General features: G+C 36.9%; 178 protein-coding genes, 9 tRNA genes, 1 other RNA gene, 1 pseudogene and 2 riboswitches (2 of these 191 only partly in view). Of the genes and pseudogenes, 53 read left to right on the forward strand and 136 right to left on the reverse strand.

Annotated features, from left to right (window positions below):
* From hpaB to NST91_RS19950, 5 genes are all read right to left on the reverse strand, one after another.
* A protein-coding gene (gene hpaB, locus NST91_RS19930; RefSeq protein WP_341332533.1) for a 4-hydroxyphenylacetate 3-monooxygenase, oxygenase component crosses the window boundary here: on the reverse strand, positions 1–1,342 show its 5' portion. Its footprint begins 95 nt before the window's first position; only the first 1,342 of its 1,437 coding nucleotides appear in the window; the start codon lies at positions 1,340–1,342; its stop codon lies off the left edge, out of view.
* Between the two features lie 155 nt (positions 1,343–1,497).
* Positions 1,498–2,175 carry an iron-containing redox enzyme family protein gene (locus NST91_RS19935; RefSeq protein ID WP_341332534.1) on the reverse strand — a complete coding sequence of 226 codons (678 nt, stop codon included), beginning with the start codon at positions 2,173–2,175 and terminating at the stop codon, positions 1,498–1,500.
* A 12-nt stretch (positions 2,176–2,187) separates the two neighbouring features.
* On the reverse strand, positions 2,188–3,204 hold the full coding sequence (locus NST91_RS19940; RefSeq protein ID WP_341332535.1) for a hypothetical protein: 1,017 nt from the start codon (positions 3,202–3,204) through the stop codon (positions 2,188–2,190).
* Positions 3,201–4,262, reverse strand: coding sequence for a DUF3419 family protein (locus NST91_RS19945; RefSeq protein WP_341332536.1), 1,062 nt, complete (start codon positions 4,260–4,262; stop codon positions 3,201–3,203). Before NST91_RS19945 ends, NST91_RS19940 begins: the two co-directional genes overlap by 4 nt.
* A complete protein-coding gene (locus tag NST91_RS19950; RefSeq protein ID WP_341332537.1) occupies positions 4,255–4,995 on the reverse strand; it encodes a hypothetical protein in 741 nt (246 codons plus the stop codon). The genes NST91_RS19945 and NST91_RS19950 overlap by 8 nt, the downstream gene beginning before the upstream one ends.
* Before the next feature lie 289 nt (positions 4,996–5,284).
* Here NST91_RS19950 and NST91_RS19955 point away from each other — a divergent pair, with 289 nt between their 5' ends.
* The 5 genes from NST91_RS19955 (at position 5,285) to NST91_RS19975 (ending at position 9,259) form a co-directional block, all read left to right on the forward strand.
* Positions 5,285–5,905, forward strand: a complete 621-nt coding sequence (locus NST91_RS19955) for a DUF47 domain-containing protein (protein WP_341332538.1) — start codon at positions 5,285–5,287, stop codon at positions 5,903–5,905.
* 203 nt (positions 5,906–6,108) lie between these two features.
* Entirely contained in the window at positions 6,109–7,107 is a 999-nt protein-coding gene (locus NST91_RS19960) for an inorganic phosphate transporter (RefSeq protein WP_341332539.1), read from the forward strand.
* A gap of 109 nt (positions 7,108–7,216) precedes the next feature.
* The gene (locus tag NST91_RS19965) at positions 7,217–7,657 is read left to right on the forward strand and encodes a MarR family winged helix-turn-helix transcriptional regulator (protein ID WP_341332540.1); all 441 of its coding nucleotides are present in this window, start codon (positions 7,217–7,219) and stop codon (positions 7,655–7,657) included.
* A gap of 19 nt (positions 7,658–7,676) precedes the next feature.
* Positions 7,677–8,762: a hypothetical protein gene (locus NST91_RS19970; protein ID WP_341332541.1), complete on the forward strand. Its 1,086-nt coding sequence runs from the start codon at positions 7,677–7,679 to the stop codon at positions 8,760–8,762.
* Positions 8,763–8,890: 128 nt separating this feature from the next.
* Positions 8,891–9,259 (forward strand): ion channel, encoded by a 369-nt coding sequence (locus tag NST91_RS19975; RefSeq protein ID WP_121447141.1) that lies wholly within the window; start codon positions 8,891–8,893, stop codon positions 9,257–9,259.
* Between the two features lie 36 nt (positions 9,260–9,295).
* On the opposite strand, the gene NST91_RS19980 is transcribed toward NST91_RS19975, so the two are convergent.
* The gene (locus NST91_RS19980) at positions 9,296–10,042 is read right to left on the reverse strand and encodes a GTP cyclohydrolase II (protein WP_341332542.1); all 747 of its coding nucleotides are present in this window, start codon (positions 10,040–10,042) and stop codon (positions 9,296–9,298) included.
* A gap of 166 nt (positions 10,043–10,208) precedes the next feature.
* Here NST91_RS19980 and NST91_RS19985 point away from each other — a divergent pair, with 166 nt between their 5' ends.
* The 3 genes from NST91_RS19985 to NST91_RS19995 all read left to right on the forward strand — a co-directional run bounded on the left by NST91_RS19985 (position 10,209) and on the right by NST91_RS19995 (position 12,576).
* A complete protein-coding gene (locus NST91_RS19985; protein WP_341332543.1) occupies positions 10,209–10,628 on the forward strand; it encodes a MarR family winged helix-turn-helix transcriptional regulator in 420 nt (139 codons plus the stop codon).
* Between the two features lie 16 nt (positions 10,629–10,644).
* The gene (locus tag NST91_RS19990) at positions 10,645–11,850 is read left to right on the forward strand and encodes an MFS transporter (protein WP_341332544.1); all 1,206 of its coding nucleotides are present in this window, start codon (positions 10,645–10,647) and stop codon (positions 11,848–11,850) included.
* A 162-nt stretch (positions 11,851–12,012) separates the two neighbouring features.
* Positions 12,013–12,576 carry an FAD-dependent oxidoreductase gene (locus NST91_RS19995; RefSeq protein ID WP_341332545.1) on the forward strand — a complete coding sequence of 188 codons (564 nt, stop codon included), beginning with the start codon at positions 12,013–12,015 and terminating at the stop codon, positions 12,574–12,576.
* Between the two features lie 40 nt (positions 12,577–12,616).
* On the opposite strand, the gene crcB (NST91_RS20000) is transcribed toward NST91_RS19995, so the two are convergent.
* Together crcB (NST91_RS20000) and crcB (NST91_RS20005) are read right to left on the reverse strand one after the other, a co-directional pair.
* On the reverse strand, positions 12,617–12,973 hold the full coding sequence (gene crcB, locus NST91_RS20000) for a fluoride efflux transporter CrcB (RefSeq protein ID WP_341332546.1): 357 nt from the start codon (positions 12,971–12,973) through the stop codon (positions 12,617–12,619).
* Complete coding sequence (gene crcB, locus NST91_RS20005) at positions 12,970–13,356, reverse strand: fluoride efflux transporter CrcB (protein WP_341332547.1); 387 nt, start codon at positions 13,354–13,356, stop codon at positions 12,970–12,972. Before crcB (NST91_RS20005) ends, crcB (NST91_RS20000) begins: the two co-directional genes overlap by 4 nt.
* Positions 13,357–13,705: 349 nt before the next feature.
* Here crcB (NST91_RS20005) and NST91_RS20010 point away from each other — a divergent pair, with 349 nt between their 5' ends.
* From NST91_RS20010 to NST91_RS20020, 3 genes are all read left to right on the forward strand, one after another.
* Entirely contained in the window at positions 13,706–14,515 is an 810-nt protein-coding gene (locus NST91_RS20010) for an EcsC family protein (RefSeq protein WP_341332548.1), read from the forward strand.
* A 119-nt stretch (positions 14,516–14,634) separates the two neighbouring features.
* The gene (locus NST91_RS20015) at positions 14,635–15,210 is read left to right on the forward strand and encodes a hypothetical protein (protein ID WP_341332549.1); all 576 of its coding nucleotides are present in this window, start codon (positions 14,635–14,637) and stop codon (positions 15,208–15,210) included.
* 118 nt (positions 15,211–15,328) lie between these two features.
* On the forward strand, positions 15,329–15,796 hold the full coding sequence (locus NST91_RS20020) for a hypothetical protein (RefSeq protein WP_121447149.1): 468 nt from the start codon (positions 15,329–15,331) through the stop codon (positions 15,794–15,796).
* Positions 15,797–15,842: 46 nt separating this feature from the next.
* Here the strand turns inward: NST91_RS20020 and NST91_RS20025 are convergent, their stop codons facing one another.
* The 11 genes from NST91_RS20025 to NST91_RS20075 form a co-directional block, all read right to left on the reverse strand.
* On the reverse strand, positions 15,843–16,703 hold the full coding sequence (locus NST91_RS20025; RefSeq protein WP_341332550.1) for a CheR family methyltransferase: 861 nt from the start codon (positions 16,701–16,703) through the stop codon (positions 15,843–15,845).
* Between the two features lie 17 nt (positions 16,704–16,720).
* A complete protein-coding gene (locus NST91_RS20030; protein WP_341332551.1) occupies positions 16,721–19,957 on the reverse strand; it encodes a response regulator in 3,237 nt (1,078 codons plus the stop codon).
* Positions 19,958–19,981: 24 nt separating this feature from the next.
* Entirely contained in the window at positions 19,982–22,063 is a 2,082-nt protein-coding gene (locus NST91_RS20035; RefSeq protein ID WP_341332552.1) for an EAL domain-containing protein, read from the reverse strand.
* Positions 22,064–22,191: 128 nt separating this feature from the next.
* Positions 22,192–25,173: an EAL domain-containing protein gene (locus tag NST91_RS20040; RefSeq protein WP_341332553.1), complete on the reverse strand. Its 2,982-nt coding sequence runs from the start codon at positions 25,171–25,173 to the stop codon at positions 22,192–22,194.
* A gap of 32 nt (positions 25,174–25,205) precedes the next feature.
* On the reverse strand, positions 25,206–26,885 hold the full coding sequence (locus NST91_RS20045; RefSeq protein WP_341332554.1) for a PAS domain S-box protein: 1,680 nt from the start codon (positions 26,883–26,885) through the stop codon (positions 25,206–25,208).
* A gap of 245 nt (positions 26,886–27,130) precedes the next feature.
* Positions 27,131–27,661, reverse strand: a complete 531-nt coding sequence (locus NST91_RS20050; protein ID WP_341332555.1) for a CBO0543 family protein — start codon at positions 27,659–27,661, stop codon at positions 27,131–27,133.
* Positions 27,662–27,781: 120 nt separating this feature from the next.
* Positions 27,782–29,260 (reverse strand): SulP family inorganic anion transporter, encoded by a 1,479-nt coding sequence (locus NST91_RS20055; RefSeq protein ID WP_341332556.1) that lies wholly within the window; start codon positions 29,258–29,260, stop codon positions 27,782–27,784.
* Positions 29,261–29,691: 431 nt separating this feature from the next.
* Complete coding sequence (locus NST91_RS20060; protein ID WP_341332557.1) at positions 29,692–30,111, reverse strand: universal stress protein; 420 nt, start codon at positions 30,109–30,111, stop codon at positions 29,692–29,694.
* A 104-nt stretch (positions 30,112–30,215) separates the two neighbouring features.
* Positions 30,216–30,572: a putative zinc-binding protein gene (locus NST91_RS20065; RefSeq protein WP_341332558.1), complete on the reverse strand. Its 357-nt coding sequence runs from the start codon at positions 30,570–30,572 to the stop codon at positions 30,216–30,218.
* A gap of 140 nt (positions 30,573–30,712) precedes the next feature.
* On the reverse strand, positions 30,713–32,122 hold the full coding sequence (locus NST91_RS20070) for a SpoVR family protein (RefSeq protein ID WP_341332559.1): 1,410 nt from the start codon (positions 32,120–32,122) through the stop codon (positions 30,713–30,715).
* A gap of 138 nt (positions 32,123–32,260) precedes the next feature.
* Positions 32,261–32,617 (reverse strand): DUF3889 domain-containing protein, encoded by a 357-nt coding sequence (locus NST91_RS20075; protein WP_341332560.1) that lies wholly within the window; start codon positions 32,615–32,617, stop codon positions 32,261–32,263.
* Between the two features lie 199 nt (positions 32,618–32,816).
* Here NST91_RS20075 and NST91_RS20080 point away from each other — a divergent pair, with 199 nt between their 5' ends.
* Positions 32,817–33,056: a YhdB family protein gene (locus NST91_RS20080; RefSeq protein WP_099353313.1), complete on the forward strand. Its 240-nt coding sequence runs from the start codon at positions 32,817–32,819 to the stop codon at positions 33,054–33,056.
* A 61-nt stretch (positions 33,057–33,117) separates the two neighbouring features.
* Here the strand turns inward: NST91_RS20080 and NST91_RS20085 are convergent, their stop codons facing one another.
* The 4 genes from NST91_RS20085 to glpK form a co-directional block, all read right to left on the reverse strand.
* A complete protein-coding gene (locus tag NST91_RS20085; RefSeq protein ID WP_341332561.1) occupies positions 33,118–34,848 on the reverse strand; it encodes a phospho-sugar mutase in 1,731 nt (576 codons plus the stop codon).
* A 540-nt stretch (positions 34,849–35,388) separates the two neighbouring features.
* Positions 35,389–36,558 carry an IS256 family transposase gene (locus NST91_RS20090; RefSeq protein ID WP_341330668.1) on the reverse strand — a complete coding sequence of 390 codons (1,170 nt, stop codon included), beginning with the start codon at positions 36,556–36,558 and terminating at the stop codon, positions 35,389–35,391.
* A 536-nt stretch (positions 36,559–37,094) separates the two neighbouring features.
* Positions 37,095–38,711 (reverse strand): glycerol-3-phosphate dehydrogenase/oxidase, encoded by a 1,617-nt coding sequence (locus NST91_RS20095; RefSeq protein ID WP_341333570.1) that lies wholly within the window; start codon positions 38,709–38,711, stop codon positions 37,095–37,097.
* A gap of 174 nt (positions 38,712–38,885) precedes the next feature.
* Positions 38,886–40,376, reverse strand: coding sequence for a glycerol kinase GlpK (gene glpK / locus NST91_RS20100; RefSeq protein WP_341332562.1), 1,491 nt, complete (start codon positions 40,374–40,376; stop codon positions 38,886–38,888).
* Between the two features lie 350 nt (positions 40,377–40,726).
* Between glpK and NST91_RS20105 the strand changes: the two genes are divergently transcribed.
* Positions 40,727–40,972: an HPr family phosphocarrier protein gene (locus tag NST91_RS20105; RefSeq protein WP_341332563.1), complete on the forward strand. Its 246-nt coding sequence runs from the start codon at positions 40,727–40,729 to the stop codon at positions 40,970–40,972.
* 60 nt (positions 40,973–41,032) lie between these two features.
* Here the strand turns inward: NST91_RS20105 and NST91_RS20110 are convergent, their stop codons facing one another.
* The 21 genes from NST91_RS20110 to NST91_RS20210 form a co-directional block, all read right to left on the reverse strand.
* Positions 41,033–41,995, reverse strand: a complete 963-nt coding sequence (locus tag NST91_RS20110; RefSeq protein ID WP_341332564.1) for a formylglycine-generating enzyme family protein — start codon at positions 41,993–41,995, stop codon at positions 41,033–41,035.
* A 166-nt stretch (positions 41,996–42,161) separates the two neighbouring features.
* Positions 42,162–43,559, reverse strand: a complete 1,398-nt coding sequence (locus NST91_RS20115) for a sulfatase family protein (RefSeq protein ID WP_341332565.1) — start codon at positions 43,557–43,559, stop codon at positions 42,162–42,164.
* 25 nt (positions 43,560–43,584) lie between these two features.
* Complete coding sequence (locus NST91_RS20120) at positions 43,585–44,250, reverse strand: response regulator (RefSeq protein WP_341333571.1); 666 nt, start codon at positions 44,248–44,250, stop codon at positions 43,585–43,587.
* A gap of 23 nt (positions 44,251–44,273) precedes the next feature.
* The gene (locus tag NST91_RS20125) at positions 44,274–45,755 is read right to left on the reverse strand and encodes an ATP-binding protein (RefSeq protein WP_341332566.1); all 1,482 of its coding nucleotides are present in this window, start codon (positions 45,753–45,755) and stop codon (positions 44,274–44,276) included.
* A 103-nt stretch (positions 45,756–45,858) separates the two neighbouring features.
* Complete coding sequence (locus NST91_RS20130) at positions 45,859–46,890, reverse strand: ABC transporter substrate-binding protein (RefSeq protein WP_341332567.1); 1,032 nt, start codon at positions 46,888–46,890, stop codon at positions 45,859–45,861.
* 49 nt (positions 46,891–46,939) lie between these two features.
* Positions 46,940–47,731 carry an ABC transporter ATP-binding protein gene (locus NST91_RS20135; RefSeq protein ID WP_341332568.1) on the reverse strand — a complete coding sequence of 264 codons (792 nt, stop codon included), beginning with the start codon at positions 47,729–47,731 and terminating at the stop codon, positions 46,940–46,942.
* Complete coding sequence (locus NST91_RS20140; protein WP_341332569.1) at positions 47,707–48,528, reverse strand: ABC transporter permease; 822 nt, start codon at positions 48,526–48,528, stop codon at positions 47,707–47,709. The genes NST91_RS20135 and NST91_RS20140 overlap by 25 nt, the downstream gene beginning before the upstream one ends.
* 187 nt (positions 48,529–48,715) lie before the next feature.
* Complete coding sequence (locus NST91_RS20145; protein ID WP_341332570.1) at positions 48,716–49,960, reverse strand: anaerobic sulfatase maturase; 1,245 nt, start codon at positions 49,958–49,960, stop codon at positions 48,716–48,718.
* Between the two features lie 94 nt (positions 49,961–50,054).
* The gene (gene pfkB, locus NST91_RS20150; protein WP_341332571.1) at positions 50,055–50,999 is read right to left on the reverse strand and encodes a 1-phosphofructokinase; all 945 of its coding nucleotides are present in this window, start codon (positions 50,997–50,999) and stop codon (positions 50,055–50,057) included.
* 324 nt (positions 51,000–51,323) lie between these two features.
* The gene (gene gatY / locus NST91_RS20155) at positions 51,324–52,199 is read right to left on the reverse strand and encodes a tagatose-bisphosphate aldolase subunit GatY (protein ID WP_341332572.1); all 876 of its coding nucleotides are present in this window, start codon (positions 52,197–52,199) and stop codon (positions 51,324–51,326) included.
* A gap of 33 nt (positions 52,200–52,232) precedes the next feature.
* On the reverse strand, positions 52,233–53,378 hold the full coding sequence (gene nagA, locus NST91_RS20160) for an N-acetylglucosamine-6-phosphate deacetylase (RefSeq protein WP_341332573.1): 1,146 nt from the start codon (positions 53,376–53,378) through the stop codon (positions 52,233–52,235).
* 20 nt (positions 53,379–53,398) lie between these two features.
* The gene (locus NST91_RS20165) at positions 53,399–54,547 is read right to left on the reverse strand and encodes an SIS domain-containing protein (RefSeq protein WP_341332574.1); all 1,149 of its coding nucleotides are present in this window, start codon (positions 54,545–54,547) and stop codon (positions 53,399–53,401) included.
* 27 nt (positions 54,548–54,574) lie between these two features.
* Complete coding sequence (locus NST91_RS20170; protein ID WP_341332575.1) at positions 54,575–56,107, reverse strand: sulfatase family protein; 1,533 nt, start codon at positions 56,105–56,107, stop codon at positions 54,575–54,577.
* On the reverse strand, positions 56,052–56,978 hold the full coding sequence (locus NST91_RS20175) for an ROK family protein (protein WP_341332576.1): 927 nt from the start codon (positions 56,976–56,978) through the stop codon (positions 56,052–56,054). Before NST91_RS20175 ends, NST91_RS20170 begins: the two co-directional genes overlap by 56 nt.
* A gap of 148 nt (positions 56,979–57,126) precedes the next feature.
* Positions 57,127–57,726, reverse strand: coding sequence for a YesL family protein (locus tag NST91_RS20180; protein WP_341332577.1), 600 nt, complete (start codon positions 57,724–57,726; stop codon positions 57,127–57,129).
* A gap of 58 nt (positions 57,727–57,784) precedes the next feature.
* The gene (locus NST91_RS20185) at positions 57,785–58,984 is read right to left on the reverse strand and encodes a glycoside hydrolase family 88 protein (protein WP_341332578.1); all 1,200 of its coding nucleotides are present in this window, start codon (positions 58,982–58,984) and stop codon (positions 57,785–57,787) included.
* The gene (locus tag NST91_RS20190) at positions 58,981–60,423 is read right to left on the reverse strand and encodes a sulfatase family protein (RefSeq protein ID WP_341332579.1); all 1,443 of its coding nucleotides are present in this window, start codon (positions 60,421–60,423) and stop codon (positions 58,981–58,983) included. Before NST91_RS20190 ends, NST91_RS20185 begins: the two co-directional genes overlap by 4 nt.
* A gap of 116 nt (positions 60,424–60,539) precedes the next feature.
* Positions 60,540–63,908 (reverse strand): polysaccharide lyase family 8 super-sandwich domain-containing protein, encoded by a 3,369-nt coding sequence (locus tag NST91_RS20195; RefSeq protein WP_341333572.1) that lies wholly within the window; start codon positions 63,906–63,908, stop codon positions 60,540–60,542.
* 116 nt (positions 63,909–64,024) lie between these two features.
* Positions 64,025–64,906, reverse strand: a complete 882-nt coding sequence (locus NST91_RS20200; RefSeq protein WP_341332580.1) for a carbohydrate ABC transporter permease — start codon at positions 64,904–64,906, stop codon at positions 64,025–64,027.
* Positions 64,907–64,955: 49 nt separating this feature from the next.
* On the reverse strand, positions 64,956–65,855 hold the full coding sequence (locus NST91_RS20205) for a carbohydrate ABC transporter permease (RefSeq protein WP_341332581.1): 900 nt from the start codon (positions 65,853–65,855) through the stop codon (positions 64,956–64,958).
* Positions 65,856–65,948: 93 nt separating this feature from the next.
* A complete protein-coding gene (locus NST91_RS20210) occupies positions 65,949–67,250 on the reverse strand; it encodes a sugar ABC transporter substrate-binding protein (protein ID WP_341332582.1) in 1,302 nt (433 codons plus the stop codon).
* A gap of 155 nt (positions 67,251–67,405) precedes the next feature.
* Between NST91_RS20210 and NST91_RS20215 the strand changes: the two genes are divergently transcribed.
* Entirely contained in the window at positions 67,406–68,905 is a 1,500-nt protein-coding gene (locus NST91_RS20215; protein ID WP_341332583.1) for an ATP-binding protein, read from the forward strand.
* 29 nt (positions 68,906–68,934) lie between these two features.
* Entirely contained in the window at positions 68,935–69,618 is a 684-nt protein-coding gene (locus NST91_RS20220) for a response regulator (protein WP_341332584.1), read from the forward strand.
* A 43-nt stretch (positions 69,619–69,661) separates the two neighbouring features.
* On the opposite strand, the gene NST91_RS20225 is transcribed toward NST91_RS20220, so the two are convergent.
* The gene (locus NST91_RS20225; protein ID WP_341332585.1) at positions 69,662–71,641 is read right to left on the reverse strand and encodes an alginate lyase family protein; all 1,980 of its coding nucleotides are present in this window, start codon (positions 71,639–71,641) and stop codon (positions 69,662–69,664) included.
* A gap of 12 nt (positions 71,642–71,653) precedes the next feature.
* Entirely contained in the window at positions 71,654–72,313 is a 660-nt protein-coding gene (locus NST91_RS20230) for an HAD family hydrolase (RefSeq protein WP_341332586.1), read from the reverse strand.
* A 188-nt stretch (positions 72,314–72,501) separates the two neighbouring features.
* Between NST91_RS20230 and NST91_RS20235 the strand changes: the two genes are divergently transcribed.
* Together NST91_RS20235 and NST91_RS20240 are read left to right on the forward strand one after the other, a co-directional pair.
* Positions 72,502–72,942, forward strand: a complete 441-nt coding sequence (locus NST91_RS20235) for a disulfide oxidoreductase (RefSeq protein WP_341332587.1) — start codon at positions 72,502–72,504, stop codon at positions 72,940–72,942.
* A gap of 3 nt (positions 72,943–72,945) precedes the next feature.
* The gene (locus NST91_RS20240) at positions 72,946–73,425 is read left to right on the forward strand and encodes a DUF6568 family protein (RefSeq protein WP_121449459.1); all 480 of its coding nucleotides are present in this window, start codon (positions 72,946–72,948) and stop codon (positions 73,423–73,425) included.
* A gap of 197 nt (positions 73,426–73,622) precedes the next feature.
* Here NST91_RS20240 and NST91_RS20245 read toward each other — a convergent pair whose 3' ends face one another.
* Entirely contained in the window at positions 73,623–74,111 is a 489-nt protein-coding gene (locus NST91_RS20245; protein ID WP_121449458.1) for a DUF5365 family protein, read from the reverse strand.
* An 83-nt stretch (positions 74,112–74,194) separates the two neighbouring features.
* Between NST91_RS20245 and NST91_RS20250 the strand changes: the two genes are divergently transcribed.
* The 3 genes from NST91_RS20250 (at position 74,195) to NST91_RS20260 (ending at position 76,316) form a co-directional block, all read left to right on the forward strand.
* Positions 74,195–75,094, forward strand: a complete 900-nt coding sequence (locus tag NST91_RS20250; RefSeq protein ID WP_341332588.1) for an RluA family pseudouridine synthase — start codon at positions 74,195–74,197, stop codon at positions 75,092–75,094.
* A 104-nt stretch (positions 75,095–75,198) separates the two neighbouring features.
* Positions 75,199–76,071, forward strand: a complete 873-nt coding sequence (locus tag NST91_RS20255) for a sulfite exporter TauE/SafE family protein (protein ID WP_341332589.1) — start codon at positions 75,199–75,201, stop codon at positions 76,069–76,071.
* Between the two features lie 155 nt (positions 76,072–76,226).
* Positions 76,227–76,316 carry a YjcZ family sporulation protein gene (locus NST91_RS20260; protein ID WP_121449455.1) on the forward strand — a complete coding sequence of 30 codons (90 nt, stop codon included), beginning with the start codon at positions 76,227–76,229 and terminating at the stop codon, positions 76,314–76,316.
* A 93-nt stretch (positions 76,317–76,409) separates the two neighbouring features.
* Here NST91_RS20260 and NST91_RS20265 read toward each other — a convergent pair whose 3' ends face one another.
* The gene (locus tag NST91_RS20265; RefSeq protein WP_341332590.1) at positions 76,410–77,336 is read right to left on the reverse strand and encodes an alpha/beta hydrolase; all 927 of its coding nucleotides are present in this window, start codon (positions 77,334–77,336) and stop codon (positions 76,410–76,412) included.
* 118 nt (positions 77,337–77,454) lie between these two features.
* Between NST91_RS20265 and ssrS the strand changes: the two genes are divergently transcribed.
* Together ssrS and NST91_RS20275 are read left to right on the forward strand one after the other, a co-directional pair.
* Positions 77,455–77,638: non-coding RNA, 6S RNA (gene ssrS, locus NST91_RS20270), on the forward strand.
* A gap of 129 nt (positions 77,639–77,767) precedes the next feature.
* Positions 77,768–78,208, forward strand: a complete 441-nt coding sequence (locus tag NST91_RS20275; protein WP_341332591.1) for an OsmC family protein — start codon at positions 77,768–77,770, stop codon at positions 78,206–78,208.
* An 899-nt stretch (positions 78,209–79,107) separates the two neighbouring features.
* Here the strand turns inward: NST91_RS20275 and NST91_RS20280 are convergent.
* The 3 genes from NST91_RS20280 to proC form a co-directional block, all read right to left on the reverse strand.
* Positions 79,108–80,025, reverse strand: a complete 918-nt coding sequence (locus NST91_RS20280) for a ketopantoate reductase family protein (RefSeq protein WP_341332592.1) — start codon at positions 80,023–80,025, stop codon at positions 79,108–79,110.
* Between the two features lie 84 nt (positions 80,026–80,109).
* Positions 80,110–81,033, reverse strand: a complete 924-nt coding sequence (locus tag NST91_RS20285; RefSeq protein WP_341332593.1) for a VanW family protein — start codon at positions 81,031–81,033, stop codon at positions 80,110–80,112.
* Between the two features lie 407 nt (positions 81,034–81,440).
* On the reverse strand, positions 81,441–82,250 hold the full coding sequence (proC, locus tag NST91_RS20290; RefSeq protein WP_341332594.1) for a pyrroline-5-carboxylate reductase: 810 nt from the start codon (positions 82,248–82,250) through the stop codon (positions 81,441–81,443).
* Positions 82,251–82,375: 125 nt separating this feature from the next.
* Here proC and NST91_RS20295 point away from each other — a divergent pair, with 125 nt between their 5' ends.
* Positions 82,376–82,510: a hypothetical protein gene (locus NST91_RS20295; RefSeq protein WP_341332595.1), complete on the forward strand. Its 135-nt coding sequence runs from the start codon at positions 82,376–82,378 to the stop codon at positions 82,508–82,510.
* Between the two features lie 1,076 nt (positions 82,511–83,586).
* Here NST91_RS20295 and NST91_RS20300 read toward each other — a convergent pair.
* The 18 genes from NST91_RS20300 to NST91_RS20385 form a co-directional block, all read right to left on the reverse strand.
* Positions 83,587–84,165, reverse strand: a complete 579-nt coding sequence (locus NST91_RS20300; protein ID WP_341332596.1) for a DNA-3-methyladenine glycosylase I — start codon at positions 84,163–84,165, stop codon at positions 83,587–83,589.
* Positions 84,166–84,260: 95 nt separating this feature from the next.
* Positions 84,261–84,404, reverse strand: coding sequence for a hypothetical protein (locus tag NST91_RS20305; RefSeq protein ID WP_341332597.1), 144 nt, complete (start codon positions 84,402–84,404; stop codon positions 84,261–84,263).
* A 111-nt stretch (positions 84,405–84,515) separates the two neighbouring features.
* Positions 84,516–86,840 (reverse strand): RNA polymerase recycling motor HelD, encoded by a 2,325-nt coding sequence (helD, locus tag NST91_RS20310; RefSeq protein WP_341332598.1) that lies wholly within the window; start codon positions 86,838–86,840, stop codon positions 84,516–84,518.
* A 180-nt stretch (positions 86,841–87,020) separates the two neighbouring features.
* Positions 87,021–87,989, reverse strand: coding sequence for an SDR family NAD(P)-dependent oxidoreductase (locus NST91_RS20315; protein ID WP_341333573.1), 969 nt, complete (start codon positions 87,987–87,989; stop codon positions 87,021–87,023).
* A 42-nt stretch (positions 87,990–88,031) separates the two neighbouring features.
* Positions 88,032–88,613: a TetR/AcrR family transcriptional regulator gene (locus tag NST91_RS20320; RefSeq protein WP_341332599.1), complete on the reverse strand. Its 582-nt coding sequence runs from the start codon at positions 88,611–88,613 to the stop codon at positions 88,032–88,034.
* A 140-nt stretch (positions 88,614–88,753) separates the two neighbouring features.
* Positions 88,754–89,461: a TerC family protein gene (locus tag NST91_RS20325; RefSeq protein WP_341332600.1), complete on the reverse strand. Its 708-nt coding sequence runs from the start codon at positions 89,459–89,461 to the stop codon at positions 88,754–88,756.
* 65 nt (positions 89,462–89,526) lie between these two features.
* On the reverse strand, positions 89,527–89,664 hold the full coding sequence (locus tag NST91_RS20330; protein ID WP_341332601.1) for an FbpB family small basic protein: 138 nt from the start codon (positions 89,662–89,664) through the stop codon (positions 89,527–89,529).
* Positions 89,665–89,920: 256 nt separating this feature from the next.
* Positions 89,921–90,730, reverse strand: a complete 810-nt coding sequence (speD, locus tag NST91_RS20335) for an adenosylmethionine decarboxylase (RefSeq protein WP_341333574.1) — start codon at positions 90,728–90,730, stop codon at positions 89,921–89,923.
* A 265-nt stretch (positions 90,731–90,995) separates the two neighbouring features.
* Positions 90,996–92,471 (reverse strand): arylsulfatase, encoded by a 1,476-nt coding sequence (locus NST91_RS20340; RefSeq protein ID WP_341332602.1) that lies wholly within the window; start codon positions 92,469–92,471, stop codon positions 90,996–90,998.
* Between the two features lie 135 nt (positions 92,472–92,606).
* Positions 92,607–93,338, reverse strand: coding sequence for a UTRA domain-containing protein (locus NST91_RS20345; protein WP_121449536.1), 732 nt, complete (start codon positions 93,336–93,338; stop codon positions 92,607–92,609).
* Positions 93,339–93,460: 122 nt separating this feature from the next.
* Positions 93,461–94,975 carry a sulfatase family protein gene (locus NST91_RS20350; protein ID WP_341333575.1) on the reverse strand — a complete coding sequence of 505 codons (1,515 nt, stop codon included), beginning with the start codon at positions 94,973–94,975 and terminating at the stop codon, positions 93,461–93,463.
* A 55-nt stretch (positions 94,976–95,030) separates the two neighbouring features.
* On the reverse strand, positions 95,031–96,779 hold the full coding sequence (locus NST91_RS20355; protein WP_341332603.1) for a glycoside hydrolase family 35 protein: 1,749 nt from the start codon (positions 96,777–96,779) through the stop codon (positions 95,031–95,033).
* A 45-nt stretch (positions 96,780–96,824) separates the two neighbouring features.
* Positions 96,825–97,505 (reverse strand): YesL family protein, encoded by a 681-nt coding sequence (locus tag NST91_RS20360; RefSeq protein ID WP_341332604.1) that lies wholly within the window; start codon positions 97,503–97,505, stop codon positions 96,825–96,827.
* A gap of 74 nt (positions 97,506–97,579) precedes the next feature.
* A complete protein-coding gene (locus NST91_RS20365) occupies positions 97,580–98,728 on the reverse strand; it encodes a Gfo/Idh/MocA family oxidoreductase (RefSeq protein WP_121449540.1) in 1,149 nt (382 codons plus the stop codon).
* A 184-nt stretch (positions 98,729–98,912) separates the two neighbouring features.
* Positions 98,913–100,496, reverse strand: coding sequence for a type 2 periplasmic-binding domain-containing protein (locus NST91_RS20370; RefSeq protein ID WP_341332605.1), 1,584 nt, complete (start codon positions 100,494–100,496; stop codon positions 98,913–98,915).
* A 66-nt stretch (positions 100,497–100,562) separates the two neighbouring features.
* Entirely contained in the window at positions 100,563–101,441 is an 879-nt protein-coding gene (locus NST91_RS20375) for an ABC transporter permease subunit (RefSeq protein WP_207900046.1), read from the reverse strand.
* Between the two features lie 17 nt (positions 101,442–101,458).
* Entirely contained in the window at positions 101,459–102,400 is a 942-nt protein-coding gene (locus NST91_RS20380) for an ABC transporter permease (RefSeq protein ID WP_341333576.1), read from the reverse strand.
* A gap of 108 nt (positions 102,401–102,508) precedes the next feature.
* Entirely contained in the window at positions 102,509–103,555 is a 1,047-nt protein-coding gene (locus NST91_RS20385; protein ID WP_341332606.1) for a LacI family DNA-binding transcriptional regulator, read from the reverse strand.
* A 498-nt stretch (positions 103,556–104,053) separates the two neighbouring features.
* Here NST91_RS20385 and NST91_RS20390 point away from each other — a divergent pair, with 498 nt between their 5' ends.
* The 3 genes from NST91_RS20390 (at position 104,054) to pelA (ending at position 114,511) form a co-directional block, all read left to right on the forward strand.
* Positions 104,054–104,932 (forward strand): AraC family transcriptional regulator, encoded by an 879-nt coding sequence (locus tag NST91_RS20390; RefSeq protein ID WP_341332607.1) that lies wholly within the window; start codon positions 104,054–104,056, stop codon positions 104,930–104,932.
* A gap of 98 nt (positions 104,933–105,030) precedes the next feature.
* Positions 105,031–109,836, forward strand: a complete 4,806-nt coding sequence (locus tag NST91_RS20395) for a right-handed parallel beta-helix repeat-containing protein (protein WP_341332608.1) — start codon at positions 105,031–105,033, stop codon at positions 109,834–109,836.
* 310 nt (positions 109,837–110,146) lie between these two features.
* A complete protein-coding gene (gene pelA / locus NST91_RS20400) occupies positions 110,147–114,511 on the forward strand; it encodes a pectate lyase (protein WP_341332609.1) in 4,365 nt (1,454 codons plus the stop codon).
* Positions 114,512–114,584: 73 nt separating this feature from the next.
* Here pelA and yhbH read toward each other — a convergent pair whose 3' ends face one another.
* The 5 genes from yhbH to queG all read right to left on the reverse strand — a co-directional run bounded on the left by yhbH (position 114,585) and on the right by queG (position 122,946).
* Positions 114,585–115,766: a sporulation protein YhbH gene (yhbH, locus tag NST91_RS20405; RefSeq protein ID WP_341332610.1), complete on the reverse strand. Its 1,182-nt coding sequence runs from the start codon at positions 115,764–115,766 to the stop codon at positions 114,585–114,587.
* Between the two features lie 1,759 nt (positions 115,767–117,525).
* A complete protein-coding gene (locus NST91_RS20410) occupies positions 117,526–119,421 on the reverse strand; it encodes a PrkA family serine protein kinase (RefSeq protein ID WP_121449546.1) in 1,896 nt (631 codons plus the stop codon).
* Between the two features lie 492 nt (positions 119,422–119,913).
* Positions 119,914–120,387, reverse strand: a complete 474-nt coding sequence (trmL, locus tag NST91_RS20415) for a tRNA (uridine(34)/cytosine(34)/5-carboxymethylaminomethyluridine(34)-2'-O)-methyltransferase TrmL (protein ID WP_341332611.1) — start codon at positions 120,385–120,387, stop codon at positions 119,914–119,916.
* Between the two features lie 40 nt (positions 120,388–120,427).
* Positions 120,428–121,312 carry an amidase domain-containing protein gene (locus NST91_RS20420; RefSeq protein WP_341332612.1) on the reverse strand — a complete coding sequence of 295 codons (885 nt, stop codon included), beginning with the start codon at positions 121,310–121,312 and terminating at the stop codon, positions 120,428–120,430.
* Between the two features lie 500 nt (positions 121,313–121,812).
* Complete coding sequence (gene queG / locus NST91_RS20425; protein ID WP_341332613.1) at positions 121,813–122,946, reverse strand: tRNA epoxyqueuosine(34) reductase QueG; 1,134 nt, start codon at positions 122,944–122,946, stop codon at positions 121,813–121,815.
* Between the two features lie 100 nt (positions 122,947–123,046).
* Between queG and NST91_RS20430 the strand changes: the two genes are divergently transcribed.
* On the forward strand, positions 123,047–123,712 hold the full coding sequence (locus NST91_RS20430; RefSeq protein ID WP_341332614.1) for a B3/B4 domain-containing protein: 666 nt from the start codon (positions 123,047–123,049) through the stop codon (positions 123,710–123,712).
* 70 nt (positions 123,713–123,782) lie between these two features.
* On the opposite strand, the gene NST91_RS20435 is transcribed toward NST91_RS20430, so the two are convergent.
* Positions 123,783–123,856 (reverse strand) — tRNA-Gly (locus NST91_RS20435).
* Positions 123,857–124,229: 373 nt separating this feature from the next.
* Here NST91_RS20435 and NST91_RS20440 point away from each other — a divergent pair.
* Together NST91_RS20440 and NST91_RS20445 are read left to right on the forward strand one after the other, a co-directional pair.
* On the forward strand, positions 124,230–125,987 hold the full coding sequence (locus NST91_RS20440) for a SulP family inorganic anion transporter (RefSeq protein WP_341332615.1): 1,758 nt from the start codon (positions 124,230–124,232) through the stop codon (positions 125,985–125,987).
* 21 nt (positions 125,988–126,008) lie between these two features.
* Positions 126,009–126,341, forward strand: coding sequence for a metalloregulator ArsR/SmtB family transcription factor (locus NST91_RS20445; protein WP_121448829.1), 333 nt, complete (start codon positions 126,009–126,011; stop codon positions 126,339–126,341).
* A 177-nt stretch (positions 126,342–126,518) separates the two neighbouring features.
* Here the strand turns inward: NST91_RS20445 and NST91_RS20450 are convergent, their stop codons facing one another.
* Entirely contained in the window at positions 126,519–127,049 is a 531-nt protein-coding gene (locus tag NST91_RS20450) for a DUF6241 domain-containing protein (RefSeq protein WP_341332616.1), read from the reverse strand.
* Positions 127,050–127,214: 165 nt separating this feature from the next.
* Here NST91_RS20450 and NST91_RS20455 point away from each other — a divergent pair, with 165 nt between their 5' ends.
* Together NST91_RS20455 and NST91_RS20460 are read left to right on the forward strand one after the other, a co-directional pair.
* Positions 127,215–128,045, forward strand: coding sequence for a hypothetical protein (locus tag NST91_RS20455; RefSeq protein WP_341332617.1), 831 nt, complete (start codon positions 127,215–127,217; stop codon positions 128,043–128,045).
* 45 nt (positions 128,046–128,090) lie between these two features.
* Positions 128,091–128,540, forward strand: coding sequence for a nucleoside deaminase (locus NST91_RS20460; protein ID WP_341332618.1), 450 nt, complete (start codon positions 128,091–128,093; stop codon positions 128,538–128,540).
* 54 nt (positions 128,541–128,594) lie between these two features.
* On the opposite strand, the gene aac(6') is transcribed toward NST91_RS20460, so the two are convergent.
* The 5 genes from aac(6') to NST91_RS20485 form a co-directional block, all read right to left on the reverse strand.
* Complete coding sequence (aac(6'), locus tag NST91_RS20465; protein WP_341332619.1) at positions 128,595–129,032, reverse strand: aminoglycoside 6'-N-acetyltransferase; 438 nt, start codon at positions 129,030–129,032, stop codon at positions 128,595–128,597.
* Between the two features lie 24 nt (positions 129,033–129,056).
* The gene (locus NST91_RS20470; RefSeq protein WP_341332620.1) at positions 129,057–129,695 is read right to left on the reverse strand and encodes a vWA domain-containing protein; all 639 of its coding nucleotides are present in this window, start codon (positions 129,693–129,695) and stop codon (positions 129,057–129,059) included.
* Between the two features lie 83 nt (positions 129,696–129,778).
* Entirely contained in the window at positions 129,779–130,792 is a 1,014-nt protein-coding gene (locus NST91_RS20475; RefSeq protein ID WP_341332621.1) for a macro domain-containing protein, read from the reverse strand.
* A gap of 121 nt (positions 130,793–130,913) precedes the next feature.
* Positions 130,914–134,156: a chondroitinase family polysaccharide lyase gene (locus NST91_RS20480; protein ID WP_341332622.1), complete on the reverse strand. Its 3,243-nt coding sequence runs from the start codon at positions 134,154–134,156 to the stop codon at positions 130,914–130,916.
* Positions 134,157–134,338: 182 nt separating this feature from the next.
* Entirely contained in the window at positions 134,339–135,172 is an 834-nt protein-coding gene (locus tag NST91_RS20485; protein ID WP_341332623.1) for a hypothetical protein, read from the reverse strand.
* 209 nt (positions 135,173–135,381) lie between these two features.
* Between NST91_RS20485 and uvsE (NST91_RS20490) the strand changes: the two genes are divergently transcribed.
* Positions 135,382–136,335 (forward strand): UV DNA damage repair endonuclease UvsE, encoded by a 954-nt coding sequence (gene uvsE / locus NST91_RS20490; protein ID WP_341332624.1) that lies wholly within the window; start codon positions 135,382–135,384, stop codon positions 136,333–136,335.
* A gap of 58 nt (positions 136,336–136,393) precedes the next feature.
* Complete coding sequence (gene uvsE / locus NST91_RS20495; RefSeq protein WP_341332625.1) at positions 136,394–137,359, forward strand: UV DNA damage repair endonuclease UvsE; 966 nt, start codon at positions 136,394–136,396, stop codon at positions 137,357–137,359.
* Between the two features lie 66 nt (positions 137,360–137,425).
* Here uvsE (NST91_RS20495) and NST91_RS20500 read toward each other — a convergent pair whose 3' ends face one another.
* Positions 137,426–137,851: a YugN family protein gene (locus NST91_RS20500; protein WP_121448841.1), complete on the reverse strand. Its 426-nt coding sequence runs from the start codon at positions 137,849–137,851 to the stop codon at positions 137,426–137,428.
* Positions 137,852–138,093: 242 nt separating this feature from the next.
* Here NST91_RS20500 and NST91_RS20505 point away from each other — a divergent pair, with 242 nt between their 5' ends.
* The 4 genes from NST91_RS20505 to NST91_RS20520 all read left to right on the forward strand — a co-directional run bounded on the left by NST91_RS20505 (position 138,094) and on the right by NST91_RS20520 (position 139,991).
* On the forward strand, positions 138,094–138,342 hold the full coding sequence (locus NST91_RS20505) for a transcriptional regulator SplA domain-containing protein (protein ID WP_099353271.1): 249 nt from the start codon (positions 138,094–138,096) through the stop codon (positions 138,340–138,342).
* On the forward strand, positions 138,339–139,364 hold the full coding sequence (splB, locus tag NST91_RS20510; RefSeq protein WP_341332626.1) for a spore photoproduct lyase: 1,026 nt from the start codon (positions 138,339–138,341) through the stop codon (positions 139,362–139,364). The genes NST91_RS20505 and splB overlap by 4 nt, the downstream gene beginning before the upstream one ends.
* A gap of 89 nt (positions 139,365–139,453) precedes the next feature.
* Positions 139,454–139,600, forward strand: a complete 147-nt coding sequence (locus NST91_RS20515) for a hypothetical protein (protein ID WP_165918263.1) — start codon at positions 139,454–139,456, stop codon at positions 139,598–139,600.
* Positions 139,601–139,625: 25 nt separating this feature from the next.
* Entirely contained in the window at positions 139,626–139,991 is a 366-nt protein-coding gene (locus NST91_RS20520; RefSeq protein WP_341332627.1) for a carboxymuconolactone decarboxylase family protein, read from the forward strand.
* Between the two features lie 97 nt (positions 139,992–140,088).
* On the opposite strand, the gene NST91_RS20525 is transcribed toward NST91_RS20520, so the two are convergent.
* A complete protein-coding gene (locus NST91_RS20525; RefSeq protein ID WP_341332628.1) occupies positions 140,089–140,523 on the reverse strand; it encodes a DUF2383 domain-containing protein in 435 nt (144 codons plus the stop codon).
* A gap of 139 nt (positions 140,524–140,662) precedes the next feature.
* On the opposite strand from NST91_RS20525, the gene NST91_RS20530 reads away from it, so the two are divergent.
* Together NST91_RS20530 and NST91_RS20535 are read left to right on the forward strand one after the other, a co-directional pair.
* Positions 140,663–141,745, forward strand: a complete 1,083-nt coding sequence (locus NST91_RS20530) for a hypothetical protein (protein WP_341332629.1) — start codon at positions 140,663–140,665, stop codon at positions 141,743–141,745.
* Between the two features lie 6 nt (positions 141,746–141,751).
* Positions 141,752–142,963 carry an amidohydrolase family protein gene (locus NST91_RS20535; RefSeq protein WP_341332630.1) on the forward strand — a complete coding sequence of 404 codons (1,212 nt, stop codon included), beginning with the start codon at positions 141,752–141,754 and terminating at the stop codon, positions 142,961–142,963.
* Between the two features lie 545 nt (positions 142,964–143,508).
* On the opposite strand, the gene NST91_RS20540 is transcribed toward NST91_RS20535, so the two are convergent.
* The 13 genes from NST91_RS20540 to NST91_RS20600 all read right to left on the reverse strand — a co-directional run bounded on the left by NST91_RS20540 (position 143,509) and on the right by NST91_RS20600 (position 159,981).
* Positions 143,509–144,633, reverse strand: a complete 1,125-nt coding sequence (locus NST91_RS20540; RefSeq protein ID WP_341331531.1) for an IS110 family RNA-guided transposase — start codon at positions 144,631–144,633, stop codon at positions 143,509–143,511.
* Positions 144,634–144,799: 166 nt separating this feature from the next.
* Complete coding sequence (locus NST91_RS20545) at positions 144,800–145,795, reverse strand: MsnO8 family LLM class oxidoreductase (RefSeq protein ID WP_341332631.1); 996 nt, start codon at positions 145,793–145,795, stop codon at positions 144,800–144,802.
* A gap of 152 nt (positions 145,796–145,947) precedes the next feature.
* Positions 145,948–146,496, reverse strand: coding sequence for an NADPH-dependent FMN reductase (locus NST91_RS20550; protein ID WP_341332632.1), 549 nt, complete (start codon positions 146,494–146,496; stop codon positions 145,948–145,950).
* A 214-nt stretch (positions 146,497–146,710) separates the two neighbouring features.
* A complete protein-coding gene (locus NST91_RS20555) occupies positions 146,711–147,649 on the reverse strand; it encodes a uroporphyrinogen decarboxylase family protein (RefSeq protein WP_341332633.1) in 939 nt (312 codons plus the stop codon).
* 24 nt (positions 147,650–147,673) lie between these two features.
* Complete coding sequence (locus NST91_RS20560) at positions 147,674–149,725, reverse strand: hydantoinase B/oxoprolinase family protein (protein ID WP_121448851.1); 2,052 nt, start codon at positions 149,723–149,725, stop codon at positions 147,674–147,676.
* Positions 149,722–151,887, reverse strand: coding sequence for a hydantoinase/oxoprolinase family protein (locus NST91_RS20565; protein ID WP_341332634.1), 2,166 nt, complete (start codon positions 151,885–151,887; stop codon positions 149,722–149,724). Before NST91_RS20565 ends, NST91_RS20560 begins: the two co-directional genes overlap by 4 nt.
* 14 nt (positions 151,888–151,901) lie before the next feature.
* The gene (locus tag NST91_RS20570; protein ID WP_341332635.1) at positions 151,902–152,264 is read right to left on the reverse strand and encodes an acetone carboxylase subunit gamma; all 363 of its coding nucleotides are present in this window, start codon (positions 152,262–152,264) and stop codon (positions 151,902–151,904) included.
* A 2-nt stretch (positions 152,265–152,266) separates the two neighbouring features.
* Positions 152,267–154,300: a hydantoinase/oxoprolinase family protein gene (locus tag NST91_RS20575; protein ID WP_341332636.1), complete on the reverse strand. Its 2,034-nt coding sequence runs from the start codon at positions 154,298–154,300 to the stop codon at positions 152,267–152,269.
* Positions 154,301–154,323: 23 nt separating this feature from the next.
* Positions 154,324–155,643: a phenylacetate--CoA ligase family protein gene (locus NST91_RS20580; protein WP_341332637.1), complete on the reverse strand. Its 1,320-nt coding sequence runs from the start codon at positions 155,641–155,643 to the stop codon at positions 154,324–154,326.
* 196 nt (positions 155,644–155,839) lie between these two features.
* Positions 155,840–157,636, reverse strand: coding sequence for a helix-turn-helix domain-containing protein (locus NST91_RS20585; RefSeq protein WP_341332638.1), 1,797 nt, complete (start codon positions 157,634–157,636; stop codon positions 155,840–155,842).
* Positions 157,637–157,864: 228 nt separating this feature from the next.
* Positions 157,865–158,920: a C45 family autoproteolytic acyltransferase/hydrolase gene (locus tag NST91_RS20590; protein WP_341332639.1), complete on the reverse strand. Its 1,056-nt coding sequence runs from the start codon at positions 158,918–158,920 to the stop codon at positions 157,865–157,867.
* A gap of 175 nt (positions 158,921–159,095) precedes the next feature.
* Positions 159,096–159,320: a DUF378 domain-containing protein gene (locus NST91_RS20595; protein WP_121448858.1), complete on the reverse strand. Its 225-nt coding sequence runs from the start codon at positions 159,318–159,320 to the stop codon at positions 159,096–159,098.
* Positions 159,321–159,402: 82 nt separating this feature from the next.
* Entirely contained in the window at positions 159,403–159,981 is a 579-nt protein-coding gene (locus NST91_RS20600; protein ID WP_341332640.1) for a TetR/AcrR family transcriptional regulator, read from the reverse strand.
* 178 nt (positions 159,982–160,159) lie between these two features.
* Here NST91_RS20600 and NST91_RS20605 point away from each other — a divergent pair, with 178 nt between their 5' ends.
* Positions 160,160–161,080: a DsbA family protein gene (locus tag NST91_RS20605; RefSeq protein WP_341332641.1), complete on the forward strand. Its 921-nt coding sequence runs from the start codon at positions 160,160–160,162 to the stop codon at positions 161,078–161,080.
* A 67-nt stretch (positions 161,081–161,147) separates the two neighbouring features.
* On the opposite strand, the gene NST91_RS20610 is transcribed toward NST91_RS20605, so the two are convergent.
* Positions 161,148–161,885 carry a pirin family protein gene (locus NST91_RS20610; protein ID WP_341332642.1) on the reverse strand — a complete coding sequence of 246 codons (738 nt, stop codon included), beginning with the start codon at positions 161,883–161,885 and terminating at the stop codon, positions 161,148–161,150.
* 182 nt (positions 161,886–162,067) lie between these two features.
* Between NST91_RS20610 and NST91_RS20615 the strand changes: the two genes are divergently transcribed.
* Together NST91_RS20615 and clpP are read left to right on the forward strand one after the other, a co-directional pair.
* Positions 162,068–162,784: a sigma-70 family RNA polymerase sigma factor gene (locus NST91_RS20615; protein WP_341332643.1), complete on the forward strand. Its 717-nt coding sequence runs from the start codon at positions 162,068–162,070 to the stop codon at positions 162,782–162,784.
* Between the two features lie 4 nt (positions 162,785–162,788).
* Positions 162,789–163,391: an ATP-dependent Clp endopeptidase proteolytic subunit ClpP gene (clpP, locus tag NST91_RS20620; RefSeq protein ID WP_341332644.1), complete on the forward strand. Its 603-nt coding sequence runs from the start codon at positions 162,789–162,791 to the stop codon at positions 163,389–163,391.
* 94 nt (positions 163,392–163,485) lie between these two features.
* On the opposite strand, the gene NST91_RS20625 is transcribed toward clpP, so the two are convergent.
* The 10 genes from NST91_RS20625 to NST91_RS20670 all read right to left on the reverse strand — a co-directional run bounded on the left by NST91_RS20625 (position 163,486) and on the right by NST91_RS20670 (position 176,990).
* Positions 163,486–164,058: a hypothetical protein gene (locus tag NST91_RS20625; protein ID WP_341332645.1), complete on the reverse strand. Its 573-nt coding sequence runs from the start codon at positions 164,056–164,058 to the stop codon at positions 163,486–163,488.
* 735 nt (positions 164,059–164,793) lie between these two features.
* On the reverse strand, positions 164,794–165,672 hold the full coding sequence (locus NST91_RS20630; RefSeq protein ID WP_341332646.1) for a DMT family transporter: 879 nt from the start codon (positions 165,670–165,672) through the stop codon (positions 164,794–164,796).
* 198 nt (positions 165,673–165,870) lie between these two features.
* The gene (locus NST91_RS20635) at positions 165,871–167,397 is read right to left on the reverse strand and encodes an AbgT family transporter (protein ID WP_341332647.1); all 1,527 of its coding nucleotides are present in this window, start codon (positions 167,395–167,397) and stop codon (positions 165,871–165,873) included.
* 31 nt (positions 167,398–167,428) lie between these two features.
* Positions 167,429–168,610 (reverse strand): M20 metallopeptidase family protein, encoded by a 1,182-nt coding sequence (locus tag NST91_RS20640; protein ID WP_341332648.1) that lies wholly within the window; start codon positions 168,608–168,610, stop codon positions 167,429–167,431.
* A 348-nt stretch (positions 168,611–168,958) separates the two neighbouring features.
* A complete protein-coding gene (locus tag NST91_RS20645; protein ID WP_341332649.1) occupies positions 168,959–170,227 on the reverse strand; it encodes a mechanosensitive ion channel family protein in 1,269 nt (422 codons plus the stop codon).
* Positions 170,228–170,492: 265 nt separating this feature from the next.
* A complete protein-coding gene (locus NST91_RS20650; RefSeq protein ID WP_341332650.1) occupies positions 170,493–173,081 on the reverse strand; it encodes an FtsX-like permease family protein in 2,589 nt (862 codons plus the stop codon).
* A complete protein-coding gene (locus tag NST91_RS20655) occupies positions 173,078–173,761 on the reverse strand; it encodes an ABC transporter ATP-binding protein (RefSeq protein ID WP_341332651.1) in 684 nt (227 codons plus the stop codon). Before NST91_RS20655 ends, NST91_RS20650 begins: the two co-directional genes overlap by 4 nt.
* Before the next feature lie 114 nt (positions 173,762–173,875).
* Positions 173,876–174,880, reverse strand: coding sequence for a sensor histidine kinase (locus NST91_RS20660; RefSeq protein WP_341332652.1), 1,005 nt, complete (start codon positions 174,878–174,880; stop codon positions 173,876–173,878).
* Position 174,881: 1 nt separating this feature from the next.
* Positions 174,882–175,571, reverse strand: a complete 690-nt coding sequence (locus NST91_RS20665) for a response regulator transcription factor (protein WP_341332653.1) — start codon at positions 175,569–175,571, stop codon at positions 174,882–174,884.
* 126 nt (positions 175,572–175,697) lie between these two features.
* On the reverse strand, positions 175,698–176,990 hold the full coding sequence (locus tag NST91_RS20670; RefSeq protein ID WP_121448872.1) for a solute carrier family 23 protein: 1,293 nt from the start codon (positions 176,988–176,990) through the stop codon (positions 175,698–175,700).
* Between the two features lie 107 nt (positions 176,991–177,097).
* Positions 177,098–177,199: riboswitch (purine riboswitch) on the reverse strand.
* Between the two features lie 110 nt (positions 177,200–177,309).
* Here NST91_RS20670 and NST91_RS20675 point away from each other — a divergent pair.
* Together NST91_RS20675 and NST91_RS20680 are read left to right on the forward strand one after the other, a co-directional pair.
* Positions 177,310–177,702, forward strand: coding sequence for a GntR family transcriptional regulator (locus tag NST91_RS20675; RefSeq protein ID WP_341332654.1), 393 nt, complete (start codon positions 177,310–177,312; stop codon positions 177,700–177,702).
* A 2-nt stretch (positions 177,703–177,704) separates the two neighbouring features.
* Positions 177,705–178,796: a DUF1648 domain-containing protein gene (locus NST91_RS20680; protein ID WP_341332655.1), complete on the forward strand. Its 1,092-nt coding sequence runs from the start codon at positions 177,705–177,707 to the stop codon at positions 178,794–178,796.
* Between the two features lie 31 nt (positions 178,797–178,827).
* Here NST91_RS20680 and NST91_RS20685 read toward each other — a convergent pair whose 3' ends face one another.
* The 8 genes from NST91_RS20685 to NST91_RS20720 all read right to left on the reverse strand — a co-directional run bounded on the left by NST91_RS20685 (position 178,828) and on the right by NST91_RS20720 (position 189,282).
* The gene (locus NST91_RS20685) at positions 178,828–180,084 is read right to left on the reverse strand and encodes an MFS transporter (protein WP_341332656.1); all 1,257 of its coding nucleotides are present in this window, start codon (positions 180,082–180,084) and stop codon (positions 178,828–178,830) included.
* A 696-nt stretch (positions 180,085–180,780) separates the two neighbouring features.
* Positions 180,781–181,950 (reverse strand): IS256 family transposase, encoded by a 1,170-nt coding sequence (locus NST91_RS20690; RefSeq protein WP_341330668.1) that lies wholly within the window; start codon positions 181,948–181,950, stop codon positions 180,781–180,783.
* Positions 181,951–183,154: 1,204 nt separating this feature from the next.
* Entirely contained in the window at positions 183,155–184,255 is a 1,101-nt protein-coding gene (pqqE, locus tag NST91_RS20695; protein WP_341332657.1) for a pyrroloquinoline quinone biosynthesis protein PqqE, read from the reverse strand.
* A 1-nt stretch (position 184,256) separates the two neighbouring features.
* Complete coding sequence (pqqD, locus tag NST91_RS20700; protein WP_165918264.1) at positions 184,257–184,559, reverse strand: pyrroloquinoline quinone biosynthesis peptide chaperone PqqD; 303 nt, start codon at positions 184,557–184,559, stop codon at positions 184,257–184,259.
* Between the two features lie 27 nt (positions 184,560–184,586).
* Positions 184,587–185,318: a pyrroloquinoline-quinone synthase PqqC gene (gene pqqC, locus NST91_RS20705; RefSeq protein ID WP_341332658.1), complete on the reverse strand. Its 732-nt coding sequence runs from the start codon at positions 185,316–185,318 to the stop codon at positions 184,587–184,589.
* A gap of 2 nt (positions 185,319–185,320) precedes the next feature.
* The gene (pqqB, locus tag NST91_RS20710; RefSeq protein WP_341333577.1) at positions 185,321–186,274 is read right to left on the reverse strand and encodes a pyrroloquinoline quinone biosynthesis protein PqqB; all 954 of its coding nucleotides are present in this window, start codon (positions 186,272–186,274) and stop codon (positions 185,321–185,323) included.
* A 297-nt stretch (positions 186,275–186,571) separates the two neighbouring features.
* Positions 186,572–187,930 carry an MATE family efflux transporter gene (locus NST91_RS20715; RefSeq protein ID WP_341332659.1) on the reverse strand — a complete coding sequence of 453 codons (1,359 nt, stop codon included), beginning with the start codon at positions 187,928–187,930 and terminating at the stop codon, positions 186,572–186,574.
* A 221-nt stretch (positions 187,931–188,151) separates the two neighbouring features.
* Entirely contained in the window at positions 188,152–189,282 is a 1,131-nt protein-coding gene (locus NST91_RS20720; RefSeq protein WP_341332660.1) for an NAD(P)/FAD-dependent oxidoreductase, read from the reverse strand.
* Between the two features lie 382 nt (positions 189,283–189,664).
* On the opposite strand from NST91_RS20720, the gene NST91_RS20725 reads away from it, so the two are divergent.
* Entirely contained in the window at positions 189,665–190,645 is a 981-nt protein-coding gene (locus tag NST91_RS20725) for a diaminopimelate dehydrogenase (RefSeq protein ID WP_121448882.1), read from the forward strand.
* Positions 190,646–190,694: 49 nt separating this feature from the next.
* Here NST91_RS20725 and NST91_RS20730 read toward each other — a convergent pair whose 3' ends face one another.
* On the reverse strand, positions 190,695–192,416 hold the full coding sequence (locus NST91_RS20730; protein ID WP_121448883.1) for a sulfate adenylyltransferase: 1,722 nt from the start codon (positions 192,414–192,416) through the stop codon (positions 190,695–190,697).
* A gap of 315 nt (positions 192,417–192,731) precedes the next feature.
* Here NST91_RS20730 and NST91_RS20735 point away from each other — a divergent pair, with 315 nt between their 5' ends.
* Positions 192,732–193,412: a phosphoribosylaminoimidazolesuccinocarboxamide synthase gene (locus tag NST91_RS20735; protein WP_121448884.1), complete on the forward strand. Its 681-nt coding sequence runs from the start codon at positions 192,732–192,734 to the stop codon at positions 193,410–193,412.
* 125 nt (positions 193,413–193,537) lie between these two features.
* Here the strand turns inward: NST91_RS20735 and xylE are convergent, their stop codons facing one another.
* The 4 genes from xylE to NST91_RS20755 all read right to left on the reverse strand — a co-directional run bounded on the left by xylE (position 193,538) and on the right by NST91_RS20755 (position 199,343).
* Positions 193,538–194,974 carry a D-xylose transporter XylE gene (gene xylE, locus NST91_RS20740; protein ID WP_121449612.1) on the reverse strand — a complete coding sequence of 479 codons (1,437 nt, stop codon included), beginning with the start codon at positions 194,972–194,974 and terminating at the stop codon, positions 193,538–193,540.
* A 363-nt stretch (positions 194,975–195,337) separates the two neighbouring features.
* Positions 195,338–196,903, reverse strand: a complete 1,566-nt coding sequence (locus NST91_RS20745) for a response regulator (RefSeq protein ID WP_341332661.1) — start codon at positions 196,901–196,903, stop codon at positions 195,338–195,340.
* A gap of 24 nt (positions 196,904–196,927) precedes the next feature.
* The gene (locus tag NST91_RS20750; RefSeq protein ID WP_341332662.1) at positions 196,928–198,349 is read right to left on the reverse strand and encodes a sensor histidine kinase; all 1,422 of its coding nucleotides are present in this window, start codon (positions 198,347–198,349) and stop codon (positions 196,928–196,930) included.
* Positions 198,336–199,343: a sugar-binding protein gene (locus tag NST91_RS20755; protein ID WP_341332663.1), complete on the reverse strand. Its 1,008-nt coding sequence runs from the start codon at positions 199,341–199,343 to the stop codon at positions 198,336–198,338. Before NST91_RS20755 ends, NST91_RS20750 begins: the two co-directional genes overlap by 14 nt.
* Before the next feature lie 219 nt (positions 199,344–199,562).
* Here NST91_RS20755 and NST91_RS20760 point away from each other — a divergent pair, with 219 nt between their 5' ends.
* Positions 199,563–200,951, forward strand: a complete 1,389-nt coding sequence (locus tag NST91_RS20760) for a LysM peptidoglycan-binding domain-containing protein (protein ID WP_341332664.1) — start codon at positions 199,563–199,565, stop codon at positions 200,949–200,951.
* 79 nt (positions 200,952–201,030) lie between these two features.
* Here NST91_RS20760 and NST91_RS20765 read toward each other — a convergent pair whose 3' ends face one another.
* A complete protein-coding gene (locus NST91_RS20765; protein ID WP_341332665.1) occupies positions 201,031–202,293 on the reverse strand; it encodes a cation:dicarboxylate symporter family transporter in 1,263 nt (420 codons plus the stop codon).
* 110 nt (positions 202,294–202,403) lie between these two features.
* Positions 202,404–202,560: riboswitch (cyclic di-AMP (ydaO/yuaA leader) on the reverse strand.
* 119 nt (positions 202,561–202,679) lie between these two features.
* Positions 202,680–204,314, reverse strand: a complete 1,635-nt coding sequence (locus NST91_RS20770; protein ID WP_341332666.1) for a thiamine pyrophosphate-binding protein — start codon at positions 204,312–204,314, stop codon at positions 202,680–202,682.
* Between the two features lie 218 nt (positions 204,315–204,532).
* Here NST91_RS20770 and NST91_RS20775 point away from each other — a divergent pair, with 218 nt between their 5' ends.
* Complete coding sequence (locus NST91_RS20775) at positions 204,533–205,396, forward strand: AraC family transcriptional regulator (protein WP_341332667.1); 864 nt, start codon at positions 204,533–204,535, stop codon at positions 205,394–205,396.
* 147 nt (positions 205,397–205,543) lie between these two features.
* On the opposite strand, the gene NST91_RS20780 is transcribed toward NST91_RS20775, so the two are convergent.
* Positions 205,544–206,395 carry a DegV family protein gene (locus NST91_RS20780; RefSeq protein ID WP_341332668.1) on the reverse strand — a complete coding sequence of 284 codons (852 nt, stop codon included), beginning with the start codon at positions 206,393–206,395 and terminating at the stop codon, positions 205,544–205,546.
* A 333-nt stretch (positions 206,396–206,728) separates the two neighbouring features.
* Between NST91_RS20780 and NST91_RS20785 the strand changes: the two genes are divergently transcribed.
* The 4 genes from NST91_RS20785 (at position 206,729) to NST91_RS20800 (ending at position 210,143) form a co-directional block, all read left to right on the forward strand.
* Positions 206,729–207,577 carry an MBL fold metallo-hydrolase gene (locus tag NST91_RS20785; RefSeq protein WP_341332669.1) on the forward strand — a complete coding sequence of 283 codons (849 nt, stop codon included), beginning with the start codon at positions 206,729–206,731 and terminating at the stop codon, positions 207,575–207,577.
* A 231-nt stretch (positions 207,578–207,808) separates the two neighbouring features.
* The gene (locus NST91_RS20790; RefSeq protein ID WP_341332670.1) at positions 207,809–208,012 is read left to right on the forward strand and encodes a protein YkzT; all 204 of its coding nucleotides are present in this window, start codon (positions 207,809–207,811) and stop codon (positions 208,010–208,012) included.
* A gap of 213 nt (positions 208,013–208,225) precedes the next feature.
* A complete protein-coding gene (locus tag NST91_RS20795) occupies positions 208,226–209,323 on the forward strand; it encodes a C40 family peptidase (RefSeq protein WP_341332671.1) in 1,098 nt (365 codons plus the stop codon).
* Between the two features lie 601 nt (positions 209,324–209,924).
* On the forward strand, positions 209,925–210,143 hold the full coding sequence (locus tag NST91_RS20800) for a YczF family membrane protein (RefSeq protein ID WP_341332672.1): 219 nt from the start codon (positions 209,925–209,927) through the stop codon (positions 210,141–210,143).
* On the opposite strand, the gene NST91_RS20805 is transcribed toward NST91_RS20800, so the two are convergent.
* The 3 genes from NST91_RS20805 to NST91_RS20815 are packed head-to-tail and all read right to left on the reverse strand — an operon-like array spanning position 210,140 to position 213,954.
* A complete protein-coding gene (locus NST91_RS20805; protein WP_341332673.1) occupies positions 210,140–211,249 on the reverse strand; it encodes a GerAB/ArcD/ProY family transporter in 1,110 nt (369 codons plus the stop codon). The genes NST91_RS20800 and NST91_RS20805 overlap by 4 nt on opposite strands.
* A 24-nt stretch (positions 211,250–211,273) precedes the next feature.
* Positions 211,274–212,449, reverse strand: coding sequence for a Ger(x)C family spore germination protein (locus tag NST91_RS20810; protein ID WP_341332674.1), 1,176 nt, complete (start codon positions 212,447–212,449; stop codon positions 211,274–211,276).
* On the reverse strand, positions 212,446–213,954 hold the full coding sequence (locus NST91_RS20815; RefSeq protein ID WP_341332675.1) for a spore germination protein: 1,509 nt from the start codon (positions 213,952–213,954) through the stop codon (positions 212,446–212,448). The genes NST91_RS20810 and NST91_RS20815 overlap by 4 nt, the downstream gene beginning before the upstream one ends.
* Before the next feature lie 233 nt (positions 213,955–214,187).
* On the opposite strand from NST91_RS20815, the gene NST91_RS20820 reads away from it, so the two are divergent.
* Positions 214,188–214,784, forward strand: coding sequence for a DedA family protein (locus tag NST91_RS20820; RefSeq protein WP_341332676.1), 597 nt, complete (start codon positions 214,188–214,190; stop codon positions 214,782–214,784).
* A gap of 258 nt (positions 214,785–215,042) precedes the next feature.
* Here NST91_RS20820 and NST91_RS20825 read toward each other — a convergent pair.
* From NST91_RS20825 to NST91_RS20870, 10 genes and pseudogenes are all read right to left on the reverse strand, one after another.
* A pseudogene (locus NST91_RS20825) lies at positions 215,043–216,399 on the reverse strand (IS1182 family transposase).
* A gap of 242 nt (positions 216,400–216,641) precedes the next feature.
* A complete protein-coding gene (locus NST91_RS20830; RefSeq protein WP_083967595.1) occupies positions 216,642–217,946 on the reverse strand; it encodes an IS91 family transposase in 1,305 nt (434 codons plus the stop codon).
* A 149-nt stretch (positions 217,947–218,095) separates the two neighbouring features.
* Positions 218,096–218,176, reverse strand: a tRNA-Leu gene (locus tag NST91_RS20835).
* 30 nt (positions 218,177–218,206) lie between these two features.
* A tRNA-Leu gene (locus NST91_RS20840) sits at positions 218,207–218,292 on the reverse strand.
* 37 nt (positions 218,293–218,329) lie between these two features.
* Positions 218,330–218,403: transfer RNA gene (locus NST91_RS20845), tRNA-Cys, on the reverse strand.
* A 2-nt stretch (positions 218,404–218,405) separates the two neighbouring features.
* Positions 218,406–218,480, reverse strand: a tRNA-Gly gene (locus NST91_RS20850).
* A gap of 24 nt (positions 218,481–218,504) precedes the next feature.
* Positions 218,505–218,579 (reverse strand) — tRNA-Gln (locus tag NST91_RS20855).
* 39 nt (positions 218,580–218,618) lie between these two features.
* Positions 218,619–218,694: transfer RNA gene (locus NST91_RS20860), tRNA-His, on the reverse strand.
* Between the two features lie 11 nt (positions 218,695–218,705).
* Positions 218,706–218,779: transfer RNA gene (locus NST91_RS20865), tRNA-Trp, on the reverse strand.
* Between the two features lie 44 nt (positions 218,780–218,823).
* Positions 218,824–218,852: transfer RNA gene (locus NST91_RS20870), tRNA-Tyr, on the reverse strand; it runs 56 nt beyond the window's last position.

Below are 218,852 nucleotides of genomic sequence, written 5' to 3' on the forward strand. Positions count from 1 at the left end.
AAAAACGCTCGTATAGGGTTTGTCGTGATCCGAATGCACTAACACAAAGATCCCATGCGAGTCTAAATAGTTTAACTCTATCATACGCATTAGCGTTTGCAGCTTGTAAATATTGATCAAGATCAGCCCTCATATCAGAAGCAAAATCTTTTTCAGTTGGAATTGAAACTAATCCACTTGCACCTAATAGCTGAAGAATCTCGGTAAAACGTGGGTATAGACGAGGGTATAAATTTATCGCACTGTATAGAGGATTGATTGCAGGTGCCATTGTACCCCATTTATCCAATTTCGATTGCAGTTCAGATGATAATAATAATGCTTTCAAAGATTCTAGCCCAACTATAATTTCACTGATTTTCTCTTGTACATGCTGATATTCACCAATGTTAATAGTGTCCACTAAAGCTTGGGCTACTCCAAGCAGACATTCCGTTTTGACAACCTGTCTAGAAAGAACTTGATGCAGGACCAATGGAAAGAAGCTTGATTCTGTATACATTTTATTGGCACAATCAATACTTTCATTCAAAAAGACCCGTTCCCAAGGAACAAGAACATTATTAAAAACGATGATCGTATCCATTTCTTCAAATCTCGAGCTTAGAGGATGATCAAACGTTGATTCTCTATATGCAAATGATTCTCTGCAGAGAAAAGTTAATCCTTTTGTGTTACTTGGAATTGAGAAGGCAAAAGCATAATCTTTATTAACTATATTTCCACCGGACGGAAAGACGATTAACTCATCTGTAATCCCCCCCTGTGTAGCTAGCAATCTTGCACCATGAATAATAATTCCATCTGTTCTTTTTTCAATAACCTTGGCAGCTATAATTTTATCTTCGTCCTCCATATGAAAAAGGGAACGGTTTGTTTGTGGATTTATAAAGGTGTGGGTAAATGAATAATCATTTTCACATGCTTCCTCATAAAACCTACGGAGATTTTTCACAAACTCCGGATTATTAGAAGAAAATAAATCAGCAGCATTAACAGCCATTAAGCACGTATTCATATAATCAGGGGATCTTCCCATCATTCCAAGTGTACTTTTTGCCCAAGTTTGTATCATAAGACGTCTTTTTTCTAAATCCTCTTTGGTTCTCGGCTCTAGATAGGAAGTTCCTATTTGATTACCAGTTATAGAAGAAGGAAAGGTCATGATGTCTTGATTTGATGATTTACATTGAAGGTCATAGAGCTTCGCTTGACTCTCAATGACTCCACGGAAAGCAGGATGCTCAGAAATATTCCCCTTCACCTTTTCCCCGTCAATCCATATATCAGAATGCAGTTTATTAATTCTATTAATATATTCTTTACCGGAAATTATTCCCATTTACTAACACCTCCACAGGCTACTAACCTAAAATATGCGCCTCTTTAATATCACGTGAGACCATTTTTCAAGAACAACCTGTGGAGAGATTTGAACTTCCGAAGATGTTTAGCACCTAGTTGAAAACTTCAGGTGTCGGTAGACACGAAATGGAACTATCGAACAAATTCTAAGATGTCTGTATACATCCTAGAGTGATAGTACATCCCAAATTTCAGGCCACGTTCGATAATTCTTTTTTGATCTCCTTCATATCCTCGAGCCACTACTTCATATATTTCGTTTGCATGTTGCACATCAAGTACCTCATGATCTGTAAAATGAACGAGTGATTTGTTTTCGCTCCCATAGTTGTTTTTCGCAAATTGGCCAACTAATGGAGAAACACGGGCAACAATTTCTTCAATTACACCTAGTGCGGCAAGCCCTTCCAAATAATGATAGTGGAGACAGAGATCAGTTAATGCACGGTTGTATGCAAGAACGGGTATGCATGGTTCGCTTTCGTATATTTCTTCTTCAGATATACCAATCCCTTTCAAAAACTGTTTATACGTCTCGCTATGAACATATTTCTCGTTCATTTTCCCATGCTCTTCAAACAAGTTTTCCACAAGTGGCATTCTCATTCGATAGTCTGACATATTCGTTAAAATCGCTGACAAAAAGCGTGGAAAGTAAAGAACGACGTGGTAAATTTGAAGTGCAATCTCCTTTTGTTGTTCTGCAGAAAATTCCCCTTTTGCCAAAGCCACAAATAATGGATGTTGTTCAATTTCCTCACCTTGAAACATACCAACTGTCACATTCTTTAACTCTACAAATTTCTCCATTATTACATCCTCCTAAATAAGTGTTATTTCATGAAAATCCATTGAAAGGTTTGCAGGAATATCCCCGTAAGCAAATGTTGTTGATGAATGTTTTATATAAAAAGGGTTACATCGATACTGCTCTACTTCTTCGGAAGATACTCCAAAAAATAAATAGGTAAATCGATGTTTATAGGTCTTTTGAATATAAGAGATATATTTCTGTCGATATCTTTTAGGAGCTTCTCGCGCTGTGAAAAACGCCAAATAGCCATGCTGAAATTCCTCACGTTTATCAGGCAATGGTGGGCAACCAACTGCGCGACAAATCAAATTTACTATTTTAAACAGGAAAGGAAGTCTCCTGGAAAGTCGCAGCTTTCTAGCATCTGATTGATTCACAAGCTTACAGATAGCTAGGTCGTCCTTCTGATCTCTAATAACTAAGAACACACCATTGTCTTTTAAGAAAATTTTCTTATCATATAGAGCAAAGTCTTTAGACGTAGCAAAGCTCTTGTAAATCTGCCATGCCTCTTCCCCTTCAATTTCAAATACATCCAAATGATTGTTCCGATATTTAAAGAACATAGGTACACCAATATGAAACGTTCTTCCCAGTTCAATTCCACTTGGAAGGAGCCCATTGCCTTTTATCATGGATGCTTTGTTTGAATTGGTATCAAGAACGGTAGAATACATCCATTTGACTGCACCTTCATTTTGATAAAGAGATACTAATTGTTGTGTCAAGCGATAGTAAGCAAAAGTCCGGTGGAAGTCGGGATGAATCCTTAAGTCATTTAAGTAATACACATGTTTACAGGCCCCTTCAATGACCCTCTTTTGCTGACTCACTGCAACACAGCCAATTAATGCACTTCCTTTAAACAATCCGAAATGCCTTGTCTTTCCAAATTCCTCTGACAGCTTAAAAAAGTTCGGAGACCGATCAACATAGAAGAGATTGCTACCTGTACTTGATTCATTCGATAATTGAAGCAATTGTAATCCGTGAGATTCATCAAGTTCCATAAATGAATAAGTCATACAAATTGCCCGACTGTTATTTTTTGATATAACATCGAACGTTCTAAAGTCTCACAGCGCAATGACAACTCTTCATCACGTATAAACCGATCCGGCAATGTACTCATACTAAGCATATTTCGGAACATTAAGACACTATTTGCTGATTTAGCTTGAATAACTCGGCAACAAATCGATGCTTTTCCTTTTTCATCTGCCCAGTCAAATACATTTGACAAATAAAACGCATCGATCGAATTTTCCTTCTCCAATAAACTTTGGATACTCACTGGATAAATGAACATTTTATCAATATTTCTTTTTACTTCTTCATATCCTTCTGGAGTTAAATAGAAAGGAACCCCCTCGACATGATCATATAAATAAGTAGAAAATAATATTTGGCTCAAAAAATAATTATTGTGAATCGGCTTTGTTTTCACTTCCTTTTCAAATTGACTTAAAAAGAAATTCCCGAAATCATGTTCACTGGCATTCTTAAACATAAAACTAGGAAAAAATTGTAGGTGTGTCGTTTTACTTAACAATATTTTTACAGCTGTTCGCCATTGGGCAGTTGTTAGATACTCTTCATAAAATCTCTGTTGCTCATCAAGGTTTTTGGCAGAAAACAACTGATTCCAAACAGTCTCGTCATATACATTCCGGCAAATGTTTCCTCCTATAAATCTGTAAAAACGCTCATTTATCCCACAATGATTAATTCCCTCTTCTATTTCACTACGATGCAGCTCCCAAAAATGTCTCGCGTATTCTGGCAATTCTTCAGCTATCTCTTCATACATCTCACCCCGATTATCACAATCCGTTTCCCCGATAAAAGAAAGGAAATCATTTAACGAAAACTGCTGTATCGCTGCCTTTTTCAATTCAATTAGAGCACATTGCGCAGGATTCACATCAACACAGAGAACTTGGTTGATCGTGTCAGTCAGAATGGAAAATGCTGTACATCCACCTGATCCAACAACAAGTACTTTCTGTGGCCCTACTATTCTTGAAATCTCTCTTTCTACTAAACTGTCTTCTCTAATTTGCGAAAAATAAATGTTAGACATTACTTACAACCCCTCCCCCGAATAAATCCAGAACTTCTTTTTTTCCTTCTTTCCAATTCAGCATTCTTTTTCTTCCGCTTTCCAGTTGACGATTGAATGTAGCTCGAGCACTTGGACCATCCGGTATTGTAGAGTATAGGACGACATTCATTCCCTGTGATAGCTCCACTTTTCTTGAACAAAGCCAATTCTCTACCTCTGGATAAGTTGATTTATATTGATAAAGTGGATCTATTGATTTTGAGGTTAGACGTTCAATATCTAACTCATATATATGTGAAAGCTTTTTTGAGAAAACGTGAACATTTTCCTTTACTTCTTCAGGAACCTCGGATACCTGGAATTTCGGGTAAGCGCAATCATTAAACAGCGCTTTAAAAAACACCAAAACGTCCGGATTCTCAATTTCTGCAAGCAGGTGTATTTTTCTACCTATATTTTCATCCATTAATACTTCAATATAAGACATAAAAAGGTCTAGAAAACTGCTCATCCTCGAAAACAGGGGACCGAAGTATACAAACTTGTCATCTCCTTGTTCAAAGGTTTGAACAAGTTGGAAGGCCAAAAGCTTTTGATTTCGTCTTAAGCATACAGCCTGTTCATATCTTTCAAATCTCGGAAAAAGGTATTCCTCCCCCACTTTGCTTACTCGCCTTAAAAACAAAAGCATTTCTTCTTTGTGTTTGATAAGTAATTGATTTGTCCTGATAATCTCTAATGATTGAGTCACTCATCTCACCAACCAATTCCTATAGTGTAAAATTACACCATTTATTCTATAGTGTAATTTTACACCAGGAAAGATAAATTTCAAGTATATTTCCTTAATTTTCTATAGATAATAAAAGAACCTAGTAAATACATAGATACCTGACGTACAGTTGTATTTTCAGGAAACACAACTTTAAACTTATATTACATTTTTGTAAACTTTGTAAAATTTTTATTGTAATTTCGACAAATTTAGATAAAAATATTCTTTGTATGTTTTTATATTTCATTATTGGAGGAACAATATTATGTTCGCAAATAAGAAAAAGGACGTTTTTTTTGATGCACTTACATCTATCTCTGCAAACTTGAAAGAGGCAGCAGATTATTTCGTACAGTTTAAAATTAAAAATGTAAGTGACTTGAAAGAGTTTTCGAGTCAAATGAAAGAATATGAGACAATTGGTGACGATGTCATTCATGGCTTGATAACTCAACTTAATAAATCTTTCATCACACCGATTGAGCGAGAAGATATTCTACAATTGGCTATGAAAATGGATGATGTTTTAGATGGAATGGAGCAATGCGCAGCACGTTTTGAGATGTATTCTTTGACTATTACAGACGAATACATGACTACATATGCTGACTATATCCATAAAAGTACGGTTGAAATCTTCCATGCCATTGAACTTCTTACAAATAAAAAGCTGCTAGATATGCGTACACATGCGATTAAAATCAATGATTATGAATCACAATGTGACGAACTCTTAAGGGTTTCCATCAAACAACTTTTCCAAACTGAAAAGGACCCAATTAAAATTATCCAACTAAAAGAGATTTATGAGATTCTTGAAGGCATTTCGGACTTCTGCGAGGATGTTGCGGATACTTTAGAGACCATTATCATGAGAAATGCATAAAGTTGATGTTCAAAACGTGTGGTGAAAATGACGAATCGAAATTCTAGTTGGCTTGCTTCGGTACTCGGGAGTTCGCGCCGCCTTGAAATTTCGACGCTCAGGATGTGTTAGTGTTGACAATGAATTAGGACGTGACGTTTTTGTCGACTCAGGTCCTTTCCACCCTCCTTTTTGAACACATATTATAAGGGAGAATCTTATTAATGGACACTTTATTAATTTTAACGGTTTTAATTGTTTTTTTTGCGTTAGCATTTGACTTCATTAACGGCTTTCATGATACGGCTAATGCGATAGCGACAAGTGTTTCAACAAAGGCACTTAAGCCAAGAGTTGCTATTGTCCTTGCGGCCTCCATGAACTTTATTGGTGCAATTACATTTACGGGTGTTGCTAAAACAATAACGAAAGATATTGTTGATCCTTTTGCAATAGAAAATGGATCAGTTGTTATCTTAGCAGCCCTGCTTTCTGCAATTGCATGGAACTTGATAACATGGTACTACGGAATCCCAAGTAGTTCCTCTCATGCTTTAATCGGGTCCATTGCTGGAGCAGCAATTTCCGCTGCAGGCATTGGGATTTTGAATTACAGTGGATTTATAAAAATTTTAGAAGCACTCATTCTTTCCCCCTTTATTGCATTAGCAGTTGGATTTCTAATGATGAGCCTTTTTAAAGTTATTTTCAAAAACACAAATCTTTATAAAACAAACAAGGGTTTCAGGATCTTTCAAATATTCACAGCTGCCCTTCAATCTTTTACCCATGGTACAAATGACGCTCAAAAAGCGATGGGGATTATCACGATGGCATTAATTGCAGGTGGATTTACAACCTCTACCGATATACCACTTTGGGTGAGAATTGCTGCAGCAACTGCAATGGGGCTCGGTACATCAATAGGTGGTTGGAAAATCATTAAAACGGTCGGCGGTAAAATTATGAAAATCCGTCCAATAAATGGCGCGGCTGCTGACCTATCTTCTGCTCTAATCATTTTTGGAGCGACTTATATTCATTTACCAGTTAGTACAACACATGTGATTTCATCCGCAATCATGGGGGTCGGTTCTGCTCAACGTGTAAAAGGCGTAAAATGGGGTGTTGCCCGTAAAATCGTCCTCACTTGGGTGATTACACTTCCAATCTCAGCATTGTTAGCAGCACTCATTTATCAAATCATTAACCTATTTTTCTAAAAGGTGGCAAATGCTGCCTTTTTTTATTGCCATGATAAATAATTAAGATTATAATATATTTAAGATGACTTAAATATTTATTAACATTAACCTTAAAGGATGATTAATCATGGATACGAAAGCCTATATGAAAGAAACCTTTAATCTACTCGATGAAGTTAATTCCCTATTACTTCAAGAATTCGAATCGATATTTCACTTTGATATCACTACAAAACAATCAATCGTTTTACATCATGTCTATCAAGCCAAAACAATTACAGTAAATGAATTAGCGCAACTTATGAAAATCTCAGCAAGTGCTGTCAGTCAATTACTAAACAAATTAGAAAGTGAACTATATATTAAAAGAGAAATAAACCCAAAGAATAGGCGTGAAATTCTCATATCTCTTGGTTCAAAAGGAATCAAATTATATGAGGAAAGTGACAAAATCGACCAAAGAATAATGGAAAAATATTACTCGAAACTTACCGAAGAAGAAATGATACAATTCCAAACAATTGTGCGAAAACTTCATACGATTATTACTACCTCAAATAATGAGTAGGAATGAAGGAGGAATTTTTATGGTGCACTCACTCAAGAAGAACAGATCAATTTATATTTTTATTATCTTGGCACTATTAATCATTAGCTCAAATTATACAGTGATGGTCATTCAGCCATTTGAGCCTGTCACAGATACTTTGATTCTCGCAACCTTGTTTGATTTAACAATCGTTTTACCTCTATTCTTCTATATATTTGTGGTTCGAAACCGTTTTTCCATGATTACTCTTCTTCCTGTTGTGATTGGCGGCTTTTGGTTTGCATACTTCATTGTTCCCCATCATGATATCGCTATTTTTAATTATGCAAAATACGGAATCTTTCTAATCGAAGGCCTCTTTATTGCAATTGAAATATTTCTTGCCGTCTTGTTAATTCGTAAAATTCCAACTCTCATCCAGCACTACAAACAAGAAAAAGAATACTCTTTTTATTATCCTGCAACTATTCGTAGAGCCTTACATCAAACATTCGGAAAGAAAAAACTTCTAGATATCCTTGTTTACGATTTCACCATTTTCTATTATGCATTCTTCGTTTGGAAGAAAAAATGGGATAGTAAATCAGGTACTCGTGTTTTTACCATTCATACTGAATCAGGATATTTTGGGTTGTTTATCATGTTAGTACATGCGATGGTGATAGAGGTAATCGGAGTTCATTTTTTAATAGCCCATTTTTGGAGCCCTATTGCAGCATGGATATTTACCATTTTCGATTTATATGCTCTTGCTTGGATTATTGCAGACTATCAGGCTGTACGTCTTTCACCAATTGTAATTAAAGACCGTAAGCTCTTCGCACAGGTTGGAATTAGACGTGAAATAGAAGTTGATTTAGACAATATAAAATCAATAAAAAGAACTGTTACAGATAAGAAGGCTAGAGCTCAGGAAAAAAATAGTTTTGCGATCACACTACCTGATTTCTTTGAAGAAGATCCACAGTTTGAAATTGAATTAAAATCCTCAGTTGTTGCTTACCTCCCCTTTGGGAAGAAAACGGATATCACTAAGCTATATGTAACAGTTGATGAAAAAGAAGCATTCCTTCAGGAAATGAATAGCTTTGTCAAAGAAAATCATAATGTATTCCAACTTTAAGCATATAAGTGTATTTTGCTCGGCAGCTTTGCCGAGTTTTTTCAGTTTTGGGTTGAATTGAAGGCTAGTCTATTCTACTAACTTTTTAATATACATATAATAAGGCAGGTTATAAGGAAGTGATTTAATTGAAATCATTTATTCATAGAAAAAAGACATTATATCGTGGGTTAATTTTTATTGTTGTGTATCTTAATACATTGTTAACCTTTGCCATTTTATATATTTTTTTAGATTTACTAGACCTTGGAGCGGTACATGACCATTATGCATCCGATTCGCATCAAGAACAGTCATTAGATATTGTAACCCGGTCGTTATATTTTAGTGCCATTACCCTCTTGTCTGTTGGATATGGCGACGTAACTCCATTTGGAGTCTCAAGAGCTGTAGCGATTATTGAAGCATTAATCGGTTATTTGTTACCTGTGGTCATCGTGATTCAGTTTCTCCCTCCTTTTCGAAATACAGAAGGTGATAATTATCCGTATGATTAGAAATGAGCTAGTCCACCAATGGGCTAGCTCCTCATTTTAAAAAGGTTGTTCATCTTGTGCCATTTCAACTAGATGGCCGGCTCTTTCCACTTTCGTCTTTAAGTATTTTTGGTTAAACTCCGACACATCTCCCCAAATTGGCATCCGTTCTGAGACATTCATACCTGAATTTTTAAGGGCTTCAATTTTTTTAGGATTATTTGTTATTAACGAAACTGGTTTAGACCGTAACGTCTTCAAGACCCGAATCGCATCGTCGTAATTTCTAGCATCATCCTTAAACCCTAGTTGGATATTTGCTTCAACTGTATCTAATCCATTCTCTTGAAGGATATAAGCCATCGCTTTACTAAATAAGCCTATTCCTCGACCTTCATGATTAGCTAAATAGAATAAAGCACCTGCCCCATGGTCCACAATAATTCTCATAGATTGCTTTAGTTGATATCCGCAATCACAACGTTTGCTTCCAAAAATATCACCCGTATGACAAATACTATGCATTCGAATTAAAGCCTCATCTGCATTTTCAAAATCTCCATATACTAATACACTGGATTGCTGTTTTTCAGCAAGGTTTGTTGATGAAAGCTTATCAATGATTCGATTTGCATCCAACGTTACCTCATCACAAAGTAGCCAGCAATACCACTGAAAAATGACTGTCTCTCCATCTAAATTCACAGGAAGCTTAATTGGCCCAACTAAGTAAATTGCTTTATCTCCTCTTTCAATGAGTTTAATTTTCTCCTGTAAGATGGAAATAATTTCTTTTGAAATCACGAATAATCCCCCTTGCTCATTTGGTTACAAGTAGTTTTTGATTATTATCATATATTTATCCACCCCATCTTTCTCGTTTTTAAGGCTTTAGTCTTGCTTTCTGAAGTTAAAAAATGATATAGTTACCTAGGTAACTAATTATAAAGAAATATTCAGAGGTGTTTATATGCAAACTGGACATACTCTATTTCACGCAGTTCATCAGTTATCACGACAGCTTACTAAACATGTAAATGAAACTTTAGAACCCTTCGGACTATTTGGCGCACAATGGTCCGTTTTATTTGTTTTAAAAACAAAAGGGACATTAACACAATCTGAGCTATGTGACTACTTAACTGTTGAGGCACCGCCGATGACACGAAATATACAAAAGCTAGTTAAACTTGGATATGTCAGACAGGTTCAAGGAACTGACAAGCGTACTAAGCAAATTGAATTAACGAAAAAGGCACTAACTGAGTATCCAAAATGGGAACAAGCTATAATCGAAATGAATAAAAAGCTCTTAGAAAATTACCCAACAGAATTACAGAATCAGGTATATCACCTTTTAAACCATTGGTTCTGTCAGATTAAGAACTAACACCAGGAGGGAAACTATGGGGAAACAAAAACTTTGGACGAAGGATTTTATTAATCTTTCGGTTAGTAACTTTTTTGTATTTTTGACGTTTTACTATTTATTGGTTTCATTACCGGTATACACGTTGAATGATTTGGGCGGAAATGAATTAGAAGCAGGACTCATGATTACTGTATTTTTATTCTCTGCTATCATCGTCCGTCCTTTTGCGGGTCGATGGTTAAATACCATTGGTAGAAAGAATGTCCTTACTCTTTCATTACTTATCTTTATGATTTCATCGCTATTCTATTTCTTCACTCCATCCATCTACTCTGTTTTATTGTTACGTTTATTCCATGGAATTGGATTCGGAATGGCAACAACCGCTGCTGGAGGAATTGTTGCAGACGTTATCCCCGATTCTCGAAAAGGAGAAGGCATGGGATATTTTATTATGTCAAACAACTTAGCAATGGTTATTGGTCCATTCTTAGGGCTAACACTATTGAATAAATCCGGAATGAATAGCGTATTCATTGTTGGAGCAATTTGTTCGATGCTTGCGTTGGTAACAGGCTATTTTGTAAAAGTTCCTGAAAGAGCACATGAAGAATTACTAAAAGAAAAAACAGTAAAAACAAAATTGTCTTTCGGGGATCTGTTTGAGGTTCCTGCGATAAAAATTTCCATTGTCGGTGGACTATTAGGGATTGTATACTCTTCACTCTTATCTTTCGTTTCAGTATATGCCCAAGAAATTGGATTATTTGAGGTTTCAAGTTTCTTTTTCGTGGTATATGCCATTGTACTATTAGTATCTAGACCTTTCACTGGAAGATGGTTTGATCAATATGGAGCAAATAAAATTGTCTATCCATCGATTGTAGTGTTTGCTATTGGAATGTTGTGTCTTGGGATTTCATCAACTTCCTTGATGTTCTTAATTGCTGCTGCTTTAATTGGTTTAGGCTGGGGAACATTATTCCCAAGTTTCCAAACAATTGCTGTTCAAGCTGCAGCCCCTACGCGCAGAGGAACAGCAACAGCTACATTCTTATCCATTTTTGACACTGGAATTGGTTTAGGCTCATCAATTGTAGGCCTTATAAGCGCACAAATCGGACTCGGCACCTTCTATTTCTTTAGTGCCTTTTATGTGATATTCGGGATTATACTCTATTATTTTCTTCATGATCGTAGATCGAAATTTGGTGTACAAACGGAACAAACTTATAATTAAACATCAGCATCCATCTAGGATAGAAGGGATTTTTCCTTTCTGTCCTTTCTAATTTTGATCTAGAGATGATGTAATTTAAACTTAAGCAGATGATTAGATTGACATGATGTTAATGGGTATAATTATGATTGAATACTATTTTACATAAGGAGTGATTGAACAATGTTTGATGTTGTTATAGTAGGCGCTGGTCCTGCAGGCGCAAGTGCAGCTTTATTTACAGCAAAGGCTGGTAAGAAAACATTACTTTTAGATAGTGATAAAGGTATGACCAAGCGTGCTTGGGTTGAAAACCATTATGGCGTTATGGAAATTGAAGGCCCTGAACTAGTTGAAATTGGCCAAAAACAAGCGGCGAAATTTGGTGCTGAGGTTGTTCAACAGCCTGTGACTTCTATTGAAAAAACTGAAAACGGTTTTAAGATTGTTACTGATAACGGTGATTACGAAGGAAAATACGTAGTTTTTGCTACTGGGGCTTTAACGGACGTAGCTGCATCTGCAGGAGTTGCCACTAAAGAAGGCACGGAGCCTCGTATCAAAACAGTTCTTGATGTGGATGCATCTGGTAAAACAAATGTTGAGGGAATCTGGGCTGCTGGTACGTGTGCAGGTGTAAGTGTTCATACAATAATTACAGCTGGCGACGGTGCTAAAGTTGCGATTAATATCATCAGTGAAATCAATGGTGAGCGTTATGTTGACCATGACGTGTTGAAAAAATAACATGCTAATTAAAGCCAGGTGAATAATATCTCCTGGCTTTTTAGATAATGATGAGAATACCTACATAGGACGATATGGTACATAGTATCGCTGATGCTAATATGTATAAGAATGCTTTCTTGTTCTGTCTTGAAAGAAATAACTGAATAGCTTCATAGCCAAATGTAGAAAATGTCGTGAATGCCCCACAAAAGCCGACTCCAAATAATAACCAACTCCACTCTGGTATTGTATGAATTAGCTTAAGGCCAGTTAAAATTCCTAAAAGTAATGATCCAGAGATGTTTATGAATAAAGTTGGATATGGAAATGAATTACCAGTTATTTTTCCAATCCATATTCCCGCGAGGTATCTACATGCAGCTCCAGCTGCTCCACCGATTCCAACAAGTATCATTGCGATTCTTCACCCATTTTACTTATTTTAGCCAACCGATAACCCAAAAATGATAAGATAATTCCAGCTATTAGACTCGTTAACACATATAAAACGGAAAGACCAAATTTCCCTTCCTCCATTAATTGAACAACTTCTACTGAGAAAGTGGAGAATGTTGTAAATGAACCAATAAAACCTGTACCAAACAACAATGCTATTTTTGGACTGATATTTTTTTGTTTAGTGATATAAGTTAACAACCATCCTAAGCATAGACATCCGATTAAGTTAACAGATAGAGTTCCAATCGGAAAACCTCTAGTTGGAGGCACCAATTCTCCAATTAAATAACGGGAACAAGCCCCCAGAAATCCACCAATCATTACAAATAGTATATTCATCCAATCACTGTCCTTATTTCTGATTAAATTATTATAGCATTTTATGTTGGAAAGGCGGTGGTGATTTGAATTGGAATAGAGTAACATGTATCTTCCTGTTTTTAGCAGGTTGATACCATTCGAACCGTTTGGAGTAGCATCACTTTCCTGGTTTTAGGAGGTTAATACCATTCGAAACCGTTTGGAGTGGCATTACTTTCTTCCTTTTAGGAAGCTTAGTTCCCTCTAGTCTCTTTTAAGAGCGGCAGATTGCTTTTGCTTGAAACACATATCTAATATTCATTTCATGAAACTATTTTTACGTACAACCGTAATACATAAGAGGATAAAACCAGAAAGAGGAATGCAAATGGAATCTAAACAAATACTCGAAAGTGAACTAAAAAAAATAGAAGCATGGGAAAAAGACCAGAGTGGTTTATGGTTTTGGGAACGAATTGGTCGACTTCCTTTTAAACTCCTTGATAAACTAACACCAAAATTCATCCATGAGAAAATCGGTATTCTTCTTGATGAAATTGGAAGCTATATACAAAACGGTGGAAAATATCTGATTCAGGAAAAAGCTATTTTTAATTTAATCGAAAAAAAAGCAAATACCCCCATTGAAAAGATTACAGATATCGAACAAATTCCGCTTCACAACATGATCGAAGCCAGTCAAGAGCATTCCGAAAAATGGGCAAAAGTGGCCACTCTGCAAGGAGCGACGACCGGTGTTGGCGGAATATTTACACTTGCCGTTGATATCCCTGCTATACTTGGAATGTCATTAAAAACACTTCAAGAAATTGCGATAATCCATGGGTTTGACCCAAAAGAAAAAAATGAGCGAATATTTATCATTAAATGTTTACAGTTCTCTTCTGCAGATGTAGTTGGTAAGCAGGCAATTCTTAAGGAACTTTCCTCCTTTTACCAAGGCAGAAATTCTTCGAATGAAATGATGTCACAACTCCAAGGTTGGCGTGAGGTAGTGTATACCTACCGCGATTCATTTGGGTGGAAAAAACTTTTTCAAATGATACCAATTGCAGGGATTCTTTTTGGAGCTATTTCCAATCGCTCAATGATTCAAGATCTCACGGAGACTGGAAATATGTTATACCGTAAAAGAAGAATCCTAGAAAGATTACAAGATGAAACTCCAACATCTTAAAATCCCCTTTTTTAGGGGGTTTTTTTTCGTGATAAAGACTAACTGGTTCTAGGCGGTCACATTTTTCATATTAATCGAATAAGTTATGTAAGAGACTAACACAAAGGAGTTTTCAACTTATGAAATGGAAAAATTATGGATTATGGGTCTCTCTTGCATCGATTTTATATATGGTATTTAAGGACTTAGGTGCGCAAATTGATTTAACAGCCTGGGAAACATACGTGACTGCAATATTAGGGCTTTTAGGGGCACTAGGGATAATTTCAAATCCAGATAAGGGTAAAGGTTTCTTTGACAAAATAACCGATTCACCTGTAGATGCCATTACACATGTTACAGAACAATTGCAAAGTCAAGATCAATCCCCTACAGGCCAGGAAGTAAATACACCCCAACAGCAACCACAGAATCAAATAGAGCCAGTTCAATCTCAAAATCAAATAAACCAACTTCAAAATGAATACCCAAATTACCAAAACCAAACAATTAATGCTCAACAAAACTACAATGAATATCAAAATAGTGCAAATGTAAACAATGCGACTTACTCACAAGAAGTCGAACAATCACAGGTTCAATCGGAAGTTAATATAGACACTAATCAGTATGCCTCTAATAAAGAGCATACACCAAGTGACTTTGACAGAAACTCTATTCACGGAATGCCTGCACCACCAAACGAGCATATGTAGTAAGCTTTTCCTAGCACCTGATCAACAGGTGCTTTTTCATTGAAATAAAATGAATAATTAACTGGGAAATATAAGAAAATAGATATATAGCGAACTGAAGTGTGGTGGATAAAACGATGTGAAAGCTGTAGAACGTATATTTTGGAGTATTGCATTACCAGGGTTCGGACAATTATTAAATAAACAATATGTAAAGGGTCTAACCTTTATTTTCTTAGAGTTCTTGGTCAATACCCTTGCAAATTTCAATGAAGTCATCATGCTTAGCTTTTTAGGTGAAACACAACAAGCACTTGAATCCACTAATTATGGATGGCTCATGTTTTATCCCTGTTTGTACTTTTTTGCCATGTGGGATGCATTTAAAGAAGCAGGTGGTGGAAAAGCTCCTTATTCCTTTTTGCCATTTGCATTTTGTGCTTATTTTGTTACGGTCGGTTTAATGGTCGCGCCTAAAGCTATTTTTTGGGGGATTACATTTGGACCTGTATTTTTCCCAATGATCTGTGTAATTCCTGGGCTAATCGTTGGCTTTCTCATAAGAAAAATCATCCTAACCTTTGGTAAAGAGGACGCTCTCGTGTGATACATATAACAAAAGGTTGCTGAGTGTTAACAGCAACCTTTACCATTTATTTTACCTTTTTATACAATTTTTGTTTTTTACTGATTTCCTCGTAATCATTGTCTTTGTCCGTATAATAAATCGTTTCCTTGTCTCCAAGTCCAAGAATGCCAAACATTGCTAAGCTTTCATAGAACAAATTATGAACCCGCTTTTGCAATTCTTTATTAAAATAAATGAGGACATTTCTACACATTATGACGTGGAACTCATTAAATGATTGGTCAGTTACTAAATTGTGCTGTGCAAATACGACATTGTTAGACAGGTGCGAATGAAATTTTACGCCATTATCTGTAACTGTATAGTAGTCTGAAAAAGCATTACTTCCACCCGCTTGCAAATAGTTCGTTGTGTACTTTTTCATATTCTCTAACGGATATCTACCTGATTTGGCAATCTTTAATACATCCGCATTAATATCTGTCGCATAAATTTTGGTCTTTTCATAGAGCCCCTCTTCAAGAAGTAGGATTGCCATTGAGTATACCTCTTCACCCGTAGAACATCCCGCATGCCAGATACGAATAGAAGGATATGTTCGCAATAATGGGACAACCTTTTCCCTAAATTCTAAAAAGAATAAAGGATCTCTAAACATCTCTGTTACATTAATCGAGAAATCGGCTATCAATCTGCGCAAACAGGCAGGATCATGAAGAATCCTCTCAAGTAGCCCTGTTATACTTGAAAGCTTTTCTGCCTCTAATCGATGCTGAACTCTTCTTCTTATCGAATTGTAAGCATAGCTCCGAAAGTCATACCCACACCACTGATATAGGCCGTTTAGCAGTAATTCAATTTCAATCTTTTCAAGATCTGAGCTTTCCTTTGTCTCAAGATTTACTGCACCAAATTGAGTATTCATAGTCTAAAGAGTCCCTTCTATTGATATAACCAAACCTTTATTAAAGAAATCAGTTGGTCGGGATTAATTGGTTTCACAATATAATCAGATGCTCCTACCTCCATACATTTCTCACGATCTTCTTTCATTGCTTTTGCCGTCAGCGCAATAATAGGTAAGGAAGAAAATTGTGGATTCTCTCTAATTTTTTTAATCGCGTCATATCCATCCATCTCAGGCATCATAATATCCATTAATACAAGGTCAGTATCTGGTTGTTGCTGCAATACTTCAATTCCTTCAATCCCATTTTCAGCAAAGGTTACGTTCATACCGTACATTTCAAGAATACTTGAAATCGCATATACATTTCGTACATCATCATCAACAAGAAGGATGTTCTTACCGAGTAGTCCTGTTTGATCCTTAACAGAGCTAGTTGAAGGCATCTCCGGTATTTCATTCATTGATTCGTTGCAATTTAATAGTAATGAAATTTCTTCCTTCAACCTTTGCGGAGAGTGTTCATCCTTAATGATTATCCGATGAACATATTTATTTAGGAAAATTTCCTCTTTTGATGATAAGTCACGCCCTGTATAAACGAATACCTTTACATCTTCATGATGATGCGAATTCTTTATTTTCTCCAATAAATCAAAACCGTTTGTATCTCTTAATCCCAAGTCTAATATAAGATAATCAAACGAATTTACCTTTAATTCTTCAATCGCTTCATAGCCTGACGATACTGCTTTAATTATGACATCCATATTCCCTATAAACTCCATAAGGGTATTTCGTTGTAGCAGATCATCATCAATGATTAAAAGCCGCTTAATATGACTATTTTCATCAACACTTGGAGTTTCTTTAAATCCTACAGAAGTTTCAACACTGCTCGTCAGGATTGAAATTGGCTTTTCGGTAGATACCGCAACCTCGTTTATAGCATTTTGAAGATCAATTTCATGTTGAAAATCACCAACAATAAATGTAAATGTACTTCCTTTTCCTTCTTCACTCTGGAGGACTATTTTGCCTCCAAGCAATGCAGCAATTTCTCTACTGATCGATAATCCTAGGCCAGTTCCGCCATATTTCCGGCTCGTAGTACCATCTGCTTGCTGGAATGCTTCAAAAATAAGTTGCTGCTTTTCAGTCGGAATTCCAATCCCACTATCGATTACTGAGAAAGAAAAAGCAGGATTGCTATTGTCTTCTAGGTAAGAGGAAATATCTAGTTTAATCTCTCCTTCTCGGGTGAATTTGAAAGCATTTGATAATAGATTTCGCAGTACCTGTTGAATTTTTTGTTCATCATTATAAAGGAAAGGTGGCAGACCCTTTTCTACATTGATTGAAAATTGTAGACCTTTTTCATTTACAACTGGTCTAAAGCTTCTTTCAACGTAATCAGCTAAATCATCGATTGTTATTTTGCTAGGATTTACTTCCATTTTTCCTGATTCAATTTTTGCTAAATCTAAAATATCGTTAATTAATGCTAATAAATCATTTCCAGCTGAGTAGATGGTCTTAGAATATTCTACTTGTTTAGTAGATAGATTTCCTTCTGTATTGTCCGATAAGAGTTTAGATAAAATAAGTAAACTATTTAATGGTGTTCTTAATTCATGAGACATATTTGCTAGAAACTCAGATTTATATTTTGAACTCAATGCAAGTTGTTTTGCTTTTTCCTCGAGTTCTGCTCTTGCGGCCTCTACCTCTTTATTTGTTTGTTCAAATCTCTTATTTTGATCAGCTAGATTTTTCGCTTTTTCTTCAAGATCAGCGTTTGTTTGTTCCAGCTCTTCTTGCTGAACTTGGAGTTTTTCCTCAGATTGACGAAGAGCTTGTGTCTGTTCCTCAAGCTCTTCATTAGTTGCTCTAAGTTCCTCTTGCTGCGCTTGCAGTTCTTCAGACTGTGCTTGAATCTCTTCCATTAATGTTTGAGATTCCTCCAATAATTTAGCTAGCCTAATTCTTCCCACTACACTTTCAATGATTATTCCCAGACCATTCATTAGCTCTTCTAGGAAATCTTGTTGAGTCTTACTATATGATTTGAAAGATGCAATTTCGATGACTGCTTTTACATCCCCCTCAAAAACAATCGGCAATACGTATAAATTTAAAGGAGAAGCTTCTCCTAACCCTGAACTTACCCGTACATAGTCTGAAGGGACATTTGTTAAAATGATCGGAGATTTTTCAAGGGCAGCTTGTCCAATAAGTCCTTCGCCCAATCGAATGGTATTGGAGAAACTCTTTCGTTCCTTAAAAGCGTAGGATGCGAGCAGTTTAAAACGAGCTTCCTCATCATCATCGATTTCAATGTCCTTGACATAAAATACAGCATGGCTAGAGTCAACTAAAGGAACTGTCTTAGAAAGGAAAGTTTGTGCTAACGTTTCTAAATCGTTTATTCCAGTTAGGCTCGTCGTGATTTCCGCAATATTAGAATTCAACCAGGCCAATTCTTGTTCTCTATTTATTTGCTGTTGTAAGGAATCTGTCATTATATTAAATGAGTTTGCGACATCACCTATTTCATCACTTGAATCAATCTCAACCTTTGTATTAAGGTCGGCACTACCGTTTGCCACCTCTTTCATTACAGCAGAGACTTTATTTAACCTATTTGATAGTGTCCAAATACTTTTAGCAAGAAAACCCATGATTAAAATGACACTAATTATGATAATTATTGCACTAATGACAAGCTCATTCTTAAACTCTGAAACACTATCATGTAAAGATGATTCCATACTTACTTCAAAAGATTCAGTTATATCTGAAAGAATGGTAAAAAAATCTTCATGTAGTTCGTTTGAACTCTCATCAATTAAATCTAGAGCTTCAATCTTACTCCCGGCATTGACCAATTTGATTAGCTCATTCTGATAAACATTAAAGTCACTATTTATATCTATAAGTTTCTTTACTAAAATTTTTTGTTCTGCAGTAATAGCCTTTTCTTCAATTAAAGTAATATTTTCTACAATGGATTGATTCTCTTCTTCCAACTTTGCCAGTTCTTGTTGAATCATTTTTTCATCATTAAACAAAACAAGATTTCGCAGTCGAATCCCTTCGTCCTTAATATCCCGATGAATATCTTCTGCTAGTATAGTTAGTTCATAGTTTGATTGTATTGATGTGCTCATTTTATTAAGACCAGAGATCTGAGCCCAGCCAATACCTATGAGAACAACAAGTAAAATTGGTAGTGTACTTAGGCCTAATAATAATTTTGTTCTAAATTTCATGAATGGATTCCTTTCATGTCACATTTATTTACTGATCGTTGAATCACTGATTTCAAAACATGTTTGATATACTAAAGCAATTGCTTGAACTCGATCAGTAACATTCATTTTTTGGAATATCCTTGTAATGTGATTTTTCACGGTGTGCTCACTAATAAATAATTTTTCAGAGATTTCCTTATTAGTTAATCCTGTTAACAGTAATTCAAAAACATCTACTTCTCTTGATGAGAGTCCAAAGACTTCCTTTGTAATCTGAATTGTGCCTGTAATTTCTTTATGAATTGTCTCAGGTTCATTGAAAGGTTCAGAAACGATTTTCTTTTGATCGAATAATGAAGTTATTCTCTTTTCAGAAATAAAGTCAATTTCATTATGGCCTAGAAGAAATGCCTCGAATTTTTCTTTTATTAATGGTGTACTTAATAAGTATCCTTGAATTTCTTCACATTTTAACTGCCTTAAAACTGACATTTGCTTCTCCGTCTCTACACCTTCGGCTATTACGGACATATTTAAATTATGTGCTAATGAAATGATAGCCTCAGTTAAAACAGTATCGTTTGGAGAGTCACTAGATATTTCTTGAATAAAAGTCCGATCGATTTTCAACGCATGGATTGGGAAACGTCTCAAATAGCTTAAAGACGAATAGCCAGTCCCGAAGTCGTCGATACTTACCTGTATCCCCATATCCTTTAATTGATGAAGAGTCTTAGAAATCACTGTCTCATTCCCCAGTATTACCGATTCAGTAATCTCAATTTCTAGTAAACTAGGACTTACCTTGTATTCAGATAAAATTCGTTGGATTTTATCAACTAGATCTTTTTGCAAAAAATGTTGGGCTGAAAAATTAACTGCAATTCTAATTGAAGACAATTCTGTCTTATTCCATTCATTTAATTGGCTGCAAACAGTTGTAAGAACCCATTCACCGATCTCGATGATTTGCCCGGTTTCTTCGGCTAATGGAATGAATTCACTTGGTGACAATATTCCCCATTTTGGATGCTCCCACCGCAATAAGGCTTCGGCACTTTTAATCTTGCCATTTTCAAGTTCCATACGAGGCTGATAAACGATTGAAAGTTCTTGTCGTTCAATGGCTTTACGTAAATCATTTTGCATGATAAACGTCCGATAAGACTGAAGATTCATCCCGGAGTGATACACTTTATAATTGTTTTTTCCTTGCTCCTTCGCACGAAACAATGCTGTACCCGCATTTTTCACAAGTGTTACCGGGTCTTCTCCATCATATGGAAATATACTCAATCCAACGCTTGCTGTGAAAAACAATTCATAGTGATCAATGTATAGTGGCTCATTAAAAGCAACATTAATTTTTGTAGCAATTTCTAATGTTTCCTCACGATCTGTATTAGGTAATATAATGGAGAACTCATCACCGCCAAATCTAGCAACAAAGTCTCCTTCCCTTACAGTTGCTTTCAATCGTTTCGCAATTTCCTTTAGTACTCGATCACCTGTATTAAAATCAAGTGAATCGTTCACATATTTGAAGTAGTCAATATCTAAAACAACAACTCCGATTGCTTGGTTTCTTTTCTTAGATTCCTTTACCCAAACAGTTAGTTCGTCCTGGAACATTCTTCGATTTGGTAAACCCGTTAAATAATCATGCAAAGCCATAAATTCAATTTCTTTATTTTTTATTTCTAGTAATTCTGTTTGTATCATAAGTTGCTTTTTTATTGTATATATTTCAACGAAGCCATCAACCTTTGCCTTTAATACTATTGGGTCAACAGGCTTCAGTATATAATCAATTGCCCCAACCGAATATCCTCTAAAAATATGATCCGAGTCCATGTTATTAGCCGTTATAAATAAAAGTGGAATATTTTTTGTTTTCTCACGTGCTTTGATTATTTTCGCAGTTTCAATCCCATCAATTCCTGGCATTTGAACATCCAATAAAATGACTGCGAACTCATATTTTAATAGATACTTTAAAGCTTCTTCCCCAGAAAAAGCTTTGATTAAGTTATAATCTTCCCTTTCAATTATAGCTTCCAAGGCTAATAGATTCTCTGGACGGTCATCCACTAAGAGAATATTTATTTTTTCAATATCTGCCATTACTCCACCCCTGATATTTTCCATATACTCCTGTTATAGGATATCATACCTATATCTTTGGGTGGAGTTTATTTTAAGTGTAAAATGGACTAGTTTTTTCCATATCTAAAAAAAGAGAGAGCACCTCTTTACTCATTTGAGGTTGCTCTTAGTAAATAACAAATCTTTTCGTCTTTCACAAAATCACAGTTTGGTACAAATGGGTTATTACGCAATTGTAGAGAGAAATGATTTAAAAACTTTACGAGCGCATCTCTTTGAGTCTCATCCATAATAAACTTAAGCCCATACTGGAAGATTCCCTTAACCTCTTCTTTCCAAACAACATGACCATTTAAGGTAATGATTTCACCCATAATTTTAGTATTGAATTGATAGGTAATATCAGGACGTACAGGTAACTGGATAGTTGATAAAAATCGTAACCCGCCTGGCCCAATGTCTTCAATTAGAATCTCTGTATTTCCTAATCTAACCTGATTTCCAAGTATCGTGGTTAACGTCATTTGTGAACTTAGTGGAAACAAAAGATTAATTCTGTAATATCGCCTTCTATTCGGGAATTTTGCGGTATCACTATTAAAGGTTGGTTTCAAAATCATTTTTCTTAATAAACTTTGAAAGGTCTCTTCTGGTACTGGTTTACTAAAGATATACCCTTGAATTTCTCGACATTCCTGTTGTCTTAAGAATGATAGCTGTTCGATTGTTTCCACACCTTCTGCTACAACGTTCATGTCTAAACCTTTCGCCATAAAAATAAGAGATTTAATAATCGTTTCAACATTATTTGTCTTTGCAATGTGTTTAGTAAAGGACTGATCTATCTTAATTGTATCAATAGGGTAATCCTTTAAATAAGTGATAGAGGAATAGCCTGTACCAAAATCATCTAGAGCAATTTTAAACCCCATGCTCTTCATAAATTGTAAAGCCAATCTAACTGCTTCCTCATGTTTAATCATGGTTGTTTCCGTAATTTCAAACTCAAGTAAAGTTGGGTCTGTATTGTTTTTTTCCAGTATAAAAACCAACCTTGCTTTCCAATCATTTTTTAAAAACCGTTGCGCTGATATATTCACCGAAATAGGCACAACTTCCAAATTTTTATTTTCCCATCTGGTGATACTTTGACACACTTGGTCTAATACCCAATCACTTATTTCATTAATATAACCTGTTTCTTCTGCAAGTGAAATAAATTCAAGTGGAGATACAAGTCCCCATACCGGATGCTCCCACCGAACTAAAGCTTCTGCACTTACAATTTTACCTGAACCTGAATCAACCCTTGGTTGGAAATATACGACTAATTGGTTGTTCTCAATCGATTTTCTTAAATCCCTTTCAAGATAAAACTGTTTGAAAGAATTAATACTTAATGAGGAAGAATAAATTTGATACGTATTCTTACCACTAGCCTTTGCCCTATACAAAGCCGCATCGGCATTTTTTATTAATTCCTCTATGTTTTTTCCATTCTCAGGAAATGTACTTATTCCAATACTTGTCGTTATAAGTAATTCGAAATCTTCAATTTCAAATGGTAGGTCAAGACAGTCAATGATTATCTTAGCAGCCTTAATTGGGTAGTCTGAATCTTCATAATCCCATAAAATAATGCCAAATTCATCGCCACCTAGTCTTGCAAATAACGTGTTTTTATTCATTAACATATTCACTCTTTGGCTAAACTCAAAAAGCAATTTGTCACCAATTTGGTGTCCAAGTGATTCATTGATATTTCGAAACCGATCCAAATCTATATATAAAATTGAAAAATGTTTGTTAACCTGGTTTGAAGTTGAAATTAATTCATTTATTTTATTTTCAAAAAGCATCCGATTTGGTAGTTTGGTTAAATAGTCGTGAAAAGCTAGATATTGGATTTTCTTTTCAAATTCTTTTTGCTCTGTAATATTTGAAACGATCCCATCAATCCTAATTACTTCACCATTTTTATCAAGAACCGGTAATGTTTGATCTTGAATCCAGACAATATCTCCATTTCTATGAACGATTCGATATTGATGATAGAGATTTTCACCTTTTAATTTTTTTTGTTGATTCTCATGATATTCCATATAATCGTCTGGATGGATTAGTGAATCCCAGGTAATCCGATTCCCTATATCAGAAGGAGAAAACCCAGTTATCTCCTCAAAGCCTTTTGAGACCAGATTGTATTCACCATTTTTTATATCTAAAGACCAAATACCTACTTCCAAATTATCAAAGATATGTTCGATTCGATTTTCACTTTCTTTCAGCTTTAGTTCTGCTGTCCTTCTTTTGGTTATATCTTGAACAGTTCCTATAAATCGAACGGGTTTCTTATTTTCGTCCAAGATTACATCTGCTTGGTTATATACATGTATCGTAGTCCCATCGCTACGAAGAATCCTAAATTCAAAACTTAGATTTCTTTTTTCTTCTATAGCAGATAGAATAGCTATTTTAAACTTTTCTCGGTCATCGGGATGAGCAAGTTCTGTAATACTATCAAATGTTGGAACAAACCCTTTTGTATTTTCAATACCGAATAGGACATACATCTGATTTGACCAATACGCTTCATCCTCAATTACGTCATAATCATAACTGCCGATTGCACCGACTTTTTGTGCTAATTCAAGGCTTCCTTTGATTCTAACTAATTCTTTTTCATGTTGAACATATGTTGTAATATCTTTTGCCACTGCATAAATTAGGATTGTGTTCCCAGCACTATTATTTATTGGGATTAGATTAACATCAATATAAATTTTTTCTCCATTCGCATGTGTAACAGCTGTTCGATAATTTTGTACTTTTCCCTGTAAAGCACGTTGAAAATGTTTATTTCTTTTGTATTTGTCATTATCGTTAAAATATTGTTTTAACTTTTGAGATAATTCCTTTTCTTTGTAACCAAATGTTTTTACTGCTGAAGGGTTGTAATGTAATAAATTCACATTTGCATCAAAAGCCAGAACAGCATGTGGATGATTATTAATTAGTTCTCTTAATAATGATAAATCATGCTCCATCTCTTGATTCATTGTTTTAGATACTATTGTGTCCACATTTGAAAGCTTTGTAAGCTGTTTAAAAAAAGATAGTCCTGCCATTTTTATCCCCCTTTTAACGATGGCTTATCTTTCTATAACGAAAATATATTTCCCCCAAGTGATTTGGATTTATAAAGATTCTCATCAGCCTTTTTAAACAACTCATCAGCAACCGTTCCATGTAGTGGATAAAAAGAAATACCGATACTAGTTGTGATTTTGTGCACGTGTTCTTTTATTTCGATAGGCTGTCTTACTGCATTCAAAATTCGATTTGAAATATCTACCACTTGCTGCTCGTCTATTATTTCTGGAAGAACGACTGTAAATTCATCCCCACCCACTCGTGAAAGTGTATCCGTGTCGCGAATCACTGTACGTATACGTTTGGAGAATTCTTTAATCACTTCATCTCCAGTATCATGTCCATGATTATCATTTATTTGTTTGAAAGCATCACAGTCTAAAACCAGTAATGCTGTTAAATTACCTTTTCGATCTGTTGTATACATAGATTGTTGGAGCCGATCTAAGAAGATTCTCCGATTAGGAAGACCCGTCAAATGGTCATAATAGGCCAGTTTTTCTAACTTTTTTAGCTTTCTTTTGTATTCAGTAATGTCCCCTGAAATCACAACTATTTTTTCAAGCTGTCCTTCTGAGTCCAATACGGGTATTAAGTCTGAATGTAACCATATAAAATGCCCATCCTGGTGTTTACGCCTTACCTCAATGTCAACATTTTCCTTTAGTTCAATCAGATTTAGATAAACTTCATTCATTTTTTCTCTGTCATCAGGATGTATAGTTTCAATAAATGATTTACCAATCATTTTTGGTGCAGAGTATCCTAAAATATCCTCAATCGAAGGAGATACATAAGTGATTTTTCCATCTGGTGTAAGTACTTTAATAATGTCAACAGAATTCTCTGCAATGATCCGAAAGGTTTCTTCACTTTCTCTTCGTGCTTGTTCAGCTTTTTTGTTTGCGCTGATATCTTTCACAATCCCATAAATTCCTGTCAATGTTCCGTCAATCGTAATTGGTATGTTTTTTACTTTGACATGGATTTCATTGCCGTTTGTATGGGAAAGTTTCGTTTCGTAAGAAAAAGACTCTCCTCCTAATACATGCTGAATAATCTTTTGTATTTTTTTATATTCTTTTTGTGTCATTATTTTCGAGTAATGAGCGCCAATTAGTTCACTTGGTTTATATCCTATAATGCTCTCTGCTGCATCATTTAACTCATGAATGATCCCATTTGTATCAAGCATAAGTACTGCATCCACATTGTTCGCGATGAGAGAATCAAGCATTAGCTTATTCTCTTCCAATACTTTTTTTGCTTGTTGAAGTTCCCTTACTCTTAATGTTTTATCAGTAACATCGCGTACGATTGCAACAAGATATACAATTTCTCCGTCAATAACAGGAGTTAGCACAGTTTCATTAAACATGATTTGGCCATTTGGAAGTATAGTCTCGTCTTCAAATGTCACAACTGTTTTAGACAAGACTGCCTTTTTGTAAAATATTTTCAAATATTGCGCCTTTTCTTTTGGCAAATATTCATCCATCGTTTTCCCAAATAATGATTCATCAGCATTAAGAATTGATAATCCTGCTTGGTTAGCATATAAATATGTAAATTGAGAATGATCAACTTGCAGAATATATAGGATATCTTTTAAACTATTAAATGCTGTTGCTACAAGATTAATTAAATTACTAATGCTTTTTTGTTCAAACATATTGGTAAGATTCATGTTCATTTTCTCCATATTTTATATAATGACAACTTGTCCTAAAGTGCTTTTTTGTTATTTTCATCTGTAAACCTATTTTGCCGGAAATTGTAAAAATAATGTATCACCATCTATTCTTATTCATATAGGAACCCATTCTTATTTCCAATAGGAAGGTATTCCTATCTTCCTAATCGGAACATCAAAGTGGTTAAAAAAATACTACTAAGGATCATTCAGTAGTAGGTGATATATATATGTTAGTTTTATCGAAATACCGAAGAAGGGACATCAAAGATATTCCAAAGTATGAGGATAAATATGAGTGAGGCAATCCAGGCGCGAAAAGGACGTACATAATGTAAACGAAGAATGGAGAACATCACAAGATTAAATAATACTGACCATCCCAAGCTCCAACCATGATCATGTCTTATAAGTCCAACAAATAAATCCACAGCTTCATTCACAGCATAAATGCCTACCCATAATAAGATATAAATAAATTGTTTTATCCATGATCGTTCTTCAGGGTATCTTCCTAAAAAGATGAGGATTGTTGCAGGGTATTTTATGGCCATAATTGAAAGAACGATATGTGTGTTGGTCAGTCCAATTCCCTCATCAACACCTTGAGGGGTATATGTCCACATCGCAAACTTGTCAGATAATAAATATAAATAAAGAAAATCCCCCAATAGGAAAAAGAGGTAGGTTGGATAGTATTTTCTATAATTTCTCCAATCTCCCCAAATAAATAACGCAGCTAGCCAAATTAAACCATAAATTGCATTCACAAAAAGGCACCTCAGTTACTCTAACTGTAAAAATTTTGAAATCACATTCTATTGTTTCCTAATACTATTCTTTATAGACAAAAAAACACGCTGCCAAAGAGACTGCGTGTTTCCCCTACCTTATTGATTTCCTGCTTTTTCAAGAGCACCTGGTGTCTTGTATGCTGCAAGCTTCTCAACTAATTTATTGCTTTCTGTATTTAATCCTTTAATGTTTACTTTAGTCCCATTTTGATGATATTTAAAGACGACTTTATCAATTGCCCCTACCGCAGAGTCATCCCAAAGGTGAGCACTTGATAAGTCTAAATCAATTTCTTTTACATCTTCTTTATAATCAAAGCTATTAACAAAATCAGTAACAGAAGCGAAGAACAACTGCCCTGAAACATGGTACATTTTCTTTTGCGAATTCTTAGCTGAAAGACTTGAAACTTTTACTTTTGAAATCTTAGAAGCAAAGAAAATTGCACTCAAAATGATTCCAACTAAAACACCTTTTGATAGGTCATGTGTCTGTATAACTGTGATCACTGTAACAATCATAACAATAGTATCCGTGATTGGAACCTTATGAAGAGTACGTAATGCAGACCAGTCAAACGTTCCGATTGAAACCATGAACATCACCCCAACAAGGGCTGCCATTGGAATTTGAACTAGGAAGTCCTTAAGTACTAAGATTAAGACCATTAAAAACAATCCGGCTACAAACGCAGAAAGCCTTCCACGACCACCCGATTTAACGTTAATCACAGATTGTCCAATCATTGCACAACCTGCCATTCCGCCAAATAAACCAGAAACGATATTTGCTATCCCTTGCCCACGTGCTTCTTTATTTTTATCACTTTCTGTATCTGTCATATCATCAACAATCGTAGCTGTTAGTAAAGACTCCACTAATCCAACAATTGCGATTGATAAAGAATAAGGGAAAATAATTTTTAATGTTTCAAAATTGAATGGAATATCAGGTAGTAAAAAGATCGGTAATGTTGATGGTAGTTCCCCCATATCTCCTATTGTACGTACTCCACTATTGGTTAATACTGCAATTATTGTCATAACGATGATCGCCACTAATGGTGATGGAACAGCTTTTGTAAAGCGCGGGAAGATATAAATTATCGCTAATGCCCCCGCTACCATTGCGTACATTTGCCATGATTCACCAGCAAAATGCGGTAATTGAGCTGCAAAAATAAGGATTGCCAGTGAGTTCACAAAACCAGTCATAACTGAACGAGGGACAAATTTCATAAGTCTTCCAAGCTTTAACACACCCATGATAATTTGGATAATCCCCGTTAAAATCGTTGCAGCAAGTAAGTATTGGAGTCCATAATCTGCAACCAATGTTACCATTAACAATGCAGTTGCACCTGTTGCTGCAGAAATCATACCAGGTCTTCCTCCAACAAACGCAATTGTGACTGCAATACAAAATGAGGCGTACAGCCCTATCATGGGGTCTACTCCTGCAATCAGTGAAAAGGCAATTGCCTCAGGAATTAGAGCAAGTGCAACAACAATCCCTGCCATGATATCTCCTCGCACATTGCCAAACCATTCAGTTTTAAATGTTGATATATTCAAATCAGCACCTCTTTCTATTTTGTTTATCATTTTTTTGTCTAGCTCTAGCAAGTAGCTACTATCAAGACTCCTCTTACCTTCCGTACACAAAGCCTAACATCGGCCCGATTCCTCGCCGTATTTCCTTATCTCCTTCAGGTTCATATCAGTCCGTTTGTCTCAAAATGATTGCCTTCGCTTTCTAATGACTTTCAACTCTCATGAAAGTCGGGTCCGTCTTTAACAAATCATAGTATAGCGGATTATTGCTAATTTGTGAAAATGTTATGTAAACGCAAACATATTGATCCATCTTCCTTATTCTACTGTTTTCTCTCATTTTCACTGTGACTTAATAAAAATCTTAATTCTATATGGTAGTTTTTAGTGCAGTACCAAATAAAAAAACAGTCAGTTCTTTTTTATAAAGCACTGACTGCCTTTACTCAATTTTACTTTACAATTAGCACTGGACAATTTGCACGCTTGGCAACTTTATGACTAACACTTCCAAGTACAAACTCCTGTAGCACATTTAATCCTCTGCTTCCAATGATGACAAGATCAAACTGATTTTTATTCGCATAATTTACAATAGTAGGTCCTGGTTCGCCATGGAGAAAAGTTATTTCATAAGAAACTCCTGATTTCCTCATTAATTGTTCTATTTCTCTTAATCGGAATCTTCGTTTATCACCTATATCCGGAGCATTCCAATTTTCTAATACATCGGATTTGACTTTATTGTGATCGACTACATATACGATTTCAATTTTAGGATGAGATTTTCCGTTTGTAAGCATTATTGCATTTTCGGACGCACGTATAGAGTGCTCAGAACCATCTGCAGCTAATAGGATTTTGTTGTACATAATTGACCTCCCTATTTAATGCTCTCTTATATAATTCCTTACAATATACACATTTTCCTTTATTACTTTAATTTTTTTACGACTTTGAAATTACTATAGGACTTTTATCTAGTTATCTCCAAAATCTTATTGTAAGTATCTAACGTTAGTCGGGGGTCCGGATCTTCATGTTGTTTTTTGGGAACATTAAAATTTGTTAATACAAAATGATGCTTAGTCTCGATGTTATGTCTAGCCAAAATATGCTTACAGCATGCCAGTGGGCAACCGTCAATCGCAATGATATCCCTTCCTGATTTTGCTGTTTTTACAAGTGGTTTTACATCTCCGCCTACACCTGCAATGCAAGACATTTCAGCTATATTTTCTCGATCCATCTTTATAGCTATTGTATTTGCTGTTTGTGCAGCGGACGAACAACCTGAACAAAAATACACTAAAGGTAATTTCTTTTTTTCCACTCTCTATTCCCTCCCTTTATAATTGGAATCTATTTTAGTTTATTTACCTTACTTTTTCTGTGAGGAACATCACCATTTTTAGATTTTTGCAATAAATTCTAATAATAAAAGAAGCTACCCATTAGGCAGCTTCTTTCTATTTAGACATACTTCCTATGCACTGTTTTTCCATCATACGTAAATACAACCGATTTATTTTCTAGTACAGTTTCCATGTGGACGGGTCTGCCCCATAATTGATAAATGTAAGGAAGTACTTTTTCAAGATATTTTAAATCAAGCTCTATGTCTTCGTACCAGTGTTTTAGGAAGAGTTCCCCACTTTTTAGATAGTCACCATCGTTTACAGTGATATACGGGAATCCACCGTTGACACGCATGTTTACGAGCTGGTCACGAACCTGCGTCCATTGTTTATCAATGATTTTATAATCTCGACCTTGCTTTTGGAAGAGATACATGTCTTCACGTAGGACTAAATCCTTCGTTAAGTAATTTCGAATGAACGATATATCTGATTCAACTTCACGAACCTCAAAGATTTTTTCACGCCCAGATCCTGGCTGAACACCACGTTCCTTCATTTCCTTTGTTGGATTATTGTATCGTTCCTCTATGTCCTCAAAGATTTTTAAACCTAGGTAATATGGATTAATGCTTGTTTTTGATGGTTGCACTACACCTGCATTGAGCTTCGCAAACTCAATGGCTTCATCAGAAGTAAGATCCATTTCTCGGAGAATGCGTTGGTGCCAATATGAAGCCCAGCCTTCGTTCATAATTTTGGTTTCAAGCTGCGGCCAAAAATACAGCATTTCCTCGCGCATCATTGTTAAAATATCGCGTTGCCAATCCTCTAGTTCCCGACTGTATTGTTCAATAAATAGAAGAATATCTTTTTCAGGCTGTGGCGGAAATTTCTTTTTCTTACGTGCAACTGGTTTATCATTTGCCGCCTTTTTATCTAAGCCCCATAAATCATCATATGGTGACGGCTTTCGCTTTATTTCTTCTTCTTCATCCTCAAGGCTCCAAGAAAGCTTTGGCCTCATAAGGGAAGGGTCAATATGCTCTTGGATAGCTAATACTGCATCTAAAAATGTTTCGACCTCAAGTTTTCCGTATACATGTTCATAATGTTTCACCCGTTCCGCTGTAGCTGCCATACTTTCAACCATATCTCGTTTTGTATTACTAAAACGGATATTATTTTTGAAAAAATCACAATGTGCTAGTACATGGGCAACAATTAGTTTGTTTTGAATAAGGGAATTAGAATCAAGTAAAAACGCATAACATGGATCTGAATTTATAACGAGTTCGTAAATCTTACTTAATCCTAAATCATATTGCAGCTTCATTCGATAAAATTGTTTTCCAAAGCTCCAATGCGAGAATCGAGTAGGCATCCCATAGGCGCCAAATGTATAAATAATATCAGCAGGACAAATTTCGTATCTCATTGGATAAAAATCCAGTCCAAAGCCTTCTGCAATTTCTGTGATTTCATCAATTGCATACTCTAGCTTCTTGCGATCAGAATCTCTCACAGTTGATCTCCCCCTTTTCGTCCTTATCACAATTTATGAGTCATTGGTCAAAATGATGAAAGGGGATTTTGTTGTTACACGTTTTTAACGCAAAAGAGGCCACATTCGTTCAGTGAATTGTGGCCAGATGGTTGTTCCTTATTTTACTTCTTCGATGCTTAACGATAAAAGGGACTCTGTTTGTGGATTAAACAAGATCATCACTTTTGCTGTAAAAGTGCGGTCTTTGGTTTGTACTCTCAATTCAAAAGTATCTTTTGATTGTGTATTAGTAAGATTTTCTCGTCCCTTATACTGATAATCACTAATTTTGCTGTCTGGATAATTTAATTTTGCCACATCAATTGCAATTTTACCCCATTTTTCATAATCCGTTGGAAGCGGTTGTTCCTGCTGTGGTGGTTTTTGTGGTGGCTTCTGTTGTGCGCTTACCATACCGCCTCCTGCTAATAGAAATATACTACAGAAAATTGAAATCAATACTCTTTTTGTCACCTTCCATACCTCCTATGTAAAAATCAATTGTATTTTGTGCTATTCCTTGAGATATTAATCACTTTATTTTTTCCAATTAAACAAAACTCGAGCTTTTATGTATTCATATTTGTTTTGGATTCTTGACCAAGATTTACAGAGAGAAAAAAATTGTTTTCTCCACACACTATAATCAACTCCTTAGAAGGAGGGAAAAGCAGTGAATACTGTTGACTATGACAAAGCGCTTTATTACACGCATCGTTCCCAGTGGGACAACTTACTTATATTGATGGTTCGAACAAAGGATGATTTCCTTTCAAAAAAAATTGAACACTTTTTACATGCCTATAATTTTGAAAAAGATTATTCTGTTATCGAGAGACAGTTGTATTCTTTACTACGGTATATAGACCATGCATCCACAGAAAGCATGGAAGAATTAGCTGCACATATGTAAGTGGGGTGAAAATCCCCACTTCATTTTAATCGAAAAAAAACAAGACCCGAGGGCCTTGTTTTTATTTTAATGTATTATGAACTTGTTCCATCACATCTTTAGAAATGTCATGTAAAGCTTGTTGACTATCTTCAAGTGAACTTCCTTTAACTCCAAAATAAAATTTTACTTTAGGTTCTGTTCCAGATGGTCGTAGGCAGAACCACGTACCGTCTTCTAAGAAGTATTTTAAAACATTTGATTTTGGAAGAGTGATTTCTTCTTTTTGACTTTCTTTAACGTTGGTTCGGACACTTTCCTTATAGTCCTCAACAAGTGTTACCTTACGTCCAGCAACAATTGTTGGCGGTTCACTACGGAAGCTTGCAAGAAGGTTATTAATTTGCTCTGCCCCTTCTTTTCCTTTTAGTGTTAAGGATTCAAGGCCTTCACGATAATAGCCATATTTCTCAAAAATCTCCATTAGGCCCTCATACATTGTCATGCCTTTATTTTTGTAAAAAGCACAAACTTCTACTGCTAATAATGCAGCTTGAACTGCATCTTTATCACGAGCAAAATCTCCAATTAAGTAACCATAGCTTTCTTCATAACCGAATTGGAATTTGTATTCTCCTGTTTGTTCGAATTCCTTAATTTTTTCACCGATAAATTTAAATCCCGTAAGTGTATCAATTGTATCAAGGCCAAATGATTTTGCGATTTCTCGTCCAATTTCAGATGTAACGATTGTCTTAAGAACAATACCATTCTCTGGAAGAACACCTTGTTTCTTCTTTTCTGATAATATGTAATGCAGCAAAATAGCACCTGTTTGGTTTCCTGTTAATACGACATATTCACCATTGTCATCTTTAACAGCTACCCCTAAACGGTCTGCATCTGGATCTGTTCCAATTAAAATATCTGCGTCAATCTTTTTGCCTTCTTTAATCGCCAATTCGAAAGCTGCATGTTCCTCTGGGTTTGGTGATTTTACAGTTGAGAAATTAGGATCAGGAAGCTCTTGTTCCTTTACCACAGTAACATTCTCGTATCCAAATGCTTTTAAGCCATTTCGAACGGGCTTGTTTGCAGTACCGTGGAGTGGAGTAAACACGACCTTGACACCAACCTGAGAAAGCGTTGGATTAATTGAGATCGTTTTTAGTTTTTCTGTATAGGCATTATCAATTTCTGAACCAATCATTTTAATAAGTCCGGAAGCCTTTAATTCTTCTTCATTACCGACTTCTAAATCAAGCTCATTATTAATCGCATTTACTTTTTCAATCACTGTATCAGCAGCTTCTGGTGGAAGTTGTCCACCATCTGAGCCATATACCTTATACCCATTATATTCTGGTGGATTGTGGCTTGCAGTCACGACAATTCCTGAAAAAGCACCTAAATGACGAACCGCATATGACAATTCTGGTGTAGGTCGAAGTTCATCAAATACATAGGTTTGAATTCCATGTGTAGCAAGGGTTTTTGCAGCTTCCATTGCAAACTCAGGTGATTTGTGACGAGAATCATACGCAATAGCAACCCCACGGCGCTTCGCCTCTTCACCAAATGTCTCTATAAATGCTGCAAGCCCAGCTGAAGCTTTTCTTACGGTATATAAATTCATACGGTTTGTCCCTGGTCCGATTTCTCCACGCATTCCACCAGTTCCAAACTCGAGATTTTTATAAAAGCAATCTTCAAGTTCTTTTTGATTGTCTTTTTTTTCAAGCAACGCATTCTTGATTTCTACATCTAACCCCGGCGTATTTAGCCATTGGTTATACTTTTCCATCCAACTCATGTTCGATGCCCCCAATTACAGTTGTATTGTTAATATCTTTGTTTTATCTTCTACCTATTCTATATAAAATCCTGTCTTTTTCCAATTAATTTAGCAAAGTTTGTCTTGTTTCTTATGAAAATGAGTAAAAAGGCTAGGTTGATTAAATGAAGTTTATGATTTTTAGTAGGGATTCCTGTTATGATCCCAATCATTCTTGTACAATAAGGACCACTAAGTTTGTTCTCTTTTAACTTTACAGGTGGTACATGTTTAAGGCGGTTGCTGTTCATTATTTCTTATTTTTCCAGATGGGTGCCTGTTTAACTGGTTTGCTGGTTCGTTGTTTCCTAATATAATCCATATACATACCCCTTTAACTGGTTTACTAGTTCGCTGTTTCCTAATTTTATAGTCAAGTCCATAATTTTGTGTAAAATTAATTCTATGGCTAACAATAATTATCAGGTTATTAGATTTACTTGTGTTAAGAAATTGATTTGTATGGGTAGGAAGGGGGTACCCCCTTCCTACCCATACAAATTTCGCTCGCTTCGTGTACTATCTTTTTTTGATTGGCAGCTTTTTCATAACTTGCTTTTCTTGATAATCCATTAATATGGCTCCAATTAAGCGAAAGGCAGATTGAGTGTGAGGGAAAATTCTTATTACTCTTTCTCTTCGCCGGACTTCCTGGTTCAACCGCTCCAATGAATTTGTACTGTGTATATAAGTGTGGTATGAACATGGTTCATTTAGGTATTGGATGGCATCTTCGAAGCCTTCTTCTAAGATTTGTATTGCTTTTTTTAGTTTAGAATTATCTCGATAGTTCTTAATAAAATCTTCTTTAAACGCGCAAGCATCTTCTCTAGTCATAGCACTGAATATTCTTTTTAAATCAAAGATTACCTGTGCCATATCTTTTTTTGGAAGATCACCTATTATATTACGCTTGAAATGTACAGTACATCTTTGCCATGAGGTTCCAATAAATTCACGTTGTATAGCCTTTTTTAACCCTTCATGAGCATCTGATATAACTAGCTTAGGTGATTGTAACCCGCGTGACTTTAAATCCTTGAAAAAGCTTTGCCAAGCATCAAAACTTTCTACATGATCTACTTTTAGACCAATAACTTCTCTTTGATCTTTTTCATTAATAGCAGTAGCAATATAAACTGCTTTTGAAACAACACGGTGATGTTCACGAACCTTTATGTACATGGCATCTGCAAAAATATACGGATAGTACATGACGTTTAATGGTCGATTTGCCCATTGATTAACGATTGGTTCAAGTTTCTTTGTAAGTGATGACACAAAGGATTTCGATACATTTTCTCCACAGAGTTGCTTTACAACCTTCGTAACATTTCCAGTAGATACCCCATTAATAACCATCTCTAACATAGAAAGAACAAAAGCTTGGTCGCTTCGTTCATACTTTTCAAATATAGATGGAGAAAAGTCACCTTCACGTGTACGAGGAACACGCAAAGTAATTCGTCCGTTAGATAATAGTAAATCACGTTCATAATAACCATTTCGGTAATCTCGACGAGTAACTGTTCGTTCATAAGCTTTTGCTTGTAAGTGTTCATCACGTTCTTTTTCCATTATTTCATTCAGTACTAAGACTATGGAAGCTTTAGTAACCGCTTCGATATTAGAGTTCATAACAGCATCTTTTAAATTGTCCAAATTTAGGGTAAACTGAAGTTGAGTCAAAATTAATTCCTCCTAATGTTTTCGTCGCTGATAACATTGTGGCCAAATGGAATTGATTTGACTCTTTTTCTTTTTACACAATTATATGGACTTAATCAATTTTATCCAGATGCATACCTCTTTAACTGGTTTACTAGTTCGCTGTTTCCTAATTTTATCCAGATGCATACCTCTTTAACTGGTTTACTGGTTCGCTGTTTCCTAATTTTATCCAGATGCGTACCCCTTTAACTGGTTTACTGGTTCGCTGTTTCCTAATTTTATCCAGATGCGTACCCCTTTAACTGGTTTACTGGTTCGCTGTTTCCTAATATAAGCCATATGCATACTCTTTAACTGTTTTACTAGCTCGCTGTTTCCTACTATAATCCATATGCATACCTCTTTAACTGGTTTACTACCTCGCTGTCTCCTAATATCCTCCAGTTACGTACCTGTTTAACCTAGCGCCGTTTCACTATTATCACATGGTGGGACCTTATAATTCCCTGAAAGTCAAAAAACAGACGGATTTCTCCGTCTGTCTACAGCAATTATTATCTTTCTTCAGTTGGCTCGGTTGCGTCTTTAATGTAAGCTTCAACTTCGGCTTCGTAACCTTGTTTTTCTTCGGCAGTCCAGTTAAACTTTTCGGCCATGTAGGCAATAATCTGTTGTTTCCATTCATTGACCCAATCGATATCAAAGAACATCGCACCTGTGCGACGAATAAGGAAATCGATTGGTTTTGTAACCATTTCATATTGAATTCCATATTCCAATGACGCAAGTACTGGCAAAGTCTCTTCATCTGCTCTATCGCTAAAATCGACCATGATTCCCTGAACAATATCAATATTTGATCCATACAAATGCGTTAATTTTTGAGCATTCTCTCGAGAAAGGTGGAATTCGTTCATGAGCTTCTCAACTTTTTTAGCCACAAATGATGGATAGTTTTTCGAGCCACCAACATTTCCACCAGATATAGCCATGTTTTTTGTTTGACAAGTTTTAAGTGTAGTTACCCCTTCTTCTTGTAAAAGCCCTCCAACTTTATCTACCACGGTTTCCGCCATTTTACGATAACCTGTTAATTTTCCACCTGCAATTGTGATGAGACCTGATTCAGAAATCCAAATTTCATCTTTACGGGATATTTCGGAAGGATCCTTTCCTTCCTCGTAGATCAATGGTCGTACACCAGCCCAACTCGATTCAATATCAGATTCCTTCGCATTTACACTTGGAAACATATAGTTAATTGTATTGATTAAATACGCACGATCCTCTGATGTAACCGTTGGATGTGCGGTATCTTTGTCATAAAAAGTATCGGTTGTTCCGATATATGTTTTATCGTCACGTGGGATTGCAAATACCATTCGGCCATCTGGTGTATCATAATAAATCGCTTGTTTTAACGGGAACTTGGATTGATCAAGTACAATGTGAACCCCCTTTGTTAGACGCAATACTTTCCCTTTTTTCGAATTATCGGCTTCTCTCAATTTATCAACCCATGGCCCTGTTGCATTGACAATTTTTTTTGTGTAAATTTTGTATTCTTTTCCTGTAAGTTGGTCTACAACCTTTACTCCTTTTACCTTTTTATCCTCATAGATAAATGATTCTACCTTGGCATAGTTGACCGCTTTTGCGCCATTTTCGATGGCTTTTTTCATCACTTCAATTGTTAAGCGCGCATCGTCTGTACGATACTCAACATAATAGCCTCCACCTTTAAGACCTTCCTTTTTGATAAGTGGCTCTTTTGCAAGAGTTTCATCAGCACTTAACATGGATCTTCTCTCTGACTTTTTGACACCTGCTAAATAGTCGTAAACCCTTAGGCCAATGGATGTTGAAAATTTTCCAAAAGTACCACCTTGATGTAGGGGTAAAAGCATCCACTCTGGAGTTGTCACATGTGGCCCATTTTCATAAACAATGGCCCTTTCCTTACCTACTTCGGCCACTAATCCGACTTCAAACTGTTTTAAATAGCGAAGGCCACCATGGACCAGCTTTGTGGAACGGCTGGATGTCCCAGCAGCAAAATCCTGCATTTCAACAAGCGCTGTTTTAAGTCCACGTGTAGTAGCGTCAAGTGCAATACCTGCACCCGTTATTCCACCACCAATTATTAATAAATCGTGAACCTCCTTTTCCATATCCGCTAAGATTGAACTTCTTTTTATACTTGAGAACTGTGTCACGATCTCCACTCCTTAAAAGAGGTAGAAAAAGAGACCACAAAAGTCATTGTTCACATAGTGACAATGCTCCTGCGGTCTCTCCCTAATCTCCTACCGAATGATTAACTTATCTTCATGATAGCATAACTTTTATTTGAATGCCATGGCAGCCTGTACTGCCTTTTTCCAACCATTATATAGTTCTTCACGCTTTTCCTCACTCATTTTTGGTTCAAATGTTTGATCAATCGCCCATTTACTAGAAATTTCTGATTGACCCTTCCAATAACCAACTGCCAAGCCAGCCAAGTATGCAGCCCCTAAAGCTGTTGTTTCATTGATTACAGGACGTTCGACTGGAACTCCTAAAATTCCGCATTGGAAATCCATAAGGAAGTTATTTTTAACAACACCACCATCTACACGAAGCGTTTTCAACGATATGCCAGAATCGGCCTCCATGGCCGTTAAGACATCCTTTGTCTGGTAGGCTAATGATTCTAAAGTTGCTCGAACGAAATGTTCTTTTGAAGTCCCCCGTGTAAGGCCAAACACAGCCCCACGCACGTCACTATCCCAATATGGAGCGCCTAGTCCAACAAATGCCGGCACTACATATACTCCATCAGTTGAATCCACTTTGACAGCATAGCCTTCGCTGTCCTTGGCATCATTAAACATGCGTAGACCATCACGAAGCCATTGAATAGCGGAACCTGCGACGAAAATACTTCCTTCTAGGGCGTATTCAACTTTTCCGTTAATCCCCCATGCAATTGTTGTTAGTAATCCATGCTTAGAAGGCACTGCTTTCTCACCGGTATTCATCAGCATAAAGCAGCCTGTTCCATATGTGTTTTTAACCATCCCTTTATCATAACAAGCTTGCCCGAAAAGAGCTGCTTGTTGGTCACCCGCTGCACCTGCAATTGGCACCTCTTGACCAAAGAAATGATAAGGAGCTGTGGTTGCATACACGTCTGAAGATGGGCGAACTTCTGGGAGCATCGACTTAGGTACTGTTAAATGCCCTAATAACTCATCATCCCATTGTAACTCGTAAATGTTGTACATTAAGGTTCGGGAGGCATTAGAATAATCTGTTACATGAGCCTTCCCACCTGACAGCTTCCATATGATCCAAGAATCAATTGTACCAAATAGAAGTTTCCCGCTCTCCGCTTTTTCACGTGCTCCTTTTACATGATCTAAAATCCATTTCACTTTTGTCCCTGAAAAATAAGCATCAATTAATAGCCCAGTTTTTTTACGGAATGTATCACTTAATGCTCTTTCTTTTAGTTCTTCACAAATATCAGCCGTTTGACGGGATTGCCACACTATTGCATTGTACACAGGCTGGCCAGTTTCTTTGTCCCATACAACCGTCGTCTCACGTTGGTTTGTAATCCCTATTCCTGCAATTTGCTCCGCTTTTACGTTTGCCTCGGATAAAACTGATGCCATGACCGATAAAATCGAACCCCAAATTTCATTTGCGTTATGTTCCACCCAGCCTGGTTTTGGAAAAATTTGCGTGAATTCCTTCTGCGCAACATGTACTATTTCACCTTTTTGATTAAATAAGATGGCGCGTGAACTCGTGGTACCCTGATCCAGTGAAAGTATGTATTTTTCCAATTTATAGCCCCCCTATCAAATGCGCCTTGGCGTATTTGCGCCCGATTTTTTTCGAGCTCGCTCGAAAAACTACCTCTGAAAAATCGTGGCATCCGCCGAAGGCTTTAACTTTATTCAGACGGAATTTGGACTCATCACTAAATTGAGTACTCAAAATTGCATTCATCCCCACTTATAGAAGTAGAAACTTCTTCTGAATCAAGTTAATACGTTCTCCTTACTTAAAATTAACACGCTTACATAATTTTTTCTACCTGAGAAGAGGTGCTTTTTTAGGTCTAAAATTATTTTCTCAGAATAAATGTAGTAATGGTCATTTTAAAATTAACTCTTGTAAGGAGTGGAATGCTTTGATTGAAAAAGAAGTTACAGTTACGATCAAGGAAGGTCTACATGCTAAGCCAGCAGGGGAATTAGTTCAGAATCTCAGTAGGTTTACAAGTGATGTTGAATTTCAGTTTAAAAATAGATCTTACAATGCCAAAAGTATTTTAGGGTTAATGGGGGCAGGTATTCGTGAAGGACAGATTATAACTGTTAAAATTGAGGGTCCAGATGAAGAGGAAACATTAGAGTGGCTTGAGACTTTTATTTAATTTCTATTTAAATATTACCACAATCGATATCAGTTATTGATATTGATTGTGGTTATTTAGTCATATGTCTTTCACACAGCGAAAGCCGAGATTTCCAGTTGAGCTATCTGGTGTATTCGAACTTCTCGCAGCAACCCGGTAACGATTACAGTACGAGTGGTGACAAAGATAAGATCCACCTCTCATTACTTTTGTTTGCCCAGTAGCCGGTCCCTTCGGATTATCTCCTGTATCAGACACATGAAAAGTGGGGCTAAACCAATCTTCACACCACTCCCATACATTCCCTACAATATTATATAACCCATAACCGTTAGGTGGAAATTCTGAGACGGGTGCAGTGGATAAATAGCCATCTAATTTTGTATTTACATGTGGAAATTTCCCTTGCCAAATATTACAAAGGTGTTCACCATCCGGGGTTAATTCATCTCCCCACGGATAAATTTTTTGCTCTAAACCTCCTCTTGCTGCAAATTCCCACTCTGCTTCAGTTGGAAGCCGCTTCCCAGCCCACTCGCAGTATTTCATAGCATCATTCCACGAAATATGAATAACTGGGTGGTCCATTCGATTGTCAATCGAGGAATCTACCCCTTCAGGCTTTTTCCAATAGGCACCTTCTACGACCCACCACCAAGGTGTCGATGCAACCTGATTTTTAACGGTCTTCGCTACTTCTTTCGATATTAACTGATAAAACACAAATGACCAACCAAACACTTCTGCTTCTGTTTTATAACCAGTATCATTCACAAATTCTGCAAACTGTGCATTGGTAACAGCATAAGTATCCATATAAAAAGGATTTATTTTCACTTTACGAACTGGCCCTTCTCCATCTGCGGGAAATCCTTCTTTTTGGTCGGTTCCCATTAAAAATTCTCCACCTGGGATGTAGACCATGCCGTCAATCGATGAATGGTTTTTCACTTTATCCATAGTCATTAATGAAGCATTTGTCTCCCGTGTTTTACCTTCTGTTCGACTAACTGAACAACAAGACCTTACTACCTTGCTCATGCTGTCACGCCCCCTTCTTTATTACAATTCGTCATTTTATAATTATTCCCTGCAGGATTATAAAAGGTAATCTCTAAACTTTCACTCATATTGATTTAGATCACCATAAAAAAGTAGTCAGCAAGGTATGATTAAGACTCCTGCTAACTACCATCAAACTTAACAATTACTCATAATCACGAACTTCAGCTTTAAGGCGATATAATTCCTTTTTCAAAACTTCAATTTTCTCTGTATAATTAGGGTCATTATATACATTACACATTTCATAAGGATCCTTATCGAGATCAAATAACTCCCACTCTGGTGTTCGCTGTTCGTCTATCGCATCTGCATTACCTAAAGCCTCTCCATAATAATAAATTAATTTATATTTATGGGTACGTATACCATAATGAGCTCCAACTTTATGCTCCACACTTAGATGTTCCCAATAGCGATAATACATGGATGTTTGCCAATCTTCAGGTGTTTTTCCTTCTAAGACTGGACGTAAGCTTCTTCCTTGCATATGACTAGGAATTTCTATACCTGCATAATCAAGAAAAGTCTCTGGAAAATCTACATTAAGTGCAAAATCCTTAGTAACCGAACCAGCCTTAATTGCCCTTGGATAACGAATAATGAATGGCATTCTTAGGGATTCCTCATACATAAAACGTTTATCGTACCAGCCATGATCACCTAAGAAAAATCCTTGATCGGACGTATAAACGATTATCGTGTCTTCCGTTAAACCTGCTTCATCCAAATAATCTAGGATTCGACCAACATTGTAATCAACAGACGCTACACAACGTAAATAATCTTTTATATAGCGTTGATAATACCAACTTTTTAATTCTTTCTGAGAAAGTCCTTCTGGCGGCTCAGCCTTAACATCTCGAACACGAAGGTCTCTGTCAATCCTCATGGTTGCCTCTTTTGCTGCTGAAGCTTTCCCAGAGTAATCATCATGAAAAGTTTCTGGTTCAGGAATATCTACATCCTCGTATAAATGAGCATGTCTTTCGTCTGGGTCCCAAGGGCGATGTGGTGCTTTATGGTGGCACATAAGCATAAATGGTCTGTTAACATCTCTATTTTTTATCCAGTCAATGGATATATCTGTAACTAAATCAGTAGCATAGCCCTTTACCTTTTTTTCTTCTCCTATTTCAATCATAACAGGATCATGATAATCACCTTGGCCAGGAAAGATGTTCCAATAATCAAAATCTGCGGGATCATGATGCCCCCCATGACCTAGATGCCACTTACCAATTAATGCAGTTTGATAACCATTTTCCCCCAAAATCCTTTGTATCGTCGGTTGACGGCTATCAAAATTATCACCAAGCGTCTTTACACCATTTTCGTGATTATAAAGGCCAGTCAGAATAGTTGCGCGGCTCGGTGCACAAATTGAATTTGTACAAAAACAGTTATCAAAACGCATCCCTTCATCTGCAATTCTATCTAGATTAGGTGTTGTGTTAATTTTACTACCATAACAGCTCATCGCATGTGCAGCGTGGTCATCACTCATGATGAAAACAATATTTGGTTGTTTATTATTTTCCATTTGATACATCCCCCTAGAAGAAAATTTAAAATAAATGTGATAGATTCAGATCATTTATTTTTTTAACAATTTCTTTCGTTCTTGATACCCCCAGTTTTTTTAGTAATCTATTAATTTGAGATTTAATAGTTACAATCTCTACTCCTCGTTCTCTAGCAATTTCCCTTACTTTCATTCGCTTCAAAAGGAATCCAATTAATTCTCTTTCAGTGGCAGTTAGATTTGATATATTATTAATAAAAAAAAGTAAGCTTTTTTCTGATTGCTGTAACCTTTTATACTCATTCATAATAACTTCTTGAATCTTACTATCCATTAGTGATTGTCCTTTGTAGGCGCTGCGTATATGATTTAAAATTTCACTTTCGTCCGTTCCTTTTACAATATAATCAATGGCCCCAGTCCCCATTGCTGTAAGTATCATATTCTTTGTTTCGTGTGCTGTGAGATAAATAATTTTTTCTTCTTTATTCAAATCTCTAATTATTTCTGTTGCATAAATTCCAGCAGTAGTATTTTCCATTTCTATATCCATTAAGATAATATCGTGTTCTATCTCTTTGGCAAGAATGATAACATCCTGTCCACTATTGGCTGTTCCGACTACTGTCATATCCATTTGCCTATTAATTAGTTCCGCCATGTCCTCTACCAGAAGCTGAAAATCATCGGCAATTAATATTTTAATCATTACATTCACTTAGCATCACTTCTTTAACCCTTATATTTAGGCAATAATATATAAAAACTACTTCCTTTATTTACTTCACTCTCAAATCTTATACTTCCGAAGTGTTCCTTCACTATCATTCGTACATAATGCAATCCCATACCCCAATTAGAATTGGAATTCTTTTTAGAATAGTATGGTTCAAAAATTTTCTTGGCTTCGTTCTTACTAATACCAATTCCGTTATCCTTTACCTCTATTACTGTAAATTGTCTAGAATCATAACAATGTAGATTGATTTCACCATTCTCATGTAAAGCACTTACTGCCTCTTGAGCGTTAATTAAAAGGTTATATACAGCCTCACTTAGGTGAACTTTATCAGCCAAGACATTACTAGTAGTTGAAAACTCAAAGTCCACTTTAATGTCCGGAAATTTTTGATAAAACCTATCAAGAGAGTTTATAAGTATTACATGAATATCAACTGGTACCAAATGCACAACATTTGATTTTACAGCTCGATAAAGCTCTTCAATTCTTGTTAGAATGTTTTCATTCTGTTTTGATAACGATTCAGTCAATTCTTTTAATTTTTCTACATCTACATCAACATTACTTTCCATTGTTGATTTAAGCCGTTTAAATAAAACACGATTAGAAAGCAATTGATTTTTGATACTATGTACAAAGACCGAAGTTCCTGTACTAATAGCATCAAATTTTCTTTGGATCGTTATTTCCTCTCTACTTGATTCAAAAATTTCCCGAGTGTATTTAATAATGCTAGTAAAACCAATAATCCCGAAGATAACGTTCAATACAATTAGTAAGATATAAGCAGGTACGGATAATACATTCTTCAAATAATAGATACCGTTTTCATAAGAATAAAAAGAATAAACTTGGGCTGGATCTTGACCAAAATAAAGAAAGTAAAAAATACATAATGACATAACAAAGGAAGTAATCAAGATAAATTTCTTTTTGAAGAATCTAATCACAATCGAGTGTGCTTCATAGAATAACAGAAATGTTGAGAAAATGATAAATGAAACTATCCAAATCACTGTTCCGTAAGTGATTATACGTTGTATGTTCTCATTCAAATTTGTAATCCCAAAAAAAATAGTGGGATAATATAAAATTAAGGTGAAGATTGGGATAAATACGATCACTCTTTTTATCCAGTAATTCCTTTGAAACAAGGGTATCATTGAGTAGTGTAAGGAGAGTAATAACAAAAACATAGGAAAAAGATATCTCCCTATAGCAATGATATATCCCATTTGCCCAAGCGTAATGACAAAGTATTGGATACTTATTTTTATATTATTATTAAAATATAGAAAGTCTTGAAGTTCCCTACTAATTCCACCTTTTTTGGCTATGTATAGTAAAATACCGGTTAACATTATGGCTAAACTGATGCACATACCAAAAATATAGAAGGATTCTTTATTTCGTTTTACGAGTAATACCATAATTGATGAAATGATGAGAAAAATCATAAGTATAATGAGCATGCTTGTTTCACCTTTAAAATAGGCTATCTATATATTCATGGGTAAAATAGAATAGCCCCCATTTTTATCATTATTCTAACTCATTATCTACTATTATAAAAATCTATTTAGCCGCATTTTGCATATTTTCAAATAAAACATATTCTTTTACCGGTCTCATATCTGCATCAGTTAATCTGCCTGCCTCAATAAAGTTTTCCTGTTGTTTTTTGTAATATGCCTCTAGGGTTCCGTCATTAATTCTTTTAATTAGCTCCTCAGAAGTAATCCACTCTCCGTCACCTGTTTGTTCAACTACAGAAGCTGGATCTACCGCTATTTCCTCTGCTACCCACTCCGCAACTTCCTCTAAGTGGTCAACTCGATAATCCATCGCCTTCATCAAGCCTCTTGTAAAGCTTTCTAAAGGAACACCATTTTTATCAGCATAGCCTGGGGTAATAACCCATGAAGCAATTGAAGGGAATTGTTCTGCATACCTAGCATTATTTGATAACATAACTACTTTGTCTCCCATTTCATTCTTAATAGCATTCGTGTTAGGGGACCATGTAGCTACAGCATCAACGCTTCCGGAAATCATTGCCGTCACAATTGCAGATGCATCCATGTTCATTAACTTCACGTCATCCTTTGTTAAACCTACTTCAGCTAATGTTAAATCTAATATCGTTTCACTTGAGGTACCTGTTGCAACAGCAATTGTTTTACCCTTTAAATCCTTAATCGAACTAACGCCTTTTTCAACATTTCCAATTACCTCATCAGCATTTCCTAATTGTGAAAACGCAAAGATTTCTGCTTTGCCTTGAATCGGCAAAACGTGAGCACCTGGCCCGATATAACCAATATCAATACTTCCTGATTCTAAAGCAGCTATGATTGTTGGACCATCAGCAAATTCAACAAGTTCAACTTCAATACCTTCATCTTCAAAACTACCAATCCTCATTCCCGCTACTACAGTATTTAGGCTCGCATAGTTTGGCATATACCCAACCTTCATAGTCGTCAAACTTTCTTTATTACTTGGATTTTTCCCATCTTCCTTTCCTTTAGAGACCTCATCACTAGAACAACCTATTACGAAAAATGCAATCAGTGTGATCATAATTAAACCAAGAAGCTTTTTCATTCTTTTTCCCCCTTAAAGTAATTTATCTTTTAAAGTATTGATTAAAAGATTATTTTCTTACTTCTAAATACTCTTTATAAACTTGGCTCCAAATATAATTTTTTGCATCCAAAAACTCTTTAGTAATCTTTGTTTCTTGATTTCTAGGATACGGGATATTAATCTCAACAATTTCTTTTATTCTCCCTGGTCTTGCACTCATAATGACTACTTTTTGACCCAAAATAATGGCTTCATCAACATCATGGGTGATAAAAAAGCATGTCTTTTGCTCCTTTTCCCAAGTATGTAGTAATTCCTCTTGAAGCTGGGTTCTCGTTTGTGCATCAAGCGCTCCAAAGGGTTCATCCATTAATAATACAGAAGGGTTAGCTGCATATGCTCTAGCTATCGCTACCCGTTGTTTCATGCCACCAGATAACTCTTTAGGATAATGGTCAACGAAGTCTTCTAAATCAACCATCTTTATATATTTTAATGCAAGTTCTTCTGCTTCTTTTTTCTTAATCCCTTGTATTTTAAGTCCAAATTCAACATTTCCTTTTACGGTTAGCCATGGAAATAACGCGTACTGTTGAAAGACAACTCCTCTTTCGGTACCGGTTCCTATTATTTCATTATTATCACAATACACGGTTCCTGATGTAGGTTTCTCTAAACCTGCGATGATATTTAACAAAGTAGATTTACCACAACCAGATGGACCAACAACTGTAATGAATTCATTTTCCTTTATATCTAGATTTACTCCATTTAGAGCAATGACTTCACCGTTGCGTGAATTATACGTTTTCATTACGTTATCTATTTTGACTTTTATAGGTCTCTCTTTTCCTGCCATCCAGTTAATCTCCCTTCTAACAACTTTACGAGTCTTTCAAAAATCAAACCGATTATACCGATAATAATGATATATAAGAGCATAGGTGCAGACTCGAAGGTATTATTTAAAGCCCGGATTCTCATACCCAATCCTGCTGAGGCACCAGTAGATTCTGCAGCAATCAGTGAAGTTAAACCAACTGCAGTTCCCAATCGAATAGCAGTCATAATAAATGGCAATGATGCAGGAGCAAATACCTTTAGAAAGATATCCCTATCCTTTGCACCTAAGACTTTAGCGGCTTTTATTAAAGTTGGATCGATATTTTTAACACCTTGATAGATAGTGATTGACATAGTTAAAAATGTTGCAATCGTAATAACAATGATTTGAGGTGTGCGGCCAACTCCTGCTGAAATTACAACTAATGGGACATATGCTAATGGTGGTATGTTACGAATAAATTGTATCCACGGTTCAATAATAAAACGAATGGGTCTATACCACGCCATAAGAATCGCTATAGGAAGTGCTATTATAAAACCTAGTCCAAATCCTGACATTACTGAAATTAAACTACTCGCAATATCACTCCAAAAAACGCCCCTACCTAACATCGTCCGAACTGAATCTGCTACTAAAAAAATATTCGGAAAACTTCTTGCAGTGGATGGGATTAATGATAATATTGTCCAAAAGGCAATCGCTACAAGTAACGATATGACTAACCAGCCTTTACTTGGGATCTTTTCAATCCAATGTGTGCTTAACTTATTCTTTATCTGTGGTTTCTCTAGGGTTGTATCCGCTTCCATTTAATCACCCAATTCATCTGTTTATTTGTTACTACAAATATTAACACCGGTGAAATAAATAAATAAGTATGAATTTTCTTACAACCCTTTATGTATTAACTAAAAATGCGGATAATCAGATAAAGACCTGACCATCCGCATTAATTATACTTCTACTATACATATAAAAAATAAAATTTGATATCTATTAATGAATTAGCTTCTCACAACACTTCTTAAACTTCCTTCCACTTCCACAAATACAACGATCATTTCTTTCGGGAAGCTTTCCTCCACTTTGGAGATATTCTACTAGTTTTCTTTCCTTTATTTTTTCTGCTACCATTTGCATTCTTTCATGAGCATATTGATAAATTTGTTGATAGCTTTGGCAAAAATATTCAACATTGTCTGTTTGTTTCTGTGGGTCCCAACTACGAGCTCTTGGACAACCTCCGTGACATAGGTGGAGAAATTCACAGTTCAAACACTGCTCTGACAGATTTTCTTTTAAACGAGTAAATTCATTAAATTTCTTATGGTTAATAATATCGTTGAGCGGATCCTTTCCCACATTGCCTAAGTAAAAATCGTCATGTATGTAAAAATCACAGGGGTACGCATCCCCATTTTGTTCCAAAATTAATGTTTTTGGACAAGTCACTCGGTGAATACAGATCTCTGCTTGTTGATGAAGATAGACGGCCAACATATTATCGAAAAATCGTTCAGAGATAGTTGGATTTCCGTCATTATACCAACTATCAAATACTTGACATAGAAAATCACCATACTCCTTTGGTGTAATCGTATACCTTCCTAATTGTCCAACTTCCTGTGCTTTAAAGTCCATACAAGGAATGAATTGAATATATTGAAATTGCTCGTTCAGAAAGAATTCCATTAATTCATTCCCTTTTGTAACATTTCCCTCATGGATGACAGTTAAGATATTAAAATCTACCTTCTCATCTCTTAAGTACTGGATGCCTTTCATAATGGAGTTAAAACTACCACCACCTGAACCTGTAACCCGCTTTGCATCATTAATATGTTTAGGACCGTCGAGACTAACACCAACTAAGAAATTGTATCTTTTAAAAAACTTTGCCCATTCTCTCGTGATTAATGTTCCATTTGTTTGAACGGAGTTGCTTATGATTGTATTCTGTTTTGCATATTTGGCCTGAAGTGAGACTACCTTTTTAAAGAAGTCTAGCCCTGCTAATAGGGGCTCTCCACCTTGCCATACGAAAGAAGCCACACCGTTTGACATGGCCATATATTCTTTAATAAACTTTTCAAGTACTTCATCCTCAATTATATTTAATTGATCGATCTTACCTTTACACTTGCTATAGTAACAATAATCACATGCTAGATTACAAGCCTCTGAAACTGTTTTCCAAAGAACTCCTGTAAGATTTGTTGCTCCTATTCCACAGGCACTCATTCAACTTTCCCACCTTATCCTTTTATCCTTATATTATTAAAAAGAATAAAAAGCTACGGTGATGTTAATCACATAGACTTAAGGTTTTCAGCTTCTATACGGCTAACTCCTCTATTTTTTCTACTTTTATCGAATCTACACACCAAGTAATCTTAGTCACATCAACACTTCCTGTCTGCTCTTCCAAAGCATTTAATGTTCCCATTGCAAGACCAAATTTAATAAGTTCATCTTCCTTTAAACCGCGCGATAACCCCGCTGCAAAACCAGCGATAACTGAATCACCAGAGCCAACAGGATTTACAACCTTTACTTTCGGTATTTGAACTCGGTATATATTCTCATTATGTTTTACAATTGCACCATTTCCCCCTAGTGTGACGACAACCCATTCTACTCCTTGAAATAGATCCTTTTGTAAAGTTGAGAAAATTTCTTTTTCGCTTGTCAGCCTTTTTCCGAATAAGTCACCTAATTCATCTTGATTGGGTTTAATTAAAAAAGGTTTATTGTTACCTCGCAATGTTGCTTTTAGTAATGAACCCTTTGTATCTAATAAAACAGGTTTTTGAAACTGATGTGCAATGTCGATTAAATCGCTGTAATACTCGTCGTTTATTCCCTGTGGAGTACTTCCTGAGATTGTAATATAATTTGACTGCTGTACTGCTTCTGAGTATTGTTTTAAGAATTCGTTTGATTCTTTTTCACTGATGTCCGGACCATCTTCCAAGATTTCAGTTTGCTTGCCTTCATGAATTATTGCAATACAGTTCCGGGTATCGCCTCCAATTTCCACAAAAAAGTTCCTAATTCCCTTTTTGTTTATTTCTTTTCGAATAAATTCACCCAAACTACCTCCCAAGAAACCTGATGCAGCAGTCTCTTCCTCTAATTGCCTTAGTACATGGGCTACATTTAGTCCTTTACCACCTGCTGTTTTGCCGGCAGTATTGACTCTATTTACTTTATCTAATGAAAAATAATCCATCTTATAATTGATATCAACAGAAGGATTTAAAGTAATGGTTAAAATCATGAATATACACCTCTATTTCTATTTATCAAAAAAGGCGAGGAACTCTCCTTGCGCATATATACACACATAGGTTTCGATCCCTCACCTAATTCAAAATCAAATTCGCCTTGGCGTAATTTGCGCCTGATTTTTAGGCCCACACGAGGTGGGTCATAAAAACGTTGCCACAGGATGTGGCGCTCTTAGTCTTTAATCTTTCTGCTCGAAAAATTTCCTTTGAAAAATCGTAGCATCTGCCGGAGGCTATAACTTTATTCAGTTGGGTTTGAACCCACACGCAAAGTACGACTCCTTTAATAGTTAAAGGAATTCTGCTGAAAAAAGTTATGCTTTTCCGTTACTCATGCAGATTAAGATTTTTTCAATTGCTGCTTCTTTCATTTTCGCTTTTGCTGGTCCAAAATATTTTCTTGGATCTGTTTCTTGTGGGTTTGCAATCAAATGTTCTCGCAAACCAGCTGAGAAAGGAATTTTTAGTTCTGTTGAGATATTTACCTTAGCACAGCCTAAGGAAATACACTTTTGAACATCTTCTTTAGAAATTCCTGATGCACCATGGAGCACAATTGGTACATCGGTCAAACTCTTAATTTTAGCAAGGCGGGCAAAATCAAGATTTGGTTTTGTTTCGTATAATCCGTGGCCTGTTCCAATTGCAACTGCAAGTGAGTCAATACCTGTTCGTGCTACAAATTCTTCGACAGTATCCGGATCCGTATAAGCTGCATCTTTTGCTTCAACAATAAGATCGTCCTCTTGTCCCACTAATTTCCCAAGCTCAGCTTCAACAGTAGCACCATATTCATGAGCCTTATCAGCCACTTTTTTTGCAAGCGCAATATTTTCTTCAAATGATAAATGCGAGCCATCAATCATCACTGATTTTGTTCCTAATTCTAAGGACTCTACAATAGATTCATAAGTTTCATGGTGATCAAGGTGCAGCGCAATTGGTATGTCATTTTCTCTTGCAGCTACTTCTACAATCGCTTGAATATAAGATCGTCCAGCATAGTTCATCGTTCCTGGAGTCGCTGCTAGAATGATAGGAGACCTTAATTCCACAGCAGCTTCAACAACCGTTTGAATCGTTTCGAGGTTATGAATATTAAATGCTGGTACTGCATAATTCTCACGACTTGCTTTTAACAACATTTCTTTTGTATTTTGTATTAAACTCTTTGGTTGAACAGATACCAATTTTCATCACCCTTTATTAGATTTTTTAACCCTTTATTTCTGATACTTTACTTCGCCCGCAACTGCTGTAGCCTGAACCTCAAATTGTTCATCTATAACAACATAATCAGCAACCTTACCTGATGAAATGCTACCCAGAATCATATCTCTCCCTACACTCACAGCCGGAGTTAATGAGCCTAGATGCCAGATTTTATATAAAGGCTCGTTACTCCACTCTTGTAGGTTTTTTACTCCATTAATTAACTTCAACGTACTCCCTGCTAGGGAACCGCCTTCAAGTTGGGCTATTCCATCTTTCATGACTACTGGAAATTCACCAAGTTGGTAATTGCCGTCCGGCATTAATCCTGCTTGCATGCAGTCTGTAATCAGTTGTAATTTTTCCCCTTTGATTCGTAATGCTAACGAGGAAACATCCGGGTGCACGTGAAAGCTATCGCATATTAGTTCAGCATAAGCTCTGTCGTCTATTAAAGCTGCCCCAACGACACCTGGTTCTCGATGATGTAATCCAGTCATTCCATTAAATAAATGGACATAATTCCTTGCCCCCGCATCCACAGCTTCCATACAGCATCCATAAGTTGCATCAGTGTGAGCAATACTCACTAATACACCTTCTTTACTCACTTTTCGAATAAACTCAAAAGCCCCTTCTCTTTCTGGTGCAATTGCTATTTTTTTAATAGATCCATTCGCTAATACTTGCCAATATTCAAACTCTTTAATATCTGGATCTCGGAAGTAGCTAGCATTTTGCGCTCCTTTGTGAAGTTCAGTGAAATATGGGCCTTCTAAAAAAATTCCTTCCGATTGGGCACCTGGAAGACCTTCTTCTACCGCTTCTCGAATTGCAATTATTGCACGGTCCAAGTCATCTTTTGATGACGTTAATGTAGTCGGTAAGAAGCGAGTCACTCCTAGAGAAAGGAGTGTCTTTGAGATTTCTTTGACTACTTCTACCTTTCCATCCATAATGTCATTTCCTTTAATACCGTGAATATGAGTATCAAATAGCCCTGGAGCAATCGTGTAACCACTGTAATCAATGATTTCTGCATCCTCCGGAACCTGGCTCACAATAGACCCAAACTTCCCGTCATCAATTACCAAGTAGCCACCCTTTTTTTCCTCATTTTCTAGCAGATATTTTTCAGCTTTTAAATAGTATGTCATTGTCATTCTTCCTTTACAGCTCACTCATAATCGTAGATTGTTACACCTTGAACAACACGGCTAATGACTCCATTTGGACTTGGATTATCAGGTGAAATGCCTAGATTGATAGACTTTTTCATGGCTAATGTTTGGGCAAAGACGATATATAATAAAGCTAAGTAAAAGTCGTTACTCAGTAATTCTCGAGATGTATTCACCGAGAACTTCCAATCTGCATATTGTTCTACTGTTTCATCTATTTTTTCTGTTAATACGATGACTTTAACCCCTGGAATTCCTGCAATTTCCTTAAGAATATCGAGATCATATTTTCTTGTATAAGGATCACTTGATAGGAATAATGCAACAACTGATTGATCATTAAGAATTGATTTGGGACCATGACGAAAACCTAATGAAGATTCAAATGTTGCGACTACTTTTCCTGCGGTTAGCTCTAGCATCTTTAATGAAGCTTCATGAGCTAATTGGCCAAGTAATCCAGAACCAAGATAAATGATACGATTAAACTCAGATTCCAACACACTGTCTACTGATGCTTCCACTGATTGAATTAATTGTTTTCCATTTTCAATCACAAGATCCATTTCTTGTTCAAAAGATGGATTGTTTGTAAACAAGGCGTAAGCCATTAACAGCATGCAAGAAAAACTACTCGTCATCGCTAATGATTTGTCGTTCGCTTCTTCAGGAAGTAAGATAACGAGACTATCCTTGTCATCCTTTACGTTTTGAGCAAGCTGTCCGTCTTTGTTACAAGTAATAACGACTTGATAAAAATCGTTAATTAATTGTTGACCTAGATTAACAGTCGCTACACTTTCTGGACTATTTCCAGAACGCGCAAACGAAACGAGAATGGTCGGTATTTCTGAAACTAAATATTCGCTTGGATTAGATACAATTTCTGTTGTAGCTACAGCTTCAAAAAAGACCTTATTTTTACCCTCTCGTTTAAATATTGGTGCAAGTATATCACCGATGAACGCTGAAGTACCTGCCCCAGTTAGGATTACCTTAACAACTTCGTGTTTTGAATATATGTCCTGTAGAAAACCTTTATATTCATCCTTTTTTTGAGCAAAAAGTGAAATTGACTTTTTCCAAACAACCGGTTGCTGGAAAATTTCGGAAGCAGTATGTGTAGCGCCTTCTAATTTCAACATAAGTACATCTCCCAACTATATTCATTGTTATGCATGTGATATTCGTGGCATAGGAAGTGGTTCATTGCCCAATTCAGCCCAAATGTATTTCAATAACAGTTCCATTTTCAAAGTAGTGTAATCTGGATGATTCCAAAGATTGTTATATTCATTGGGGTCTTCTTGTAAATCAAATAACTCCCCATATGTTTGGTTATAGTAGACTGTAAGTTTATACCTCTCATCTACGTATGTTTTTTGATGAATAGTCGTTGGTTCATGACGAAATTCACAGATGATATGGTCACGAACACTACTTAGATTTCCTTTCCAAACTTCCTTTTGACTAACACCAGTCATTTCGCTAGGAATCTTTAAACCTGCAAAATCCATAAATGTAGGTGTGAGGTCTACCAATGATTGCAAAGCATTTGAAACAACTCCAGCAGGAATCTTCCCTGGATAGCGAACAATAAAAGGTACTTTAATCAAATCTTCGTAATGAAACCCGCCTTTATACTGGAGCCCATGCTGCCCAAAGAAATGACCATGATCGCTTGTAAAGACAATAATCGTATTGTCAGCGATATTTAGTTCATCAAGCTTATCAAGAATTTTTCCAATATATTTATCCATCATACTTATCATGCCGTAGTAGGTAGCTGAAAGCTTTTTATGGTTTTCTTCGTCAATGTCACGATGAGTATGGTAGCCATGAATTCCAAAGCCAGTCTCCATGTAAGAGCTGAAATCAGGGTTTAATTCTTGGGTCATTTGGAAATGTGGGGGATTTTGCTGATGCTCCCCTTCTTTTCCTGTTGGTATGGTCAATTGTTCCGGGTCATACATTGTATCCCACGGTTCTGGTACAAGGTATGGTGGGTGTGGATCAAAAAAGCTAGACCACAAGAAGAAATTCTCACCATTTTTTACGTAATCTTCTAGTAGAGCATTTGACCTCTCTGCTATCCACGTATCATAATGGTACTCTTCCGGAATATCCCATTTATACTTTATATTTGGGTCCATGTTACCTGTTGGTGAAAGAAAGTAGTCACGCCAATTTTCACATCCCTTTTCTTCCATCCATAAAGCATAATGTTGTCCTACAAGATGTTCATTCGTATGGTTTCGTGCTAGTTCAACATGTTCAAACCCATAAAATTCTTTATCAAAGCTCTTCCAATACTCCAAATCTGCTAATAGTGGATAGGATTCAACGGACTCGTATTCATCTGTTGTTTTGGTTGGTTGTAAATGAGCCTTCCCTATTAAAGCAGTACGATAATTGTTTTCCTGTAAGTATTCTCCAATTGTATGGCGGTCTTCTAATAATTTGGTTCCTAAAGTCCATGCACCATGCTGACTCGGATACATTCCTGTTATGATTGATGCTCGTGATGGCGTACAGGTTGGATTGGGACAATACGCTCGTTGAAACGTAATACCTTCCTTCACTAGACGATCTAGATTGGGGGTTTGAATTTCAGAATTAAAAGCTCCAATCGTGTCAAAATGCTGCTGATCACTCGTGATTAATAAGATATTTGGTTTTTTCACTGGTATCTCCTCGCATCCCATCAAAAACTCTCAGTCCAGCTCCAAGAACACCAGCATCACCCTTCGATTGACTTAAATGCAATCGGCTGACAGCTGCTTTCTGGTCTGGAATACAGTACTCCTCCATTTTCTCCTTGATTAATGGAAGCAAAAAAGGATTGTTATTAATAACTCCTCCCCCAAAGACAATTTTTTCGGGGTCTAATAAACAAGTTATGGCATAACAGCCATGTACAAGTGATTCAACTACTTTCGGAATTAAAGAGTGTGCAAATTCATCATCTTGCTGATACTTTTCGAAGACCTCTTTAGTTGTCATTGAATTGTTCGTTAATTTTTGAATCGCAGGGCCAGCTGCCGCTTGTTCCAGTCTTTCGATTCCATTGGCAGATTTCACAGGCAATAACCCCAGTTCACCAGCAAATCCCATTCCTCGAATAAAATCTCCGTTATGAATAATTGAAACCGCAATGCCAGTACTGATTGTAAAATATACAAAGGTCTCATGTGGATTTGCTCCATATTTTTGCCACTCTGCAAAGGCTGCCATATAAACATCGTTATCAATTACAACTTTATCTGCAGGAAAGGCTTCCTTGATCCGTTGAATAACCGGAAAACCTCTCCACGGCAAATTATTTTGAAAAACAGCGATACCTGATTCTCGATCTAAAATTCCTGGTACCCCTAACCCAATGCCTTCAAGTTGTTGCATGTTCAAATGCGATTCATCCAAAACATTGTTAATTACCTTCACTACTTGTTGAAACATTTTTTCTTTATCACTTGGGTCACTTGGTACCTCTGAACGAAACAGAATGTTTGCATCTTTATCAATGATTGCTGCGGCAATCTTCGTTCCTCCAATATCGACTCCTATTGATCGTTTCATGTATATATCACCTCACCACAATACTTAAATCTTAATTACAGTTAGATTAATAATTTATTAGACTGTATTTTCATTATACAATTGATGGGTTGTTGGGTCCAATTTTATTTTCGAATAATTCTGCTTAATATTATCATACCTATAATAATTAGATACTTTCTTCTGTCATCTTATTGAAAGTACAATCCACAACACTATAAATGAAATATGCAATTAAACTAAAAATGATCATTGTAGCCCCTGCAAAAAAGTAAATAATCGCTATACCTGCACTCAGAATTAGGAGTAATAAAATTGTATTAGGTAGGTTACGAATCGAGAGAATAAGTGAGTTTTTAATCGTCTGGATCCAAGTTACTTTGTATTGAACCATGACTGGGAATATATACAGAGTGATAAAGATAAATTGGATTAAGACCAGAAAGTAAACTGCAAATAACACATACTTCACATTTGAAGGAATTTGATTTGTAAAATTAAAGTTAACTATAAAAAGAAAGGCGATAAATAACCAGATTAACTCGAGGACGATTCCCTGTTTTACATTTTCTTTAAAAAAACGGAAAAAGGAGGCGAATATTTTGATTTCGCCTTCTCTTTTCCACTTACGAATGACACCAAACATAGCTGCTGTTGCTGGGAAAATCGTGATAATGGGAATACACATAAGAATCCAAATTAAATTTAATAAGAAGGTATTCATGATAAAATCCATTGCCCTATATAATTTACTGTCGTATATTCCCATATCTTTTGTCTCCTTTTCTACATGTGGTAGGCATTATATTTAACCAACTAATTTATTCTTACCAGTACTTTTTCCAATCTTTTGCTAATCGAATGAGGGCTTCGAAATAATAATAATCTCCCCAAATACAGCTTTCATCGATTCCGCGGCCTCCCCCTTTATAATAGACCGCGTGTTTGAGAATTCCATTTGCTTCACTGTCAATTTCAGTTCGATAATTTTCATAAAGTGATTCAACCATCAATAACGCTGCATTTTCATATAACTTCTTATCTTCATCAGTTAGTGGTAAATACTTTGTTAATTCTAGTAATCCACAAACTGTTATAGCTGCAGCAGAACTATCTCTTTCTTCTTCACCATCAGTAAATATCAAATCCCAATAGCAAATGTAGTCTTTAGGGATTCTATTTAAATAGTAGTTTGTGAGTTTTTTCGTTAGTTCAATTAAACTCCAATCATTTGTATAGGAGTAACTTAAAGGAAAACCATAAATACCCCATGCTTGGCCACGGGCCCAACAAGAATCATCTGAATATCCTTGTCTTGTATTTCCATACAACGGCTTACCAGTTTCTGGATCCATATAATAAGTGTGGAATGTTGATGCATCTTCCCTCACAATATATTTAGCTGCTTGTTTGACATGTGTTTCGGCAATCTGATGGTATTTTTTATCACCAGTAACTTCTGATGCCCAATAGAGTAATGGTAGATTCATATTGCAATCAATAATCATTCTGCCACGCTCTGCAGGGTCATTTAGATTTCCCCATGCTTGGATAATACCCGCTTTGTCGTAATACCTAGTGATTAATAGGTCAGCCGCTTTAATGGCTGTTTCTTTTGCCTTTTCATTCCCAGTTAATTGATATGCATTCACACATGACAGCGAATATAGAAATCCTAAATCATGATGATCAACTTCAATTCGCTTTTCTAATCGTTCTACAAAGCTATCAAGCTGTTTTTCTGCAACTTTTCGATATTTCTCATCACCAGTCCATTCATAAGCTAGCCAAAGCATTCCAGTCCAGAAGCTTGTCGTCCACTCTACGTTTTCGATTGGTTTATAGACCAGATTTTCACTATTTGAATCGGGAAAGAAATCAGTAAACTCATCTAAGCTTTGATCGATTTTTGCTAATACATGGTCAATTGCTTTTTCAACAAATGCTCTGTTTACGTTAGACTTCTGTTCAAATCTTTCTTTATTTAAAATTTTTTCCGTATGTACCTCATTTACAATTACAGTCATTGTTCTACCACCTTTTTCACATGATATAGTAAAAATGGATCGTTCATTTCATTTAACCAGTCACATAATTTCCCCTCTAGTTTCGATACGATTGGATGTTTGATTGGCTCCCTGATTACTTCTGGGTGTTGTTGAAATTTATCCTCCATTAACTTATAAAACAACCTAATTTGTACATCTTCCGGAGAATATCCATTGTGAATCACATACAAATATTCTTTCGACCTTATTGCGCGCCATCCATAGGCGAGATTACTTACTCCTGCTTCTTGGAATTGCTCCAAGGCTTCTTTTCTTCCAGGATAGCAGCTAATATACGCATATTCTGGGCCTTCATTCGTTTGCTTAATGATAAAATCAGATAAATCTGTTCCCTCAACCGAATCTGGTGCTACCAAATTCATTAATGATAAAATCGTTGGCATAATGTCAACAGTATTTAACAACACTTCTGATTTTGCCTTTGGTATTTTATTAGGCCAGCGGATGATAAATGGTACTCCGATTGATTCTTCATACCATACATGCTTCGCCATTAGACCATGTGAACCCATCATCTCTCCATGGTCGGATGTGAGTACCACAATGGTATTTTCATTTAAGTTTTTTTCTTTTAATAATTCTAGAATTCTACCAAACTGCTCATCTATTCCAGTTATAGCAGCAAAATAATTAAGTTGATTTTCCTTTAACTTCTCTTCTCCGCCATCAACATGTTCTCCGGTATGAACCAATAGTGGATCACGAATCTCTACATTCTTACGAAACTTGAGATCCATTCCTTCATATACTTTTCGGTATTTATCCGGCACTTGGTCAAATGGGCTGTGTGGTGGATTCCACGAAATAAAGAGTGCAAAAGCTTTCTCTTGATCGCGTTTTTCAATAAACTCAATTGCTTTATCTGTTTCATGTTCAACGGACCATTGTTGGACTTTTATCTTTTCCGGACTATCCCCCCAGTAATGTGGAGATAAGTGGTCGTCCCAGGCACCGTATGAGTACCAATGCTGAAATCCATGACGCTTTGGACCAGGTGGGGTGTAAGCATCCCATCCTTTAGCACCTGAAGCAGGCTTATCAGTCACGTTTAGTTCAGGTAAGTCAAGATGCCATTTTCCGATATAGCAGGTTTCGTAGCCTGAATCTGCTAAGACATCACTTATACAAGTTTCATCTGGTTGTAGCATGACATCCGCACCTACTTTACAGTTTGTAAATACTCCCGTATGAATAGGATATTTTCCTGTCAGTAAAGATGCTCTGTGAGGCGAGCACAATGGAGAAACAGTCAACGCATTTGAAAAAACTGTACCTTCTTTGGAAAAAGCATCTATATTTGGTGTGATTACTTGATCCTCCTCTTCATAACCCACCGCCTGTCTTCTCCATTGATCTGCAAAAATATACACAAGGTTAGGTCTATTGTTGCTCTCCATCTAACTCACTCTCCATCATGTGGTTTTCATTTTTTCCATTAGTTTTGAACAAAATTGGATTGCTTTCCTACACCTATCCCCCACTTATTTAGTGGGGGGATGGGTGGCAAATACAATTAATACTTATATTGATTTGGAATAAGTTTTAGTTTTGTATTGAAACTAGCACCTTTTGCGTCTTGAACATTGACCTTTAATTTAATGTAAGGTTTTGTATTCACTACCTCAACGTTCTCATCTGCTTCGATTACGGAAAAGGCTTTACCATCAATATCAATTTCGATATAGCCATCGTTTTCCATAGTTGGATCAGAGACTGCAATTTCGAGAATCCCGTCTTTTGCCTGCATTGTGATGGATGCTTGCTGATAAACAGTTAAAGGCCCAACTGTCTGCTTTTCATTAACCCAAAAATTCGCCCCAATGATATGTTGTTTTTCTTCATAAACCGCCTGAACGGAATCATCATTTTTTAAGACTTTAATATCTGGGTTAGTAGCGTATTGTTTTACTTGTTCTTGATTCTTATTTGGAAGCAGGACATAAGAATACATATCTTGCTTTGGTGCTAAACCATGATCTATCCACATAGTTGCATAGGACCTGCTTACTGTATCTGTTGGTTCTGTATAATTAATGTCATACCATGTTCCAGTTCGTTCTTCCTTCTTCACGGTAATTTGTTCTTTTTTAGGGAAGTAATAACCGATATCTGCCCCTTTTACATTCCCTTCAAGGAATGCCCATTCCGCAGTAACCGTTGTTTCTTCTCCATTCTGAATTTCTCCATTAACACTTAACTTATTGGAACCATCATCCCGAATTTTTCGATTCTCTATAATCGTTTCAATGTTTCTCGTTTCACCGCTTGAAATTCCTGCGCCAAGTGCAACAATTTCATCATCAAACATAAACCAAGACTTTTTCGCGACTAATGAACTATTCCACGCATCGTAAGACATACCAGCTGTTCCATACGTGTTTAATGTAGAACCTCCCACCCATGATTGCGTGGAATTATGTTCTCCACTGCCGTCTGCTCTGTGCATGGTGTCTATCGTGGTTCCAGGCATACGGTATGGGTCGACCGTTGGCCAAAAATCACCACTGTATTGGCCTAAGTCGCCAGTATACAAATACGTCATTCCTTCTCCTGTATACCAACCTTTTCTATTCTCGTTATTCATATCTTCATAGTTTTGAACACGATTGGAATACATACTAATTCCGAATGCATAACCTAGTTTTCTATGAATGACCCGATCCATATTGGCATAGGTTACATGAAGATCTAGTTCACCTCTAGATATGACAGATGAATCATTCATTAAATTCTTTGCAAGTTTATAGTCCTTGAAGTTACTAGTGTTTTTAAAGTAATCGAAGTATGTATTCTCTTCGATCCAGAACTTTGCCATTGCTTTATATTTTGTCGCATACGGTTCTGGGGCAAATTCCGCCATCCGTATAACAGTCTTAATGATCGTTTGCCCCGCTTGATGGTCTTGTAAGAAGGACCTGGAAATTGCTCTACCTCTTACCATATCCATTAATGCCCCTTTATACATTAAGGGTTCATAGGATTTATCCACCCATTCATACACATTCTCTACATTATTGTCAGTAACTTTCCAAGTGGAATCACTTAATAGCTCTAACATATCAGTTAGCCCTTCTAAGAGGACATTACCGTAAGAGCCAGTATATGCCACATCCTCGTGCTGAATAAATGATCCATCCTCATAAAAACCATCTCCGTTAGTAACATTTAGGAAAGTCTGACTTAATGCATCCCGTGCAGCAGCAATTTTCTGACTCTCCTTTACAATAACGCCACGTACAGCAACGACTTTACTTACATCAATACGGTTTGCACCAACCGCTTCCCTGTAATTAGTAGGTGTTGTAGCTCCAGATTTGGTCGGATCAGGCTGAAAATGATCTACTACAGCTAAGTAGCGTTGTACCGTTTCCAAATCTAATGAATCGTATAGGAGAACCATCAAATCATTTAATTCCTTTGGAACTCCAATTTCCCAATGCCACCAGTTACTCCATTGATTAATACTCTCGTTATAGTGATTTTCATAGAGCCATTCTAAACCGGAAGCAATATCCTTAAATAGTGCTGGATTCTGATATAATGTTGAATGTTCATTTGCATATGCTTTCGCCATTGTTGTTAAATTACGATAACTATCCCGAATATCAGAGGAATTATCAAAAGAAGAATACTCCATCCATAAAAAGGATCTTTCCTCATTTTTGTTCATGTTTTTCCACAATTGATTCGCTCTTTTGGTTTGATTTTGAATAACTTCATTCATACGTTCATTGGCTGGATCATAATATTCAAGACCAGTTAGAGAGCTTTCCCACCTTTTCCTGAGCTCGTCATATTCATCCGTTACTGCCTCGGTAACTGTAATGGTCATTTCACTTTCTAAAGCACTATAATCAGTCTTCACATTAACAATGGCTGTACCGGCACCGATAGCTTCCACTACTCCATCTTTAACTTTTACGACTTCTTGATTGGAGGATGACCAAATGAGAGTATCGGTATCCGCATCTTGTGGTTCATGGGCTACTTCTAATACTCTAACTTGACCAGTTGTTAATGAAAGTTCAGTAGATTCTAAACCTATTTCTTCTAACGCTGGCCTTGTTATTCCTTCATTACGGTTTACTTTCACCGTAGCAGTATCGTATAAACCATTATCTGCATAAGCGATAATCGTAGTTTCCCCTACGCCAACCGCTTGTGCTTTACCATTTTCTACAGTTACAACCTCTTCATCCATAGACATCCATGAAATTGTCGAGCTAGTATTAGAAGGCTCTACAATTAAATTTAGTTCCATACTTTCCTGTTCTACTAATGTAATTTCTTCTTCATCTATTGAAATCTCTTGTGCTGGACTGATATGCTCCACCGCTACATTGTCGAACATCGCAGTTCCTGTTCCTGTTTCAAAGAAAAGCTGTACTCGAATACGATCGACGTTTTCATTCAGATGTATATCCTTTTCGATTTTAGTCCAGTCATGGGTTCCTGTGAATCGATCTGAATAAATCAACTCCAATTGTTGACTCCCTTGAAAGGTGGTTATTCGCATCCTAGCACCCTGACCACTAACTATGTTATCGGTCTTCACCCAACTGCTTACTCGGTAATGGTCCCCTCCCGTAACAGAGATATCCTGATTCACAGAAGTTCGTGCAGTTTCTTTTGCTTTGATCAGTAGTCCATATTTTCCTTCCATGCTTGCTTCTTCTGAGATTGAAACAACAGGATTCCCAGTAGGTACCCATACATTCCAGTCGGCTGCTCCTAAATCATCCCAACCCCCACTAGCTTCTACCGTGTCTTCAAACCCAGGGTTTAATAAATTTGCATTATTGGCATTGGCAAAAAGTTGATTTCCTGTAAGACTAGTTAATACTAAGAGGAAAATAATAGTTAGTATTCCTATTCTTCTCATTAATTTCACTTATTTTCTCCACTCCTACATTGGTTTCTTTACTACCACTCCTGTCATTTCCTTGGTGAATAGGAAACAGTGGGGACACGACTCGATCCACCACTGATTCATTTTTATTAACCTTTAATCCCTGATGATGCGATTCCTTTAACGAAATGGTCTTGTGCTAAGAAAAAGACAATAATTGTAGGGATAATCGCAGATACTGCAGCTCCCATCAATAAGGCATATTCAGTGTTATACTCAGTAATAAAATGCTGGATTCCTAATTGGATTGTGTATAGATGATCTGATGTAAGATAAATTAAAGGTCCAAGGAAGTCATTCCATGTATGCATAAAAGAAAAAATAACCAGTGATGCTATTGCCGGTTTTGAAAGTGGCAAAATAATCTTTAAGTAAATTCCAAATTCATTTAATCCGTCAATTCTTGCTGCCTCTAGTAATTCATCTGGGATTGATAAGAAAAATTGACGGAACAAGAATACTCCAAATGGATTAAAGGCTCCAAGTAAGATAAGCGATAGATGGTTATTAACAAGTCCTAATTCACTCATCAGCATGAATTGCGGAATCATCATTACTTGATAAGGGATCATCATGGTCGCAATATATAGGAAAAATAATTTATCTCGTTCTGGGAATCTCACTTTGGCAAATGCATATCCCGCCATCGAACTTGTTAACACGTTCAAAATTACAGTGATAACCGTTATTTTCAATGTATTTAAATAGTAAAGATGAAATGGAACCCTCGTCCACACTTCCACATAGTTACTCCAGTAAAACGTTTCTGGAATCCACTGAATTGGAATTCCAAATATTTCGGACTCTGCTTTGAATGATGAAGAGAGCATCCAAATAAAAGGAATAACCATTAATAGTGACAAGGTAATAACAAATAAATATTTTAAGAATGTACTAAATTTTATTTTCTGTAGTGGTTTTCTTTGATTTCTCTTCGATTCCACCTTTTTTGAATTCGTCACTAATTCCACGAATCGATTCTCCCCTCTTTGTCTAATATATGGCACGGTTTCATCTCTCTTATGAATTGAGGGATCTTCTTTGACCTAAATAATTTAAAGCCGTAAAAATTAGGATTAGTAAAAATAGGATATAGGCCATTGCAGAAGCGTATCCATATTCATACTCCTTAAATGCTGTGGTATATATATCGTACACAAGCACCTGAGTAGAACGACCTGGTCCTCCACCAGTTAACGCGTATACAAAGTCAAAGACTTTGAAGGAATTGATAATCGCAATAATAGAAGTAAAGAACATAATAGGTGATAACATCGGCATTGTTATTTTAAAGAATTTTGAAATGGAGCTCGCACCATCAATATCTGCTGCTTCATATACATCTTCTGGAATACCTTGTAAGCCTGCTAAAAATATAATCATGTAGTATCCAACAGAATGCCATATGTACACAATGGATACAGAAAAAAGAGCCCAGTCTGGAGAAGAAAACCATCCTGGTAGATTATCAAATCCAAGATTTGATAAGAACCCATTAACGGGTCCAGCTGTTGGATTGAAGATTAATTGCCAAACAGCAGCAACAGCAATGGTTGAAGTTACATACGGTAAAAATACAGCAGTACGGAACACTTTTACTAGTCGCATTCCTTTATTTAGTGCTACTGCAATTAAAAGTGATAAGAATAACGTTACTGGTACTGAAATGAGGGTAAACAAGATAGTATTTATCAATGAAATCTTAAAATCCGTGTCCTCAAACAATCTTAAGTAATTTTCTAATCCAATAAATTCAATTTTCCCGAACCCATTCCATGAAGTAAAACTCATAAAGAATGATGCGATGACAGGCAGGAAAATAAAAGCTAGAAAACCTAGAATGTTTGGTAGAAGAAACGAATAACCAATGAGGCGATTTCTCTTCTTAAATGACGTTTGATATTTGCTATTTTTACTCATTGTTTTTCTTCCCTTCTATGATATGAATGAGCACCGTATTGTGGCCCAATACAGTGCTCATCCCTACCATGGTTTGATGTCAACTAATATTACCTATTCTGCATACTTACTTGCCCATTCATCTTGAACACGTTTAGCAATATTATTGATAGTTTCCTCGACGGTTTGATCTCCAATTAGAGCAAGTTCTCCTTCTTGTTTATAGATTTGCTGTACGACAATGTTTTTCACACCAGGTAACATTGGATATTCTGGATATTCGACTGTTTCTAAGAAATAGTGTCCATTTTTTGGCTTTAATTCGCCATCTCCTAGATAGATCGATTTAATATCTTCATCAACATAACCTGTCAGGTATCCATCACCAGCAAATATTTCAGCACCTTGTTTTCCAGTCATATAACTTAGAAATTTGAAGGCAGCATCTTTATTTTCAGACTTTGAATTCAGCATTAATGCAACTGGTAAGGCAAGTGTTGTATTTGCTTCTACACCTTCAGGGTGTGGCACAGGAACAACGTCCCAGTCAAAGGAAATTTTTCCTTCTTCTTCAGCTTGTCGGAGCTGTGCAACATGCCAGTCACCAATAATGTTCATTGCAACATTTCCTTTTTGGAACGCAGCATTGTAATGCGCTCCAGTAGAAACTTGCTCGGACCAACTCATGATGGAACCGTCTTTTTCCAAATCTATACGATATTGTAGAGAATCTGCAAAAATACTTAGATCTTTATCAATGATAGAAGCTCCAGTTTGTACCCCTTGCATATACCATAGTTGTGGCCAAGGTTGAATAAATGCCCCGTACGTTTTGTCAGCGCCGCTTCCGCTCGTCAATTTTTTAGCTACCTCACGGAATTCTGCCCACGTCATATCCTCACTTGGGTATTCAACTCCTGCTTGATCAAATAAATCTTTGTTGTAGAACATCATATTATTTGATTTACGATAAGGAAGACCTAAAACTCCCTCTTCATACTTCATCGCATCATACATAGAGGCAAAACCTGCAACATCTAAATCACTTTTTTCAATATAAGAATCAAGTGGTTCTATAATCCCAGTATCCATCATCGTATCGATTTGACCAGCAAATACGTCATAACCTATACCACTAGAAAGTTGCATTCTAATTTTTTCGTAGTACTGTTCTTGTGGGAACGTTTCAAACTCGACGTTGATATCTGGATTTTCTTCTTTAAACTTTTCGTATGCGCTTTCAAATGATGGTAGATCCGCAGGGAATACAGCTACTTTTAGTGATGTCTCACTTGAATTTTTTTTACTAGAGGAATCACTAGAAGTATCTCCATCACCAGATGTTGAATTTCCACCACATGCTGCTAGAACTAAGATAAGAGATAAGAAGATTAGAAAACTAAAAAGCTTTTTCAAAATATTTCCCCCTTTTTTAACTTAGATTTTTTTGTATAATTACTTTGTAAAGGCTTACCTTATTGTAACTTTTCGAACTTTTTTGTAAAAGGTGAAAGTTTCATTCCCCTTCTGCAATACTTTTAAGTAAAATAATGACTATAGGAGGGTAGAAATTGTTCTTTATTGCAATTTTGTTATTATCAATTTCAATTATGTTAATCTATCGAAATATTAAAAGTTACTCAACGATATTTCTTTTTGGATTAACTGTTGGCTATACCCTTTCATTTATTGGATTGGTGCTTTACCTAAGTAAGTTCAATATTTCCTATGAATTTGTTAATAAATTTTTTAATTTTACACCAGGTTCTTGGAACTCTCTTGTATTGCATAATTTTAATCCGGATTTTCTTTTGCGAATTTTGAATTTCGGAACAATCCTTTTTTATTTTTGTTTTCTATTTTTTGCTATCTCCTACACGACTAGTAGAAAAGGCAATCGAAAAATGATCCCAATCTACATTCTCTTAACTATGATTGCAGTGCTGCAGTATTTCTTTTATGACCCAAAGCTAAACCTTTCCATACAAGACACTGCGATTGAATATAACTTACAGGGACTTTACAAATCGTACATATATTATGGTGACCGCATTTTTCTCTTTTCAAATATCGGATATATTGTGATTGGAATCTTTCTATTCATTAGAAACTATTTTTTACATTCACACGTTCGATTCATCAAAAGATATACATTATTCAATTTGATTAGTTTAATTCTGCTAGCGAGTGTTTTTTTATCTATGTTTTCCTGGGCACCAGATATGTTGGTAAGAACGACTTTTAGCACTCAATATCCTAATTATTTACATCCAGACATTCATAAATTTTTGTTGGAATTACGGATTTTACCATTAATTGCTGTTCTAACTCTAGTATTCATGGCCTACACAGTATATAAGTATAATTCAATCGAAAATTATTATAGAAATTTGATACTTATAACTGATAGAAAAATTGATACTGCTTCCTTGGGTGTTCGTGCTTTTACTCATTCCATTAAAAATCATTTAGTTGCTATTCGGTCTGAAGCAGAGTTTTTGAGAGAGCGTGTAGGTGATGATGAAGAATCTCTGTATAGTTTGGACCTTATCTATGATTCATGTCAGCAGGCATTTAATAGAGTAGAAGATGCCGGAAATAAACTAAATCAGATCACCTTGAATTTTGAACCTATTGATTTGAACGTTCCTGTAAAAACCGCTCTTAAAAGGGTTAATCTAAAAAATTCAAACATTTCTTTGAAATACCACGCTGTTAAAGACTCAATAATTGTGCAAGGAGATCCGAAACATTTACAGGAATCTATCTACAATATTATTAAAAATGCACTGGAGGTTGTATCTTCGGAAACAGGCATTATTGAAGTTGAAGTTAAGGAAATTGGAGATTGGGGAGTGATAAAAATAAAAGATAATGGCACTGGTCTACAAACCGATGATTTTAATGAGATTTTCACTCCTTTTTATTCAACAAAATCGTCCTCAACAAATTGGGGAATTGGTCTTTCTTATTGTCATAAAATTGTAACCGGTCATGAAGGAAAAATAGAAATCGATAGTGTTCGAAATAAGGGCACCCAATTTAGTATCTATTTACCGCTTTTTCTTTAATAAAACAACTTCATTCGAAGGAGGTAGCTATGAAAAAAATACATATTCTTATAGCAGATGATATTGAAGCACATCGCAGACGTTTGGAGCGTATTATTTCTTCTGAAAACAACTTTGAATTAATGGGTTCTGTTGGAAGTGGTCAAGAAGCGGTCAGCATGTCTTTAGAAAAAAAACCTGATATCATTTTAATGGATATTGAGATGGAAGATTATATGGCAGGTATAAACGCTTCCTCAGAAATAAGTAGTAAATTACCAGATACAAAAATTATTATTCTAACTGTACATCAAGATAATAACCTCGTGTTTGCTGCATTTCAAACTGGAATAGTTGACTATGTTCTAAAGAATGCGGAGAAAGAGGAAATTATCGAAGCGATTAACTGTGCTATTACAAATACATCTCCAATAAGACCGGTAATTGCAAGCAAAATCCGTGAAGAATTTGCTAGAATTAAACAACTAGAGGCTAATTTTTCTTCTATTTTTAAAATTATCTCAACCCTTACTCCTTCTGAATTAATCGTCCTAAAATTACTTTGTAATAACTATACTAGGAAAGAGATAGCTAAAGTGCGCTGTGTCGAAATCGATACGATCAAAAAGCAAGTGAATAGTATATTAAAAAAGTTTGATAAGCGGAATACGAGAGAAGTAGTAAAATTATTAGGAGAACATGAAGTTATTGATATTATCAATAATATGTCATAAAAACATTTATTGGGTGGCTTCGATAGAAGCCACCCTTTTTCCATTATGACTTTACATTGTAAACTTCAAAACCATTGTCATTTTGCTCAGTGATTATAACTGTTTCTCCGCATAATTGAAAACCATCAACTAGTAAACTATCTGCTCCAGTCAATGAAAATACTAAAATATCTTTATTACCATTGATTATGATTTCAAAGGCTATTGCTTCCGAATCTTTCTTAATGGCTCCATTTAGATGTGAAACAGATCGTTTTCTAACCTTAACCTCTTTCTTCTTTGCTGTCGCTATCATAAGGAAAGGAGCAGCGAATGAATCTTTTTCTTTATATTGAACCAATGCAGAGGGTGCAGAGCAAATTTTATTATAATGTCTTGATAGCTTACCATCTTTGATAATCACATCATCTTTATCAGAAATATTCAAAGGGATGATCCGCAGATTAGCACCACTTTGATACATGGTTGCTAACTCCCCATACTCTGTCCATTTGACTGGAGTATGTTCTGGAAAATGGAAATGTTGCTCATAGCTATGGACACCGCTTGATTCAAAAATATCAAGGACGAACCAATATTCTGTTGGGCGATAAATAATTTTCCTAGTAACATGAACAGGCGATTTCAATCTCCAATATCCTGTGTGTCCAGCCTCGGCATATTGATATTTTTCTTCGATTCGGTAAAACTGGTTTACTGGCCGTGCTGCATTTTTCCATTCCCAGGTATTGATATATTCTGAAGCGGAGACACCATCAACGGTAATCGTATTATGCCTGTTTGCCTCTTTAAAGTACCTTCTTTCTTCAGTCTCACAATACGTATAACGACCACCGTCCATTAAAAATTCCCTTCCACCAGCCATCAATTCAATATGTAGGGTATCATCATGCCCATGGCCTTTATTGACTTGTCCCATTATTCCATGGTCAAAAAGAAGGTACTCATCTTCCTGTCCCCATCCATTTCGAAAAAGGGTTACTCCTGAATCTTTAAGGTTTGTAGATGCAAATGTGGGTTCTATCTGTTGCAAAGCTTGAAATTTATGTAATCCCTTTTCCCCAAAGTACCATAGCAGATCAAATATATACGGTTCTTCGGTAAACGCCCTTAAGTCTGTACGGTTTAATAATACTGCTCCTATTGCAAAAATTTCACGCAAGTCCGTATCATCACTGTCTCCAAGCATTGGTTGATGTCGATTTGGTTTCATGAGTTTGTAAGTTGCGGTATACATTCTATTAACAGCATCCGTGATAAAGCTCGGAGTTTTAATGTCGTTCTTTTGTAAAATTAAGCTTATTTCTACTAGACAATGAAGGACTTCATGATGATACATAGGAGATTGTTCTTTTTGATAACCATCATTGTATATTTGTAAGGGTATCATTTTCTCAATACGTTGAAGACTTTCGTCAATCCACTTCTTCTTTGTTTCCTCATCCATCAGGAAAGCAGTTTGTATAAGCCCATTTAATTCTAAAAATCCCCAATTACTTTGAAAATCAAAAGCGGTAAATGAACGATATAAAAACTCACCATGCTCCTTCAATTGTTGAAGAAATAGATAGCTGTCTGATTCAGTCCAAAGTGGTGATTGCTTGATATATTGAAAACCCTTTAACCAATTTGTCACGCGGATTCCGGCATCTATTTTTCGATATGTATATGGGCGAATGGTTTTATCTTTATTTGCTTCTATCCATTCATTAAAAATTCTTTTCCAGTGAATCACATATTCTTCATTCTCTTCTACTACATAGGCCATACCGATTTCTGCCAAATAACGTTGACGATTTAACATAAAGGCCCATTCCTCGTCCCCATTAAAACAATATGTCCAATCGATAGATTCTGGAAAAAAAACTTCCTCCTCACATCGTTCCATATCCCAAGGATGAGTAAAAATAAATGTATTTTTACACGCTAACTTTGCTCGATGAATTGTTTCTTCAGTTTCTTTTTTTGTAAACTTAAGAACCGCTTTCTTTAAAAAGTCTATCTCATCAACAAATATCCCCACATCTTCTCTCCCCTATTGATTTTCAATTTTTTGAATTAATTGAGTTAATTCTATTAAGGCCATCGACTCCAAGCGATGATCAACCTCACAGAATTCTAAATCCTTTGTTACTTGGTTCGGTATCACGACACAATACATTCCCGCACGTTTAGCTGCTAATGCACCATTTGCAGAGTCTTCAAAGACTAGACATTCCTCTGGTGTCACGCCTAAGCATTTTGCTGCCTCTAAATATAGGGTTGGATCTGGTTTTACCTTTTCAACATCATCAGAAGTACGGATGCATTCAAAATAATCGAATAAGCAAAGATTTTTCAAGTGATTTGATACCCATTCGTAAGTAGAGCTAGAGGCTAAACCGATTTTCAATCCTGCTTTTTTTGCAGCTGTAAGGTACTCCTCAACTCCTGGTAATGGACCTTCATCCTTCATTCGTTCATTGAATCGGTCCCTTCTCAACTTAGTTAATTCATCGTGGTCAACTTTCCTTCCAATTTGCTCTTCTAAAAATGAAAGGGCGTTGAATCCTGCTTGCGTTCCAATTACCTTTCCCCACACGGACATTGGTAGCTCGGAACCATGCTCTTGAAAGATTTCATTTAACACATTATATTCACTGGTTTCTGTATCATAAATTAAGCCATCAAAATCAAAAATAACTGCCTTTATCACTTCACCATCTCCTGTCTATCTAATCCACCTACTATTATAAAGAATTAATAAGCAATGTCCATTTTCTCTCTACCAGTTTTGTCACAAATTGTCCACATATATATCTTCACTTCAAGATTTTACATTTTACAATCGTCTAGAGTGATACTATAATTTTTAGTATACTTTATGTGGAATGAGGGAGACGATTGAACTCTAAATCAAATGAAAAGGTACTGGAAACATATTTATTTATCGCATTTGCTGCAGCATTAATTTCCACGCTTGGCAGCCTTTATTTTTCAGAAGTACAGAAATTTGCACCATGTGAACTTTGCTGGTACCAACGTATCTTTATGTATCCACTCGTAATTATTTTAGGAATCGCTATTTTTAAAAAGAACTATTCCATTGCACTCTATACCTTTATCCTGTCATTAATCGGTGGTTCGATTTCAATCTATCATTATCTCGTACAAAAGATTCCAGCGGTTGGTGAGAACTCACTCGCATGTGGTGTTGTACCATGTACAGGCCAATACATTAACTGGTTTGGTTTTGTAACTATACCTTTTTTAGCATTAATAGGTTTTACAATTATTGCAATAACTAGTTTTATTACACTAAAAAAATTGAAAGAAGGGAAATAAATCTTGAAAAAAGTTATTATTTTTACAGTTATTATTGTTGCTATTTTCGGAGCATTAGCTTTTGTAACAACTACTCAAAACAAACAACAATCGGAAGGTAATCCTTATGGGAAAGATAAGCTAGATCCTGCTACTGTTAAACAGCTCGATGATCCAAACTACGGAAATCAAATTTTACCTGACGAATTAGAAACAAAATTAGAAAATGGTGAAACCATGACTGTTTATTTTTACAGTCCAACATGTCCACATTGTCAGGAAACAACTCCAGTCATCATTCCAATGGTAGATGAAATGGGACTTGATTTAAAGAAATACAATCTTCTTGAGTTTGAAGAAGGTTGGAATAAATATGGAATTGAGTATACCCCTACATTAATTCACTTTGAAAATGGTGAAGAAGTATCACGTCTTGTTGGGTATCATCCAGATCATAACGAATTTAAAACTTTCTTTGAAGGTGCAATGGCAACTTCAAAATAAAAGAAAATCCCTACTCTATGAGCAGGGATTTTTTTATCCTTGTCTAGCTTCAAGCACCATCTGTCAGCGCTCATCTTATGCTTGTCGCACTTGCCAGGACTGCTAGGATTCCAGCGTTAGGCACATGGCGTGCCTGTTATTAGCTGGAATTGAGTGCCTTGCGCTTTTCGACTAAAGGCTAACGCTACCTTTATGTATTAAGCTAGATATTTATTGGCTGGTTTTGAATATTTACTTAATACGTCTGGATTATTCACACATTGAAACTCTTCGATAGTGAATGGAAACAAATAGCCGTAATCATTTAAGATTTGCACATTTTTGGCAAAGATTTCCCCGTGATATTCTTGGTAGCCTTCTTCCCGAATTGTTTCCAAAACAGCAATAATCGCTTGAAGGCTTGACATGACTTTAAAAGCCTTATCCAATGTTCGATTATAGTATACGTCTTCCTCTTTTGGTGCTAACACATTCCACTTTTCAAGTTTTGTAATATACTCATCTTCAAAATAGGTTGGAAAGATTGAAGAATACATATAATCGACTAGCTCCGTAATATGATGTTCCTGCTCAGGAGTTGATGCTACTACAATTTTCAATGTAAAACCCACCCTTGTATCTCCATAGTAATAAGAATAGAATAACACAGGATTCTTTGTTTTTGGTACGGTAAGTCTTTCCTCCATAACCACCTTTCTCTTACATTTATTACGTGGATTGGATATACTTTTAAAAGACAGAAAACAGATAAAATCTAAAGGATGGTTGCATGTTAACAAAACGATTTGGAGAATGGTTCGAAGTTACTGTTCCGAGTAATTGGGAAGGTATCACCATTGAAGACGTTCTAAAGACTGAATGGACAATGCCGAAGCAAATGCTTCATCAGTTTCGTATGGAAAAGGGGACGAGACTTAACGGGGAAACCAAGAATTTAAACACGTTGCTTAAACAAAATGATAAACTTCAAGTTCGTCTTTTCCCTGAAGAGGAATATGGAGTGTCACCAGAATATATAGCTGACTTACACGTTTTATACGAGGATGACCATCTCCTAATTGCAAATAAACCAGCAGGAATGGATACACATCCAAATGAGGAAAGTCAACTAGGCACACTTGCTAACGCGATTGCCTACCATTTCCAAGCGAACGGAGTGCACACAAAGGTTCGTCATATTCATCGCCTTGACCGTGACACAACAGGAGCTGTAATTTTTGCGAAGCATAAATTAGCTTCATCAATTTTAGACCGCAGATTGGAAAAACGTGAAATTAAGCGGACTTATATAGCTTTAGTGCATGGAATAATCAAACAAAAAAAAGGAACGATAGATGCCTCGATTGGTCGGGATCGACATCATCCGACTCGTAGAAGAGTATCTCCAACAGGACAAAAGGCGATTACAAAATTTAATGTCATTCAAACAATCGACAATAAAAAAATGACATTGGTGGAGCTTGAACTGTTAACAGGTCGTACTCATCAAATACGCGTTCATATGAGCCATCTAGGGTACCCACTTGTGGGAGATACCTTGTATGGTGGACAACCAATTGTTCCAAGACAAGCACTGCACGCTGCCAAAATTAGCTTGCTGCACCCTCTTACAAGCGAGAAAATTATGTGTAAGGCACCTTTTCTGGATAACTCGCTTATTTTTTCATAATGCATCCATCCAATTTTCCACATACTGGGTATTGGATACATGCAGGAATTTCTTTTTTCCTGTATAATATTGGACACAAAGTGAATAAGGAAAGGAGTTTGCCTTTGCAGGACTTACTTATTTACCTCATATTAGGTCTTTGTGTTGGAGTAATGTCGGGCTTTTTTGGTATCGGCGGTGGCTTTATTCTTACACCAACATTAATTCTAATGGGATTTTCTCCGGTTATAGCAATCGCAACAAGCCTTTTATATACAGTTGCAACATCACTTTCTGGTGTTTTTGCACATTTTCGCCTAAAAAATATTAAATGGGAAACATCGATTATGATTGGGATAAGTGGAATTATTGCCACTCAACTTGCTCACCCATTTGTATTATTACTTGGAAAGCATCAGTTGGAAAATACTATAATTCCATTGATGTATATTGCACTTATTTTATATTTTTCAATTTCAATACTTGTGAGTAATTCGTCAAGTAAAGTGCAAACCATTCATAATACCAAATATTCATATGTGAAGATTGTGTTAATTGGTTTATTCGCAGGTTTTATTTCAACTGTATTAGGTGTAGGCGGAGGATTTATTATAGTTCCTTTATTGATTGGAGTTCTCGCCTTTCAACCAAAGTATGCGGTTGGTACAAGCTTGCTAAGTGTATTTATGATTGTAATAGCAGGTTTTACCACATATGCATCTACAGTTGAACTTGATTTTGGTGTTATCGGGAGTCTTATCGTTGGGGCATTAATTGGTGGTCAGCTTGGTGCAAGAGTTACAAATGTGTATGAGGATAAGCAGGTTCGTCACTTCTTAGCTGGTTTGTATATTGCTACCGGGTTGAGCTTATTACTAAAGTTGTTTCAAATGGACCTTCTTGGATTACTAATACTGTTCTCCTATTGCCTCTATATGCTTTTACATTTTTTACTTCATACTCTTAAGGTACGTCTTAAGGAAAAGGAAGTTAGTTAAAACAACATCCCTATATATCTAGTGGATGTTGTTTTTGTTTTTTACATGCAAAAAATAGGTAAGAACCTTTTTTTCAACATCTCCATGTTCGTCCATTTCAAATTAGCTGTATTACCATACGATGTAGTATCTCTTTAAATAAGGAGGTGCTATATATGAGCAGTGGATACGGAAGCAGCTTTGCGTTAATCGTAGTTCTATTTATCCTATTAATCATTGTGGGTGTCTCTTATGTTAGATATTAATCTATAAGTTTTAAGCGAATCCACCACGTGTATCCCTATTATATCTCCTCATTAAGTGGTTTCAGAGGCAAAGACCTTTGGAACCCTATTTTATTAATACCTATTCAACCAGTTGATGACATCCATAAACACTTCTTCTTTATTTAATTCATTCAAAATTTCATGTCTACTATCTTCATAGAGTTTCACGGTTACATCCTCGATGCCTAATTTTATATACATATCAGCAGCTTGGAGAATCCCCTTTGAAAAATTACCAACCGGATCTTTATCACCTGCTAAAAAGTACATCGGTAAGTCTTTAGGTATATTAATATTTGCACTATGTTTATTTACTTTTGCTACCCCACTAACGAGATCATAAAAGAAGCCTGCTGTGAAAATTCCACCACAGAGTGGGTCTTCTATATACTTATTTACCTCACTATCGTCTCTAGTTAGCCAATCAAACTCAGTTCGAGTCGGTGTAAAAGCTTTATTATAACTACCGAACGTAAGCTTGTTCATAAGGGAACTACTTGTTCTCTTTCCTTTTCGTTTCATTTCAAGCTTTGCGATGCCAATTCCAACCTGCCCAATAAGTCCGGGATTGCCTCCTGTACCCGATAGAATAACACCAGCTAATTGGTCACCATACGTTTGTATGTATCTCCGAGACAAGAATGAGCCCATACTATGTCCGAATAAAAAAATGGGTTTGTTCGGATAATCCTTTTTAATGATATTTGTTAGGTGGAGCATGTCTTCAACGACTAGATCAAATCCATTTTCCTCTGCAAAAAAGCCCATCTGGCTTGCGTTTTTTCCCGTTTTTCCGTGGCCCCGATGGTCGTTTCCGTAGACGACATATCCTTCTTGTATTAACGCTTTTGCAAATAAATCATAACGCTCAATATGCTCAGCCATCCCATGAGCAATTTGGATAACGCCTTTTGGCGATATATTACCTTCAGTTTCCCATTTTTTATAGAATATCGTGATACCATCATTCGTTAAAAATGTAAAATCCGTACATTTCATCTATATAGCCTCCTTTTATATCTATTATATGAAATGAATTAGGCAAATAGATATAGATTTGGTAACAACCGCCTATTTTCATTTACTAGAGGGTTCGGTAAAATGAAGTCATAAACAACAAATGCTGTGATGTTAGTTTCCTAGTATTGTTTCAACCGAATACTAAAATCTTGGGAGTTTAAGAGACTAACCTGCAACACCATGCCATTTCCTTTTGTGGAAGGTGACGCAAGTTATGCAAACACCCACCTGTCAGAGTGCAGGTTGAGAAACAATATGGGGACGGCATTTGTGGCATTCCCTTTGTGATAAAGCTGATTCCGTTCATGCGGAATCAGCTTTTTGTTTCCCTTATATATCTCTTTCTTGTTTCCATTTTTTGTGCATATAATAGAAGGGGTAGATGAGAAAAATAATGAGGGGATGAAAATATGAGTCTTTTTACAGTGAAGGGTACGTGGACTGGGAATAGAAACGGGGAAGGGACGATTACCACCGATGGACTTCATACAGTGGTTTCCGCACCAAAACAACTCGACGGTCCGGGTAAAGGAGCAAATCCTGAAGAATTACTAATTGCAGCAGCTACAAATTGTTATATGCTTACTCTTGCGGCTATTTTGTCTAATCGTAATATTGAATACACTCATCTCGATGTTGAAACAGAAGGGACAGTCGGAAAGAATGGAAAGCGCTTAGTCTTTGAAAAGATTGTCCATAAACTAGTTATTTATGTGAAACAAGCTGACGAAGAATTACAAGAAAAATTAATTCAACTTGCACACCGTGCAGAGACAGCCTGCTTTATTTCACAAACACTGAAAGGAAATGTTGAGGTATCCGTTGAACCTGTTGTTAACGTTATTGATTAGCTAGTTCGTTACACCCCTTTTAGGGATACTGCTAATTGGTGGCAAACCAAAAAAGGGGTGTTTATTTCTGAATTATGTAGTGGCAGTATTTTGTGAACATCGGTAGTAAATCATGATTATTGACAGTAATTCATCAAAAATAAAAAAGGCAGTGCGCTCACACTACCTTTCCCATTCCGATTATTCAACTTCGGACACCAAAGTACTGATTTTCCCCTCGTTTGTCCGAAGATACTACACCTTTGGTCACCTCAGCTCATTTTTCATCTTTGCTTGTCCGAAGATACTACAACTTCGGACACACCAGTGTTGATTTTCCCCTTGCTTGTCCGAAGATATTACAACTTCAGACACCTCAGCTCATTTTTCACCTATGCTTGTCCGAAGATACTACAACTTCGGACACACCTGCTCATTTTTCACCTATTTTTGTCCGAAGATACCACAACTTCGGACACACCAGTGCTGATTTTCCCCTTGCTTGTCCGAAGATACCACAACTTCGGACAGAGCAATGCTGATTTTCCCTTGCTTGTCCGAAGATACCACAACTTCGGACACCTCAGCTCATTTTTCACCTATGCTTGTCCGAAGATACTACAACTTCGCACACACCTGCTCATTTTTCACCTTTGCTTGTCCGAAGATACTACAACTTTGGACACACCTGCTCATTTTTCACCTTTGTTTGTCCGAAGATACCACAACTTCGGACAGAGCAATGCTGATTTTCCCTTGCTTGTCCGAAGATACTACAACTTCGGACACACCAGTGATGATTTTCCCTTCGCTTGTCCGAAGATACCACAACTTCGGACAGAGCAATGCTGATTTTCCCTTGCTTGTCCGAAGATACCACAACTTTGGACACACCTGCTCATTTTTCATTATTGCTTGTCTTATCCTCTTTGAGCTTGATATACCTTTAAGTTTGAATAGATGATCTCTAATAATGGAGTTTCGATGCCTTTTTCCTGGGCAATTTTATATAAATAACCTTGTAATTGATCAGCCTCTACGTCAAAACCTTTTTCCATATCACGCTGCATCGATGATTTCATATCATAACTCAATAAATTCGTTGTTTTTAAATGTTCTTCCTCTATGTCCTGATCAATAGGTGCACCAATTGCTCTCATCACAGAACCGATTTCTTTGTAAAGGTTTTGAATAAGCTTTTGACCATTCTGTTCTTCTCGAATTGGACCAATTGCTGATCTCATTAACGTTGTAATGCCTGAAAAACCTGTGATAAACATATATTTATGCCACATCTCTCGATCAATATTATCGCTTAATTGAATCGTTGTTTTCGTTCCAGACATGACATCTGCCAGAATTTCAATACGCTTCGTTCTTTCTCCTGAAAACTCACCGAATAAAGCACGATGACCTGGGCTTGTCTGAATGATTTTCCCCTCGGAATCCAAAGTTGATTCTATGAAGCATAGACCACCAATTACATTTCGGGTATTAAACCTGGATTTAATGACATCCACATGACTGTAACCATTCAAGAGCGGAAGAATCATTGTATCCTTGCCCACATATGGCTCAATACTTTCTAAGGCACCTTCAAGGTGATATTGTTTTGTTGAAAGAATGATAACATCGAATGGACCTGCCTCATCACCCGATTTAATTGTTTTCGGTTGAAGTGTCACATTTCCATGGATGCTTTCAATTTGAAGCCCATGTTTTTGGATTTGTTTTTGTCTATTTTCACGAACCAGGAAAGTAATGTCTTCCCCCTTTTCCAATAAGCGTCCTCCAAAGTAGCCACCAATTGCCCCAGCTCCTACAACTAGTATTCTCAAATTCTGCAACCCCTTTCATTATGACTGTATTATATTATAGCAAAAAAAGACCAGATAAGTACTGGTCTCTTAATCTCTCATTTTTTAGTTAGATACATAATTTGCTGCGGAACGAACTTCGATAGTAAGTGAACCGCCTTTTACAGCCGATTTCAATACCACTGGATATGGACGATTATTTGAAAACTTAAAGTCTAAATACGGATACGCAACTGTCGCGTCATGCCCAACTGGAACATAACCAACTGGTTTTGAGTGGTGATGGACCTCAATCATTTCAAGTCCCGCCTTTGCAACCGCATTATATAGAGTACTAGAAGTTTGACATACTCCTCCCCCATATCCAGGAACAAATTCCTTGTTCACGATTACGGTCGCAAGCGCATAGCCATTTTCTTTTGAGGCATTTCCAACTACTGTATTGAAATAGAAACGGTCCCCAGGTCCCAATACTATATCATTAATTTGATCTGCAGACTTTTTGATATTAAAGCTTCTTCCTTCTACAGAAGCATCAAAATACGTTGTGAAGCTTCCAAGCACAACTTCATTAATACCTTGTACTTGATCTTGTGTAACATTTGGATTTGTTTCTTCAATCGGAAGTATAACTTGCTTATTAAAAATCGAATTATCTAGTAATCTAGTGACAAGCTCATCTTCCTTTAATATCATTTGGCTTTGACCTTGTTGTAATTCTCCAGAAGTACTAAGTTTTGCAGGTATCATTGGTCGATCAATCGTTGCTGCTAAATCACTTGCTATTTGTATTGCTTTTGCTTTTAATTCTTCTTCATTTTGATATTCATCCATGTTCAGAACTTCAATGACACTGTTATCTCGAGGATCGATGATAGAAACTTCCCGTACATCAACGCCTTGCTTTGTCTCAATTACTTCAACAGGCGCTACCTGATGAAGCTCTACAGTCACTGGTTCTTTTTCGATGAGACTGCACCCACTCATTAATAGTACACCTAATAATAATGGCAAAGTTGTTTTCTTCAAATTACTCTCTCCCATAGTTTAATTGTCTTTCTTTTCTTTGGACAATGTTACAAATATTAAGAATGGCTAACAAAAGAACTTACAATGGAATCTTATTAATGAAAAATGAATATATTCCAATTTACTGTAAGTATTTAAATTCCTTCTCGTACTAGGGATATAGACTGAGATGTTTGATAGATGGAAGTGAATGTAGTGGTAAGAATAGTAGTTTAGCAGTAGAAGAAAATAACCTTTTTCACCTCATTAGACGTTGAATAGCTTGTATTTGTTACTAACTTTTGAAATATTTGTCATATTTTTATTATACGTTCTTTCTAAAGAACAAATCAACTAAAAAAACTGCAATCAGAGACATTTGATTGCAGTTTTTTCTTTATATGAGAATCACAAAAATAAGCCAACTTTTATTCTTGAGATAGTTCCTTTGATTTTCGAGTACAGCTTTCCATCGCTGCGATAATAGCCGCGCGAAAGCCCCTTTCTTCAAGGGTTGCAATCGCTTGAATCGTTGAGCCACCCGGTGTGCACACATCGTCTTTTAGTTCGCCAGGATGTTTTTCGGTTTCCAATACCATTTTTGCTGCGCCAAGTATTGCTTGTGATGCAAGTTTATAAGCTTGTTTTCTAGGAATTCCTTGCATAACCGCTCCATCTGCTAAAGCTTCAATAAACAAATAAGCATAGGCTGGTGATGATCCACTTACTGCAGGAATGGCATCCATAAGGCGTTCTTCGATAACCTCAGTTTTTCCAAAACCGTCAAATAGTTGGGTGATTTCTGATAAATCTTCAGTCGTAACATATGAGTTTTCGCAAAGTGCACTCATTCCTTCGCCAACTAATGAAGGTGTATTAGGCATGGAGCGAACTGCCTTTATAGGTTTTTTAAATTGGTTTTCGATAAAATCAAGCGTTATCCCAGCTGCAATTGTAATGATGATCGCCTCTTCTTTTACGACCTCTTTAACTTCATTAATTACCTCAGCATATAAATCTGGTTTTACGGCCAGAAATAAATAATCAGCATGTGTAGCTACTTCTATATTTTTCAATGAAGTTCCGACCTCGTATGTTTTCTTTACGAATTGCAATGTTTTTTCAGTTTTTGCACTCACAATAATTTGTTGTGGAGTGACCACTTCAGAAGCGATGATCCCTTGTATCATAGCTTGGGCCATTTTTCCACATCCAATAAAACCAATTTGTTTGTCCATGTTGTACCTCCTCTATCCTCTACTTTTTCCATTATAGAGAAGTTCTAAGAATAAAAAAACTTAGATGACCCGTGCATAGAATTGGAAAGAGCGGTTAAGATAATCCAAAAAAAGAGGTGAAAAAGATGTATCGATTTGAAAGACTCCTTGATACCGTCTTTGGGTATACAGGCTGGCATGACCTTACAAATACAATGATTCACAGTGAACAAGAACTCGGATCATTATATGAAGACGAAGAAGATGATCCGGTCATGTAATAAAAGACTCCTGGAATGCTTCACTGAGTTCGGTCTGAGTTGAATAGTTCAATTTATCATGATAAGTTGCACATGATTTCTAATGTCAATTAACAATAAAAAAAGCTACTGAGAGATAAAAATCGGAAAAGCTTCGGACATGCATTGGGAAATATGAGCAGGTTGTGTCCGAAGTTGGGGAATCTTCGGACAAGCATAGGTGAAAAATGAGCTGGGGTGTCCGAAGTTGTAGTGTCTTCGGACATGCAAACGTAAAAACAGCAATGCTGTGTCCGAAGTTGTAGTATCTTCGGACAAGATAACGTAAAAACAGCAATGCTGTGTCCGAAGTTGAACTATCTTCGGACAAGCAATAGTGAAAAATAAGCTACTGTGTCCGAAGTTGTAGTACCTTCGGACATGCAAACGTAAAATCAGCAATGCTGTGTCCGAAGTTGTAGTATCTTCGGACAAGCAAACATAAAATCAGCAATGGGGTGTCCGAAGTTGTAGTATCTTTGGACATGCAAACATAAAATCAGCAATGGGGTGTCCGAAGTTGTAGTATCTTTGGACATGCAAACGTAAAATCAGCAATGCTGTGTCCGAAGTTGAACTATCTTCGGACAAGCAATAGTGAAAAATAAGCTACTGTGTCCGAAGTTGTAGTATCTTCGGACAAGATAACGTAAAATCAGCAATGCTGTGTCCGAAGTTGAACTATCTTCGGACAAGCAAACGTAAAATCAGCAATGCTGTGTCCGAAGTTGAACTATCTTCGGACAAGCAAACGTAAAATCAGCAATGCTGTGTCCGAAGTTGAACTATCTTCGGACAAGCAAACGTAAAATCAGCAATGCTGTGTCCGAAGTTGAACTATCTTCGGACAAGCAAACGTAAAATCAGCAATGCTGTGTCCGAAGTTGAACTATCTTCAGACAAGCAAACGTAAAATCAGCAATGCTGTGTCCGAAGTCGCGACATATGCGAATTTGATTTATTTAAATAAGCATTAAACCTAAATATTATCAATAAAATTAATGCGTGAATTCACGCATTATGATTTACTATTTCACAACTTGAATTGGAACCTTTTTTCAATTAACGGTAGTCCTTTGTTCTGTACGATTATAACAATGACAGCTTATTAGATGATCATTTACCATCCCTGTGGCTTGCATAAATGCGTAGCAAATGGTGGAACCAACAAATTTAAAACCACGCTTTTTTAAATCCTTGCTTAGTTTGTCGCTAATTTCAGTAGTGGTTGGCACGTCACTTAAGGTTTTAAAATGATTTATTATCGGTTTACCACCTACGAATGACCAAATGTATGTATGGAAACTTCCAAACTCTTCTACGACTTTATGAAACGTCCTTGCATTTGTGACAACTGCATTTACTTTAAGCCGATTTCGAACGATTCCTTCGTTGGACAATAATTCGGTAATTTTCTTATCATCATATGTCACAATTTTTTCCGGATCAAAATGATCAAAGGCTTTACGGTAATTTTCTCGCTTTTTTAAAATGGTGTACCAGCTAAGCCCCGCCTGTGCCCCCTCTAAGTTTAAGTATTCAAATAACAAACGGTCATCGTAAACAGGTACACCCCATTCGTGATCGTGGTAATCTATATATATAGGATCATCATTTACCCACCCACATCTTTTCAAAAACTATCCCCACCCTCTATTTCCTTTTAATAAGGATTATACCAGAAGAGTGGGAATAAAGGAGATTCCCCTTTATTCCTTTATTCACCTCCGATTTATTCTTTTATCCCTTCAAGCCATTCTTTATAGCATTCCTTGCATAATGTTTCTTCTCGTTCACCTTCAATATTAACAAATGCAACATAATGAAATCTTTCGTTTTCAAAAGAATCTTGGCAATAAAAACAATTAGTCGTCATTTTTTAACCTCCTATTGAATAATCTTTTTCTTATTTTTATCTATTCGTCAACGGTTTTTTCACGTTAATAATATCCAAATAAAAAAGAGTCAGCATATGCCGACTCTTTTTTTATACTTCTAAATATTTTTCTTTATCGATTCCATTAAAGAAAAAGCTTCGTTGTCCAATTGAAAAAAGCTGTAGTTCATGCATAGCCCTTGTGCAGGCTGTGTAAAAAAGCTTTCTTTCATATTCTCTTCCGTAAACGTCATTTGATGCGTTATAAATAATGACGGCGTCAAACTCGATTCCCTTTGCTAAATACGTTGGTAAAATTAACACACCTTTATCAAATTGATACGTCTCCTGACTCATTAAGCGGACATGTATTTTATCTTGTAATGCCTGAAATGCTTCGTTACTTTCTACGGCAGTTTTACAAATGACCGCAATCGTTTCATGGCCTTTCTCTTGAAGATCTCTAATTTGATTTAGAATTTCGTTGTGAAGTTTATCCTTGGTGTCCACTTCTTTAAGTATCGGAAGCGATCCTGAACGGTTAAAGGCTTGAATGTCCTCTCCGCCAGCGACAATGCCCTTAGAAAACTCAACAATTTCTTTTGTAGAACGGTAGCTTTTTTTCAACTGAATAACTTCATATTTCTCTTCCTCATAAAGCTCTGGAGATAATAATGTTGGTGCATTCATGGAATGTGCATATATCGCTTGATTGTAATCTCCAAGAATAGTCATCCGACAGTTTGGAAATAGCTGCTTTAAATATTCGAATTGGAAAGGAGAATAATCCTGGGCTTCATCAATGAATAAATGACGGATACCAGTATTCGACTTTTTCCCCTCGATTAAGTCCTGTAAATATAAAAATGGGGTTGCATCTTCATAATTTAAATGGTTTTGTTCCAACTGTTTCATGGTGTACGAACAGATTTCGTTCCAATCCTCTGATAATTTTTGTTCATTCACATAAGAAAATAATTGCTTATATAGTCCTTTAATATCAAGATAATCCAATTTTTTAATCGCAATTTTGATAGGTTTAAAATGCTTTCGTACAATTTCCTTAGCGATTAATTTTTCCTCACGTTCATAATCATCAAAGGTATCCTCCGAAAACTCTTGCTTTTTCTGTAATTGCTTAAAGATTTCGAGATGGTCTTCCTTCTCCATTAATTCAGCTTCTTGAAGAACCCAATCCTTTTTACGTTCTTTTCGTTCGAACTTAATAACTTCCTTCATTAACCACTCTGTTACCTTGGTCAATCGATTTGGAATCGAGATGGCTGGGTCCAATGTATAGAAGTATTCTTGAATCGCGTTCTTTGAGATAATTTTTTTTCTGTTAAAAATAATATTTTTAAAAAGAAGTCCTTTTTCGCCAAGTTCTTTTACATAAGAATCGATTAGTTTCATAAACCCAGTGCTTGCTTTTAAGTTTATTGCTTTAAGCCTCACATTATATTCAGATTGATCCATTGCTGTTAATAAATATTCCATTTGGGAAAATGGATCCTCCACATCAAAAAGGGTGCCTAATCGATGCTCGACATATTCTTGGAATGTAGATTGCTGCATGTTCTCTTCCCCAAGTTCCGGCAGAACAGTCGCAACATAGCTGTTGAAAAGAGGATTTGGTGAAAATAGCATGATATTACTTGAGTTAAGCTGTTCACGATAACGATAAAGTAGGTAAGCGACCCTTTGTAATGCAGCTGACGTTTTCCCTGATCCAGCCACACCTTGAACAATTAAATAACGACTTTTTTCATTTCGGATGATTTTATTTTGTTCACGTTGAATAGTGGCAACGATACTTTTCATTTGTGTGTTCGCATTATTACCGAGCACCTCTTGAAGCATTTCATCCCCAATTGTGACACCCGTATCAAACATACTTTTCATCATACTATTTTTGATAATGAATTGACGTTTTAAAGTCATTTCCCCTTGAATTTTTTCAAAATGGGATTCATATTTTGCTGGACCAGGATAATAATCATAATACATACTAGAAATCGGTGCTCTCCAGTCAAATATTAAAAAATCCTCGTCATTTTTGTCTAATAGGGATGCAATCCCAATATATATTTTCTCTTCTTTTGTTTCTCCCTCTTCCCAAAAATCAAATCGGCCAAAATATGGTGAGTCTTTTAGTCTTTCAAGAACTTTGATTTGCTTATGAATCAATCGATGATTTCTTTCACGTTCACCCAATAGTTCGGATTGCTGCTTAATACTTTGAAATGTTTCAATGACGTCATCAGGTTCATCAAGATTGACAGTTACATCTTCCCAAAATGTTTTTCGAAGGTCGACTAGTTCACTTTTTGCGCCGCCCACCTTTGATTCAATGGTTGATTTCTTACTGTCAATGACCTCCAGTACATCTTCAAGTCTGTCTTGTTCCTGAATCCAGTCTGGATTATTTTTTTCCATGAACACCACTCCTCGTATAAGTGAACTTCTGTCTCTACCCTGATATTGATAATAGTTGACAAACAAAAAATATTGTTATAAAATTATAATAGGGTAATTTGAACGCATTTATTTATATCTTTCAAAAAAAGACAGAACAATGACATCATATCATGTCGTTCTGTCTTTTTCAATGTTTTTTCAGTTATTACTCAGGTTACTCTTCATAAAGTCTAAGGTCCTTTTAATGCCTTCTTCATATGGTGTTGCTGGTAGAGGGCCGATTTCCTTCTCATATTTTGAACCATCTAATACCACTGGTTCCTCTGTTAAATACAGCATTTCTACAACTTCTTTCATTTGTTTATCCAAAATCCCTAAGAATTGAATCATTCCCTTTGTTATAGTAGAAACAGATTTTTTATAATGTAAATGACTTCCTGCAATACTAATGATCTTTTCACCAGTGATAACTCCTGCAGCAGGAATATTCCAACTTTGCCCATATGCTTTATCACATATCGCTAGCTCTACAATTGCCTTTGCCCCATCAGGAGTATAAATATATTCCCTTGCATTTTGTTGATTTCCAACGAACATTGCCTTTTTATTTTGAACCATTTTATCGAACGTGTAAGTCAACATCGCATTTACGGCGTTAGGTCCATAAAAATCTGGAAAATGCGCGATAAGTACTGGTACATTTGCTTGAAATGCTATATTACTGAGCTCCACCCTTATCTTTCCTTTTTTTGTATGTGGATTTTTAGGATGCTCTTCATTTACTTTACGAGTAATTCCGCGACCGTATGCATAAATATTATCAACGATTGCAAGCTTGCTATTTGATGATCCAGCAGCTTGAACGACATTTCTCATTAGAATTGGCTGTTTATCATACCATTCACTATACGGTATATTGATCGCATGAAAAATAACATCAATACCTTTCGCCGCATTCATAAGATCTCTCACATCAAAAACATCCCCTGTAACGATTTGTACTTTTTCACTGTTTTTAAATAGCTTCTCTAATTTTTCTTTTGAACGAGCAAAAGCAATTACTTCAATTTCTTTCTCAATCAACTCTTTAACAATCGCATATCCCATTCCACCTGATGCGCCTAATACTAATGCCTTTTTCATCCGAACCCTCTCCTTTTTATTTATTAACCATCGGTCAATAAGGTGTAAAAAATATAGGAAAGTCTTTTACACTTCCCCATTTAATATTGGTTTTAAAATAAATTCAACATGAGACTCCGCTAGTGTTTTCACATCATGATAGGATTGGTTGCTTCTACAATAATGCGTAACAAAACCATGAATCGATAAGAAAATAGACCAAATATCCTGAATGCTCGATTTTTGGTTGCTTAAACTAGAGATTGCATTTGCAAACATTCCATAGCTTTCGAGTGGTTCCTGTTGAATACAGCTTTTTACCTCTTCATCATTAATTAAAAACATTAATTCATATTGGCTTTTATTTGAAAGTCCAAATTCAATATACCCTAATAAAATTTTCTTAACTTTCTCTTCTGGTGGTAAGTTCTGATTCATGATTTGCTGTAAAACACCGTTCAGCATGTCAAAGTCCTGCACAACCATTGCATAAAATAAATCAGCTTTATTTTTAAAATGATAATAAATCGCGCCATGGCTATAATTTAATTTATTTGCAATTTGACGCATTGAAACATGTTGGTAGCCTTTTTGAACAAATAATTCATGGGCAACATCCATTATTTTTTCTCGTGATAATTCCTCTTGAACCTGTTTTCTTGGTGACATTAAAAACAAATCTCCTTTATTAACCACTGTTCAATTATAAATATAGTCCTGTTTTAACCAGATGTCAATCGTTTCCATGCACATTTTTATATAATTGCAATACAATATAAAAGCGGACCCTTTTGAGAGTCCGCCTTCGATTATTCTGCTTTACTTAAAACTTGTTTTTCTTGCTGCTCTTCAGCTTCTTTTGCAGCTTTTTTCTGTTTCATATAACCAATTGCTACAACTGCAGCAACTACGATTAACTCAAAGCCATACTTCACAAAACCATTACTAAAAACTGAACCTAAGAAAGGTTCTGCAACAATCATCTTAGATGCAGTCCAGGCTAATATAGCAGCACCAATTGTAATAATGACCGGGAAACGATCAATTAATTTAATAAATAATGTACTTCCCCAAACCATAATTGGAACTGAAATTATTAGTCCTAACACAACCAGTAAGAAGTTACCGTGAGCAGCACCTGCAACCGCTAATACATTATCAAGACCCATTAGTGCATCAGCAATGATAATCGTACGAATGGCTGCCCAGAAACTGCCAACAGCTTTTATTTCATGGCCTTTGTCATCTGCTAACAGGTTATAAGCAATCCATACAAGAAGTACTCCACCTACTAATCGTAGTCCTGGAATTTCAAGGAGCCACACCACAGCTAAAGTCGCTGCAGCTCTTATGACAATGGCACCTACAGTTCCCCAAATAATTGCTTTCTTCTGTTGTTCTTTTGGTAAATTTCTTGCTGCTAAGCCGATAACAATAGCATTATCCCCCGCTAATACTAAATCAATTGCAATAATAATTAAGAGTGCGGAAAAAAATTCGGCGCTTAAGAATTCCATCAAAAATCTCCCTTCTATTTTTCTTTTATTCTATAAAATTAGGAAATGCCCTTTACTAGAATAAACTACTTGATTATTGCCATACGTTTATCATCAAGACGTTTTTCGATTTTTTCGAGTTCTTTTTTGTCTTTCAAAATCTCTTCTTTGTTCTTTTTAATTAAGTCTTCAATTGACACTGTTTCTATCTTTCTCTTAAGCATTACTCTTCTCACCTCACTACTATTTGTACTAAAAAACAAAAATGACCTTTACCTCATGAGGTAAAGGTCATAAAAATAGACCTCTACCGTAATCTGGTAAAGGTCTTGCTAACAACGTTAGTTGCCAACAAAGCCGAGAGTGGCGACACTCTGAAATGACGACTTTGCTGTAAAAGCTACTCCCCTTTAGGAGAACACTATTCACAATATTTATTATATAATTAATTTTATACAATGTTTATATTTTTGTCAACGATTATCTTATATTTTTTCCGTAAAAGATTTCATCCATTTCTGTAATCAATTTTTCAGCAATCACTAATTCCTCTTCCGGTGTCAGTTTTTCCCTTGTATTACTGAAAAATAAATAGTGTTCCAGGTCAAACTCCTTCAATTTACATTTCGTGTGAAAGATGTTTTCTTGGTACACATTCACATCAATCATGTGATACATTTCCTGTATATCTTCTGGTATATAGTTTTGTATCGAATTTATTTCATGATCAATAAATAGTTTATGTCCTGTCACATCTCTTGTGAATCCGCGAACACGATAATCAATCGTCATCACATCGGTTTCGAACGATTGGATCATATAATTTAATGCTTTTAGAGGGGATATTTCTCCACAGGTTGAAACATCGATGTCCGCCCGAAAAGTGCTAATACCTTCATCTGGATGAGATTCCGGATAGGTATGAACCGTTATATGACTTTTGTCCATTTGTGCAACGACTGATCCTGGTATTGGACCAGGAGATTCTTCAAATACATCCTTTGTTGGATCATTTACTGGTCCCTCTGATACTAAAATTGTTACGCTCGCTCCTTGGGGAACGTAATCCTGCTTTGCGACATTCAAAATATTAGCACCTATAATATCAGCAACATTACTTAGTATCTCGGTTAATCGGTCTGCGTTATAGACATCATCAATATATTCAATATATGCATCTCGTTCTTCTTGAGAACTTGTATAGCAAATATCATACATATTAAAGCTTAGCGATTTCGTAAGATTATTGAAACCATGTAAGTCTAATATCTGGTTCGAATTCATCTCCATATGTTTCATATACTTCTCCCCCTTTTATTATTTTTTCCATATTTTTATATTGGTTGATTCGTGAAAATCTATGCACATTAATGAGATTTTTCATTTTGCGCAAAAAAAAATCCGGCTAAAAAGCCGGACACTGTAACGATATGATCATTTAAAAGGGGGGTATGAAAAAGCTTATCTTTTCCATGTCTTTATCTTACGGTGTAAATATGAACAAACTATGAATAAAGAATTAAGTTTCTATTAAAGTTATAGTAAAGTTAGCTAATTATGATGATGTGAGAGATTTAATGAGATGATCTAAACAACTTTTTGGTTTCTTTCCAACAATTAGATTAATGCCATCGGTATAACCCTCTTCACGCCCACCTAATTCTTCAATTAGTTTGTTACGCCAATACTTAAGCTTATCAGTGTATTCATTGTTTATGGCTAAATTTTTACATTCATTCGGATCTTCTATTAAATCAAATAACTGCTCTTCTCCAGTTTGACTATACCAAATGTATTTTTCCTTACCATTCGTTAGGTAATGATGTGATAAAGAACCATAAGCATGCTCACCATGAATATGCGTTCTCCAATTAGTGGAAGGTTCCTCACACGCCTGTAACACACTTTTTCCGTCTACACTTTCAGGTATCTCAACACCAGCTACATCAAGAAGAGTTGGCATAATATCCCTTATTTCGACAACCTGATTTTTGGTACTATTTTGCTTTAATTTTAATTTATTCCCCGGGTCTGAAAGAATAAATGGAACTTTGGCGCTCCCCTCATAAGGGAGTGCTTTACGATAATAATTATGGTCTCCTAATAACTCCCCATGATCAGAAGCGAATACGATAACTGTATCTTGTAAAACACCATACTCAGCCATTGCATTTAGAAATCTCCCAATTTGATAATCAATATGTGTAATAAGAGCATAATAACCCGCTTGTGCCCTCTTATATCTATTCTTGGGAACATTACCTTTTAATGTGATTGGGTTATATCCCTCTCTTTGAATATCTTCTGTATCAGCCCATTCACCAACAACAGGATCAGGAAGATCCAGTTCTTTGTACATATCATAAAACACTTGCGGTGGATCAAAAGGAGGGTGTGGCCTAACAAATGACATATTCAAAAAAAATGGTTTTGTTGTGTCTCTTCTCCTCAAGAAATCAATTGACTGAGAAACCACCCAATTAGTTGGATGTAATTCTTCAGCAAGATGCCATGGCCTTGCAACTGTTGAGGCATTACAATCCAATCCTAAATCAATTAAATCTACCTGAGAGCCTGCCCGTTCTCTTAACCAGGGTAAATAGTCATCTCCAGTTAGATTAAATGACTCCGACTCAAAATTCTGATATTTAAATCGATTATAATGTAAATAGCCGTCATGCAACACAACATTGTGAAACCCACAAAGATTTCTCGCAGGATAAACATGCATCTTTCCAACACATTGTGTATGATATCCATTTTTCGCTAATTCTCCAGGAAGTGTATGTTCATATTGCCAAGGAACCCGTTCTTGATAACCAACCCTACCGGTTGAGGTTTGAGACATTCCTGTTAGCAACGAGGCTCTAGCAGGAACACAAGTCGGTGTAGCTGAGTAGGCATTTTTAAAAATTACTCCGTTTCTTGCTAGTTGATCAATATTCGGGGTATCAACAACTGGATGATTCAAAATACTTAAGCAATCGCCTCGCATTTGGTCAACCATAATCAATAGGATATTAGGTTTCATCTTTTATCCTCCAAAATAGCTTTCGTTATTACCGCTTCTATAATTACCCCTAATTCAAAAGGGTGGGTTGTTGGTATGAGTAGTTTTAAAAAAACTCATAGTTCGAATTTTTTCTATGAGTTCTTCCTGCATACTCTAAGTTAACTCAGTATAAAAACGGCATCTATCTCCAGGAATGATGGATTTACAAAATTCAACTGGTTTACCAGACAAATCATAGGCCACACGTTCTAATAGTAATGCCGGTAGACCTTCCTTAATTTTAAAATAAGCACTTTCATAATCACGAATTAAGACAGGCTCAAATGCCTCCTTTGCTTTTGTCACTCGAATATTAAATTTCTCTTCAAGCAAATCATAAAGCGAAACTTTACCAATATCCTTTAGGCATTCCATATCAGTAACTAGACTCTTAGGAATATATGATGATTCTAATATAAACGGTTTATCATTTGCACATCGAAGACGCTTTATTTCAACTACTTTTTCCGTTTTTGCTATTTGTAGAGCTTCTCTCACCTTTAGCTTAGGCTCTACAACATCAATTCCAAGGATAATATCCTTCGGATTCATTCCTTTTTCCCTTAACACTTTACTGAAGCTATAAAATCCAGTTAAAGATTGCTCTAGCTTTGGTCTTGCAATAAATGTCCCTTTCCCTTGAGTTCGATACAAAATTCCCTCCTGTACTAACTCTTCAATTGCTTTCCTTGCAGTATTTCGGCTAATATCAAATTGTTCCATCAATTGATTTTCAGAAGGAATTTTATCTCCTACCTTCCACATCCCACTATCAATTGATTCTTTTATTTTTTCTTTTAATTGATGGTAAAGGGGAATAAAACTTTCATGCTGCAAACGGTCCATTCTATTTAATCTGCCTCCTAATAATTATATATACAACTATACCTTATATTAGGATATACTAGAAAATATTTCATCTATTATTCAATACATGAAGTCATTTATCCTACGAGATACTTATTTTTTTAAGCTCCAGTAATTCTTGGCATTGACATAGATTCCTTGCCTAACTCTGCCCAAATATACTTGAATAGGAGCTTTTCCCTGAGTTCTCGATATTCTACATGTTCCCATAAATTACATAATTCATTTGGGTCTTCTAGTAAATCATATAGCTCCCCATAATAGTTATTATAATAAACCGTTAATTTGTAACGTTCATCGACATATGTTTTTAGATGTACCATAGTTGGTTGTGTTCTATACTCACATATGATGTGGTCTCTACATTTTTCCTTCATACCAAACCAGACATCGCTCTGATTTATTCCTGTCATTTGATGCGGTATAGGTATATCGGTTAAACCTAAAAAAGTAGGGGCTAAATCAACTAATGATACCATTGCATTATTTACCACCCCTTTTGGTACCTTTCCAGGGTACCGCACTATAAAAGGAATCTTTATTAGATCTTCATAATGAAAAGCACCCTTATCATGGAGACCATGATGACCAAAAAAATGACCATGATCTGATGTAAATACAACAATAGTGTTATCAGCTATTCCTAATTCATCTAACTTATCAAGTATCTTACCGATATATTTATCCATCATGCTAATCATTCCATAGTATACCGCCATATTTCTTTTGGCATCTGCCTTCGTAACGGAAGTGTGTGATTGAAATCCAATATTCCCAATACCTGTTTCAACATACCTCGAAAAGTCCGGATTTTCCTCTTGTGTCATTTGAAAATGAGGTGGATTATTCTTATGTTCACCCGGCACTACTTCAGGTAATGTCAACTTTTCCGAATTATACATGTTATCCCATGGTTCAGGAACAAGATATGGTGGGTGAGGATCAAAAAAGCTTGCCCATAAAAAGAAATTTTCGTCTTGCTCATGATATTGACTTAGTAAATGGTTAGTCCTTTCGGCAATCCATGAATTATAGTGATATTCCTCTGGTATATCCCATTTGTATGAAATGTTAGGGTCCATATTTCCTGTTGGTGGTAAATAAAAGTCTCTCCAGTTTTTACAGCCCTTTTCTTCTAACCATAGAGCATAATGCTGTCCGACATGTGCTTCATTGGTATGATTTCGAGCTAGCTCAATATGTTCAAAGCCATAAAAGGGACCGTTAAATTCTTTCCAAAAATCTAAGTCCTGCAATACGGGATAAGACTCAAAAGAAGAATATTCTTCAGTTGATTTAAGTGGTTGAAAATGAGCTTTTCCTATTAAGGCAGTTCGATAATTACTCTCCTGAAAATAATCTCCTACCGTCGGAACCTCTTCAGATAATTTTGTACCTAAAGCCCAAGCACCATGCTGACTCGGATATAATCCAGTAATCATCGATGAACGGCTAGGGGTACAAGTAGGGTTCGGGCAATAGGCGCGATTAAATACTGTTCCTTCTTTGACCAACCTATCCAGGTTCGGAGTTGTAATTTCAGTATTAAAAGCACCGATTGTATTATAATGCTGTTGGTCACTTGTAATTAGCAATATATTAGGCTTTGACACAATATCAACTCCTTTTGTAACTTAAATGATTACTATTCAGTTAAAAGCTTAGAAACAATTAACTAAGTTTTGGTTGGTCAGAGAAAGTAACCACACGATTTTTAGTTCCATGTAACTCGAACAAAATAATCTCATTTTCCCCTTCTTTTAACAGCGGTGCCGGAACATAGAGTGTTTTTTGCGGACCAATCTCCCAATACCTTCCAAGGTTGAAACCGTTAATATAAGCAACACCCTTTGTCCATCCTTCAGTATTTATAAAGGTATCTGAAACTTCATTAATATGAAGTGTTCCTTTATAAAATGCAGGAACTTCAGAATAAACTTCATAATCCGTATCAAATGTAAGGCCTGTTAAATCATTTAATGGAAGTGAATGAATTGTCCAATGATATAAAAATTGAGCACCCAATCTGACTCCCTCAGTTATCCCCTTGTAATCTTTTAATTTGGGGCCATAGTTGATCCTCCCCATATTCTCTACTAATATACTTAAAGTAGCGCCTCCATCAGGTATACTTAAGAGTATTTCGGTATCTTCATTCCAGCGCTCAATTACGCCCTTAAATTCACCATCTAAATAGATTAATGCTCTATCATGTACGTCTTGTAAGTTTAATTTTGTCTCAGGTCTAGGACCAGAAACATGAGTAGTATATAAAATAAACCCATAATCTTGTCCAATTTCTTCCATAGTTTCAGGACACGTTTTCGATATTGGGCTGGACAATTGCGGTAGCCCATCAAATAACCGTTTTTGCTGAGTTAAGTGAACTTCTCCATATGCTTTCTTTTTTATAGGTTCTGGTAAGTTAAGTGGTTCTAAGTTAACATATTTAGAGATAACCTCTCGAACCTTAAAGAATTTATCAGTTGGAGTTCCTGATTCATCGATTAGTACATCATAGTCATAACTCGTAATTGTTGGTTCGTACCCTTTCCCATGGTTTGCCCCATTAAAAAAGCCAAAGTTTGTTCCACCGTGGAACATGTAAAAGTTTACGGATGCATTCATTCCTAGCATTCTATCTAATACATCTGCAACATCATCTGCATTCCTTGTATGATGTTCCTCTCCCCAATGGTCAAACCACCCGTTCCAAAACTCCATGCACATTTTGGGGGCATTAGGTTGATATTCCTCTAATTTCGCAAATGACTCTTCAGGTCTTGAGCCAAAATTTGCCGTTTCTAATACCCCAGGAATCATACCACCTTGAAACATGAAATCAGTCGGTCCATCTGAAGTAAACAAGAGTACATCCATCCCCCTAGATGCCATTCCATCACGCAGATACTCTAAATATTTGGTATCGTTTCCGTAGCTGCCATACTCGTTTTCAATTTGCATTGCAATTATAGGTCCTCCATTTGTGCAGAGTAGAGGCTTGAATTTTGGTAATAAAACATCATAATATTCATCCACTCTTTTTAAAAAGGGGGCATGATAACAGCGAAGCCTCATTCCCTGATCCTTCAACAGCCAAGAAGGCAATCCTCCAAACTCCCATTCTGCACAAATATAAGGACTTGGGCGAATTATAACGTATAATCCAATTTCAGCTGCAGTCTCTATAAATTTTACAATATCAGCCTGACCTTCAAATTGAAATTCGCCAGGCTTTGGTTCATGAAAGTTCCAAGGCACATAGGTTTCTACAGTATTAAATCCACAGGCTTTCAACTTAAGCAATCGATCCTTCCAATACTCAGGCACGACACGAAAATAATGAATAGCTCCTGAAATAATCTGAATTGGTTCCCCATTAATCATAAATTGTTCATTCTCAGTAGTTAAAACAGACATTATAACCCTCCACTCTATTTATCCAACTCTGGCGATTCAACTTAATTAAGCATCAACACTTCCATACTTCTGTCCCATGTTTGATAAGTTTTCACTAATAGATTCTTCGCTTTCTCTTCTACGCTCAATGCGTTCAAATAGTTTTAATGATAACACCATTATTAGATAAGCCGGGAGGCTCATGCTAAAGAACGGCAGTAATCCTGGAATCCAAAAAAATAATCTGGATACTATGTAAACGATTAATGCTACTAAAATTGTATGAACTGGATAAGAAATACCTATCATTAGAGAGTATGTAAAATATCGAGAGAGTTTAAGATTGTAATGAACAAAAACTGGAACAATATATATCAAAATAGTAATAAAGAGTAGACTACACAAAATCACCCCAATTAATAGGCAAATTGCTAAAATCCCTTCGGCATATTTCATAATGGATAAGTTTACGTACAATACATAACCCATTATAGAAAGCAAAAATCCTATCAGATTGGATTTCCAGAATTCATTCCGAAACGTCTTCCAAAACTCCTTAAATAAAGAAAAATTTTCTTCCCTCTTCATAACCCATTTACGAGTAGTTGCAAATAAGGCCATAGTTGCTGGCATAATGCCAACAACCAGTAAACCTACAAACGAAAAGAAAATCCATAATAACTGAAGTTGTAAAAGCTTCATGATAAATTCAGAAGTTTTATAAAATCTCCCTACTATTCCATCCATCTCCACGGCCATCTTTCCTTTCCAGCTAAAGAATAGGCAGATTAGATGTCTCCATCTTTCAACCTAACGAACTATTAAATAGTAATCGTTGATTCTTTACTTATCTCAACAACTTTACCACCCGAACGAATTGATTCTGTTGCGGCACATCCTACAGCGACACTCATTCTACCAGCGAAAGGCGTCGTTAATGGTTGCTTATTATTTAACACTAGTTCAATAAAATCCTTGCAAATTTTCGGGTCAGCCCCTCCGTGACTTCCTTGCTCTTTTTTCATATCATACGTAACATTACTGTATTCATGCCAAGAACCGGATTTACGAGTTTTAACGTAAACCTTTCCTCCGACATCATCATTCTCGACTCTACCTTTTGTACCAATAAAGGTATAATTCCTTGAATAATCTGGAGTAAAATGACACTGTAAATACGATGCTTTAATTCCGCCCTCTAGTTCCATAATTAACATATTATTATCTTCCACATCAATTTCTTTTCTGAATGCACACTGTGTTAACGTATGTAAGCTAGCCTCGGGGCAAGTATCTTTTTCAGTACATGTTGGACACGTTAAATGATTAGGCTTATCTCCCCCATAATAATCAAGCCCTCCCATTGCAGAGACTTTTTTCGTATACTTACCAGTAATCCAATGAATAACATCTAAATCATGTGAACCCTTTTGTAGTAATAGTGATGTCGTATTTTGAGATGTTCCATGCCAATCATGATAGTAATAGTATCCACCCAAGCCAACAAAGTGTCTGACCCAGACTGCCTTTAATTCACCAATTACACCAGAATCAACGATACCTTTCATTGTCTGATACATACTCATATATCGCATATTGAAGCCAACCATTAAATGTTTCCCACATTTTTTTGCAGTTTCAATTATTCGATCACAACCCTCTACTGTTATTGCTAGTGGCTTTTCGCAATAAACATGTTTTCCCGCTTCAAGAGCTGCGATAGCATGTTCTTCATGTAAGTAATCTGGAGATAAAACGACGATAGCATCAATATCGTCACGTTTGATTAGTTCTTTATAATCTGTTGTAATATATGCACTTTCATTTATTTTTTCTTGAAAAGCTTTTAACTTTTCAAATGAAATATCCGCTGCGCCAACTACTACAGATTTTCCATTTGGATTGTGAAAATACTTTGCAATTCCACTTCTAAGTCCTGCACCTATAATACCAATTCTGACTTGTTCCATTTGCATTCTCTCCCTAACTATGAGTATTGGAAATCGTATAATTCTTTGTGACATATAACCTGAAATAAAAATCTTTTTCCTCAAATTATCCAAACGTTTTCCCAATAATTAAAATAAGTTTTCTTATGAATAGATTTATATAATGACATTCCCCCAATTTAAAGTCATCGGGGGAATGTACATATTATTTACTTGGGCTTACCCATTCACCTTCAATATTTGCTTCTGTCAGTTGCTGATTAACATCATTAACGACATCTGCTCCACCTTTAGCCATATACTCTTCAACAAACTTATCCCATTCGGAAATTGGTCTTTGACCTGCAACCATTTTTGTAAGTTCATTTGTCGCAAATTCATTTAATTCTGCAATTTTATCATTATAAACCTCAGAGTGAATACGTCCTACTGGGCTTAAATAAAAGTTTGATTCTAATAACATTTCAACCATAAGGGTATTAAATTCTTTTGCTTCAGGAGCCTTAGATTGGATTGCGTAATCTAACATCGATTTTTCTCCTTCAATCCAGCCACCTTGTTTTTGGTTAAAAAGTGCTTGAGGTGCATATTGGCTATAATCCTCTGTTAGTTCAGGTGCACCATCTACCATCGTATAACCTTTTCCTTCTCCACCCATTGTCCAATCAAAATATTCATTATCTGGATTTTGCTCGTCTGCTGGTACATATTGGGTGATATAATCAATCATTTCTAAAATTTTCTCTACTTTTTCTGGGTTGTCTTTTAATTTAGCATTTAACATCCAAACTCTATAGTATCCACTACCCGCTACATATCCTTGTGTACCATCTGGTGCAACAAACGCAGGCATAGCTGCTATTTTTGCATCAGGATTAGATTTTTTTAATGTTGCATAATCAAAGTTAGCAGGTTGTGCACCCTTGTCTTTTCCTGGTTGTTCATACCAGATTCCAACTTTTCCTGCAGTAAAATCTTTGAAGACTTCATTATAAGGTTTTACCGCCCAGTCTTTATCAAGAGCTCCTGCATCGCTTAATTCTTTTAAAGCACTAATTTTCTCTTTACTACCTTCTGAGATTTGGCCAGGAATTAATTTCCCTTCATCATTTTTATGGTACCAGGTATTATTGCTCCAGTAGGCCCCAAATGACGGGTCATATACTAGTCCTTTTGCTAATCCAAGTCCAATCGTATCATCTTTTCCATTACCATCAGGATCCTGTGTTGCAAAAGCAATTGCTACTTCCTTCAGTTCCTCAAAATTTGTTGGCATTTCCAAACCAAGTTTATCAAGCCAGTCTTGACGAATAATTGGTTTTTTTCCACCACTTGCAGGGAAAAACAGTGGAATCGCATAAATATCCCCTTCAACTGTTACAGTATCCCATACCGATTGAGGAATCGCTTTAAGACTTTCATATTTGTCTATGTAATCATTTAATGGTAAGAAAGCACCTTGTTTAGACCACTTTACAAAGTTAACACCAGCAGTCTCATCTCCTATTACATCTGGTAAATCACCTGAAGACATTTTTACCGCAAGCTTATCTGTGTATAAATCAAAAGGAATATATTGCGGTTTGAAATCGATGTCAAATTTTTCATTAACCATTTTAATATTTTCAAAACCTGGCTCAGGAACTGGATTTTCCCATGTACCATCAAACCAAGAGATTGTCAGTTTTCCATCTTTTTTTTCATTTGAAGAGCTTTCATTTGATGAACAAGCTGCTAGTACACCAAGGAGTAAAATAGTAGAACAACATAAAGCAATTATCCGTTTCATTTCAAAACTTCCCCCTTCATCTTTGCGTTTGATTCATAAAATCTTAAAGTGGCGAGAATCAGAATCCTATTCTTTGACTGACCCTAGCATCACTCCCTTCGCAAAGTGCTTTTGAAGAAACGGGTATACTAGCAAAATTGGAATTGTGGCAATTAGAATTGCCGCCATCCCTATTGTTTCAGCAGGTGGAGGATTATCCATTGTTGCTTGCATCCCAACATCCAACATATTACCTTGATTTAAAATAACTAATTGTCGAAGGATAACCTGTACAGTCCACTTTGCAGGATCATTTAAATAAAGAAGAGCTGTAAAATACGAATTCCAGATTCCAACTGCATAAAACAGTCCGAAAGCTGCTAGGGCTGGCTTTGATAAAGGCAGAATGATCTTTCCAAAAATTTGTAAATCATTTGCTCCATCGATGATCGCTGCTTCCGTTAAATCATGTGGTAGATTCATAAAGAATTGCCTCATAACAATCAAGTTAAATGAACTGATGGCTGTTGGAATAATCAATGACCACAATGAATCCATGAGACCAGTTGCTTGTACAACCATATATGTAGGTATCATTCCAGCTCCGAACACAAAAGTAAATAATACGAGAAACAAATACACTCTTTGGCCAAGAATATTTCTAGACAATGCATAAGCCATCATAGACGTTAAGAGTAAACTGACAAATGTACCTACTATGGTTACATAAATCGTTACCCCAAGCGAGCGAACAAATTCTTTAGAGCCTAAGATATACTCATACGCATCTAACACCCAGGTTTTCGGAAAAAGGAGTAAGTCAGATTGTACAAATTCTTCATATGTTGCGAATGAGACCACGAACATGTAATAAAACGGAAAGATCATTGTTAATGCTATGATGATAAGTAATACATAGTTTACAAGATTTACAGCTTTTTCTGACTTCGTATTATTTTGTTGCAACTAAATTTCCTCCCATCCTAGTAAACTCCCTCATCGCCAAACCGTTTTGCTAATCGGTTAGCACCGACAATTAAAATCAATCCAACTATTGATTTAAATAACCCAACAGCAGTAGCAAAACTGAAATCTGAGTTTTGAATTCCTTTGAAATAAACAAAAGTATCAAGTACATTTCCAACTTCCATTGTGAATGGAGTTAACATTAAATAAATTTGTTCAAAGCCAACGTCCAATACACTTCCAAGTCTCAATATCAATAAAATAATGATAGTACTACGAAGTGCTGGTAATGTTATATGCCAAATTTGTCTCCATCGGTTCGCTCCGTCAACGGCCGCAGCCTCATACAAACTAGGATTTATCCCTGATAGTGCAGCAAGGAAAATAATCGTACTCCAACCTGATTCCTTCCAAATAACCTCTAGTACTACTAACGGCATAAACCAGTTAGGATCTTGTAAAAATGCTATCGGCTCCATACCAAAAACCGTTCCTAATACTCTGTTTACTATCCCATCAGACTTTAATAGAATCGTAACAAGTCCGATAACTACAACCCAGGATAGGAAATGTGGTAAATATACAATGGATTGAATTGTCCTTTTGAAAAATGTATTCCGAACCTCATTTAGCATGAGTGCTAGAATAATAGATACTGGGAAGGCAAATACAATTTGAAGGAAAGAAAGGTATAAAGTATTCCAGAGAACCCTAATAACTTCTTGGTCTTCAAAAATTGTTTTAAAGTGCTTTAATCCGACCCACTCACTATTAAGAAATCCTTGAAAGGCACTGTAATCCTGAAAGGCTATAATATTTCCTGCCATTGGTACATATCGGTATATTAGAAAATAAAGCAGACCCGGAAGCAATAATATATAAAGGTACCTTTCTTTCCAAAGTCTGGACCATACGCTTTTCTTGGATTCAATCAGTATGTTGGTCTGGACTTTTTGAATTTTTCCAGATTCTGTTTTTTGCAAATTTTCCACTTTTGTATCACTCCCTTAATTCGTTTTTCGGAAAACTATCCAAACGTTTTCCTCACTTGTTAAAAAAAAGAGCATTTATAGCCTTCTAAAATTTGAGGATTCCCTTACTATCAATTTATTTGGTAAGAGTATTTTCATAGGTAATGTTATTTTCCCTTCAACTATATCTACAATTGTTTTTGCTGCAATAGCTCCTAATTCATATTTCGGGACATCAATTGTAGATAAAGGCGGGGATGAATATTGGGACATGTCGATATTATCTATAGATATAAAAGCAATATCATCCGGTATTTTTAATTCATTCTCAGTCACAGCCCTCATTGCTGCAATTGCCATCAGATCGCTGGCACAGAAGATAGCCGTTGGAAGGTTCCTAGATTTTGTTTGAATCAATTGACTCATTTCAAAATAACTTTTTTTCATGTTCCATTCTGTATTGATTACCCATTCGGGATTTATGTTAAGACCAAACTCTTCCAAAGCGTTTCTGTATCCCTTGTACCTTTTTTCTTCATTTAAATTCTTGAAATTTTCCCCAACTCCCCCACCTAAAAAACCAATCTTCTGATGGCCCTGTTTTACTAGTTCCTTAATCGCTTTTTTAACTGCTGATTCTCGGTCATAATCTATCACAGTTAATTCCTTATCTGTATAAAAAAAATCTAGGCCAACAATAGGTATAAACTGCATGATATAATCTAAAACACTTTGTTCTAAATGATCAATTAGAATTAATCCTTCGATACCTGATTCATGTATGGTTTTAAAAAGCAATGATTCATTTTGTAACTCTTCCTTATTGATACTAGTCAAGGAATAATCGGATTTTATTAGAGTGTCGTTAACCCCCTCATACAATCTCGAAAAATATGGATTTAGTTCTGCAATTTTGGGGTTAGCAACCCATCCTATCTTCATAGTCCTTAATTTTTCTGTACTTTGATTCGTTACCAATTTACGGGCATTTTCATTTGGTACATACCCAAGTTCCTTAACCGCATTCCACACTTTTTGAATGGTCTCTGGTTTTACATTTCGCGATTTATCATTTTGAATTACTCTAGATACTGTTGATATGGATACACCAACGTGTTCAGCGATGTCTTTTAATCTAACCACAATACACCCTAGCCTCCTGTAGTATGCGTTTTCTTTTTGGAACAAATTAAAATGTGTATGTTTATTAAAATGAGGGTTAACACATTGATGTGTTATTAGGTTGTTGGTACAACTACTTTCAAAAAAAAGAAGCAGGACTTTTTTAAGAATGGAAGTCAAAAAGCTTTATTAATTCGATTATATGTTTTTGTTTTTGGGACTGTCAACTAATATTTTGAATTTTTACATTTAACAAACTATTATTTTTCTTGAAAGACTCAAACCCGTATACCTTTTCAAAGTACAAGTCATGTAAAGTTCCATATTGAGCTTTTTTCAGTCTGCTTCCCCGTAACACATATAATCATTTGATTAGAACATACCCAAATAGCAATATTTGCATACTTTTAAAGCAATTTTTACGCATCTTTGAGCATCCCTGCTATGGTACACTCAACTTTGAAACCGCTTTATTATTGGATTTATCAGCATTTCAGTATAAAAGGCAGGTGTAGAAAAATGAGAGTTTATCATGATAAATTGTTTAGTAAAAAATTTATGAGGCCGAAGTTTACCATTCAACATAAATCGGATCGGAAAACAGCTTCTAACTTCCACTCACACTCAGGTTTTGAAATTGTGTGGCTCCAAAAAGGAGAAGCCACATACATTTTTGAAGAAAAAGTCTTTCGTTTAACGAAAGGACAAATATTATTTTTTAAAAGCACTGATTTTCACAAAGTTAAATTACATGATGGTGTGCCATATGAACGAGTTGTTACTCTATTCTCTGAAAGCTTTCTTACGTTTAAACATCCTATTTTTGAGAAGTTTAAAGGCTTTTTGGACAACCTTCCTTCCCCTCAATATGTTTTGAATGTACAGCCCTGGAAGGAAGAACAACTTCAGCATATCATCGATCATTTATTGTTTGAGCAAGAGAATGAAGATCTCTGGGAAAAGGAAGCAGCACTAGAATTATACCTCCTCGAACTCCTATTATTTCTATGCAGAGAAATTCAATCATCCTTTGCGCAGAATTCCCATTTAATTGTAAAGCGTGACTCTCAAAAAGTAGAAATGCTAGAACGTATCTTAAAGGAAATCAATGAAATCTGGAATACGGATTGGCGTCTTGATTCACTAGCTCTAACTCTACATCTAAATAAATATTACCTTTGTCATTTTTTTAAAAAAGAATTTGGTCTTACCATCCACGATTATATACTTCAAAGAAGAATTTACGAAGCGAAAAAACTACTTATTTCAACAAGTTCTCCTATTAATCAGGTATCTGAAAAAGTAGGTTTTTCCTCCCCTTCCAGTTTTATCAGAAGCTTCAAACAACAGGTCAGCATGACTCCAAAACAATATCGAACAAATGCCCAAATCCTCTAACTCAGATTTGAGGATTTGGGCGATTTAAGGAGGTGATTACTGCTCAAGAGTCGGGTTTTTCGTCTGTATTTCATTTACATAAAAAAGGAGGCCAAATAGTGAGGAAGTTTAAACGTTTTATTACGGTACTACTGTGTTTTCTATTATTATTGCCTAATATGAGTTTGAATGTGTTTGCTGCTGAAGGTGAAACCACAGAGATGGTTGATATACCTGAATCCTCTGATTGGAAAGGTGCAATCGGAGGCGATGTTGGAGGTAATGACAAAATTACTGCTGAAAACTTTTTGATTAAGGAAAATGGAGATGGCTCTGTCAAAATAAGCGTTATGAACAATCGTGGTAAAATTGCAAATGAAACAGAAGGTATTGCATATTATTACCAGCAAGTTGATCCTACAGATAATTTTGAATTACAAGCTAAGGTGAAGGTCGAATCCTTTGAGACAAATAATCAAGTTGGATTTGGAATTATGCTAAGAGGCAACTTATTAACTTCTACCGATGTAAAAACTGGTGATTATCTTGCGGTAGGTGGTATCAAGCAAGATATTAGAGGGTTTTATAAATACAGTAGCGCTTCGTCTGTATATCCAGATGAACTAGACTTTACAGCAAATAACCCTGCTCCTGGTGAAGAGTATACACTTAAGGTTAGAAAAGAAGGAAATATTTATCAATTAACAGTCGGTGAAGAAACAAAAACGTTCACAGATTATAGTGGGGAAATGAATTATGTTGGACTTTTCGCAGCAAGAAATGTAAGCGTTACCTACAGTGATGTCAAATTAATTCAAGATCGCCCGATTGAAACCGGAGATTGGGAGTTTAGGGCATTTGGAAGTAACACAAGTGAGTCTAGAAACCCTGATCCCATTATAAATGATGATGGAACAATTACAATTACTGCTACTGGCGGAAAAATAGCAAACGGTGATGAGGGTATTTCCTATTATTTCAAAGAAATTCCGGCTAATGCAAACTTTACTTTAACAACAAAAGCTAGCGTAAAGAACTTCAATAGCAACAGTAGTATATCTACTCCGAACCAAAAGTCCTTTGGTCTTATGCTAAGAGACAGTGTTGGTGAAAATAGTGATAGTAGTAAACAAACTTCTAATTTTGTTGCAGTAGGTGCTTTGGATTTAGCTATGAAACCTTTTTATAATCAAAATGGCCAACTTATAAAATTGGAGAACTTCGCAGATGTAAATACTCCAGCTGCAAATGAAGTTTATGATCTAGAAATTCAGAAGTCAGGAAATGTATGTAAAGTATCCATAAATGGAGTCTCTGAAGTAATAACTGTGGACAATTTATTTAGTGATTCTGTCTTCGCTGGACTATATGTTGCTCGTGATGCTGAAATTACATTCAACAATTTCAATATAGTTATAGACACGAAGAAAGTATCGACACTGGAAGTTAACACGGATAATATGAAAACCGAATATCTAGTAAACGAAGAATTAAATACTGATGGCTTAGTCGTTAAAGCCATTTACAATAATGGTGAAGAAGCGATCTTATCTGAAAACGACTATATTATTACTGGTTTTGATAGCAGTAGTGTTGGAACAAATACGATTACAGTTAACTTTGGAGGAGCTAAAGAGACCATTGATTTAAGAATTAAAGAATTGACCTTATTAGATTTAACGATTAAGTACTATCCCGCTAAAACGGTTTACTATCCAGGTGACAAATTTGACCCAGCAGGCTTAGTAGTACTAGGAAAATATGATAATGGAGAAACCTATATTCTATCCGAAGATCAGCTAGATTTTAAAGTTGACAATGTCTTAATTGATAGGGCATCTGCATTTAATACCCCTGGTACAAAGACCGTTACAATTGTACCAAGAGATTTCCCTGCTGTAACAGCAAGCTTCAATGTAACTGTAAAAGATACTGAGCTTGAAGGGCTTGAGATAAAGAAACAACCTGTTAAAACACAATATTTTATTGGTGATCCACTCGATCTTACTGGATTGGTCGTTTATGCCATCTATAAGGACGGATCTCAGGTAAGATTACTAGAAAATGAATATGATATCTCTAATTTTGATACGACAACACCTGGAGACAAGAATGTAGTAATCAGCCATAAGGATGCCAGTAAAACTATCACATTCAATGTAAAAGAAAAGGAAGTACTTGAATTAAAAATAACTGAGTTTCCTAATACAACTTTTGCAATCGGTGACACGTTTGCATCTAATGGATTAGAAGTTTCAAAGGTTTACGATAATGGAGATCAAGAGGTATTATCAACTGATGCCTATGATGTTGACTCCAGTTCATTCAATAGTGATATGACCGGTACGTACCCTATTACTGTGAGTCCAACAGTAGATTTGGGAGTCGACCCAATCACATATAAGGTTACAGTTCGAGAAAAAACAGCCTACAATTTTGATTTTATTCGGTTCGGGCAATCAACATCGGACGAAAGAAATACAATTGAGTACCTAGAGAATGATATCATTCGTTTAGCTGCAATTGATGGTGGTGGTAAGGTTACTGGAGACCATGATGGAATCTCCTTCTATTACACCGAAATTGATGCGAATGAAGATAATTTTGAGCTCTCAGCTGATATCAAAGTTGTTGAATACGCAAAAAATCCTCATGATGGACAAGAATCATTCGGAATAATGGCAAGAGATGCCATATACGAAACGGGCGACCAAAAAGGAATATTTGCGAGTAATATTGCCGCAATCGGAGGTTTTTCAGGTGGTACTCGGGATGAAAACGGAACACAACTGTTTGTTCGAACAGGGGTAACATCACCGGATGGTACAGGAAGCCAAGGTATTCAAAAAGAAATGGTAAAGGCAGAAAGACCAACAACTGCTAATACTCATCCAAACAAAACATATCATCTTACACTTAAGAAAACGAATAGTGGTTTTACGGGAATACTAAATGACGGTGAGAAATCGATTGAAAAAGAGATCTATGCACCTGATCTTTTAAACGTTCAAAATGGAAAGGCATATGTCGGTTTCTATACCGCACGTGTAGCAACAATTGAAGTGAGTAATATAGACTTCAAAGTAACAGCTGCAGAAACAGATGCTCCTAAAGGAGAAGCACCTATTAAGGAGGTCACACCTCAGTTTGACATTTTATCATTGGAAAGGACTTCTGATGAGAATTATCGCCTTATCGTTCAATCAAATGTGAATGGAACTGTGACGATTAAAGAAGGCAATGAAACGATTCGTTATGATGAACCTATTTTTGCCGGGCAAAAGCTTGAAATACAAACAAAAATCGCAGTAAATGCAAATACAAACTTTAGTTTTGTATTCATACCTGACGAAACTCAAAAACTAACAGACTATAATAGAATCATTCGAAACTTCACCGTTGAAATGAAGGCATTTGCCGAAGATGGAAATATCTATGTTTCCCCTAACGGATTGAGTTCTGGTGACGGCTCAAAAGAAAATCCGTTAGACTTAGATACGGCCATAGAATTTGTAAAACCAGGTCAACGCATTTATGTGATGGAAGGTCACTATGTGAGAAATGCGATACTTGAAATTAAGAAATACAATGACGGCACTGAAGATGCGATGAAGTACTTATGGGCTGACCCTGCCGCCACAAGTAGACCAATTATTGACTTTGATAAGAAAACGGAAGGTGTTATCCATAGCGGTAACTACTGGCATGTAAGAGGCTTAGACTTTATTCAATCTGCCGGCAACACAAAAGGTTACACAGTTGGCGGTAACCACAATATTATTGAAAACATTAAAACGTACCAGAACGGAGACACAGGTCTACAAATCAGCCGTACGGACGATTCTACTACTATAGCTGATTGGCCATCTTATAACTTGATTCTTAACAGTGAATCATTTGATAACCGTGATCCATCTGACAATAATGCAGATGGTTTTGCTGCAAAACTCACGGTTGGAGAAGGAAATATTTTTAGGGGTACGATCGCTCATAATAATATTGATGATGGATGGGATCTCTATACAAAGGTTGGTACAGGTGCTATTGGAGCAGTTACAATTGAGAATAGCATCGCTTATAACAACGGTTTCTTAACAAATGGAACTGTTGGGAATGGTGATAAAAACGGTTTTAAGCTTGGTGGTGAAGGAGTCCATGTCCCTCATACTATCAAAAATAGTGTTGCTTTCGGTAACGGTGCAGCAGGTTTCACAAGTAATAGTAATCCAGGTGTGATTGCCGAAAATAACTACGCATTTAATAATGCCGGTGGAAATATGGCATTCACAACATATGGTCACATTACTCCTGACTTTACAATTGATGGGTTTCTATCTTTCTTCACAGAAGACAGTCAAAAGAAAACAAAAGACAATTATCAACACACTGATTTAGATAAGAACTTCATGTTTAATGGAGAACAATCTGTTAATAAGTCTGGTGATGTGCTGCCTAATGAGCTCATGCAATCCTTGGCTACCATCCAAAACTTTGAACGAAGTCAAGATGGTGAAATCCATTGGAATGGTGTTTGGGATACGTTTGGTGACTTTATCGCAAAATATGAGGAACCTAAAACTGAAAACCCAGACGAGCCAGGTGAAGAACAGCCTGAAGAACCTAAGAATGAAAATCCAGAACAACCAGGTGAGGAACAGCCTGAAGAACCTGAGACTGAAAATCCAGAACAACCGGGAGAAGAAACTCCTGACAATGAAGATGACAACCATCAACCGGGAGATAAAACACCAAGTTCTGATGAAAACGGAGATAAATCTCAAGGGACAGATAAACAAACAGATAACAACAAATTACCTAAAACAGCAACCTCTGTATACAACTGGCTCGTTCTCGGTATCGTATTAATATTTATTGGTGTTAGTGTTGGTGTTGTACATTATCGTAGAAAAGGTTTTGTTTCCTAAACATACTTGTTTCGCTAAAAAGAGAGGGTCTCCCCTCTCTTTTTTTACCTCCTTCTATCAAAGCCTCCTCTATTACATAGATAATCATTAATTCAGAATTTCTCTCTTTAGCAATATCCGCATACTTTTATAGCAATATGTTGCTATAGTTTAGTGTCAAGCCTATGTTACACTCTCCTTTGTAACCGTTTTATTGATTGAATATTCAGATAGTTCTTTTGACCTATCGGGGAGGTGAGTCATTTTTACTAGTATTTGAATTACTAGTTTATAGTTCTACTTATTGTCTATAGAAAGGAGATTTTAATGAATGAGTACAATTAAACGTTACTTTTATTTGACATTGGTAGTTTTGCTCACATTCACAAGTTTATTTTCTACCGTATCTATTAATCCTGTTTATGCTGAAGAAACGGATGCTTCCACCTTCCTTTTTGAAGCAGATTTCAATAATGAAACGACTGGGGAACGTCCAGCAGATTTTGACGTATCGGAGGGCGGTGGCACTGTAGAAGTAACAGAAGTCCCTGATACTTCAAACAAAAGTGTATTTTTAAGTGACACAAGTGAGACAGCTGATGTAAAGTTAAGCAAATCCTTCGACGAGCTTGTTGGTGTTGTTACCGTTCAAATGAAATTTATGCAACCGAAGTATACAAGCTCCACAAAGGTAATGAGAGTAAAAGGAGACGGAACTCCTATCATTATTGAAACTAAAGACAATAACATATCATATCGTACTGGCAGCACCTATGAACCGTTAGTCCCTCTCGAGGAAAATGTATGGTATGACATCAAGACTGAAATTGATTTAATAAATCAAACAGCAAATGTCTATATCAATGGAGAACTTAAGTTAGAGAATGCTCAGTTAAATGAACCTGCCACAAAAATTAGTTATTTTGAAACATTTACACCTGGCAGTAAAGCACTTGGGCATTATGTTGATGATATTAAAATTTCTGGTTCGTTACCAGAGGTTGATCCTGAACAACCTACAGATCCCGAGGATCCATCTGAGCCGACACCTCCTACTGAACCAGGTGCAGGTGGAATCTATGAGGCGGAAGATGGAAAGTTAGTAAATGCTATCATAGACAACAAACATCCTGGATTTACGGGAACTGGTTTCGTAGATATGGTACCGAATGCACCAGGAGGTTCAATCGAATGGACTATAGATGTACCTGTTGGTGGAGAATACACGTTGGATTTTCGTTATGCCCATGGCGGAACGGATGAGCGTCCAGGAGAAATAAAAGTTAATGGAGAAATTGTCGAACCTAAATTAGCCTTTAACCCTACAGGTGGTTTTGCAAATTGGACCTACACGTCAACTAAAGCTACCTTTCAAGCCGGTGAAAATGTTATCGTAGCTACCGGTATTGGGGCGAGTGGTGGTGCAAATATCGATCATCTAAAAGTGTATATGGAATACGATCAAATTTATGAAGCAGAAGATGCCCTACTTGATGAAACAGGGGTTATCATCGATAATCAGCATACTGGTTTTACAGGAACAGGATTTATTGATTACAAGCCAAATCAACCAGGCAGTTGGGTTGAGTGGACAGTGAATGTTCCAACTGATGGAGAATACTTCCTTGACTTTAGATATGCTTCCGGTGGAACTGATGCAAGACCAGCAGAGATTAAAGTAAATGATGAAGTCGTTACAGAATCATTAGCTTTTGATCCAACTGGCGCATGGACAACTTGGGTATACACTTCCACAAAAGCGACCCTAAAAGCTGGTGAGAATAAAATTCGTGCTACAGGTGTTGGTACTAGTGGCGGCGCAAATATTGATCATTTACGAATCCACAATAAAGAAACTGGATCAGATGAAGGTCCTATCGATACAGAGGACTCTGAAGTAAAGGATATAGTTAGCGGACTTTACTTGAAAAAGTTAAATGAGTTAGGAGTAATCGTTGAAAAACAGCCTGAAGATACCGATTCTATTACAAGACTTGAATTCATGTCTTTAATAAATAGTAAACTTGGATTAGCTAAAGAAGAGCAATTCAAAGGATTAAGCACTGAATCGGAGGTTTGGGAAGTTTCTTTAAATGAATGGTATTCTTATGTTCTAGCTGCTGCTAAACAAGCTGGATACATGGATGCTCTTGTGAGAAACGGAAAGATTCAACCTAACAAGACCCTTAAGAAAAAGGAAGCTGTAAAAATTATTCAAGAGCTAAACGGCTCCACAACAATTGCAGATAATAACAAAGAACTTACATGGGGGGAAGCTAAGAATCTTGTTAATACCCTTCCATCAGAAGAACAAAGGAAAACAGTACAAATCGCGGATGTTCATGCAATTTCAAGCAATCTTATTGCGGTAACATTAAATAGTAGTTTTGATGAATTTGATTTCTCTGATATTAGTGTGGTTTACCCTACTGGCAATTGGACGACCCTAAGCCCTAACTTTAAGAATCTTAGAATCGACAAGGCCGCAAAAGGTAAGAATAAATTTGGTCAAACGGTCCTTATTTTAAATAGTTTAGATGAGTTGGATCAGAACGGGAAGTATATCGTAGAACCTGAGAAAATAACTTTTAAAGGCGATTTAAACGACGCGATTCGCAAAGCAGATAATCTATTAACCTGGCAAATGGAAAACGGTGGTTGGACAAAGAACTGGCCACATATCTATGAACGTCCATGGGATGGTAAGGAACCGCGTTCAGAATGGGTAGCAAATGGTGTTGAATTAGGAACGATTGATAATGATGCAACGATTAAGGAAATTCTTTTCTTAGCCGAAGTATATCGTGAAACTGGTGATAAAAAATACAAAGATAGCATTGAAAAAGGCTTTGAATTCTTGTTCCAATTACAATATGACACAGGTGGATTCGCTCAGGTTTATCCTAGACGCGGCAACTACTCTGACTATGTCACATTTAATGATGAGGCGATGATCAATGTCTTGGAAATGATGGATGATGTTGTCGAAAAGAGATATCCATTCGATTCAGATGTAATAAATGATTCTTATGGTAAAAGAATCAAACTATCCATTAAGAGTGGAATTGATTATATCTTAAAGGCACAAATCAAATTCTCTGATGGAACATTAACCGCTTGGGGTGCTCAGCACGATCCATATACGTTTGAACCACAAAAAGCACGTGCATATGAGCATGCTTCAGTTTCAGGTTCAGAATCTATTGGAATCATAAGATTCCTTATGTCTCGTCCACAAACTGACGAAATAAAGAAGTCTGTTCGATCTGCGCTAGAGTGGTTAGATGAGGTTAAACTTGAAAATACGCGATATGTAAGTGGTGATCCAAATAATGTGTATTTTGTAGAAGATTCGAATTCAACGGCATGGTACAGATTTTATGAGATTGGTACCAATCGTGGAATCTTCTCAGGCCGCGATGGCGTCATTAAGTATGACATTATGGAAATTGAAGAAGAAAGACGAAATGGCTATTCTTGGGGTGGTCACTGGGGTACGAAATTATTAAGTACCGCTGAAGAAACTGGATATTTTACAAATAATGTATATATTCAGGTTGTTGGTAGTAACTCTAAGGATCTATATGATAGACAATTAGAAGATGGTGATATCAAAGTTGTGAAAAGTCTAGAAAAACAGATAAGCCAAATTGAAAATGAAATTTTTGTTGCTAAAGATGGAACTGGAGATTATGCAACTATCCAGGCAGCAATTGACGCAATTCCTGCAAACAATACAACTCCAATCACAATTTTTATCAAAAACGGAGTCTATAAAGAAGTTGTTACTGTGCCGAATAATAAACCTTTTATTACAATGATTGGTGAAGATCCAGTAAACACAATTATTACTTTCGATAACTTTGCAGGTCGAGATAATGGTGTTGGCGGAACTCTTGGTACAAGCGGAAGTGCCAGTGTGTATTTACGCGCAAATGATTTTAGAGTAGAAAATGTAACATTCGAAAACTCTTTCGATGAAAGCTCCACAGATGTGAGCGGAAAACAAGCTGTTGCCGTATATGCTGCTGGGGAACGTCAATATTTTAAAAATGTAAGATTTATAGGAAACCAAGATACACTATATGTGCACTCTGGAACCCAATACTATAATCAAGTATATGTTGAGGGCGATGTCGATTTCATCTTCGGTGCAGCAAGAGTTGTATTTGAGGATTCTATCATTCACTCACTTAACCGTGGTTCAGACTCAAATAATGGATATATCACGGCTGCAAGTACATTAATCACGGACCAATACGGTATCTTGATTAAGGATAGTAAACTAACAAGTAATGCCCCTGCTGGTACTGTATATTTAGGCAGACCTTGGCCGGCTGGTGGCAATCCGAATGCGATTGGTAGTGTGGTCATTATGAATAGTGAACTTGGTGACCATATTAAAACAGAGGGTTGGACTTCCATGAGTGGTTTAAATCCTGAAGATGCCCGCTTGTTTGAGTATAAAAACTACGGCCCCGGTGCTGCAATCAATGAATCAAGAAGACAGCTTACAGATGAAGAGGCTGCTAACTGGACAGTACAAAATGTATTAAAAGGTTGGGATCCAACTGAGGGTGAAGATTGTGAGAAACCTGGTAATGGACCGAAGCCTGGTAAAGGCCCTAAAACAGCTGATGGTCAAAATCCTGGAAATAATCAAATACCAGGATATTGCAAACAATCCGAAAATTAAATTGTCGTGTACTTAAGCTTTCAATATAGTTTATCGGTTCACAGGAAAAGAGAGGGTCTCCCCTCTCTTTTTATCATGCAAATGCCTTATTTTCCTCTTCATTCTTAAAAAAGCTCTTCATCGCATGAAATACGTCTGCTTTTTGCTTTAAAATATAGTACCTAAATCTTTCATCCTCAATGTTCTTATAGGCTGACATAAGGGTTGAATGGCGGTTATACTGATTTACTTCTCCATAGCCAAACATATTAGAAACCTTCATTAATTCGCTCACTAACTTCACACATCTTGCATTATCTGAGGTTAAATTATCTCCGTCTGAGAAATGAAATGGATAAATATTATAACGGGCTGCTGGATACTTGTCATCAATTACTTCTAACGCTTTGCGGTACACGGATGAACAAATTGTACCCCCACTTTCACCTTTTGAGAAAAAGTCCTCTTCTGACACGACTTTAGCCTCCGTATGGTGAGCAATAAATTCGATTTCCACCGTTTCATATTTTGTACGCAGGAATCGAGTCATCCAGAAAAAGAAACTTCTTGCCATATACTTCTCCCAAATTCCCATACTTCCACTCGTATCCATCATCGCAAGCACCACAGCCTTTGAATCTGGTTTTACAATCTCATTCCACGTTTTAAACTTCAAATCCTCTCGGTAAATTGGATGGAAGCTAGGCTTCCCTGCCATCGCATTTCGTTTGTATGCCGCCATCATTGTCCGTTTCTTATCAATATTCCCCATTAAACCTGTTCGACGAATATCATTAAATTCAATGTTTTCTACAATGTTTTGATCCTGTTCTTTCCGCTTTAGATTTGGCAACTCTAATTCTTTAAATAAAGCTTCCTCAAGCTCCATTAGAGAAACTTCTGCCTCATAATAATCTTCACCGGCTTGATCACCTGCACCTTGCCCTTTTCCAGGCCCTGCCTTTCCTGCACTTTGTCCGGACCCATCTCTTGCAATAACGTCACCAACCTGGCTATCTCCATCTCCTTGGCCAACATGTTTATTTTTATCATAGTTATAACGGATTTTATATTCGTCTAAAGAACGAATCGGAATTTTAACAACATCTTTTCCGTTTGACATAATTATACTTTCTTCAGTTATCAAATCAGGTAAATTATTCTTAATTGCATCCTGTACCTTCTCTTGGTGTCTTGTTTGATCATCATGGCCTTTGCGATGGAGGGACCAATCTTCTTGGGAAATGACAAAGTTCTTTGAATTACCTTTCGACATAATCTTTCCCCTCCTAAAATTTTTTTTATTAAACCATTCACATTTTTACCTTGATCCTCATACATTATCTTGACGGTTTGTGAAAGAACTTCGTAAAACGAATAAACTGTACTAAACAAAACCTTTTTGAAATAAAAAAGAGACCAACTACTGCCTACTCTTTAGCAAAAATTAACCAATAGTAGATTACTCTATACTATGCAAGAACATTGATTTATTGACAAAAAATTTCGCAAATTGGGCGATTTGTCTTAAAAATAGACAAGTTCCTTCTGTTTATTACATACGGAGTGCATTACTATTATTCATAAATGGACAAGTTACATTTATTACGGGCAATGTACGGGATTATTAGTGGATTCCTTACTCTGATTCCTCTTCATGAGCCAGATGTATGGGGTTGGCAGGCGATTTGTTGTTCGAATTCCTCTACATAAGTGCGATGAACGGATTGGCGGTTGATTTCTCGTTCAAATTCCTCTTCATAAACGTAATGAACGGGATTGGCGGTCGATTTATTGCCCGAATTCCTCTTCATAAGCGTAATGAACGGGATTGGCGGTCAATTTATTGCCCGTTTTCCTCTTCATAAGCGTAATGAACGGGATTGGCAGTTGATTTCTTCCTCGTTTTCCTCTTCATAAGCGTAATGAACGGGATTGGCGGTCGATTTATTGCCCGAATTCCTCTTCATAAGCGTAATGAACGGGATTGGCGGTTGATTTCTTGCGCGTTTTCCTCTTCATAAGTGCGATGAACGGGATTGGCGGTTGATTTCTTGCTCGTTTTCCTCTTCATAAGTGCGATGAACGGGATTGGCGGTTGATATCTCTCTCGAATTCCTCTTCATAAGCGTAATGAACGGGATTGGCGGTTGATTTCTTGCTCGTTTTCCTCTTCATAAGTGCGATGAACGGGATTGGCGGTTGATATCTCTCTCGAAGTCCTCTTCATAAGCCCGATGAACGGGTTTGGCGGTTGATTTCTTGCTCGTTTTCCTCATCATAAGTGCGATGAACGGGATTGGCGGTCAATTTATTGCCCGAATTCCTCTTCATAAGCGTAATGAACGGGATTGGCGGTCAATTTATTGCCGGAATTCCTCTTCATAAGCGTAATGAACGGGATTGGCGGTCGATTTATTGCTCGTTTTCCTCTTCATAAGTGCGATGAACGGGATTGGCGGTTGATTTCTTGCTCTTTTACCTCTTCATAAGTGCGATGAACGGGATTGGCGGTTGATATCTCTCTCGAATTCCTCTTCATAAGCGTAATGAACGGGATTGGCGGTTGATTTCTTGCTCGTTTTCCTCTTCATAAGTGCGATGAACGGGATTGGCGGTTGATATCTCTCTCGAAGTCCTCTTCATAAGCCCGATGAACGGGTTTGGCGGTTGATTTCTTGCTCGTTTTCCTCTTCATAAGTGCGATGAACGGGATTGGCGGTTGAAATCTCTCTCGAAGTTCTCTTCATAAGCCCGATGAACGGGATTGGCGGTCGATTTCTCGCTCGAATTTCTCTTCATAAGTGCGATGAACGGGATTGGCGGTTGAAATCTCTCTCGAAGTTCTCTTCATAAGCCCGATGAACGGGATTGGCGGTCGATTTCTCGCTCGAATTTCTCTTCATAAGTGCAATGAAAGGGGTTATAAGTGGATTCCTTATTCAGACTCCTCTTCATAAGCCAATAGATAGATCCGACTGATTTGAAAAACAAGGGATTAGACCATCATGCTGGCCTAACCCCAATTTTCTAGATTATCGGTTCAATAAGCTTCCTACATAACGTAGCAGTTCATTCGCAGATGTTGAATTATAACCGTGCTCGTCAATTAATCTTGCCACAACCTCATTAACCTTCTTCAGCTGTTGCTCATCAGGTGTTTTTGTAGAAGTAGTGATTTTTACGACGTCTTTTAGGTCCGCAAATAATTTCTTTTGAATTGCCTCTCGAAGACGTTCATGTGAATTATAATCAAATCTTCTTCCTTTACGGGCATATGCAGAGATACGAATAAGGATTTCCTCTCTAAATGCCTTCTTTGCATTTTCAGAGATTCCAATCTGCTCCTCAATTGAACGCATTAGCTTTTCATCTGGATTCATTTCTTCTCCGGTTAACGGGTCGCGAAGTTTGTTTTTATTACAGTATGCTTCAACATTATCTAGATAGTTATCCATTAATGTCTTCGCAGACTCTTCATACGAATAAACAAACGCCTTTTGGACCTCTTTCTTCGCAATTTCGTCATACTCACGTCTCGCAATTGAGATGAAGTTCAAATAGCGTTCACGATCTTCGTTCGAAATGGATGGATGATGTTCAAGGCCATCCTTTAAGGAACGCAATACATCCAATGCATTAATTGATGGGTTTTCTTTTCGGATAATCGTGGATGATATCCGGTTAATTACATAACGCGGGTCAATACCACTCATACCCTCATCTTGATATTCTTTACGAAGCTCCTCCACATCAATTGCATTGAAACCTTCTACACTTTCACCATCATACAATCTCATCTTTTTAATAATATCAATATCGCCTTTTTTAGGGGCTTTTAATCTAGTTAATATCGTAAACATGGCTGCCACTCTAAAGGTATGTGGTGCAATATGAACATCGCGCACATCACTTTCCTTTATCATCTTTGCATAGATACGCTCTTCCTCAGAAACACGTAAATTATAAGGAACTGGCATAACAATGATACGTGAATGTAACGCTTCATTTTTCTTATTCGAAATAAAGGAACGATACTCTGTTTCGTTCGTATGTGCGACGATCAGCTCATCTGCTGAAATTAACGCAAATCTTCCCGCTTTAAAATTTCCCTCTTGTGTTAAAGATAGTAAGTGCCAGAGGAACTTTTCATCACATTTTAGCATCTCTTGGAATTCCATCATTCCACGGTTCGCTTTGTTTAATTCACCATCGAATCGATAGGCACGTGGATCTGATTCTGAACCAAACTCAGCAATTGTTGAAAAATCAATACTTCCAGTTAAATCAGCAATATCCTGAGATTTAGGATCTGAAGGACTGAAGGTTCCAATCCCTACACGCTTATCCTCGGACAAGAATATTCGTTCAACTCTAACATCCTCAATTCTGCCTCCATACTCTTCCTGCAATCTCATCATGTTTAGTGGAGATAAATTACCTTCAATTCGAACCCCGTACTCATCGAAGAAATCCTCTCTTAAATGATGAGGAATAAGGTGCAGTGGGTCTTCATGCATTGGGCAGCCTTTGATTGCATAAACCGCGCCTCTTTCAGTATGTGAATATGTCTCTAAACCTCTTTTTAACATTGAAACTAATGTGGATTTACCACCACTAACAGGTCCCATCAATAACAAAATTCGCTTACGAACATCAAGTCGTTTTGCTGCTGGATGAAAATATTCTTCGACTAATCGCTCTAGTGCTTCTTCTAAACCAAATAGTTGGTGGTCGAAGAACTTATATTTGCGCTTTCCATTTTCTTCTTCAATCCCTGCATCTTTAATCATATTATATACTCTGGAATGAGCAGACTGAGCAACCCATGGCTTTTCCTTTAAAATTTCCAAATAATCAGCGAAGGTTCCTTCCCACTTCAAACGTTGTTCCTCTTCACGAAATTGTTCTATCTTTTTTAAGATATCCATTAATTAGGGGCCTCCTCCATCTTTGTTGTCTCTTGCACGGTTTAATAAAATGTATGCGAGGATGTCCTTTAACATGCTTTAATCTTACAAAATTCAACATGTCCTATTCTGAATTATAAGAAAAATCCCCTTGATATTCTTGATTGGACAAAATGAAAATAATTTAGAAAAAATATGGGGATACAATGTAAAAGGAGTTTATACAGTATATGTGCCTATTTTTATAAGGTTCGAAAATGTTTACAATTTGTCCATAGATAACATTCACACAAAATTGAAATTAGGTTATAATACACCTAGGTATCTTTTTTGAAGTTTATTTTTTGAGCTTCATACATAAAGGAGGAAAAACACATGAAATTATTGTTAATTTTAGGTGTTATTGTTACATTTTTAGCAGCTATTTTTACAGGTGGCTATGAAGATAAGCCAAGCATAAACAAAAAATAATAAAAAAATGACCTCTGCCAATGGGTAGAGGTCGTTTTTGTGTTAAGTTAGTCCAGGATAATTTTGTTGTCTTAAAGCTTCGTATACTAGAACTGCTGCGGTATTAGATAAATTTAAAGAGCGGACATTTTCTGTCATTGGCAGTCGTATATCCCGTTCCATATTTTTTTCGATGAGCTCCTTTGGTAGCCCAGTTGTTTCTTTACCAAATACCAAGAAATGGTCCTTTTGTATGTCACTATAATCAAAGGATGAATATTCTTTCTGTCCGAACTTTGTAATAAAATAAAATTCTCCATCCTGGTATTTATCAAAAAGCTCCTCTAAAGAATCATAATAATGAATCTTTACAAACTCCCAATAATCTAAACCAGCACGCTTAAGCATTTTGTCCTCAGTTGAAAATCCCATGGGGCGAATTAAATGTAAAGTCGTCCCTGTTGCTGCACATGTACGCGCGATGTTCCCTGTATTTGCAGGAATCTCTGGTTGGTATAATACGACGTGTAGTCCCACTTTCTTTCACCTCAATCGTTATTATACCAAAAAGAGAAAATTAGTTATTTATGATATGAAAAAACTTATATTTAATATTCGGTGTATAGGCAGTTGAATCGTAATAGGACCAATACCTCATCCTACTGTTTTGTGATTGTGCATTAACAAGTGGATTACCTGTAATATCCTTCGCCACAACGATTGTATTGTGATTAAAACGCCCATCTCCTTCAAAGTCATAGCAAATGATATCACCCAATAAAAGCTCTCTAGGCGAGGAAACTTCTTTTGCTTGAAGACCTTTTTGTGATCCACTTAAATACAATCTCAAGGCATTGGCAACAGTCCAGCTATAACTCCAATTATTATTTTGCATCCACCAACCTTTATTACGATTCGGATATCCATACATCGGTGCGCCCCCAGCACGGAGACATTGCGAAATAAAATTTGTACAATTATCTTCGAACTTTTTGTATTTGGGGTTGTAGTCATTCCACCACCGCTCCGCGTATTGAACCGCAGCAAGTCGGTTATATTTAAAATCCAGATTGCGTTCTTCTTGGGTTTCACGATCCATTACTTCATGATGGGTGTCTATTTCTTTTGGAACCTCTTCATCACTAATTAATTTATTTAATGTAAATACAGCCTTTCTTTCTTCACAGTGCTCTTCAATGTAGAGATTTTTATTCTGACGAATTAAATATTGGGAATGAACAATATAATTGAGATGGACCTTTCCATCCACTTCATTTTTACTGATGATTTGGCCGTTTGTATTGCATTTAACGATTTCTGCAGAACGTTTATCTAAAAGCTCTTTTTTCCTCTGAATAAACTCAAGATCCTTTACTGGTAAACTAACAGAAGGAACACTTCTTCGATTCCCAACTAGTAATTGTGCCTTAGCCTCAATTACTTTTGCTAAAGTCGACTTCAACTTCCGACACCACCTTCAGGTTGTGATATTACACCATATGTAGTAATTCGGGAAAATATTTTATTGTTTGTGAACTAGACTTGAGTTTAGGATTTGTATTTTTAATATTAGCGTTTTTAAAGGTAGGGAGTGTTTAAGTATTTCATCATCAATCTTTTTTGGTAGACCTTATACTTTTTTCCATATTCATAGGAACTCTGACTAGGGCTGCACCCGCTTCTTCTTTCGGAATCAACCCTCTTTTCGGACTCAGACTTTAGGGTTACTCGCCTCTCCTGTCAGAATCAACCCTACATTCGGACTCTGACTTTGGGGTTACTCGCCTCTCCTATCAGAATCTGCTCCTCTTTCGGACACTGACTTTTTTTCTCTAACCTTCTATCAAAATTACCTCATCATTCGGACAACTATCAGTACCATAAAGGTCTTAGTGTTCAAATCATGCATAATCCAAAAAAATTGCGCCACTAATACAAAAAAGGATGCGTCATCGCATCCTTTTAGTTGATTAACATATTCAAACCCTTTTCAATTTCTTGCAGAACTTGCTCGTCCTTTTCTTTCAGACTTGCTTCTTTTAAAATTTCAATTGCACTTTCGTCGCCTATCTTGCCTAAAGCCCATGCAGCAGTACCACGCAGTACTGGTCTTGGATCATCCTTTAGGACTTTTGTTAATTCAGGAATCGCACTAGTATCCTTAAAGTGGCTAAGTGCAATTATCGCATTTCGTTGGATTGGTTTTTTCCCTCTCCAAGACCCCGACAGTGATCCGAATGTTTCCTTAAAATCACGATTACTAATTGATAAAATCGGTTTTAGTAATGGCTTAACAACCTCGGGCTCCGGTTTCATTTCCTCGTGAAAATGAAAATCAATTCCTTTATTTTTCGGGCAAGCTGTCTGACAGGAATCACAGCCATACAGTCGATTTCCAATTTTGGTACGAAACTCGTCCGGTAAAAAGTCTTTTGTTTGCGTTAAGAAGCTAACACATTTTTGTGCATTGATTTGTCCCCCCTGCACCAAAGCACCGGTTGGACAAGCATCAAGACATGCTCGACATGAACCACATTGATCCTCAATTGGCGAATCAGGTACGAAAGGGATATTCGTAACCATTTCCCCTAAATATACATACGATCCGAATTCTGGTGTAATAATGGCACAGTTTTTTCCACTCCAACCGATACCTGCTCTTTCAGCTACTGCACGATCCGATAATTCACCTGTATCAACCATTGATTGAAGTTTAGCATCAGGTAACTTTTCTATGATAAACGCCTCAAGCTTTTGTAGCCTGTCCCGTAATATATGGTGGTAATCCTCTCCCCAGGAAGCACGTGCAAACAAACCTCGACGTTCATTTCGTGTGCTCCTTGGTGCATCCTTTAGCTTTGATGGATAAGCAAGTGCTATTGCAATAATAGACTTCGCACCAGGTAAAAGGAACTCTGGATTTGTTCTTTTTTCAATATCTTTTGGTTCAAATCCCGATTGATAGCCTAATTCCTGTTGCCTTAATAATCTAGATTTTAATTCTTCAAATGGCGAAGCACTCGCAAAGCCAATTTTATCAATTCCAATCGTTTTACTATAATCAATGATTTTTTGTTGAAGTTGTATAGTGTCCAAGTCTTGGAACCTCCCTTCTTAGGACTTGTAAGCCGTTCTATTTATTTAATTACTAGGATTTATGGTACACTATTTACAATAATTTTTGGAGGGATAAATGATGGAAATTAAGATTTCGCCACATTTAAAGGAACTTGTTCCTAATTTTAAAGTAGGAATTATACAATACAATCATATCGAAGTTGGCGATTCTCCACAAATGATTCGTGGCAGACTACAGACCTTTCAAGAATCGCTCTTTTTTGATTTAGAAGACAAGCATGTTACAGATTTTCAAGGAATCGCTGAGTGGAGAGATATTTTTAAACAAGTTGGTACAGATCCCAATCGATATCGTCCGTCTGTTGAGGCAATCTATCGTCGGATACAAAAGCAAAACTATTTGAACTCAATACACTCCGCTGCAGACTTAAACAATTTCTTTTCGATGCAGTATGAAATACCAATAGGGATTTATGATACAAATAAAATTAACGGTAATATTGAAATTCGTGTGGGACAACTAGGTGATGAGTATTTAGGAATTAATGGTAGAAACATTTCGATGGAGGATAAAATTTTATCCAGTGATGAGACGGGAGCCTTTGGAAGCCCTTTTGTCGATTCCGAAAGAACCGCTGTAACTACTGAAACCAAACATGCCATTCAAATTGTGTATTTGAAGCCATCTTTACAAAATCAAAGCTGTGAAAAACTACTGACTTCTCTTGGTGCGATGTTCACACAAGTACATGGTGGCTCGGCTAAATCCTTTTTAGTTCTGTAAAATCTTTATAAAATAAAAAAACGCAACACCTCGTTTATCTAAGAAACGAAACACTGCGTTATATATGTATTGGAGCGGGTGATGAGAATCGAACTCACGACATCAGCTTGGAAGGCTGAGGTTTTACCATTAAACTACACCCGCATATAAAATCTGTATGAAGTTCATTAATTAATTATGTGATTATTATAACAAGTTTGTAAATGAAGTGCAATAGGTTTTGTAACTTTTTGTCGAAGTTTTTTTATCGGCTGACTACTTGATTTATTATACATACCACATCATTATTTTGCAATAGTAATATTAAAAATATATTCACGTTACTTACATCATTAATACAAAACATCATAAAATTAACCTTTATCAATATAATAATCATTCTAAGGGACTGCCTGATTTCTTCATGGCAGCCCTTTCTCTTTTCATAAATTTGTTTTGACTTTATAGATTATTAGGAGTAGATTCATATATATATTCAAATAATCAGATATTCTATTATTCAGAAGGAAGGATAAAAATGCTACATAGGTGGGCTTTTTCAGGGAGATTTAAAGGGTATTCGGTTCATTCTTTTCAAAAGGATCTTATTTCTGGCGTCGTTGTTGGGATTATAGCAATTCCTCTTGGAATGGCATTCGCGATTGCTTCAGGCGTCAAACCAGAATATGGGATTTACACGACCATCATCGCGGGTATTCTTATTTCACTCTTTGGAGGCTCCAAATACCAAATCGGTGGACCGACTGGTGCTTTTATTCCGATTCTATTTGGGATTGTTGCAACTTATGGATTTGAAAATTTATTAATTGCTGGTTTTATGGCGGGTGTTCTTCTATTCTTAATGGGTCTTTTTAAACTTGGGTCTTTAATCAAATTTATTCCACGACCTGTTACCATTGGATTTACATCAGGAATTGCAATTATTATTTTTGTTGGGCAGGTACCAAATTTTCTTGGTCTTGATAAGATTGAGAAACATGAACTATTTATAGATAATATGAGAGAGATTATATTTCATATTCGAGAGATTAATATTTATAGCATTCTAACGGCTACGATTTGTTTAGTTGTACTGCTGTTAACTCCAAAGTTCTTTCCGAAAGTACCCGGTTCATTAATCGCTTTGCTTATTTCTACTGGTATCGCGACTATTTTTTACCCAACTCAAGTTGCTACGATTGGGTCAACATTTGGGGATATTCCTAGCAAACTACCAAGCTTTCAATTTCCTGAGATCACATTTGAACGAATTAAACAGTTGATTCAACCGGCATTTGTGATTGCAATGTTAGGAGCAATTGAATCTCTTCTTTCTGCTGTTGTTGCAGACGGTATGACAAATAGTAAACATAATAGTAACCGTGAATTAGTTGGACAGGGAATTGCTAATATGGTTACCCCTTTATTTGGTGGGATTCCAGCAACTGGTGCCATTGCAAGAACGGCAACCAACATTAAAACAGGCGCTGTTTCACCTTTTTCTGGTGTTATACATGGTGTCGTTGTTTTGCTTGTCTTACTTTTATTTGCACCGTATGCTTCAAAAATTCCTTTAGCAAGTATGGCCCCAATTATTATGCTAGTTGCTTGGAACATGAGTGAGCGCCGTGTTTTTTATCATGTGTTACAAACAAAAACGGAAGATTCTCTTGTACTTGTTGTCACCTTTCTACTCACCGTCTTTATGAATCTAACTGTTGCGGTGGAGGTAGGACTCATTTTAGCAGTTGTACTTTTTACTAAGCGAATGAGTGATATAATAGTAACGGAAAAAGCTTTACCAAACCCAGAATCTAAACATGAAAAAGTAGATAGTCGTGTTGTGACTGATTCTCATGATTGTCCGCAAATAAGTATTTATAATGTGGAAGGTCCTCTGTTTTTCGGGGCTGCTCAGGCTTTTGAACAACAGATTATGAATTCAATCAATTACAAACCAAAGGTTCTTCTCCTACGTTTAAGTAGGGTACCTTTCATGGATACAACAGGAGAAGGGCGATTAGCTAGTATTGTTCAGGACTTTTCAAAGCAAGGTATTGTTTTAATCTCAGGGATCAAACCACAACCAAAAAGCGTTCTTCATAAAACCGGGTTATATGAGGTAATCGGTGAGGAAAACTTTTTTGAACATACAGGTGATGCCATTGATTATGCCCTTACCCAGATTAACAACAATAAATGTTTGGGTTGCAGACACTTTGCTTTTAAAGAATGTCAGGCTCTCTCCGGAGTCCATGAGAAAGTAGTGAAAAACAGAGGTATTTCTATGAGTTAATGTAGAAAGTGAGGTAAGGTAGTGAATTTAGAAATGCAACAATTCAAGGCTGACTTTTTTAAAGCACTCGCACATCCATTAAGGATTCGTATCCTAGAACTTCTTGCTGAGGGGGATAAAAACGTGAATGAAATTCAAACCCTTATTGGAAGTGAAGGGTCAGCCGTGTCCCAGCAATTAACTGTACTCCGTGCTAAAAATATTGTCTATGGAACGAAAGACGGTAATCGTGTTATATACTCACTAAGAGACCCAATGATTGTCGAACTTCTCTCGGTGGCAAAACAAATTTTTAATAATCATCTTGTAAATACCATTTCCCTACTTGATAAAATCGGGGAAAATGAAAACTAATAGAAAACGGCTAAAATGATTGAAACCATTTTAGCCGTTTTATTCGTTTACTTTACTAGTGGGAAGCCGAATCCTGAAGCAATGTCATCACCATTTCCGGCAGTGATATCGTTACTTTTTGGACGTTTTTGCATCTTTTGTTCTTCATTGCAGGTTGGTCATACTTTGAACTAACCATTAATCTGGTAAAAACTCCTCACCAAAATTATTGATGATAAATCTTCTTTCTTCAGCTTCATTCATTAAGCCATACGCCTTTCCTATCGTTCCGTTTTGGTAGTTCCAAAAATAATTGTGGTCATCATCAGCTCTGCTGAAATCACCACTTTTCCAGCGTTTAGCAATTTCTAAGAGATCTTCTTTTCTAGAAAAATCGCTTTTGGAAATGATATCATAAATCTCATGGATGGTATCGGGAATCATCGGTGTTGCACCCCATTTATCTTCGGCTTTCACCTTTTGATGGGTCATATGATGCATCACTTTGATAACTTCATGTTCATCTGGTGTTTGGCTTAACTTTAAATCATATGTAATGCCACCAATTTTCTTAGTCTGCTCTTTAAAATCATTCGCATTACTGGATTCCTGCTTCGATGAAGAGACTACTTTTTGATTATCAGCACTGTCGAACACATTAAAAACACTGAACATCAAACCTACTGAAACCGCTATTAAAAGCACAAAACCTATTATCCAATATTTCATCATTTCCCCCTCTAAAAAGCACCATATTCTTACTTTTAAGTATTATGTATCCATTTCTCATATTAGCATAAAATAAATGGTTAAATAGCGTTATTTGCTTAAGTGACGAATCTTAAGGATAAAGTTAGGTAAAAATACCTACAAACAAGTCGGAGGTTTATTTTATTGAGTTTGGGATTATGGGCCTATCTAGTATTATTTCTTTTAGGATTAGCGATTTTAACAATTGTATATTGGAAAGTTAGGTCGGGTCGTCTTTTTATTCTTTATTTTACCGTCACTGGTACCACTCTTTTATTTGATTACTTCGTCTATCTTTGGGGAAAAGCTTATGTTTATAAATTAGGTGTGTTAGACAATGAATTAGATTCACATTTAGGTGCAATGGTTAATGGCCTTGTGCTCCCTGCGTTTGCAGCTTTATTTGTCGTTTTGAGGTGTAGGTGGTATTGGAGCATTCCGTTAGCTTTATTTTTCACCTTAATTGAACTCATTTTTACTAGATGGGGAATTTTTGAAACTAATTGGTGGAGCCCCTGGTATACTGTTGTTGGTTTAGTTATTTATTTTCCTATTGCAAGACTGTGGTGGGTACATTTAAAAAAGAAATGGATTCACTTTGGATCGTTACTTTTATCATTTTATGGTATATTTATACCCCTACATTATCTGCTCCATGCAGTTATTGGCATAAGAACCTACCATATTGAATGGCTGGAGCAAATACATCGAGGTAGTTCTGCCATAACAACGGTAACGGGTCTTATTTTTGCTTTTTTACTTGCTTATTTAAGTGTAGTTAATGCAAGGAATGGCTGGTATCTTATTATGATTGTTTCATATATTGCTTACGATATAGTGTTGAAAACGACCGGTGTTTTCAAGGCTAAACATACGATTCTAGATTATCCATTAAGCTTTCTCTCCTTCTTCCTCGGATATCTTTTTGTTAGGTATGCAGATCGAAAAATAAAAAACCTTAAAAAGGATACCTAGTCTGGGATTTGATACAATAGATAAAAAGGCTTGGAGGAGAAAAAGTTGGATCAATTCATGAAAAGGGCAGTTAATCTAGCCTTACAAAATGTAAATGAAGGTGGACAGCCTTTTGGTGCAGTTCTTGTAAAGGATAATGAGATAGTATCTGAAGGTGTAAATGAATTGCATAAAGTACATGATGTCAGCGGACATGCCGAATTGCTTGCCATTCGTCGTGCACAAGAAAAATTACAAACGAATGACCTTTCTGGCTTTACCATGTATGCTAGTGGTGAGCCCTGTCCGATGTGTTTGACGGCAATATACTTTGCAGGTATTGAAAATATTTATTTTTGTCAATCAGCTGCTGAAGCTGTAGAGGTAGGATTAGGGAAGTCCACGTTTATTTATAATGAATTAAAGAAAAAGAGAGAAGAACGCACTCTCCAAATGACACAGATGAAATTATTGGAGGGGCAAGAAAACCCCATGTTACATTGGAAGCAAAAATGATAAATTAAGATTATGCCTGTCCCCGAATTATAGTGGCAAACAGGCATACTATTTTTAAAGTTTTTTAGTTAAACATATAATCCGATTCGCTTCTTGAAACCCATTACTTAAATGAAAATTCAAGCTTATATTATTCTCAAGTTCCACATCGCTTGCAAATTCTTTACACCCTTTACTCTTCGCCCATTTCTCACAAGCAGATAATAGCTGTTTCGCAACTCCTATCCTCCTGTATTCTTCTTTTACAAAAATACCTTCAAGATATCCTACCGGGCTGCTTTCAGTTCCCTCAACATAGTCCATTCGTAATTGGCATTGAGCAAAACCTATTGTATCATTCTCTGATTTAGCTAAATAAATGATCGCCTTTTGGTCCAGAATCAGCTCAGAAAACTCACTAGTAAGTTCACTTTCTACATTATCTGGCCATAACCGTAATGCAAGTTTCGTAATTGCTTTTACATCATTATTAATAGCCTTTACTATTTCCATAAATTCCTCCTAAAATAGTTTCTACTATCTTGAACGTCGGCTATAATCGCGTTCGATTTCTTCCTTCCAGCTTCGGTCTATTTTCTTCCCGCTGCGCAGATTTGTGACAGCCTCACTTACCATTTGATAATTCAATTGTGTCCCTTGTTCATCAGCATGGTAGTCAACGGCAAAATCCTCATCAATTCCAAATTGCGCAGCTGTTGATACGGCATCAATATTCGCACCTAAGAACATGAATTCCCATCCATATTTCTCTTTTTGGTTTTGAACCATTTTTATAATTTTTTCTGCTGTAAATTCACGGCTTGCATTTTCCATTCCATCTGTTGTAATTACGAATAGTACTTTTTCAGCTCGTTCATTATGACTCGTGTGTTTTTGTACATTGTTTATTTTTTGGATCGTAAAACCGATTGCATCTAATAATGCAGTGGTACCACTAACCGCGTAATCTTTTTCGGTGATTGGTGAAATTCCTTTCACATTAATTCGGTCATGCAATATATCATAATGGTGATTAAATAGAACGGTTGTGACAATTGCTTCCCCTTCCGCTTTCTTTTGCTTCTTTAGCATTGAGTTGTAACCACCAATTGTATCGGCTTCAAGTCCTGCCATGGATCCACTCTTATCTAAAATAAACACTAATTCTGTTTTCATCTGTTATCCTCCGTTCAAATTTGATTACATTGTAAGGATAACAAGATTAAAAACAGTGCAGGTCGCTTCAAAAGCGACATTTTTTATGCACCTAATAACGGTTGGTCGAACATAAATAAAGCTTCATTGATTTCATGAATATTATATTTTGCTTGTTTAATAAAAAATTCAATAATAATGTCAAATTTGCTGCTATGGGTCAATGTGTAACCAGCAGCGGACAATAAATGAATGGTTTCTTCAACATCCAATTGTAATGCAATCGCAAAGGCAATCGCTGTTTTCTTTTTAGGGGTGTAACCAGCATCTTTACGAATTTTGGAGAACAATCGACGATCAATATTTGCACGCTTATACGTTTGGGCATCAGTCAATCCTCTTTCATCGATTAAACGAAGAAGTCTTTCAGAAAATGATTCATCTAATTGCTTGACGATATCAGCTAAACTGCTATCGACCTGAAGGCTTTCCTCGATTTCGTAGAGTTCGAGTTCGTCCGTTTCCTCCATTGGTTCAGCATGATAGTGTTCAATATTTCTAGCACGGCTAAATGTCGTTTCTATTTCATCTACATAATATTCGTCTATATACTGATTTATGGAAGCAAACAACTTTTTACTAACACCAAATGATGCTTTATCAAAAACGACGAGATAGACAACCATCTCGTGGTCCATCAAAAATGAGCTAATCGTCGATACCGCGATTTGCAGAGCCTCCTCCTTTGGGTAACCATAGATGCCTGTTGATATCAGTGGAAATGCGACGGATTTGCATTTATGCTGATAAGCAAGTTCCAATGATTGTATATAAGAGGACTGTAAGAGCTTTGCCTCGTTCTTAGAACCCCCCTGCCAAATCGGACCAGGAGTATGGATGATATATTTTGCAGGCAGCATAAAAGCATCAGTGATAACTGCATTTCCTACCGGGCAGTTACCAATTTCATCACAAGCAGTTTGGAGTTCTTCAGCACCAGCAGCACGAAATATCGCACCACACACACCCCCACCCATCTTCAGCTCTGTGTTCGCGGCATTCACTATCGCATCAACTTTCATCCTCGTAATATCATTCCGAACAATCTCCAAAGGCATGAGTATCTGCTCCTTTCTCTTGGAAACCGGTTTGTGGGTCACGGGGACAGGTCCATTGTCCCAATAAATAAAAAATGGGACGAGGTACCTGTCCCTCTGTCCCATTATTTTACTATAAATGTTATTCCTTAGGCAGTAGTTGTATTTCCATTGGCTCTGCGTCTTTGCTATCAAATTCTATGACGGTTTTTCCATTGGTAGCGGATATGATACGAATTCGGGCATCGGTTGTTCCTAACTGCCATTCACCTTCAATCGTTATCCTCATTTGCTTCATCTTACTTTCGGAATGGCGCCAAGTCCGTGAATAAATACTTACTTCTTTTTGAACGCCATTTTCATCATATTGATCCTCTTCAATCCCTTCATAGAGACGTAGGTCGGGATCAACAGCACTTAAGATGAGCTTCTCACCTTCCATTTTTGTCATTACCATGGATGGAGTATCAACAGCTTTCACCATTCCATGCTCAACAGCATGATTAACCTCAAATAACGCATATCCAGTGATTCCAGTTGCTTGATCATGTACAATATGTGCATTCCGGTCTTGTTGTAGAACATGATAAGGAGCTAGATCAGCGTTTTCCATGGCCTCAGCAAATGCCTTCATTTCCTCAACTTTTGTTTTAACCAGTACAGCATATTGATATTTTCCATCTTTAGGAGCATGACCATGGTCAATCCATGCTGTTGAAAAGGATCCTGATGTATCTGAACCATCTTTTTGATCCTTAGACCGCTGTTCAGATCGACTAACTGCAAGTGTTTGTCCTGCAGGTACATAGAATCCATTATCCTTATTATCGATTAACCATGCATTATCTGAAAGTGTAAGATTATCTCTGTAAGGGAAATCTGTAATCTCCCCAGTTGATGACATCCAGACTGGTTCATTATCTGCTTTCATATGATTTTGGAATAGCGTCGTTTCTGTCGGATACTCACTATTCTCATTCTCAATGTCAGATCCAAGTGCAACAATCCGATTGTCAAAGAAGAAATAAGATTTTCGTGCACGATGAGTCCCCTCATATTTTGGATGCTCATGGAGCTTCATCGCAAACATACCGTTTTGCCCTTGTAAACTAAGGCTCCCCGAATACGTTTCGTCAGATAACAACATTTCCTCAACCCCACTAAATTTGTCAACGTTTCGTACATCTGAACGTAATTTATCAAGTGGCAAATGAATCGTTGTTGTTCCAGGCCAACGATTCCAATCCCAACCTTCTTGGACATAACCGCTATCCTTATGATTATATGAACCCATTATTTGCATTTGCCCATAAGACATATAACGGCCATATAGATTGGCGTTTTGATAGGTTTCATTCCCCCATAAATAACGACTATAGCCTTTAACCCCTACAAGCCAATCATCTCGTCTGTGGATACCAAGATTCGCATAGTTCATCGACCAATATCCATTTGGATCTGCCTCTGCTGAAACTCCTACCTTCTTGAACTCACGTACCGTAGCATCCTCCTTATCAGAAAGTCTCAAATATGCAGCAGCAACCTCTCGATCAATTTCCTCTTTTCCATCAGGTGTTCCTGCTAATGCCATATATCTATAAGGCGGCAAGACCAAGCCTTGGGTACCAGTTGGGTGACGTCCCGCAACGCTAATTAGCCATTGTGTTTTATTCGAATATAAGCGCATCGACAGCAAAGCCTTTTTCAGTGTCTCATGAGCATCTTCTGCAACTCTAAAAGGAGAATTTGAAAGAACATACATGATTGGAGTAACACCTTTGAAAGCATCATTCGCATATGCAGGATAATGATTCGCATGATGAAAAGCAGAGCCATCCTTCTTAAATGCAGCATCTAACCCTTTCGCAGGTCGAAGTCCTTGAGATAGCCAAGCTGAAAAACTCTCCATATCTCGTATCTTCTCCACAGTATCCTCTTGAACTAGAATACTAGCAAGCATACCATTCAGGGTTGTGTTTAAGATATCAATATTCCCTACCACTTCTTCCTCGGGAGTATATATTTTTCCTGCACCACTTAACCAAAATAATGCTTTTTGGGTTCGGTCTAATCGCTCAGCTTCACGTAACACGTCACGCATGAGAAAAGCGGAAGTATAGAATCCACGAATATTATAACCAAGGTGATGCATAGTTCCCTGTGAACTGCCATCGTTCCAGCCTTGATCTGCTAAATGATCTACTAAATCGATATACATTGTCTTTAGTTCACTTTTTTGATTATCGTCCTCTGTAGAGAGGTACGCATTCGCTACTACTTGCATAAAATCAGTGTATTTTCTAAGGTCAATTGTATTGTTTAAGTTTTTGAAGTCCTCTTTTAATGGTGCAGGAATTTGGTCAAAATGCGGCATAAACAAGGAGCCCCCACTGATACCTCCTTCATCGCTTCGTTTGATGCCGAATGTGGCAAATTCACCACGAATATCATTTAGTAGTGACTCTGTTACTTTTTGCTTTTTAAAAACTAGTTCTGTAAACTTCTCATCAATTGCTCGAATACCTGCTATTGCAGAATCAGAAACTTCCGATTGAGGTTCTGGTGGTGTTAATCTCGAATAGTGCAGCAAGCCGAGCCAGTGACTATTTGCGGCTTCCATAACAGTTGGATTCACAAACGGTACTTGCCGGTCTGGTGTGTGATGACGTGGGTCAAGAGGTGTGGAAAGCATCATGGAGTCAAAATATAATGTGCCTGATGTAGATTCTGGTGCAACAATCGTCATCCGATTCATTTGAGGATGTGGCGTCCCTTCCATATCACGTTCAAAGGAAACCCAAGCAGTACGCCAGCCTGTAAAATTTAGATCCATTTCAAACCAGCTATCCACTTTATTTCCTCTGCCAAATTGGAAGGTGGCTACATCATTAACGGGTTTTTCATTATAGACCCAGACTACAAAGGTATCGATCGATTGGTCCTGATTATTTTCAACATACGGTTTAAAGTTAATTTTTTCTTTTACTGTGAGTCTTGAACCATTCTGAAATTTCCATTTCAATGCCTGACGTCCATCCTTCGAATGCTCATCTGTGGTTTCAAGTGTTCCCTCTTTGGAAGTAAAGGTCTTAGGGACACCATCTTCGAACAAAAATAATGGAATCCCGTGTGCTTTAGCATCCTGTTCCATCTGGTAAGCCCTTTTTACTATATCCTCTTGTTTTGATTCCTCCTGAATCACTTCGGCATGTGCCTTTGAAGCCTGTGGTTGTGTCCCAATGACGACAAGTGGCATCGCCAAAGTAGCTGTTAACGATAACGCGATGATTTTTTTCCCATACCCTCCCTTTGTTAAGGTAGGTCCCGTCAGCTTGTCTATTTCTCGCTGAAACTGTCCCTGGTGGTCATTCTTTGATTTCTTCACCCATACTCTCCCCTTTCAACGCTAATGTGTAAAACGCTTACATTTATTAATGTTAATTAAAAAAGAAAATAAAAAAAGGTGAAAAGATTATACCCCCGCCAAAAAGAATAGGTATATATTCCTGAAATGATAAAAAAACAAGGACAAGGAATCCCAACCTATGGAATGGGCTCCCTGTCCTATTAATAGATTTCTTTTTCAAAGCTATCTCCGTTACTATATTCGACTTTCATCACTAGTCTGATATTTTCATATTGTTCAACTTGATGGATGTTGAAAAAATGTTCACTATAATCTGGTGAGTCTTCTTTGACCATTTGCAATTCTTCTTCTCCAATTAAGGTATCTCCCTTATATTTTAGAAGGGTTGCTTTTTCTACATATACAGATTTTTCATCAATCTGATAATTAATTAACGTAATATCTAATTTTGATTTAAAAATATGAACATCTGTCTGGATAATTCCGTAATAACTCGTTCTCAAATCCCCTAAAAATTCATTCTGAATCACGCTACTTTTTACTAAATCATCATCATAAGAAACCGTTACATAAAAATGAATCATATCATTCCCATCAATAGCTTCTTTTTCTGATGCCTCTTCACTGTGATAGGAATCTGAAGTAATCAGTCCAACATGCCATTGCGGCTCTTTATCAAATCTAAAAGGTACTTTTACCTGAAAAAGACCATTTTGCATTTCATTTGCAGGGAGAGCTTTATATTCCTCACTCTCACTAAAGGTGTAATGAAACACAACGTCTGAATTTTTTTGTAACTCCTTGACCTGCCAATTAAAAATTGCATTCGCTTGGCCATTTGTTACTGCGTTGTTATCAATCTCCATCGTAACCGTACTAATCCAGCTCTGTTCATTCTTAAATTCTTCTAAAGCACTGTACACCTGACTTGCCTGCCCATCAATACTAGAGATAATATCATGTTGAAAGTTCGAAAAATTGCTTACCTGCCCCTCAAGCTGATTCACTTTCGATACTAATGTAAAATTTAACACCAAACTCCCCACCAAAGCCAGCACCACAAAAATCCTAAAATTTCGCTCGATCCCCATCATCTCCCCATAAAAAATAGAAACTTCCGCATAATAACATCATATTCTCCTTACATTAAATATAACAAAATTCTGGGACACAGGGACAGGTCCCTTGTCCCACTGCAAATAAAAAAGGGACTGGAGAACCCCCGTCCCAAAAGAGGGTAAAAATGAGAATTCGTTTTGGTTATGTGGCAAATGCATTAGGTTTATGGGATTCAAGTCCTTCTAAATCATTAACTTTCACACGGTATGCAGCACTTCCTAAAGATGAACGTATGGATAAGCTAAAATTTGTGACCGCACAGAATTTACTCCATACAAAGAGGATTCTGCATTATAATATCGCACATGAAATTGAGGTTTACCGGCTTTCAAGCTCACTTGTCCCCTTGGCCACCCATCCTGAGGTCTTGTGGGATTTCATCACTCCCTTTAAGAATGAATGGGACGAGCTTGGGCGCCTTATCCAACAATTTAATATGAGGGTGAGCTTTCACCCGAATCAGTTCACCCTTTTTACAAGTCCAAGAGATGAAGTCACGACGAACGCTGTAAGCGATATGGAATTCCATTTCAAGATGCTTAAAGCATTAGATGCGCTTGATAAAGGAGTTCTTAATATACATATTGGTGGTGCATATGGTGATAAGGAAACATCATTATCACGTTTTCATCAAAACCTTAAACAACTACCAAATGAAATTAAAAAACAAATGACACTTGAAAATGATGATAAAACCTATGATGTAGAAGAAACACTGATTACCTGTGAAAAAGAAAACATTCCAATGGTCCTCGATTACCATCACTATATGGCAAATATAGGAGACGTCGACCTCTCTCTTTATTTGGAACGTATTTTCAATACTTGGAATGACAGGGTGACTGTACCAAAAGTGCATATTTCATCACCCAAATCAGATAATGCCTACCGTTCACACGCTGATTTTGTGTCATTAGACTTTGTCATGCCTTTTTTAATAATGGCTAAGGAACTTAATGAAGATTTGGATATCATGATCGAAGCGAAGCAAAAAAACCTTGCCATGCACAAACTTGTTGAAGAAATATCGAAAATTAGAGGAGTAAAGCGAACATCTAGTTCAACTGTGGAGTGGTAGGGACAAACAGCCCCTTGTCTCACTTGTAAACATGAAGAAATATGTGAGGTGAATGATTGTGACAAAGGTACGTCTTGGCTACGTGGCAATGAGTACAGAACTTAAGAATGCTTCCCCTTCAAAAACAATGACATATGCCCAATTTCAAAAAATAGAGGACAGAGAGGCTGCGATTCGCAAATTGGAGAGGATTGCCCTTTCCAATTTACATAATACACTTAGACTACTAAAGCATAATGCGGCATCTGACATTCATTTTTACCGGCTTACCTCTCGACTCATTCCTTTAGCCAATCATGAAGAACTGCTTGATTGGAATTATATGAAACCATTAAAGGCAAGTCTACGAGAAATAGGAGATTTTGTAAAAGAACATGATATCCGGGTGGATTTTCATCCAGATCACTTTGTTCTGATTAATTCTCCTCAAGTGGACATTCTTAAAAATTCAGTGCGCACCCTAAAGCTCCACTATCTTCTCTTAAGGGCTATGAGGCTAGATCCCACTCATCGTTGTGTTATGCATGTCGGAGGCAATTATAAAGAAACCGATGTTTCGCTTGAACGTTTTGTTACCAATTGGATGGAGGTTCCGGCAAAAATTCAAAAGATGATTATGCTCGAAAATGATGATACATCATTTACTCTAGAAGATACCCTATACTTATGTGAAAAATTAAATATTCCACTTGTTTTTGATTATCATCATCATCTTGCCCACCATGAGAATCCTAATTGGAAAATGCATTGGGATAGGATTGTGCAAACATGGAAGCATTCACCGCTCCCAATCAAAATGCATATTTCAAGTCCAAAAAGCAAGGAAGCGTTTCGTCATCATTCAGATTTCGTCGATATTGAGATGTTCTTTACATTTTTAAAAGAAATTAAAGGGAGTGTTCCACAAATCGACTGCATGATCGAAGCAAAGAAAAAAGACGCTGCACTCTTTCAACTAATAGAAGAAATCAAAACGAGGGATGACATAGAAATAATCGACGGCTCTTCCTTCTATTTAAAATAATTGGGACACAGGGACAGGTCCCTTGTCCCAAAATAAAAATGGGACAGGTAACCTGTCCCTTTCCCATTAGGATACTAAGTCTCTCATGGAATTATATATGCGTTCTACTACTTCAACACCAGCTTGTTCCCATCTGCTTTTATCGGATATACGCCCATCCTTATCAAGCGGCTCTTGGAATTGATCAAGTCCAGTTGTTGCAGTGACAAATGAGTTTTCATCATGGTCAAGACCAAAATTCACAATATGCTTTATGACATATGGTGTTCCAAATTGAATTTGGGCACTCGAATGATCCAGCATCCCTTCCACAACGAAAAAAGGAACCCGTAAATAAATCGTTTCTCCATTTTCACGCGATAATACCGCATCAAACTTTCCTTGATCGTATTCAAAATTACTACAAAAACTGCATCCATGGGAATCAAATATATCTCTGACCGCGCCAAAGTTTGCTTTTTTCCCATCGATTACTGAATTTAATGCAATCACACTATTCACCTCTACTAATCATAGTTACTATTGGTAGTATTTTCAAAATGGGATAGGAACATACATGGTTGCATGAAACCTCTTCTTTTTCCATAATCAAACAGACATAACTTTGGGAATGAATAGCAAAAATGAGTAAAAAGGATTTATCCTTTTTTATAAGGACACAGGCACAAGTTCGTTGTCCAAGCTAATACAAATTTTGGGACGAAGAATCTCTGTCCCACTGTAAAGGTGATGTTATGGAACAAATGTATCAGGCTGGTGATGTTGTTTATGTATTTTATCGAAATCCCCATACTCAAGACGTAGCTAATATCCAAGCAGCAGCTGTTGTAAATCACCCAGAAAGACCGAATGAGTTGGCCCTGTTTCTATATGAAACGTATTATCCATTATCAAATGAGGTTGCTGTTTATTCAACAGAAGAAGAAGCAAACCAAGCCTATCAGTATTACTATGGGGATGTTTCAGAAGGGACTTTCGAATGAAGCCATTTAACCCAAAGCTCATCTATTTTGAACCGAAAGCATTAGATTATCCGTTAGGAAAACAGCTCCTCGAAAAATTTGAAAAAATGGATGTTGAGATTCGATATACCACATCACACAATCAGGTAAGAAACTTACCTGGCGATAACGACTTCCAAAAATACCGTGTCGCTAAATCAACTCTTGTAGTGGGGATAAGAAAAACACTTAAATTTGACACCTCAAAGCCTTCTGCTGAATATGCAATTCCATTCGCAACAGGCTGTATGGGGCATTGCCACTATTGTTATTTACAAACAACAATGGGATCAAAACCATATATTCGTACATATGTAAATGTCGATGAAATTCTAGAAGCCGCTGATCAATATATGGAGGAGCGCGCCCCAGAAATAACGAGGTTTGAAGCATCCTGTACATCTGACATTGTAGGGATTGATCATTTAACACATACTCTAAAAAGAGCGATCGAACATTTTGGTGAATCAGAGTATGGCAAACTACGGTTTGTGACAAAATTTCATCACGTCGATCATTTATTAGATGCCAAACACAACGGCAAAACTAGGTTTCGCTTTAGTATGAATGCTGATTATATTGTAAAAAACTTTGAACCTGGAACATCCCCATTAGAAAAAAGAATTGAGGCTGCAGGTAAAGTTGCAAGGGCTGGATATCCTCTTGGGTTCATTATAGCCCCTATCTACCTCCATGATGGATGGGAAGATGGATACTATAAGATGTTCGAGCGTTTAGAGGCAGAATTACCACCAGAAGCCAAAAAGGACTTAACTTTTGAATTTATTCAGCACCGATTTACCAAGCCAGCAAAAAGGGTTATCGAAAAAAATTACCCAATGACTAAATTGGAACTGGACGAAGAAAAAAGAAGGTATAAGTGGGGTAAATACGGGATCGGGAAATACATCTATCAGAAGGATGAAGAAGAGGATATTAAAAAACACCTCTATTCGTATATGGAAAAATTTTTCCCTAACGCAAAACTAGAATACTTCACATAAATCAAGGTAACAATACCGTTGGACAAGGTATCCTTGTCAGGGACAAAGGGACAGGTCCATCGTCCCAAAAAAATGCAGAGGTGAAAATGATGGCAAAGCAAAAAGGAAATAACAACGCGAAACAACAAAGAAATAATGATGTTGGTTCAGGATCAAGATACCATGAAAAACATGCGAGCCATGTTCCAGATTATGGTGCTAATAGCATGGACCCAAATGCAAAGGGATACAAATAAGCTTTCGAAAAGAGGAATCAATATTATGGATTTTGAAGCGAGAAATTCAACGGAGGCTGCCCTCCTTGATTACAAGACCGGTATTGGTACTTTTACTCAAAAAATGCCAAAGCTTGCTGAATTATATAATGCTTTTACAGAGGAATGTTTTAAAGAGGGAGTATTATCTCAAAAACAAAAACAACTTATTGCTTTAGGAATAAGTCTGTATTCACAAGATGAATATTGTATCATCTACCATACAAAAGGCTGTTTAGATCAAGGTTGTTCTGAAGAGGAAATTCTCGAAGTTGTCGGTGTAACCGCTGCGTTTGGTGGAGGAGCAACCATGAGTCAAGCCGTTACCCTTGTTCAGGATAGTATTGAAGAATTGAACCAATTAAAACAGTAAATCTTTTAACCCAAAGACAGTCTTCTTAGGCTGTCTTTTTTCCACTAAAAAACACACCCTTAAGTGTTAATGAGTGTGTCATACGATGATTTAGAGTTCATCCATTAAGTAAGGCTTTTATCTCTTCTGCATGTCTCCGACTTGTATCGATTACCTTTTTAGCTATTTTCCGGCTTTCTGGATCAAGGTCTCCCTTAACAAGTTCCTCTGAATATTCAACTCCATATTTATCTAGCCCTTTTATAGCATCTTCCATAATATCTACTGGATCGTCGGAAAGTATCATTTTATGCATGGAACTGTGGATTCTTCCTGAAAGACCCTCGTTGTTCGCAGGCACACCATTTAAATTCTGGATTCTTTCAGCGATTATTTGAGCATTTTGCTTTGTCTCTTGTTGCATCGCTTGGAACCTCTGTTTTAACACAGGATCGTTAAGATTTTGAATATGATGTTCAAATGCACGAATGCCCATATAACATCCTCTTAATAAAGTGTTTAGTTCCTCAACCACGATTTCGTTATTATTCATATTCTCACACTATTCCTTTTTCCCTTATTATGAAGAATCGAAAAGAAATTATGCATGAAGAGGAAACCACTATACATGCACCTATCCTAATTTTAGACATAAATTGGATAATGATAACTATATGTCGGGAGGACTCAGCATGGAGAAGAACAAAACTCCACAAGCCGCAAGAGCAAATTGGCATTTGTGGGAAATCATCGGGGTTATTTTAGTTTTTGGCTTACTGCTTATTTTATTACTTTCTCCTAATTCTATGTCTACGCTTTTCGATACCATCATTCAAGAAGTAAAACCAGTTGTTGTAGATATTTTCCTCACAAGTGAAATTGGTATCGCTATTATTGTAAGCGTTATCGTTGGTAGGATACTAGAAAGATTAGGTTTTACAGACGGGTTAATTCGGATTTTTGTCCCCATTATGAAGTGGTTTAAAATCAATCCTTCAGTCATCATTCCCAGTGTATACAATATTCTTGGAGATATAAATGCAGCTGGAAAAATTTCTGGACCGATTTTAGTAAAGGCAAACGCTACAAAGGCTGAACAAAAAATTGCCGTTGCAACCATGATTCAATCACCCCAATCCTTTGCTACCTTTGTTCTTGGACTGATTGCTCTTTCCGTTTTTGGAATAAATGCCTTTCCATTAGTAATTTTATCTATTTTTGTTCCAATTGTGATTGTTCCACTCCTTCTATCAAGAACGATATATCGAGATACAAAAAAAGTAGAACTTACCGAGTTACCACGTTTTACACCCAACACACGGTTTTTAAACACGATTTTTGCATCAGCTAAAGAAGGTGCAGAACTTCTCTTTCTTATTATCATCCCTGCTGTAGCTGCTGTATTCTTTTTCATCGGCGCATTAAAATTTGCGGGTGTCTGGAGCTTCATTGAATCAGGTCTTTCTTCAAGTCTAACGTTTCTAAGTATCGAACCTGCTACTGGAATCGTTTCCGTACTTGCTGCACCAACATTGGCAGTTGCTCAACTTGCTGACCTTGCTGCAACCATTGATCCCCGATTAATTGTTGGTTCGTTTGTTCTTGCCAATTCAGGATTGCCATTATCTGTCATCTTTGGTCAGGTTCCTGTCACTTGGGCTGAAACCTCAGACCTTACTGAAAGAGAAGCACTTGGTGCAGCCGTAATTGGACTGATTATCCGCATTGCCACAGCCTGTGTACTCGGCTACTGGCTAACTCCATTTTTGGTGTGATGGTCGATGAAATATATTATTCGCGGAAAAAAACTCATTACAGTTTCAGAAGCGGGGACGATTGAAAATGGTGGAATGTTGGTCGAAAACGGATTAATTAAAGTGGTAGGTACCTGGAATGATTTAATAACTCAATACCCTGATGTAGAGGTGGTTGATTGTTCAAAGCATGTGATTACACCATCGCTTGTTGACTGTCATACCCATTTACTTGAGTTTGCGCCCACCTCGCTTTATCCGGTCACTCCTGAGACCCATTTTATTGCCGGAAAAGGAATTCTTTTTAAAGCTTTATCCTCTGGGATTACGGCAATAGGTGAGCAAATATGTGGTCATCCACTATGTGATTTTTCTATAAGTGATTATCGTGAAGCAGTGGCTGATTTTCCAATGGATATCTCGTTTGCAACGACAAGCATCTCCATCGGCTTTGAAGAACTTGCCCATTTCACATCAATTACCGAATCAACGGCCGTTACACTAGCTGACTTAACTTCATCCACTCTTGTAAAAAAAATAGCCGAAAACAGTGATTATCCAGGTGAAAATATATTTATCAATGCCACCCCAGCTAATTTTACAGAGGATGTAGTACCAAAAGCAGGCGAAATCATTTATACCAGTCAACAGCTGCAGGAAATTGTCACTCTATTTCATGAAACGGGTAAGAGAATTGGTTGCCATGTTGCCGGTAAAAAAGGGATTGATCTGACCCTCGAAGCAGGATTTGATGTCTTGCACCATGCCCACGGGATTACAGATGAGCAGATTGATCAGGCTTCTGGGAAAGGAATACAAATTGTGGCAACTCCTATGGGCGGAACACATCTACCACCGAACTCACCTGCGGAAATTAAGAAGTTGGTACAGAAACAGATTCCTGTGTCTATTTCAACAGACGCATACTTGCCACCTTATCCTGGGGTTCCATGGCTGCCGTTTCAGGATTGCTCTTTAAAAGGGCCCGATTCTTTGATGCTAATTGCTGGGCCTGCTATGAAACGTTTAAAGGAGAACTATAATGAAAACGATATTCTTGCATTATTAACTGCAAATCCAGCTAGGATCCTAGGTAAAGAAAAACATTTCGGGATGTTAAAACCAGGACTCGAAGCCAATTTCCTAGTCGCCGAGGGCATACCTGGTTTGGAAATAACAGATGTAGAACAAATTAAAAAAATCTACTATAAAGGAATCAAAGTAATTGAACGAGGCTGAGTGGGTCGTAGGGTTGTGGGTCAAGGGGACAGGTCCCTGATATGAACGAAACTGTCAAGTTCCCCTCGAATCCCTAATTATAATTGCCGTTTTTTGGCGCACTTAAGAAGAGAAGCATTTTTGGGCTTCTTTTCTTTTTTATAAATGTTGGAGACATTTTATGTCTAGGGATTACCCTTCTCAGCTTACTGACTACTCCTCAATCTATGGATTGCCTGTCAAGTGCTCTCCTTGACTGGTAATCCATAGATTGAGACACTTTTTAAAGCTGAGAATTAAATTCCTCCTTTATTCAGAAGTTAAGAACACGGCACGAAGGCAAAAATCTAAGCTTCGGTAAGCACTCTGATATTCGTGGATTCTCACATTTTATCTTTCCGTATAAAGGATCTACCACCAACTCGTCACGTGCGTTAGCCTATTTAGACATAGCACAAAGGGACCACGTGGATTATCCTTTCCGGTGTTATACTTTGCCTTCGAGCCCTACTCTTAAAATCACATAATTTAACTGCAGTTTTTTATAAACGAATTTTTATAATAGATTAAGATTCAATTAAAACTCTAGAGTTTGTTTCTATTTCCTGCGTGACTGCCCAGATAAACCCAGCTAGTTCTCTTGCCACTGCCGTTACGACTTTCCCACTTTCTTTACCCCTTGATAATAATCGGAAATACTTTTTATGAAGACGATTTTGAGCTTTCCATGATATAGCTTGAACAACGGCCGACTGACCTTCTTGTCTTCTTTTTAATTCTCCTTTTACTGCAGGTTGATATCGATAACTCCAGGCTGCTTCTATCAGAAGACGGCGAACGTGTTTATTCCCTGTTTTCGTAATCTTACCTTGTCTTCGACTCTCACCACTAGAATATTCGCTTGGGATAAGACCTACATATGACATGAATTGTTTAGCCGAGGTAAATCTTTTAAAGGACCCAATCTCTGCCACTAAACTTGTGGCTGTAATAGTTGCCACACCTCTAAGCGATTGAAGTGCTTGAATTACAGGAGCGTGTAAACCTTCGGTTGCTTGGATATCTATTTCTTTCTCTAACCGTTTTATCCGTTGTTCGATCTCTTGAAGTTGATAGTAATATTCTTGGAATACAATTCTAGACGTAGAACGAGTAAATTTTAACTTGTTTAACCATTCCCGATACTTAAGGGTCCATTTGCGAACACCAGTAGGAGGCTTAATATTGTGTCTTAATAAAAACTTAGTGAGTCGATGTTTTGCCCTTAATTCATCCTCTTTGGCATCTTCACGAGCACGAACTAAATCTCGAAGAGCTTCATCGTCTTCAGTTGGTACATAAATAGATGTTAATTCACCAGCACGGAATAATTGAGCAAGCCTAACCGCATCCCTTCGGTCTGTTTTAATCCGTTCTCCTGGCTTAGAAGGGATTAGGGATGGTGCGATTACAAAACACTCTATTCCTAAACTTAAGAAGAAGCGGTACAATGGGTAACCTGTTGGGCCTGCTTCATAACATACCTTTATCTGTTTTTTATCTCCTAATTTCTTAACTAATTTTCTAATAGCCTCTAAAGAGTGTGGGATCATTCCATAATATCTAGGTGCGTCTCTTCCTTCTTCAGCAATCGCAACAGAAATTTTTTCCTTTGAAACGTCTAAACCTACGTATTTTATGGTATCCTTCATAATATAACTAGCTCCTTTCGTAATGTAGCTCTGATTTGGTTTGATTTTTTAATCTCCGTTAAACAGTCTAACCAAATTAACCTACGGGATTACGACAAGGGGCTAGTTTCGTTCATGTTAACTTGTCCCTGTAAATATATGGTGGAACTAGGGGCCCTCTTTCCGATTATATTAATTCTTTAGCAAGTAATCTGTATACATTTAGTCGTTTTTCTTGTGAATGCGGGATGCTACAAATCATTGCTTCGTCAAAGCCATATACCTGCTGCTCTTGACGAAGTCTTTCAGCTACTGCTTTAGCTGATCCAACTAAGTGAAGTTTTTTGCGATTTTCTTGTATCGTCATTCGTTCCACTTCGGTTAACGGATAATCTTGTGCTTCCTCTGGAGTTAACACCTGTCCAAGCTTACCTCTCATCAACCATAGTCGCGCTATGTCATGTGGCAATGCTTCAAACTCAGCTTCCTCTTCTGTCTCTGCAGTGGTAACCATATAGGAAACTGTAATCTGTGGCTTTTCCATGAAGACGGTTGGTTTAAATTCTTCTTTATACAATCCTAGTATATCCTTAGTCATCTCCCCACTGAAAAACTGTGCAAAGGAATAACCAACACCCATTCTTCCTGCCATGACAGCACTGTTTCCTGTTGAACCTAATAACCATGCTTCAGGCAGTACAACTTGAGAAGGGGTTGCGATTGTATTTTTATAGAGTGGATGGTCAGGTACTTCGTCTTTGATCATATACAATGCTTGGTCGAATTTTTCGTACATATTATTAATCATTGGTTGGCGACCTTCAGATAATGCATAAATTGCGTATTGATCCCCACCTGGTGCACGCCCAACTCCAAAATCAATTCTTCCTGGAGAATATGAACTTAATGTTTTGAACACCTCGGCAAGCTTTAATGGGGAGTAGTGCATCATCATGACTCCACCTGTTCCAATTCGGATCCGCTTTGTTTTCGCCGCCAAATGTGCTACAGAAATCTCAGGAGCAGAACTAGCATATGAGCCGGTTCCGTGATGCTCAGCCATCCACATCCGATGGTATCCTAATTCATCAGCCAAGATTGCTAGTTCCTCAGCTTTCTTCAACGCATCCGCAGGAGAATTTCCTTTAGTAATCGGCGCTTGATCAAGAACACTTAATCTCATTTCAGAATACTCCTTTCTATGTAATGGTAACAGGAATCCATGTCTTGTTAGGAAAAATATGGTGGGACGTGGGACCTGTCCCTCTGTCCCAATTTGTCTGTCTCTAAAAATAAAGTGCCAGCATCCTTCAAGGGGCTAGCACCATTTTTGATTTAGTTTGTTTTTGCGAAATCGAGAAATGCTTCAATTTTACTATCTAAAAAGCTTAGTGTTGACTCGTCAACGAGTTGTCCAGTTTGTTCATCCACTTTTTGTTGTACAGTGTTAATTAGAATTTCATTAGCACCTGGAGGTAAAATATTTGCTTGGATACCTGGGGCAACTAAAATATCACGTAAATGCAATTGAGCACGAATCGTTCCCATCATCCCCGGAGTAGCTCCAAGTGTCATGACCGGTTTGCCGATGAATACTTGCTCCACGCGTGATGTCCAATCTAAGGCATTTTTTAATACACCAGGAACCGACCAGTTGTACTCAGGTGTAATAATAATAACACCGTCCGCATTGGCAATGGCTGCTTTAAAATCCTTTACAACCTGTGGCGGATCTAATTCATCATCTTGATTAAAATGAGGTAAAGCACCGATGTCAGGTATTTGCATGTTCAATTTATCCTTATATCGTTCTTGCATGGTTTTAGCGACTTGCATATTAAATGAATTTTTTCTCAAGCTTCCTACGAGTGTTACGATGTTCATTCCTTTTACCTCCCAAGAATTAATAACATTAACACTTTCACATTATAGTAATTTGTCCCATTTTTCAAACACATTGCTCTTCAAGCATTAACCAAGACATAAACCAAATTGACAAAAAAGCGTAAGCCTCCCAGAACAGCAAAAAAAAAAACACCAGCCCCTCCCCACATAGGGTAAGTGACTGGTGGGCCGTAGGGACAGGTCCCTTGCCCAATTATTGCCATGATTCTTCGTTGCAGATGATTGAGGTTTTTTCTTGTAGTTCAGTTAGGTTAATATCTATATCAAGCGGTTGGCTAGATGATAGGAACATTCTTCTTTTTTTGTTTTCTTTCCAAAGTAAAGCTAGCTGAGATAGGTCCATTGTTTCCTCCCATATGGACGGCAAAAATGCAACGCCTTTGTTTTTTACAGAAGTATTGGTAATGAAATCCTGAGAGCCTAAAACAATATCCGGCAAATGGTTTGTTGATTCTATTGAATTAATATCAGATGAAAAACGCAAAATGCCAAAAATATTGTAAAATTTAATGACATTGAAGAGAGGTTTATATATATCCTTACATTCCTCCCATAAAGCAGAATCCAATTGGCCTTCATTAATGAGGATTCCGTCAACCTTTGCGTCACCAAAGGCCTTACACAACCCAATCATTTCTTGGGTTATTTGTGAAGCCCTATTTTTCATTAAACCTATATCTGAAGTGATATCCTCTCCATAAAGGGTTTTAATAATAGTAACTGGACCAGATATCGTAGCGATTATAGGTAGTTCTTTCCCTTGAACTTTAACCAATCGTTCCACCACTTCTTTTACAACTGGTAATCTTCCGCTTTCCAAAAAGTCGGATGATAACAATTCCTGCGAGAATGGTACTTCTATTACCTTAGGCATTTCTTGATCCATCCATACGACGGTTCCTCCAAATGCTTCTGCCTCCAACGACGGGTCCAACGGTAAAATAATAGCATCGTAGCCAAGTAGTTTTTGAGTATTCACTAATGCTGAATAAAAGGTATTCGCATCTTGTAAGATTGAAGGAATTGAAACTTGATCCACTTTTGTTAAGTACGTCCCAACCAATGGGAGAAAAGGAGGTCGAGGGACAGCTCGACCTTTAAAAAATTTTTGAACTAATTCTTTTTTATCCATAGAACAACTCCTTATTATAACAAGTTACATACGAACAATTTGTCGTAAAGGCTCTGCATTCGGCCAGCTTCCATAGTAAATCAGTGCTTCTTCAGGTGGTTGCTTTGAAGACCAATCCACCATAAATTCTTCGTAGCTTTTTCCTCTTCCTAAACGATCCTTTCTTTCCGCTTCTCTTAGCTTGTTTGTCTTTTCTTCATCTAAAGTTAGCGTTTCAGGATCGTAGGATACTTTGTAGATATTTTGGGCTACCCAATCTGAAATGAGTTCATCCTTTAAGTCCTTGATTACATTTTCCGGTTCACGATCAAGTACATCACCATAACCAGCACCACCAGTAGAATTTGCTACATAAATATCACCTTCACTAACAGGAGCGGCTGGGCGTGGTGCGCGCTCAACTACGTAATCTCCATCAATGGAGCGATTTTTCACGAGGTCCGTCGTGTTGACAGGAATATCTGCATCCCCATTTTTCATTTTCTCAAAGTAATTTGCATTTACAATCTTAATTCCAGGATGTGACGGAGGTGGATAACCGCCGAATAACCCTTGTGAGATTGGAACTTTATGATGTTTAATAATCGATTGGTACACTAAGAATGGAACGCCTTTTACAGCCCATGCCACATTTGTACCTGCTCCACCACGATATTTTCCAAAACCTCCTGAATCCTTCCAATGCTTAAAATATAAATGTACATGCGGCTGCTCATTCTCCATATCTTCTACATCCGGAGCTTTCCCCCACCATCCCCAAGGGAATCCAAAGGAGTTATCTCCATCACGATGTGTTCTGGCTCCACTACCTTCACTGTTTAGTACGTTTGCAAGCATATCAGCAAATGGAATGCCCCATTGGTTTTGTCCAGCAATTACAACAGCACAACCACCTGCACCATAACCACTTGTTGAAAGCTCTTTTACACCACTTGCATAAAGCATTTTTGCAAAGGCATTAGACGTTGTCGATAGTACACAGCTGTTTGTAATCGGTGAATTAGCTACGGAGGCATCGACATTCGCGTTTAAAAACGTACCTTGTGGAACAATTACCTTTATGGATGAGAATATACCAGATGATGTTGGTAAATCTGCAAAAGGTACACCAAATAAATAGATTGCTATATGGGCACGTACGATGTGCATAAAACTATTAAATGAACCATCATTCTCTGGTGACGAACCTGTAAAATCAAATGTGAGTGAGTCTCCCTCTTTAGTTAATGTTAGTTGACAACGCATCAATGAGTCGGTTGTTCCCATTGTATCCATGAAAGAAACCGAACGGTATACACCATCCTGCCAGCTTGAAATACGTTTACGAGCTCCTTCTTCTGCTACGATTAACATTTTCCTCATGACACCAACAACAAGATCTACTCCTTTTTTCTCAATGAGTTGTTGGACACGAACACGTAAACGGTCACATGCAGCAACACGTGCCTTGGTGTCAATGATTTGCATTCTTGGCGCCCTTGAAACCATGTTTGCCATCATATTTAACATGTCATTTCTAATTTGATAGTTTTCTCCAATTTTGATTGGTGGCAATTTCATCCCTTCATCTGCACGAGACTTCGCTGTTAGTGGCATACCACCTGGTTCAATCGCACCTGTTTCAGGTTGATGTACCGCTGCTGCCGCCCATGCAATAAGCTCACCTTCATGGAATATTGGCATAACCGCTACTTGGTCTGGATTATGAACCCCTCCATAAAGGGCCTCATTCGCATAGAATATATCGCCTTCATTAATCCCAATTGTAGGATCGTCCTTATAATGCTTAAGAATATATTTAATTCCAATTTGAGTAGTAACAGCGTGTAGGTAAACGCCGCAATAGGCCGCTACAAGGTCACCTTTAGCCGTATATAAACCTACGACTATATCCCCTGAGTGTAGCATAGAGGAAACTCCAATTTTTGTTAAGACTTCTTTTGCCTCAAGCACTAATTGGTTTAACTTTTCACTATATATCTCATATTCACCTGGCTTTAAACTATCAAGGGCCGTTTGCTCAAATTCATCTATTGGTTCTGGATGGATTCGTTCATTAATTCCGAAATCAATCACGCCGTTACCCCCTCAACCATTTTCTTTTCAATTAAACCATTTAAATATTGATCAACTGTATAAACAACATTAGGTGGTAAAACAACAGTTGTATGTGGTGATTCGATTAAGGCTGGCCCCTCAATTTTATTACCACTTCTTAAATCCTCTAGCTGATAAATGTTTGTATCTACAAATCCACCAAGTTCTGGCCAATATGCTTTTCGAGTTCCTTTGATGGCATGGCTTGCGTCTTCACCAGATTCTTCATTTTGAATAAAGTTAAATTTCTCCTGTGGAACGATTGCTTTTAAAACAACATTTTCAATTTCGACTCCGCCTTCAGGGTAAACCGCAATAGAGCTGTAAGCATTTGAGTATTCTTCTGTAAAACTATCCCAAAGATTTTGAACATCAACAGGACTATTTAAGAATATAGTTGGCGATAGGGCCCTCTTAATATTAAGTTGACCACCATATTTCATATCGAGCTCTAGTTGATATTGAATATCTTCCGGATTGAATCCTTCACCCGTAATATCTCGGATTGCTTTTTCCTGTAGATCTCGTACGACTGAATTAAGAGATTCATAGTCGGTTAAAAATTTCTTTGTTCCAGGTTCTAGTAGAATAATGTGTTTGGATTGTTCATAAATGTGCATGACGTCCATCATTGAAGATGAAAAGGCACAGAATACAGGTGATTGCTGTAAAACAACCGTTTTAGGAATATCTGCCTCAAACCCAAAACCTGCACCATGTACAGGACCGCCACCTCCTAAAGCAAACAGCACGAAATCTTTAGGGTCATTTCCTTGGAGAGATGTTTCTTTTTGGATAATATTTGCCATATTCCCGTCACAAACTTTTTTTATGAGATAAGCAGCTTCATAGACATCTACACCTAATGGCTTTGCAATTTTTTCTTCAATCACTTGTTTTGCTTTTTCAATATTTAGCGTTAGGTTTCCTCCATGAAAATAATCTGGATTTAGATAACCTAATACAAGGTCTGCGTCTGTCACCGTTGGTTCCGTCCCACCTTGATCATAGGCTACTGGCCCAGGAAAACTACCTGCACTTTGAGGACCAACTTCAAGTCGGCCTCCGAGCACATCATTAATCCATGCGATTGAGCCGCCACCTGTTCCAATCGATTTACTTTCTAACATTGTCATATCCACTAGCCAGCGATCGATAACCGGTTTAAATTGATAATTATTTGTTTCTCCGTCTACAACTAGCCCAATATCAAAGCTCGTGCCCCCCATATCCGTAACAACTATATTAGGATAGTCATATAATTTACCTATTTGATTACTTCCAATTATCCCAGCAACTGGCCCTCCATTATACGTATTTACTGCCGATGTACGAAACACCTCTGCCATTCCTCCAGTATTATGAACCATTAGAAGTGGATTCTTGTACCCTAAATCGCGTAGTTCATCTCCAATATTCGATAATTCTTCAGCCATCGCCTGGTGAAGATATGCGTTTAAGATCGCCATATTGGAGCGAGTATACTCATATCTCTTAGGCATAACTTCACTTGAAAGAACAACCGGCATATTCCCGAGGTAATACTCTGGATATTCTTCTTCAATGAGCTCCTTTATTCTTTTTTCATGAACAGGATTTTTAAACGACCATAAAGTAGATACAACAAAGCCCATTACTCCCTGATCAACTAGATATTGCAGTTTATCTTTAAAATCTTCTTCATCAAGTGGACGAATTATTTCCCCTGTATAATCAATTCGCTCTTTTACTCCCACAACATTTTCTCTCGGAATTAACGGAATCGGCTTGCTTACTTCGGCAATTTTCCTACTTTCTAATGAACTAATTCCATCTTGCCATTGGCTTCCCTTTCCGATATAAAGAATATCTTCATATCCCTCGGTTGTAATAAATCCAAGCTTTGGCCCTTTTCGTTCGATCAGTTTATTCATTGCAACTGTAGTAGAATAACGAATCATATCCGTTTCTTCCAATAGTTCGTCAAGCTCTAAGTCAAGGAGATCAGCTCCATTTTCAATAGCTTTAATAAAACCGACTGATAAATCATATCCAGTTGTTGGACTCTTAGAAATAACGGATTGATCTCCGTATCGAATAAAGCAATCTGTGAATGTTCCACCAATATCAATATCGATTGTTGCTCTAATTTTTGTTGTCATTTCTTTTTCCTCCTTTACACATTCTTAAATACTTTTTTCTGTCGACTTTCCTCTTCAATAGCTTTTTGTTTTAAAGATTCTAGGTCTATTTGAATGTCATGTGTAATCGGATGTCCAGGTGCTAAAACTTCTGTTTCTACCAACGTACCGCAGCCAGGACAATAAAATTCAACTAAACGAACCCAATTTGCATCAGGAGAAAATGTGTAATTCCCTTCTACATGTGGTTGATGAATCTCGCTTGGATCACGATCATAAATGAGGCAACCTTTCTTATAATTCTCATGAGCTGAATTCAATTCATAATCACATTTATCACATACCCAAACTTCCTTTTGTAAATCCACGGCAATATACTCAGTTATTTTTCTTCTCATCCTTACACCTCCATAATTCCGTTTAAATGTTGGTCCATACTAAACATTGCACCAAGCGGAACAACGATCGTTGTATTTGAGCTCTCTAGAACTGCAGGTCCTTCAATTTTATGACCAGGCTTTAACCCCTCAATGTCATAAATATTTGTATTGATTACATTCCCTTTCCAGTAAATAGGTCTTGTTGATTTCGGTTCTGGAATGGAATCAACCAGCTCTAGGGATGGCAACGCAAAATGAGAGACGCTTACAAAACTATTTAATCGAATAAATTCGATTGCGATTTTGTCGGTACCTAAATGCTTAGCGATTGATTGTAATTCCTCTTTCAGATACTGTTCATTTGTGCTATGAAAAACATCACTAGGTAAATAGAAAATATCTCTAACCTTTCCATCCTCTGAAGCAGCCTCTAAGGAAACTTCATATCGTATAGATTCAGGAGTAAATCCTTCTCCACGCATATCACGATGAGAGTGTTTTTTCATTTTTTCGAGACTAGCATTAGCATTAATAAGGAATTCTCCAATCTCTTGATTAGGACTAAATTGGAAATCGACACGATCCTGATACGTATGGGCAACATCAGCTGTTGATAAACCAAATGCGCTAAATACAGAACTGAAAGGGAATGTAAAAATCTTTTTAATCCCGCTCTTCCTAGCCATTCCAGCGGAAAATAGGCCTCCGCCGCCCCCGAATGAAAAGAGTTGAAAATCCTTTATATTTTTTCCTCTTTCATTAGAAAGCTGTTTTAGTGTGTCAGCACCAATTTGTTCGATTTTATCAACAATAAGTGTTGCCGCCTCTTCATTTGATATATTTAACGGTGTAGCAACCCATTTTTTTATAGCATCGATTGCTTTTTGCTTTGATATTTTTTTTGTTCCACCTAAGAAATAGTCAGGGTCAACGATACCAAGTACGACACATGCATCCGTTACGGTTGGTCTTGTTCCACCTAGCCCAAAACATGCTGGTCCAGGTACTGCCCCTGCACTTTCCGGTCCTAATTGAAGCTCTCCATTTTGAGTAACCTTAGCAACGGTTCCACCTCCACCACCGACCGATAAAACATGGATTAGAGGGGCGTGGACTGGAATTTCCGCAATGCTTGATTCTGTATCAAATGTAAGCTCTCCATTTGAAATTAATCCCACATCTGTACTAGTTCCTCCCACGTCCACGGACATGATATTATCCAGACCATACATTTCACCGATGTATCTTGTTCCCATTAATCCTGCGGCAGGACCGGAGTTGTACGTATCCAATGCCTTTGTTTTTGCGACACGCGCAACACCACCATTGGCGTGAGCGATTAATAATGGTTTTGTATAACCCTTTTGTCTTAACCCCTCATCCGCTTTATATAAATACTTCACCATATCACGATGAAGATAAGCATTAACTACAGCCGCATTTGTTCGAACCCCATTATCTGATCGTGAACTAATATCACTACCAAGTTGAATTGGTTTTGTTCCAAGATAATGCTTTGGAAAATCATCTTGGATAATCTTTCGAACGAGTTTCTCATTTTGATTGTTCGTATGAGCATTTTTTAAGCTGACAACAATTACTCTTGTACCTAGTTCTAATAGCTTTTTTGTTACTCGTCGTACTTCAGCTTCATTAACTTCTTTAACTACTTCTCCACTTTCTGATACTTCTTCATCAATGGAAACAATCATATCTTCTTGTACTAAAAAATTTAAAATTGGGTTTTTACCCTCTTGATACAACGAATCTGCATATCCTTTTGTAACAATTAAACCTAGCTTTGGTCCGGTTCTTTGGATAATTGAGTTTGTACCAACCGTTGTTGAAAGTCTTATAGTTTTCGTTTCTTTTAGGAAATCGCTTACATTTCCATGACCAAATCTTTTAGCACCTTCCATTATGCAATTATTAAAACAAACCGTTAAATCATGTGGCGTCGTTTCCACCTTCACTACTTCAAATCGATCTCCATAGGAAAAGAAGCCATCCGTAAAAGTTCCACCTGTATCAATATCTACAGTGTATTGTGCCATGTAAAACCCTCCCTATATATTAATTAATAGATTTCTTTTACATACTTTGTTTTCATTTCATAACGAGGTAAAGTACCTTCAGGAACTAATTGAATGTCGGCACGAAACATGAGTTTACCTCTTAATGTTACTTCTAATTCCTTTTTTAAATTTTGTAAATCCTCTTCAGAGTTCATTCCATGTTCCACTTTAATTTGCAATGGTGGTTCCACTGCAGGTCCCGGCTTTTCTAATAGGATTTGGATATCACCAGTTGTTTTAGGATAAAAACTACTCACAACATCTTTTATTGCTGTTGGAAAAACGTTCACGCCGCGAATGATTAGCATGTCATCTGTTCGACCGATGCATCGAATTCGAAAACTAGTACTGCCACATGAACATTTTCCGGTTTTTACTGAAATTAAATCTCTTGTACGGAATCTAAGTAGCGGAACACATTCTCTATCAATCGCAGAATAAACTAGTTCTCCTTCACTTCCATCTTCAAACGGTTTGACCTTACCAGTTTCTGGATCGATTAATTCACAGATAACATAATCTGGTGCAACAAAATGCATCCCGTCCCCTGCTGGACATTCTGAAAAAAGAACAGGGGCCATATCCGCATTTCCCATCGCTTCAAAAACTCGAGCTCCCCAATCTTGCTCAATCCTTTGTTTCACTTCTGGCAAACCGCCGCCTGGTTCCCCACCCGTACCAATTAGCTTAATTCCTAAGTCACGAGGATTCATATCAATTGAGCGTATATAATCCGCAAGATAATTTGCATAAGATGGTGTACATAAAAGTACATCAGGTTTTAAGTGTAAGGACGTGGTTACTAGTCGTTCAGAGGCTCCTGTTCCAATTGGAATAAAAGTAGCTCCTAATCTTTCAATTCCATCTTTTAAGGGAAGTCCACCAACGAAAAATGATAACCCCATTGCAAAGATAACTTTATGATGCGGTCTTACACCCGCTGTGTAATATACTCTAGATACAATATCTGTCCATACATCACTATCCTTTTTGGTGATCCCAACATATGTAGGCCTCCCAGTTGTACCAGATGAGGAGTGAATTCTTATAATTTTGTCAAAATCAATACATTGGTGTGTACCTAAATCAGAGGCGTTTTCTTGGCTTTTACGGATCTCAAACTTCTCCGTAAAGGGTAGCTTTTGTAAATCTTCAAGTGTCACAATTTCCATAGGGTGGATTCCTGCCTCATCTAATTTAGAAGCATACATTGGGGAATTTTGATACATATACTGGACTTGCTTGCGTAACTTTTCTTCTTGTAATAGCTTAAGTTTCTCAGGCGATATTTGTTCTTCAACTGATTTTTGATATGAGAACAAGATATACCTCCTTTCCTACTCGATAATTCTATATTTTTAGAATATTATGTGTACATTTTACAGGAAAGAAAACACTATAACCACGTTGTTTACCCACAAAAATAACCGGAATTTTTAACACATCTTTGTCTTCTAGAAACAAAAGATAGGTGATATGTCACAAAAAAAAATGACCATTATGTAAATAGTCATTTTCCTATACTTTGCTATACATCAAATGCTCTAGCCTTAATGCAAGAGATAGACTAAGTCTTACCTCGGAATCTGCTAGATCAAACCCAGTCATATCTGTTATTTTTTCAATCCGATACTTAAGTGTGTTTTGATGTACAAATAATTCTTCGGCAGCCCTCTTGATTTGACCATTATGCTTTAAATAGACTTCTAAGGTTTCTTTTATTTCTTTTGAATTTTTCAATTCATTTAGCTTCTTTAGATAAAGATTCGTGTATGCGCTTACGTTTCTTTCATCAAACATGACCATACTCGAAAGCAATGTCCAACTCCCACACGCTGGAAAATATCCGACATTCCCGAGATGCCTGATTCTAGGAAGAGCACTTAAGATTTGACTTGCCTGTTGATAGGAATGTTCAGTCAGCTCGATTGAATCTACAGATTCACCCACTCCTATGAATACCTCTAATTTCCTAGTCTTCGCATGTAAATCGAGATTCTTCTGTAGTACGTCTTGTAACTTGTAGCTTACATCTAGTATTTCATGTTCTGAATCATGTGAAACAAGAGCAACGATAGCCCCATCTTTGTAAATCTTACACGGATTCCCAACCAACTGTTCTATTTTTAATACGATTCTTTCAGATATTGTCTTAGAACTTAAGTTAATCCATTCGCCATTCTTATAGGCACCAATACGTACAATAGAAATCTTAGGTTTTAAGTTAATTTCCAATGTCTTCAATATGCTATAAGCTTCCTCTACTTTTTCCATATTACTAAATAGTAAACAATCAAAAAGCTGATTTATAAGGTACCTTTCAATTTCGATACGTTTATTTTTTGGTGTTCTTATATGAGACATCTCAAGAGCCGCATTTATTGTTAATCCTAATTGTTCTGATAAATCCATAAGCAAATGTAAATCATCTTGGGTAAAGTATCCATCATTTTTGTTGATAGCGTGCAGAATACCAATTCTTTTATTATCGACCACTAAGGGAACAGTAATGATTGATGTCGCTTTAAATAGTTTTACATAACTTTGGTTAAAACGCTTGTCTGATAGTGCATCGGATGTGATAGCTGGAACCCCAGTTAAAAAAACATCTCTTGCATTACTTTTTTCTGTCAGTGATACACGATACTGTTCAATTATTGAGTCTTGCCATGATCCAAATGCTGGTTTTTGCAGTCTCAGTTCCTTATGTTCAGGATCAAACAACATGATTCCTGCCATTTCCGAATTTAACAATTCTCCAACCTTTTGAACAATTTCGGCCAAAATTTCTTGAAATGAATATTGGTTAACAAGTTTTTGTAATTGAGTCATGAAGTTAAGACTTTTTGACTTTCTTTGCATAATCAAAAATAAGCGAGAGTTTTCAAGAATAATGGGAACTGATTGCATAAAGAAATTGACCATATTAATCTGTTTCTCTGAAAGTTCCTCTTCTTGGTGAGGAATAACGACTAAGACTCCTGAAAAAGTCTTTTGTCTTGCTATGGGGAAAAAGTAGGTAGATTGATCTTTTATGTATCTTAGAGTTTGAAGCTCAATTTGCTGAAATTTTTGCTGTGTCCGCTCAATTAATTCTTTTTTCTCCAATTTGTTCAGATTCTGACTTGATTGAGGGATTAATTGTTTTAAACTTTGGTCAAAAACAAAAAAGATCCCCTTTCCACCACCGACTAGTTTAATACTTTCTAATACAATGGCTTCAGTCAATAAATTCCATTCTTGTATACTGTGGAGATTTTCAATTCCCTTTTGAAGTAATTCAATCTGGTTTTCATTTAAGGTACTATTTTTCATTGAAATTAAAAACCACCTCCCGGCATTTATATTTATTTATAGCCTAAACAAATATGTACGAGGTGTCTCAGAAGATTATGATAATTATAAATTTATATCCTTTAGAAAAGAATGTCAATGCTTTAGTTGACAGGTCCCTTTCAAAATGGGTCGCAGGGACATGTCCCGTGTCCCAGGAAAAATATGGTGGGACGAGGGACCTGTCCCTCTGTCCCAGAGTGCTCCTCCTTATTTGAACCAATCCGCTTTCTCCATATTTACGAATGGGATATCTGTGTCAACTTCCCCTTCGATTTTTGCAATGGAAAAATCAGTGCCATTTAACCATTCTGCAAAGTTAAATATGGTGGGTTCTTGGTCTCCACCGAGTGCGCACCAGGCTTCAAGTTTCTTTGGAAAATAAGCTGAGGTATGTATGGTTCCGGCCCAACTTCCATAGAGCTTAGAGAAAACTCCTTTATCCGTATCATTTAAAAGTCGAAACGCCTCCAGCCCATTTAAATGATTTTTCTCTTCTATAGCCTGCAGCCTTTTGTTGGAATCATCTAGGACTCGGCGATTTTCTTCTGTTAGGATTTTAAAATGATTCGTACAAGTATATCCCCGCCGTACCTCTACTCTTCTTGGTGAAGTTTCCACAATAAATGGCATCTCACAGGTTGAATCGAATAAGACATAACTAAATGATCCGCGATGTGGAATTTCTTGTAACAACTGGACGGCCTCTTCTACATTGGAGCAAAGTTCAAGAATCAGTCTTCCAATCATATAACAAACAAATCCGTTCCCCGGACGTTTTCGATTCATAAAGGTATATCCCATCGTTAACCCATTCTCGTTGATGCCATCAGATCTGCCTGTAATTTTTTGTGTTAAACCAAGTGTTGCATAACCGCCATCTGTTGGTTGAAAAGTAACCAAACGGCCATCGTATGTCTTCGGATGGTAATCATAATTTCGAATCATATAATCTTCCCCAACTAATATTGAACAACCTGATGGTCGGATATTGAGCCTGTAGCCTCCAAATTCCATTAAGACCTTATCCAGTGACCATTTCAAAGCATCCTGCAGCCCCAGAAACTCATTCCAAATAAAAGGGGCCAACCGCTCAAATACTTGTTTCGTCTCATCAATGTCAATTTTAAATTGTGGTTTTCTCAGCTTCCACTGTTGCTCCCGATTCATCACCAAAAATGAATTCCTCAAAAGCTCCCCTTGCATAAAACCAAAATCATAATGACTACCCCGAAACTGAATCACATCCGCAAAAATTCTCTTCATATTTATTCCTCCTCATTGACATGCCCATTGTCTGTTTAAAATCCGGCAGGACAAGATATGTATCTTATTTTCCCATCTATCCCCTAAATAAAAAAGACTGCACTACAGAAACGTAAAAAAAGATCAAACCCTTTGGCTTGACCTTTTTTTTCGGGAGTTTACTTAATTTGATTGCTTAGGTTCTGCTAGTCTCAGGGACAGTTTCTCTGTCAGGTTTAAAGAGAAGCACAAGACTGTATAAACCACTTAATCCAACTAAACTGTATATAATCCTTGATAAAATGGAATCCTGGCCTCCAAAGATTGCAGCTACCAAATCAAATTGGAAAAACCCAATAAGTCCCCAATTTATTGCACCAATTATTACTAAAGCTAGAGCTAGACGTTGTAATCCATTCATATTTATCGCCCCTTAATTTTAGTAATAATAGGTTTTGCAATAAAAAATAAAAATATACACACATGTTCTATAAAAAGTTGCCTTAGTGCGCCTCTTTCTTCTCCTTCAATTTTATCCCGTGCTTTAGATAAGGAATAACTAATTTAATCATTTCTTCTGGACTAACACTATTCGGATTTCTTCTCCATTCTACGGAAGCCCCGTACATTCCCCAACTTAACATGACCGATGTAATTTTCAATGTATTTTCTTCATCTGTAGGTTGCTGTTTTTTTAACATTTTATAAAAAATGACTTCAAGCTGATCCCGGATAATACGTGCAATCGTATCTTCATAACCACGGTGACATCGATTTGATAATGACAGTTGAAAAGTAGTAATTGCTTTAAAGATACCTATAAATGTTTCTTCATTTAATTCACTTTGTTGATAGGACTCGCTATTTAAATTTATGAGCAAAACTTCAGATAAAACCTTTTCCAACAGATCATAAATATCCTCAAAATGATAATAAAAAGTTGCCCGATTAATCATGGCTTCCGTAGTGATGTCTTTTATCGTAATGTCTTTAAATTCCTTTTTCCCTGAAAGCTCAATGAATGAATCCATAATTAACTTTCGCGTACGTAAGACTCGCGGATCAGTTTTTTCTTGTGTCATTTCATTCTCCCCCTCCCACTTTTCCAACAATTTTTGTGATGTGTTGGATATCCGACAAATCAAGTCATCTATTGGTTTATATACTTTTCATTATCCACTATATTGAAAGTACAAAGCAAACAAATTGGGACGAAGGAGCTCGTCCCAGACTCAAAAAACAAAAAGTGAGGGATTTCATATGACAAACAACAATTTAATGTGTGATTTGGAAACTGGTATATGTGGTGTAGCAGGTGACGATGACATGGAAGTAATTGATTTTAACCAACCAAAGAAAACAATTGATTTATATTATGTGACAGATCCAATCTGCTCACATTGCTGGGCGCTTGAACCTACTTTTCGTCGTTTCAAAGAGCAATATGGACATTATTTCAATTTCCACACCGTCCTAGGTGGATTACTTGAAAAATGGCATAGCGGGCCTGTTGATCCGGCAAACGGAATTCATAGTCCTGCAGATGTTGCTGGCCATTGGAGAGAAGTTGGGGAATATTCACGTATGCCGATTGATGGATCATTGATGATTGACAATCCGGTCCAATCTTCCTTCCCACCATCTCGTGTGTATAAAATCATTCAAAAAAATCATGGTGATGACAAAGCAAATCAATACTTACGGCATGCTAGAGAAGAACTATTTGCCTTCAATAACAACATCGCTGAAAAATCTGTAATGATTGAAAATGTGAATCATTTAGGATTAGACGGAGAAGCAATCGTAAACGAAGCCGAATCGGAAGTTGGCCAACAATTATTAAATGAAGACTTTGCTCTTGCAGCAAAACTTGGTGCCAGAGGCTTTCCAACAATTATTATGGTGAATGAAGAAAATAAAGGGGTTAAAATTGTAGGTAGCCGTCCATTAGATTACTACGTTTCCGGACTATCGAAAATTACAGGTGAAGATACACTACAAGCAAATCAGCAACCTGCGCTTTCTGACTTGCTTGAAAAAGAAATTCTATTTGCAAAAGAAATTGAAGTTATGTACGATTTGGAACCTGCTGCACTTCAAGCATTCGTTAAGAACCAGTTAAAGCCAGGCACGTTTGAAGAAAAAGAACTCCTTGGCGAAAAATACTTTGTGAAAAAATAATGGGACACAGGGACAGGTACACTGTCCCAGAAAAAATTTGGGACGCGGGATCTGTCCCCGCGTCCCACTAATACGCCCTTTTACCACTGATCGTTCCCTCCATCGACATTTGTGCGTTCATTTCGACATAGAATAATAAAGCTGTTGTATCTGATACTGCAGTTATTATAGGTAGTGGCTCCTCTAAATCCGTAACAGCTTCCAGTTTTTCAATCTGAATGTCCCCAACAGCAAGCTCGCCAACTACAACATATAAAAATGGTAATAAACCTTGATAAACTGGTATTTCTAATTGCTCCCCTTGCCTCAGGTGTGCATCATGAATATAGACATTTTGTCTAATCTTTAGTGGCGCTTTACTTTCTTTAGGTCCTACCATGAGATACCAATCCCGGTTTCGGATGGGCTTTTCATGAAAATGAATCGTTGGTTCTAGATCGGTTTCATAAGGTCGAACAAAAATTTGGAGCATCTCGACATGATCATTTTTCACTTTTTCCTCATGCCAAAAGCTCCGACCAGCGCTCATCATCATTAAGTGACCAGTCGTTATTGGCACCTCTATACCCATTGAATCCTTATGATGCATTATGCCACACCATACATAACTTAAAATCTCATCGTTCACATGCTCATGCATCTTTATCGTTAATCCTTTTTTCATGACAGCATGATCAATGATACTTAATGGGCCGAACGCAAAATCTTTATTCTCCTCTAAAATATCGCCAGGCTGAATTCTTGTGATTGTAAATGGACCCTTGTATGGTTGCCAATGCTTCTCAGCAGAAAGTTTTTGTAACATTAGAAGGTCACCTTTTGTCTTTTTTTTATATTATAACAAACCCTGCTAATCGTTTCTTGTTCAGGACTTTCACCTTGCATATAATGGAAACTAAGTAATCCCTGAAAATTTTTTTAGCCCCGTATCTTTTTATACCCTTTTATTCGTTTATAAAGTAGAGACGCGCTGAAGGAGTGATTGTTTTGCATAGTAGGCTTTCTAATAAATCTGTGGATTTCAAAGGTCATGAGGATAATTTTTCTGAGGAACAGCTTGATGAACTATATCCTAAGCTTCGACGATATTGTCAATTTATGTCCCAAAACAGCTGGGATGGAGAAGATCTCGTTCAGGAATCTTTGATAAAGGCTTGGAACCATTACAAGCATAAGACTGTTTCAACAGCTTTGTTGAATAAGATTGCTCGAAATGAATGGATTGACACAATCCGCAAAAGAAGCAAAGAGTCACTTGAAGCTATTCCAGAACATGCTTACCATGAAACACCTCTGATTGAAGACCGGTTTGAAGCAGTTCAACAACTGATTCATAAGTTAACACCGAAACAAGCTGTTATGTTTGTTTTAAAAGAAGGATTCCAATTCCAACTATCTGAAATAGCCGAAATTCTAAAAATAAACGAAACGGCTGTTAAATCTGCAATCTATCGAGCGAAACAGAGAATGACTAACAATGAGGATAATGAAAATAACCCATTAATAAATATGTATTGGTCAGATCAAGACCGTGAGAAACTCAAAAAAGTATTTCATGAATCCTTTAGGACTCAAGATCCATCCATCATAATCAAGACTATTCCTTTTATCCATTCAATCACCAAAAATTCAAGTCCTACTTGCATGAAGCATAAATCAGGTCTCTACAAACTTCCTTCAAGCACTGTCTCTATGGCTGCATAATAAGATGCAAGCGAATAAGGAGGAAAATAAGATGAATTCGATACCATATGTAATTGAACAATCCAGTCGTGGGGAACGATCATATGATATTTACTCGCGGTTATTAAAAGATCGTATTATTTTGATTGGTGACGAAATAAATGATGCTGTTGCAAATAGTGTCGTTGCGCAGCTATTATTTTTAGCCGCTGATGATCCTGAAAAGGATATTTCTCTCTATATTAACAGTCCTGGAGGTTCAACAACTGCTGGTTTTGCCATCTTTGATACGATGCAATATATCAAACCAGATATCAGGACCATTTGTACAGGTATGGCTGCATCCTTTGGTGCTATGCTTTTGCTAGCCGGAACAAAAGGGAAAAGATTTGCCCTTCCAAATAGTGAAATCATGATTCATCAACCACTAGGTGGAGCACGTGGGCAAGCCACTGAAATTGAGATCTCTGCAAAACGAATTCTTAAGCTTCGAGAACATATCAATCAAACCATTTCGGAACGCACAGGTCAACCTGTTGAGAAGGTAGCAAAAGATACAGACCGTGACTATTTCATGAGCGCCCAAGAAGCGAAAGAATACGGGATTATTGATGAAATAATTAAATGACTCTAGATTGATGCAATTCCCCACTTAAAGTGCCCCAACCAATGATTTATTGGTTGGGGTTTAAAACTGAAACTAATAATCTGATGCATTACATTTAGTTCCTATACTGTTTTAAGTTGTTTTTCATTAAATCTTCCATTCCCCCATCATCAATTTCTGCATCATCCCATTGGTGACCAAAAAAACGATCAGTACTTTCAATTAAAAAATTTAATTCAAACCACTTTTCTTGTTTGATTAGATTAACTATATACGCTAATCTATTAACCATAAATTTATTTAGCTTTTTCATATCTTCTTCAGTTATATTTTTTTCTCTATCAGCATGCATGTCCTCTATTGGACCATTACGAAAAGCAAAATGAGTAATTGCTTTTGCTATTTTTGTCAGATTATCCTTGCTCAATAATTCATGTTTTGCCTTTTCTTGTACTTCTTCCGGAATATTATTTATTAAGTCGTCGATTATGGAATTCCGAATTGTTATACCATTTTTTCTTCGCAGATATGTTATTTTAGTTGGCTTTACATCAAATAGATTCGCTATCATATTATCTGTTTTTTCCTCTTCAATAAACAATATTCTAAGTACTTCCGGAGTTAATTCATTTATATCTATCCTTTCACAATTACTTTTCCTCACTTCAAATTCCTCATAAAGCCCCATAGTATAAGCTCCTTTATATTAGTGCTGAAAAAGTCCATTATTGTTATTATTGTCTTATTTTTAAAAAAGCGAACACTTCTAGTAGTATTCGCTTCAAAAATTATCTCAAATGTATTTGTTAGAATTGGACAATATAAATAAACTCTACCATTGCTCTGCCGTCGGTAAAATATTGCCACGCTAAATTGAAGTAAATTTGAACTGTCCGAATTTTCCTTACTTTCGGACTCGACGACGACTGTTCCTACTCTTCCTGTCCGAATTCTCCTTACTTTCGGACTCGATGATGACTGTTTCTCCTCACCCTGTCCAAATTCTCCTTGCTTTCGGACTCGACGACGGCGGTTCCTCCTTACCCTGTCCGAATTCTCCTTGCTTTCGGACTCGACGATGGCGGTTCCTACTCTTCCTGTCCGAATTCTCCTTGCTTTCGGACTCAACGACGGCAGTTTCTCCTTACCCTGTCCAAATTCCCCTTATTTTCGGACTCGACGACGGCGGTTCCTACTCTTCCTGTCCGATTTCTCCTTACTTTCGGACTCGTGAACTGCCTTTCCTGCTCTACCAGTCTGAATACACTTAGTTAGATAAAAAAACAATCGTTCTTAATGATAGTAACCTCATAATAATAAAAAAATGACATGTTAAACTAATGTCAGTTTACATACCATTTTTTAAATTTATATTAAAACCGGAATGGTTTTGTCTCAACCTGCGCCCTTCACAAGTATAGACTTAAGTTTTTCCATCTTTTTCCCAATTGATTTCGCTGATAAAGGTAGATCCCAAGATTAAGATGCCACCCACAATTTGTATTAGGTTCATACTTTCATTTAAGATAATGGCCGCCATGATTACGGCGGAAATGGGGTCAATATAGCTTAACACGGCAATGGTTTGTCCCTTTAATTTTTTTATTGCAGAAAAATATAAAAGGTACGCTACCCCTGTATGAATGATCCCCACCATCAATAATAGACTGATTGACTGTAGATCAAGTCCTGAGTAATTCAGGCTTTGCGTTGCTAGAACGTATGGAAACAATACAATTGAGGCCATTGAAAGTTGCATAATTGTAGTTTCAAAATCTGATAGGCCCTTGATAAACTTATTAATGAGAATCATACTTGCGTAAAACGCCGCAGCCAATAATCCGTTCAATATGCCTACAGGATGATTGTATGTTCCAACCGTTGTTTCAGCACCTGGATTAACTACTAAAAGTAAACCTACAAAGGCGAATACAATGCTAATCCCCTTCATCCATGTCCATTTTTCCTTCAGTAATAATGGAGCCAAAATCATAACAAACACTGGGGCAAAATAATAGCTTAGCGTAGCATTTGAAATAGTTGTATACCGATAAGATTCAAATAAAAAAATCCAGTTAAAGCCCAACGCGGCCCCTGATAAAAGTAGTAAGATAAGGTTCCGTTTTGACATTTTCAATGAAAACTTCTGCTTAACTAAAAAACTAGCACCAATTAAAAACAAACTTCCAATTGTTCCACGAAATAAAGCCATTTCGCTCGAAGAAAGATCAATATTCTTCACAAATAACCCTATACTGCCAAAAATCAGCATCACTACTATAAAAATAAACTTTGCCTTCATTACCCTTCTCCTATTATAGGCCTCTCCCTCTTCCTATAGGACACGAGGGCAGGCACAAAATGTCCTAAAACTAAATGAAACAGAAAACCTCAATTTATGAGATTCTCTGTTTCACATGTTACATTGCTTTATTTAAATTGTCAGCCTATATTTTCATTTTCGGAATCTATTACGTAAAAAGTCTCGTAATCTTTTCCTCTATAAATGAATCGGTCCCTGTGGTCCAACTGGAACACCGATTAGGTACCAAACCACAGCAATTATGATCCAGAATATACCGAAGAATACTGTGTATGGAAACAGTCCAGAAATCAATGTACCTAACCCGATATTTTTATCGTATTTTTTCGCAAAAGATAATAGCAGTACTAAATAAGGAAGCATCGGTGTAATAGGATTTGTAATGGAATCCCCAACTCGGTAAATGGCTTGTGTAAACGCCGGGTGGTAATCCAAATACATAAACATCGGTACAAAGATTGGAGCAAGGATCGCCCACTTTGCTGATGCACTTCCAATTAGTAGATTTACAAAAGCAACAAAAATAATGAACAAAATGATTAATGGAACACCTGTTATTCCTATATCATTCAGGAAATTAGCCCCTTTAATCGCAATGATTGGACCTAGATTACTCTCGCTAAAGAATGAAAGTAATTGTGCAGCAAAGAACACTAACACAATGTATGGTCCCATCGTACTCATCGATTTACCTAAGATATTTCCAAAATCTCTTGAACTAGTAATTGTCTTGGCACCCAGTCCGTAGAAGAAACCAGGAATAAAGAAGAAGATTGTTAAAATTGGTACAATCCCTGAAATTAATGGTGAACCATCGATGATTGAACCAGTTTCCTGGTTTCGCAAAATGCCATTTTCAGGAATAATTAATGCCAATAAAACAATCACATAGACAGCTGTTGATATTCCTGCCCATTTTAGTCCACGACTTTCTTCTTGTGAAATTGATTCAATTGCCTCAATTTCACCTGTATATTCCCCGAATCTTGGAATCGTGAACTTATGTGTAACCCATAAAGAAATAAATAAAAGGACAATGGCAGATACCACTATAAAATAATAGTTCATTGCAGGATTTGCCGCATAATTAGGATCTACAGTTTGAGCCGCTGGACCAGTAAAGCCAGCAACTAGTGTATCTGACATCCCGATAATGAAGTTCGCAGCAAAAGCCCCAAGAGTGGAGGCATACGCCATAACGAGTCCGACAAGCGGATGATATCCAAAAGCCATCAATACACTTGCTGCAAGTGGCGGCAATACGATTGGACCTGCATCCCCTGCTGCGTTCCCTACAATCGCAATTAAAATTATGATTGGAATAATTAGCTTTTTGGGAGTCGTTAAGACCGCACGCTTCATAATCGTTGAGAAGAATCCACTATTTTCAGCCATTCCAATCCCAATCATCATAACAAGAACCATACCAAGTGGAGCAAAAGAGGTAAAGTTCGTTACTGAATTTAGTAAAATTGCAACTAGACCATCCCCAGTTACGAGATTAATTGCCTCCACTGCTTCCCCTGTCGTGGGATGTGTTGCTGATACATTGAATAACGATGCAATATAAGATGAAATCAAAGTAATGGCACAAAGAATAATAAACAATACGATTGGATCAGGTAACTTATTCCCTGCGTACTCAATCGAATCTAGCATTCGATTAAAAAAGGTATTATTTTTTTTCGTTGTAGTTTGCGACATACTATCTCCCTTCATTGGTGCATATGCTTATTTATTGTTGGGTTAAAGTTAATGCTGTAAAGACATGGAATCGTAATCCGTCTTTCAATGCTTGTTCATCAATATCAAACTTCGGATGATGGTGTGGATACGTGATTCCCTTTTCTTCGTTCCCTGCACCAATAATGACAAAGCAACCAGGCTTTTCATTACTGAATGCAGAGAAATCTTCTCCACCAAGAAGAGGATCAACCCACTCAAGTGTTCGATCAGGTAAGAACTCTTCAAGAACCTGTACAACTTCATCTGTTACGTGTTTGTCATTCATTACCGAACTATATCCATACGTATAGTTTACCTTTGCTTCAACACCGTTTGCTTTTGCAATTCCTTCAGTAATTTCAATGATACGATTTTTTACAAGTTCACGTACTTCAGGACTTAATGTTCGAACGGATCCACCAATTTCAACAGTATCTGGGATGACATTCAACGCTAACCCACCAGCTTTGAATTTAGTCACAGACACTACACTCGGTTGTAGTGGGTCAATGGACCGTGAGACTATATGATTAAGGCCAGTAACAATTTGTGCACCAGTCGCAAGAGGGTCAATTGTTAATTGAGGAGTTGAAGCATGTCCCCCTTTACCTTGTAATGAAATCTCAAACACATCACTTGCTGCTGTTAAAGCTCCATAACGGATGTGAATCGTACCAAAGGGAACTGTTGAAAATAAATGGACACCGACAACCTCATCAACTCCGTTAAGTACCCCAGCGGCAACCATCTCTTGTGCGCCTCCAGGAGGTAGTTCCTCTGCGTGTTGGAAAAGAAAGACGATTTCTCCACTTAAATCTTCTTTATGCTCCGTTAAAATCTTAGCTGCTCCTAACAACATCGATGTATGACCATCGTGTCCACAAGCATGCATGACACCATCTTTCGTTGAAGTAAACGGAAGCCCAGTTTCTTCTCTAATAGGCAAAGCATCCATATCTGCACGGAGAGCAATGACTTTTCCTGGCTTAGATCCCTTTAAACGGGCTACTACACTTGTTTTTGTCGGTCTTGATAATTCAAAACCACCAAAGCTTTCAAGAAGGTCATATACAAATTGAGAGGTATGATCCTCTTGAAAAGAAAGTTCCGGGTTTTGATGTAAATAACGACGCCATTCGATTACATCCTGGTAAACATCATCTAATTGTAGAAGGATCTCATTCTTTTTCATAGTAACATCTCCCATTTCGTAAGTAATTTTTATAGAGCAGATCTGATATATAGTTTCTTAGAAAAATACTTTAGTACGTTAATATGATATAAGAATATACAAACTATTTCAATGGAAAATTATATTAATATTTTTCTGAATTAATAGTTTCATTTTGTTTTTCGTCTTAATACGAGTACACAGCGCCTGAATTACCCTGTGTTTTGCGGAATAAATCCTATTTCAAAAAACAAAAAGGCAATACCCTATAGGATATTACCTTTAATAACTATATCTTTTGTTAGAATTCTATTTATGTGCGTTATACCTAACTTAATATATTACCTTTTTTTCAATTATTGTAATATATCAATTTTCCCGTTCTCTGAACATTGTATCCTCTCCATTTTCAGCCACAATCGACTTAAAATCATGACCGGATGGATTTTGGAATAAGCGTATTCCAAACTCTGGAGCAACTGCAAAAAGATGGTCAAAAATATCAGCCTGAGTCGTTTCGTATACGTCCCATCTTACATCATTAGTAAAGGCATATATCTCCAGTGGTAATCCGTTCTCCGTAGGTGCCAATTGCCGTACCATCAATGTCATATCCTGATTGATACCGGGATGTTTTTGAAGATAATTGCTAATATAAGCCCTAAATACACCGACATTTGTCAAAGCCCTGCCGTTTACTGGATTACTACGATTAATATCATGCTTCATGTTGTATTCTTCAATTTCATGTTCTCTTTTTGTAATATAATCCGCTAGATAATGGATGTTTTTAAATTTCTCAATCATCTCTTCCGTACAAAATGAAATACTCGTTGAATCAATAAATAATGATCGCTTGATTCGTCGTCCACCGGATGTTTGCATTCCTCTCCAATTGATGAATGAATCGGATATAAGAGCATAACTTGGAATTGTCGTAATCGTTTTATCAAAATTTTGCACCTTAACTGTAACTAGAGATATGTCAATAATATCCCCATCTGCGCCGTACTTTGGCATTTCAATCCAGTCACCAACCCGAACCATATCATTGGAGGTCAACTGAATTCCTGCTACAAGCCCTAATAATGAATCTTTAAATACCAACAAGAATACAGCTGATAGTGCACCAATCCCACTGAGAAGAATAAAAGGACTCTTCCCCATTAAGTTTGCAATAACCAGGATGAATCCAAGGGTTATTACGACAATTTTCACAACCTGAACATATCCTTTTATTGGCCTAGTTTTAGAAATTTCATATGTTTGATAAATATCATTTATTGCATTTAAAATTCCATTAATAACCATTAATGCCACAATAATGATATAGACATTTGCAGCCATTCTAATAACATCATCATACGGCTCAAAGGTAGAAGCGAAGAAGTGAATGATAATTGCTGGAACAATATGGGATAGTCTGCGGAAAACCTTCCTCTCAAGAAGCATATTATCCCATGTAAATTTTGTACTAGTTACGATTTTTGTGATAATCCTAATGATCACTTTTTTTGTAATAAAATTAGCGATAATACAAAGAAGTGCGATAAAGAGAATCATTATTATCGTTGAAAGATACTTAACTACTGTTGGGTCCAATTCATATTCTAAAAGATATTTCTGAATTAATTTCATTTGTCTCCTCCATGGTATGTAAATTTCTCTGTTATCTTCTAAGGTGTATGAGTTCACCACGTATTGTGAGATGCTTTTTATTATATCAAATAATTTCTCCCTTTCCTTCATAAACACACATTAGATTTCGATAAACCAATCACCATACAAATTATTCGGATTGTAACAAATAATTACGTCTATATATATTAAATTGTTTTCTCAAAAAAAGACCTGACCACAAAAGTAGCCAAGTCCCTTTTTGATATTGTGGGTTAAACTCTTTTTAAATACTCTCCTGTTTCAACCCATCGATTATATTTTCTTTTTTCACTTTTTGTATTGAATACAGCATGGCTGCCCCTACAATAATAAAGATGATGATTACGACAAATAAGATACTCATCCATGGAAGATTAAATCCATATTCAAACGTATTCCTAAGTGACCAATAAATTAAAAACATGATGACAAAGCTTATTGGAAGACCATATAGTAGAGCCTTTACACCATAAAATACACTCTCATAATTAATCATTTTATTAAAGCCTTTCGGGGTCATCCCCACTGATCTCAGCATTGCAAATTCACGTTTTCGAAGCGAGATACTCGTTGAAATTGTATTAAAAATATTTGCAATAGAGATTAACGAAATCAGGGCGATAAAGCCATAGGTGAAAATAGACATCATTATTATCATTTGCTCTTGTTCTTGTCTTCTTTGATAGACGTTATAGACATGCGTGCCAGAGTCTGTGATTTTATCCAACTCATCCTGTGTTGCCATTGGATCTGAACTATTCATGTATAATTCAGTTTGGATTTCACTTTTTGCCTTCTCATTTCCTTCAACAACCTTTGTTAATATATCCTCTGAAACAATTATATCTAATCCACCAAGACTAGATGTTGTAGTACCCATTGGTAGCTGGTCGGTCAATGCTTGAGCTTTAATATTAGCTAAAAATTGTTGCTCTTCAGTCTCATAGTTCATTAAATTAAGTGCAAGTGTATCTCCTACGTTTATATGAATAGATTTTGTATCAATAAATTTCCCCGTCTCGTAATCTTGATAGTTGATGTTATCGATTATGATCGCATTAAGTTCATTTGTATTTTCAAATTCCCCAGAATCCGTACCTACTTTTGCTGCATAGGTATTGAAACTGTCATGATCCAAACCATGTAATCTTACATAATAAGAAAATTTTCCATCTTGTAAAATGGAGGGATCCTTTTCTATAGATTTTAATAACTCGTTTGGAAGTTGATCTTTCTCTGTTAATGTTGTTAAATAGATCGTTTGAATAATACTTGAATTCGTTACATAATCAAGTTTCGTGAATGGTAATAGATCTTCTTTGCCCATCTGATCATTAATCACTTGAATATCATAATTAATATTATCTACAGATAGTTCCAACGACTTCTTCAGGTCCTCTGTGAAATATGACACTGTCAAAAAGAGGACAATACTGATGACAAGCGAAAAAACAGTTGCTTGATATCTTTTCTTGTTTCGTTTCAAATTTTTCAAACCAATTTCAGCTTCAATCCCAAATAGTTTACGTACAAGTTTTGATGTCTTAACTGTTTTTCTTGATAGTTTGATATCCTGTGTTTGACGTATCGCATCAATCGCTGAAACCTTTGACGCTCTCATCGCTGGAATATAGGTGGAGATAAAAATTGTTACAATTGAAATCACACAGGCTACTAAAAGAGAAGCTGGTGTAATAATTACATTTAGTTTTTCAGCAACATTTAGAGCTCCTTCAAGATAAGTGTTAATAAATGAAAAGGTTACCCCAATTCCAGCAAGACCCGAAAGGATACCTATTGGAATACTAACCGCACCAATCACAGCTCCTTCAAAGAAGACGGAATTCCGCTTCTGTTTTTTTGTCGCTCCTACACTTGATAGCATTCCTAAATGTCTTGACCGTTCAGATACACTAATTGCGAAAGCATTGTAGATTAATGCGACTGAACCAATAATAATAACTGCCATGACAATACCTGCCACAGAAAATAAGGTCAGACGCAGACTATCATTGTCTGTGACTCCATAAAAGCGTAATAATTCTTTATTATAGGATACAGAATTGATCCCATTTTCTTTAGCAATGGTTTCTGAATGCTGATATAATGAACCCTTCACTTTTTCTAATACCACAACTGCGTCTGCTGTACGATTTTTACCCAAAGCATTTTTGTCTACGTATTTAACCACCGTATATCCTGGCGACCATGATGGTTCCCATGTTGGACGTTTAATGGTCCCAACAATAGTAAACGTTTCACTAGACTCAATCTTAAGTTTTTCTGTAACCCCATTTTCATCGGATTGCAATGAATAATTCTGACCCAGCGGTTCCTCTTCACCGGCTACTAATCTTTTTCCGATTTCGACCGAAAGTTTGTCACCGATGTTATATTCGACCTTAGCATTATCGGCAATTGCTTCGGATATGACAATTTCATCATTCTTTAAAGGTAAACGTCCTTCAGCTAATTCAATTGGAAATTGTTGAAACCCTGCTGTGTTATATTCTTTAATAAACAGATAAGGTTTACTCTTATTTTTCGAACCCTCAAGTTTTGCATAGCCTAGATCATTTGAAAGGACTAATTTTTTCGTTTGACTATCTTTTTCAATTGCCTTGATTTGTTCCACATTGACATCGTTATATTTGACGTGCCATTCCCCGTTGTCCGCAATGTTATCTCGAATCATTAAGTTTAAAAAAGAGACACCCAGTGTTGCAACAGCTGTTATCATTGCAACAGAAATGATAACACCAATGATTGTGACGAGGGTTCTTCGTTTATTTTCCTTCAAATGTCGAATCGTCAGTTTGTTAATGATGTTCATGGACGAATCACCTCGTCCTTAGCGATCCTTCCGTCCTCTATTGAAATGACACGGTCAGCTTGAAGGGCAATTCGCTCATCGTGGGTAATAACAAGCAAGGTTTGATTATAGGTTTTATTGAACATTTTTAAAAGTTCAATGATTTCGCTGCTATTCTTACTATCTAGATTTCCAGTCGGTTCATCTGCTAGCATAATCGCTGGATTACTAATAAGGGCACGACCTATCGACACCCGCTGTTGCTGACCTCCAGAAAGCTGATTTGGTAAATGGTTTAAACGTTGTTCTAAACCGAGAATCTTTACAATATCCGCAAACTGCTTCGGATCAACCTTATGTTCATCTAATAGCATGGGTAATGTAATATTTTCTTCTACCGTTAAGATTGGAATTAAGTTATAAAACTGATAGATTAACCCAATCTGTCTCCTTCTAAAAATCGCGAGTTGTGTTTCATTTAGATCATAAATATCTGTGTTATCAATTAGTACCTTACCGCTAGATGGTCGGTCAACACCACCGAGTAGGTGCAATAGTGTTGATTTACCTGAACCTGAAGGACCAATAATGGCTACAAATTCTCCCTTTTTCACTGAAAATGAAACATTATCAAGTGCCTTAACTGCTGTTTCACCTTTTCCATATATCTTAGACAGATTCTCGATTTGTAATATATTCATAAGTAAACCTCCATAATTTCAATGTTGAGTTCAGTATATCTGTCTAAGATGACTCTAAAGTGACTACGAAAGTGACATTTTATTCACTTTAGGTGGAATACGCAGCTGTATACGCTAGATCACCTGTTTGTAAAGTTTTATTTTGAACTGCGTGCCTTCTTCTTTACTGCTCTTCACTTCAATATCACCTTGTTGACTATTTATAATACTATGGGCCATTGCTAGACCAATTCCGACACTATCTTCACCTGCATTCTTCCCCTTGTAAAAACGTTTAAAGATATAGGGGAGATCTTCTTTGGCTATGCCTTTTCCATTATCTGAAATAATAATCTCGGTATATAATGCATTCTCAGAAAATGAAATGGATATTTTTCCACCATCAGGCGTATGTTCAACACAATTTTTCAAAATATTAAGAAGTGCCTCTGATGTCCAGTTGAAATCCCCAAGAAAGGATACCTCTTTGTCTCCTTCAACATGCAGGTTTTGCTGTTTAATATCCATTGGAACTAATACAGGTTGAATTGCACGTTCTATCAGCTCTAAAACATAGACTGTATCCTTCTTAAAAGAAACAGTTCCAGCATCAATTTTTGAAAGTTTCAATAACGATGACACCAGCCATTCAATTCTTTCTAGCTGAATACGGATGTTATTTGTGAATTCACCCCGTTTTGCATCATCTAGTTTCTCATCCCCCAATAAATCAGCCATAACCATCATGGAGGTAAGTGGAGTTTTTAGCTGATGCGAAATATCCGAAATTGCATTCGTAAGTTTTAACTTATCCTGTTGCAAAAGAGTGCTATGCTCAGATAGCTTTAATGTCACTTTATAAATATCACTCTTTAGGATGCTAAGCTCGCCTTCATGATTGTCTCTTACATCTAAACTATAATCACCACTCGTTATCCTCCGTAAATATCCAGAAAGTTTTTCAATTTCACGATATCTCCACTTCGTAAATCCCAAAATACATCCAATCAGTAGAGCTGCTGTGAAAAAAACGAGTAGTGCAGCAAGTCCAGAAAAAAGAAAATAGGCAAACAAAGACGCAACCAGTGTTATAGAAAAAAGAGCCAGAAGTAAGAACTGGATTTCCCGGTTACGCAACATATTACTCACCAACCTTATAGCCCATTCCACGGACTGTCTTAATAATTTTCGGGCTTTGTGGGTCATCTTCAAGCTTCTCTCGTAATCTTTTGATATAAACGGTTAATGTGTTATCATTCACAAAATCACCCGCTACATCCCAAATTCGATCAAGTAATTGTGTTCTAGTAAGAACTTGACCAATGTGGTTCGCGAATATCAAAAATAGACGGTATTCTAATGAAGTCAGAAGTACCTCCTCTCCATTTTTATAAACCTTACCTTCTAACGTATTAATACGAATATTTTCTATTTCAAAAACATTCTTGGTTTGTGCCATTGTTTGCCTATTGTAACGACGAAGCACCGATTTGATCCGTGACATTAACTCACGAATACGGAATGGCTTTGTAATATAATCATCTGCACCCATGTCTAAACCCATCACAACGTTCACTTCGTCATCCAAAGCCGTTAAAAAAATCACAGGTTTATCACCTTGCTTCTTTACTAACTCACATAGCTCATATCCACTTCCGTCTGGTAAAGATAAATCAAATAAAAACAAATTAATACTGTTCCAACTATCTGAAATAATCTGCTTAGCATCCTCAACATTATGACAAACAATCGTCTCATACTCATCCTGCTTCAACGTATAATCCAACCCAGAAGCGATCGTCCTATCATCCTCAACAACTAAAATTTTCATCATAACGGGTCAAAGGGACAGGTCCCTTGTCCCAACCCTCCCCATCGTCTAAGTCTGTTCTAGGTTATTTTATCAAAAACAAAATCCCCTGGACATGTTGTTTGTACATCTCCAGGGGATATTCCTTTAAACATAGATAAAATAAACAATAAACGTAACAAAAAGAACATACATAATTGGATGTACTTCTCTATGTCTTCCCAATGCAAGCATTGTAACAGGATACATGATGAAACCTAAAGCAATTCCTGTTGCGACGCTAAATGTCAATGGCATCATAATAATTGTCGTAAATGCTGGTATGGCAATGTCTAATTTCGTCCAGTCAATATGTCGCACTTCTGCCACCATCATTGCACCCACGATTATGAGGGCTGGAGCGGTGATTTCGGATGTAACAACCGCTAACAATGGCGAGAAAAAGAGGGCTAAAAAGAAAAAGCCTGAGATGACAACTGATGAAAAACCAGTTCGTGCACCAGCTGCAATACCTGCAGTAGATTCAATCAAGGAAGCAGTTGGTGACGTTCCTAGAACAGAACCGATAACAGTTGCAGAAGCATCCGATAATAATGCAGGACCCGCGTTTGGAATTTTATTATCCTTTAAAATTCCAGCCTGACTCGCAACAGCAATCAATGTGCCTGCTGTATCAAAAAATCCAACAAATAAAAAGGTAAAAATGACAATAATTAAGTCTGGTGTAAATACATTTGGAAGTTCAGAAAAAACAACACCAAATGTTGGTTCAAGACTTGGGATTTTTCCTATGATACCTGCAGGCTTCTCAATAATCCCAAAGATCATCCCCACAACTGAAGAAATAACCATACCGTAAAATATACCACCACGAATTCCCCTAACGAGCATTATGGAGGTAATGATGAATCCGAATAAGGCAAGCACAGTCGCACCAGATGTGAAGTCTCCAAGTGATACAAATGTAGCTTCGTTTCCGACAATAATCTTCGCATTTTTTAGTCCAATAAACGCAACAAAAAAACCAATCCCACCCGCAATCGCATACTTCAAATCCTGCGGTATCACATTAATAATTTTTTCACGGATTTTTAAGACACTTAAAAGGACAAATAAGATACCTGCGACGAAAACGCCCGTTAATGCTGTCTGCCAAGGAATTCCCATCCCAATCACAACAGAATACGTAAAAAAAGAATTTAGACCCATACTAGGGGCAATCCCGATTGGATAATTAGATAGGAGACCAATAAGCAGCGAGCCAAGAATAATAGTTATTGCGGTTGCCGTAAAAACGGCACCTTTGTCCATCCCTGATTCACCTAAAACGATAGGATTGACCACAAGGATGTAGGCCATCGATAGAAATGTTGTGAGTCCGCCAATAAATTCCTGCTTATATGTTGTTTGGCGCGTATTGAAGTCAAAATAATTTTTCATATTTCTATATTCCCCATTTTGCTTTGATTTATTTTTTCAAAATAAAAAAAGCCTTGATAGTGTAGACCTACCAAAGCACGTACAAAATTTAGTCCAAAGGACAAATCATATCCTTATAAACCATTTGTAGTCAAGCTTTTTACGGTAGCTTGGTAGAAACAATCGGGCCATATTCCCGAACATATACAAATTACTATATTCATATAACTTAAAAAATCTAACAATGATTTTAAGTTTCGTCAAGTTTTTTTCTCTTTTGTTATACCTTTAGTATAACAAACGTGTTATACTATACATAGAACAGATAGGAGGGATTGAAATGATTATTCGAATTGAGCCCGAATCCGATATTCCCATTTACCAACAAATGACCAATCAAATCATTGAAGGAATTGCTATAGGGTTGATTCAGCCAGGTGATTCCCTACCATCCGTGAGAACGTTTGCCGCAGACCTTGGCATTAACATGCACACAGTTAACAAAAGCTATCACCAACTTGAGAAAAAAGGAATTATTCGAATCGTTCCGAAATCTGGGGCGGTGATTTCTTCCCCACACGATTTCAACGATTTTTCCTTTAACAGGTTAAAGGAAAACTATAAATTACTCATCGCGGAATCACTCGTTGTCGGTATGTCCAATGAACAAATTCAAGAATTAGTTTCTTCTACTATAAATCATTTAAAAAACTCATCAAATAAGGAGGCATAATTATGACGTTGGCTATCTTTCTCATAATCGCGGTTATTCTAGCCGGGATTCAGATCGCAGTTCCTTTTCTTGTGAAACGCACAGTTATCTTCGGGATTACAGTTCCCGAAAAACATATTAATAATGAAAAACTTTCTTCTTTTAAAAAGAAATATTCCCTGCTTGTATCCCTTTTATCTATAATCTCTTTGGTAAGTTACGCAATATGGGTACTTTCTAGCAGCGCCTCAGAAGAACAGACCGTTTTGATTGGAACCGTTATTCAATTTGCGATTATTTTGTTTAGCTTTACCCTCTATTTTTATTTTCACGGAAAAACTCTTCAGTTAAAAAAGAAAATGAAATGGGGAGAAAGTATAAAACAAATTCAAATCGCTGATCTGTCAGCACGTGCTAAGGATGAAATGCTGCCTTGGTATGTCTTTTTAGTACCCATATTCATCACAGTTGGTGTAATCGGTTATACCATTTCTCAATATACTCTTCTTCCAGACCAGATTCCAACTCACTGGGGAATTAACGGCGAAGCTGATGCCTTTACTGATAAAACACCTGTTTCAGCCGTTTCATCCCCACTCATGTTGCTTGTGATGCAGGTAATGTTTCTAGCGATTATTATAAGCACAAAAAAATCAGGCATTAAACTAAGTGCAACAGCAACAAACGCTTCACGATTGCGACAATTAACATTACGTAAATATACAAGCTGGTTACTATTTTTAACGTCTATTTTATTAACGGGAATGTTTAGTTTCTTTCAATTAAGAACGATACATCCTGATATTGTGGACGGAACGATTGTTATGGCCGTACCAATTATTTTCCTAGTTATTACTTTAGGCTCTACGGTAGCATTTGCTCTAAAAGTTGGCCGTTCAGATAAACGATCCATTGATGAAGCAGCTGCAGGCATAACAGATTATGACGATGACAAGCACTGGGTTGGCGGTCTCTTTTATGTCAACAAAAATGACCCTTCCATCTTTGTTGAAAAACGCTTTGGTGTAGGCTGGACGATCAACTTCGGTAACCCAATTGGGTATTTAATTATTTTAATACCCATAGCTATCATCATCCTGTTTAGCTTTCTTTAAAAAATCGACAAGCGTTGCTTGCCGATTTTTTTCATCCAGATGATGGGTTTAGTTTCATTTTTGTATCGTAGGCTCGGAAAGCCTTACCATAGAAATAGGCAAAACTACCTTGTAATCCAGCTGCAAGATAAAAAGGTAAAGCCAAAGCACCTAACCCGAAAAGATAGCCAGTAATATACGGACCAATTGAAATTGGCAGACGCATTGATAAAAGATTAATACTTGATGCAAATCCACTTCTTTTTCCACGCGTTAGGCTAACACTTAGTGCTTGCCCTGCACCTTGTGACCCTCGATTTAATGCCGTTCTTAGAATATAAAGAATGGATACAAGTGCATATGAGGACAACAATGGCATTAATATGAGAAGAAGGCATGCTACATAACGAACCATTACAATCGATTGTACTGTCCCATATTTATGTGAAATTCTAGCTTGAAACATCGAAATAATACCGGTCGCAAAAAAAGTAAGAGCTAATGTACTACCAATTTGCGCACTGCTTACACCAAATTTCACAGAAAACCAGTAAGCCATCATCGGCCCCGTCAATCCAATTGCGATCCCATTCAACACATTAATCCCTGCTAATTTTAAAATAGCTGTATTTTCTTCCTTTGTAATTTTCATTTCTTCATTCTCGCTCATCTTCTCTATTGGTTTTTCTTTTCGGTTAAAAGATTCTCTACTAACTGTTAATACAATGGCAGTCGTAGCAATTGAAAATGCAAATGTAGCATAAAAGGCGAGATGGTAGACAGAGATTCCAAGTGAGAGGTTGCCAAACCCCATCGTACCCACTAGCATCGCCCCTGTCGCCATTCCAAAAAAGCTTAGCGCATTATTGAGACTATAGATTTTTCCTCGTTCCGAGGGTTTGATAAAAGATGCAAGCCATGCCTGTTCCGCAGGAGCAAACGGGCTTGCTGAACCAGCATCTCCTTTTCCAAAACCGGAAAAGGCAATCGCAATAAACAATAGGAAAGGATTGATGGACAGGATTCCAATCAATGCACACCCTGCCGTCGAAAGTTCCGAAACCAGAACAAAAGGTTTCCTGCCTACGCGGTCGCTGAATATACCAACAAACGGTGCAAGAAAAACCCCCAGCAATCCACCTGCAGCTAGCACAGTTCCGATTTTAACAGAACTCCACCCTAAATCATCTAGGTATAGTGCTAACACAACAACCATCATACCTTGTCCTATACTTCGAATTAGATTGACTAACATTAGCTTTTTGACCACGGGATGTATTCTATCTGTATGGTCTTCTTTGACTAGCATATTTTCACCACTTTGAATTGAGACATTGGATTGAGTCTTGGTTAAAATAGGTAATTGGGATAATCTTATTTAAAAGCCTTCCATAGTGTGGTGGCATTTATTCACTAGGTGTGGGGAGAGGGATATTTTTAATACGGATGTTCCAATTTCTTTATTTATAATCTGAGCGGGGGCTATTCGCGTTTTCGCTCATAGATTTTATGAAGAGGATTCAGTGTGGGAATTGTTGTTCTTTTCCTCTTCATAACACTTATGAAGAGGATTGGGGGACGGGGTTGCTCTCGCTTTCCCCTTCATAGCTCCGATGAAGAGGATTCGAGGACAGGGTTGCTCTCGTTTTCCTCTTCATAGCTTTTATGAAGAGGATTCAGTGTGGGAATTGTTGTTCTTTTCCTCTTCATAACTTTTATGAAGAGGATTGGGGGACGGGGTTGCTCTCCTTTTCCCCTTCATAGCTTCGATGAAGAGGATTCAGGGACGGGATTGGTCTCGTTTTCCCCTTCATAGCTTCGATGAAGAGGATTCGGCGACGAAGGTGATCTACTTTTAGTCAAGTCCATAATTTTGTGTAAAATTAATTCTATGGCTAACAATAATTATCAGGTTATTAGATTTACTTGTGTTAAGAAATTGATTTGTATGGGTAGGAAGGGGGTACCCCCTTCCTACCCATACAAATTTCGCTCGCTTCGTGTACTATCTTTTTTTGATTGGTAGCTTTTTCATAACTTGCTTTTCTTGATAATCCATTAATATGGCTCCAATTAAGCGAAAGGCAGATTGAGTGTGAGGGAAAATTCTTATTACTCTTTCTCTTCGCCGGACTTCCTGGTTCAACCGCTCCAATGAATTTGTACTGTGTATATAAGTGTGGTATGAACATGGTTCATTTAGGTATTGGATGGCATCTTCGAAGCCTTCTTCTAAGATTTGTATTGCTTTTTTTAGTTTAGAATTATCTCGATAGTTCTTAATAAAATCTTCTTTAAACGCGCAAGCATCTTCTCTAGTCATAGCACTGAATATTCTTTTTAAATCAAAGATTACCTGTGCCATATCTTTTTTTGGAAGATCACCTATTATATTACGCTTGAAATGTACAGTACATCTTTGCCATGAGGTTCCAATAAATTCACGTTGTATAGCCTTTTTTAACCCTTCATGAGCATCTGATATAACTAGCTTAGGTGATTGTAACCCGCGTGACTTTAAATCCTTGAAAAAGCTTTGCCAAGCATCAAAACTTTCTACATGATCTACTTTTAGACCAATAACTTCTCTTTGATCTTTTTCATTAATAGCAGTAGCAATATAAACTGCTTTTGAAACAACACGGTGATGTTCACGAACCTTTATGTACATGGCATCTGCAAAAATATACGGATAGTACATGACGTTTAATGGTCGATTTGCCCATTGATTAACGATTGGTTCAAGTTTCTTTGTAAGTGATGACACAAAGGATTTCGATACATTTTCTCCACAGAGTTGCTTTACAACCTTCGTAACATTTCCAGTAGATACCCCATTAATAACCATCTCTAACATAGAAAGAACAAAAGCTTGGTCGCTTCGTTCATACTTTTCAAATATAGATGGAGAAAAGTCACCTTCACGTGTACGAGGAACACGCAAAGTAATTCGTCCGTTAGATAATAGTAAATCACGTTCATAATAACCATTTCGGTAATCTCGACGAGTAACTGTTCGTTCATAAGCTTTTGCTTGTAAGTGTTCATCACGTTCTTTTTCCATTATTTCATTCAGTACTAAGACTATGGAAGCTTTAGTAACCGCTTCGATATTAGAGTTCATAACAGCATCTTTTAAATTGTCCAAATTTAGGGTAAACTGAAGTTGAGTCAAAATTAATTCCTCCTAATGTTTTCGTCGCTGATAACATTGTGGCCAAATGGAATTGATTTGACTCTTTTTCTTTTTACACAATTATATGGACTTAATCCTCGCTTTCCCCTTCATAGCTTCTGATGAAGAGGATTCGGGGACGGGATTGGTCTCCTTTTCCCCTTCATAGCTTCGATGAAGAGGATTCGGCGACGGGATTACTCTCGTTTTCCTCTTCATTACTCTTATGAAGAGGATTGGGGGACGAGGATGCTCTCGCTTTCCCCTTCATAGCTCCGATGAAGAGGTTTCGGCGACGGGGTTGCTCGCTTTTTCCTCTTCATACCCGTGATGAAGAGGGTTCGGCGACGGGATTGTTATCCTTTTCCCCTTCATAGCTTCGATGAAGAGGATTCGGCGACGAGGTTACTCTCGTTTTCCTCTTCATTACTCTTATGAAGAGGATTGGGGGACGGGGATGCTCTCGTTTTCCCCTTCATAATTCTTATGAAGAGGATTCGGCGACGAGGTTACTCTCGTTTTCCCCTTCATAGCTTCGATGAAGGACTTTACACCGACGCCCAGACTACACTCGGTCCTTCATCACCTCCATGAAGCACTTTACACCAAGCTCCTAGCTACACCCGCTCCTTCATCACCTCGATGAAGGACTTTACACCGACGCCCAGGCTACACTCAGTCCTTCATCACCCCTATGAAGCACTTTACACCAAGCTCCTAGCTACACCCGCTCCTTCATCACCTCGAGGAAGGACTTTACACCGACTCCCAGACTTCACCCGCTCCTTCACCACCTCGATGAAGGACTTTACACCGACGCCCAGACTTCACCCAGTCCTTCATCACCACGAGGAAGGACTTTACACCAAGCTCCAGACTTCACCCAGTCCTTCATCACCTCCATGAAGGACTTTACACCGAAGCACAGAATTCACCCGGTCCTTCATCACCCCTATGAAGCACTTTACACCAAGATCCAGACTACACTCGGTCCTTCACCACCTCGATGAAGCACTTTACACCAAGCTCCAGACTTCACCCGGTCCTTCATCACTCGATGAAGGACTTTACGCCAAGCTCCAGACTTCACCCGGTCCTTCATCACCATAATAGACAAACTTCTTCAAAACCACAGTACCTACTTCCACAACAAAAATAGATGCCAAAGGCAATTTTTTCTTACAAATCGCCCCTAGCATCTATTTCATATTTTTATTTTTGGTGTTGTTATTTTACGGTAAATCAACGGTGATGTTTCGCCAACTTGCGAACTATTTGCTTCCTGTACTGCTTTTTTAACGATATGATGATCAGGTGCCAGGTGACACACTGGGTCTGTTGCTTGAGCGTCTCCAGTCAAGGCATAGGCCTGACATCGACATCCTCCACCATCTTGCTGTACCAAATCACATGAACGACAAGTTTCTGGTAGCCACTCATCCCCTCGAAATCGATTAAATGAATCTGATTCATACCAAATTTGCTGCAATGACCGCTCACGAACATTTTCAAAAGAAATTTCTTCTATCATCCCAGCCGTTGGGCATGGTAACACGTCTCCGTTGGGGGCCACAGTTAGAGCGACCGCTCCCCAACCGCCCATGCATGGCTTGGGAGTTGATTCATAATAATCAGGTATAACCCAGATAATTTCCATTTCTCTCCCTAGGCGTGCTCTTGCTGCTTCAAAAACTTCACTCGCCCGCTCAATTTGCTCTCGACTTGGCATGAGCTGATCCCGGTTAAGTAAAGCCCAATTATAAAACTGAGTATTTGCTAATTCCAGCCGTTCCGCGCCCATTTCATGAGCAAACGTAATAATTTCATCTAATGTATCGATGTTCAACCGATGCAACACGACATTTAATGATAAATGCATTCCCGTCCTCTTGACTGCTTCAACAGCCTTCCGTTTCTTTTCAAACGCCTTAAATCTGCCAATCTTATCCGAAAGCTTTTCTTCTCCAGCTTGAAAACTAATTTGGACATTGGCCAACCCGGCTTCCTTAAACTGCTTTGCCTTTTCCTCAGTTAACCCAATCCCACTTGTTATCAGATTCGTGTACATTTCTAATGAGTTCGCATGGTGAATCAGTTCTTCTAAATCATTTTTTAAAAGCGGCTCTCCTCCTGAAAAATGAATCTCAACAACTCCAAGATTGGCAGCTTCTGATAATACCCGCTTCCAATCCTTTGTTGATATTTCCATTTCCTTTCGTGTCATTTCTAATGGATTTGAACAATATGGACAATGTAAGGGACAACGATGCGTTAACTCTGCAAGCAGCGAAAAAGGGGGCTGCACTCTATAATTCTTTGATTCTAGAATCTTGCATCACCACCCATCCTTCGTCCACCATCTGTAAGATAAACTTTGTGATATCCGCCTGCATGACTTCGAAATCAGGCAAATTCTCAGACTTTAGGGAACTTCTCATTTTTTCGGTGATGGTGTGAACTGATTCATTTCCGTCACATAGAGCAAGAATTGACGCGGCAGTTTCGTTCAGAACCACAACCTTTTCAGGTAACAAAAGAAGATGTTTTTCTCTTACCTTATCAAACTTGAGTCGCCCCTTTTGTGCGAGTTTTGGAAAACTAGTAGTCAAATTTTCCCCACCACCTTTACTTATACCTTAATCTGGAAAAGCTTTTTCAATCGCATCAAGCTGTGCCCAAAGTACATCACACTTAAATTGTAAGGCCTCAACCGCAAGCTGCTGTTCTTTTAATGTCTTGCAATAATCCAGTACTACATTCAGAGCAAATTCTGTATCTCGAGGTGCTTGTGTTAAGCGATTTCGGAAATACCCAAGTCCGGACCGGTCAATCCACGGATACAATCGTTCAAGGATTTTAATCCGCTCTGAAATAAGAATGGGTGAAAATAGTTCTGTTAATGAAGAAGCAACTGCTTCTAACCATGGCTTTTCTTTCGCAAAATTCACATAAGCGTCCACGGAAAAACGAACAGCAGGTACCACATGTTCTTCACTTAAAACCTCTTCTCGGGAAAGTCCCACCACTTCCCCTAGCCTTAACCAAGCTTCAATGCCGCCTTCTTGTTTATGATTTCCATCATGGTCAATAATCCGCTGTATCCATTCACGTCTAAACTCCCTAGTTGGAAGCTTTGATAAAATAACCGCATCCTTAATCGGAACAGATTTTTGATAATAATAGCGATTGGCTACCCAACCTCGGATTTGCTCTCGACTTAGGGTACCTTCGTGCATCGCCACATGAAAGGGGTGTTTATCATGATAGGAAGAACGCCCGACATCGATTAATCGTTCTTTAAAATCCTCTCGAGACCATGGCTCTCCAACCTCATGAGACACCCTTGCTAACCCTCCTTGTTGTGGCATATTCAAACCTCCAATTCCATACCTTCATAGGCAATCTCAATACCGTGTTGTTTCAACGTCTCTGCTTCCTCGGAACCTTTTTTCAAAATAGGATTGCTATTATTAATGTGGATTAAAATTTTTCGTTTAGCTGAAAAAGATGCTAAACTCTCAATGATTCCTGACGTACCACTAATTGGGAGATGCCCCATATCCCTTGCATTCCGTTTCGTCGCACCCAATGCAACTAATTCATCTTCAGACCAAAATGTTCCATCCACTAACAAAATATCTGCTTTATGTAAAGCAGACTCAATTTCCGGAGTCATCGTATCTAAAGTCGGAAAATAAGCCACACATTTTCCAGACCGTTCATTTTGTAAAAGTAGACCAACCTCCCATATTTCTTCGGAACTCTCATTATTTGATTTAGCATAAAGAGGTGGTTTTCTTGAAACAGGAATCGTCTCAATCAGAAGTGACCCCTCACTTGTATCCCCAATTCGTTCCTTAGATTCAGGATTAAGTGAATGCCATTCCCAAGAACAATAATTTTTTAGCATTGGAAACACAGGAAAGGCTGTGTGTAAACATTTCCTTACCGTTTCCGTCCCAAATATCGTTAAATGGGAGCCTTCTCGTAACGACAATAAACCGATTGAGTGATCAAGCTCTGCATCGGTTAAAATCACACCAGTAAGTGGTGTTTCCCTAATACCAGGTCCTGCATGAAGGTCAGAAAAGGTTTCAATCTGTCTACTAACATCCGGACCAGCATTGATGAGATACCAGTCTTTATCATTTGCACTTATCGCAAGGGAGGACTGTAACATCGGTTTTAACTTAATATCCCCGTCGCGAACACCGCTACAGTTGGGACATGCGCAATTCCATTGTGGAAAGCCTCCTCCCGCTGCTACTCCTAAGACCCTGACTCGAATTTTACTCCATCCTTTCAAACAGACATAATAAAGCATGTAAGGCAAGTTTAGTAGTATTACTCACGGATGTAGGAATACATTGTCACCTCAGCGGCTGTATTAATCACTTCATACTCAGGAATGACCCACATGCTTTTCACCCCCTTCAAAAGGATAAAGGTATATGAAAACTGATTAAACTTTCGCCCTTTCAAGCTATTCATATGTTAAAAATAGGCGCAAAATAACCATGAATTTCGACAGAAAGTTGTCCAATTTGCTAAATTGAAACGAACAAACTTATCCATGAATAAAAAAACAATGCCCTCTGAAATAACCCAAGAGCATTGTTAATCAATCATTATTCTTTAATACAGTACTCGAACTGAATAGCTCCTTCTTTTTCCATCCACCCCATTTAAAATAGGAAAATGAAAAAAGGCTGCTAATGATAAAACTAATTCCAATCCCTAGTGCAATTCCGTTCTGCCCAATTAAACTCGAGCAGAAATAAGTAAGTGGATATCGGAGAAGCCAGAAGGATAGAATGTTTAGTATTAGTACTTGATACATGGCACCCGCTCCTCTTACGACACCATTCAAAATAAAGTTAATGCCAATGAATGGATAAAAGAAAGCGACCATTTTTAAATAATCCGTTCCAAAAGTCACTGCTTCTTTTTCCTGAAGAAACAACTCTGTAAAACCTTCTGCAAACATGAAGACAATCAAAGCAATTGACACCATAATGATTACATTGAAAATCGTTCCGTACACTGCAATTTGATGAACCCGCTCCCATTGGTTGGCTCCAATATTTTGACCAGCCATACTATTCACCGCTGTGCCTAATGCCATCGCCGGAATAGTTATTAAACTATCAATTCGTTGTGAGGCGCCAAATCCTGCTACAACCGCACCATCGAATGAATTTACTACAGATAGAATGGCCGTAACACCTGCGAAAATCACCATCATCTGTAAGCCAGCAGGAATTCCTAATTTTAAAATTAACCAAATATCCTCTTTACTTGGTAAATAGGGTATCGAATATGGAACAAACTTGCCTCGAAAAGTATACGCTAATGCCAACAAAAATGAGATCCCTTGCGCTAACACAGTTGCCCATGCAGCACCGTGGATTCCCCAATCAAAATAGAAAATGAATAATGGATCCAAAACGGCATTCAACACAACTGCTATGAGCACAAAACGCAACGGAGTCTTACTATCCCCCAGTGCCCTAAGTACAGTGCCAATAAAGTTATATCCCATAATAAACAAAATACCAATAAAATTTATTTCTAAGTATGCCTTTGCCTCATTGAGCATTTCCATAGGTGTATTCAAAAATAGTAATAAAGATTCTGAAAAAAGGTAACCAAATAAACCAACTACAATCGAAAGCGTTGATAATATAACAACAAAAGCATTCACATATTTTTTTAATCCTTGCTCGTCATTCATTCCTTTTTGTTGAGAGAGGATTGTCAATGTGGCGTTGTTAATTCCAATAATAAAAGCCAATACCGTGATAACAATTGTAGAAGAAATTGTAATTGCCCCGAGTGCATTTGCACCTAGTAAATTTCCTACCCACAAACTATCGATAAATTGGTAAGAAACCTGAAGTAGATTGGTTAACATTATTGGTCCAGCAAAGGTAATTAGTTGTTTGCGGATTGAGCCTTGCGTGAAATCCTGTTGCGTCAAAACGTGAACACTCCTTATTCTTCAGAGATATCTGTTCTAGGATACCATACCTTCTCTATGCTGTCTGATTCTTTACTCCAGGAAATAAATTAGATGTTTTGTATAACTAAAAAAACAATAAAGGAGTTTTCCCTCTATTGTTTTTCCTAGAATATATTATTCCTCTAAATCGTACATACAAAAGTAAAAGAAAGCCTAGTTTTTCTTAACACTACTTGATATTATACATACTTTTTCATCTCAATCGCACGATCAGGGTGACATGCTGTAAGGTCTAATTCAATCTCTTTATTTTGAATCATTGAAGCCGCTAAACTACCAATATATGGGCCCATTGTAAGTCCAGATGCCCCTAATCCAGTAGCAAGCAAAACGCCTTCAAGTGTATCAACTGTACCTAGGATCGGTAATAAATCTGGGCCCATTGGACGAAATCCGATACGAATCTCTTCTAAAGTACCATCTTCTAAACCTGGGGCAACCTCTAGGGCTTCAGTCAAAACCTCATTCACTCCACCGGCTGTCAATCGATAATCAAATCCAGACCCAGTTTCTCTAGTCGCACCCGCAACCACTTTACCATCATCAAATGGAACCAAATAGTGGGTTGACTGTGGAATAATAATCGGCCAATCAGAACTATTTATTCCTGGTAATTTTATATGAGCAATCTGACCTCGCTGTGGATTGACGTTCAATTGGATACCAAACAGCTGCAATAACTCAGGAGCCCATGCACCAGTGGTGATGAGGACTTTATCAGCAAAAAACGTTTTATCTCCTACCGTAACACCCATTACTTTTCTATTATTCTCATGAACTAGTTCTGCATCGCCTTCGACAAACTTGGCACCGTGACGTTGTGCAGCCCGTTTTAACGCATCACGCAGCAAAGCGCCATCTACTCTTGCCCCTCCAGATACATACAAACCTTCCAAGTTTTTGTTAAGTGGTGGAAAGAGTTCTCGTGCCTGCTCACCATTCAGACGCAGAATATCACCTATTTCAGGTGCATCCTTCCGTTTGGTTTTCACTCTCTTTTCAATTTCATCCAATTTAACAGGATCTGACGAGACACATAATGCACCAACCTTTTTATAACCAACTTCATCTTCGCCCTCATTTTGCAAAGTAGAAATTATATCTTGATAGAAAACAAAACTTTCCTTAGCAAGGTTATACCAAGTTTCATTTTCAATTTCTTTGATCCAGGGACAAACAATACCCGCTCCAGCTGAAGTTGCCTTTCCTTCTTGTTTTTTATCAATCATGATGACATCTAGATTATTTTTGGCCATGTGATACGCTGCACTTGCACCTACTATTCCTGTTCCGATTACAATAACTTTCATGTCAATCACTCCTTCTAATTCTAGTGTATTTAACATTCAGGGACTTTACCTTAGCTATTTTCACATTATATAAATGATTGAACTACTTATACCATAAATCTATTTATAACTACCTCTCCTGTATGAATCTTACTACGTTTAAAATATAAATATAACTTTTTAGTTTGTGGGTCCTTTATGTCCAAATTCCAATGAGCTGTTAAAAAAACTTTTCGAATATCGAAGAAAATTATTGGCAGTGAGGACTTATTCTATTATTATAAGTATTATCAAAAAAGTTTGGAAATCGAAAGACCCAAAATAGGTTTACATAGAAGCTAACTGGGCAATTTAAACTTGACATAATTTTTTTGATAGTATTTGAAGTAAAGGAGAAATGTATATGAGCAACAAAATTAGACTAGGTATCGTAGGTTACGGTAATCTTGGAAAAGGCGCAGTTAAAGCTATTAAACAATCTCCTGATATGGAATTAGTAGCAGTTTTTACGAGAAGAGATCCAGAAGCCCTCGTTCTTGATGAGCCAAATGTAAAAGCTGAGCACATTTCAAATGCAAGTGATTATCAAGGTAAAATTGATGTTATGTTACTTTGTGGAGGTTCTGCTACAGACCTACCTGAACAAACTCCGCAAATTGCTAGCATGTTCAATACTGTAGATAGTTTTGATACACATGCAAAAATCCCTGAATTCTATGCAGCTGTAAACGAAGCTGCAAAAAATACGACTGCTATTATTTCAGTAGGTTGGGATCCAGGTTTATTCTCCATTAATCGTGTTATGGCGGATGCGATTTTACCTAATGGTGAAAATTATACCTTCTGGGGTAAAGGCCTTAGCCAAGGACACTCTGATGCAATAAGACGAGTAGATGGTGTTAAAAACGGTGTACAATATACTATTCCATCTGAAGATGCAATGGAAAAAGTGCGCAGTGGTTCAAATCCAGAACTAACAACTGCTGAAAAGCATCGCCGCGTCTGCTACATCGTTGCTGAGGAAGGTGCAGACAAAGCAGCTATCGAAAATGAAATTAAAACAATGCCAAACTATTTCGCAGATTATGATACAGAAGTGAATTTTATCTCAGAAGAAGAATTAAACCGTGAGCATTCTAAAGCACCACATGGTGGATTTGTCATTCGTGGTGGTAAAACTAGTGAAGACACTACACAGGTATATGAATTCTCACTAAAATTAGACAGCAATCCTGAATTTACGTCTGCTGTATTAGTTGCATATGCAAGAGCAGCATACCGATTAAACCAAGAAAAGCAATTTGGTGCAAAAACTGTATTCGATGTAGCACCAAGCTATATTACACCACGTTCTCCAGAAGAACTAAGAAAAGATTATTTATAAGAAAATCTATAAAAAAATCACTCACAATTCGTGAGTGATTTTTTCCTACTTACTCATCACTACCTCTGTAACGGTTGTATGGCAGCGGGTTCCAAACTCTATATTTTAGGTTTTCTGAACGAAGTGGTGAAGGGATATCATCAAATATTTTTCGTGCAACTTCTAGTTCACGTTCTGCCTCGGACTTATCCTGATACATAAATTCATCGGAAGCCTTTTCCAATGCTTTATTTACCTTTTCTTCTAAATACTCAACCACCATTTCTTGTTGTTTATGGATAGACTCTCTGGCTGATGCCACCCAATCCGGCTGAGCGGTACGAAGTGTGTCTGATACATAACTGAACTCTTCGAAAATATCTCTATATATTTTATCGGCATTTTCACGTGCATCCATGATCACATTTTCTAAATCTTCTATCGTAAGTTCCTCAACCTTAAGCGGTTTTCTTCGCTTTGGACCACCAATTCTTGATCTCGTTAAATAATATGGGAAAATACTCTTTATCGTTTTACCGACAGGTGAGATAGCCATATTGTTCTCATCCACACCTTTCGGCTGCACACCCTGCATCGCAATCCGGGCAGACTCTGGTCTTACTATTTCTTTCGGTGGTAAAACCCCATACCTCAGTAACTCACGAATCCCAGTCCCGGAGATATTAATACGATATTGTTCATCATGTGGACATGTTTGGTCAGTTGCTTGCGTACTGCATCGAGTACAGTAAAACACTTCATGGAACAAGCGAATATCGATTCCTAATTCATCTGGTGTAAATTCATCAAATATCGTATGGCTTGCATATTTTTCATAGAAATCACCAATACCCGCATGATCCCGTCCGATTAAAGCGTGGGTACACCCATAGTTTTTCATGATCAACGCATGGAGAACCGCTTCACGTGGACCAGCGAATATATAAGTAACTCTTAAAGGTGCAAGAATCGTTCTTTCTTTTGGATAATATGTATCCAGTACACTGCGGTAAGACAACATTCGAAACTCGTGTCGTGTATATTCACGCTTTGCCATTTCTACTAGTGGCTGAACAAATAGGCCCTCTAACTCTTCCAACGCATTTCTATGAATATACTCATGTCCGCGGTGTAAAGGATTTGCTCCAGTAATAAATCCGCCTACAGATTTAAACTTCTTTTTTTCATAAAAAAGCTTCCAAGTTTCTTTCGGCTCCATTCTTATATCTTCAAATGGCCCCCAATGGACTCTTCGAAGCAATTGTATGGGGCCGGCCAAAGCGGTATCTCCCATTCGACGATAGATCGAATCAACTCCAGGGTGGTTTCGGTCAGTTGTGCCAAAAAGATGGGTTGCACGGAATTCACGATCATAGTGAAAGATATCATTCAACTTTAGAATCGCGACGGGTTCTCTTGTTTCATCCGCAAGAGCGACCTCATCCCCGACGGATAAAGTTTTAATTACCTGCTGATTTCGGTCACCAATTGGCGCGAAACTTAGCGGTACAGGCCAAACCACTCCATTTTTCAAGCGGCCTTTCGTAAGTACAGACTTGTAGTCCTCTTCATCCATAAAACCTTCATTAGGAGACAACACCCCTGTTGCGATCATTTCAAGCGTTATGACGGCCTCCAAATCTACCATAATCATAGGTAAATGCTTTGCTCTTTCCATTGCTTCCTCTTGTGCTTTCCCGGTAAGTACACGATTCACCAATTTGCCACCATGTGGCTGTTGTGGATAGCTTGCTAATGTTTTTTCATCCAACACATCAGTAAACTGATTCATCATATCACCCTCCTATACCCACTTATATTCTATTGATATACTTTATATCCTTCCAAAACTGAATATTTTTTAGAAAATTCAGTTAAACTTTTTTTAAAAAATAACATAGATGCCTGTGAATAATAGTTTAATAGAATGGATTTTTGGTTAAAATCCGCATGAATTTTATACTTCTTTACCGTTAATCCCTCAATACCCACCAAAATCTTAACATTCATGTGTATCCACACTAAAATATTTCGTATTTACTATTGTACAAACACTATTTTATCTATATGATTATTATGTTATTAAATTTCACGTAGGAGGATTAACATGAAGCTTAAATACACAGGTAAAACAAAAGATGTCTATGAATTGCAGGACGGAAATTACCTACTTCAATTTAAAGACGATGTAACAGGCGTTGATGGTGTTTTTGATCCAGGTGCAAATACGGTTGGTTTAACAATTGAAGGTGCAGGTCGTGCTGGATTAAAGTTAACTAAATACTTTTTCGAATTATTAAACGAAAGAGAAATTCCAACTCACTATATTGACGCCGATATCGATCAAGCAACTATGACAGTTAAACCGGCTGAAGTATTCGGAAGCGGTCTTGAAGTCATCTGCAGATATCGTGCTGTTGGTAGCTTTCTTCGCCGATACGGATTATATGCTGAAGAAGGCCAAGCTCTCGATGCTTTTGTTGAAGTAACCTTAAAAGATGATGGTCGTGAAGATCCTCCAATCAGTGAAGACGCTTTAGACATGCTCGGTATCCTGTCTAAAGAAGAATATCAGGTATTAAAAAAACTTACACAACAAATCAGTGGTATCGTTAAAGACGAGTTAGCTAAAAAAGGAATCGAATTATATGATATTAAATTCGAATTCGGACGCACTGGCGATGACAGACAAATTGTACTTATCGATGAAATCTCTGGAGGAAACATGCGCGCATACAAAGACGGAGAATATATTGAACCATTAGAATTAGAAAAGATGTTTCTATAATGGGACATAGGGACAGGTCCCTTGTCCCAAAAATCGATAATTTAGGATCTAAAAAAGAAGCCAATACAAAATGATTGGCTTCTTTTCTAAAATAAGACTATTTCACTTCCACTTTATTTGTCACACTACACTACTCTTTTTTTGCTTTCAATAGTACCTTCTCTTACTGCCTCTTTAGATTTACTTAACATATTCTCCAATTGTTCCAATGACTTTCCTTTTGTTTCGGGAATAAACTTCCATACAAAAACCGCTGAAAGAAGACTCATTATTCCATAGAAGGAGTATGTTAATCCACCACTAAACTCCATCATTGCTGGGTAAGTCGATGAAATAAAGTAGTTTGCCGCCCATTGTGCAGCCACTGCAATCGCCATGGCTTGACCTCTAATTTTGTTAGGGAAGATTTCTGAAAGAAGTACCCATACTACAGGTCCCCATGACATCATAAATGATGCCGTATAAATGATAATGAAAATTAATGTACCGATTCCAATTACGTTTGTGAAAGCCATGCCAGCCACACCAAACATTCCAATTGTCATACCGATTGAACCAATAATTAAGAGCGGTTTACGTCCAAATTTGTCAACAGTGAAAATCGCAATAAGTGTGAATACAACATTAACCAAGCCCATAATTATCGTCTGGAACATAGAAGCATCTTTTGCCGCCCCCATGCTTTCAAAGATACGTGGTGCATAGTAGAGTGCCACATTAATTCCCACGAACTGCTGGAAAACTGATAACAGAATTCCGACTACAACAATTGTTTTCCCAAATGAGAATAGTTTTGATTTTGATTTATTGCCGTCAAAGGATGACTTAATTTCTAATAAAGTTGATTTAGCGACAGCTTTTTCGTACAACTTATTGAGAACAGACATCGCCTTCTCATCCTGATTCTTTTGAATAAGATATCGAGGTGTTTCAGGTACGGTAAATAATAGAGCAAGAAATATAGCTGCTGGTATTACCTCTGAAAGAAACATATAGCGCCATCCGATATCATTTATCCATTCAATGGTTTGGCCATTAGCAATTCCCCAGTTAACAAAATACACAACCAGCATACCGAAAATAATGGCAAATTGATTTAATGATACTAATGTACCACGAATTTTTGGTGGTGCGATTTCTCCTATATACATTGGTGCAACAGCTGAAGCAAGACCAACGCCTATTCCACCAATAATTCGATAGATGTTAAATGTAATCAACAATTCAATCGAAGGATTACCCTTTGTGAAGAATAAAAATTCAGGATAAGCTGATCCAAGTGCTGAAACGATAAACAAAACTGCTGCTACAACAAGCGAATATTTTCGTCCAACATTCGATGCGAAGTAACCGGATACAATACCACCAATAATACAGCCAATTAAAGCACTTGATACTGTAATCCCATGAACAAGTGAGCTCAGTCCGAGACTGTCTGTAAAATACGCTTGAAGTGCTCCTTCCGCTCCTGAAATTACAGCTGTATCATAACCAAATAACAAACCTCCAAGAGTAGCTACTAATGTAATTAATACAATCGAAAAATTACTATTTTTTTTCATATACTTTTGAAAGAGACTTTCCTCTTTCTTCCCCCTCTCATCCTTGAAAGGATTACTATTTTGATAACCCTTACACTTTCTTTAAAAAGGAACCTACCTCAAAACAAATCAACTATCCTCCTGAAGAAGAATTAATTCCTCAGTATGATTTCGTTTTCATAAACCTCGAAGCAGGTAGCATTTGGTTTCTATGTATATAAATTATCATGTAAACGCATTAATGTTTTCGCTTTCATCTTCATTATCTTGTTAATTACTAGACTATCTTGTTTTTTATGTTAGACCTTCAAATCACTTAACCAATCCCATCACCGAATTTACCTGCCTAAAAAAGTAAAAACAACGACCTAAGATCGTTGTTTTTTACGGTTGATATTTCGTTCGATACTCACTTGGGGTCATTCCGATTTCCTTTTTGAATACTCTACTAAAATAATTTGGATCTTTATAACCTATACTTAGTGCAATTTCTTTTAATGACTTACGTGTTAATAATAACTCTTTTGCCTTTTCTAATCTCGTAGCTGTCAAATACTCTATAATCGTAAGATGAAACCTTTCCTTGAATAACTTACTTAAATAATAAGAACTAATACCAATTTCTACAGCAATTGATTCGAGAGAAATTGTTTTAGCATAATTTTTATCTATGTATTCTTTTGCTTTTAGTAGCAATGTTTGTACACCATTCGAACGATGTTCTGCTAAACTTTCAATAATCACGAGTAGGTGTGATTTGGCTGCTTCTTTAATCTGCATTGCTGTCCCAAATTGACCCAAGCCTGTCACTATATCTTCCTCAAACCCTAGCTCTTTTATGGCACGTGATAATACAATAAAGAAGTTTTCCATCGCCTTATGGATTGTTTTAACCTGATAGTCTGAGGCCTGTTGAATAGACTGAAAGTATAGTTCAAACATGTGTAAACCCTTTTGACTATCCCCTTTCTTCACTGCATCAACTAGTTCCTTCTCAATTTCAAAAGGAACTAGTTCTTTGCGCCTTTGCTTAATCCGTTCATTAAATACCATATAGGCTGCACCAGGTTGTGTATAGGCTAGCTCTAAAGCATCGATTGCTTCCTTATAAGAAATAGAAAACTGATTAACATCAGAAATAATACTCCCAATTCCAGCATATAAGTGACATTCTTTAAGCGAATGTTGAACTTGATGAATAACCGACCGAGCAAACACTTCTCTTATTTTATGATTTTTATATTCCTCGTCAGTTACTAGCCTCAAAACAGGTACTTGAAATCCGGTCAAAGGACCTACAAGACAATGGGAATACTGGTCATGAATTGTTTCTTTCAACACGCGATACCAGTCGCTTTTTTCTTTACGACTAGCATGCAGATGCTCTGATTCAAATGTAAAAACAGCAACAAAACCTTGTTTATGCTCAAGATCTAGCCATTCCTCCCAGTCTTCCTCATTAAACTCATGAACGTGATCCATAATGAACGAAACAATAAACTCTATTTCAATAAAGGAACTTGCTCTTTCAAGTCGTCGATTTATTTGTTTTGTTTCATTTTCTTTTTGCTTCTCACTTTCGATTTCTTCGACCATCCGATCAAAAGCCTCTATAACTTCAGACAATTTACTAGGCTTTAATAAATACTCTTTAATTCCAAATTTCATTGCTTCTCGAGCGTAATCAAATGTATCAAAAGCCGAGACCATAATAAATTTTGTTTTAGGTAGAACTGAAACGATTCTCCTAATCGCTTCTAAGCCATCAAACTCAGGCATTTTTATATCCATGAAGACTAAATCTGGTTTATGTAAGATGGCTAATTCAACTGCTTGTTTTCCATTCTTAGCCTCAGCGATAATTTCAAAATTTCCCCGCTTCTTACTAAGCATTATTTTTAAACCATCTCTTTCAATCTGTTCATCATCCACTAACATGACCTTTATCATAAAAAAATCCTCACTTATTCTTCTTTACGTTTTGACTAATTTAATACGTACTGTAGTCCCTTCACCTATACTTGAAACAACCTCAACTTTACTCTCTTTTTGAAACAGTGCAAGACGGTTGATTACATTTTTCATGCCAATTCCAGTTGAATGACCAGTACCTTCTTTTATCGTAGTTACTTCGTTACTGTCATTTGGATCCATCAAGCTTTGTAGTGTCTCATCATCCATCCCTACCCCATTGTCCTTAACTTCTATGAGCACCATATTACCTTCTTCATAAATGTGTAATTCAATCTTGGCCCCCTCCGCCATTCCCTCAATTCCATGAATAAATGCGTTTTCAATAATCGGTTGAAGTGTAAGACAAGGGATTGGAATTGAAAGGCAATTTGGATCAATGTTTTCGATAAACTCAACTCGATCTCCAAACCGCGTCTTTTGAATAAAAAAATATTCGTTTACAATTTTAACTTCATCTTTCAATAATGTTTTTCGATCAAGACTACTAATATTATATCGGAGTAACGTCGAGATTGAAGAAATTAAATCACTTGTTTTCTCCGCTCCCTCGATAAGGGATGTCTTAGAAATTGTGTTTAGTGTATTAAAAAGGAAATGGGGATTAATTTGGTTTTGTAAGCTTTTTAATTCCATTTCTTTCAGTAATTGTCCCATCCTAGCCTTTTCTTCTATCTCACTCATTGATTCTTGAATATTCCTTTTCATTTCATTAAATGTCTTTGTTAAAAACCAAAGTTCATCCTTTGTTGAAACGACAACATCCTCTCCCATATATCGTCTAGCAGATATTTCTTTAGCTGCTAAAGAAAGTCTTTCGATGGTGCTTGTTATCCCATTGGAAAACCATAATGCAAATAAGATGCTTAAGAGGATAATCACAACTAGAATGGATATCGCCATCTTCTTCATATAAGTAATCTTTTTATCTAATAACTTATCTATTGCTTTATAATTGCTAAGCTCATTGTTTATCAAACTAAGTGTTTCTTCGTGAATATAGCTAGATGTATCATTCGCCTCACTAATATACAGTGAGTAGGCCTCAATGTCATTTTTTTCTACTGCAACTACTGTCTTATCTGTTTGTTCAAGTAAACTGGTCATGATATTTATATAATTTTTTTTCGTAATACTTTCCTTTTCAATATCCTTAAACCTTTGTTGCAGTTTTACTAGTTGCTCCTTACTTTCTTGATAATCAATCAGGTTCTCAGGTAGCGGTTCGTATACGTATATTTGTAACGTTTCAAATGTTTGATTCGTCATTTTCGCAATATCATTTAATAGAAACAAATACTCATCGTTCTCATTATGAAGTTCCATAATGCTTTGATTACTCTGCTCACGTACAACAAACAAAATTACAATTAACAATAAGATGGTTGCAAAATAAATAAGTAACTTTGTTCTAATTTTTATCATTAGGAACCACCATTGTTTCTTCAATATCTAAAGAAGTTTTACGAATAATTGATGAATTAGTATGAGTAATTTCTTTAGTCTGTTTGCCATTCATAATGTCTATCATTTTTTCCACACTTAAGTATCCCATTTCGAAAGGATGCTGTTCCACAATTGCTCCAATATCCCCGTTCTTTAATAATTCCATATTTTCATCGATTGTATCAAAAGTAATGACATACATATCATTTTCCCTTTGTAAAGAATTAGCAGCAGACACAATTCCAATCCCATTGTAAGAACTCGTTCCAAAAAAGGCAGTAATATTTTCATGTTCCGTTAATATGTTGTACGCCTTTTCTTCTACATCCACCCTTGTAATTTTTGACTCTTCAACCGCAACAATTTTTATATCTTCTTCTTGCTCCACGACATCTTTAAATCCCTTTAAACGTTCTAGGTGATGAGGGTTGTCCAAACTGCCGGTTATGATACCGACAGTTGCTAGGCCATTCGTATCTTCAACCAACGCTTTCCCTGCTAATTGGCCAGCCATGTAATTATCTGAACCAATGTATGCATGCCTCATACTTTCGGGAGAGTCTGTATCAATCGTTACAACTGGAATTTCTTGACGCTCTGCTTTATTTATCATGTCGGTAAAATTTTCGTTAAGGCCTTGGACGATAATACCATCCACTTTTGATTTAATTGCTTTGTCAAAGAGTTTCAATTGCTCTTCTGTATTTGATCTTTCAGGCCCAATATACTCCACTAATACATCATACTTTTGACCGGCATCCTTTGCTCCTTCACCAATTAATTGCCAATACTCATGTTCCATCTCCTCCACTATTAATACAAAATGATACTTTGGTAAAGTTACTTCTGGAGAATAAACCTTTTCCATTTCTTGATTAATCGTTTGCACATGTTCATAAAAGTAAATGGAAAAACCTAAAGCTGTTATAAAAGAGATAATTAATAAACTATAGATCAAACGTATCCTCTTCATGTTGCCCCCTTGAATATTGACTATATAAGAGTCATTATGTACTAAAATAGCATATTTCGACATTCTAATGCATTCTATCCGTTCTTATACTCATGTCGAAGATTCGTGACGATCTTCGAACTGCTTTTTACCTCCTCACAATTACATTATTTGAATTTGTAAAAATGAAGAACTTGGGGATAGTAATAGGTAGAAAAGAACAAATGGATGGTGAAATAGGTGGATGGTTTTTCACGATATAAACTAAACGAAACAGAAGACGGAATTGAAGTGATCTTATACCTCGATGAGAACTTAACAGAATACTCTTCTGAGTTAGGAGTCTCATCCCTAGTGGAAGAGGCTGATATAGAAAGGAAAGCTGTTCATTTTATAAAAAACATTCTTCCTGCATTGAAGGTTAAAACCGTTAAGATCATGGCTGGTGGAATGTTATTATCAGCCATAGGTGTTGGTACATTGCCTGCAACTCAAGCCTCTGCAGCTGACGCAACTGGGAAAAAGACACACTCGAAGACTTTATCCCATACTGTAGTTGCTGGCGATACACTATATAGTATTGCTCAAGCTAATGGAACAACCGTTGATGCAATTAAGAGCGTAAATAATCTTTCTTCAGATTCATTACAGATTGGACAAATTTTGACAATTCCTGTTGGAATTACTGATATTCCTGCTCAAACCAATGTAACTACACATCAGGTTGTTCCCGGTGATACGTTATATAGTATTGCCACACGTAATGGCACAACCGTGGATATGCTCAAAAAGGCCAATAATCTATCTTCGGATTTTTTGCAGATCGGTCAAACGTTGACGATTCCTTCTGACAGTGCGTCCACTCCTACTCAAACAAAGCAAACTACACATCAAGTTGTTTCCGGTGATACGTTATATAGTATCGCTAGTCGTAACGGGACAACTATCGATGGAATTAAAAAGGCCAATAATCTATCTTCGGATTTTTTACAGATTGGACAGACGTTAACGATTCCTTCCGGCGGTATGTCCACTCCTACTCAAACCAATCAAACTACCTATCAGGTTGTTTCAGGTGATACGTTATATAGTATTGCTACTCGTAGCGGCACAACTGTGGATGGGATTAAAAAGGCAAACAATCTATCTTCGGATAGTTTGCAGATTGGACAAACGTTGACGATTCCTTCAGGTGTTTCAAGTGCCCCTGCTCCGGTTCAAAACGAAACATCATTCGCTGCAGAACAACAGAAAGTAGTTAACCAGGCAGAAGTGGAATGGCTTGCGAAAATGATACACAGTGAAGCAAGAGGTGAATCTTTAGAGGGACAGATTGCTGTTGGTGCTGTAATTGTGAATCGTGTAAATAGTCCCTTATTTCCTAATAACATAAAAGATGTCTTGTTTGAAAAAAGCTACGGTTACTATCAATTTACACCAGCAGAAAATGGTGCGTTACTTACTGCAACCCCTAACGACCAACATAGAGAAGCTGCAAAACGGGCACTTAATGGTGAGGATCCAACGAATGGAGCATTATTCTTTTACAACCCTGACAAAACATCGAGCTCCTATCTGAGAAGTCGTACCGTTTCAACCACAATAGGAAACCACGTATTTGCCTTTTAGGGACACAGGGACAGGTCCCTTGTCCCAAACCAAAAACAAGCACACTCCTTTAGGAATGTGCTTACTTAATATCACATATTTACGATGCTTGTTGAACAGCTTCAACTTCAGTAGGTGGGTTATATTTGCCTTCCCATTTAGCTACAACTAGAGCTGCCAATGAGTTACCTACGACGTTAACCGCAGTACGTCCCATATCTAGAATACGGTCAATACCAGCAATAAAAGCCAATCCTTCAGCCGGTAAACCAATTGTACTAAACGTCGCTAATAGCACTACAAAGGATACCCCAGGTACTCCAGCCATGCCTTTAGATGTTACCATTAATATTAGCATTAGCATGATTTGTTCCCCAATGCTCAAGTGAATTCCATACATTTGGGCGATAAATAAAGACGCTATGGCCTGGTATAAAACAGATCCATCCAAATTAAAAGAATAACCTGTTGGTATAACGAAAGTTGCTATGTGCTTAGGACTTCCCGCCTTTTCCATTTTATCCATAATCCTCGGAAGTACGGTTTCAGAACTGGATGTTGAAAAAGCAAGGATTAACTCTTCCTTAATCATCTTCAATAATTTAAAAATATTTAAACCAATAAATTTAGCCAATAATCCTAAAATAACTACTACAAAGAAAATCATTGTTCCATAAACAGTAATGGCTAGCTTGCCTAATGGAATAAGTGATTCAAATCCATATTTTGAAATAGTTACACCAATTAATGCAAAAACACCAACCGGAGCATATTTCATAAATAAATTTGTCACATAAAACATGGCATTTGCCATACCCTCAAAGAAACGTAAAACCGGTTTTCCTTTTTCACCAATAGCTGCAATTCCAAGACCGAATACAACTGCAAAGAAAATAGTTGCCAGCATATCTCCTTCAACCATAGCTTGGAACGGATTTGTTGGAACAATATGAAGGAGTGTATCTGTAATAGATTTTCCTTCTTGCGCTTCTGATGTTTCTACATAACCTGAGATATCAGTTTGTTCTAACTGCTCCATTACAAGACCAGCACCTGGTTGGAATAAATTTGCAGAAATAAGGCCGACTGCAATTGCAACCAAGGTCATTCCAATAAAATATGTCAGGGATTTAGCACCTAATTTACCAACTGATTTTAAATCACCAACGCCAGCTATCGCAACGATGATACTTGAAAGAACAATTGGTACAACAATCATTTTAATTAAACGTAAGAAAAGATCTCCGAATGGCTGTAGAAAGGTTTGAGCAGTTTCACTTCCGTAGAAAATCCCACCAACGATAATACCTAAAATAAGACCGATCAAAATTTGACTTGCTAAACTTAACTTGAATTTTTTCATAAATTACCCCACCTTCTTAATAATGTGATTCTGATTACTCAGGTTAGGGAAACATATAGAAAGATAAGATAACAAATAAACGGCTGTTGCCGATTCACTATTCTACCATACTGTTTCCTCTTAATTGCTTACGAGGTTAGCTTTCAGGTTAGGACTAAGGGAAACAATAAGCCCCTTCTATTTAAGAACTCACCAATAGCGAAAAAAAAATTCCGCATGAATAATTTGGGTCCCCCGCTCTAGAAAAAGATTTAGCAATAATGTACTACTCTGATTTTATACTAAAATATTATTCTAGTAAACTATTGATCATTTCCAGTTGTGGGTCCCACCCCTGATTATCTAAAGCGTTAACACTCCAGTGGGGCGGGACCAGCTTTCCAAGGTCAGCTCTTTGTTTCCGGATGAAAAATTGGCGCAGTTTCAACCTCTATCAATACTGGCCCATTATGTAATAATGCTTTTTTTAAGGTAGCTTCTAATTCACTATCTTCTCTGATTGAATAGCCTTTCCACGAGCAAGCTTCGGCTATTTTTACAAAGTCAGGATTCGTTAAATCCACATCCTTTTGAACGCTTCCGCTGGCTATCATTTTATCGCGTTCCATTTGTAACGCATGATTATTGAAAATGATGACTGTAATATTTAAGTTATATCGGATGGCCGTTAATAAATCGGCTAAAGTCATTTCAATCCCGCCATCCCCAACGACTGCAACCACTTGCTTCTCCGGGAAGCACAGTTTTGCTGAAAGAGCGGCAGGTAAACCAAATCCCATTGTTCGCCATTCTCCTGAAAAGATGATTTGTTGTTTAGTTGAGCGAAAATTACGATTGAACCAAACAGTTACATCACCCGTATCTAGAGTAATAATTGCATCGTTTTGAACAGTATTTTCAATAGCTCTAACAATTCTTGAAGGATGGAGCGGTTGTGAAGATTGTAATCCTTCTTGCTCGTTTTGAGTATCCCATGTTTCTTTTGTCTTTTGGATGTTTGTTACCCAAGTTTGATTTTGTGAAACGCTATGAAGATGTTTCGTTAACAGTGGGACAAGCATTTCAGCTGAACCTACAATACCTAACTCAACAGGTATACCTTTCCCAATATTCTCTTTCGCAACATCAATTTGAATCACCTTCGCATGCTCTGGAACATATCCTTCCGGCCACCACAAGTTCCCTACTACTAAAACAACATCTGACTCTTGAAAAAGATCTTTAGCATGAGGGTTTCCCCCTTGTCCAATTCCTCCTAAAAAGTGCGTACAGGATTGAGGAAACACCCCTTTTGCACCTAAACTTACAAGGATACCCGCTCCCCAAAGTTCTGCTAGTTTCTCTACTTCATTTACAACATGTATTGCCCCAAGGCCTGCTAAAATCATTGGTTTTTTTGCGTTTTTCATTAATTCAACAACCTCTGTGATATCTTGTTCATCTATAGATGTGGCAGTCTGTATCATTTTTGGTTCCCGCTGAATTTTTGCAGTCGAATTCATTGAAAAAAGATCTTTTGGAATCGATAGATGAGTAACAGCCCCTTTATCAAGTGATGTTTTCATCGCTTTTGTTAAAACATCTATAATGGCGTCAGGGTGTGCGAGCAAAGACGTATATTCTGCGAGTGGTTTTATTAATTCTTGTTGATTAAGATACTGCTTATAGTCTGTCCCAATTTTTTGAGTGGGAGCCTGACCAGTAATAGCCAATACGGGTGCCTTGTCCAGAAAAGCGTCCCCTAAACCATTGAGTAAGTTTCCTAAACCAGGTCCCATCGTTGCAAGACAAACGCCAAGCTTACCCGTTAACTTTGCCTCAGCTGAAGCCATCATGGCGGCAACCGATTCATGTTTCACCGCTATAAATTGTATTGAATTCTGCTTTGCTAGTTCATCCATAAACCCAATAATGGCATCACCGACAACCCCATAGATCCTTTTAACTCCCCACATCCCAAGTTGCTTTAACATAAGACTTGCAACAGTTTCCTTTGTTGATTGATTAGACTCTGAAATCACGCTACAAACCCCTCCTAAAATTACTTTATCCCTTACCTTTCCAATTACTGAGGTCTACTATTCAGAGCATGTTTTTAATCATCCATCAACAGTCCAACATATTTTTCATTACATCTTCGTTTGAATATCTGTCAGTAAACCGATATATTTTATGTTAAAAATGTCGAGTATTATATAAATTGCTTTGCTATTATGAAGACATGAAAAGGAGGGATACATTGTTAAAGGAATTAAACCAAGTGATCGATTATATCGAAAATCGTTTAACTGATGACCTATCTCTTGAAAGAATTTCTGAATATGCCGGGGTATCCGATTATCACTTTAGAAAGATCTTTTTTTATCTTTCAGGGCTGACGCTAAGTGAATATATTAAAAACAGAAAATTGTCAGAGGCAAACAAGGATTTATTACATGGTGATAAAGTTACAGATGTTGCATTTAAATATGGGTATCAATCAGTCGACGGCTTTACTAGAGCATTTAAAAAATGGAGTGGTTTTTTACCATCGGATGTAATTAAAACTGGAATAAGCAAATCGTTTCCCAAACTTTCATTCGTAATAACTGTTAAAGGAGGAACATCTATGGAATTTAGAATTGAAGATAAACCTGCATTTAATTTAGTTGGTGTAAGCAAACGGGTCCCAATGCAATTTGAAGGCGTGAATAATGAGATTGTAAAGCTTGCACAAAGCATAACGGACGAACAAAAAGAAGAAATGCATTCCCTTCAAAATATAGATCCTTATGAAATTGTGAATGCCTCTTACCACGCTGACGCTAATTTCATAAAAGAAGAAGGCGATTTAACCCACATGATTGGTGTGTTAACAACGGAAAATCAAGTAAGTGACCGATTAGACATAGTACCAGTCGAAGCATGTACATGGGCAATCTTTCCAAATGAAGGACCCTTCCCATCAACACTACAAGAAACCATGGCCAAAACCTATTCAGAATGGCTTCCCTCTTCCGATTACGAGGTCATTAATGTCCCTTCTTTTTCGTTCACAAAAATGAATAAAGACAAAGTAGGGTACGCATATAGTGAGGTTTGGATTCCGGTGAGGAAGAAATGAAAACAAGCACTGAAAATTAATTGAAATGCTATAGATATTGCTTAATAGGTTGTCATTTTTTCCACCTCCCTTTTGTCGGGAGGTGGCGGCACCCATCCGCTTTATAAACCATCGACAATCTTCTGGGCGTCACTGTGACTTCAAATTCTATCTCTCCAAGCCTGCAATTCCAAATCCGCCTGGTCCAGCATGGGTGGAGATCATGGCGCCGGCCTGTATCCAACTGATATTTTCAAATCCATGTTCTTTTGCGACATCGGTCATTCTTTCCTTAATCTTTTCATCTAGGCCAAGGGAGTATACTAAATAAATTTGACCTTTATCAATGTCGTATTGATTTATGTAGTCTTGGATCAGTTTTTCCGTGACGGTACTCATATTCCCGCGATACTTCTTAGTAGATGTGAGTTTTCCATCTATTAATTCGATACATGGCTTAATTTTCAACAAAGCACCTCCGAGATAAGCTAGGTTACTTACTCTTCCACCCGCTTTTAAAAACTCTAGACTGCCAGGAACAAAAGCCAACCTAGATTTCGGGACGATCGCTTCGATTTTTTTGACTAACTGTTCAGGATCAATCGTAGGTTCTTTTGCTACTATATCTACTGCATACATCACAATAGCAGCTAGTCCTCCCGTAACGTTCAATGCATCAATTAGAAAAATATCATTTAACTCTTTCGTTGCAATAATGGCATTTTGGAAGGAAGAAGATGCCTTAGACGTATAACCTATATGGATAATGACACAACCGGGAAAGTCCGTTTTTATCTGTTTAAAGAATTCCTCATATTCATAAACATTTGTTGCAGTTGTGGAGGGGATTTTCTTGGTTCGCTCATAATAATCAAATATATCCTCTACCGGCAACGCCCCATCTAAATAATCCTTATCACCCATGATAACGTGCATCGGAACCACTTGAACAGAGTGTTTGCTCGTCCAATCCAAAGGTAAATCCGCGCCACTTTCCGTAGTTAAAATAATTCTACCCAATTATTATTCCCCTCTCATCTCCCATTATGGGTCGGTTGTTAACCATCGTACCTAAACCAACTATACATTATACGAAAGCGTTTTACAGAATTTTTTTAAGTAGAAATAAAGCAATGTGGCTTGAAAATAGAAGGTTACGCATTAGTGAGGCTTGATTCTTGTGAAGAAGAAGTGAAAACAAGTACTGAAAGTTGATTGAAGTTTATCTATAAACTCTCGACAAACTTCGAGCCGTTTCGGGGCGTCACTGTGACTTTATAAAGTCTCAATTTTATCCCCTCTACAAATAGGATATAATGAACGGTACATACAATCTTGAAGGAGTTCATACACATGCAAACATTGCAAAAGCTTTCCAATCGTCTCTTCTACCTGCCTCCAGTTCAACAAACAGACCGTCCGATTTTGGTAGCGATTGTGGGGGACGACCAGACATTGTTAATTGATGCTGGAAACTCTTCTAATCATGCTAAACTTTTCAAAGAGCAATTAGCTTCCTATCATGTCACCGGAGATATACTCGCTCTTACTCATTGGCATTGGGATCATATATTTGGTTTGAATGAAATGGACATGCCCTCAATCGCAAATAACATGACCTATGAAAAAATTAGAGAACTGCAGAAACTATCATGGGAAGACAAGGAATTGGATGAACGTGTTGAAGCAGGGATTGAGATTCCGTTTTGTGCAGACGCGATTAAACTTGAGCTTCGAAATGATCGAGATATAATCATACCGAATCCCACAATTATTTTTGAAGGGCAAATAAAACTGAATCTCGGTGGGCTTACCTGCATCATCGAACATATTGGTGGAGACCATTCAGCTGATTCAAATCTCCTCTACATTGCTGAGGAAAAAACGATCATTCTCGGTGATTGCCTCTATGCAAATCTGTACGCAGAAAAATGGCACTATACGATCAAAAAAATGGGTAAACTTCTAGAGAAAATCGAAAAATACGATGCAGATATCTATTTCCTCTCTCATCATCCAGGACCACTAACTAAGGGTGAATTTTCTTCTTTTGTAACACTACTAAAGACTAGTGTCTTATTGACTGAGAAACATAAAGGAAATCTTGAAAAAATCAAAACAGAGATGGCCTCGTATTTTCAACGTGAGTTAACGGAAGATGATTTAGAAATTATCACATACTTTGTGAATGGGTATGTGTAACATGACAGTAACCCCGTGGTGATTATTTACCTTGGGGTTTATTTATTTATTTATTTGTATTGGAATTGACCATTCTTCTCCTCTATCTTCATAATTGAATTTAATTGTTACAACATTTCAAACAGAAATATGAAGGAAATGTGAACCTTTTCACAAATGTATTTTCAAACTACTTATTCGAGATATACTGTAAGTAGTTTGAAAATAATCTTCCAAGGAAGGTGCTAGGTAATGAAAGGTACAGCATTATTAATCAATAAAGACCACTCTCTAACAGTATTAGAAAACGTTGAGCATGATGTATACGAAGATCTAGTAAGTCTCGAAGATTGTAAAAATATAAAATGTACCATAAATGACAAAGAAGTTCAATTTGACCCCATCGATAAAGTCGTTTGGTATGAAGAAACAATCGACTGGGAATACGGTTATTAATCATAGACAATATTTCATCCATAAACAAAGCTTGCAGTATTTAAATTACTGCAAGCTTATTTTTTATATCATCGACAGAGAATGAGCAATTATGGCAAAACACCTTATTATAATGGATAACTATTCCTCTATTTCCACATTAATCTACATACCTAGACATTTCTATAGTATAATTATTAACTAGAATAATAGAATAATGAGGAGGTCCAAGAGTTGGGTAAAAAGAAATTATATATGTCCGTGACTACGACTGCAGTCATTGCCTCTGCACTATTTGCTGCGGAAGAGGCTGAGGCAGCAAGCACGTACAAAGTTCAGAGTGGTGATTCACTGTGGAAGATTGCTCAAAAACATGATCTTACCGTTTCACAATTGAAGTCCTTAAATAGTTTAAACAGCGATCTTATTTTCCCAAATCAAGTCCTTAAGACAGAAATAACTACCAACAATAATTCAGGCAGCAATAACACGCAACCTACAAATGAAAAAGAAACCCAAAAGCCTAGTACATCGAAGGCAACTACATATACGGTTAGATCTGGTGATACACTAAGTGGTATTGCCGTGAAACATAAGATTTCAATTAATGAACTAATGAAGTGGAATAACTTGAATTCTACTCTTATCTTCCCAGGAAACGTGTTTGTTGTAAGTAAACCTACTTCTTCTGAGGAACCAAGTAACTCTACTCCGGAGAAACCAAACAACACTACTACGGAAAAAACAGAGCAACCTCAAGAAGAAAAAGTTCAATCCGCTACTGTTTATACAGTTAAGTCAGGCGATACTCTATCAAGAATTGCAATTGAATATAAAGTGACAGTTCCAAACCTTAGAAAATGGAACAACTTGAAATCAGATATGATCTACATTGGCCAAAAGCTTACGATTGGTGATGGGGAAAAAGTAGAAACTCCTACAGTTGAAACCCCATCAAATAATAGTAGCTATAACGTAGATCAGTTGATTAAAGTAGCTAAAAACCAATTGGGAATCAGCTATTCATGGGGTGGATCTACACCTAATGGATTTGACTGCAGTGGATTCATATACTATGCATATAAGTCAGCAGGATTAGATACCCTTCGTTATTCAAGCGAGGGTTACCATATGCGCTCTTATTATGTTAATACACCTAAAGTTGGAGACTTAGTATTCTTCCAGGGAACCTATAAATCTGGTATCTCTCATGTCGGGATTTATCTTGGAAACAACCAATTCATTCATGCTTCAAATGACGGAGTTGTCATTTCGAATGTAAATGACTCTTATTGGAAAAAACATTTTGAAAGCTTTAAGAGGTTTTATTAAATACAAGAGGAAGTTCATTCTCAGGGATGGACTTCCTTTTTAGTAGGTTTGTAAAAAAAAAGCCTCATCCAAAACTTGAGGAGCGCGAGAACAGGGTCAAATTTATTATTTATTCAAATTAACAAGACGTGTCTTCACCGGAGGGCCACATATCAAGAGTTTTATGGATAAATTGTTCCAAACCCGTTTCTTATTCTTTGCATCATATTGAATGTGAAAGGCTACACTCCTATATTGTTCAATTATACTGTTAGTTTGCAGTAATTTTATAGTCATTTTATATTCATCTTCCTCATATGGTCTAAAAATTCACAGCACAACTAATAAGAAATAATGTTACCATCAATTTTTTTCCAACAGAGTGCTAAAACCATTGCTAATAGCACTCTATTTATAATGCTATTTGTGATTTTCCTACAATAACTAAACTACTTAGCATACAATATCCTAGTTTTCCTTAGGTATTGTGCTTTACTAACAACTTATGTACTTCTTCCATTAACCGCCTTATTAAAAATATTGAATTCACTCGTTTATGATAGTTTATATATGTTAAACCTAGTAATTAAAGTCATATTTCGAATTTTGTGTGGGTGAATGTATGCGTAAGTTAATTGTTCTTTTATCTATATTTGTTAGTACAATAGCTCTTATTGTTCTTGTAGACGTCTATCAGGGCCACAGCCTATACGAAGCTTGGTATAGTCTCAAGAATTTATTAATTGTAGCTAAAGGGGAAGATTATTTTCTAATCATTATTTTCATCATGACATATCTATTGTTATTATTCTCATATTTTCGCGGAAAGAAAAAACCTTAATTTAAAGATGTATTTCGTGTTACCTTCTCCTTAATTGTTACCAAAATAAATAAAAGTATCGGGATGACAATTTGAAATGGTAAATGCAGTACATATGGGACCGTTTTCAAACCCTCATCTATGTGAGTTTGGTAACTTGGTGCAATCAAAATAGAGGATAAGAAAATTACTGCCCCAATTGAAAAGGTCGATAACGTATTTTGTTTAATCTTGAACAAATTATTCATTCCAATTACAGCACAAAAGAAAAACAATGATACTTTTACAAATCCCAAGATCACAACTAGTATGATGATAAACGTATCTAGACGCTGGATAAACCCTGCAATATTAATATATCCAACAGCTGTTAATGCTGGCGATGTAGCACTTGAAAGAGTTTCCGTTCCCAAAATAGATATTAAAATAAGTATGTTTAATGTTAAGTAAAGACCTGCAACACCAATCGCCATTATTCCAACTTTCAATATTTTAGTATGCTTATTTATAAATGGCAGGATCATTGAAAGAGTAATTAATTCTCCGTACGGAACCATAGTAGATAAGGGTAACTCTTTAAATATTGGCTTCCAGCCTTCTGCAAGTATTGGTTTTATGTTCTCGAGATGAATAATATAACCATTGATTACGAACAAAATGTTCATTATAAATAGAGCCATTCCTATAATAAAAAAACTGATGAGTATTACCCTAGAGATTACCTCAAAACCAAGATTTATAGCGTAAATTAAGACAAACAACATAGAAATTCCTAGAGTTATGAGAGATGTTCTTGTATATGGAGAACTGCTTAATAATTCTTCCATATCGCGTAACACTCTTGATGCTATATAAATAAAATAAATGATATAAAAATAACTTATGATACTTCCAACGTATTTGCCCATTATCTTTTTTATGTATTCCGTTAAAGGTAAATCCGGATAATACTTGTACAGTCGATAGTAAATTGTAAATAATATCATTCCTGCAACAGGTGAAATAAGTGTTACAATCCAAGCATCTTCCCTTGCACCACTTCCTATATTTAAGAAAATTGTAGTTCCAAACAAAAAAAGCACAATGATTGAAAATAATTGAAAACCATCAATTTTAACATTGGGCAAAACGATTCATCTCCTTATTTTTCACTACCTAATTTGATACGGTTTAGATGAAAGTCCTGAATCAATAAGTGTTGCGTTTACATGAACCTCAATTTTTGCATCAGAGTATATTGAATCCCACTCCTTCTTATGTTTTTTCCAATAATTTGGATTTTCCTTATTTAATTTGTTACCAAATCCAAATACATCTGTACCTTGGTCCTGTGAGATTTTAATTGTATTCTCTATTTCTTCCTTTATTTTTTTTTCTAAATCTTTCTCTACTCTGTCTAAAACTTGCGCGTTACTAAAATCCAAATAACAGCTTGTTTCCGAAATTTCATTCGTTAACCCTACATCTACTCGTAATGTTGGAGTCGGCTTTAAAACTGTGTTGATCTTACTGTTACTTCTTTTGGCCGTAAACGTAATATGGTCACCTTCACCACAGGGTACCAGAAATGACGAACTCTCTACTTCTGAAAGAATCAAGTGTGCTGTTCGAGCAAGTTCCCCGTCATACCAACCCACTAACTTATCTTTCTTAAAAATGGCTAATCCGCTTACTTCTATTAGAGCAGGCTTGATATTATTTAAATTGTCAGTTTGGTTACTAGATGTTAACTCCTTATTTAGTTGAATTCCTGTTAATAGAAGTTCTTTACCCTCACTTGATATAGAAGAAATGGCTTCGTGTATAGGTGTAATTTTAGCAAGGCCATACATCGTTTGATTGTTTTCACTCGTACTTTTAATACTTTTTGTTGGATTTGACTCAAGTGGTTCAACTACTCCTAAAATGTTTTCTGCTGAGTCTCCTCTAGCAATAAAAACTGGAAATGTAGTTCTAGTTTGTTTTCCACGTACAAAAGGATCAAGCAAAAGTTTTAAACCCTTCCTTGCTACGGATTCACTAATAACTACTAAAGAAAGATGTGAGACATCATTTTCTCTTGGTATGATATTAGACGCGATTCGATAGGCATCAACTAAAGTATTTGATTCGACTGTATAATTTGTAATTGGTAATCCTGAAGTAGAACCTGTTGGAGACAATTGACTAGGATTTATCACTTGAAAAGTAATCCGATAACCATTTTCCATATTTTTAGCAGGGTCTATTCCCATAGCTACGATAAGTCCTAATTCATTTAGTTCCCTGTAGTTCGAGCATCCAGTTAGCAGCATCATAATTAAAAGTATCTTACAGATTTTCTTCATTTTTGACCCCTACTCGTATTTGTTTGCATCTCATTTGATTGTTCTACTTTTGACTGCCTCATAAATAAGGAATGAATTGGGAAGCGGATTAAACTATCCTTTTGCGCACCAATCCTAAGTGGTGAAAAAGGAGCAAAATACGGTACACCGAACGATCGTAAACTACAAAGATGCAATAAGATACATAGAGTAAATAATAGTATTCCATAAAAGCCTATAAAAGCAGAACAGAATATTAAAATAAAGCGTAACCCTCTAGCAACATTTACAACACTTGTATAAGGTAAGGTAAAACTACTAATTGCAGACGTGGCAACGATGATGACTATTGCCGCCGATACAAAACCTGCTTCGACAGCTGCTTGTCCTAAAATTAGTGCTCCAACAATGGAGACAGCTGGTCCAATGGCTCTAGGCATTCGTACCCCAGCTTCTCTTAAAACTTCAAATGCTAGCTCCATTAGTAATAATTCAATAATTGCCGGAAATGGAACCCTTTCCCTTTGAGCCATCAACGTGACCATCAATGTCGTAGGAATTAATCCGTGATGATGCGTTATTAGAGCAAGATAGATTGCAGAAGCATACATATTTACTAAGAAGGTTCCTATACGAACCAATCTTAAAAATGAACTAAATACATTGTTTTCATAATAATCTTCTGGAGAGTGAAAAAACTGCACAAAATACACTGGTAAAGTTAGTACAAATGGTGTCCCCTGTATGAATATAGCAATTTTGCCTTCCAATAGATTACCTGCAACAACATCTGGCCGTTCGGAATTTTGAAGGAGTGGAAAGATTGTATTTCTATGATCCTTTATCGCTCCTTCTATATAATTGGAATCAAGTACATTATCTATTTTAATCCTCTTGACCCTAGAAATTACTTCCTTAACCATATCTTTATCTGCAATTCCCTCGATATACATAATGCCAACATCTGTTTTTGTTATATCACCAACTTTTGTTTGTTTGAGCCTTAATTTAGAATTTTGAATCCTAGATCGTATTAATGAAATGTTAGTACCCATATTTTCAGTAAAACTATCCTTTGGGCCTTTAATAACCGTTTGACTAGTAGGTTCATTAATAGAGCGGGACTGGAATTTCCTTGTGGCTATTGTTATTGCCTTTTGATTACCATCTATTAAAATAATGGTATCCCCTGACAATAGACTGTCTATAAGCTGAAACCATTCAGAAACATACTTAACCGAAGTGATAGATATTATTTGAAAGATTTTATCCGCTAAGTGTTCAGTAGTTACGGAAGTATTACATTCATTTAGAAGTTTTATAATTCGATTTACTACATTATTGTTAATACTTTCTTCATCTACAATTCCATCAAAATGAATGATTGCTACATTTTTATCGCCAGTAAACTTCAGCTTTCTTATCGATAAATCTGCACTATTCCCAAGCTCATTTTCTAATCTTTTTATATTATCATCTACACTGTCTTGAATAGACCTAAATATATTTGACTTTTCTGTGTTCACGTTAAATCCCCTCTAATGGAATTTATTTCATTTTTTCATTATTAGCCTACCCCAAAGTTTATAAAATATATAAAAGGGATTGTTGGGCTTGAAAAAGGAGGTAGGGGTGCATAAAAATAGGCAAATGTCATTTCTCAATTTTGACGTCTTTTACGTATAAAGTTAAGTTGTTAACAAACGCTAATTTTATTGGATTGATTAAACTTGTTCATAGTCAGGAATGAGGAAGGATAATGGGAATTGTTGAACGCTTATTTGCTCAATATGGATATTTTGTGTTACTAATCGGTCTACCTTTAGAACTAATTGCTTCTCCGATTCCACCTGGTAACTCAACACTTGCATACACCGGTTATTTATCGTACAAGCATGTTCTTAATCTACTTCCAGCTCTGACTGCCGCATACTCTGGTTCAGTGTTAGGAATAACAACCACCTATTTTATCGGAAACAAGTTTGGGATGACACTAATCGAAAAATACGGCAAATGGTTGTTTCTGAAGCCGAAACATATTAAGAAAACACGAAAAACCTATGAGAAATATGGAAACAAAATGCTATTATTTGGTTTCTTCTTGCCCGGTGTCAGACAGTTCAATAGCTATTTTGCAGGAATCATTCAGGTACCATTTCGAACCTTTGCACTTTATGCGTATTCAGGTTCCGTGTTATGGGTATCTTTTTTCATCGGTATCGGCTATATATTCGGTAACCAATGGCAGTTCGTTTTCACTTGGATTGAACAGTCTATGAAGGTGATCTTACTTATTTTGTGTGCGATTGCAATTTTTCTTTTTATAAAATGGCGCAGAAGAAAATTGGCAAGGTGATTGCAATCTCTTGGTTTGCTGAACCTTTAAAGAAGCGGTCAAACCATTACACCAAATCTTAAATATAAATCTGTATATTCGTGCAGTTATTACTGGTTTAAACGCATAAAAAAACACTTCTCATTTAAGGAGAAGTGTTTAGAGTGTCGACAAAAGGCATTTGGGAATTCTCTTATTCCCAAATGCCTTTTGTTTTTTTCTTTTCTATCAAAAATAGCCACTATTTTTGAGTATATACTGACCCAACTTGCATATGTTTTATGCAAGTTCTTGACTTACCCAAGTCCAATTTGCTAGTTTCTTTAAATTCATTGCAGCAAAAGTTAGCATCGCCTGCATGGACAATTTTTTTAATCCCCTTAAGGTTGTCCATCGCATACCATGCTTCTCTTTTGCATCAGCAAAAACACGTTCAATCGTTTCTTTTCGGCGTGCATATATTTCTTTTACGTATTTTTTGTGGCGAAGATGTTCAGCTTCTTCTACATAAACTTCCCAGACATGCCGTTGTAATAACTTCTGGTGATTTTGACTCTGTGTACACTGTTCAAGTAAAGGACAATTTACACACTTTGAAGGATCTGATTTGTACTGTCGATATCCTTCCTTTGTCGTGGTTGAGTATGTTAATGTCTCTCCTTACGGACAGATATAGCAATCAAAGTGCTCATCATAAACATACTCATGTTTCCGCATGAATCCTTCCTTTGTTTTGGGACGTGTATAAGGAAGAGCAGGAGTAATGCCATTTTCTATTAGGAAATTACAAATTGCAGGTGTTTTATAAGCAGCGTCGGCAGCAACAGCAATTGGTTTCATGACTTTATTCATAATCGATTCGACTAATGGTTGAAGCAAATGACTATCATGAGTATTCCCTGGCGTTACAATTGACCCTATCACAAAACCTTTTCTGTCCGTAGCGGCATGAAATGAGTAGGCAAATTGTTTCGTGCGTTCATCTTTTACGTAATATCCACTTCCGGGATCAGTTGTACTTTCTTTGATCTCTTTCATTTCTTCTTTTTCAAATTTTTCAGGTGGGAATGGTTCCTTACCATGGTCTATCCGATCCTGATTCAACTCTTCTTGAAGCTTGGCTTCATAAGCACGAGCTTCCTTTCTTACGACTTTCTTTTCAAATTTACGTTTATTAGCACTCGCTTTTACATGCGTTGAATCAATAAATACATGATCAGCACTTAATAAGTTCTTATCTGCAATCTCTTTTAAAATGCGGTAGAAGATCTGTTCAAATAAATCTGTATCCTTAAAACGACGTTCATAATTTTTACCGAAGGTAGAAAAGTGGGGAACATCTGATTAAAAACCAAAACCCAAAAACCAACGGTAAGCTACATTCGTTTCATTTCCTTGATTGTTTGCCTCATTGAACGTATGCCAAATACATACTGAATAAACGTCATTTTAATCAGTACAACCGGATCAATACTAGGACAACCTAGAGTTGAATAAAGGTTTTCAACCAATGGGTATATGAAGGAGAAATCAATAGCTGCTTCAAGCTTTCGCACAAGGTGATCTTGTGTACGACTTGATCCAGTGTAATCATTTCCAATTGTTCTCTATCTAAGTTATTATTTCTCGACATCATTTTCCCATCACCCCTAATATTCTCTATAAATATTGTAAATTAAGAAAAACCGGGCATAGCCCGGTCCTTTTCATGGTTAGAGAATATCCGATAATTTGTACTCTATGCCATGTACCCCTTTATAATACTCAGGATACATTTCACCCCCACATTTTTCACATGCAAACATAGGAGGAGTTGTCGGATCTCCATCATCCATTAAATCGAAATCCCTTACCACGTTAATAGGAATCTCTTCTTTCTCATGACACGCCAAACAAACATAGCTGACGCTCTGTTGCTTGGACTGGTTTAGGCTTATGTTTTTCTTCTTTTTCTTTCCCTTTTTGCGGGTTTTTGATACCGGTGAGATCGTTAATCATCCTTTCTAAATAAGCTCTTGTAGTTTTGCATAAGGCTACCTTTATTTCTAATTTACCATTTTCAAGGCAGACTTCTCCCTTGTATTCATAGTAACATTCACACCTCTGACAAACGAGAGGGTCTTTCTTGCCACTGGCTACTATTCTTTCACGCCACGTCTGGCGACGTAAGGTTTTCTTAACTTTTACAACCCAACGTCTTGCTTTTTGTTGCCAAGTACTCAACACTTTTTTACACAAGTTTTTTGATCTTCTAGAATACATACCGTAATGCCGAATAGTTTTAAATTGCTCGTCTGGGATATGGCGAATTAAACGTGAAATAAATTCTTCGACACTTACGGTTTCGGATTTGTCTTTTCCGTCAGTTTTATCCTTATATTTGAACGTAACGAATTGCCCATCATATGCCTCAATCCGATTGATTCCAATCGCTGGTCGACGAATATAACGGCCAATATAACGAAGTTGTTCTTTTATTTTTCCCCTCTGTTTAGGTGCATACACATAGAAGCCTTCGCCATTATTGGTGAACGCCTTTTGAAGTCTTGGTTGGATTCTTTTCTTTTCTCTTGGTGAAACTCCGTTTCTAATTAATTTTAATACGACCGTTTGCCATTGTTTACGAAGCATCGTAAATGGCAAGAAATCATACTGCTTCCATTCTCCTTTTTCTGTTAATCCACCCATTGTAACTAACATATGTACGTGAGGATTGAAGTTGACCCTTGAACCAAAAGTGTGGAGTCCAGCAATAATCCCAGGTGTTACCTTTGCTTTCTTTTTGAAGAAGTCAGTAAGTAGTCTTGCAGAAGCATCCATTAAATCTTTTAATAGATGTCGGTGAAGGAGAAATACATCTCTTAGTCCTTCATCAATCGTAAAAATTACGTGCCGATGATTAACCTGAAGAACATCTTCAGTAAGTAACCTACTCCATTCTTCACTTTCTCCAACAGAGCACGTGGTACAAAATCGACCTTTACATCGGTAAGGAACCTTTCGCACATCATGACAACCTTCACACACAAATAACTTAAATCCATTTTTGATATCCCCACAATCTCGAAATTTCTCAACCTCCTTAATTACGATAGGGCGGATTTTAGCACCGTGTTTTCTTTTGAAAGCTTCCCAATGTTGGTGTTTATCAAAAAATATTCTTCTCAATATATTGGTCTCCATAAAATGAAAATACCACAGCTTAAATGACTGTGGTAGACCCAAATTTTTATACTTTCTTATCTTTTAAAAAAGACTGTAGGCAAACTCGAAATTTATCGAGTTTGTCTACAGTCTGAACACTTCTCATTTAAGGAGAAGTGTTTTTGTGATACCGGTGGCCGGGGTCGAACCGGCACTCCAGAGGAACACGATTTTGAGTCGTGCGCGTCTGCCAATTCCGCCACACCGGCGTATATAGAAAGAAAAAAGACATCAGAAGATGCCGAGGACCGGAATCGAACCGGTACGGTAGTCACCTACCGCAGGATTTTAAGTCCTGTGCGTCTGCCAGTTCCGCCACCCCGGCAAGTCATAAAAAATAACTTACATTCAGTTTAAAATAATGGAGGCGGCAACCGGATTCGAACCGGTGGTAAAGGTTTTGCAGACCTCTGCCTTACCACTTGGCTATGCCGCCATTGGAGCGGAAGACGGGATTCGAACCCGCGACCCCCACCTTGGCAAGGTGGTGTTCTACCACTGAACTACTTCCGCAAATTATTAATTAAGCAAATAAAATGGCTGGGCTAGCAGGATTCGAACCTACGAATGACGGAGTCAAAGTCCGTTGCCTTACCGCTTGGCTATAGCCCATTGATTAGCTGCGTATCAGCGGAAAATTATAAAATAAAATGGGGCGGCTGATGGGAATCGAACCCACGAATGTCGGAACCACAATCCGATGCGTTAACCACTTCGCCACAGCCGCCACAATTATAATGGCAGGGGTAGTAGGAATCGAACCCACACCAAAGGTTTTGGAGACCTTCGTTCTACCTTTAAACTATACCCCTATGATATATAATATTCAAAGTAAAATAAAATGGAACTAATTAAATGGTGGAGGGGGACGGATTCGAACCGCCG

Source organism: Ferdinandcohnia sp. FSL W7-1320, assembly GCF_038050315.1.
GTDB classification, from domain to species: Bacteria; Bacillota; Bacilli; order Bacillales; family Bacillaceae_L; genus Ferdinandcohnia; species Ferdinandcohnia aciditolerans.

Excerpts from the sequence above, each read along its gene's own strand:
- NST91_RS20820 (WP_341332676.1), top strand. The coding sequence starts at position 214,188 with ATGGGAATTGTTGAACGCTTATTTGCTCAATATGGATATTTTGTGTTA.
- NST91_RS20355 (WP_341332603.1), bottom strand. The coding sequence starts at position 96,779 with ATGTCTGTTTTAACTACTGAGAATGAACAATTTATGATTAATGGGGAA.
- NST91_RS20640 (WP_341332648.1), bottom strand. The coding sequence starts at position 168,610 with ATGAAAAAGAATGAGATCCTTCTACAATTAGATGATGTTTACCAGGAT.
- NST91_RS20165 (WP_341332574.1), bottom strand. The coding sequence starts at position 54,547 with ATGTTGAAATTAGAAGGCGCTACACATACTGCTTCCGAAATTTTCCAG.
- NST91_RS20520 (WP_341332627.1), top strand. The coding sequence starts at position 139,626 with ATGGATTTTGAAGCGAGAAATTCAACGGAGGCTGCCCTCCTTGATTAC.
- NST91_RS20545 (WP_341332631.1), bottom strand. The coding sequence starts at position 145,795 with ATGAGATTAAGTGTTCTTGATCAAGCGCCGATTACTAAAGGAAATTCT.
- NST91_RS19970 (WP_341332541.1), top strand. The coding sequence starts at position 7,677 with ATGGTGCACTCACTCAAGAAGAACAGATCAATTTATATTTTTATTATC.
- NST91_RS20660 (WP_341332652.1), bottom strand. The coding sequence starts at position 174,880 with ATGTTGCGTAACCGGGAAATCCAGTTCTTACTTCTGGCTCTTTTTTCT.
- NST91_RS20410 (WP_121449546.1), bottom strand. The coding sequence starts at position 119,421 with ATGGATATCTTAAAAAAGATAGAACAATTTCGTGAAGAGGAACAACGT.
- NST91_RS20790 (WP_341332670.1), top strand. The coding sequence starts at position 207,809 with ATGAAAGGTACAGCATTATTAATCAATAAAGACCACTCTCTAACAGTA.
- NST91_RS20550 (WP_341332632.1), bottom strand. The coding sequence starts at position 146,496 with ATGAACATCGTAACACTCGTAGGAAGCTTGAGAAAAAATTCATTTAAT.
- NST91_RS20610 (WP_341332642.1), bottom strand. The coding sequence starts at position 161,885 with ATGTTACAAAAACTTTCTGCTGAGAAGCATTGGCAACCATACAAGGGT.
- NST91_RS20245 (WP_121449458.1), bottom strand. The coding sequence starts at position 74,111 with ATGGAGGAAAGACTTACCGTACCAAAAACAAAGAATCCTGTGTTATTC.
- NST91_RS20025 (WP_341332550.1), bottom strand. The coding sequence starts at position 16,703 with ATGAATACTCAATTTGGTGCAGTAAATCTTGAGACAAAGGAAAGCTCA.
- NST91_RS20345 (WP_121449536.1), bottom strand. The coding sequence starts at position 93,338 with ATGGACCGTTTGCAGCATGAAAGTTTTATTCCCCTTTACCATCAATTA.
- NST91_RS20040 (WP_341332553.1), bottom strand. The coding sequence starts at position 25,173 with ATGGCAGGACTATCTTTTTTTAAACAGCTTACAAAGCTTTCAAATGTG.
- speD (WP_341333574.1), bottom strand. The coding sequence starts at position 90,730 with ATGGAGATGAATTCGAACCAGATATTAGACTTACATGGTTTCAATAAT.
- uvsE (WP_341332624.1), top strand. The coding sequence starts at position 135,382 with ATGAGAATTCGTTTTGGTTATGTGGCAAATGCATTAGGTTTATGGGAT.
- NST91_RS20470 (WP_341332620.1), bottom strand. The coding sequence starts at position 129,695 with ATGAAAACAGAATTAGTGTTTATTTTAGATAAGAGTGGATCCATGGCA.
- NST91_RS20370 (WP_341332605.1), bottom strand. The coding sequence starts at position 100,496 with ATGAAACGGATAATTGCTTTATGTTGTTCTACTATTTTACTCCTTGGT.
- NST91_RS20305 (WP_341332597.1), bottom strand. The coding sequence starts at position 84,404 with ATGACGACTAATTGTTTTTATTGCCAAGATTCTTTTGAAAACGAAAGA.
- pqqB (WP_341333577.1), bottom strand. The coding sequence starts at position 186,274 with ATGCTTTATTATGTCTGTTTGAAAGGATGGAGTAAAATTCGAGTCAGG.
- NST91_RS20630 (WP_341332646.1), bottom strand. The coding sequence starts at position 165,672 with ATGAAGGCAAAGTTTATTTTTATAGTAGTGATGCTGATTTTTGGCAGT.
- NST91_RS20450 (WP_341332616.1), bottom strand. The coding sequence starts at position 127,049 with ATGAAATATTGGATAATAGGTTTTGTGCTTTTAATAGCGGTTTCAGTA.
- NST91_RS20325 (WP_341332600.1), bottom strand. The coding sequence starts at position 89,461 with ATGGAATTCTTAAGCGCCGAATTTTTTTCCGCACTCTTAATTATTATT.
- NST91_RS20730 (WP_121448883.1), bottom strand. The coding sequence starts at position 192,416 with ATGAATCAGTTTACTGATGTGTTGGATGAAAAAACATTAGCAAGCTAT.
- NST91_RS20275 (WP_341332591.1), top strand. The coding sequence starts at position 77,768 with ATGAGTCTTTTTACAGTGAAGGGTACGTGGACTGGGAATAGAAACGGG.
- NST91_RS20140 (WP_341332569.1), bottom strand. The coding sequence starts at position 48,528 with ATGGAAGCGGATACAACCCTAGAGAAACCACAGATAAAGAATAAGTTA.
- xylE (WP_121449612.1), bottom strand. The coding sequence starts at position 194,974 with ATGAAAAAAAATAGTAATTTTTCGATTGTATTAATTACATTAGTAGCT.
- NST91_RS20515 (WP_165918263.1), top strand. The coding sequence starts at position 139,454 with ATGGCAAAGCAAAAAGGAAATAACAACGCGAAACAACAAAGAAATAAT.
- NST91_RS20125 (WP_341332566.1), bottom strand. The coding sequence starts at position 45,755 with ATGCTCATTATACTTATGATTTTTCTCATCATTTCATCAATTATGGTA.
- NST91_RS20095 (WP_341333570.1), bottom strand. The coding sequence starts at position 38,711 with ATGGAAAAGGAGGTTCACGATTTATTAATAATTGGTGGTGGAATAACG.
- NST91_RS20570 (WP_341332635.1), bottom strand. The coding sequence starts at position 152,264 with ATGAGAAGAAAAATAACTGAGTATATTGCCGTGGATTTACAAAAGGAA.
- NST91_RS20625 (WP_341332645.1), bottom strand. The coding sequence starts at position 164,058 with ATGGGGCTTTATGAGGAATTTGAAGTGAGGAAAAGTAATTGTGAAAGG.
- helD (WP_341332598.1), bottom strand. The coding sequence starts at position 86,840 with ATGGAAAAAAATAATCCAGACTGGATTCAGGAACAAGACAGACTTGAA.
- crcB (WP_341332546.1), bottom strand. The coding sequence starts at position 12,973 with ATGATACTTGTTGGAATCGGTGGAGCAGCTGGAGCTGCATGTAGATAC.
- NST91_RS19995 (WP_341332545.1), top strand. The coding sequence starts at position 12,013 with ATGTTTGATGTTGTTATAGTAGGCGCTGGTCCTGCAGGCGCAAGTGCA.
- pqqC (WP_341332658.1), bottom strand. The coding sequence starts at position 185,318 with ATGCCACAACAAGGAGGGTTAGCAAGGGTGTCTCATGAGGTTGGAGAG.
- NST91_RS20185 (WP_341332578.1), bottom strand. The coding sequence starts at position 58,984 with ATGACTGTAATTGTAAATGAGGTACATACGGAAAAAATTTTAAATAAA.
- NST91_RS20320 (WP_341332599.1), bottom strand. The coding sequence starts at position 88,613 with ATGTCACCAAGAAAACAGGTTCAAGAGGAATTATCACGAGAAAAAATA.
- NST91_RS20205 (WP_341332581.1), bottom strand. The coding sequence starts at position 65,855 with ATGAGTAAAAATAGCAAATATCAAACGTCATTTAAGAAGAGAAATCGC.
- NST91_RS20655 (WP_341332651.1), bottom strand. The coding sequence starts at position 173,761 with ATGAATATATTACAAATCGAGAATCTGTCTAAGATATATGGAAAAGGT.
- NST91_RS20250 (WP_341332588.1), top strand. The coding sequence starts at position 74,195 with ATGTTAACAAAACGATTTGGAGAATGGTTCGAAGTTACTGTTCCGAGT.
- NST91_RS20145 (WP_341332570.1), bottom strand. The coding sequence starts at position 49,960 with ATGAGTGCCTGTGGAATAGGAGCAACAAATCTTACAGGAGTTCTTTGG.
- NST91_RS20365 (WP_121449540.1), bottom strand. The coding sequence starts at position 98,728 with ATGGAACAAGTCAGAATTGGTATTATAGGTGCAGGACTTAGAAGTGGA.
- NST91_RS20675 (WP_341332654.1), top strand. The coding sequence starts at position 177,310 with ATGATTATTCGAATTGAGCCCGAATCCGATATTCCCATTTACCAACAA.
- NST91_RS20645 (WP_341332649.1), bottom strand. The coding sequence starts at position 170,227 with ATGAAATTAATTCAGAAATATCTTTTAGAATATGAATTGGACCCAACA.
- splB (WP_341332626.1), top strand. The coding sequence starts at position 138,339 with ATGAAGCCATTTAACCCAAAGCTCATCTATTTTGAACCGAAAGCATTA.
- NST91_RS20505 (WP_099353271.1), top strand. The coding sequence starts at position 138,094 with ATGGAACAAATGTATCAGGCTGGTGATGTTGTTTATGTATTTTATCGA.
- NST91_RS20720 (WP_341332660.1), bottom strand. The coding sequence starts at position 189,282 with ATGAAAGTTATTGTAATCGGAACAGGAATAGTAGGTGCAAGTGCAGCG.
- NST91_RS20015 (WP_341332549.1), top strand. The coding sequence starts at position 14,635 with ATGAAATGGAAAAATTATGGATTATGGGTCTCTCTTGCATCGATTTTA.
- NST91_RS20670 (WP_121448872.1), bottom strand. The coding sequence starts at position 176,990 with ATGAAAAATTATTTTGACTTCAATACGCGCCAAACAACATATAAGCAG.
- NST91_RS20635 (WP_341332647.1), bottom strand. The coding sequence starts at position 167,397 with ATGTCGCAAACTACAACGAAAAAAAATAATACCTTTTTTAATCGAATG.
- NST91_RS20175 (WP_341332576.1), bottom strand. The coding sequence starts at position 56,978 with ATGAAACGATCAATAGGAGTCGATATTGGAGGAACGAAGATTGCCGCA.
- NST91_RS20735 (WP_121448884.1), top strand. The coding sequence starts at position 192,732 with ATGAAGCTTAAATACACAGGTAAAACAAAAGATGTCTATGAATTGCAG.
- NST91_RS20030 (WP_341332551.1), bottom strand. The coding sequence starts at position 19,957 with ATGAAATTTAGAACAAAATTATTATTAGGCCTAAGTACACTACCAATT.
- NST91_RS20360 (WP_341332604.1), bottom strand. The coding sequence starts at position 97,505 with ATGGATGGAATAGTAGGGAGATTTTATAAAACTTCTGAATTTATCATG.
- NST91_RS20295 (WP_341332595.1), top strand. The coding sequence starts at position 82,376 with ATGTATCGATTTGAAAGACTCCTTGATACCGTCTTTGGGTATACAGGC.
- NST91_RS20220 (WP_341332584.1), top strand. The coding sequence starts at position 68,935 with ATGAAAAAAATACATATTCTTATAGCAGATGATATTGAAGCACATCGC.
- NST91_RS20265 (WP_341332590.1), bottom strand. The coding sequence starts at position 77,336 with ATGAAATGTACGGATTTTACATTTTTAACGAATGATGGTATCACGATA.
- NST91_RS20810 (WP_341332674.1), bottom strand. The coding sequence starts at position 212,449 with ATGAAGAAAATCTGTAAGATACTTTTAATTATGATGCTGCTAACTGGA.
- NST91_RS20260 (WP_121449455.1), top strand. The coding sequence starts at position 76,227 with ATGAGCAGTGGATACGGAAGCAGCTTTGCGTTAATCGTAGTTCTATTT.
- NST91_RS20800 (WP_341332672.1), top strand. The coding sequence starts at position 209,925 with ATGCGTAAGTTAATTGTTCTTTTATCTATATTTGTTAGTACAATAGCT.
- NST91_RS19960 (WP_341332539.1), top strand. The coding sequence starts at position 6,109 with ATGGACACTTTATTAATTTTAACGGTTTTAATTGTTTTTTTTGCGTTA.
- NST91_RS19945 (WP_341332536.1), bottom strand. The coding sequence starts at position 4,262 with ATGTCTAACATTTATTTTTCGCAAATTAGAGAAGACAGTTTAGTAGAA.
- NST91_RS20120 (WP_341333571.1), bottom strand. The coding sequence starts at position 44,250 with ATGATTAAAATATTAATTGCCGATGATTTTCAGCTTCTGGTAGAGGAC.
- NST91_RS20535 (WP_341332630.1), top strand. The coding sequence starts at position 141,752 with ATGAAATATATTATTCGCGGAAAAAAACTCATTACAGTTTCAGAAGCG.
- NST91_RS20045 (WP_341332554.1), bottom strand. The coding sequence starts at position 26,885 with ATGAATCTTACCAATATGTTTGAACAAAAAAGCATTAGTAATTTAATT.
- NST91_RS19965 (WP_341332540.1), top strand. The coding sequence starts at position 7,217 with ATGGATACGAAAGCCTATATGAAAGAAACCTTTAATCTACTCGATGAA.
- pelA (WP_341332609.1), top strand. The coding sequence starts at position 110,147 with ATGAGTACAATTAAACGTTACTTTTATTTGACATTGGTAGTTTTGCTC.
- NST91_RS20575 (WP_341332636.1), bottom strand. The coding sequence starts at position 154,300 with ATGGCACAATACACTGTAGATATTGATACAGGTGGAACTTTTACGGAT.
- NST91_RS19990 (WP_341332544.1), top strand. The coding sequence starts at position 10,645 with ATGGGGAAACAAAAACTTTGGACGAAGGATTTTATTAATCTTTCGGTT.
- NST91_RS20540 (WP_341331531.1), bottom strand. The coding sequence starts at position 144,633 with ATGAAGGATACCATAAAATACGTAGGTTTAGACGTTTCAAAGGAAAAA.
- NST91_RS20665 (WP_341332653.1), bottom strand. The coding sequence starts at position 175,571 with ATGAAAATTTTAGTTGTTGAGGATGATAGGACGATCGCTTCTGGGTTG.
- NST91_RS20600 (WP_341332640.1), bottom strand. The coding sequence starts at position 159,981 with ATGACACAAGAAAAAACTGATCCGCGAGTCTTACGTACGCGAAAGTTA.
- NST91_RS20765 (WP_341332665.1), bottom strand. The coding sequence starts at position 202,293 with ATGAAAAAATTCAAGTTAAGTTTAGCAAGTCAAATTTTGATCGGTCTT.
- NST91_RS20755 (WP_341332663.1), bottom strand. The coding sequence starts at position 199,343 with ATGAAGAGGATACGTTTGATCTATAGTTTATTAATTATCTCTTTTATA.
- NST91_RS20585 (WP_341332638.1), bottom strand. The coding sequence starts at position 157,636 with ATGAAAAATAGTACCTTAAATGAAAACCAGATTGAATTACTTCAAAAG.
- NST91_RS20010 (WP_341332548.1), top strand. The coding sequence starts at position 13,706 with ATGGAATCTAAACAAATACTCGAAAGTGAACTAAAAAAAATAGAAGCA.
- NST91_RS20130 (WP_341332567.1), bottom strand. The coding sequence starts at position 46,890 with ATGAAAAAGCTTCTTGGTTTAATTATGATCACACTGATTGCATTTTTC.
- NST91_RS20475 (WP_341332621.1), bottom strand. The coding sequence starts at position 130,792 with ATGCCTTTGGAGATTGTTCGGAATGATATTACGAGGATGAAAGTTGAT.
- crcB (WP_341332547.1), bottom strand. The coding sequence starts at position 13,356 with ATGAATATACTATTTGTAATGATTGGTGGATTTCTGGGGGCTTGTTCC.
- NST91_RS20590 (WP_341332639.1), bottom strand. The coding sequence starts at position 158,920 with ATGAAGAGAATTTTTGCGGATGTGATTCAGTTTCGGGGTAGTCATTAT.
- NST91_RS20195 (WP_341333572.1), bottom strand. The coding sequence starts at position 63,908 with ATGAGAAGAATAGGAATACTAACTATTATTTTCCTCTTAGTATTAACT.
- NST91_RS20680 (WP_341332655.1), top strand. The coding sequence starts at position 177,705 with ATGACGTTGGCTATCTTTCTCATAATCGCGGTTATTCTAGCCGGGATT.
- NST91_RS20525 (WP_341332628.1), bottom strand. The coding sequence starts at position 140,523 with ATGAATAATAACGAAATCGTGGTTGAGGAACTAAACACTTTATTAAGA.
- NST91_RS20190 (WP_341332579.1), bottom strand. The coding sequence starts at position 60,423 with ATGGAGAGCAACAATAGACCTAACCTTGTGTATATTTTTGCAGATCAA.
- nagA (WP_341332573.1), bottom strand. The coding sequence starts at position 53,378 with ATGACATACTATTTAAAAGCTGAAAAATATCTGCTAGAAAATGAGGAA.
- NST91_RS20530 (WP_341332629.1), top strand. The coding sequence starts at position 140,663 with ATGGAGAAGAACAAAACTCCACAAGCCGCAAGAGCAAATTGGCATTTG.
- NST91_RS20750 (WP_341332662.1), bottom strand. The coding sequence starts at position 198,349 with ATGATAAAAATTAGAACAAAGTTACTTATTTATTTTGCAACCATCTTA.
- NST91_RS20650 (WP_341332650.1), bottom strand. The coding sequence starts at position 173,081 with ATGAACATCATTAACAAACTGACGATTCGACATTTGAAGGAAAATAAA.
- NST91_RS20340 (WP_341332602.1), bottom strand. The coding sequence starts at position 92,471 with ATGAAACCTAATATCCTATTGATTATGGTTGACCAAATGCGAGGCGAT.
- NST91_RS20085 (WP_341332561.1), bottom strand. The coding sequence starts at position 34,848 with ATGAGTTGGATGGAAAAGTATAACCAATGGCTAAATACGCCGGGGTTA.
- NST91_RS20725 (WP_121448882.1), top strand. The coding sequence starts at position 189,665 with ATGAGCAACAAAATTAGACTAGGTATCGTAGGTTACGGTAATCTTGGA.
- NST91_RS20605 (WP_341332641.1), top strand. The coding sequence starts at position 160,160 with ATGACAAACAACAATTTAATGTGTGATTTGGAAACTGGTATATGTGGT.
- NST91_RS20595 (WP_121448858.1), bottom strand. The coding sequence starts at position 159,320 with ATGAATGGATTACAACGTCTAGCTCTAGCTTTAGTAATAATTGGTGCA.
- NST91_RS20390 (WP_341332607.1), top strand. The coding sequence starts at position 104,054 with ATGAGAGTTTATCATGATAAATTGTTTAGTAAAAAATTTATGAGGCCG.
- clpP (WP_341332644.1), top strand. The coding sequence starts at position 162,789 with ATGCAAGCGAATAAGGAGGAAAATAAGATGAATTCGATACCATATGTA.
- NST91_RS20685 (WP_341332656.1), bottom strand. The coding sequence starts at position 180,084 with ATGCTAGTCAAAGAAGACCATACAGATAGAATACATCCCGTGGTCAAA.
- NST91_RS20830 (WP_083967595.1), bottom strand. The coding sequence starts at position 217,946 with ATGGAGACCAATATATTGAGAAGAATATTTTTTGATAAACACCAACAT.
- NST91_RS20170 (WP_341332575.1), bottom strand. The coding sequence starts at position 56,107 with ATGGGATGCGAGGAGATACCAGTGAAAAAACCAAATATCTTATTAATC.
- NST91_RS20440 (WP_341332615.1), top strand. The coding sequence starts at position 124,230 with ATGCTACATAGGTGGGCTTTTTCAGGGAGATTTAAAGGGTATTCGGTT.
- yhbH (WP_341332610.1), bottom strand. The coding sequence starts at position 115,766 with ATGTCGAAAGGTAATTCAAAGAACTTTGTCATTTCCCAAGAAGATTGG.
- NST91_RS20555 (WP_341332633.1), bottom strand. The coding sequence starts at position 147,649 with ATGGATAAAAAAGAATTAGTTCAAAAATTTTTTAAAGGTCGAGCTGTC.
- NST91_RS19955 (WP_341332538.1), top strand. The coding sequence starts at position 5,285 with ATGTTCGCAAATAAGAAAAAGGACGTTTTTTTTGATGCACTTACATCT.
- NST91_RS20745 (WP_341332661.1), bottom strand. The coding sequence starts at position 196,903 with ATGATAAAGGTCATGTTAGTGGATGATGAACAGATTGAAAGAGATGGT.
- NST91_RS20115 (WP_341332565.1), bottom strand. The coding sequence starts at position 43,559 with ATGGAAAATAATAAACAACCAAATATTGTTTTCATCATGAGTGATGAC.
- NST91_RS20060 (WP_341332557.1), bottom strand. The coding sequence starts at position 30,111 with ATGTACAACAAAATCCTATTAGCTGCAGATGGTTCTGAGCACTCTATA.
- NST91_RS20110 (WP_341332564.1), bottom strand. The coding sequence starts at position 41,995 with ATGAGCAAGGTAGTAAGGTCTTGTTGTTCAGTTAGTCGAACAGAAGGT.
- NST91_RS20565 (WP_341332634.1), bottom strand. The coding sequence starts at position 151,887 with ATGACAACAAAAATTAGAGCAACAATCGATATTGATATTGGTGGAACA.
- NST91_RS20035 (WP_341332552.1), bottom strand. The coding sequence starts at position 22,063 with ATGGCAGATATTGAAAAAATAAATATTCTCTTAGTGGATGACCGTCCA.
- NST91_RS20430 (WP_341332614.1), top strand. The coding sequence starts at position 123,047 with ATGGAAATTAAGATTTCGCCACATTTAAAGGAACTTGTTCCTAATTTT.
- NST91_RS19985 (WP_341332543.1), top strand. The coding sequence starts at position 10,209 with ATGCAAACTGGACATACTCTATTTCACGCAGTTCATCAGTTATCACGA.
- NST91_RS19935 (WP_341332534.1), bottom strand. The coding sequence starts at position 2,175 with ATGGAGAAATTTGTAGAGTTAAAGAATGTGACAGTTGGTATGTTTCAA.
- pfkB (WP_341332571.1), bottom strand. The coding sequence starts at position 50,999 with ATGATTTTAACCATTACTTTAAATCCTTCTGTTGATATCAATTATAAG.
- NST91_RS20180 (WP_341332577.1), bottom strand. The coding sequence starts at position 57,726 with ATGGGAATATACGACAGTAAATTATATAGGGCAATGGATTTTATCATG.
- NST91_RS19940 (WP_341332535.1), bottom strand. The coding sequence starts at position 3,204 with ATGACTTATTCATTTATGGAACTTGATGAATCTCACGGATTACAATTG.
- NST91_RS20135 (WP_341332568.1), bottom strand. The coding sequence starts at position 47,731 with ATGGCAGGAAAAGAGAGACCTATAAAAGTCAAAATAGATAACGTAATG.
- NST91_RS20330 (WP_341332601.1), bottom strand. The coding sequence starts at position 89,664 with ATGCTTAAGAGAAAGATAGAAACAGTGTCAATTGAAGACTTAATTAAA.
- proC (WP_341332594.1), bottom strand. The coding sequence starts at position 82,250 with ATGGACAAACAAATTGGTTTTATTGGATGTGGAAAAATGGCCCAAGCT.
- NST91_RS20785 (WP_341332669.1), top strand. The coding sequence starts at position 206,729 with ATGCAAACATTGCAAAAGCTTTCCAATCGTCTCTTCTACCTGCCTCCA.